General features: G+C 66.4%; 190 protein-coding genes, 1 tRNA gene, 1 other RNA gene and 2 riboswitches (1 of these 194 cut by a window edge). Of the genes, 72 read left to right on the top strand and 120 right to left on the bottom strand.

Translation table 11 applies throughout. The features are described from left to right. Positions 1 to 205 precede the first annotated feature (205 nt). A complete protein-coding gene (ruvC, locus tag D4Q52_RS04925; protein ID WP_119855415.1) occupies positions 206 to 727 on the bottom strand; it encodes a crossover junction endodeoxyribonuclease RuvC in 522 nt (173 codons plus the stop codon). A 144-nt stretch (positions 728 to 871) separates the two neighbouring features. After that, positions 872 to 1,618, bottom strand: coding sequence for a YebC/PmpR family DNA-binding transcriptional regulator (locus tag D4Q52_RS04920; protein ID WP_119855414.1), 747 nt, complete (start codon positions 1,616 to 1,618; stop codon positions 872 to 874). 192 nt (positions 1,619 to 1,810) lie between these two features. On the opposite strand from D4Q52_RS04920, the gene D4Q52_RS04915 reads away from it, so the two are divergent. Next, positions 1,811 to 3,565: a methyl-accepting chemotaxis protein gene (locus D4Q52_RS04915; RefSeq protein ID WP_119855413.1), complete on the top strand. Its 1,755-nt coding sequence runs from the start codon at positions 1,811 to 1,813 to the stop codon at positions 3,563 to 3,565. Positions 3,566 to 3,574: 9 nt separating this feature from the next. Next, the gene (locus D4Q52_RS04910; RefSeq protein WP_119855412.1) at positions 3,575 to 3,808 is read left to right on the top strand and encodes a hypothetical protein; all 234 of its coding nucleotides are present in this window, start codon (positions 3,575 to 3,577) and stop codon (positions 3,806 to 3,808) included. 183 nt (positions 3,809 to 3,991) lie between these two features. Here the strand turns inward: D4Q52_RS04910 and D4Q52_RS04905 are convergent, their stop codons facing one another. The 5 genes from D4Q52_RS04905 to D4Q52_RS26405 form a co-directional block, all read right to left on the bottom strand. Further along, a complete protein-coding gene (locus D4Q52_RS04905) occupies positions 3,992 to 4,282 on the bottom strand; it encodes a cysteine rich repeat-containing protein (RefSeq protein WP_119855411.1) in 291 nt (96 codons plus the stop codon). Between the two features lie 108 nt (positions 4,283 to 4,390). Next, positions 4,391 to 4,834, bottom strand: coding sequence for a periplasmic heavy metal sensor (locus tag D4Q52_RS04900; RefSeq protein WP_119855410.1), 444 nt, complete (start codon positions 4,832 to 4,834; stop codon positions 4,391 to 4,393). Beyond that, the gene (locus D4Q52_RS04895) at positions 4,831 to 5,250 is read right to left on the bottom strand and encodes a hypothetical protein (protein WP_119855409.1); all 420 of its coding nucleotides are present in this window, start codon (positions 5,248 to 5,250) and stop codon (positions 4,831 to 4,833) included. The genes D4Q52_RS04900 and D4Q52_RS04895 overlap by 4 nt, the downstream gene beginning before the upstream one ends. Further along, complete coding sequence (locus tag D4Q52_RS04890) at positions 5,247 to 5,804, bottom strand: RNA polymerase sigma factor (protein ID WP_234831067.1); 558 nt, start codon at positions 5,802 to 5,804, stop codon at positions 5,247 to 5,249. The genes D4Q52_RS04895 and D4Q52_RS04890 overlap by 4 nt, the downstream gene beginning before the upstream one ends. A 43-nt stretch (positions 5,805 to 5,847) precedes the next feature. Further along, complete coding sequence (locus D4Q52_RS26405) at positions 5,848 to 6,168, bottom strand: hypothetical protein (protein ID WP_182915232.1); 321 nt, start codon at positions 6,166 to 6,168, stop codon at positions 5,848 to 5,850. Positions 6,169 to 6,683: 515 nt separating this feature from the next. On the opposite strand from D4Q52_RS26405, the gene D4Q52_RS04885 reads away from it, so the two are divergent. The 5 genes from D4Q52_RS04885 (at position 6,684) to ppk2 (ending at position 14,220) form a co-directional block, all read left to right on the top strand. Next, positions 6,684 to 8,375 carry a methyl-accepting chemotaxis protein gene (locus D4Q52_RS04885; RefSeq protein WP_119855407.1) on the top strand — a complete coding sequence of 564 codons (1,692 nt, stop codon included), beginning with the start codon at positions 6,684 to 6,686 and terminating at the stop codon, positions 8,373 to 8,375. Positions 8,376 to 8,524: 149 nt separating this feature from the next. After that, complete coding sequence (locus tag D4Q52_RS04880; protein ID WP_119855406.1) at positions 8,525 to 10,120, top strand: hypothetical protein; 1,596 nt, start codon at positions 8,525 to 8,527, stop codon at positions 10,118 to 10,120. Then, positions 10,110 to 11,339 carry an ATP-grasp domain-containing protein gene (locus tag D4Q52_RS04875; RefSeq protein ID WP_119855405.1) on the top strand — a complete coding sequence of 410 codons (1,230 nt, stop codon included), beginning with the start codon at positions 10,110 to 10,112 and terminating at the stop codon, positions 11,337 to 11,339. The genes D4Q52_RS04880 and D4Q52_RS04875 overlap by 11 nt, the downstream gene beginning before the upstream one ends. Further along, positions 11,308 to 12,840, top strand: coding sequence for a pyridoxal phosphate-dependent decarboxylase family protein (locus D4Q52_RS04870; protein WP_119855404.1), 1,533 nt, complete (start codon positions 11,308 to 11,310; stop codon positions 12,838 to 12,840). Before D4Q52_RS04875 ends, D4Q52_RS04870 begins: the two co-directional genes overlap by 32 nt. A gap of 480 nt (positions 12,841 to 13,320) precedes the next feature. Beyond that, complete coding sequence (gene ppk2, locus D4Q52_RS04860; protein WP_182915231.1) at positions 13,321 to 14,220, top strand: polyphosphate kinase 2; 900 nt, start codon at positions 13,321 to 13,323, stop codon at positions 14,218 to 14,220. A gap of 155 nt (positions 14,221 to 14,375) precedes the next feature. Here ppk2 and D4Q52_RS04855 read toward each other — a convergent pair whose 3' ends face one another. The 3 genes from D4Q52_RS04855 to ssrS all read right to left on the bottom strand — a co-directional run bounded on the left by D4Q52_RS04855 (position 14,376) and on the right by ssrS (position 16,013). Continuing rightward, positions 14,376 to 15,203: a TIGR00282 family metallophosphoesterase gene (locus D4Q52_RS04855; protein ID WP_119855402.1), complete on the bottom strand. Its 828-nt coding sequence runs from the start codon at positions 15,201 to 15,203 to the stop codon at positions 14,376 to 14,378. 2 nt (positions 15,204 to 15,205) lie between these two features. Further along, entirely contained in the window at positions 15,206 to 15,793 is a 588-nt protein-coding gene (locus D4Q52_RS04850; protein WP_119855401.1) for a 5-formyltetrahydrofolate cyclo-ligase, read from the bottom strand. A gap of 59 nt (positions 15,794 to 15,852) precedes the next feature. Continuing rightward, positions 15,853 to 16,013: non-coding RNA, 6S RNA (ssrS, locus tag D4Q52_RS04845), on the bottom strand. A gap of 164 nt (positions 16,014 to 16,177) precedes the next feature. On the opposite strand from ssrS, the gene D4Q52_RS04840 reads away from it, so the two are divergent. Continuing rightward, entirely contained in the window at positions 16,178 to 16,642 is a 465-nt protein-coding gene (locus D4Q52_RS04840) for a hypothetical protein (protein WP_119855400.1), read from the top strand. A 6-nt stretch (positions 16,643 to 16,648) separates the two neighbouring features. Here the strand turns inward: D4Q52_RS04840 and D4Q52_RS04835 are convergent, their stop codons facing one another. Beyond that, complete coding sequence (locus D4Q52_RS04835; protein WP_147407751.1) at positions 16,649 to 16,843, bottom strand: hypothetical protein; 195 nt, start codon at positions 16,841 to 16,843, stop codon at positions 16,649 to 16,651. 195 nt (positions 16,844 to 17,038) lie between these two features. On the opposite strand from D4Q52_RS04835, the gene D4Q52_RS26165 reads away from it, so the two are divergent. Beyond that, entirely contained in the window at positions 17,039 to 17,449 is a 411-nt protein-coding gene (locus D4Q52_RS26165) for a hypothetical protein (RefSeq protein ID WP_147407749.1), read from the top strand. Positions 17,450 to 17,664: 215 nt separating this feature from the next. Here D4Q52_RS26165 and D4Q52_RS04820 read toward each other — a convergent pair whose 3' ends face one another. The 12 genes from D4Q52_RS04820 to D4Q52_RS04765 form a co-directional block, all read right to left on the bottom strand. After that, positions 17,665 to 18,057, bottom strand: a complete 393-nt coding sequence (locus D4Q52_RS04820; RefSeq protein WP_119855397.1) for a rhodanese-like domain-containing protein — start codon at positions 18,055 to 18,057, stop codon at positions 17,665 to 17,667. A 22-nt stretch (positions 18,058 to 18,079) separates the two neighbouring features. Beyond that, positions 18,080 to 18,550, bottom strand: a complete 471-nt coding sequence (locus tag D4Q52_RS04815) for a methyltransferase family protein (protein WP_234831065.1) — start codon at positions 18,548 to 18,550, stop codon at positions 18,080 to 18,082. Between the two features lie 101 nt (positions 18,551 to 18,651). Further along, on the bottom strand, positions 18,652 to 18,954 hold the full coding sequence (locus D4Q52_RS04810; RefSeq protein WP_119855396.1) for a DUF3240 family protein: 303 nt from the start codon (positions 18,952 to 18,954) through the stop codon (positions 18,652 to 18,654). Further along, a complete protein-coding gene (locus tag D4Q52_RS04805) occupies positions 18,951 to 22,031 on the bottom strand; it encodes an efflux RND transporter permease subunit (protein WP_119855395.1) in 3,081 nt (1,026 codons plus the stop codon). The genes D4Q52_RS04810 and D4Q52_RS04805 overlap by 4 nt, the downstream gene beginning before the upstream one ends. Further along, positions 22,032 to 23,144, bottom strand: a complete 1,113-nt coding sequence (locus D4Q52_RS04800; protein WP_119855394.1) for an efflux RND transporter periplasmic adaptor subunit — start codon at positions 23,142 to 23,144, stop codon at positions 22,032 to 22,034. A gap of 163 nt (positions 23,145 to 23,307) precedes the next feature. Then, positions 23,308 to 23,667 carry a cytochrome b5 domain-containing protein gene (locus tag D4Q52_RS04795; protein ID WP_119855393.1) on the bottom strand — a complete coding sequence of 120 codons (360 nt, stop codon included), beginning with the start codon at positions 23,665 to 23,667 and terminating at the stop codon, positions 23,308 to 23,310. Next, the gene (locus D4Q52_RS04790) at positions 23,664 to 24,929 is read right to left on the bottom strand and encodes a ferric reductase-like transmembrane domain-containing protein (RefSeq protein ID WP_119855392.1); all 1,266 of its coding nucleotides are present in this window, start codon (positions 24,927 to 24,929) and stop codon (positions 23,664 to 23,666) included. Before D4Q52_RS04790 ends, D4Q52_RS04795 begins: the two co-directional genes overlap by 4 nt. A 4-nt stretch (positions 24,930 to 24,933) precedes the next feature. Beyond that, entirely contained in the window at positions 24,934 to 25,242 is a 309-nt protein-coding gene (locus D4Q52_RS04785; RefSeq protein ID WP_119855440.1) for a hypothetical protein, read from the bottom strand. 156 nt (positions 25,243 to 25,398) lie between these two features. Then, positions 25,399 to 26,046: a DsbA family protein gene (locus tag D4Q52_RS04780; RefSeq protein WP_119855391.1), complete on the bottom strand. Its 648-nt coding sequence runs from the start codon at positions 26,044 to 26,046 to the stop codon at positions 25,399 to 25,401. A 62-nt stretch (positions 26,047 to 26,108) separates the two neighbouring features. Continuing rightward, on the bottom strand, positions 26,109 to 29,333 hold the full coding sequence (locus D4Q52_RS04775; protein WP_119855390.1) for an efflux RND transporter permease subunit: 3,225 nt from the start codon (positions 29,331 to 29,333) through the stop codon (positions 26,109 to 26,111). Continuing rightward, positions 29,330 to 30,325: an efflux RND transporter periplasmic adaptor subunit gene (locus D4Q52_RS04770; protein ID WP_119855389.1), complete on the bottom strand. Its 996-nt coding sequence runs from the start codon at positions 30,323 to 30,325 to the stop codon at positions 29,330 to 29,332. The genes D4Q52_RS04775 and D4Q52_RS04770 overlap by 4 nt, the downstream gene beginning before the upstream one ends. 1 nt (position 30,326) lies before the next feature. Beyond that, positions 30,327 to 30,647 carry an ArsR/SmtB family transcription factor gene (locus D4Q52_RS04765; protein WP_182915230.1) on the bottom strand — a complete coding sequence of 107 codons (321 nt, stop codon included), beginning with the start codon at positions 30,645 to 30,647 and terminating at the stop codon, positions 30,327 to 30,329. Positions 30,648 to 30,787: 140 nt separating this feature from the next. On the opposite strand from D4Q52_RS04765, the gene D4Q52_RS04760 reads away from it, so the two are divergent. Continuing rightward, positions 30,788 to 30,991: a YgaP family membrane protein gene (locus D4Q52_RS04760; RefSeq protein ID WP_119855387.1), complete on the top strand. Its 204-nt coding sequence runs from the start codon at positions 30,788 to 30,790 to the stop codon at positions 30,989 to 30,991. 144 nt (positions 30,992 to 31,135) lie between these two features. Here D4Q52_RS04760 and D4Q52_RS04755 read toward each other — a convergent pair whose 3' ends face one another. From D4Q52_RS04755 to D4Q52_RS04745, 3 genes are all read right to left on the bottom strand, one after another. After that, positions 31,136 to 31,519, bottom strand: coding sequence for a NifB/NifX family molybdenum-iron cluster-binding protein (locus D4Q52_RS04755; protein ID WP_119855386.1), 384 nt, complete (start codon positions 31,517 to 31,519; stop codon positions 31,136 to 31,138). Between the two features lie 201 nt (positions 31,520 to 31,720). Continuing rightward, positions 31,721 to 32,254: a ubiquinol-cytochrome c reductase iron-sulfur subunit gene (gene petA, locus D4Q52_RS04750; protein WP_119855385.1), complete on the bottom strand. Its 534-nt coding sequence runs from the start codon at positions 32,252 to 32,254 to the stop codon at positions 31,721 to 31,723. Positions 32,255 to 32,335: 81 nt separating this feature from the next. Then, positions 32,336 to 32,917, bottom strand: a complete 582-nt coding sequence (locus tag D4Q52_RS04745) for a PadR family transcriptional regulator (RefSeq protein WP_119855384.1) — start codon at positions 32,915 to 32,917, stop codon at positions 32,336 to 32,338. A gap of 261 nt (positions 32,918 to 33,178) precedes the next feature. Between D4Q52_RS04745 and D4Q52_RS04740 the strand changes: the two genes are divergently transcribed. Beyond that, positions 33,179 to 33,376 (top strand): hypothetical protein, encoded by a 198-nt coding sequence (locus D4Q52_RS04740; protein ID WP_119855383.1) that lies wholly within the window; start codon positions 33,179 to 33,181, stop codon positions 33,374 to 33,376. 9 nt (positions 33,377 to 33,385) lie between these two features. Here D4Q52_RS04740 and D4Q52_RS04735 read toward each other — a convergent pair whose 3' ends face one another. Next, complete coding sequence (locus D4Q52_RS04735; protein WP_119855439.1) at positions 33,386 to 34,150, bottom strand: sulfite exporter TauE/SafE family protein; 765 nt, start codon at positions 34,148 to 34,150, stop codon at positions 33,386 to 33,388. Positions 34,151 to 34,397: 247 nt separating this feature from the next. Here D4Q52_RS04735 and D4Q52_RS26160 point away from each other — a divergent pair, with 247 nt between their 5' ends. The 3 genes from D4Q52_RS26160 (at position 34,398) to D4Q52_RS04725 (ending at position 36,314) form a co-directional block, all read left to right on the top strand. Then, the gene (locus D4Q52_RS26160; RefSeq protein ID WP_147407747.1) at positions 34,398 to 34,724 is read left to right on the top strand and encodes a hypothetical protein; all 327 of its coding nucleotides are present in this window, start codon (positions 34,398 to 34,400) and stop codon (positions 34,722 to 34,724) included. After that, entirely contained in the window at positions 34,706 to 35,479 is a 774-nt protein-coding gene (locus D4Q52_RS04730) for a hypothetical protein (protein WP_119855382.1), read from the top strand. The genes D4Q52_RS26160 and D4Q52_RS04730 overlap by 19 nt, the downstream gene beginning before the upstream one ends. A gap of 166 nt (positions 35,480 to 35,645) precedes the next feature. Then, the gene (locus tag D4Q52_RS04725; protein WP_119855381.1) at positions 35,646 to 36,314 is read left to right on the top strand and encodes a hypothetical protein; all 669 of its coding nucleotides are present in this window, start codon (positions 35,646 to 35,648) and stop codon (positions 36,312 to 36,314) included. Positions 36,315 to 36,499: 185 nt separating this feature from the next. Here D4Q52_RS04725 and D4Q52_RS04720 read toward each other — a convergent pair whose 3' ends face one another. Both D4Q52_RS04720 and D4Q52_RS04715 read right to left on the bottom strand, forming a co-directional pair. Next, the gene (locus tag D4Q52_RS04720) at positions 36,500 to 37,054 is read right to left on the bottom strand and encodes an adenine phosphoribosyltransferase (RefSeq protein WP_119855380.1); all 555 of its coding nucleotides are present in this window, start codon (positions 37,052 to 37,054) and stop codon (positions 36,500 to 36,502) included. Positions 37,055 to 37,431: 377 nt separating this feature from the next. Further along, entirely contained in the window at positions 37,432 to 39,591 is a 2,160-nt protein-coding gene (locus D4Q52_RS04715) for an anthranilate synthase component I (protein ID WP_119855379.1), read from the bottom strand. Positions 39,592 to 39,894: 303 nt separating this feature from the next. Between D4Q52_RS04715 and D4Q52_RS04710 the strand changes: the two genes are divergently transcribed. The 3 genes from D4Q52_RS04710 (at position 39,895) to D4Q52_RS26400 (ending at position 40,993) form a co-directional block, all read left to right on the top strand. Further along, complete coding sequence (locus D4Q52_RS04710; protein ID WP_119855378.1) at positions 39,895 to 40,170, top strand: type II toxin-antitoxin system RelE/ParE family toxin; 276 nt, start codon at positions 39,895 to 39,897, stop codon at positions 40,168 to 40,170. Positions 40,171 to 40,203: 33 nt separating this feature from the next. Next, a complete protein-coding gene (locus D4Q52_RS04705) occupies positions 40,204 to 40,512 on the top strand; it encodes a HigA family addiction module antitoxin (RefSeq protein WP_119855377.1) in 309 nt (102 codons plus the stop codon). A gap of 304 nt (positions 40,513 to 40,816) precedes the next feature. After that, the gene (locus D4Q52_RS26400) at positions 40,817 to 40,993 is read left to right on the top strand and encodes a hypothetical protein (protein WP_182915229.1); all 177 of its coding nucleotides are present in this window, start codon (positions 40,817 to 40,819) and stop codon (positions 40,991 to 40,993) included. 9 nt (positions 40,994 to 41,002) lie between these two features. Here D4Q52_RS26400 and D4Q52_RS04700 read toward each other — a convergent pair whose 3' ends face one another. From D4Q52_RS04700 to D4Q52_RS04660, 9 genes are all read right to left on the bottom strand, one after another. Next, entirely contained in the window at positions 41,003 to 41,215 is a 213-nt protein-coding gene (locus D4Q52_RS04700; RefSeq protein WP_425328450.1) for an alkylphosphonate utilization protein, read from the bottom strand. A 145-nt stretch (positions 41,216 to 41,360) separates the two neighbouring features. Then, positions 41,361 to 42,050 (bottom strand): OmpW/AlkL family protein, encoded by a 690-nt coding sequence (locus D4Q52_RS04695; protein ID WP_119855375.1) that lies wholly within the window; start codon positions 42,048 to 42,050, stop codon positions 41,361 to 41,363. Positions 42,051 to 42,298: 248 nt separating this feature from the next. After that, positions 42,299 to 42,559: a hypothetical protein gene (locus tag D4Q52_RS04690; RefSeq protein WP_119855374.1), complete on the bottom strand. Its 261-nt coding sequence runs from the start codon at positions 42,557 to 42,559 to the stop codon at positions 42,299 to 42,301. 286 nt (positions 42,560 to 42,845) lie between these two features. Beyond that, a complete protein-coding gene (locus D4Q52_RS04685; RefSeq protein ID WP_119855373.1) occupies positions 42,846 to 44,756 on the bottom strand; it encodes a propionyl-CoA synthetase in 1,911 nt (636 codons plus the stop codon). Positions 44,757 to 45,020: 264 nt separating this feature from the next. After that, positions 45,021 to 45,788 (bottom strand): tetratricopeptide repeat protein, encoded by a 768-nt coding sequence (locus tag D4Q52_RS04680; RefSeq protein ID WP_119855438.1) that lies wholly within the window; start codon positions 45,786 to 45,788, stop codon positions 45,021 to 45,023. 50 nt (positions 45,789 to 45,838) lie between these two features. Continuing rightward, entirely contained in the window at positions 45,839 to 46,642 is an 804-nt protein-coding gene (locus tag D4Q52_RS04675) for an SDR family NAD(P)-dependent oxidoreductase (RefSeq protein ID WP_119855372.1), read from the bottom strand. Between the two features lie 250 nt (positions 46,643 to 46,892). Continuing rightward, the gene (locus D4Q52_RS04670; protein WP_119855437.1) at positions 46,893 to 47,267 is read right to left on the bottom strand and encodes a DUF1850 domain-containing protein; all 375 of its coding nucleotides are present in this window, start codon (positions 47,265 to 47,267) and stop codon (positions 46,893 to 46,895) included. Next, entirely contained in the window at positions 47,264 to 49,384 is a 2,121-nt protein-coding gene (locus D4Q52_RS04665; RefSeq protein WP_119855371.1) for a TRAP transporter permease, read from the bottom strand. The genes D4Q52_RS04670 and D4Q52_RS04665 overlap by 4 nt, the downstream gene beginning before the upstream one ends. A 165-nt stretch (positions 49,385 to 49,549) precedes the next feature. Beyond that, positions 49,550 to 50,494 carry a TAXI family TRAP transporter solute-binding subunit gene (locus D4Q52_RS04660; RefSeq protein WP_119855370.1) on the bottom strand — a complete coding sequence of 315 codons (945 nt, stop codon included), beginning with the start codon at positions 50,492 to 50,494 and terminating at the stop codon, positions 49,550 to 49,552. A 154-nt stretch (positions 50,495 to 50,648) separates the two neighbouring features. Between D4Q52_RS04660 and D4Q52_RS04655 the strand changes: the two genes are divergently transcribed. Continuing rightward, complete coding sequence (locus D4Q52_RS04655; RefSeq protein WP_119855436.1) at positions 50,649 to 51,926, top strand: MFS transporter; 1,278 nt, start codon at positions 50,649 to 50,651, stop codon at positions 51,924 to 51,926. Positions 51,927 to 51,946: 20 nt separating this feature from the next. Here the strand turns inward: D4Q52_RS04655 and D4Q52_RS04650 are convergent, their stop codons facing one another. Genes D4Q52_RS04650 through D4Q52_RS26700 form a run of 3 tightly spaced genes read right to left on the bottom strand, consistent with a single transcriptional unit; the run spans position 51,947 to position 53,310 of the window. Continuing rightward, the gene (locus D4Q52_RS04650) at positions 51,947 to 52,303 is read right to left on the bottom strand and encodes a response regulator (RefSeq protein WP_119855369.1); all 357 of its coding nucleotides are present in this window, start codon (positions 52,301 to 52,303) and stop codon (positions 51,947 to 51,949) included. A gap of 21 nt (positions 52,304 to 52,324) precedes the next feature. Then, positions 52,325 to 52,894 (bottom strand): sensor histidine kinase, encoded by a 570-nt coding sequence (locus D4Q52_RS26705; protein ID WP_234831064.1) that lies wholly within the window; start codon positions 52,892 to 52,894, stop codon positions 52,325 to 52,327. Continuing rightward, positions 52,864 to 53,310: a PAS domain-containing protein gene (locus D4Q52_RS26700; protein ID WP_234831063.1), complete on the bottom strand. Its 447-nt coding sequence runs from the start codon at positions 53,308 to 53,310 to the stop codon at positions 52,864 to 52,866. The genes D4Q52_RS26705 and D4Q52_RS26700 overlap by 31 nt, the downstream gene beginning before the upstream one ends. Positions 53,311 to 53,497: 187 nt before the next feature. Here D4Q52_RS26700 and D4Q52_RS04640 point away from each other — a divergent pair, with 187 nt between their 5' ends. From D4Q52_RS04640 to D4Q52_RS04630, 3 genes are all read left to right on the top strand, one after another. Next, positions 53,498 to 55,114 carry an alkaline phosphatase D family protein gene (locus D4Q52_RS04640; RefSeq protein WP_119855368.1) on the top strand — a complete coding sequence of 539 codons (1,617 nt, stop codon included), beginning with the start codon at positions 53,498 to 53,500 and terminating at the stop codon, positions 55,112 to 55,114. A 296-nt stretch (positions 55,115 to 55,410) separates the two neighbouring features. Further along, positions 55,411 to 56,421 (top strand): Bug family tripartite tricarboxylate transporter substrate binding protein, encoded by a 1,011-nt coding sequence (locus D4Q52_RS04635; protein WP_119855367.1) that lies wholly within the window; start codon positions 55,411 to 55,413, stop codon positions 56,419 to 56,421. Between the two features lie 270 nt (positions 56,422 to 56,691). After that, positions 56,692 to 57,909, top strand: coding sequence for an EAL domain-containing response regulator (locus D4Q52_RS04630; protein WP_119855366.1), 1,218 nt, complete (start codon positions 56,692 to 56,694; stop codon positions 57,907 to 57,909). 119 nt (positions 57,910 to 58,028) lie between these two features. On the opposite strand, the gene D4Q52_RS04625 is transcribed toward D4Q52_RS04630, so the two are convergent. Together D4Q52_RS04625 and D4Q52_RS26155 are read right to left on the bottom strand one after the other, a co-directional pair. After that, entirely contained in the window at positions 58,029 to 58,463 is a 435-nt protein-coding gene (locus D4Q52_RS04625) for a hypothetical protein (protein ID WP_119855365.1), read from the bottom strand. Beyond that, positions 58,441 to 58,830, bottom strand: coding sequence for a hypothetical protein (locus D4Q52_RS26155; protein WP_147407745.1), 390 nt, complete (start codon positions 58,828 to 58,830; stop codon positions 58,441 to 58,443). The genes D4Q52_RS04625 and D4Q52_RS26155 overlap by 23 nt, the downstream gene beginning before the upstream one ends. Between D4Q52_RS26155 and D4Q52_RS04620 the strand changes: the two genes are divergently transcribed. Beyond that, on the top strand, positions 58,829 to 59,137 hold the full coding sequence (locus D4Q52_RS04620) for a hypothetical protein (protein ID WP_119855435.1): 309 nt from the start codon (positions 58,829 to 58,831) through the stop codon (positions 59,135 to 59,137). The genes D4Q52_RS26155 and D4Q52_RS04620 overlap by 2 nt on opposite strands. Positions 59,138 to 59,551: 414 nt before the next feature. On the opposite strand, the gene D4Q52_RS04610 is transcribed toward D4Q52_RS04620, so the two are convergent. After that, on the bottom strand, positions 59,552 to 60,739 hold the full coding sequence (locus tag D4Q52_RS04610; protein WP_119855434.1) for a hypothetical protein: 1,188 nt from the start codon (positions 60,737 to 60,739) through the stop codon (positions 59,552 to 59,554). Positions 60,740 to 60,836: 97 nt separating this feature from the next. Next, positions 60,837 to 61,463, bottom strand: coding sequence for an NUDIX hydrolase (locus D4Q52_RS04605; protein WP_119855363.1), 627 nt, complete (start codon positions 61,461 to 61,463; stop codon positions 60,837 to 60,839). A gap of 75 nt (positions 61,464 to 61,538) precedes the next feature. On the opposite strand from D4Q52_RS04605, the gene D4Q52_RS04600 reads away from it, so the two are divergent. Further along, on the top strand, positions 61,539 to 61,958 hold the full coding sequence (locus tag D4Q52_RS04600; RefSeq protein WP_119855362.1) for a PaaI family thioesterase: 420 nt from the start codon (positions 61,539 to 61,541) through the stop codon (positions 61,956 to 61,958). 25 nt (positions 61,959 to 61,983) lie between these two features. On the opposite strand, the gene D4Q52_RS04595 is transcribed toward D4Q52_RS04600, so the two are convergent. The 5 genes from D4Q52_RS04595 to D4Q52_RS04575 form a co-directional block, all read right to left on the bottom strand. Continuing rightward, the gene (locus D4Q52_RS04595; protein ID WP_119855361.1) at positions 61,984 to 62,730 is read right to left on the bottom strand and encodes an HAD-IA family hydrolase; all 747 of its coding nucleotides are present in this window, start codon (positions 62,728 to 62,730) and stop codon (positions 61,984 to 61,986) included. Between the two features lie 284 nt (positions 62,731 to 63,014). Further along, complete coding sequence (locus tag D4Q52_RS04590; protein WP_119855360.1) at positions 63,015 to 63,932, bottom strand: ABC transporter permease; 918 nt, start codon at positions 63,930 to 63,932, stop codon at positions 63,015 to 63,017. A 13-nt stretch (positions 63,933 to 63,945) separates the two neighbouring features. Beyond that, positions 63,946 to 65,037 carry an ABC transporter permease gene (locus tag D4Q52_RS04585; RefSeq protein WP_119855359.1) on the bottom strand — a complete coding sequence of 364 codons (1,092 nt, stop codon included), beginning with the start codon at positions 65,035 to 65,037 and terminating at the stop codon, positions 63,946 to 63,948. Continuing rightward, the gene (locus D4Q52_RS04580; protein WP_119855358.1) at positions 65,034 to 66,608 is read right to left on the bottom strand and encodes an ABC transporter ATP-binding protein; all 1,575 of its coding nucleotides are present in this window, start codon (positions 66,606 to 66,608) and stop codon (positions 65,034 to 65,036) included. Before D4Q52_RS04580 ends, D4Q52_RS04585 begins: the two co-directional genes overlap by 4 nt. A gap of 2 nt (positions 66,609 to 66,610) precedes the next feature. Then, positions 66,611 to 67,579, bottom strand: a complete 969-nt coding sequence (locus D4Q52_RS04575; protein ID WP_119855357.1) for a BMP family protein — start codon at positions 67,577 to 67,579, stop codon at positions 66,611 to 66,613. A 323-nt stretch (positions 67,580 to 67,902) separates the two neighbouring features. Between D4Q52_RS04575 and D4Q52_RS04570 the strand changes: the two genes are divergently transcribed. Both D4Q52_RS04570 and D4Q52_RS04565 read left to right on the top strand, forming a co-directional pair. After that, a complete protein-coding gene (locus D4Q52_RS04570; RefSeq protein WP_234831062.1) occupies positions 67,903 to 69,123 on the top strand; it encodes an amidase in 1,221 nt (406 codons plus the stop codon). A gap of 8 nt (positions 69,124 to 69,131) precedes the next feature. Next, a complete protein-coding gene (locus D4Q52_RS04565) occupies positions 69,132 to 69,788 on the top strand; it encodes a TetR/AcrR family transcriptional regulator (protein WP_119855432.1) in 657 nt (218 codons plus the stop codon). Positions 69,789 to 69,956: 168 nt separating this feature from the next. Here D4Q52_RS04565 and D4Q52_RS04560 read toward each other — a convergent pair whose 3' ends face one another. From D4Q52_RS04560 to D4Q52_RS04480, 17 genes are all read right to left on the bottom strand, one after another. Continuing rightward, the gene (locus D4Q52_RS04560; RefSeq protein WP_119855356.1) at positions 69,957 to 70,922 is read right to left on the bottom strand and encodes an MBL fold metallo-hydrolase; all 966 of its coding nucleotides are present in this window, start codon (positions 70,920 to 70,922) and stop codon (positions 69,957 to 69,959) included. Positions 70,923 to 71,066: 144 nt separating this feature from the next. Then, entirely contained in the window at positions 71,067 to 72,320 is a 1,254-nt protein-coding gene (locus D4Q52_RS04555; protein ID WP_119855355.1) for an adenosylmethionine--8-amino-7-oxononanoate transaminase, read from the bottom strand. Beyond that, on the bottom strand, positions 72,320 to 72,955 hold the full coding sequence (gene bioD / locus D4Q52_RS04550; protein WP_119855354.1) for a dethiobiotin synthase: 636 nt from the start codon (positions 72,953 to 72,955) through the stop codon (positions 72,320 to 72,322). The genes D4Q52_RS04555 and bioD overlap by 1 nt, the downstream gene beginning before the upstream one ends. Then, positions 72,952 to 74,082, bottom strand: coding sequence for an 8-amino-7-oxononanoate synthase (locus D4Q52_RS04545; protein WP_119855353.1), 1,131 nt, complete (start codon positions 74,080 to 74,082; stop codon positions 72,952 to 72,954). The genes bioD and D4Q52_RS04545 overlap by 4 nt, the downstream gene beginning before the upstream one ends. Before the next feature lie 391 nt (positions 74,083 to 74,473). Then, positions 74,474 to 74,680 carry a hypothetical protein gene (locus D4Q52_RS04540; RefSeq protein WP_119855352.1) on the bottom strand — a complete coding sequence of 69 codons (207 nt, stop codon included), beginning with the start codon at positions 74,678 to 74,680 and terminating at the stop codon, positions 74,474 to 74,476. A 12-nt stretch (positions 74,681 to 74,692) separates the two neighbouring features. Continuing rightward, the gene (gene ccoS, locus D4Q52_RS04535) at positions 74,693 to 74,860 is read right to left on the bottom strand and encodes a cbb3-type cytochrome oxidase assembly protein CcoS (RefSeq protein ID WP_119855351.1); all 168 of its coding nucleotides are present in this window, start codon (positions 74,858 to 74,860) and stop codon (positions 74,693 to 74,695) included. Beyond that, complete coding sequence (locus D4Q52_RS04530) at positions 74,861 to 77,047, bottom strand: heavy metal translocating P-type ATPase (protein WP_119855350.1); 2,187 nt, start codon at positions 77,045 to 77,047, stop codon at positions 74,861 to 74,863. It lies immediately after the preceding gene. Positions 77,048 to 77,084: 37 nt separating this feature from the next. After that, positions 77,085 to 77,582 (bottom strand): FixH family protein, encoded by a 498-nt coding sequence (locus D4Q52_RS04525; RefSeq protein WP_119855349.1) that lies wholly within the window; start codon positions 77,580 to 77,582, stop codon positions 77,085 to 77,087. 21 nt (positions 77,583 to 77,603) lie between these two features. Then, a complete protein-coding gene (gene ccoG, locus D4Q52_RS04520; protein ID WP_119855348.1) occupies positions 77,604 to 79,067 on the bottom strand; it encodes a cytochrome c oxidase accessory protein CcoG in 1,464 nt (487 codons plus the stop codon). A 118-nt stretch (positions 79,068 to 79,185) separates the two neighbouring features. Then, positions 79,186 to 80,067, bottom strand: coding sequence for a cytochrome-c oxidase, cbb3-type subunit III (gene ccoP / locus D4Q52_RS04515; protein ID WP_119855347.1), 882 nt, complete (start codon positions 80,065 to 80,067; stop codon positions 79,186 to 79,188). Between the two features lie 6 nt (positions 80,068 to 80,073). Further along, positions 80,074 to 80,238: a cbb3-type cytochrome oxidase subunit 3 gene (locus tag D4Q52_RS04510; protein WP_119855346.1), complete on the bottom strand. Its 165-nt coding sequence runs from the start codon at positions 80,236 to 80,238 to the stop codon at positions 80,074 to 80,076. Positions 80,239 to 80,247: 9 nt separating this feature from the next. Then, positions 80,248 to 80,982, bottom strand: coding sequence for a cytochrome-c oxidase, cbb3-type subunit II (gene ccoO / locus D4Q52_RS04505; protein ID WP_119855345.1), 735 nt, complete (start codon positions 80,980 to 80,982; stop codon positions 80,248 to 80,250). Positions 80,983 to 80,993: 11 nt separating this feature from the next. Beyond that, a complete protein-coding gene (ccoN, locus tag D4Q52_RS04500) occupies positions 80,994 to 82,640 on the bottom strand; it encodes a cytochrome-c oxidase, cbb3-type subunit I (RefSeq protein ID WP_119855344.1) in 1,647 nt (548 codons plus the stop codon). A gap of 487 nt (positions 82,641 to 83,127) precedes the next feature. Continuing rightward, positions 83,128 to 84,048 carry a 2-dehydropantoate 2-reductase gene (panE, locus tag D4Q52_RS04495; RefSeq protein WP_119855343.1) on the bottom strand — a complete coding sequence of 307 codons (921 nt, stop codon included), beginning with the start codon at positions 84,046 to 84,048 and terminating at the stop codon, positions 83,128 to 83,130. A 219-nt stretch (positions 84,049 to 84,267) separates the two neighbouring features. Beyond that, positions 84,268 to 85,005: an SDR family oxidoreductase gene (locus tag D4Q52_RS04490; protein ID WP_119855342.1), complete on the bottom strand. Its 738-nt coding sequence runs from the start codon at positions 85,003 to 85,005 to the stop codon at positions 84,268 to 84,270. A gap of 137 nt (positions 85,006 to 85,142) precedes the next feature. Then, positions 85,143 to 85,745: a 2-hydroxychromene-2-carboxylate isomerase gene (locus D4Q52_RS04485; RefSeq protein WP_119855341.1), complete on the bottom strand. Its 603-nt coding sequence runs from the start codon at positions 85,743 to 85,745 to the stop codon at positions 85,143 to 85,145. Between the two features lie 81 nt (positions 85,746 to 85,826). Beyond that, positions 85,827 to 86,417 (bottom strand): DUF2239 family protein, encoded by a 591-nt coding sequence (locus D4Q52_RS04480; protein WP_119855340.1) that lies wholly within the window; start codon positions 86,415 to 86,417, stop codon positions 85,827 to 85,829. 113 nt (positions 86,418 to 86,530) lie between these two features. Between D4Q52_RS04480 and D4Q52_RS04475 the strand changes: the two genes are divergently transcribed. Continuing rightward, positions 86,531 to 86,866: a GIY-YIG nuclease family protein gene (locus D4Q52_RS04475; protein ID WP_119855339.1), complete on the top strand. Its 336-nt coding sequence runs from the start codon at positions 86,531 to 86,533 to the stop codon at positions 86,864 to 86,866. Between the two features lie 96 nt (positions 86,867 to 86,962). Then, positions 86,963 to 87,631 carry a glutathione S-transferase gene (locus D4Q52_RS04470; RefSeq protein ID WP_119855338.1) on the top strand — a complete coding sequence of 223 codons (669 nt, stop codon included), beginning with the start codon at positions 86,963 to 86,965 and terminating at the stop codon, positions 87,629 to 87,631. 205 nt (positions 87,632 to 87,836) lie between these two features. On the opposite strand, the gene D4Q52_RS04465 is transcribed toward D4Q52_RS04470, so the two are convergent. Continuing rightward, positions 87,837 to 88,712, bottom strand: a complete 876-nt coding sequence (locus tag D4Q52_RS04465) for an SDR family oxidoreductase (protein WP_119855337.1) — start codon at positions 88,710 to 88,712, stop codon at positions 87,837 to 87,839. Between the two features lie 314 nt (positions 88,713 to 89,026). Further along, positions 89,027 to 90,769: a gamma-glutamyltransferase gene (ggt, locus tag D4Q52_RS04460; protein WP_119855336.1), complete on the bottom strand. Its 1,743-nt coding sequence runs from the start codon at positions 90,767 to 90,769 to the stop codon at positions 89,027 to 89,029. Positions 90,770 to 90,897: 128 nt separating this feature from the next. On the opposite strand from ggt, the gene D4Q52_RS04455 reads away from it, so the two are divergent. Continuing rightward, complete coding sequence (locus tag D4Q52_RS04455; protein ID WP_119855335.1) at positions 90,898 to 92,298, top strand: MFS transporter; 1,401 nt, start codon at positions 90,898 to 90,900, stop codon at positions 92,296 to 92,298. 212 nt (positions 92,299 to 92,510) lie between these two features. Next, entirely contained in the window at positions 92,511 to 93,599 is a 1,089-nt protein-coding gene (locus tag D4Q52_RS04450; protein WP_119855334.1) for a 3-deoxy-7-phosphoheptulonate synthase, read from the top strand. Positions 93,600 to 93,937: 338 nt separating this feature from the next. On the opposite strand, the gene purH is transcribed toward D4Q52_RS04450, so the two are convergent. From purH to D4Q52_RS04430, 4 genes are all read right to left on the bottom strand, one after another. After that, positions 93,938 to 95,530: a bifunctional phosphoribosylaminoimidazolecarboxamide formyltransferase/IMP cyclohydrolase gene (purH, locus tag D4Q52_RS04445; protein WP_119855333.1), complete on the bottom strand. Its 1,593-nt coding sequence runs from the start codon at positions 95,528 to 95,530 to the stop codon at positions 93,938 to 93,940. Positions 95,531 to 95,555: 25 nt separating this feature from the next. Then, positions 95,556 to 95,637, bottom strand: a riboswitch (ZMP/ZTP riboswitch). A 90-nt stretch (positions 95,638 to 95,727) separates the two neighbouring features. After that, positions 95,728 to 96,897, bottom strand: coding sequence for a GAF domain-containing sensor histidine kinase (locus tag D4Q52_RS04440; RefSeq protein WP_119855431.1), 1,170 nt, complete (start codon positions 96,895 to 96,897; stop codon positions 95,728 to 95,730). A 72-nt stretch (positions 96,898 to 96,969) separates the two neighbouring features. Then, positions 96,970 to 98,724 (bottom strand): heparinase II/III family protein, encoded by a 1,755-nt coding sequence (locus tag D4Q52_RS04435; RefSeq protein ID WP_119855332.1) that lies wholly within the window; start codon positions 98,722 to 98,724, stop codon positions 96,970 to 96,972. A gap of 320 nt (positions 98,725 to 99,044) precedes the next feature. Next, a complete protein-coding gene (locus tag D4Q52_RS04430; RefSeq protein WP_119855331.1) occupies positions 99,045 to 100,397 on the bottom strand; it encodes an RsmB/NOP family class I SAM-dependent RNA methyltransferase in 1,353 nt (450 codons plus the stop codon). 156 nt (positions 100,398 to 100,553) lie between these two features. On the opposite strand from D4Q52_RS04430, the gene D4Q52_RS04425 reads away from it, so the two are divergent. Together D4Q52_RS04425 and D4Q52_RS04420 are read left to right on the top strand one after the other, a co-directional pair. After that, positions 100,554 to 100,763 (top strand): DUF1674 domain-containing protein, encoded by a 210-nt coding sequence (locus tag D4Q52_RS04425; RefSeq protein ID WP_119855330.1) that lies wholly within the window; start codon positions 100,554 to 100,556, stop codon positions 100,761 to 100,763. A gap of 112 nt (positions 100,764 to 100,875) precedes the next feature. After that, positions 100,876 to 101,454, top strand: a complete 579-nt coding sequence (locus D4Q52_RS04420; protein ID WP_119855329.1) for a thermonuclease family protein — start codon at positions 100,876 to 100,878, stop codon at positions 101,452 to 101,454. A 268-nt stretch (positions 101,455 to 101,722) separates the two neighbouring features. On the opposite strand, the gene argG is transcribed toward D4Q52_RS04420, so the two are convergent. The 6 genes from argG to D4Q52_RS04390 all read right to left on the bottom strand — a co-directional run bounded on the left by argG (position 101,723) and on the right by D4Q52_RS04390 (position 107,678). Then, positions 101,723 to 103,060, bottom strand: a complete 1,338-nt coding sequence (argG, locus tag D4Q52_RS04415; protein WP_119855430.1) for an argininosuccinate synthase — start codon at positions 103,058 to 103,060, stop codon at positions 101,723 to 101,725. Between the two features lie 89 nt (positions 103,061 to 103,149). After that, on the bottom strand, positions 103,150 to 103,929 hold the full coding sequence (locus tag D4Q52_RS04410) for a phosphatase PAP2 family protein (protein ID WP_119855328.1): 780 nt from the start codon (positions 103,927 to 103,929) through the stop codon (positions 103,150 to 103,152). A gap of 47 nt (positions 103,930 to 103,976) precedes the next feature. Continuing rightward, positions 103,977 to 104,492, bottom strand: coding sequence for a hypothetical protein (locus tag D4Q52_RS04405; RefSeq protein WP_119855327.1), 516 nt, complete (start codon positions 104,490 to 104,492; stop codon positions 103,977 to 103,979). 187 nt (positions 104,493 to 104,679) lie between these two features. Beyond that, positions 104,680 to 105,876 (bottom strand): 23S rRNA (adenine(2503)-C(2))-methyltransferase RlmN, encoded by a 1,197-nt coding sequence (gene rlmN, locus D4Q52_RS04400; protein WP_119855429.1) that lies wholly within the window; start codon positions 105,874 to 105,876, stop codon positions 104,680 to 104,682. Between the two features lie 234 nt (positions 105,877 to 106,110). After that, a complete protein-coding gene (locus tag D4Q52_RS04395; protein WP_119855326.1) occupies positions 106,111 to 106,692 on the bottom strand; it encodes an invasion associated locus B family protein in 582 nt (193 codons plus the stop codon). A 149-nt stretch (positions 106,693 to 106,841) separates the two neighbouring features. Next, entirely contained in the window at positions 106,842 to 107,678 is an 837-nt protein-coding gene (locus tag D4Q52_RS04390; RefSeq protein ID WP_119855325.1) for an SDR family oxidoreductase, read from the bottom strand. A 261-nt stretch (positions 107,679 to 107,939) separates the two neighbouring features. On the opposite strand from D4Q52_RS04390, the gene D4Q52_RS04385 reads away from it, so the two are divergent. Next, the gene (locus D4Q52_RS04385; protein WP_119855324.1) at positions 107,940 to 108,914 is read left to right on the top strand and encodes an NADPH:quinone oxidoreductase family protein; all 975 of its coding nucleotides are present in this window, start codon (positions 107,940 to 107,942) and stop codon (positions 108,912 to 108,914) included. A gap of 289 nt (positions 108,915 to 109,203) precedes the next feature. Here D4Q52_RS04385 and D4Q52_RS04380 read toward each other — a convergent pair whose 3' ends face one another. Next, positions 109,204 to 111,372 (bottom strand): phytoene desaturase family protein, encoded by a 2,169-nt coding sequence (locus D4Q52_RS04380; protein WP_119855323.1) that lies wholly within the window; start codon positions 111,370 to 111,372, stop codon positions 109,204 to 109,206. 160 nt (positions 111,373 to 111,532) lie between these two features. On the opposite strand from D4Q52_RS04380, the gene D4Q52_RS04375 reads away from it, so the two are divergent. Next, positions 111,533 to 112,153, top strand: a complete 621-nt coding sequence (locus D4Q52_RS04375) for a TetR/AcrR family transcriptional regulator (RefSeq protein WP_119855322.1) — start codon at positions 111,533 to 111,535, stop codon at positions 112,151 to 112,153. Here the strand turns inward: D4Q52_RS04375 and D4Q52_RS04370 are convergent. Next, on the bottom strand, positions 112,150 to 112,521 hold the full coding sequence (locus D4Q52_RS04370; protein WP_119855321.1) for a YkvA family protein: 372 nt from the start codon (positions 112,519 to 112,521) through the stop codon (positions 112,150 to 112,152). The genes D4Q52_RS04375 and D4Q52_RS04370 overlap by 4 nt on opposite strands. A gap of 76 nt (positions 112,522 to 112,597) precedes the next feature. Then, entirely contained in the window at positions 112,598 to 112,897 is a 300-nt protein-coding gene (locus D4Q52_RS04365) for a 4a-hydroxytetrahydrobiopterin dehydratase (protein ID WP_119855320.1), read from the bottom strand. 144 nt (positions 112,898 to 113,041) lie between these two features. Here D4Q52_RS04365 and D4Q52_RS04360 point away from each other — a divergent pair, with 144 nt between their 5' ends. Then, on the top strand, positions 113,042 to 114,487 hold the full coding sequence (locus D4Q52_RS04360) for a TAXI family TRAP transporter solute-binding subunit (protein WP_119855319.1): 1,446 nt from the start codon (positions 113,042 to 113,044) through the stop codon (positions 114,485 to 114,487). A 12-nt stretch (positions 114,488 to 114,499) separates the two neighbouring features. On the opposite strand, the gene D4Q52_RS04355 is transcribed toward D4Q52_RS04360, so the two are convergent. Together D4Q52_RS04355 and D4Q52_RS04350 are read right to left on the bottom strand one after the other, a co-directional pair. After that, the gene (locus tag D4Q52_RS04355) at positions 114,500 to 115,945 is read right to left on the bottom strand and encodes a PepSY domain-containing protein (protein WP_119855318.1); all 1,446 of its coding nucleotides are present in this window, start codon (positions 115,943 to 115,945) and stop codon (positions 114,500 to 114,502) included. 2 nt (positions 115,946 to 115,947) lie between these two features. Continuing rightward, a complete protein-coding gene (locus tag D4Q52_RS04350; RefSeq protein WP_119855428.1) occupies positions 115,948 to 118,218 on the bottom strand; it encodes a TonB-dependent receptor in 2,271 nt (756 codons plus the stop codon). A 106-nt stretch (positions 118,219 to 118,324) separates the two neighbouring features. Further along, positions 118,325 to 118,522, bottom strand: a riboswitch (cobalamin riboswitch). A gap of 471 nt (positions 118,523 to 118,993) precedes the next feature. Here D4Q52_RS04350 and typA point away from each other — a divergent pair. The 5 genes from typA (at position 118,994) to D4Q52_RS04325 (ending at position 125,139) form a co-directional block, all read left to right on the top strand. Further along, positions 118,994 to 120,817, top strand: coding sequence for a translational GTPase TypA (gene typA, locus D4Q52_RS04345; RefSeq protein WP_119855317.1), 1,824 nt, complete (start codon positions 118,994 to 118,996; stop codon positions 120,815 to 120,817). 241 nt (positions 120,818 to 121,058) lie between these two features. After that, positions 121,059 to 122,303, top strand: a complete 1,245-nt coding sequence (locus tag D4Q52_RS04340) for a flavin monoamine oxidase family protein (RefSeq protein ID WP_119855316.1) — start codon at positions 121,059 to 121,061, stop codon at positions 122,301 to 122,303. 177 nt (positions 122,304 to 122,480) lie between these two features. Then, positions 122,481 to 122,990: a GNAT family N-acetyltransferase gene (locus tag D4Q52_RS04335; protein WP_119855315.1), complete on the top strand. Its 510-nt coding sequence runs from the start codon at positions 122,481 to 122,483 to the stop codon at positions 122,988 to 122,990. Between the two features lie 91 nt (positions 122,991 to 123,081). Continuing rightward, entirely contained in the window at positions 123,082 to 123,627 is a 546-nt protein-coding gene (gene ppa / locus D4Q52_RS04330) for an inorganic diphosphatase (RefSeq protein WP_119855314.1), read from the top strand. A gap of 30 nt (positions 123,628 to 123,657) precedes the next feature. Continuing rightward, complete coding sequence (locus D4Q52_RS04325) at positions 123,658 to 125,139, top strand: M20 family peptidase (protein WP_119855313.1); 1,482 nt, start codon at positions 123,658 to 123,660, stop codon at positions 125,137 to 125,139. 209 nt (positions 125,140 to 125,348) lie between these two features. On the opposite strand, the gene folD is transcribed toward D4Q52_RS04325, so the two are convergent. From folD to D4Q52_RS04310, 3 genes are all read right to left on the bottom strand, one after another. Next, entirely contained in the window at positions 125,349 to 126,236 is an 888-nt protein-coding gene (gene folD / locus D4Q52_RS04320) for a bifunctional methylenetetrahydrofolate dehydrogenase/methenyltetrahydrofolate cyclohydrolase FolD (RefSeq protein ID WP_119855312.1), read from the bottom strand. 87 nt (positions 126,237 to 126,323) lie between these two features. After that, positions 126,324 to 126,647 (bottom strand): DUF167 domain-containing protein, encoded by a 324-nt coding sequence (locus D4Q52_RS04315; protein ID WP_119855311.1) that lies wholly within the window; start codon positions 126,645 to 126,647, stop codon positions 126,324 to 126,326. A gap of 28 nt (positions 126,648 to 126,675) precedes the next feature. Continuing rightward, positions 126,676 to 126,966 carry a YggT family protein gene (locus D4Q52_RS04310; protein ID WP_054163027.1) on the bottom strand — a complete coding sequence of 97 codons (291 nt, stop codon included), beginning with the start codon at positions 126,964 to 126,966 and terminating at the stop codon, positions 126,676 to 126,678. Between the two features lie 202 nt (positions 126,967 to 127,168). Here D4Q52_RS04310 and D4Q52_RS04305 point away from each other — a divergent pair. Beyond that, positions 127,169 to 127,244 (top strand) — tRNA-Ala (locus D4Q52_RS04305). 305 nt (positions 127,245 to 127,549) lie between these two features. Here the strand turns inward: D4Q52_RS04305 and D4Q52_RS04300 are convergent. The 7 genes from D4Q52_RS04300 to D4Q52_RS04270 form a co-directional block, all read right to left on the bottom strand. Then, complete coding sequence (locus tag D4Q52_RS04300; protein ID WP_119855310.1) at positions 127,550 to 128,362, bottom strand: enoyl-CoA hydratase; 813 nt, start codon at positions 128,360 to 128,362, stop codon at positions 127,550 to 127,552. A gap of 68 nt (positions 128,363 to 128,430) precedes the next feature. Further along, positions 128,431 to 128,931 carry a nuclear transport factor 2 family protein gene (locus D4Q52_RS04295; protein ID WP_119855309.1) on the bottom strand — a complete coding sequence of 167 codons (501 nt, stop codon included), beginning with the start codon at positions 128,929 to 128,931 and terminating at the stop codon, positions 128,431 to 128,433. A gap of 93 nt (positions 128,932 to 129,024) precedes the next feature. Further along, positions 129,025 to 129,804, bottom strand: a complete 780-nt coding sequence (locus D4Q52_RS04290) for an SDR family NAD(P)-dependent oxidoreductase (protein ID WP_119855308.1) — start codon at positions 129,802 to 129,804, stop codon at positions 129,025 to 129,027. A 176-nt stretch (positions 129,805 to 129,980) separates the two neighbouring features. After that, positions 129,981 to 130,460, bottom strand: coding sequence for a TerB family tellurite resistance protein (locus D4Q52_RS04285; protein ID WP_119855307.1), 480 nt, complete (start codon positions 130,458 to 130,460; stop codon positions 129,981 to 129,983). Positions 130,461 to 130,578: 118 nt separating this feature from the next. Further along, positions 130,579 to 131,988, bottom strand: coding sequence for an adenylate/guanylate cyclase domain-containing protein (locus D4Q52_RS04280; protein WP_119855306.1), 1,410 nt, complete (start codon positions 131,986 to 131,988; stop codon positions 130,579 to 130,581). Between the two features lie 50 nt (positions 131,989 to 132,038). Next, positions 132,039 to 133,418, bottom strand: a complete 1,380-nt coding sequence (locus tag D4Q52_RS04275; protein WP_119855305.1) for a cytochrome P450 — start codon at positions 133,416 to 133,418, stop codon at positions 132,039 to 132,041. A gap of 82 nt (positions 133,419 to 133,500) precedes the next feature. Then, positions 133,501 to 134,874, bottom strand: coding sequence for a hydrolase (locus D4Q52_RS04270; protein ID WP_119855304.1), 1,374 nt, complete (start codon positions 134,872 to 134,874; stop codon positions 133,501 to 133,503). A gap of 151 nt (positions 134,875 to 135,025) precedes the next feature. Between D4Q52_RS04270 and D4Q52_RS04265 the strand changes: the two genes are divergently transcribed. Further along, a complete protein-coding gene (locus D4Q52_RS04265) occupies positions 135,026 to 136,714 on the top strand; it encodes an MFS transporter (protein ID WP_119855303.1) in 1,689 nt (562 codons plus the stop codon). A gap of 6 nt (positions 136,715 to 136,720) precedes the next feature. Here the strand turns inward: D4Q52_RS04265 and D4Q52_RS04260 are convergent, their stop codons facing one another. The 3 genes from D4Q52_RS04260 to D4Q52_RS04250 all read right to left on the bottom strand — a co-directional run bounded on the left by D4Q52_RS04260 (position 136,721) and on the right by D4Q52_RS04250 (position 138,069). Then, positions 136,721 to 136,939, bottom strand: a complete 219-nt coding sequence (locus tag D4Q52_RS04260) for a hypothetical protein (RefSeq protein ID WP_119855302.1) — start codon at positions 136,937 to 136,939, stop codon at positions 136,721 to 136,723. Between the two features lie 247 nt (positions 136,940 to 137,186). Next, positions 137,187 to 137,528, bottom strand: coding sequence for a phasin family protein (locus D4Q52_RS04255; RefSeq protein WP_119855301.1), 342 nt, complete (start codon positions 137,526 to 137,528; stop codon positions 137,187 to 137,189). Between the two features lie 136 nt (positions 137,529 to 137,664). Next, positions 137,665 to 138,069, bottom strand: a complete 405-nt coding sequence (locus D4Q52_RS04250; RefSeq protein WP_119855300.1) for a hypothetical protein — start codon at positions 138,067 to 138,069, stop codon at positions 137,665 to 137,667. 98 nt (positions 138,070 to 138,167) lie between these two features. Between D4Q52_RS04250 and D4Q52_RS26995 the strand changes: the two genes are divergently transcribed. Next, the gene (locus D4Q52_RS26995) at positions 138,168 to 138,545 is read left to right on the top strand and encodes a hypothetical protein (protein WP_182915228.1); all 378 of its coding nucleotides are present in this window, start codon (positions 138,168 to 138,170) and stop codon (positions 138,543 to 138,545) included. A 553-nt stretch (positions 138,546 to 139,098) separates the two neighbouring features. Then, positions 139,099 to 140,025 carry a PepSY-associated TM helix domain-containing protein gene (locus D4Q52_RS04240; protein WP_119855427.1) on the top strand — a complete coding sequence of 309 codons (927 nt, stop codon included), beginning with the start codon at positions 139,099 to 139,101 and terminating at the stop codon, positions 140,023 to 140,025. Between the two features lie 102 nt (positions 140,026 to 140,127). Here the strand turns inward: D4Q52_RS04240 and D4Q52_RS04235 are convergent, their stop codons facing one another. From D4Q52_RS04235 to D4Q52_RS04205, 7 genes are all read right to left on the bottom strand, one after another. Beyond that, a complete protein-coding gene (locus D4Q52_RS04235; RefSeq protein ID WP_119855298.1) occupies positions 140,128 to 141,177 on the bottom strand; it encodes an ABC transporter ATP-binding protein in 1,050 nt (349 codons plus the stop codon). Beyond that, positions 141,177 to 142,175, bottom strand: coding sequence for an ABC transporter ATP-binding protein (locus D4Q52_RS04230; protein WP_119855426.1), 999 nt, complete (start codon positions 142,173 to 142,175; stop codon positions 141,177 to 141,179). Before D4Q52_RS04230 ends, D4Q52_RS04235 begins: the two co-directional genes overlap by 1 nt. Positions 142,176 to 142,177: 2 nt before the next feature. Then, positions 142,178 to 143,089 carry an ABC transporter permease gene (locus D4Q52_RS04225; RefSeq protein WP_119855297.1) on the bottom strand — a complete coding sequence of 304 codons (912 nt, stop codon included), beginning with the start codon at positions 143,087 to 143,089 and terminating at the stop codon, positions 142,178 to 142,180. After that, positions 143,086 to 144,066, bottom strand: a complete 981-nt coding sequence (locus D4Q52_RS04220) for an ABC transporter permease (RefSeq protein ID WP_119855296.1) — start codon at positions 144,064 to 144,066, stop codon at positions 143,086 to 143,088. The genes D4Q52_RS04225 and D4Q52_RS04220 overlap by 4 nt, the downstream gene beginning before the upstream one ends. Before the next feature lie 24 nt (positions 144,067 to 144,090). Continuing rightward, positions 144,091 to 145,692, bottom strand: coding sequence for an ABC transporter substrate-binding protein (locus D4Q52_RS04215; protein WP_119855425.1), 1,602 nt, complete (start codon positions 145,690 to 145,692; stop codon positions 144,091 to 144,093). A gap of 91 nt (positions 145,693 to 145,783) precedes the next feature. Next, positions 145,784 to 146,728 carry a CobW family GTP-binding protein gene (locus D4Q52_RS04210; RefSeq protein ID WP_119855295.1) on the bottom strand — a complete coding sequence of 315 codons (945 nt, stop codon included), beginning with the start codon at positions 146,726 to 146,728 and terminating at the stop codon, positions 145,784 to 145,786. Continuing rightward, positions 146,725 to 148,368 (bottom strand): amidohydrolase, encoded by a 1,644-nt coding sequence (locus tag D4Q52_RS04205; RefSeq protein WP_119855294.1) that lies wholly within the window; start codon positions 148,366 to 148,368, stop codon positions 146,725 to 146,727. The genes D4Q52_RS04210 and D4Q52_RS04205 overlap by 4 nt, the downstream gene beginning before the upstream one ends. Before the next feature lie 324 nt (positions 148,369 to 148,692). Here D4Q52_RS04205 and D4Q52_RS04200 point away from each other — a divergent pair, with 324 nt between their 5' ends. Continuing rightward, positions 148,693 to 150,147 carry a PLP-dependent aminotransferase family protein gene (locus D4Q52_RS04200; RefSeq protein WP_234831061.1) on the top strand — a complete coding sequence of 485 codons (1,455 nt, stop codon included), beginning with the start codon at positions 148,693 to 148,695 and terminating at the stop codon, positions 150,145 to 150,147. A gap of 119 nt (positions 150,148 to 150,266) precedes the next feature. Here D4Q52_RS04200 and D4Q52_RS04195 read toward each other — a convergent pair whose 3' ends face one another. Beyond that, complete coding sequence (locus tag D4Q52_RS04195) at positions 150,267 to 151,055, bottom strand: sulfite exporter TauE/SafE family protein (RefSeq protein ID WP_119855292.1); 789 nt, start codon at positions 151,053 to 151,055, stop codon at positions 150,267 to 150,269. Positions 151,056 to 151,062: 7 nt separating this feature from the next. Continuing rightward, positions 151,063 to 152,574: an aldehyde dehydrogenase family protein gene (locus D4Q52_RS04190; RefSeq protein ID WP_119855424.1), complete on the bottom strand. Its 1,512-nt coding sequence runs from the start codon at positions 152,572 to 152,574 to the stop codon at positions 151,063 to 151,065. A 214-nt stretch (positions 152,575 to 152,788) separates the two neighbouring features. On the opposite strand from D4Q52_RS04190, the gene D4Q52_RS04185 reads away from it, so the two are divergent. Together D4Q52_RS04185 and D4Q52_RS04180 are read left to right on the top strand one after the other, a co-directional pair. Continuing rightward, the gene (locus D4Q52_RS04185) at positions 152,789 to 153,193 is read left to right on the top strand and encodes a nuclear transport factor 2 family protein (protein WP_119855291.1); all 405 of its coding nucleotides are present in this window, start codon (positions 152,789 to 152,791) and stop codon (positions 153,191 to 153,193) included. Beyond that, positions 153,193 to 154,587 carry an NAD(P)/FAD-dependent oxidoreductase gene (locus D4Q52_RS04180; protein WP_119855290.1) on the top strand — a complete coding sequence of 465 codons (1,395 nt, stop codon included), beginning with the start codon at positions 153,193 to 153,195 and terminating at the stop codon, positions 154,585 to 154,587. Before D4Q52_RS04185 ends, D4Q52_RS04180 begins: the two co-directional genes overlap by 1 nt. 144 nt (positions 154,588 to 154,731) lie before the next feature. Here D4Q52_RS04180 and D4Q52_RS04175 read toward each other — a convergent pair whose 3' ends face one another. After that, complete coding sequence (locus tag D4Q52_RS04175) at positions 154,732 to 155,634, bottom strand: LysR family transcriptional regulator (protein WP_119855289.1); 903 nt, start codon at positions 155,632 to 155,634, stop codon at positions 154,732 to 154,734. 167 nt (positions 155,635 to 155,801) lie between these two features. On the opposite strand from D4Q52_RS04175, the gene D4Q52_RS04170 reads away from it, so the two are divergent. The 14 genes from D4Q52_RS04170 (at position 155,802) to D4Q52_RS04105 (ending at position 170,689) form a co-directional block, all read left to right on the top strand. Beyond that, entirely contained in the window at positions 155,802 to 157,022 is a 1,221-nt protein-coding gene (locus tag D4Q52_RS04170; RefSeq protein ID WP_119855288.1) for an amino acid ABC transporter substrate-binding protein, read from the top strand. A gap of 199 nt (positions 157,023 to 157,221) precedes the next feature. Further along, positions 157,222 to 158,088: a branched-chain amino acid ABC transporter permease gene (locus D4Q52_RS04165; RefSeq protein ID WP_119855287.1), complete on the top strand. Its 867-nt coding sequence runs from the start codon at positions 157,222 to 157,224 to the stop codon at positions 158,086 to 158,088. Beyond that, the gene (locus tag D4Q52_RS04160) at positions 158,085 to 159,020 is read left to right on the top strand and encodes a branched-chain amino acid ABC transporter permease (protein ID WP_119855286.1); all 936 of its coding nucleotides are present in this window, start codon (positions 158,085 to 158,087) and stop codon (positions 159,018 to 159,020) included. The genes D4Q52_RS04165 and D4Q52_RS04160 overlap by 4 nt, the downstream gene beginning before the upstream one ends. Then, entirely contained in the window at positions 159,013 to 159,762 is a 750-nt protein-coding gene (locus tag D4Q52_RS04155) for an ABC transporter ATP-binding protein (RefSeq protein ID WP_119855285.1), read from the top strand. Before D4Q52_RS04160 ends, D4Q52_RS04155 begins: the two co-directional genes overlap by 8 nt. Then, on the top strand, positions 159,755 to 160,498 hold the full coding sequence (locus tag D4Q52_RS04150; protein ID WP_119855284.1) for an ABC transporter ATP-binding protein: 744 nt from the start codon (positions 159,755 to 159,757) through the stop codon (positions 160,496 to 160,498). The genes D4Q52_RS04155 and D4Q52_RS04150 overlap by 8 nt, the downstream gene beginning before the upstream one ends. A gap of 37 nt (positions 160,499 to 160,535) precedes the next feature. Next, the gene (cnbZ, locus tag D4Q52_RS04145) at positions 160,536 to 161,285 is read left to right on the top strand and encodes a 2-amino-5-chloromuconate deaminase CnbZ (RefSeq protein WP_119855283.1); all 750 of its coding nucleotides are present in this window, start codon (positions 160,536 to 160,538) and stop codon (positions 161,283 to 161,285) included. Positions 161,286 to 161,302: 17 nt separating this feature from the next. Continuing rightward, on the top strand, positions 161,303 to 162,121 hold the full coding sequence (locus D4Q52_RS04140; RefSeq protein ID WP_119855282.1) for an aspartate dehydrogenase: 819 nt from the start codon (positions 161,303 to 161,305) through the stop codon (positions 162,119 to 162,121). Positions 162,122 to 162,538: 417 nt separating this feature from the next. Beyond that, the gene (locus tag D4Q52_RS04135; RefSeq protein ID WP_119855281.1) at positions 162,539 to 164,458 is read left to right on the top strand and encodes an FAD-binding monooxygenase; all 1,920 of its coding nucleotides are present in this window, start codon (positions 162,539 to 162,541) and stop codon (positions 164,456 to 164,458) included. Between the two features lie 357 nt (positions 164,459 to 164,815). After that, complete coding sequence (locus D4Q52_RS04130; RefSeq protein ID WP_119855280.1) at positions 164,816 to 167,668, top strand: monovalent cation/H+ antiporter subunit A; 2,853 nt, start codon at positions 164,816 to 164,818, stop codon at positions 167,666 to 167,668. Further along, complete coding sequence (locus D4Q52_RS04125) at positions 167,669 to 168,010, top strand: Na(+)/H(+) antiporter subunit C (RefSeq protein ID WP_119855279.1); 342 nt, start codon at positions 167,669 to 167,671, stop codon at positions 168,008 to 168,010. It begins immediately after the preceding gene. Then, positions 168,007 to 169,548 carry a monovalent cation/H+ antiporter subunit D gene (locus tag D4Q52_RS04120; protein ID WP_119855278.1) on the top strand — a complete coding sequence of 514 codons (1,542 nt, stop codon included), beginning with the start codon at positions 168,007 to 168,009 and terminating at the stop codon, positions 169,546 to 169,548. The genes D4Q52_RS04125 and D4Q52_RS04120 overlap by 4 nt, the downstream gene beginning before the upstream one ends. Further along, positions 169,545 to 170,033: a Na+/H+ antiporter subunit E gene (locus D4Q52_RS04115; RefSeq protein WP_119855277.1), complete on the top strand. Its 489-nt coding sequence runs from the start codon at positions 169,545 to 169,547 to the stop codon at positions 170,031 to 170,033. The genes D4Q52_RS04120 and D4Q52_RS04115 overlap by 4 nt, the downstream gene beginning before the upstream one ends. Beyond that, positions 170,030 to 170,299: a K+/H+ antiporter subunit F gene (locus tag D4Q52_RS04110; RefSeq protein ID WP_119855276.1), complete on the top strand. Its 270-nt coding sequence runs from the start codon at positions 170,030 to 170,032 to the stop codon at positions 170,297 to 170,299. The genes D4Q52_RS04115 and D4Q52_RS04110 overlap by 4 nt, the downstream gene beginning before the upstream one ends. Before the next feature lie 3 nt (positions 170,300 to 170,302). Continuing rightward, positions 170,303 to 170,689, top strand: coding sequence for a Na+/H+ antiporter subunit G (locus D4Q52_RS04105; protein ID WP_119855275.1), 387 nt, complete (start codon positions 170,303 to 170,305; stop codon positions 170,687 to 170,689). 179 nt (positions 170,690 to 170,868) lie between these two features. On the opposite strand, the gene D4Q52_RS04100 is transcribed toward D4Q52_RS04105, so the two are convergent. Genes D4Q52_RS04100 through coxB form a run of 3 tightly spaced genes read right to left on the bottom strand, consistent with a single transcriptional unit; the run spans position 170,869 to position 174,418 of the window. Next, positions 170,869 to 171,219, bottom strand: a complete 351-nt coding sequence (locus D4Q52_RS04100) for a hypothetical protein (RefSeq protein WP_119855274.1) — start codon at positions 171,217 to 171,219, stop codon at positions 170,869 to 170,871. Then, complete coding sequence (gene ctaD / locus D4Q52_RS04095) at positions 171,216 to 173,750, bottom strand: cytochrome c oxidase subunit I (RefSeq protein WP_119855273.1); 2,535 nt, start codon at positions 173,748 to 173,750, stop codon at positions 171,216 to 171,218. Before ctaD ends, D4Q52_RS04100 begins: the two co-directional genes overlap by 4 nt. After that, positions 173,747 to 174,418 carry a cytochrome c oxidase subunit II gene (gene coxB, locus D4Q52_RS04090; protein ID WP_234831060.1) on the bottom strand — a complete coding sequence of 224 codons (672 nt, stop codon included), beginning with the start codon at positions 174,416 to 174,418 and terminating at the stop codon, positions 173,747 to 173,749. Before coxB ends, ctaD begins: the two co-directional genes overlap by 4 nt. A 54-nt stretch (positions 174,419 to 174,472) precedes the next feature. Here coxB and D4Q52_RS04085 point away from each other — a divergent pair, with 54 nt between their 5' ends. Next, positions 174,473 to 174,955, top strand: coding sequence for a DUF2231 domain-containing protein (locus tag D4Q52_RS04085; protein ID WP_119855271.1), 483 nt, complete (start codon positions 174,473 to 174,475; stop codon positions 174,953 to 174,955). Here the strand turns inward: D4Q52_RS04085 and D4Q52_RS04080 are convergent. Together D4Q52_RS04080 and D4Q52_RS04075 are read right to left on the bottom strand one after the other, a co-directional pair. Beyond that, entirely contained in the window at positions 174,919 to 175,413 is a 495-nt protein-coding gene (locus D4Q52_RS04080) for a CopD family protein (RefSeq protein WP_119855270.1), read from the bottom strand. The genes D4Q52_RS04085 and D4Q52_RS04080 overlap by 37 nt on opposite strands. Beyond that, entirely contained in the window at positions 175,410 to 176,171 is a 762-nt protein-coding gene (locus D4Q52_RS04075; protein ID WP_119855269.1) for a cytochrome c oxidase assembly protein, read from the bottom strand. The genes D4Q52_RS04080 and D4Q52_RS04075 overlap by 4 nt, the downstream gene beginning before the upstream one ends. A 234-nt stretch (positions 176,172 to 176,405) precedes the next feature. On the opposite strand from D4Q52_RS04075, the gene D4Q52_RS04070 reads away from it, so the two are divergent. From D4Q52_RS04070 to D4Q52_RS04060, 3 genes are all read left to right on the top strand, one after another. Further along, the gene (locus D4Q52_RS04070) at positions 176,406 to 177,398 is read left to right on the top strand and encodes a Bug family tripartite tricarboxylate transporter substrate binding protein (RefSeq protein ID WP_119855268.1); all 993 of its coding nucleotides are present in this window, start codon (positions 176,406 to 176,408) and stop codon (positions 177,396 to 177,398) included. A 419-nt stretch (positions 177,399 to 177,817) separates the two neighbouring features. Continuing rightward, on the top strand, positions 177,818 to 178,045 hold the full coding sequence (locus D4Q52_RS26990; protein WP_234831059.1) for a hypothetical protein: 228 nt from the start codon (positions 177,818 to 177,820) through the stop codon (positions 178,043 to 178,045). 24 nt (positions 178,046 to 178,069) lie between these two features. After that, positions 178,070 to 179,188 carry a hypothetical protein gene (locus D4Q52_RS04060; protein WP_119855267.1) on the top strand — a complete coding sequence of 373 codons (1,119 nt, stop codon included), beginning with the start codon at positions 178,070 to 178,072 and terminating at the stop codon, positions 179,186 to 179,188. 412 nt (positions 179,189 to 179,600) lie between these two features. Here D4Q52_RS04060 and D4Q52_RS04045 read toward each other — a convergent pair whose 3' ends face one another. Genes D4Q52_RS04045 through D4Q52_RS04035 form a run of 3 tightly spaced genes read right to left on the bottom strand, consistent with a single transcriptional unit; the run spans position 179,601 to position 184,548 of the window. Continuing rightward, a complete protein-coding gene (locus D4Q52_RS04045) occupies positions 179,601 to 180,716 on the bottom strand; it encodes an ABC transporter permease (protein ID WP_119855423.1) in 1,116 nt (371 codons plus the stop codon). A gap of 2 nt (positions 180,717 to 180,718) precedes the next feature. Beyond that, positions 180,719 to 183,481 carry a ribosome-associated ATPase/putative transporter RbbA gene (gene rbbA, locus D4Q52_RS04040; protein WP_119855266.1) on the bottom strand — a complete coding sequence of 921 codons (2,763 nt, stop codon included), beginning with the start codon at positions 183,479 to 183,481 and terminating at the stop codon, positions 180,719 to 180,721. Then, a complete protein-coding gene (locus D4Q52_RS04035; protein WP_119855265.1) occupies positions 183,478 to 184,548 on the bottom strand; it encodes an HlyD family secretion protein in 1,071 nt (356 codons plus the stop codon). The genes rbbA and D4Q52_RS04035 overlap by 4 nt, the downstream gene beginning before the upstream one ends. Before the next feature lie 194 nt (positions 184,549 to 184,742). On the opposite strand from D4Q52_RS04035, the gene D4Q52_RS04030 reads away from it, so the two are divergent. Genes D4Q52_RS04030 through D4Q52_RS04010 form a run of 5 tightly spaced genes read left to right on the top strand, consistent with a single transcriptional unit; the run spans position 184,743 to position 191,332 of the window. Continuing rightward, a complete protein-coding gene (locus D4Q52_RS04030; protein ID WP_119855264.1) occupies positions 184,743 to 185,348 on the top strand; it encodes a TetR/AcrR family transcriptional regulator in 606 nt (201 codons plus the stop codon). A 58-nt stretch (positions 185,349 to 185,406) separates the two neighbouring features. Next, positions 185,407 to 185,826, top strand: a complete 420-nt coding sequence (locus tag D4Q52_RS04025; protein ID WP_182915227.1) for a hypothetical protein — start codon at positions 185,407 to 185,409, stop codon at positions 185,824 to 185,826. Between the two features lie 55 nt (positions 185,827 to 185,881). After that, positions 185,882 to 187,153, top strand: coding sequence for a divalent metal ion exporter subunit IhpA (gene ihpA, locus D4Q52_RS04020; RefSeq protein ID WP_119855262.1), 1,272 nt, complete (start codon positions 185,882 to 185,884; stop codon positions 187,151 to 187,153). After that, positions 187,150 to 188,142: a divalent metal ion exporter adaptor subunit IhpB gene (ihpB, locus tag D4Q52_RS04015; RefSeq protein WP_119855261.1), complete on the top strand. Its 993-nt coding sequence runs from the start codon at positions 187,150 to 187,152 to the stop codon at positions 188,140 to 188,142. The genes ihpA and ihpB overlap by 4 nt, the downstream gene beginning before the upstream one ends. After that, the gene (locus D4Q52_RS04010) at positions 188,132 to 191,332 is read left to right on the top strand and encodes an efflux RND transporter permease subunit (protein WP_119855260.1); all 3,201 of its coding nucleotides are present in this window, start codon (positions 188,132 to 188,134) and stop codon (positions 191,330 to 191,332) included. The genes ihpB and D4Q52_RS04010 overlap by 11 nt, the downstream gene beginning before the upstream one ends. On the opposite strand, the gene D4Q52_RS04005 is transcribed toward D4Q52_RS04010, so the two are convergent. After that, positions 191,333 to 191,713: a response regulator transcription factor gene (locus tag D4Q52_RS04005; RefSeq protein WP_119855259.1), complete on the bottom strand. Its 381-nt coding sequence runs from the start codon at positions 191,711 to 191,713 to the stop codon at positions 191,333 to 191,335. Positions 191,714 to 192,040: 327 nt separating this feature from the next. On the opposite strand from D4Q52_RS04005, the gene D4Q52_RS04000 reads away from it, so the two are divergent. After that, positions 192,041 to 192,664, top strand: coding sequence for a helix-turn-helix domain-containing protein (locus D4Q52_RS04000; RefSeq protein ID WP_119855258.1), 624 nt, complete (start codon positions 192,041 to 192,043; stop codon positions 192,662 to 192,664). Between the two features lie 45 nt (positions 192,665 to 192,709). Here the strand turns inward: D4Q52_RS04000 and D4Q52_RS03995 are convergent, their stop codons facing one another. The 4 genes from D4Q52_RS03995 to D4Q52_RS03980 form a co-directional block, all read right to left on the bottom strand. Beyond that, entirely contained in the window at positions 192,710 to 195,037 is a 2,328-nt protein-coding gene (locus D4Q52_RS03995) for a TonB-dependent siderophore receptor (protein ID WP_119855257.1), read from the bottom strand. 192 nt (positions 195,038 to 195,229) lie between these two features. Next, on the bottom strand, positions 195,230 to 196,225 hold the full coding sequence (locus tag D4Q52_RS03990) for an ABC transporter substrate-binding protein (RefSeq protein WP_119855256.1): 996 nt from the start codon (positions 196,223 to 196,225) through the stop codon (positions 195,230 to 195,232). 36 nt (positions 196,226 to 196,261) lie between these two features. Then, entirely contained in the window at positions 196,262 to 197,071 is an 810-nt protein-coding gene (locus D4Q52_RS03985; RefSeq protein ID WP_119855255.1) for an ABC transporter ATP-binding protein, read from the bottom strand. Then, complete coding sequence (locus tag D4Q52_RS03980) at positions 197,068 to 197,838, bottom strand: ABC transporter permease (RefSeq protein ID WP_119855254.1); 771 nt, start codon at positions 197,836 to 197,838, stop codon at positions 197,068 to 197,070. The genes D4Q52_RS03985 and D4Q52_RS03980 overlap by 4 nt, the downstream gene beginning before the upstream one ends. Positions 197,839 to 197,936: 98 nt before the next feature. On the opposite strand from D4Q52_RS03980, the gene D4Q52_RS03975 reads away from it, so the two are divergent. Together D4Q52_RS03975 and D4Q52_RS03970 are read left to right on the top strand one after the other, a co-directional pair. Then, positions 197,937 to 199,061: a mandelate racemase/muconate lactonizing enzyme family protein gene (locus tag D4Q52_RS03975; protein WP_119855422.1), complete on the top strand. Its 1,125-nt coding sequence runs from the start codon at positions 197,937 to 197,939 to the stop codon at positions 199,059 to 199,061. 2 nt (positions 199,062 to 199,063) lie between these two features. After that, on the top strand, positions 199,064 to 200,250 hold the 5' portion of the coding sequence (locus D4Q52_RS03970) for a GMC family oxidoreductase N-terminal domain-containing protein (protein WP_210210127.1). It continues 406 nt past the right edge of the window; 1,187 of the gene's 1,593 nt are visible here — the first part of the coding sequence; the start codon lies at positions 199,064 to 199,066; its stop codon lies off the right edge, out of view.

Genomic DNA, 200,250 nt, shown 5'->3' with positions numbered 1-200,250 from the left:
CCCCCCCGCCCCCCCCCCCCCGCGCCCCCCCCCCCCCCCCGCCCCCCCCCCCCCCCCCGCCGGCGGGGGGGGGGGGGGCGGGGGGCCCCCCCCCCCCCAGGCACTGTGCCCGCGTCGCCCTCACCCCAGCCCTCTCCCGCAAGCGGGAGAGGGAGCGCGCTGTGCGGGGAGAAAGGCTGCGGCCCGCTTACACAGGCGAACATCCTCATGCGCCCACCGCCTTCAGCCGTTGCGCGGCGACGCGGTGGTGGGCGTGGGTGATGGCGATGGCCAAGGCGTCGGCGGCGTCGGCGCTCTTGGGTTCGGCCTTGGGCAGCAGGATCTTCAGCATCATCTGAATCTGGGTCTTGTCGGCGTGGCCGGCGCCGACCACCGTCTTCTTGACGAGATTGGGCGCGTATTCGGCGACCAGGAGGCCGTGCATCGCCGGCACCAGCATCGCGACGCCGCGCGCCTGGCCGAGCTTCAGCGTCGCGGCGCCGTCCTTGTTGACGAAGGTCTGCTCGACCGCGGCCTCGGCCGGCGCATAGGCGGCCAGCACCTTGCCGAGCCCGTCATGGATCGCCAGCAGCCGCTCGGCGAGCGGCAGCGTGTCCTTCGGCTCGACCGAACCGCACGCCACATAGACCAGCCGATTGCCCTCGCTCTCGACCACCCCCCAGCCGGTGCGGCGGAGGCCGGGGTCGATCCCGAGAATGCGGACGCTGCGAATCGGCGGCTGGGTCATGGCGCAGTGATAACGCCACAGCGAAGTGAACGAAACAGAAACAAGGCGTAGCCGTCATTGCGAGAAGCTAAGCGACGAAGCAATCCAGCTCAGTGCACGGTGGCTGGATTGCTTCGCTTCGCTCGCAATGACAGGGCGGCCGCCCTACCCCGCCATCTTCGCCATCAGCGCGTCCGACACCTCGAAATTCGCGTAGACGTTCTGGACGTCGTCGTGGTCGTTGAGGTTGTCCATCAGCTTGAACAGCTTTTCGCCGGTCTCGTCGTCGACCGCGATGGTGTTCTGCGGCTTCCAGATCAGCGCCGCCTTTCGCGGTTCGCCGTATTTGGCCTCGAGCGCCTTGGCGACGTCGCGGAAGGTGTCCTGCGAGGCGTAGATCTCGTGGCCGCCCTCGCTCGACACCACGTCGTCGGCACCGGCCTCGATGGCGGCTTCCAGCATGTCGTCGGCCGAGGCCTTGTCGGCGTCGTATTCGATCACGCCGGTGCGGTCGAACATGAAGGCGACCGAGCCGGTTTCGCCGAGATTGCCGCCGGACTTGGTGAAGAAAGAGCGGATGTCGGAGGCAGCACGATTACGATTGTCGGTCAGCGCCTCGACGATCACGGCGACGCCGCCCGGCCCATACCCCTCGTAGCGGATCTCGTCGTAGTTCTCGGAGTCACCCCCGACCGCCTTCTTGATGGCGCGCTCGATATTGTCCTTCGGCATGTTTTCCTGCCGGGCCGCGATCACCGCAGCGCGCAGCCGCGGGTTCATCGCCGGGTCCGGCGTGCCGAGCTTGGCGGCGACGGTAATTTCGCGGGCCAGCTTGCTGAACGCCTTGGACTTCTGCGCATCCTGCTTCCCCTTGCGGTGCATGATGTTCTTGAATTGGGAATGTCCGGCCATGCGTTCTCTCTCGCGGTCGATCAGAAAAATTTCGGGCTGCGGCGCGGGGTTATAAGCGGCCGGTCGACCGAAATCAAAGACCCGGCAGGCCCTCCCCCTGCGAAAGGCTTGTATTCCGGTCGCGAAAACTTAACCGTAACTTCACCAGGTCACGCGAGTATCTGCGAAATTTCGCGGTTTGCGGGAGGAACCATGGCGTTCGGCCTCTTTCGAAAGCGGCAGGCGGAGGCGCCTTTGCCGGACGTTACTCCCCCGACGGCCCTGCAGGTTGCGACCCCGCCGGTCACAGACGAGGTTGATTCGGCGTCCGACATCCTCGAGCTGCTGGAGCTCGAGCTCGGCTCGCTGATTCGCCAGCTCGAACGCGCCGCCCATTCGGTCACGACCGGCGTGCAGTCCACCACCTCGACGCTGCACACCATCCGCGAGCGCACCGACGCGCTGACTGGCCACACCAGCGCCGCACAGACCACTGCGGCTTCGTTCGCGCAGGCCGCCGACAAGTTCACCCACTCAGCGGAAAGCATTTGCACGCAGGTGCGGCAGGCGTCGCAACTCGCCGACGACGCCAGCGCGGCCGCTCATGAAGCCACCGCGAATGTCGAGCGGCTGCGCGAATCTTCCGCCGCCATCGGCAATGTCGTCAACCTGATCGCCCAGATCGCGCGGCAGACCACGCTGCTGGCGCTGAACTCGACCATCGAGGCGGCGCGCGCGGGCGCCGCCGGCCGCGGCTTCGCGGTCGTGGCGACGGAGGTGAAGGCGCTGGCGGTCCAGACCCAGGAAGCGACCGAGGAGATCAAGCGCAAGATCGACGCGCTGCAGCGCGACGCCTCGAGCTCGGCCGATGCGGTGCATCGCATCACCAGCGCGATCGCGGCGATCCGCCCGGTGTTCGACAATGTGAACGGCGCCGTCGCCGAGCAGAACGCCACCACCGGCGACGTCTCCGGCAATGCCACCACCGCCGGAAATTTCATCGTCTCGGTCGGCGATAGCGCCGCCGAAATCGCCAGCGCCACGCAGGAAGCCGAGCAACACGGCGCCAGCGTCGCGCGCGCCGGCCAGACCGTGACGCTGTTCGCCGAAAAGCTGCGCGCCCGCACCGCCGTGCTGCTGAAGCAAGGCGAGCGCGAGGAGGCGCGCCGGCGCGAGAAGCTGCCGTGCCATCTGTCGATCGAGATCGCGGCGCCGCGCGGGCGCGTCAGCGCACCGGTCTATGAGATCTCGCACGGCGGCGTGCTGATCGCCGGCCCCGCCGCGGCGTCGCTGGCGGTCAACCAGACGTACGATGCCGATCTGCAAGAGGTCGGCGCCTGTCGCATTCGGATTACCGAACACAGCGGCGCCGGCGCGCAGGCGGTGTTCGTCGCGCCGAGCGCGGCACTGCGCGAGGCGATCGAGGATCGGCTGTGGGCGATTCGCGACGAGAACTCCGAATGCGTCGCCCGCGCGCTGGAAGCCGGCGCCGAACTGCACCGCATCTTCGAGCGCGGCATCACCAGCGGTGCGATCACGCTGGAGGCGATGTTCGACGAGACCTACGTGGAGATACCTGGCACCAACCCGGTGCAATATCGGACGCAGATTCTCGACTGGGCCGATCGCGCGCTGCCGCCGTTCCAGGAGGCCTTCCTCGCCAAGGATCCGCGGATGGCGTTCTGCGTGATGATCGACCGCAACGGCTATCTGCCGGTGCACAATCGAATCTATTCGCAGCCGCAGCGCCCCGGCGACGTCGCGTTCAACACCGCCAATTCGCGCAACCGCCGCATCTTCAACGATCCCGCCGGCCTCGCCGCCGGCCGCAATACCCGCCCGTTCCTGATCCAGAGCTACGCCCGCGACATGGGCGGCGGCAATATGGTGATGATGCGCGAGATCGACGTCCCGGTGAAGGTGCGCGGGCGACACTGGGGCGGATTCCGGACGGCGTATAAGTTGTAGGTGTCATCGATGACCGATGAACCTCAGTCAGCTCGAAATGAAACTTCGAAGCTGACAGCCAATTTCACGAGCAATCTCGGGGTTGGGCTCATCACCGCCGGTGTGTTTGCACCGGCGCTGTCGCTGCTGTCCGAATATCTGATGCTGACCAGAAATGAGTTTCTGTACGTCGGAGCTGGTTGCGTGGTTCTGAGCGCAATCCTACGTTGGGCTGCAAGAAGTGCGCTGCGGAGCATCCAATGAACAACGTGCTCTACCTGCTGACCATTCCGGCGCTCGTGACCGTGATGGGCGTGGTCATGGTTTGGCATAATAATCGTGTCGCCGCACGGACTTGTGCTCCGGCGGCGCGAGGTGGATCGCCGGGTCGAGCCGGGCGATGATGGCTGCTGTGTGGAGCTGACACGTCGGTTACTTCATTATCGCCTACTTCGCCGAGCCGACCACCTGCTTGCACGCGTCCGACAGGCCGGCGAAATTGTCGGCGAGGCATTTCTTGATGCGGCCACCGCCGGGCGTCGTGCCCTGGCAGAATTTCTGGTAGTCCGGCTTGCAGGCTTCGCGCGCGGCGCCGCGGTCCTGGGCGCTGGCGAGCGACAGCGTCACGGTGAGTGCGGCGATGACCAGCGCTGCGACCAAGGTGGCGCGGACCAGCGCGTCGCTGGCGTAGAACAAGGCGGGCCGGGCACGGCCGGCGTTTGGAGTCAGTCGCGGCATGAGGGCTCCTGTGATCCGGGGTCCAGAGATCGTTCGCGCTGCAATTCGGGCAGGCGGACATAGGTGATACGATAGAGCTGCCGCGATCCTTCGCGGCGCGGCGCGGCTTTAGCGAAACATGCCGCCGACGAGTTGCCGGCGTCCTTTCGGCGAGATCTGCTCCAGCGTTTCCACAAAGGTGTCGATCACTTCGTCGCCGATCCTGATCCGCTTCTCACGCGCATCCTTGATGGCTGCCTGCAGCGCCGGCTTGTCGAGTTCGGCCTGCCCGGTCAGCCGCAGCGTCTTCATCAGCGCCGCCATATAGGCGGCCTGCAGCGGCTGCAGCTGTGGCTGACGGGCCTGGAAATTGCGGCGCAGGATTTCGGCGTCGTCGGACGGCAGCCGCGTGGCGACGCGTTCGATCAGCCGGATCGGCGTGCCGGCGCTGTTCGGCGCCCATTCGGGCTGCAGCCATTGCGCGCCCACATAGGCGCCGAGCGCGACGTTGAGACAGAGCGACGCCAGCAGCAGCAGGCGGCCGCCGGTGAGCGAGCCGATCCGGAGTGTCATTGGTTTCCCCACAGGCTGATGACGGAGGCGTCGAACACGGCCGCCACGGTGGCGACCGCCTGGTCATCCTGGTGATAAGGCAGCGCACCGGCGAGCCAAACGCCGAGCAGCGCCGAACAGGCGAGACTGCCGGCGGGCAGCAGCGAAACCGGTTGCAGCCAGCGCCGATGCCAAGGCGGCCGCGCCTCGCTCACTGCGATCGCGCCCAGTACCGCCAGCGCGGCGCGGTCGACTCGCGCCGAGCTTACCTCGGGTGAGCCCGCAAGCAACGCATCGAACGCCCGGTGCTCGCGCAGCATCGCGGCGCCGGCGTCGGTTCGCGCCAGGATCCACGCGGGATCTCGTTCAGCTTCAGGCCAACGCGCGATGTCGCCGCCCCAAATTTCCGCCAGCTCCCTGAAACGTTCGGGCGTCATGGCAACCTCCTGGTCTGCTCGATGGTCTCGACTTCTGTCTTGAGGGCGATGCGGGCCCGCGCCAGCAGCGACTCGAAGGCCTTGGGGCTAAGCCCCATGGCCCGTGCCGCCTCGTCGCCGGACAGGCCTTCCATGTGAAACAGCGCGATGGCGCCGCGCTGCCGTTCGGACAGCCGCGCCAGCGCTGCCTCGAGCGTACGGCGCTGCTGATCGGCGATCACGTTGTCGAGCGGCGCCGGATCGCCTGATGCGATCTCGGCCGCTTCCTCGATCGGCGCATGCTTGGGCTTGCGCGACCGATCGAACGAGAGGTTCAGCACGATCCGGTACAGCCAGGTCGTGAAGCGCGCGACCTGCGGATCGAACGACGCCGCCTTGTTCCAGACCCTCAGAAACGCTTCCTGGCCGACGTCGTCGGCTTCGGCGGGGTCACGGACGACACGCTGCGCGATACGGATGGCGCGCGGCATGTGCCGCGCCATCAGCACGCGAAACGCTTGCTGGCGCCGAGCCACGACGGCGGCCATCAGCGCTTCGTCGCTGTCGTCCTCCACCGTGATCGCCCCCTGCCCGGTCGCCGCTGCGTCGCTCCGCCGACTAGCACAGCCGCCACGCACCCGCGATCCAGCAGCGCGGCGCCGGTAGCACCGGCGCAGCGACGACGACGCGCGGCGCCACATACACGGGCGCCACCGGCGCGACCACATAAGGATAAGGCCTATAATAACGGCGAACCGGCCCGCAGCCGGGATAGACGCCGACGCCGCGCCAGCCGCCGCGAACGCAGGCAATCGGCTCGGCTGCAATCGCAGGCGCCAAGACTTGTGGACCCGCGGTGGATACGATCAGGGGGGCGGCCTCGGCCGCGATCGGAGTGGCAACGGCGATCGCCGCGGCGATCAGGAACTTGTGCATCATCGGATCCTCTCGTCAAAACCCAGCGAACAGCCGGCTGATGTGACAAATACGGACCCGCTCCGACTTTCCTTCGCGCCGCGACGGCATGTTTGAGGCCCCGACCTCCGAGCAAAGCTCGACTAAAGTTATTCCCGATGCTCGGCTTGAGCGGTACGCAGTTGCCGAAATTTGCCGATTTTCGACCTCGTGGTTCTACGAGCGACAATCCGTCCGCCGATTATTTACGATTAGCTATCAATCTTCGTGGATAGTTCCTTTTCTGAAACCGTCGCTCGATTGATGCAATCGGCAGCAACACTGCCGCGGATCGGTCGCAAGTGACGCAAGACCCCATCGGCACATGTGGCCTCCGCACGGCGCCTCGCAGGCGCCGAACGCTGAGCTGCGCGGCGTCGACGGCGCGAGCAGCACGCTGGTCGGATTCGCCCGCGTGACCGCCGCAAAGGGGCCAACTGCACGGATCGCCGAGCTCGGCCTGATCTGCACCACATCAGCCAACATAGCGGGAACGCAGAATGCTGTCCAAACTACGCATGACGATCAGCCGCCGGATCTATCTGTTGATCGGACTCGGCTTCGCCGGACTCTTGATGACGAGCCTGCTCGCTTCCGAAGAGATCGCCTCGGGCTTGAAGCAGCAGAAGCAGATCGAGCTCGCCCATCTGGCCGATCTGGCGATCGCGATCATCAAGGATGAGCACGATGCCGCGCAGCGCGGCGAGATCAGCAGCGACGAGGCGCAGAAGCGCGCTCAGGCGCGGATCGGCAAGCTGCGCTACGGCGGAAACGAGTACTTCTTCATCACCGATCTGCAGAACCGGATGCTGATGCATCCGATCGCCAAGCAGCTGATCGGACAGGATCAGACCGACACCAAGGATTCCAACGGCAAGTATCTGTTCCGCGAGATGGTCGAGACCGTGCGCCGCGACGGCAGCGGCTATGTCGAATATGTCTGGCCGAAGCCCGGCTCCGATCAGCAATTCCCCAAGCTGAGCCGCGTCGCCGGCTTCGCGCCGTGGGGCTGGATCGTCGGCACCGGCGTCTATATCGACGACCTGCAGGCCCAGACCTGGAGCGCAACGCAGCGGCTGCTGATCGCCGCCGCGATCGTGCTGCTGATCATCACGCTGGTGTCGGTGCTGGTGGCGCGCGGCATCACCCGGCCGATCCATGCGATCACTGAGGCCATGAAGCAGCTCGCCGCTGGCCGGCTCGACGCCGAGGTACCGGGCGTCGGGCGCGCCGACGAGATCGGTGACATGGCCGGCGCCGTCGAGGTGTTCAAGCTCAACGCCATCGAACGGCAGCGGCTGCAGGCCGACCAGGAGGAGGCTGAAGCGCGCGCCGCCGCGCAGCGCAAGGCCGACACGATGCGGCTCGCCGGCGAGTTCGAACGCGCGATCGGCGAGATCGTCGAGACGGTTTCGTCCGCCTCGCACGAACTCGAAGCCTCCGCCACCATGCTGACAACCACCGCCACGCGGTCGCAAACGCTCGCGACGACGGTCGCGGCAGCGTCGGAAGAAGCTTCCACCAACGTGCAGTCAGTGGCGTCGGCGACCGAGGAGATGAGTTCGTCGGTCAACGAGATCAGCCGCCAGGTGCAGGAATCGGCGCGGATTGCCCATGAGGCGGTCGAGCAGGCCCGCGCCACCAATGGCCGGGTCGAAGAACTCGCCAAGGCGGCGGCGCGGATCGGCGACGTGGTCGAACTGATCAACACCATCGCGGGCCAGACCAATTTGCTCGCGCTCAACGCCACGATCGAAGCGGCGCGCGCCGGCGAAGCCGGCCGTGGCTTCGCGGTGGTGGCCGCGGAGGTCAAGGCGCTCGCCGAGCAGACCGCCAAGGCCACCGGCGAGATCAGCCAGCAGATCGGCGGCATCCAGGCGGCGACCGATCAGTCGGTGGCGGCCATCAAGGAAATCGGCGGCACCATCGGGCGGATGTCGGAGATTTCGTCGACCATCGCCTCGGCGGTCGAGGAGCAGGGCGCGGCGACGCAGGAGATTTCCCGCAACGTCGCGCAGGCGGCGCAAGGCACTCAGGACGTCTCGTCCAACATCACCGAAGTGCAGCGCGGCGCCACCGAAACCGGCTCGGCTTCGAGCCAGGTGCTGTCGGCGGCGCAATCGCTGTCGCAGAACAGCTCGCGGCTCAAGGTCGAGGTGGCCAGATTCCTCGACACCGTCCGCGCCGCGTAGTCCGAAACGAGGCCGGCGCCCTCGGGCGCCGGCGGTTTGGTAAACCGGCGTTAACCAACGCTGTTTACGTGTTGGTGAGGATCACGGCGCCGGCATTCGGTCGGGCCGTTCGACGACCGCCCGGCCAAAGCGGGGCGAGGGGCTGACCGATGTCGAACTCCGCGAGCGCGCCGCAGATCGTCGCCGACCGCTGGACCCAGGCCGGGGCAAGGCTCTACGCCCCCTCCCCTTTGCGCGAGCTGTTCGCGCCGCTCGATCAGTTGCTGACCTGCGGGGGCGACGCGCGCCTCGCGCTCGACCCGGCCACCGGCCGCAACGCCTATGGCTGCAGTCCGGCGCCCACCGCCGCGATCCCGAGCTTCGCATCCTGCACCGCTTCCACGATCTCTCAGCGCGGCTACGACGCGGCGGACTCGGCGCGCACGGCGCTGATGGCTTCCGCGATTCTGCACGGCCTGATCGCCTGCTTCGAGGGACGGGTGGAGGCGATGCGCGACGAGCTGCGCGCGCTGCTCGGGCTAGGAGGCACAGGCACCGAGGTGGTGTTTTCGGCCTCCGGCACCGACGCGCAACTGCAGGCGCTGGCGCTAAGCCGGGTGATGCTCGGCGACGAACTGGTGAGCGTGGTGGTCGGCGCCGATCAGAGCGGCTCCGGCACCGCCTCGACCGCGCAGGGGCTGCATTTCACCGACCGCGGCCCCAATGACTGGCCCGTCGCCAAGGGCGCGCCGGTCGAGGACCTCGGGCCGGTGCGAAGCATCGCGGTGCGGCTGCGCGGCGCCGATGGCAGGCTGCGCACGCCCGCCGAGATCGATGCCGAGGTGCTGGAGACAGTGGAAACGCTGGTCGCGCGCGGCGCGCGGGTGATGCTACAGGTGATGGACTGCTCCAAGCTCGGCCTGCAGGCGCCGAGCGACGGCTGCGCCGACGAGATCGCGGCGCGCTGGCCGGGGCGGGTGCAGATCGTCGTCGATGCCTGCCAGATGCGGCTGGGCCGCCGACGCATCGCGCGGTCGCTCGCGCGCGGCGATCTGGTGCTGATCACCGGCTCGAAATTCTATGCCGGACCGCCGTTCAGCGGCGCGTTGCTGATTCCGCCGCGGCTTGCCGCGACGATCGACGGCATTTGCGCTCTGGCGTCCGGGCTCGCCGCCTACACGACCCGCAGCGATTGGCCGTCGCGCTGGCGTGCCTTGCGCGAACAGTTCGCCGTGACGCCGAATTTCGGCCAGTGGCTGCGCTGGGAAGCGGCGCTGGAAGAGATCCGCGCTTACGATGCGGTGCCGCTCCCCTTCCGCCGCGCCGCGCTGCGCCTGCTCGGCGACGGCATCACCCGCCTGGTCCAGGCTTCGCCCGCACTGCGATTGCTGCCGCCGCAGCCGCGCCCGGCAGAGGCCGACGAATTCGGCCTGCCGACCATCTTCGCCTTCACCTGCGCGCCGCACGGCCAGCCACTGTCGCTGTCGCAATGCCGCGCGATCTGCGAGGTGCTGCAGAACTCCGGCAAGTCGGGCCTGATCGGGCAGCCGGTCGGCTGGGGTGGCTGCGCCGACGATGAAATCGCTGCGCTGCGACTCTGCATCAGTGCCCGCCATGTGATCGACGCCTGGGCCGCCGATCCCGGCGATGCGGCTATCGCCATCGCCCAAATCCTCGACGATGCTGCGGCCGTGATCGGCCGCATTGAGGCGCTGCTAATGCAGCCCGACTTCTCCGCACAAGCCAAGGACCTCCATGCCGTCTGAACCGCAGCCCATCGCCGACCGGATCGGCTTCGCGCGCCTCACCAAGCGCGCGTTCGACGGCGAGAACCTGTTTCCGCTGTGGCAGGAGCTGATGGGCAAGGTCGAGGCCGGCACCGCCGCCGCCGGCGAGCAGCTCGACCTCGCGCTGATCACGCAGCTGTTCGGCCACAAGCAGGCTGGACTGCAGGTGCAGAGCGAGACGCTGGCGCAGCATCAGCTGTTTCGCTCGCCTTGCGCCAGCGCGCAGCCGCAGCTGCGGGTGCTGGCGCTCGCGGCTGACATCGACATGGGCGGCAACACGCCGATCGAATTCCTGCTGGAGAGCTCCGGCATCGAGCTGCTGACGCTGTACGTCGTCGACGGCGTGCCGCTGCCCGATCCGCTGCCGCCGCACGACGTCGCGATCGTGATCGCGTCGGATTCCGCCGAGTGCCGCGGCGCGTTGGCGACGATCGAGGCCCGCGCCGACAGCTGGCCCGTGCCGCTGCTCAATGCGCCAAAACTGATCCGCCAGCTCGACCGCGACAAGCTGTACCGGCTGATCGGCGACGTCGACGGGCTCGACATTCCGGCCACCATCCCGGTGCCGCGCGAGGCGCTCGCCGCCGTGGCGGAAGGCAAGGCGACGCTGCAGGACGCCACCGAAGGCGTCGCGTTTCCGGTGATTGTGCGGCCGCGCGGCTCGCATGCCGGCTTCGGGCTGGCGCGGATCGACGGCTGCGCGGCGCTCACGGCCTATCTGGCGGAGCGCAGCGAGCCGGACTACTTCGTCGCGCGGTATGTCGACTATGCCAGCGACGACGGGCTGTTCCGCAAATATCGCATCGTGGTGGTCGACGGCCAGCCCTATGCGTGCCACATGGCGATCGCCGACCGCTGGGACATCTGGTACCTGAACGCCGGCATGGCGCAGAGCGCCAGCAAGCGGCTGGAGGAAGCCGCGTTCTTCCACACCTTCGATTTCGGCTTCGCGCGCCGGCACCGCACCGCGCTGCGGGGCATCACCGAGCGGATCGGCCTCGATTACTTCACCATCGACTGCGCCCAGACGCCGCGCGGCGATCTCCTGGTGTTCGAGATCGACAATACCGCGGTGGTGCACAACATGGACAGCCCCGAGCTCTATCCTTACAAGCCGCCGCAGATGACCAGGATCTTCGACGCCTTCGCGGCGATGCTGGAGCGCCATGTCGCGGCGCGCCGGCAGAACGTGGCGTAGCGCGGACGCGCTGCGAGCGAGTATCAACGTGAGTGACGAACACAGCGGGCCGGCCGACGCCATCCCGAATTCTGCGACCAGCCTCGATCCGTCCGACTGGTCCGCGCTGCGCGCCGAGGCGCATCGCATGGTCGACGACATGATCGACCATATCGCGCAGGTGCGCGAGCGACCGGTGTGGCAGGAGATCCCCGACGACGTGCGAGCCCGCTTCGGCGAAGCGCTGCCGCGCGACGCGATGCCGCTCGCCGCTGTCTACGATGACTTCACCCGGCACATCGCGCCCTACGCGACCGGCAATGTGCATCCCGGCTTCATGGGCTGGGTGCATGGCGGGGGCACGCCCGTCGGCATGCTGGCCGAGATGCTGGCGGCGGGGCTGAACGCCAATTGCGGCGGGCGCAATCACATCGGCATCGAGGTCGAGCGCCAGATCGTACGCTGGATGCGCGAGCTGTTCGGCTTCCCCGAGACCGCGAGCGGCGTGTTCGTCACCGGCTCGTCGATGGCCAATTTCATGGCGCTGCTGGTCGCGCGCAGTGCCGCGCTCGGCCCGCAGGTGCGCGAAGGCGGCCTCGCCGGCGAACCGCTGACCGCTTACGCTTCGGCGGCCGCGCATGGTTGCGTGGTGCAGGCCGCTGATCTGGCCGGACTCGGCCGCGGCGCGCTGCGGCGGATCCCGTTCGACGCCGCGCATCGCATCGACATCGCGGCACTGCGCCGGCGCATCGCCGAGGACCGCGCCGCGGGCTTCCGGCCGTTCCTGGTCACCGGCTCGGCTGGCACCGTCGACACCGGCGCGATCGACGATCTTGCCGCATTGGCGCAGCTGTGCCGCGACGAGGGCCTGTGGTTTCACATCGACGGCGCCTATGGGTCGCTCGGCATGCTGTCGCCGCAGATCGCGCCGAAGCTGAATGGTCTCAGCGAAGCTGACTCGATCGCGCTCGACTTCCACAAATGGGGCCAGGTGAACTACGACGCCGGCTTCCTCTTGGTGCGCGACGGCGAGCAGCACCGCGCGACCTTCGCGGCGCCGGCTGCGTACTTGCGCCGCGAGACCCGCGGCCTCGCCGGCGGCTCGCCGTGGCCGTGCGATTTCGGTCCCGATCTGTCGCGCGGCTTCCGCGCGCTGAAGACCTGGTTCACGCTGAAGACCTACGGCGCCGAGCGCATGGGCGCGATGATCGCCGAAACCTGCGCGATCGCCCGCCATCTCGAAGCCCGGGTGCAGCGCGAGCCGCAGCTCGAGCTGCTGACGCCGGTGACGCTGAACATCGTCTGCTTCCGCTTTCGCGCGCCGAGCGGGATCGATAGCGACGCGCTCACCGCCGAGATCGTCGCCGACATCCACGAGTCAGGGATCGCCGCGCCGTCCTTGACCACGATCGACGGCCACCTCGCGATCCGCGCCGCGATCGTCAATCACCGCACGACGCGCGCCGATGTCGATCGCATGGTCGACGCTGTGCTTCACTTCGGCGCTGCGCGCGCGAGCTGATCAGCCTCTTCCGCGAGTCGCAGCGCAACCTCCCCCGCTTGCGGGGGAGGTCGACGCGCGAAGCGCGGCGGGTGAGGGCCCTCCGCTCCGCGAGTCGCTAACTCGCTGCCTGGGGCGCCCTCACCCCAGCCCTCTCCCGCAAGCGGGAGAGGGGGCGCGCTGTGCTCTTACTCCCCTCCCCCTTGCGGGGAGGGGTCGGGGGTGGGGGTCCCCAGGCGCTGCGCGCGTTGCCCACCTTGGGCGCTGAGTTTGCGTCGCCCTCACCCCAGCCCTCTCCCGCAGGCGGGAGAGGGGGCGCGCTGCGGTTCGGGGGCCGCGCGCCAAATCACCGCACCTCTCCTGCGGTCATACGCGTGACAAACACGCAGAGGTATTTGCCGGCCAACCCATTCGGAGATCCCCATGCCTCGTAAGTCCGCGCCGCCGCCCGACAACCACCCTGCGGAACCGACCCAAAAGCCCGTCGAACGCGTCGAAGGGATGTCGGTCCGCGAGCGGATTGCGGCCGAGATGCTGGATAGTTTCGACGAAGAGCTGGAACTGGAGATCGACGACGACCGGCTCGACGCGCTCACCAACGAATTCGCCGGCCATTCGCCGGCCGACACCGTCGACCGCCGGATCTACTTCAAGGAGCTGTTCCGGCTGCAGGGCGAGCTGGTGAAGCTGCAGAACTGGGTGCAGCACCAGGGCCTCAAGGTGGTGGTGATTTTCGAGGGCCGCGACTCCGCCGGCAAAGGCGGCGTGATCAAGCGCATCACCCAGCGGCTCAACCCGCGGATCTGCCGGGTTGCGGCGCTGCCGGCGCCGAGCGTGCGCGAGCGCAGCCAATGGTACTTCCAACGCTACGTGTCGCATCTGCCGGCCGCCGGCGAGATCGTGCTGTTCGACCGCTCCTGGTACAACCGCGCCGGCGTCGAGCGGGTGATGGGGTTCTGCAGCGAAGCCGAGGTCGAAGAGTTCTTCCGCTCGGTGCCGGAATTCGAGCGCATGCTGGTGCGTTCCGGCATCGTGCTGATCAAATACTGGTTCTCGATCACCGACGACGAGCAGCAGCTGCGCTTCATGATGCGGATCAACGATCCGCTGAAGCAATGGAAGTTGAGCCCGATGGACGTGCAGTCGCGGGCGCGCTGGGAGAACTACACCAAGGCCAAGGAAGAGATGCTGGAGCGCACCCATATCGACGAGGCGCCGTGGCACGTGGTGCAGGCCGTCGACAAAAAGAAGGCGCGGCTGAACTGCATCGCGCATCTGCTCGACCAGGTGCCCTACGAGGACGTGCCGAGTGAGCGCGTCGTGCTGCCGCCGCGCATCCACCACCCCGACTACATCCGCACGCCCATTCCGGCCGAGATGTATGTGCCGGAGCGGTACTGACTCTCCTCGTCATTGCGAGCGTAGCGAAGCAATCCATAGCCGCAGTGCGCGACGCTGGATTGCTTCGTCGCTGCGCTCCTCGCAATGACGGAGAGGCCGCGGAATGACGAGAGGTCGGGTTCGCGCCAAGAGGCGCGCCCCGGAATGACGGGGTGTTAGTTCGTCACCCAAAACTCCGGCCTTGCCTGGTTCAGGCGGCCGCCGATGCGGACGGGGGCGATCTTGACGGCGAGGCCGGTTGCGTCGTCGGTCTCCACCGCGACGCCGCTCAGCGTGGCTTCGCCATTGGCCGGCTCGAACCGGCCCTGCGGGATGCCGGTGACGAAGCGGTGCAGCGGCTCGTCCTTGTGCATGCCGATCACGGAATCATAATCGCCGGTCATGCCGGCGTCGGTCATGTAGGCGGTGCCGCCGGCCAGGATCTGGTGATCGGCGGTCGGCACATGCGTATGGGTGCCGACCACGAGGCTCACCTTGCCGTCGCAGAAGTAACCCATGCCCTGCTTTTCGCTGGATGCCTCGCCGTGGAAATCCAGCACGATGGCGTCGGCGGCTTCGCGCAGCGGGCAGGCGTCGAGTTCGCGCGCCACCGCAGCGAACGGATCGTTGAGCGGCTCCATGAACACGCGGCCCATCGCGTTGATCACCAGCACGCGGGCGCCGCTGCGGGTCTCCACCAGGGCGGCGCCGCGACCCGGCGTGTGGCGCGGAAAGTTCGCGGGCCGGATCAGACGCGGCGCGCGCTCGATGAACACCAGCGCCTCTTTCTGATTCCAGGCGTGGTTGCCGAGCGTCACCGCATCGGCGCCGGCGTCGATGAAATCATTGTAGATCGCCTCGGTGATGCCGAAGCCGCCGGCGGCGTTCTCGCCGTTGATGATCGTGCAGTCGAGCTGCCAGTCACGGATCAGGCCGGGGAGATGTTCGGCGATCGCCACGCGGCCGGCCTTGCCGACCACGTCGCCGATGAACAGGATGCGCAAACCTATCGACTCCGGAAGTTGAGCGTCTCCCGCTCGGTTAGCACATAATCCAGCGCCACGTCGTGGGCCGCGGCCGGCACCGCCGCGATTTGCTGCACCGCGAAGGCGAGGCCGACGGTGACGATCGGGCGCGCCGCGCGCAGCGCCTCGAGCGTACGATCGTAATAGCCGGCGCCGTAGCCGATGCGATGGCCGAGCGTATCGAACGCCGCGAGCGGCACCAGCAGGATGTCGGGGATCAGTTCGGGCGCGTCGCGGCGCGGCTCGTCGATGCCGAGCGGGCTGCGGATCATCGCGTCACCCGGCTGCCAGGCATGGAAACGAAGCGGCTGACCCGGCTGCTCGACCGCCGGCAGCGCCAGCCGGGCGCCGCGCGCCCCCAGCGCCTGCATCAGCGGATGGGGGTCGAGCTCGCCGCGAATCGGCGCGTAGCCGGAAACCACCGCATCAGCCGTCAGTTCGACCGGCAGGCCGCGCGCTGCGATCGCCGCGGCAGCGGCATCGCGCTCGGCCGCACTCAGCGCCTGGCGGCGGGCCAGGGCGGCGGTGCGAAGATCATTCTTGCTAGGGGCGTCGGTCAGCTCGGACATACCCGCTTATAGGCAGGCGCGCCTGTCAGGGAAACTGCGAGCATCGGCAGGGAAAGGAGTGCGAAGCCACGATAACCGTTGAAGCGCTCGATCCCGGAGTTCCCTACGAAAGTAGGTGGGCACCATGTGACCGGGTCCACGGACCCGGCCAGAGACAGTTCCCGGAAGGATCGATAAGGCCCCGGGGATATATGGCTCCTGACGCGAAACGCAGCCTCGCCGTCGCAATGTAGCGATCATACCGGTGATCCGCCAGAGCGCCGGAGAGATTTGCATCGAGCCGGACGAGTGCTGACACCGGAAGTTGTTTTGGGCTATTCAAACGAATGGTCGCATGATCGCCATCAATCCGAGCGATCCGGAGAGACGACCGATCGGAGCACCATGGCCGCCAAGCCCAGCACCACCATTGCGCGCAAGGCCCGCACCCGGGCCGAGGCCGACTTCGCCACCTGGCTGATGATGGCCAAGCTGGGCAGCTTCGACAGCCTGCCGGACAACGCCCAGCAGGTGCTGAACGGCTATCGCGAACGGCTCGACCGGATGAGCGAGATCGAATCCAAGACGATCGCGGTGCGCGAGACCTATCAGGCCTATTACAGCGACATGGGCGGCACCGGCGACGCGCCGGAGCCCGAGCCGCGCGTCGTGCCGGCGAATGATGGCGAGGCGCCGGTCGATAATGTGGTGCGCTTTCAGAAGCCGCCGAAGCCGAAGCCCGCGCCGGCGCGCCCGGCCGACCGCGGCGCCCGGCCGCTGCCGCCGGGCGGACGCAAGCCGATCCCGGCGCTACTGATCTTCGCCGTGCTGGTGGCGATCGTGGTGGCTTGGAAATTCCTGACGCGTTGAGGTGACTTAGTCCCTTCTGCGTGTTTCCATCTGCCGCAGCAATTCCCGGTGGCGCGCGACCGTCACGACGCGCGGCCGGCGCAGCAGCGGCCTGCCGAAGCGGCGCAGCAGCAGCGTAACGGCCAGCACAGCTGCAACACCCAGCGCCAAAAGCACCGACACCGGCGCGGCAAGCTGGAACAAAGTGATGATTTCCGACATCTGCTGATACCTTGTTGTCATCACGTCAAAAGCCGTCGCGCGGCATCGTTCCTGTAGATCATGGCGCCCTGGACGGTTTGACACTGCGGAGGATCACCAGTGGACGACACTCCCGAGCGCGACGCGCCCAGCCCACAGCCGGCGGACAGCCGCGGAGCCGACAAGCCGAAGCTGGTCGACAGCCTGATCGACATGATGATCGACGGCGCCGCAGCGATTACCAAGGTGGCCGCCAAGAAGGCGGTGAAGAGCGTCGTGGAAGGCTCCACCGGCAAGCGCCTGGCGAAAGCCGGCCTGATGGATGCCCCAAAATCCGCCAAGCGCACCGGCGCAGCAGCGGGATCAAAGGCCGCTGCCGCAAAGTCCAAGGCCGGCAAAACGGCCGCGGCGAAACGGTCCGCCGCGAAGCCGGCGAAGAAGTCGGTTGCGGCGGGTAAGACGGCCAAGACCGCCAAGGCCGCAGCGAAGGCGAAGCCGAAAACGGTGACCAAGACGGCCGCCAAAGCCAAAACATCCGCCGCCAAGACGGCGAAATCTAAAGCGGCAAAATCGAAGACCGCGAAATCCAAGTCAGCAAAAGCCAAAACCAAGAAGGCCAGGGCATAGCCCCGCCCAAGCCCCCGTCGGTCCGCCCCAACCCGCAGCGCGCTCCCTCTCCCGCTTGCGGGAGAGGGTTGGGGTGAGGGCGACACGCACGCAGTGCCTGGGAGTCTCAGCGGCGCAGGTGCCTGGGGCCCCCCACCCCCGACCCCTCCCCGCAAGGGGGAGGGGAGCGGAGACGCAGAGACGCTCGGACCAAGCCCGATTGGACTACCCCCGCTCTACATCCCGCCCTCGATCGGCTTTTCAACGGCGCCACCTGACTCCGACCAGTCTTTGAAGGCGCCGAGGTTGTAGACCTGGCTGTATCCGAGATCCTTGAGGGCCTTGCCGGCCAGCGCCGAGCGGCCGCCGGACGCACAGTAGAGCAGCACGGGCTTGTCGCGATCGAGCCGTTTATCGTGGATCGGCGACTCCGGATCGGCGCGGAATTCCAGCATGCCGCGCGAGATGTGCAGCGCGCCGTCGATCTTGCCGGTGGTCTCGACCTCGGGCGCGTCGCGCACGTCGATCACCACGGCGCCTTGCGCCAGCATTTCGCGCGCCTGCGCCGCATCGATGCGCGGCACCGCGGCGTTGGCGGCTTCGACCATCTGCTTGATGCTTGTCGTCATGCAACTCTCCCTGATAGGCGGCTCATCGGATCAGCCAGCGCGGCGTAGTAGCCGCGTAGTCGGCCCAGTCGCGGCCGAACCGCTGCGCGAGATGGCGCTCCTCGCGGCGGATCGCAAGCCTATCGACCGCGAAGGCCGACACAAGCGCGAAGACCACAAACCATAGATTTCCGAAGGCGAGGCCAATGCCGCTGAGCAGCAGGGTATTGGCGAGATAGATCGGATTGCGGCTGAGGCGGAACGGCCCCCAGGTCACCAGCCGGTCGGCGCCGCGGTGCGGCAGGATGTTGGTTTGGGCGCTCCGCATTGTCAGGATCGCCCAAATGTCGAGGCCGAGCCCTAGCACGAGCAGCACGAAGCCCGGCAAGGTGACCCACCCGGCGTCCGTCGTGGGCAACGGCGCCACCAAGCCGAGCGTGATCGCCAGCACGGCGGCAGTGCCCAGCAGCATCGGCGGCCAGGGCAGCACGTTGGGACGGGACAAATCGGCCATCATGATCTCGCGACGGGACCAGCGGCGCCCCGCGTTCAATTCCAATATTCGCATGTCTCTATCCAAATCTTGCGCGCCCGCCAAGCCGCGAACGCGGAGCGCTACAGGACGCCGCCGCTCGCCGCGATCATGCGCCAGGCGATGCCGCGGCCGGGCAGCTCGTCGGCCAATGCGTCGAGCAAGCCGCGGGCCTCGGCTTCCGACAGTGCTACGACAATCTCCACCGCCAGCGTATGGCCGCGGACCTGCTCGAGGATGCTGTCGAAATCGACATTGTGGCCGTAGCCCTCGACTTCGCGCGCAATGAAGCCCGCCGCGGCGGTCGGCGGATACGCCAGCATCGCCGCCACCAGTCCTTCCTTCAGCTCGCTCGGCGCGATCAGGGTCAGCACGACGCTGCTCATTGGCGGGCCTCCCGCTCAATGCCGAAGCGCCGATACAGCACCGGCAGGATCACCAGCGTCAGCAGCGTCGAACTCACCAGCCCGCCGATCACCACGATGGCGAGCGGGCGCTGCACGTCGGCGCCGGGACCGGCCGCGAACAGCAGCGGCACCAGTCCGAACGCCGTGATGCTGGCGGTGAGCAGGATCGGCCGCAGCCGCCGCTGCGCGCCGAGCATCACGATCTCGTCCGGCGGCAGGCCCTGCTGGCGCAGCGTGTTGAAGTAGCTCACCAGCACCAGGCCATTCAGCACCGCGATTCCGAGCAGCGCGATGAAGCCGACCGAGGCCGGCACCGACAGATACTCACCGGAGACGAGCAGGCTGAACACGCCGCCGACCAGCGCAAACGGAATATTGATGAACACCAGCAGCGACTGCCGCAGCGACACGAAGGTGGTAAATAGCAGCAGGAATACCAAAGCCAAAGCAATCGGCACCACGATGCCGAGCCGCGCCGCGGCGCGCTGCTGGTTCTCGAACTGGCCGCCCCAGACGATACTGTATCCCTCAGGTAGTTTGACGTGCGCCGCCACCGCTGCCTTGGCCTCGTCGACGAAGCCGACCAGGTCGCGGCCGGTGACGTTGCTCATGACCAGCGCCAGCCGCTTGCCGTTCTCGCGGTCGATCTTCACCGGCCCATCGATCCGCTCTAATTTGGCGACGTTGGTGAGCGGCACCGACTGGCCGCCGGCCAGCACCAGGCTGACGCCGGACAGCCGCGCCGGCGACTCGCGGAGCGCCTGGCTGCCGCGAATGCTGATCGGCGTGCGTCGGCCCTCCTCGACCACGATGCCGACGCCTTCGCCGTCGATCTGGGCGCGCAGCGCCTCCGTGAGCTGGTCGACGTCCAGCCCGAGCCGGCCGGCCTGCAGCCGGTCGATCCTGACGCTGTAGTACTCGAAGCCCTTGTTCAGCGTGGTGCGGACGTCCTCGGCGCCCTTCAGCGTCTTCAGCGTCGCGGTGATCTGTTCGGCGAGGCTGTTCAGCGTCGGGATATCGGTGCCGAAGATCTTCGCCACCACGTCGCCGCGCGCGCCGATGATCATCTCCTGCACCCGCATCTCGATCGGCTGGGTGAAACTAAAGCCGATGCCGGGGAATTCGGCGAGCGCCTTGCGTATCTCGCCGAGCAGCGCCTCCTTGTCGTGCGGCCGCCGCCACTCCGCCTCGGGCTTCAGGATCACATACGTATCGGTCTGGTTCAGCCCCATCGGATCGAGGCCAATCTCGTCGGAGCCGACGCGGGCGACGATGCTGGTGACTTCCGGCACCGTGCCGATCACCGCGCGCTGGATCTTGAGATCGAGATCGACACTTTCTTCCAGGCTGATCGAGGGCAGCTTCTCGACGCTGACGATCGGCGTGCCCTCCTCCATCGTCGGCATGAAGATCTTACCGAGTTGGCCATAGGCGAACCCGGTGGCGATCAGCGCAACGACCGCGGCCGCCAGCACCGTCTTCTCGCGGCGGAGCGCAAAGCGCAGCACCGGCGTGTAGCCTGCGCTGATCTTGCGCACCAGCCAGGTGTCGCCATGGCCGGAGGTCTTGAGCAGCAGCGAGGCCAACACCGGGATCACCGTCAGCGCCAGCAGCAGCGACGAGCCGAGCGCGAACACGATGGTCATCGCCACCGGGATGAACAGCTTGCCCTCCAGCCCCTGCAGCGTCAGCAGCGGCAGGAACACGATGACGATGATGACGATGCCGGAGGTGACCGGCGTCACGACCTCGCGCAGCGCCTGATAGATCCGGTGCAGCAGCGGCACATGCGCGGCGTGGCGGTCGTGCGCCAGATGCGAGACGATGTTTTCGACCACCACCACGGCAGCGTCGATCAGCATGCCGATCGCCACCGCGAGGCCGCCGAGGCTCATCAGGTTGGCCGACATGCCGGCCGAGCGCATCAGCTCGAAGGTGGCGAGCGCCGACAGCGGCAGCGTCAGCGCCACCACCAATGCGGCGCGCCAGTCGCCGAGGAACAGGATCAGCAGCACGATCACCAGCACCACGGCCTCGATCAACGACTTCGACACCGTAGCGATGGCGCGGCCGACCAGATCGCCGCGGTCGTAGAACACGTTGAGCACGACGCCCTTGGGCAGCGTCGGCTGCAGCTCGGCGAATTTGCTCTTCACCGCCTCGACGACGTCGCGCGCATTGGCGCCGCGCAGGCCGAGCACCAGGCCCTGCACCGCCTCCCCCTCGCCGTCGCGCGTCACCGCGCCGGCGCGGGTGATACTACCGATGCGGACGTCGGCGACATCGCGCACCCGCACCATGCCGCCGTCGCGCGACGCCAGCACGATGTTGCGCAGATCGTCGAGCGTGCGCACCTGGCCGTCGACGCGGACCAGCAGCACCTCTTCGCCCGCGGTGAGACGGCCGGCGCCGCCGTTGCGGTTGTTGGCCTTGACGGCCTTCTGCAGCGTGTCAATCGAAATGCCGCGAGCCGCCATCGCGAGATTGTCGGGGATGATCTCGAAGCTGCGGACATAGCCGCCGAGCGAGTTGACGTCGGCGACGCCCGGCAGCGTGCGCAGCGCCGGGCGGATCGTCCAGTCGAGCAGCGTGCGGCGCTCGGCCAGCGACAGCTCGCCGCCCTCGATGGTGAACATGAACATCTCGCCGAGCGGCGTGGTGATCGGGGCGAGGCCGCCGGAGAGGCCGTCCGGCATGTCCTTCATCGCAGAAGCCAAGCGCTCGGCGACCTGATTGCGTGCCCAATAGATGTCGGAGCCGTCGGTGAAGTCGATGGTGACGTCGGCGAGGCCGTATTTGGTGGTCGAGCGCAGGATGGTCTTGTTGGGGATGCCGAGCATCTCGAGCTCGAGCGGCATCGTTACCCGCGTTTCGACCTCCTCGGGCGTCATGCCCGGCGCCTTCATGATGATCTTGACCTGCACCGGCGAGACATCCGGGAAGGCGTCGATCGGCAGGCCGCGCACCGCGACGATGCCGGCGCCGATCAGCAGCAGCGTGGCGAGCACCACCAGCAGCCGATGCGCAAGCGAGAACTCGACCAGACGCGCCAGCATCTACTCGACCCCGCCGAGCCCCTGCCAGGCGCCCTTCAGCGCCGCGACGCCGCGCACCACGATGCGCTCGTCGCCGCGGAAGCTGCCGCTGACCACCGCAAAGGCCGGCAGCTCCTCGCGGACTTTCACCGGCGTCGCGACGAAGCCGGTGTCGGTCTGCACGAACACATAGGCCTCGGGGCCGCGCCGGACCATCGCGCCGGTCCGCACCCGCCATTCGGTCTTGCCGCTGGCGGTGGACGCGATCTGCGCTTCGATCATCTGGCCCGGCCGCAGGTCGGTGTCGGGCTCGTCGAACTGCGCGCGCACGATCACCGTCTGCGAGGTCGGCTCGACGCTCGAGCCGATCGACACGACGCGGCCGATGCAGTCGTGGCCCTTCAGCGTGACGCGGGCGCCGACCGCGAAATCCTCGGCGCGCAGCGCCGGCACCTGCACCTCGGCCCACAGCGGCGAGAGCTGCGCCAGCTTGAAGATCAGCGCCAGCGCCTCGACGGTCTGGCCCGGCATCGTGGCGCTGTCCAGCACGACGCCGTCGATCGGCGCGATCAGCGTCAGCTTCGGGTCGAGCTTCTGGGTGGCGGTGAGCCGGTCGATCGCCGCCTCGGTCATGCCGACATGCAGCAACGCGGCGCGGCGCTCGGCGGCGGTGGCGCGGGCCTGGTCGTATTCGCTCTGGGTGACGATCACCTGCTTCCTCGGCACCGCGCCATAAGGCGCGAGCTGCTCCTCGCGGTCGAGATTGGTCTTGAGCAGCCGCTCCTTGTTGAAGGCGACCAGAAACTCGCTTTGCGCGCTCGCCAGCGCCGGGCTCTGGATTTCGGCGAGCACGTCGCCGGCCTTGACCACGGCGTCGGTACGCACGAGCAGCCGCTCGACGCGGCCGCCGAGCTGCGCATTCATCAGCCTCGTGCGATCCGGCGGCACGGTGATCCGGCCCGGAAAGCTGAGCCCGGCCGGCGCCGGCTGCTGCTCCAGCGGCGACGTCTCGATGCCGACCCGCTCGGCCTGCACCGCCGAAATCGCGAGTTCGTCACCCGCGCGCACTGGCGCGGCGGCGAGCGGCGCGGTCAGACAGACGGCGGACATGATGATGGTAACGGCGCGGAGCATGGGCCTTCTTCGATGTCGGGTACGGACCGGCCGAAGCCAACGGCGCGCCGGCCGCCTCGCAGCCGTCGCATCTGTGAAGTCCTTAGGCCGGGCCGGCTGACAGAATGCTGACGCGCTCGTCAACCGCACCGGCGCACGTCTGCGCCATCCGATTGCCGGCAGCTCACGGCACGAGCCGCCCGATCCTGTACTTCGGCAGCATGGCATCGGCTTCGCCAGAATGCGCCCGGCCCCGGGTCTTGGTGTTGTACGCCTCGGTGGCTTCCTTGCCGCACCACGGCTCGATGACCTGCGGCCGCGACGGATGGTCGGGCAGATAGCCCGTGAGATCGTAGACGCCGCCGCGGATCGCCATCCAGCAATCGGCAGGCGTAGCGTGGCGGGCCAGCTCTGCCGCCGTCACCTCCCGCTCGGCCGCGACCGCCGGTTGCCGGGCCCCGGGCGCCCAGGCGCTACCACCCCAGAAGCCGAGCACGGCGAGCCAGAACACTGCCGTCGAGACGAAATACAAGGTGCGCATCATCTGAACTCAAAGTTTTCGGAGTGGATGTGCCGAGCCGTGACGCCGCGCGCCTCGAGCGCTTGTTGCGCCGCTGCGATCAGACCCGGCGGGCCGCAAAGGCAGCACTCGACGTCCATGAGTGCGCCGGCTTCCGGCAATAGACCGCCGAGGTCGGGCAGCTCATCCCCGGTCGCGACCGGCTGCAGCGTCAGATGCGGATCGGACGCCGCCATCGCACGCAGCTCCGACAGATAGATCGCATCGCCCTCGCTCCGGTAGAAATACAGCAGCCGGACCGGTTGGCGCGATGGGTGGTCGTGGAGCATGGCGACGAACGGCGTGACGCCAATGCCGCCGGCGATCCACAGCTGCGGCGCCGCTTCGGCTTCGCCGAGCAGGCCACCGAAGCCGCCGATCACCCTCGCCGCGACGCCCGGCGTGATCGACAGCATCCGGCGCGTACAATCGCCGAGCGCCTTGACGGCAAGATGCAGCTCGCCGTCACTGCCGGAAGAGCTGACGGTGAACGGATGAAATTCGCCGCAGCCGCGATAAGCCGGCCCATCGCCGAACGCGACCAGCACGAATTGTCCTGGCGTCACCGTCGCCGGCTCCGCCAGCGGCCGCAATGCGACCTCGACCGAGCGCTCGGTGAGGCTGCGCACCGTCGCAACGATGTAGGGCCGCGCCGCGAGGCCGAGGTCGCCGCGCACCAGGCGCCAGCCCAGGATCGCCGCCGCGGCCGCGAGGATCGGCAGCACCGGCTCGTCGATGCCGAGCAGGATCAGATGGACGAGCCCGATCAGCACGCCGGCGCCGAGCAGCGCGTGCAGCGCACGCCAGATGTCGTAGCGGATGCCCGGCAGAAAGGTGGCGGCCAGCCCCGCCATCAACAGCAGCAGGCCGAGCCAGCCCGACCAGATCGGCCAGCTTTCGCTGGACGGGGACAGGGTTTGCCAGGCGATTACCGGCGAGGCGCCGAAATTGCTCGCCGCGAGCGCGAGCGGATGCAGCAGCAGCAGCACATAGGCCGACACCCCGGTGACATGGTGCCAGCGATACATCCGCTCCAGCCCGCCGAGCCAGCCGGCGAGCCGCGGTTCGCGCAGCATCAGCAGCAGGCTCACCAGCAGCAGCCCGCAACCGAGCCAGCCAGCCACAATGCCGGCCGCACGGATCGGCGCCGGCCCGACCGGAAATGCCCACACCACGAAGCCGAGCGGCACTGCCAGCGTGAGAAGCGGGATCGACCAGCGTTGCAGGCGCGATGAGGCGGACGCCACCGCCCTACTCCTGCGCAACGCCGCGCTTCAGGCGGCTGCAGAAGTCCCAATGCTCGCCCGGCAGCGCGAGACCGCGCTCGCGCGCCCGCTGCACCATCAGCGCGTGATGCTCCATTCGGTAGGCCACGCAGGCGTCGTAATCGGTGAAGCCGCGCACCCGCGCCTGGTGCTCGATCCGCTCCTGCGGAGACATCAGCATCCAACCGCGGGTATTACCCTCGTCCGCCCGCCACGGCCCGGCGGCGGCAGCGACGACTAATCCGACCAACCACATGATTGCGGCGATGACGGCCGCGCTTCGACTGCAGGGCATGATCGTCATCCTGCTGCGGTGCGACGGCTCAGATTAGCGCGCGCCGCCGCATGCGAGGATGATTCAGATCAAGCGAGCACGACACCAGCACACACCTTCCAGCCGTGGCGAACTAGCCGAAGCGACTCGCAATGACGGGGAGAGATCTTCGGGTGATTACTTCTTCTGCTGCGCGGCCGCCGCGCGCGCGTCTTTGATCGCCTGCTTGAACATCGCGGCGTCAATCACGCCGGGGACGCGGAAGCGGCCGATGATGAAGGCGGGGGTGCCCTGGAAGCCGAAGGCGCGGGCCTGCGTGTCGTTGCGCTTGAGAATCGCCGCGATCGCGTCCCTGTTGGTGTCGAGATCCTTGCCGGCGCGAGCGACGTCGACGCCGCCTTTGCTGAGTGCATCGTTCATGATGCCCTCGGTCAGCTTCGCGCTGGCGCCGATCAGCGCATTGTGGGCCTCGAGGAACTTGCCCTGATACTTCGCGGCCAGCACCAGCTTGGCGGCGTCAACCGAGATGCCGCCGAAGATCGGCCAGTCCTTGAGCACCAGCCGAACCTTGCCGTCGTCCTGCACCACCTGCATCAGCTCCGGCGCCACTTTCTTGCAGTACGGGCAGCGATAATCCGAATATTCGACGATGGTGATATCGCCGTCGGGATTGCCCGCGACCGGAATGTCGGGATCGCGCAGCACCGCCTCGGTCGACAGCACGTTGTCGTCGGGTGCCGACACCGCGGGCGCTGCGAAGGCACGCGTGGCAAGCACCGGCGGCAATGTCAGGGCGGTCAACAAGGCCGAGCGGCGGGTGATCATCGTCGGGTTCCAATTATCGTCTACGGAGCGCCTGTTGTGCCCCGGATCGACCGGAAATGCGATCACTTTGGCGTCAGCCCCTTCGGTTTCACCGGACCATCGCGCAGCGCGATGTAGATCGCCGGGATCACCAGCACGGTCAGCAGCGTCGATGACGCGAGGCCAAACAGCAGCGAGATTGCCAGACCCTGGAAGATCGGATCGAGCAGGATCGTCGCCGCGCCGATCATCGCCGCCAGCGCGGTGAGCAGGATCGGCTTGAACCGCACCGCGCCGGCCTGCAGCACGACCTCGCGCATCGTCTTGCCCGCAGCCTCGGCGTGACGGATGAAATCGACCAACAGGATCGAATTGCGCACGATGATGCCGGCGAGCGCGATGAAGCCGATCATCGAGGTCGCGGTGAACGGCGCCCCGAGCAGCCAGTGGCCGATCAGGATGCCGATCAGCGTCAGCGGGATCGGCGTCAGGATCACCAGCGGCAGCCGGAAGCTTTTGAACTGCGCCACCACCAGCACGTAGATGCCGAGGATCGCCGCGCCGAACGCCGCGCCCATGTCGCGGAACGTCACCCAGGTGATTTCCCATTCGCCGTCCCACAGCACGGTCGGCCTGGACTCGTCGGTCGGCTGGCCGTGCAGGCTGATCGCCGGCTTCGGCAGCTTGCCCCAATCATGCGCTTCGATCCGCTTGTCGACCTCGAGCAGGCCGTACAGCGGCGCCTCGAATTTCCCGGCGAGTTCGGCCATCACCATGTCGGCGAAGCGGCCATCGCGGCGGAAGATCAGCGGCGAGCCGGCTTCGCGCGTCGCCTTCACCAGTTGGCCGAGCTCGACCACCGTCTTGCTGCCGGGCAGCGTATTGGCCGGCACCGGTGTGGAAGCGAGCGCCTCGGTCCAGGCAAGATCGCGCTTCGGCAGCCGCACCGCGATCTCGATCGGGTTGCGGTCCTCGCCGCGATGCGAATAGCCGACCTGGGTGCCGCCGAACAGCGTCGCAATGGTATCGTACACGTCCTTTTGTTCGACGCCGAAGAACTCCAGCCGATCCTGATCGATCGACAGCCGCAGCCGCGGCCGCGGATCGCCGATCGAATCGTCGACATCGACGATGAATGGCACGTCGGTGAAGATGGTCCTAAGTTCACGCGCGACGGCGCGGCGGGTCGCGGCGTCGGGGCCGTAGATCTCGGCCAGCAGCGTCGCCAGCACTGGCGGCCCCGGCGGCACCTCCACCACCTTGATGCTACTGCCCTGCGGCACGTTCAACGCTTTCAGCCGCTCGCGCAGATCGAGCGCGATGGCATGGCTGGCGCGGCCGCGATCGCCGCGCTCCTTGAGGTTGACCTGCAGCTCGCCGAGTTCGGGCCGCTCACGCAAGTAGTAATGCCGGACCAGGCCGTTGAAATTGAACGGCGCCGGCGTGCCCGCATAGCTCAGCACGGTGGTGATTTCCGGCAGGCCGCGGGCGATGTCCGCGGCAGCGAACAACGTGCGCTCGGTGTCTTCGAGGCTCGCACCTTCGGGCAGATCGACCACCACGGCAATCTCGCTCTTGTTGTCGAACGGCAGCAGCTTGACGGTCACCGACTTGGTATAGAACAGCACCATCGAGAGCAGCGTCGCGATGCCGACGCCGAGCAGAAAGATCCACGACGCGCGCCTGCTGGCGACGATCGGCGCCGCGATGTGGCGATACAGCCGGCCGAGCCGGCCTTCGTCGTGGGCGTCGTGCGATGTCCCGGCTGCGCCGGGCTTCGGTGCCAGCTTCAGCATCAGCCATGGCGCCACCACCATGGCGACGAAGAACGAGAACAGCATCGCGGCCGAGGCATTGGCGGGGATCGGCGCCATATAGGGGCCCATCAGCCCGGACACGAACAGCATCGGCAGCAGCGCGGCGATCACCGTCAAGGTGGCGATCACTGTCGGGTTGCCGACCTCAGCCACCGCCTCGATCGCAGCCTGCAGCCGCGGCCGGCCATCCTTCATGCCCCAGTGCCGGGCGATGTTCTCCACCACCACGATGGCGTCGTCGACCAGGATGCCGATCGAGAAGATCAGCGCGAACAGGCTGACGCGGTTGATGGTGTAGCCCATCAGCTTCGCCGCGAACAGCGTGAGCAGGATGGTGGTCGGGATCACCACCGCGGTGACCACCGCCTCCCGCCAGCCGATCGCGATCGCGATCAGCACCACGATCGAGATCGTGGCGATGCCGAGATGCAGCAGCAGCTCGTTGGCCTTCTCGTTGGCGGTCTCGCCGTAGTCCCGCGTTGTGGTGACAGCGATGTCGCTGGGGATCAGCGTGCCCTGCAGGGTGGCGAGCCGCGCGCGGATGTCGTGCGACACTACCACGGCGTTGGCGCCGGCGCGCTTGGCGAGCGCCAGGCTGACCGCCGGGACGCGGTCCCATTTTCCGCCGCCGTCGCGCGTGTCGGTCCACACCCGATGCTCGGCGGCATTCGGCCCGATGATCACCTGCGCGACGTCCTTGACATAGACCGGCCGATTATCGCGCGTCGCGATCAGCAGCAGGCCGATGTCCGGAATGCCGCTCAGCGTCTGCCCCGCCGACACGCTGCGCATCGTGCCGGCGTCGCGCACGCTGCCGGCGAGGAACGAGCGGTTGGCGTCCTTCACCTTGGCGACGAGCTGTTGCAGCGTCACGCCGTACAGCGACAACTTCTCCGGATCGGGCTCGACGCGGATCTGCTGCGCGCCGCCGCCCGAGATGTAAGTCAGCCCGATGCTGTCGACCTTCATCAGCTCGGCGCGCAGCTTGTCGGCGAGCTCATAGAGATCCTTGTCGGTCCAGCGCGATGCCGCCTCTGGCTTCGGCGACAGCGTCAGCACCGTGACGGCGACGTCGTTGATGCCGCGGCCGACGATCAGCGGCTCGGGGATGCCGACCGGAATGGCGCCGATGTTGGCGCGGATTTTCTCGTGCACGCGCAGGATCGCGTCTTCGGCCTTGGTGCCGACCAGGAAGCGCGCCGTGACCATGACGCGGTCGTCTTCGGTCTGGCTGTAGACGTGCTCGACGCCGTCGATGCCCTTGACGATCGCTTCGAGCGGCTTGGTCACCAACTCGACCGCGTCGGGGCCGCGCAAGCCGTCGGCGTTGACGCGGATATCGACCATCGGCACGCTGATCTGCGGTTCCTCCTCGCGCGGGATGGCGACCAGCGCGATCAGCCCGACCACCAGCGAGGCGAGCAGAAACAGCGGCGTCAGCGGCGATTGAATGGTCGCCTTGGTCAGGCGGCCTGAAAGTCCGAGATTCACGGCTGCACCAGCCTGTCGCCGTTGCGCAGGCCCGAGAGGATTTCGAGGCCGTCCGGCATGTCGGGGGTGGGATGTTCGCGGCCGCGCTGCACCGGCACGGCGACGGTTTGTCCCGGTGCGCCAAGCCGGACGTAGTCAATGCCGAACTCGGTCCGGATGTAGCGCGACGGGATGACGAAAGCCGGCCGCTCGCCGCCGGAGATCCACACCCGCAGCCGGTCGCCGACGAAGTACTGACCAAGGCCCTCGACCGTGGCATCGGCCACGACACGGCCGTCCTCGATCTGCGGATACACCAGATCAATGGTGCCGAACTTCGCGGCGGCATCGCCGGCCTCGGCGCCGTCGACGCGGATGCGGTCGCCCTGCTTGAGGAAACGCGCGTGCCGCTCCGGCACCCGCAGCCGCAGCTTGTAGTGCTGCTGCGCCACGGTGACGATCGGATCGCCCTGCAGCACCACCGAGCCGACGGTGATCATCTTCTTCAGCACGCGGCCATCGTCCGGCGCCAGCACCTGACCTTCCTTGAACTGCTGCTGCACCACCGCGCGCTCGGCGGTCTTGGCGCGCAGATTGTTGTCGGCGACGTTGAGCGTGGTGCGGGCTTCGTCGAGCTTGGTGCGCGGCAGAGTGCCGCGTTCGACCAGTCCGGAGGTGCGGTCGTAGTCGATCTGCGCCTGCCCGGCCTGCGCCTGCAGCGCCTGGATCTGGGCGTCGAGCGAATTCATCTGCAGCGTCAGCTTGTCGTCGCCGATCGTCGCGATCTCCTGGCCGCGGCTGACGCTGTCGCCCTCGCGAACTTTGAGCGCGATCACCGTGCCGCCGATCCGCGCCCGCGCCGGCACCACGCTGATACTTTCGACCGTGGCGAACACCGCCTTCTCGTCGGCCACCTTGCGCTCCGCCACTGTCAGCACCGGTTCGGCCGCGAGCGCGGCTCCGCCGAGCAGCAGGGCGGCGACGGCGCCGCCGATCAGGTCGCGCATCTTCATCTCAGACCCCCGCGGATTTTCTGTTGGCTGGCCCAGCCGCCGGGGCCGGGCAATACAGCCGGTACAAAGTGATGAGCAGTTCGCGGGCGGGCTCGCTCGCGATCGAATAGTGAATCGTCTGGCCGTCGCGCCTCGCCGCCACCACGCCGTCCTTGCGCAGCAGCGCGAGATGCTGGGACACGGTGGAATCGCGCAGGCCGAGCAACTCGGCGAGCTCGCCGACGGATCGCTCGCCATCGATCAGCTGGCAGACCAGCAACAGCCGATGGCGGTTCGACAGCGCCTTCAGCAATTCGCTGGCCTGATCGGCGGCGGCTTCCATGAGGTCGGCCTGTATCTTCATAGTTGCGTATATAAGATTATACGAATATATTGTCAATGCGCGGATAGCGGGCCGGTGACGCGGCCCGCTCGGTCCGAAAACATCAGTCTTGCAAAAATCCGTTCTGAAGGAGCACCGCCATGAACCTGGATCGCGCCGTCCTCGCCTTCGCCGGCTGCGTCGTGCTGACGAGCCTGCTGCTCGGCTGGCTGATCAGCCCCTATTGGCTGCTGCTGACCGCCTTTGCCGGCGTCAACATGATCCAGGCGTCGTTCACCGGCTTCTGTCCGGCGGCGATGGTGTTCAAGAAACTGGGCGTGAAGGACGGGACGGCGTTTTCGTAAGCGCCGCCCCGTCATTGCGAGCGAAGCGAAGCAATCCAGCGCCCCACTCGCGGCATGGAGTGCTTCGTCGCGGAGCCTGTGCTCGGACGGTGCGAAGCGCCGATCCGGGTGCTCCTCGCAATGACGGAAACGCAGGCCTGTGGGCTACTCCGCCTTGCCGCAATTGCAGCCGCAACCTTCCGCTTCGTCGTGATCGTCCGGCGCTGGCGGCGGCAGGGTGCCAGAGAGGTAGGCTTGCACGGCGGCGACCGGGTCGGTCTCGGCCGTGGTGACGGCGCGGACGCCGCGGGCCGCCATGCGGGCGATGAAGCCGGTGCCGGCACTGCCGGCGATCACCGCCTCGACGCGGTCGAGCGGATGCGGGGAGCGCTCGTCGAACTCGTGGATCGACTGCTCCTTCGGCAGATCGAGCCGCTGCACCTCGCGCGGCGCGCGGCCGTGGGCGGCGTCGAACACCATAAAGCGGCGGCTCTTGCCGGCATGGCCTGTAACGGTGCGGAAATTCTGACTGGCGACAGCGATAAGCATGATGGAGGGCTTTCTTATGCAGGATGGAGGACCGCGTCTCGCTCGAAGAGGAGTCGCAGGTCGTCATTGCGAGCGAAGCGAAGCAATCCAGCGCCGAGCACGGGGCTGGATTTCTTCGTCGCTTCGCTCCTCGCAATGACGCGGAGAGTCAGGGCCCCGAAGGGTGCGCGGGTGCGCGAACTAGGTCAGACAGCCGCCGCCTCACGTCTCGCCGATGATGATCTGCGTATCGGAGGCGAATTTGTACGGGACCAGCGGCAGATTGGCCGGGGCAGGCCCGAGCCGGATGCGGCCCGACGAATCGTATTGCGAGCCGTGGCACTGGCAGAACCAGCCGTCGTAATTGCCCTGATGTTCGGTGGGCACGCAGCCGAGATGAGTGCAGATCGCCGACACCACCAGCCACTGCTCCTTGCCGGCTTTGACCCGCGCGGAATCCGGCTGCGGATCGCGCATGCTCTGCCAGTCGGCGCTCTGGGCGGACTGGATTTCCTTCGGGGTGCGGTGGCTGATGAAGATCGGCTGGCCACGCCAGAACACTTTCACCACCTGGCCCTCGGCGATCGGCGCGAGGTCGACTTCGAGCGGGAAGCCCGCCGCGATGGTCGAGGCGTCGGGATTGAGCTGCGCCACGAACGGCCACACCACCGACACGGTGCCGACCGCAGCGAGTGCGCCGGTGGCGAGAAACAGCACGTCGCGTCGATTGGGTTGTTCTGAAGTGATTGCGGTCATGATGGTCTCCTGATGATCGCCGGCGCGGCGGATCGCGGATCCGGAGTGCGGCGAAGATGGCGGGATCGCCCGCCCTTGGTATTAAACCTTGCGAAGTTCACCGGCGGCGCGGGCCAGCACCGCGACGAGTTCGGCTTCGTTGTCGGAGTCGCTGGCGAACCGACGAATTGCCACGGCGCGGAGATTGTCGAGCGCGGCGCGCAGCAGCGGCGGCAGTTCGCCGGCATTGCTGCCCTCGCCATTCTGCTGCTGCATCGACTCGCCGAAAGCGGCGAGCCGATCGAACACCGCGTCGGCCAGGCCACGGCGCTCGGCCAGATAGTCGCGGCCGTCGTCGGTGATGACGTAGAGCTTCTTGGCGCCCTCCGGCTGGGCGATGACGTGGCCGATATCTTCCAGGAAGGTCAGCGCCGGGTACACCACGCCGGCGCTCGGCGCGTACCAGCCCGCCGTCCTGTCCTCGATCACCTTGATGATGTCGTAGCCGTGGCGCGGCTGCTCGGCGATCAGCGCCAACGCCATCAGCTTGAGGTCGCCCTGCCCCAGCATGCGGCTGGCACGGGTACTCTCGCCGCCCATGCCGCGCCCGCTGCCGCGGCGTGCCCAGCGGCAGCCGGGCATCCCGAAACCGCATCGCCGTCCGCCATTGTCGAGGCCGTCCATCGGGAACTCCGCATAAGATATATCGTCCCTACGCCCGAGTTCCGAACCCTGTAAAGATATATCTTGGCGGTTTCGCCCATTGTCGCAGACGAGGACGCAAAAAGGTGGGCAGATACTCTAAGCCACTGTTCTGGATTACCTTTCCGGCGCGGCGGATTTGATCGAGATCAATCCGCGGAACCCTACCCATCCTATCGTCCCGCTGCCTTCCACGCCCATGCGCGCTGACTTGCGCTGGCGTCCGTTACCCAGGAGACGAACATGTTGAAGATCGCGGTGGTGCTCTGGATCATCGGCGGCGCAACGATGGCCGGGATGATGCTGGTCGCGGTGCTGGCGGTGCCGGGCCTTGCCGAGCACGCGATGCAGTGGATTCCGCGCGCGGTCACTGCCGGCTTCGTGCTGGCGATGCCGATTTCTTATCTGGTGGCTCGCCAGATCGCCCCGACAGCGCGCTGAACGCTGTCGCTATTTCACGCCGAGCAGGCCCGCGATGCCCTGCGCCATCAGCACGGTCGAGACCACGAACAGCAGCGCATAGGCGATCTTGTAGAACAGCCCGGTCGGCATCCGCCGAACCAGCCAGATACCTAGCAGGTTGGCCGCCGCGGCAAGCGGCAGCAGCGCAATCGAGGTTGCCAGATTCGCCGGATTGAACTGGCCGAGCAGAATGTAGGGGCCGATCTTCAGCACGTTGAGGATCGCGAAGAAGATCGTGGTGGTGCCGACCAGCACCAGCTTGGGCAGTTGCAGCGGCAGCATGTAGACTTGGTACGGCGGCCCGCCGCCCTGCGTCATGAACGAGGTGAAGCCGGACACGCCGCCCCAGAACAAGCCGGGCGCCAGCGCGCCCTTGGTCGGCGTCAGTTGCGGCCGCAGCCAGACGTCGAGCACGAAGGCGAAGCCGACGCCGCCGACGATCACCCGCACCACATCGTCCGACACCAGCGCCGCCGTCCACCAGGCCAGGCCCATGCCGAGCAGCGCGCCCGGCAGCATGATCTTCAGGCTCCGCGCGTCCCAATGATGCCGGTAGACGTAGAGCGAGATCATGTCCTGGCTGATCAGCACCGGCAACAACAGCGCCGCGGCTTCGAGCGGCGGCAAAAACAGCGCCAGCAGCGGCGTCGCAGCGATCCCAATGCCCGAGAAGCCGCCCTTCGCCAGCCCAAGCAGGAGCACCGCAGGGATCGCAGCGGCATAGAACCAGGGGTCGGTAATGATCGACGACACGACGACTCGCGAGGGATGCCGCAGGACCGGCGGCGGAAGACCGATGCGCGCATGCGCGCACGATCCATGCGGCACCGAGTGTGTCGCCGCAAGCGATACCAGCAATCGAATCTGCAAGCGGCGGCTGCGATGACGGAGGGGCTGCTTGCTGCGCCTCGCAGATTGATGGATGAGGGCCCGGCCGGTCGACCGACGGGAGCCGCGATCTGTGCGGCACGAGTCGCATCGGCAGCCCCTGGAGCACGCGATGCCCGCGTTGTCTCTTGCAGCCACCGACATCATCGGCGGCGCAGCCGCGCCCCAGATCATTACCTCGATCAACGCGTGGAGTGATCCGCCCTGGCGCTCGCCTCCCGCCTGCTGCGCAGGCCGTGGGGGCCGCGAATGGGACCGCTACCTTCGTCGCCCCAAGAAGTTTCGGCACCGTTTCGTCGAGATTGCCGAGATACGCTGCGGGGTCATTGAAATATCCGATGTTTCTGGCATGTTCGCCGCCAACGCATGGACATGCACCGCGGGCGCGGTGGGGGCCAAACCGTCCAAAAAAGGAATCTCATGGCGAAGCCAGCAGTGATCGTCGTCGGCGCGGACAAAGGCGGCGTGGGCAAGACCACGGTGTCACGAACCCTGCTCGACTATTTCAGCGCCAACAACATCCCGACCCGCGCCTTCGACACCGAATCGCCGCGCGGCACGCTGAAGCGCTTCCATCCGGGCATTACCGAGATCGTCGACATGACGTCGACAGCCGACCAGATGAAGATCTTCGACACGCTGAACAACGCCGTGCCGTCGGTCACGGTGATCGACGTCCGCGCCGGCCTGCTGTCGCCGGCGCTGGCCAGCCTGCGCGACATCGGCTTCCTCGACGCCGCCCGCTCCGGGCAGATCACCTTCGCGGTGTTCCACATCCTCGGCCCCTCGATCGCCTCGCTGGACGAGATCGCCGAGACCGCCAACTTCATGACCGGCGCCAAGTACTTCCTCACCAAGAACTTCATCAACAACACCAGCTTCTTCGAGTGGGACCAGGCGACCTACAATTCGTATTTCCACCGCATCAAGGACGCCACCGAGCTGACCATCCCCAAGCTCAACGAAATGGCCTATGAGCAGGTCGAAGTGTCGTCGGTGCCGTTCCTCAAATTCGTCGCCAACAAGGGCGTGCACGACGAGCCGGCCAACTACTCCTTCGTGCTGCGCGGCTATGTCCGGCACTGGCTCGCCAATGTCTGGAGCGAGTTCGACCGCATCCGGCTGACCGACATCGTCGGCAAGGACAAGGGCGGCCGCACCACCGACGTGGCCCAAGCCGGCGGCGAGAAATAACTCGCGGGTGATATCGGCATGTAGTATTTGCCGTCGTGGCCGAGCTCGTCCCGGCCATCCACGCCTTGGATCGTGCTAGGCTCCCAAGACGGGGATGCCCGGGACAAGCCCGGGCATGACGAGGCGGAGTTGTTGTCCGCCGATGCAATCGGCCCATTCTGCCGCCATGTCCCGCACCCCGGTCTACATCGTCTGTTCGCCGCGCCCGTTCGTCGGCAAGACGCTGATCGCGCGGCTGCTGGCCGAGTTTCTGTATCTGGCGCGCGGCTCGGTGACGGCTTTCGACGTCAACGTCAAGGAACCGTCGCTGCTCGACTACCTGCCGCGGCTGACGGAGACCGCCGAGATCGACGGCACCTTCGGCAAGATCCAGCTGATGGACCGGCTGATCGTCCATGACGGCGTCGCCAAGGTGATCGACCTCGGCTTTCACGCGTTCGACGAGTTCTTCGGCACCTTCGCGGAAATCGGCTTCATCAAGGAGGCCGCGCGGCGCCAGATCGCGCCGGTCGTGCTGTTCGTCGCCGACACCGACCGCAACTCCGCGCGCGCCTACGGGTCGCTGCAGGACATCGTGCCACCGCGCCAGCTCTTTGTTGTCGACAACGAGCACGTGCTGCTCGGCGAATTGCCGCCGGTGTTCGCCCGCGGCCGCATCCTTCGCATCCGCGCCCTTCCGCCGTTCCTGAAGACCTATATCGACCGGCTGAACTTTTCGTTCACCGGCTATCTGCGCGCCGAGCCGGACGCCTCCACTGAACTCAACCAATGGATTCGCCGCAACTACACGGCGTTCCGGGATATCGAGCTGGAGATGACGCAGGGGCGACCTTAAACCCTCGCCCCGCTTGCGGGGAGAGGGTGGTGCGCACGAGCGAAGCGAATGCGCACCGGGTGAGGGGGCCCCTCCACGAGTCGCAGCGCTCGGCCGAGTGGAAACGCCCCCTCACCCGGCCCGCATCTAGCGATGCGTGCCGACCTCTCCCCGCACGCGGGGAGAGGTGAGGTCGCGTGCGAGCCTCAATGCCCGCCGAACTCGATCAGCGTCCGCACCGGAACGCCCATGCTGCGGATCTTGTCGGCGCCGCCGAGGTCCGGCAGGTCGACGATGAAGCAGGCGGCGACCACTTCGGCGCCAATCTGGCGCAGCAGCTTGATGGCGCCTTCGGCGGTGCCGCCGGTGGCGATCAGGTCGTCGACCAGGATCACCCGCTCGCCGGGCTGCAGCGCGTCGACATGGATCTCGATCATGTCGGTGCCGTATTCCAGCGCGTATTCCATCGACACGCAGGTGTGCGGCAGCTTGCCCTTCTTGCGGATCGGCACGAAACCCGACGACACCTGATGGGCGATCGCGCCGCCGCTGATGAAGCCGCGCGCCTCGATGCCGGCGACCTTATCGATCTTGGAGCCGGCCCAGGGCTGCACCAGTTCGTCGACGGCGCGGCGGAAGGCCCGCGGCTCGCCCAGCAGGGTGGTGATGTCGCGGAACATGATGCCGGGCTTGGGATAGTCCGGGATGGTGCGGACGCTGGCCTTGAGGTCGTGGATCAGGTCTTGAGCGAGAGCGTTCATCGGCGCGGGGTCTCTGCTGGATGGGACTGATAGTTCGGCAGGCGAGCAGGCGAGGCAATCCGGAAATTCGGCTACCCCCGCCAAAAGGACTAGCCAAAGGTCTTAGCAAGCAGGAATGAGACCGCAACCGGGATCTGCGATGCAGTGGGCTTGTAGCATGGCCCTTCTGCGCCGCCTTCGATCAGGATCAATCCCCCGCCACCTTAGAGCCCGGCCGGCAACGAATGCGGCAAAATCAGCTGCGTTTTCCGTCATTGCGAGCGAAGCGAAGCAATCCAGAAGCTCCGTGCACTGCGCTGGATTGCTTCGTCGGCTTCGCCGCCTCGCAATGACGACGTGCAAGGCATCATTCTAGGCATCGATTTCCGGCCAAGCTCTCAGGCCGGTGCACCGAGTCGGAACGCGTTTTCGACAATGCGCAGCCCGACCCCGCCGCCGAGCGACATCAGCGATTCCGGGTGGAACTGCACGCCGCCGACCGGCAGCGTCTTGTGCTCGATCGCCATGGCAACGCCGTCCTCGGTGGAGGCGGTGACGGTGAGATCCTTCGGCATGTCGTTCATCTCGACATACAACGAGTGATAGCGGCCGATCGTGATCTCGTTGGGCAGGCCGTGCATCAGCGTGCCGCCCCGGACCTGGATGCGCGACGGCCGGCCGTGCGCCGGCTGCTGCAGCTGGCCGAGCGTGCCGCCGAAATACTCGCCCATCGCCTGAACGCCAAGGCAGACGCCGAAGATCGGCAGCTGCTTGCCGAGCGCGCTGTCGATAGTCGATTTGATGCCGAAATCCTCCGGCCGGCCGGGACCGGGCGACAGCACCAGGAGATCGTAGGCGTTGTCGGCCAGCATCTTCTGGGCATGGACATAGCGCACCACCGTGACCTGGGCGCCGACCTGGCGGAAATAGTCTGCCAGCATGTGCACGAAGCTGTCGTCGTGGTCGATCAGCAGCACCTTCTTGCCCGAGCCGGTGGCGTCCGGCGCCACCGCCGACAGCGGCTTCGGCGGATCGCCGCGCAGCGCCTGGAACAGCGCCGCGGCCTTGACCTGGCACTCCTTGTCCTCGGCGACCGGATCGGAGTCGAACAAACAAGTGGCGCCGACGCGCACTTCGGCGAGCCCGTCCTTCATCCGGATGGTGCGGATGGTGAGGCCGGTGTTGATGGTGCCGTCGAAGCCAACCACGCCAAACGCGCCGGCGTACCAGCGCCGCGGCGTTCGCTCGTTGTCCTCGACGAACTGCATCGCCCACAGTTTCGGCGCGCCGGTGACGGTGACGGCCCAGGCGTGGGTGAGAAACGCGTCGAGCGCGTCGAAGCCCGGGCGCAGCATGCCCTCGACATGGTCCACCGTGTGGAACAGCTTCGAATAGGTCTCGATCTGACGACGGGCCAGCACCTTGATGGTGCCCGGCACGCACACCCGCGCCTTGTCGTTGCGGTCGACGTCGGTGCACATGTTGAGCTCGAACTCGTCCTTCTCGGAGTTCAGGAGCTTCTGGATCTGCTCGGCATCGCTGATCGCGTCGGTGCCGCGGGCGATGGTGCCGGAGATCGGGCAGGTCTCGATGCGGCGGCCGTCGGAGCGGACGAACATTTCGGGCGAGGCCGACACCAGGAATTCGCCGTCGCCGAGATTGAGCAGGCCGCCGTAAGGCGACGGATTGATCCGGCACAGCCGTTTGAACACTTCGGCCGGCGAGCGCTCGCACGGCTCGCCGAACAACTGGCCCGGCACCGCCTCGAACAGGTCGCCGCGGGCGAATGCCTCGCGCGCCACCTCGACGACCTTGGCGTACTCGCCCGGCGCATGGTCGGCAAAGCCCTGGCGGCCAGTCTGGGTGTAGACGCTGTCGCTGGTCGCGGTCGGCAGGCCGGCGGTCGACTTGGCCTTCCAGCCGAACTCATAGGCGATATGGACGCCGCAGCCGGTGGCGCGGTCGTAGGCCAAGAGCCGGTCCGGCACATACAGCACGATGTCGCGCTGGTCGGCCGCGCGGGCTCGCTTCTGCTCGAGGTCCTCGAACTGGAACACCAGATCGTAGGCGAACGCGCCATACAGCCCGAGCATCGGATCGGCCGGCGACGCGAACGCCGCGACTAGCGCCCGAACCAGCGAGATCGCGCTAGCGCGGCGGGTGCGCTGGTCCTCGTCCACCGGCGCTTCGCCGCGGATGATCCGGCCGCGGATCTTGGTTGCGCAGGCCTGCTCGACAACGATGCTGGGCTCCTCCAGCCGATCGGCCAGGAAGGCAATCAGCGTCTCGCCGCGCGGGTTCAGCGCCTCGATGCTGAACTGGTCGGCCTGCGTGGTCAGGGCCAGCGGTGGATCGGCGAAGCCGAAATCGAAGCTCTCGTAGCGCCCCGGCACCGTGGTGCCGGACGACAGCATCACGCCGCGGCGGCGGTCCAGCAGGTCGATCAGATCATCCAGCGCCTGGCCGCCGGTGAAGGCCTCCACCGTGCGCGACACGGAAAGACCCGCGGCGGTCTTGTAGTCGCTGCGCGCGGGAAGCGAGAAAACGGTCCTGTTCATGGCATCCTCTTAAGCAATCTGCCGAGGGAACGCCACACAGGACCAACGAAAGCCGCCTCGCGTGGCGGCCTCGGGACGATCAAAACACGGGGGATCGCACGGCCACCTCTGGTTACGAGGTGCGCCACCAACGACGGCAAACGACGGGCTGGGACTGCGTGCACATGGCCGGCAATGCATCACCGGGCGGAGGCGGAGTCAAGGGGCGCATGCGTTGGCGGCATGAGACTATGGATCGACTTTCATGTCCGCCCCAAGCCTGTAAGCTAACAATTGACATACGTCAGCGAAATGCTTACAGCCATGATCAAGACATTCAGATCGAAGGCTTTGGCGGATCTTTGGTGCAGCGGGAAGACGTCGAAGATCGACACCAAGATGCATGATCGGATACTCCGGCGCCTCGATCAACTCGAGTCCGCGGCGGCACCCGAACAGATGAACATCGCCGGCTTCGATTTTCATGCCCTGCGCGGAAGGCCGCTTCGCTTCTCAGTCCATGTCAACGGACCTTGGTGCATCACCTTCGAGTTCGAAGACGGCGACGCATACCGGGTCGATTTCGAGCAATACCACTAATATCCAAGACGCGGCGATCAGTCAGGACGGACAATGAACGATTACGTCGCCAAGCGCAGCAAGGAGCGCTGCCCCACCCATCCGGGAGCTGTCCTGCGCGAGGACGTGATTCCGGCGGTGCAAAAGAGCAAGTCGGAGATCGCGCGTCTTCTTGGAATTTCGCGCCAGCACCTGCACGACATCTTGTCGGAGAAGAAGCCTGTGTCTCCCGAAGTCGCAGTGCGCCTCGGCAAGTTGTTCGGTGGCGGAGCCGGCGTGTGGGTGCGGATGCAGGGAGCCTTCGACACCTGGCACGCGGAGCGGACAGTCGATGTCAGCCATATCGAATCCCTCGTCGCCTGACGAGACTTAAGGAACGCTTCCGCGCCTCCCGCATTCTCTTCCCGCATGCCGGGTGACAACCGGCCGTAACGGGGAATGGCGGACGCAGCTGATTTTGCCGGTTTCTGGCTGCGACATCAACGTATTGGTACGCGCTGACGCCTAACCTGTTCTCGGCATGCATCCCTTCTTGGGTTCGCCAATCTGGGGATAACGGTGATAAGTCGCGAGTAGGGCGCGCCTGCCCCAATCACGAGGAACTTGCGCCGCGATCGGCGCATTTCAGTCCACTGACAGCACCGCCGCGTGATCAGTGAGACATCTCATGCCGAACCGCCTGGACAAACAAATCGACCTGATCGTCGCCGAGAGCGGCGGCAGCGAGCACGAGGCGCTGCGTGCGCTGATGCAGGTCAACGAGCACCTCGAGGCCGAATTGGCGCGGCTGCGGGCCGCCGTCATCTTCAGCCACGCCAGCGGCGATGGCGAGTGGCTGCACTGATTTTCAGCGTCACGCCTTCTTCAAGAACTCCGTCCGCAACACCAGGCCCTTGATCTTGTCGGTGCGGCCTTCGATCTCGTCCTCGTTGTCGGTGAGGCGGATGCCGCGGATCATCGTGCCGCGCTTCAGCACCGTGGACGAGCCCTTCAGCTTCAAATCCTTGATCAGCGAGACGTTGTCGCCGTCGGCGAGCAGCGCGCCGTTGCTGTCTCTCACTTTGATATCCATGACTTGCCTTTCGGGATGGTGCCGCGAGGTCGCCGCGACGGAACTCGAAGCAGGAAAGCAGCCCCGCCGCAATGATCCGGTGCTGCCCCGAAGCGCGACGCGAGTGACCCGCGCCGCGCTCGTTCTGCCGCAGGATGCGTCAGAACTTGTAGGTGATGCCGGTGCCGATCAGCCACGGATCGAGGTTGACCTTGCCGGTGACCGGGACATTGCCGGCCAGCGTGCCGCTCCACTCCGGACGCAGCCACAGCTTCTTGACGTCGACGTTCCAGCCCCAGTGCTTGTCGAACATGTAGTCGAAACCAACCTGAACGGCGGGCGCGAAGCTGTCCTTGAGGTGGCTCTCGATGACAACGCCGCCGGCGGCCTTCTGGCTGAAGAAGAAGGTGTAGTTCACGCCGGCGCCGACATAGGGCTTGAACGCGCCGAAGTCGGTGAAATGATATTGCAGCGTCAGGGTCGGCGGCAGCAGCCAGGCCTTGCCGACATCGATGCCGGCCAGCGCATCCGCGCCGGAGACGCTGTGCTTGGTGACGCCGAGGATCAGCTCGGCCGCGATGTTGCGGGTGAAGAAATAGGTGATGTCGAGTTCGGGCACCAAGGTGTCGGTGGTCTTCAGCGACGAGCCGGGGACCTGATCGACGTAGCCGGAGTCCCGCGTCACCACGCCGAGTGCGCGCAGGCGGATCATCCACGGATTCCATTCGTCGACGACCGGCGCCTTGTAGATTGGCCGCGCGGCGAGGTCGGCGGCCACGGCGGAAGCCGGCAGGCCGTTCAGCGCCGCCGCCATCGCCAGCGCCGACACTGCAGTCAGAAATTTAGTCATCAGATGCCCCTTGATGCTTAGTCGCGTGAGCGGGAGCTCACGCTTGCGAGCACAGAGGCCTCCGAGGAGCAGTCGGGATTGATCTCGATCAAAACACCGAGGCAGGTTGTCGCACCTGCTCGGCCCGTGTGTCGCGCGGGTCACAGATTCCCAGGACAGTCGCAACTGGCCTGAGCAATTGACGCGTAGCAATGAAGTTGGTCGCGCCCTGTGGGTCCGCGCACCGCGCGGGTGGCGACCGCCCGCCGCTACGGACGGCTCGGGTTCTGCATCATGTACTCGCCGAGATTGCGCTGGGCGCGATTGGCACGGGTGATCGAGTTCGAGCGCTGCACGTCGCGATCCCTGCGGCAGGCGACGTAGTCGGACGAGCCGGCCGCAACGCCGTTCTGCCGGCAGAACGCGTCGTCGTCGCCGAGATCCGTCGGCGCGTCGTTGCGGCTGGCGCAACCGGCGAGCGTCAGGGCGACGATGGTGAGGGCGAGCAGGCGTTTCGAATTGAGCAACATTCACACCCCTGAGAGTTCGTCATTCCGGGGCACGAGCGAAGCTCGTGAGCCCGGAATCCATACTCACCGACGGGGGTTATGGATTCCGGGTTCGCCGCTGCGCGGCGCCCCGGAATGACGCGGAAAGGCAGTGCCTGTTTACGCTGAAATGCGGGCTTTGTAAGTCCGCAATCGCAGAGCCCCTCGTCCCGTCATTGCGAGGAGCGAAGCGACGAAGCAATCCAGCGCGGTGCACTGCGCCTGGATTGCTTCGCTTCGCTCGCAATGACGGGGCAAGGTCTGCCCCTCAGCCGTGGCTCTTCAGCGCCGACGAGATGTCGTCGAGCGCGGTCGGGTCTTCGATCGTGGCCGGCATGGTCCAGGCGTCGCCGTCGGCGATCTTCTTGATGGTGCCGCGCAGGATCTTGCCGGAGCGGGTCTTGGGCAGCCGCGGCACGGTGATGGCGAGCTTGAACGCCGCCACCGGGCCGAGCTTGTCGCGCACCAGCTTGACGATCTCCTTCTCGATCTCGGCGTGGTCGCGGGTAACCCCGCTCTTCAGCACGATCAGCCCGCACGGCACCTCGCCCTTAATGGTGTCGTTGATGCCGAGCACGGCGCATTCGGCGACGTCCGGATGCGAGGCGAGGATCTCCTCCATGCCGCCGGTCGAGAGCCGGTGGCCGGCGACGTTGATGATGTCGTCGGTGCGGCCCATCACGAAGACGTAGCCGTCTTCGTCCAGATAGCCGGCGTCGGACGTCTTGTAGTAGCCGGGGAAATCGGCGAAGTAGCTCTCGCGGCAGCGCTCGTCCTGCTGCCACAGCGTCGGCAGATTGCCGGGCGGCAGCGGCAGCTTGATGACGATCGAGCCCATGGTGCCCGCCGGCACCGGCTTGGCGCCCTCGTCGACCACTTCGAGTTTGTAGCCCGGCATCGGCACCGTCGGCGAGCCGTGCTTGACCGGCAGCAGGCCGAGGCCGACCGGATTGCCGGCGATGCACCAGCCGGTTTCGGTCTGCCACCAGTGATCGATCACCGGCACCTTGAGCTGCTCTTCGGCCCATTCCACCGTCGGCGGATCAGCGCGCTCGCCGGCCAGGAACAGCGTGCGGAATTTCGACAGGTCGTATTTGCGGATGAAGGCGCCCTCGCCGTCCTCCTTGCGGATGGCGCGGAACGCGGTCGGCGCCGTGAACAGCGCCACCGCGCCGTGCTCGCTGATCACCCGCCAGAACGCGCCGGCGTCCGGCGTGCCGACCGGCTTGCCTTCGTACATGATCGAGGTCGCGCCGTGGATCAGCGGGCCGTAGATGATGTAGCTGTGGCCCACCACCCAGCCGATGTCGGACGCGCACCACCACACTTCGCCGGGCTTCACGCCGTACAGATTCTCCATCGACCATTTCAGCGCGACGAGGTGACCGCCGTTGTCGCGGACGACGCCCTTCGGCTTGCCGGTGGTGCCCGAAGTGTAGAGGATGTAGAGCGGATCGGTAGCGTCGACGGCGACGCAGTCAGCGGCCTTGCCGGCGGCCAACGCCTCGCTGCGCAGTTTGGCCCAGTCGTGGTCGCGGCCATCCTTGAGCTCGCAATCCTGCTGCGGACGCTTCAGGATGATGCAGGCGTCCGGCTTGACGGAGGCGAGCTCGATCGCCTCATCCAGCAGCGGCTTGTACTTGACGATGCGGCCGGGCTCGATGCCGCAGCTCGCCGACAGGATCAGCTTCGGCTTGGCGTCCTCAATGCGGGTGGCGAGCTCCTTGGCGGCGAAGCCGCCGAACACCACCGAATGCACCGCGCCGATACGGGCGCAGGCCAGCATCGCGACCATCGATTCCGGCACCATCGGCATGTACAGAATGACGCGGTCGCCCTTCTGCACGCCGAAATCCTGCATGATCGCGGCGAGCGCCTGCACCTCGCGCAGCATCTCCGCGTAGGTGAAGGTGCTGATCGTGCCGGTCAGCGGCGAGTCGTGGATCAGCGCGACCTGATCGGCGCGGCCGTTGGCGACGTGGCGGTCGAGCGCGTTGTAACAGGTGTTGACCTTGGCGCCGGGAAACCAGCGGCCATAAAGCCCGAGCGAGGCGTCGAACACCTTGGTGGGCGGTTCGATCCAGTCGATCTCGCGCGCAGCCTCGCCCCAGAACCCTTCCGGATCTGCCAGCGAGCGGGCATGGACCTCGTGATAACGACTCGTGTCGTGCATATTCATGGCGTCGCACTCCCATGTTTTCGGGCGGTTTGGCCCGCCATGTCCGGCTTTTCGGCGGCGAGCGCAACCCCGCCTTTGTTCCTAATCAACACCAGCATCGGCCGCTGCAGCGGTATTTTCAATCCCATCCGGCAGGATGGAGGTAGCGCCCCCATCGCGCGACGCGATGAGGCTCAGCCGTCATTGCGAGGAGCGAAGCGACGAAGCAATCCAAACCAGCACACGGAGCTGGATTGCTTCGCTTCGCTCGCAATGACGAACACCTCAATAGCCGTTAACGCCGGAGAGCTGCTGCAACCGGGCCTTCATAGCGGCCCGCAGGTCGTAGCCGGGCTTCCCATAGGCGGTATTCCGCCGCGCGAGAAAGCTGTCCTGCGCGCGCTTCAGCGCCTGCAGTTCAGCGGGCTTCGCCTTGGCGTTGTCCCGCAGCAGCCGCCGATACATCGCGTCGATCTCGCGGTCGAGATTGGCGAGGTCGCGATCGGCGCAAATCGCTTTCTCGACGGGGCGCCGGGCGCGGAGGCAGTCGAAGCTCGGCTTGCCGTCGACCGCCTTCTGCATCCCGAGCCGTTCCAGCTCCGCCGCCAGCGCCCGGTGATTGGCACGCGCGGCGGCGTGATCCGGCAGAAGTTTCAAAGCCGCCGAGAAATCCAGCAGCGCCTTGGGATGATCACCCTTGCCGCGCCATAACTCGCCACGGGCATTGAGGACGTCCGGCTGTTTCGGATCGAGCCGCAACGCATCGTCGTAGTCGGCGATCGCGCGATCGATCTCTCCGGTTCGGGCCAGCGCGCTGCCCCGCGCGACCAGCGCCTTGATGCGATCGTTGCGCTCGGTATTGCGATTGGCGAGCAATCTCCCGCACAGCGCAACCGCCCTCACCGCCTCACCGGACTTCGACGCGGCCGTCAGGCACGGCGCGGGATCGGCCATCGGATCGTCGAGCTCGTCACTACTGGTCGCGAACGCCGACGCGGCCTGCATCAGCAGCGCGAGCGCGAGCAAGACGGAGGCGATCGAAACGCGACGCATCAAAGTCATCATCGGGCGCTGCTATCTTGCTCGCATTCGTGTCAGGGCCCTCAGTTCACCTTCAGCGTCAGCCCGCCGTCGACCACCAGCTCGATGCCGGTGACGTATTTCGACTCGTCGCCGGCCAAAAACAGCGCGGCGTTGGCGACGTCCCAGGCTTCGCCCATATGGCCCATCGGCACCTGCGCGTCGCGCGCGCGCCACATCGCTTCGACGTCGCCGCCCGAATAACTCTCCACCACGCTGGCGGAATGCGCGACCATCGGGGTCTTCATCAGCCCGGGCAAAATCGCATTCACCCGAATATGGTCCCTGGCGTACTCGACCGCGGTGTTGCGGGTCATGGCGTTCATCGCGGCCTTCGAGGCCGCGTAAGTGACGTAGGTCAGGCCGAGATGGCGGATCGAGGCGATCGACGAGATGTTGACGATCGAGCCGCCGCCCTGGCGCTGCATGATCGGGATGACGTGCTTCATCGCGAGGTAAGCGCTCTTGAGGTTGACGGCGAAGACGCGGTCCCAATCCGCCTCGGCCACCTCAACGACGCCGCCGGTCTCGGCGATGCCGACATTGTTGTCGAGCACGTCGATTCTGCCGTAGGCCTCCATGCAGGCCTGCACCATCGCCTCGACCGCCGCGGCGCGCGACACATCGGCCGCGAACGCAGTGGCGCGGCCACCGGTGCCGGTGATCAGGCTGGCGGTTTCCTCCGCCGCCTCGGCGTTGCGATCGACGCAGAACACCTGCGCGCCCTCGCGCGCAAACGTCACCGCCGTCGCCTTGCCGTTGCCCCAGCCCGGCCCGATCGACCCAGCGCCGACCACCAGCGCCGTCTTGCCTTGCAGTCGTGGCATGCGTGCTCTCTTTCGTTGTTAGCTGGGACCTTGTAGCCCGGATGCAGCGAAGCGCAATGCGTGCGCTCCCTCTCTCTTCACCCTCCCCTGGAGGGGGAGGGTCGGCAAGCAGCTCGCGCAGCGAGATGCGTGACTGGGTGGGGTGAGCGGCGGGGCACTGCGGATGAACTCTTCGCCACCCCACCCCGCTCGCTACGCGAGCGACCCTCCCCCAGGGGAGGGTGACCGCAGCTCAATCGCAATCAACCAACTACTCGCTGCATGCGCTGATGGTCGTCGGCTCCGCACCAAGCTGATGCCCCACAATCTCCGACAGCGTCCGGCAGGCGCCGTCGCTACACAGCCGCCATTCACCCGCCATGCCGGAATTACCGAGGATCAGCTCGCGCTGCGGCGTGCGGTGGGGGGACCACGCGAACCAGCCGCCGTGCAGCCGCGCTTCGGGCGGCGGCTCCATGCCGGCGCCGCTGCCTTTGACGCGGGCTTGCACAAGCTCGAGGCCCAGCGGGGTGACGCGCCAGTCCTCCTGCCACTCCACCTTCTCGATCGAATGCGTCCAGGCCAGCGTGAACATCGCGAGCGCCAGCGTCTTGACGACGCCGGCAGACGCGACGCACAGGCTCATGATGCTGCGGCCACCGCATCGCGCGGCGGACGGTGTCGCCATTGCCAGGCCACGATCAGTGCGGAAACGACGAAGCCGACATAGTCGCTGTAAGGGAATTCGCCGAGCAGGCAGATCGCCGCCACAAAGGCGACGATGCGTTCGAGCACGCTCATCCGCGTATACAGGAAGCCGATCGCCACCATGCCGAACAGCGCAATCGCGATCAGCGCCTTCAGCGTCGCATAGACAACGGCGCCGTAGAAACCGAGCTGCGCCGCCATCGGATCGCCCGGTTGCAGCATCAAGGCCGGCGAATACACCGCGATGAACGGAATGACGTAGCCGGCCAGCGCGATCCGCATCGCCTCCCAGCCGATCTTGTCCGGATTCTCGCGGGCGATCGGCGCCGCGGCGAGCGCGGCAAGCGCAACCGGCGGCGACAGGTCCGCCATGATGCCGTAGTAGAACGCGAACATGTGGCTGACGATCAGCGGCACGCCGAGCTTGGCGAGCGCCGGCGCCGCCAGCGCCGCGGTGATGATGTAGGTCGGGATCGTCGGGATGCCGGTGCCGAGCAGGATCGACAGCAGCATCGTCATGATCAGCGCCAGGAACAGGCTCTTCTCGCCGAGCCCGATCACCCAGCTGCCGAACACCGTGCCGACGCCGGTCTGGGTCATCATGCCGATGATGGTGCCGACGATGGCGCAGGCCATGCCGACGGTGAGCGCGGATTTGGCGCTGTCGGCCAGCGAATCGCGGCACGCCGCGAGCGTCGCGCGCCCGCCGCGGGTGAACGCCGTGATGGCGATCAGCGCCGCGACGATTAGCACGATGCGCATGATGTCGAGCCCGTTGCGCGACACCGCGCCGACCACCAGCGCCAGCCCGATCCAGAACACGTAGCGCAGCACCGGCTTGGAGAAGCCGTGCACGATGCTGGCGCCGAGGATCAGCGCCACCGTCAGCGCCAGGCCCATCGAGCCGGCGTAGAGCGGCGTGAAGCCTTCGAACAGCATGAACACCAGCGCGGCAAGCGGCAGGATCAGGTACCAGCGCTCGACCGCGGCTTTCCAGGCGCTCGGAATTTCGGAAGCCTTCATGCCGACCAGGCCGTGTTTGCCGGCCTCGAGATGCACCATCCAGAACGCCGAGGCGAAATACAGGAAAGCCGGGATGACGGCGGCCTTGACGACGACCGAGTAATCGACGCCGAGCGTCTCGGCCATGATGAACGCCACCGCCCCCATCACCGGCGGCATGATCTGGCCGCCCATCGAGGCGGTGGCCTCGACGCCGGCCGCGAAGGCGCGGCGATAGCCGAACTTGATCATCAGCGGAATGGTGAACTGGCCGACGGTGACGACGTTGGCGACGCCGGAGCCGGAGATCGTGCCCATCATGCCAGAGGCGAACACCGCGACCTTGGCGGGACCGCCGCGGCTGCGGCCGAACAGGCCGAGCGACACGTCGGTGAACAGCTGGATCATGCCGGCGCGCTCGAGGAACGAGCCGAACAGAATGAACAGGAAGATGTAGGTCGCCGATACGTAGATCGGCACGCCGTAGAAGCCTTCGGTGCCGAACGACAGATGGGTGACCACCTGGTCGAAGTCATAGCCGCGGTGATTGAACGGCGCCGGCAAATACTGGCCGAAGAACCAGTACACCAGACAGACGCCGCACATGATCGGCAGCGCCGGCCCCATTAGCCGGCGCGTGCCCTCGAAGACCAGAACGGCGAGCAGCGTGCCGACCGCAAGGTCGAGATGCGTCGGGTCGCCGTCGCGCGCGATCAGGTCGGCATAGAAGATCCATTGATACAGGCCGCAGAGAAAGCCGAGCGCGCCGACGATCCAGGCCATCGCGCGGCCGAAATCGGTGCGGGCGGTGAAGTTGCCGATCAGCCCGAAGGTCAGCAACAGCAGGAAGCCGACGTGGACGCCGCGAACGACCTGGCTCGGCAGCACGTTCCATGCGGCGATCACCAACTGGAACACCGCGAAGGCGATCGCCACGCCGTAGGCCAGATGCCGCCAACCGCGCGGACCAAAGCCGGGCGGAAAGCCGTGCTCGAAATTGTCGAACTCGACTTTCACGGCTCCGGGAGCCTGTTCAATCGCAGCGGGCTGCATCTGGACCGTGTCCCCTGGGTGGCGTTCTTGAAGCCGTCAACCGCGTGGTTTTCGCCGATTGGCATTCTCCGTCATTGCGAGCGAAGCGAAGCAATCCAGGCTCGGTGCACTGAGCTGGATTGCTTCGTCGCTTCGCTCCTCGCAATGACGGTGTGAGGGAGATGCTTACTTCAGCACGCCCTTTTCCTTGAAGTAGCGCTCGGCGCCGGGATGCAGCGGGACCGGGCTGCCGGTGGCGGCGGTTTCCAGCTTGATCTCGCGGCCGGCGGCGTGGGAGCTCGCCAGCTCCGGCAGATTCTCGTAGATCAGCTTGGTCATCTGATAGGCCAGATCGTCCGACACCGCGGTCGAAGTCACCAGATAGTTGACCACCGCGGCGGTCGGAACGTCCTGGTCCTGGCCCGTATAGGTCTTGGCCGGGATCGTCGCGGCGATGAACGGCGGGCCGATCTTGTCGACGGTCTCCTTCGGCACCGCCACGACGGTGATCGCCGAAGAATTCGACAGGTCCTTCAGCGACGCGACGCCGAGGCCGGCGGACTGCAGCGTGGCGGCAAGCTGGCGGTTCTTCATCAAGTCGACCGACTCGGCGAACGGCAGATACTCGACCTTGCCGAGATCCTTGTAGTCCATCCCGGCCGCCTTCAGGATCGCGCGGGAGTTCAGCTCGGTGCCGGATTTCGGCGCACCGACCGACAGGCTCTTGCCCTTCAGATCGGCCAGCGTCTTGATCCCGCTTTCGGCGGTGGCGACGATCTGGATGTAGTTCGGATAGATCGCGCCGATCACGCGCAGCTTGTCGAGCTTCGCCTTGAAGCCGGCTTCGGTGTCACCTTCCCAGGCCGCCTTGAGCGAGTCACCCAGCGTGAAGGCGATTTCGCCGCGTCCCTGCTGCAGCAGATTGAGGTTCTCGACCGACGCCTTGGTGGCCTGCACCTGCGCTTTGACGTTCGGGATTTTCTCGCCGTAGATCTTCGAGATCGCGACACCGAGCGGATAATACACGCCCGAGGTGCCGCCGGTCAGCACGTTGACGAACTGCTGCGCGTGCGCGTGCGGTGCTACAACCAGCGCCGCGGCCGCCGCCATGGCGAACAAACTGACCTTCATGAACGATTTTCTCCCCTGAGTTGCTTAGCGCGGAAATTGAACGGGCAAAACGTCGCGGTCAACCCGGGAAATCGGCGATAGCAAGGATCGTGGCGGAACCAGATGAGAAGCTCGAGGGTTGCTGGCGTACATTTTGTCGCACCCTGAGGTTCGCGTGTCGCCCCAGCCAAAGCCGGATGTCCATCGGTCGCTCGACGCGCTCAACTTCTTTCTCGCCGACGTCCGCGACGGTCTCGGACCTTATCTGGCGATCTATCTGTTGGCGGTGCAGAACTGGAACGAGGCTTCGATCGGCCTCGTCATGTCGATCGCCGCCGCCGCCGGCATCCTGGCGCAGACCCCGGCCGGCGCGCTGATTGATCGGACGAACGCCAAGCGCGCCCTGATGGTGGCCGCTGCGATCGTGGTGACTGTCTCATCGGTCACGCTGCCGCTGCTGCACAGCTTCGAACTTGTCGCCGCCACGCAGGCGCTGGCCGGTGCGGCCGGCGCGATCTTCGCGCCCGCGGTCGCTGCGGTGACGCTCGGCATCGTCGGCCCGCGCGCCTTCGCACGGCGCACCGGGCGCAACGAAGCGTTCAATCACGCTGGCAATGCCACCGCGGCGCTGCTCGCGGGCGTATCGGCGTATTTCTTCGGACCGGTGGTGGTGTTCTGGCTGATGTCGGCGATGGCGGTGGCCAGCATCTTCGCGACGCTGTCGATCCCCGCCGCCGCGATCGACGATCACGTCGCGCGCGGTCTCGACAGTGCCCAGGTGGCAACGGCGGACACAGCTCCGGCCGCTCACCACGATCAACCGTCCGGCTTCAAGGTGCTGCTGACCTGCCGGCCGCTGCTGATCTTCGCCGGGGCCACCGTGCTGTTTCACTTCGCCAACGCCGCGATGCTGCCGCTGGTCGGTCAGAAGCTGGCGCTGGTGAACAAGAACCTCGGCACCACGCTGATGTCGGTCTGCATCGTCGCCGCGCAGGTGGTGATGGTGCCGGTGGCCGCACTGGTCGGCCACAAGGCCGACGTCTGGGGCCGCAAGCCGATCTTTGCGGTGGCGCTCGGCGTGCTGGCGCTGCGCGGCGCGCTGTATCCGCTGTCGGACAATCCGTATTGGCTGGTCGGCGTGCAGCTGCTCGACGGCGTCGGCGCCGGCATTTTCGGCGCGCTGTTTCCGCTGGTGGTGGCCGATCTCACCCGCGGCACCGGCCACTTCAACGTCAGCCAGGGCGCGATCGCGACCGCTGCGGGACTGGGCGGCGCGCTGTCGACCGCGGTCGCTGGCTTGATCGTGGTATCGGCGGGCTACAGTGCGGCCTTTCTGGCCCTCGCGGCGATCGCCGCCGCCGGCCTTGCGCTGTTCCTGATGCTGATGCCGGAAACCCGAACGGACAGCGAGTTGCCACCACACGCGTCGCGTCTTGCCGCTCCGGCCGAGTGATGCCGCGTCTCCGCCGCGGATCAGACGGCGGTCAGTTGAGCCATCACGGCCATGAGCTGTCGCTCGCTGGTCGGCTTGCCGGCATTCGGGACGCCGGCCAATACCGCACCTCCAACCTTCTCCGGTTCGTCGTAGGCGCTCGCCACCGCAAACGGCACGTTTCGGGCCTTCAAGACCTCGGCCACCAGCGTCACGACTTCCGTGCCGAGATTGACGTCGAGCAGCGCGACCGCCGGACTTTCGTGGTCCAGCAGCTGCAGCGCGGCTTTGACGCTCGCAGCCGGGCCGATCACCTGCCAGCCGAGTGCTTGCAGCATCCGCATCAGATCCATCGCAATCAGAAATTCGTTTTCGACGATCAGAACGGTCTTCTGCACAATCGGCTTTCGGTTAGAGGATCAAATGCTTGGTGCCGGCATGACGATTTCGGCCGTCAGACCTTCCGGGGCAAAATGCTGTTCGGCGCGACCGCCGAGGTTGTAGCTGGTTGCAGATCGAATGAGATTGCTGCCGAAGCCGGTCTGGGTCGGCGGCGTCACTGCCGGCCCACCACGCTCGATCCACGTAAAGCGGAGTTCATGGCCGACCACCTGCCAGCGCACCCGCACTTGACCGCCCGGAACCGACAGCGCTCCGTACTTCACTGCGTTGGTCGCCAGTTCATGAAAAATCAGGCTGAGCGACACCAAGGCACGTGACGGCAGTTCAACCGCCGGCCCATGTTCAATCTCGATCGAGGCGCGGTCGTTCCTAAAAGGAGCCAGGATCCGCTCGAACAAGGCAGTCAGACCGGCTCCGTTGTGGTCGCTGAAAGCCAAGTCCTCAGCTTCGATCAGCGCATTGAAACGGCCCATAAAATCTTCGCGAAATTCCGCCGCCGTACGTCCCTCCGTGCGGGTCTGCCAGGCCATCGATTGGGTGATGCCGAGCAGGTTTTTCATCCGGTGACGCAGTTCGCCGAGCAGCATGTCCTTGGCCTGTCGCGCTGGCTGCGTTCGGTGTCGTCGACCAGTGACACCAGCATCGAATGGCTGGCATTGTCCGGGTGCGCCAGCGTGCGGGCGGTGAGCAGCATGGTTTTGTTGCCGATGCTCGGGAAGTCGTGCTCGACCCTGTAATTGATGATGGTCTCGGCTTTCGGCAGCACGTCGAGCAGCAGCTGGCGCAGTTCGGGGATGTCCCACTGACGGTCTCCGAGCTCGTAGAGCGGGCGGCGGATGGTCTCGTCGCGATCGACCTTGAACGTTTCAAAAAACGCCCGGCTGGCGTTCAGCACGACCAGTCCGGCGTCCAGCACCAGCATCGGATTGGACACGCTGTCCACGACGCCTTGCGCTTGAACGTGAGTGGTCCGCAGCAGGCGGTAAAGGTCATCCATACGCATCGAAACCTGTCCTGAATCCGAATACGCTAAAGAAACCGGCGGCGGCACGCAATCGCAGGTAGCTGGTTTTGTACGGAACTCGCGCCGTCATTAGCGAACAACGCGTCGCCGCACCTTCACATCGGCCGTGCTATCCTGCCTGACACTCCGCGCCCTCGCTCGCGCATCCGCCTACAGAAGTCGCTCCATGACGCATTCGCCTTCGCCCCGTTACGCCCTCGACCGCCGCACGCTGCTCCGGGGAGCGCTCGGCGCTGGACTCGGCGTCGGCCTCGGCACCCGTCCGACAGGAGCCGCGGAGTCCGGCCGCGTGGCATTCAAGTCCGATCCGTTCACGCTCGGCGTCGCCTCCGGCGATCCGGCGGCGGATGGCTTCGTACTGTGGACCCGTCTGGCGCCGGAGCCGCTGAAGGCGCGCGGCGGCATGAGCAGTCCGCCGGTCGAGGTCACCGTCGAGATCGCCGACGATCCGGCGATGACGCGGATCGTGCGTACCATGACCAAGACGGCGCGGCTGGAACTGGCCCACTCGGTTCACGCCGAGATCGAGGGGCTGGCGCCCGGCCGCGACTACTTCTACCGCTTCCGCGCCGGCGATGCCGAAAGCGGCGTCGGTCGCGCCCGGACGCTGCCGGCTCCCGGCGAGGCGCCGGCGCAGATCCGCTTCGCCGCCGCCGGCTGCCAGCGCTGGGAGGACGGCTACTACACGGCGTGGCGGGCGATCGCCGACGACAAGCTGGATTTCGTCTTTCACTACGGCGACTACATCTATGAGTACGCCCACACCGACGTGACTGGCCGCGACAGGCAGCCGGCGCCGCGCACCATGCCGGCGGATTTTCAGGCCTGCTTCACGCTGACCGACTATCGCCGCCGCTACGCGCTGTACAAGACCGACGCCGACCTGCAGGCCGCGCACGCTTCCTGTCCGTTCCTGCCGAGCTTCGACGACCACGAGATCGCCAACAACTGGGCCGCCGACAGCGACCCGAAACACACGCCGGCCGACGCCTTTCTGTTTCGCCGGGCGATGGCGCTGCAGGCCTGGTACGAGCACATGCCGGTGCGCCGCGCGCAGCTGCCGCGTGGCCCGGATGTCGGGGCCTATCGCGGCTTCCGGCTCGGCGCGCTGCTCGATGTGGCGGTGCTGGACACGCGGCAATATCGCTCGCGCCAGCCGTGCGGCGACGGTTTCCTGGCCGGCTGCGCCGAGGCGGATGCGGAGGGCCGCACCATGCTGGGCGCAGCGCAAGAACAATGGCTCGCCGAGCGGCTGGCGCAAACCCCGGCGACCTGGCAGGTGCTGGCTCAGCAGGTGATGTTCGCGCAGTTCGATTGGCGCGGCTTTCCGTTCGTCAAGGAAGCCGCGGCGCCCGTTTTCGACCTCGATACCTGGAACGGCGCCACCGCCGGCCGCGAACACGTCCTGGCCATGCTGCAGGCCGCCAGGATCGCCAACCCGGTGGTGCTGACCGGCGACCTGCACCGCGCGCTCGCACTGGAAGTACGCCGCGACTGGCGCGATCCGGCGTCGCCGTGCGCGGCCGTCGAATTTCTGTCGACCTCGATCTCCTCGGCCGGCGACGGACCAGCGTCCGAGGCCGACCGGGCCACGATGTTGCGCAACAACCCGCATCTGAAGTTCTTCAGCGATCAGCGCGGCTACACCCGTCACACTGTCACGCCGGCGCAGTGGCAGGCCGATTTCCGCATCGTCGACAGCACCTATGAGCCCGGCCGGCCGGTCAACACCGCGCAGACCTTGCTGGTCGAAGCCGGCCGGCCGGGACTGATCAGCCAGTAGGCCGCAGCCGTTCAGCAACTCTTGGCAAGCGCGTGGGCTGGTCACATCGCGCGCGACCGCGTAGTCTGGCTTCCGCACCGGCCCACCAAGAGGCCGGTCGACCGGGAGAACGCTCATGATGACCGCCGCACGGCGCGTCGCGCCGTCGCTTGCCGTCCCTGATCCGAGGCAGACGGCAAGCCACGATCGCTGTCTCACAATCGTCCTTCCGAGATCGACCGCCATCACCGCCGGCCTCGCGCCCCGCCGCGATCCGGCGCCGTCATCCATTGCTGCTCGAACCTGAAGGACATCGCATGCCGTCTTCGACTCGCCCGCCGTTCCGTCCGAGCCGCCGCAGCCTGCTGCGCGGGGTCGCTGCCCTCGGCGCCCTGCCGCTGCTGCCGGGCGTCGTCCGCGCCGACACCTCCTGGCCGAGCCGCCCGGTGAAGTTCGTCGTGCCGTTCGCGGCCGGCGGCACCACCGATATTCTGGCGCGGCTGGTGGCGCAGCAGATGTCGGAGGAGTACGGCCAGCAATTCATCGTCGAGAACAAGGCCGGCGCCGGCGGCAACATTGCGGCCGAGTTCGTCGCCAAGTCCGAGCCCGACGGCTACACCTTCATCGTCGGCACGCCCGGCACCCACGCGATCAATCAGTTCGTGTTCAAGACGCTCGCCTACGATCAGGTCAAGGATATCGCGCCGGTGATCATCATCGCCAAGGTGCCCAACCTGTTCTCGGTGACCAATTCGCTGCCGGTGAAGAGCGTCGCCGAACTGATCGCCTACGCGAAGTCGAAACCAGGTGAATTGTTCTACGGCACACCGGGTCTGGGCTCCACCGCGCATGTCTCGACGGAATTGTTCAAGTCGATGACGGGCGTGCAGATGACGCACGTGCCGTACAAAGGTTCGGCGCCGATGCTGACCGACCTGATTGCCGGCCGCGTGCATCTCACCATCGACAATCTGCCGGCATCGCAGCCACACGCCGACGCCGGATCGATCCGGGCGATCGCGGTGTCGACCGCCACGCGCTGGCCGCTGCTACCCGACCTGCCGACCATCGCCGAAGCCGGCGCGCCGGGCTACGACGCAGCGGCGTGGTTCACGATCGGCGCGCCCGCCAAGACCTCGCCGGAGGTCATCGCCAAGCTCAACGCCAGCGTCGAGAAGTTCATCAAGACCGAGGACGGTACGGCGCGGCTGCGCAAGCTCGGCGCGGACCCGGTCGGCGGTTCGCCGGACGACATGCAGCGCTACGTCCAGTCCGAGATCGACAAATGGGGCAAAGTCGCGAAGTTCGCCAAGATCGAGCCGCAATAGAGCGGCGCAACCCGCAAAGCGGCGTCGCGCGCGGGGCCTGGCTGCCGCGAGCGCGTGTAACTATCGGGCAGTTACCAGCCCCCGCGGGGCGAGCAAGGTGCAGGCAACTAATCACTCGCCCTGCGAAATCAACGCATTGCCGATTGCTGCAATTTAAACTGCATTCGCTCGTTTAACCTTACCCACTTGTTCATGTGAGTTGTGGAACAAAACCATAATTCCTTCCCGTCCGATCTCGTAAGAACGCGAGGGTAACGGGGGAAGACTGCAATGACGATCACCACCATCGGAATGCAGGAACACGGGATCAGCGCGGCGTTCGGGCGCCGCAAGGTGTCACCGCGCGCGTGTATCATCGACGGCAAGCAACATCTGCGGGCCTTCCTTGCCGACACGCTCGAGGAACTGCGCTTCGTCACCGGCGAATGCGGCGACGCCGACGATCTGACGATGCGTATCGCCGATCAGCAGCCGGACCTGCTGGTGATCGGCTCGTCGGTCGGCGGCGTCGAGGCGGCGCGGATCATCGACGTGGCGTGCAATGCCGGATTTCGCGGAAGCGTCATGCTGATTTCGGCGCGCGAGACCATCGCACAGCGCGCCATCCTGCATCATGGCCTCGAGCGCGGCCTGACGATGCTGCCGCCGCTGTCGACGCCGTTCAGTGCCCGGATGCTGCGCGAATGCATCGCGCCGCTGCTGCCGCAGGAGCCGGCGCCCCAACCGGAAGTCGATGTCGCCGAAGCGCTGAAGACCGGCTGGCTCGAACTCTGGTACCAACGCAAGCTCGACGCGCGGTCGCTGACGCCGTGCGGCGCCGAGGCGCTGGTGCGGATGCGGCATCCGAGCTGGGGCGTCGTGGTGCCGGCGGCGTTCCTGCCCGACCATAATGATCCGAATTTTCGCGCGCTGTCGGAGTTCGTCGTGGCGCGCGCCATGGCCGATTGGCGCTATCTGCTCGATCATCATGGTCCCGTCGATCTGTCGATCAACCTGCCGGCGAAATTTCTGCTCGACATCCAGGCGGTCGAGGATCTCTGCGCCTGGATCCCGCGGCATCCGGCGTTCGGCGGGCTGATTATCGAGATCGACGCGCTGGAGCTGGCGCAGCATCTCGATGCGATGATCGAGACCGCCCAGCACCTGCGGCTGCACAATGTCGCGATCGCGATCGACAAGATCGGCGCCGACTGGCCGGACCTGATCTCGCGCGACGCGTTTCCGTTCGTCGAATTGAAGGTCGACCGCGCCTTCGTCACCGGCTGCGCCGACGACCGCCTCAAACGCTCGGTTTGCAAACGGATCGTCGACCTTGCCGTCGACTATGGCGCGCGCTGCACCGCCACCGGGATCGAGAGCCGCTCCGACTACATCGCGGCGCACGAACTCGGCTTCGACCTGTTGCAGGGTTATTTGTTCGGCAAGCCGATGGGACTGAAGAAATTCGCCCGCGCCGCGGCCACCAAGCCGCTCAACACGCTGGACTAGAGCTTTACCGGTTCTGATAGAATCAGAACCGGAGCTCTGGGTCTTTCTTTTGACGCGTTTTCTTCACGCGAACCGGTATCCACTTCGCTCGAAAAGGCTCTAAGCAGAGCGGACCTGAGTCAGTCGAACGTCATGTCGATGCATTTCGAGACGTCGTTGCCGAGACCCGACGCGATAATGATGCAGCCGCGCAGCTTGCGGCTGCCGGTGTCGCTCGCCCACACCGCGTAGCCGCCCGAACCGAAGAACGAATTGGTGTTCGGCGGCTCGGTCTCGGCGGCGTCGAACGTGTAGTTGCCGTCGGTCTCGAAAATCCGCTCCCGTTTGCTGCAACCGCCATCGCTCTGGACGTTGATGACTTCCTTGTTGTCGCGCGTCATCGCCAGGCTGACCGAGCATCGGAAGTATTCGGACGTCCTGGCGTTGAACAGATAGGCGTAGGAGCGGCAGCTCGCGGTGGTGAGCTTGCCCGGACTGAGCCCGCGGCTGCAGGAAATGCGCTGGTTGTTGCTGAGCTTGAACTCGTCGGCCTCAGCGGCGACCGGCAGCGTCATCGCCACAACGGCGGACAGCGCCGCACCCGTCGTCCAAGCCTGCCAACAACTTGCCCGCATCGTCCGCTCCCGACTTGTTGATCGCCGCCGCGGCGGCGGTTTTCGCGAAGTGATGACGCTTCGTCGAAAACATGCGCCAGACTGGAATTCCGAATCCGGCGCCGAGTGATCTCAGGATTGCTGTAGTCTGGAATCGGCTCACGCGAAAGACACACCAAAGCGCACTGGCAAAATCGCGAACGATGCCGACATGCGCTTGAAGCATCGGCCCAGCTTGACGCGGGAACGCCGTTCGTGATTTGTTCAAAACCGCGACGCAGGACGCCGCATGCGCCGTCGCATCGACGCTCGAGGAGGCCGCAGCCATGACCATTCCCTGTTGGAAGACGCTGCTGTCCGCGGCTGTCGTCGCCATGCTTGCGGCGCCGGCGATGGCGCAGACCGAGGACGCTGCGCCATGGGTTCTGTCGCCGGACATGGGCTACGGCTACACCAAGGACGGCAAGATGCTGTCCTACAAGATGGGCACCAGCAACGCCAAGGAGCTGTTCAAAGGCGCCAAACGTGTGCCGAAGGAAACGCTGTTCTTCGTTGGCGCCAACGGCCAGCTCTACATGCGCACCGGGCCGTTCGTCGAAGACAACGGCAATTTTAAATTCGGCTCCAACCGCTAGGCGATTCTGTTTCGTAATGGAATCCGAGCATAGCTAAAGAGACGCTCGCCTATAGGCACAACCTCATGGTGAGGAGGCGCGGAGCTCGGTCTCGAACCATGGGCCCCTGGATCGGCGTGGCCGCATCCTTCGAGACACCAGGCTTCGCCGGGCTCCTCAGAGCCTGACCCAAAACTGAAGCCGAATCATTCTTCAGTCGGCTGATTTGCTAACAACCTCCGTCATGGCCGGGCTTGTCCCGGCCATCCACGCCTTCTGCATTTCCGGCAGCAAGGCGTGGATGCCCGGCACAAGGCCGGGCATGACGTGGGGAGACGGAAGTGCCCGAATCAAACGAGCGCATTTCCGGCCAGGCTCTCAGGATGAGAACTTCGTGCTGGTGGAGAATGCGATCGCGCTCAATCAGCGAACAGCTCAAAACGCCGCGTACAGTTCGCGCGCGCCCGGCTTGGCGCTGTTGACGTCCATGCGCTCGTCCGTGACCGCCAGCAGCTTCGCAACGGTATTGTGACGGATCGCCACCGGGTTGCGCTCGTAGCCGGAGCGCTGGAAGAAATTCGAGGTCGGCACGATTTCACGCAGCGCCTGCGGCATCGTCACCATGTCGAAGCCGGTGCCGTCGCCCGTCAGGTTCATCATCTCGAGCTCGGCGGCGGTGAGCGGCTCCATATAGCCCTTCTGCCGTGCGAACTTCACCGAGGTCAGCAGCTTGTGGGTCTGCAGCAGCGGACCGACGTCGATGTCGAGCACCAGCGCGTGCACGCCCCAGCCCTGCGGGGTGCGGCCGAGTTTCTCGTGCTCGCTCCAATTGCCCGGGATCGACCGCGCCACTCCGACCATGCGCTTGACCACGGCGATCTTGCGCTCCAGTGCCGCGCGCGGCGGGCCGGACAGCGTCGCGGCGCGGTCGTTCAGCACCTTGAGAATGTGCGGCCCCTGCTCGGCTAGCAGCACCAGCGTGTTGGTGGTGAGCAGCTGATTGTAGCCGATCGCGGTCGAGATCGCGCGCGAGCCGGGACGGGACTTGCTGAGCCCGGACTGCATGTCGTAGCTGCCGTCGCCGCCGGTCTCGAACGCATAGACCCGCACCGCCTGCTCGCGCGTCAGCCCCATCGCGCGGGCGACGCGGGCGTAGGCGCGCTTGAACTCGACCTCGGACGACGGCCGCTGCGGCATGAATTGATAGTAGTCGCCCGCCGCCTTGATGAAATCCGCCACCACCGGCAGCGACCGGCGCTCGCCGGGCGGCCGCGGCTGCGGCTCGGGATCGACCGGCCGCTTTGGTCCAGTGTAGACCGGCGGCTGCACCAGCACGTAGTCGTCCGGCCCGATGGCATCGCCGGCGCGGCGCTTGGCGTTGCGGATGCGGCGTTTCTCGGCGACCGCCCCCCAATAGGCCTCGGCGTCGCGATCGAACTCGGCGCGTGCGGCCTGGTATTGCTGCAGCCGGTAGCGATAGTCGGCGATCGCTTCGGGCGAGGCCGCCTGCGCGCGGGCATTGGCCACGGCGAACGGCAGCGCGGTCTGAGCAAGGCTGGAGGACGCCAGCGCGATGAGAGCCAGCGACGCGAGACTGACGGAGCGAATCAGACAGGTCGGCATGGCCGCATCATATCGCAGCCAGTGGTGAACGAATTGCTGCACCGGCCCGGTTCCGTCTGCGGCAAATCGTGGCGAAGCGCACGCGCGCTGCCGCACGCTATTTCCAGGCGAACACCGGTTGTTCGAGATCGGCCACGCGGGTCACGCGGCCGCCCATCACCTCGCGGAACTGATAGATCAGTGCAGCCGTCGGGGCGTGAATGTAGTCGCCGGCGTGGCGGAACCGGATCACGCGCCGCTCGCTCTCGGGGATGCGGGTGAAATCGAACGCCTCGGGATGGGCGACGTCCGCCAACGCGATGTGATGCACCGAGGCGACCTCGGCCGGATTGGGCGCCAGCGGCCCGGCCGACGCGGCCCAGGCCACCACCGGAGTGATCAGATAGCCGGAGCGCGTCGGATAGTCGTCGAGCATGCCGAGCACGTCGGCGGCGTCGAGGTGCAGCCCCAGTTCTTCGTGCAATTCGCGCAACGCCGTCTCCGGCGCGGTTTCGCCGGCGTCGCAGCGGCCACCCGGCAGTGCCCATTGATTGCTATGCGCGCGCAGGCCGGCGGCGCGGAACGTCAGCAGAAACGAAGCCGCGCCATCGCTGCCGGCCACCACCGCGATCGCCACGGCGGCGCGCTTGAGACCTTGCGGCTCCAGTCCATCGTCGTGGCGCGGAAAATCGCGGCAACGCGCGGCGATCTCGTCGCGCAGGGCGTCGTTGTGCAGATGGTTCATGCGACTTGACTACACCGGCCGCGTCATCGAGGAAACCACCACCGCGCTGTCGCCGCGGCGACAAGGACAGAACGCATGACCGAGACTGCCCGCAGCCTGAAAGCCGATGGCTGGACGATCGTCCACGACGAAGGCTTCATCGATCTGGTCGGGCCGCTGTGGCATCGGGTGGTCGACGGACAGCATGAGTTTGCGATCGCCACCGGGCCGAAGCATCGCAATCGCCGCGGGCTGGTGCAGGGCGGGCTGATGATGACGCTGGCCGATCGCGCCTCCGGCATGGCGGCGCGCGAACAGTCCGGCGCGCCGCATGTCGCCACGGTGCAGCTCGACACGCATTTCATCGACGCCGGCGAAATCGGCGATCTGTTGATCGCGCGCCCGAAGGTGATCCGCTCGACCCGCAGCCTGATCTTCACGTCGACCGAGGTCAGCGTCGACAGCCGCTGCGTCATCGTCGCCACCGGCGTGTTCAAGATCGTGCGGCCGCGCTGAGGCGGCGGAGATTGCTGCAGGCGGTTCAGGCCGCCGTCATCCAGCGCCGCAGCGTCTCGAGCGTCACCATCGTGTCGCTCGCGCCAGCGCCGGCGAGGTGACGGTACGGCGCGTCCGGTTCGCCGAGATCGCTCAGCACCGCGAGTGCTCCGGTGAAATCATCGCCCTCGGTGTAGATCCCCGGCGTGACGACGGTGGCGAGGCCCGCGCCGCGGGCCGCCCTCACCCCATTGGTCGAATCCTCGAATGCGACGCAAGCGCCGGCCGGCAGGCCGAGCCGCCCCAGTACGTAGCAATAGATGTCTGGCGCCGGCTTCTTGGCCGGCACGACGTCGCCGGCGCCGACGATGTCGAACAGCGCCATGGCGTCTGGGCCGAACGCGCTGCCGAGCAGCGCTTCGACATTCGGCAGGCTCGTGGTGGTGGCGATCGCCAGCCGCACGCCGGCCTGCCGCGCCTCCATGATCAGCCGCGCCACCCCCGGCCGCAGCGGCGCTCCGACGGCCGCCAGCGCCGTGTAGCGCTGCGTCTTGGCGGCGTGCAGCTCCGCGATCCGGCCCGCCGCTCGCTCGGCGCCTTCCGGCTGCGAAGCCAGAAAATGGGCAATCCGCTCCTTGCCTCCGGCGACATCAAGCAGCCTGCGATAGGCGGCCCTGTCCCAGACCCACGGTAGCAACTCTGCGGCGAAAGTTTCGTTGAAGGCCTGGCGATGCAGCTCTTCCGTCTCGGCCAACGTCCCATCGACGTCGAAAATCAGCGCCCTTGGTATCATATGACCTCTTGTCCATCTCCCGTGCATAGGAACAGAAGATGCCTGACAACCATCATCAGCCCGGTGTAAAGTAAACCTTACAACCCGCGACGATGACCCGGCATGAACCAGACTTCTGAAGCGCCATCTCGGAAATGCGAGATTTGTGCAGGCGAGATGAAGATGCTTGGCCGCCTGCCCCGGCGTGCCAACGAGACCGAGCGCGTGATCTTCCGCTGCTCCGGCTGCGATAACGTGGTGCAGCAACGATCGTAGTGTCCGGCGGCCGGCCGACTGCGGCCGGCTCACCTCCGATACGGTTCGCCCAGCGTCGCCGGCGCCATCTGGCGGCCGACCAGCCCGCCGACCGCGAGCAACGCCAGCAGATAGGGCAGCATGATCAGGAGCGCGTTCGGCACGTTGACGCCGAGTGCGGGCAGCTGGAATTGCAGCGCTGTCGCGGCGCCGAACAGCAGGCATGCCAGCGTGGTGCCGCCGATCCGCCATTTGCCGAAAATCACCGAGGCGATCGCCAGATAGCCGGCGCCGCGCGTCATGCCTTCGGTGAAGGTGTGGATGTCGCCGATCGACAGGAAGGCGCCGGCCAGCGACGCCATGAAGCCGGCGAACACCACGACGCCGTAGCGCACCGCCGTCACCGACAGGCCCGATTTGTCGACCGCCTTCGGCTCGGCGCCGGCGGCGTGGATGGCGAGGCCGAGCGACGTGTAGCGCAGCACCAGCGCGGTGATGATGATGATCGCAACGCCGGCGTAGAGCAGCCAGACCTGCTCGAACACCGCGGGGCCGATCACCGGAATATCGCCGAGCAGCGGCGGCTTGATCTTGGCGAGGCCGGGGATCTCCGCGCGCGAGCGAGCGCCAAAAATTTCGCGATAGGCCAGCGTGGTCGCGCCAAGCACCAATATGTTGATGCCGATGCCGGACACGATCTGATTGGCGCGCAGCGTGTTGCTCAAGAATGCCTGCAGCAGCGACACCGGCACCACCGAGATGATGCCGATCAACAGGCCGACCAGCGGATCTCCGGTCGCCCACGCGCCGACCGCGGCGGCGAACGCCGACATCAGCATCATGCCCTCGATGCTCATGTTGAGCACGCCGGCACGTTCGCTGACCATTTCGCCGATGCCGGCAAGTAACAGCGGCGTGGCAAGCCGGATCGACGAGCCGAGGAAGACGGCGAACAGATCCCAGGTCATTCGCGCACCCCGCTCATGTCCGCTCCCATTTCTCGATGAACAGCGCGGCGCCGGCGAGCGTGATCACGATCAGGCCCTGAATCACCACCACCAGCGCGGTCGGCACCGCCGCGACCATCTCCATGTTGATGCCGCCCGAGCGCATGAAGCCGAACAGCAGCGACGCGGCGATCACGCCGGGGATCGAGCCGCGCGACAGCAACCCCGCGACCAGACCATCGAAGCCGTAGCCGGACGAGAAGCCGTCCTTCAGCGTGTGCTGCTCGCCGAGCAGCATCAGCGCGCCGGCGAGACCACCGAGGGCACCAGCGCCGGCCAGCGCGATAATCACGGTCTTCGCAGTCGAGATGCCGGCCCGATGCGCCGCCATTGGGTTGAGACCCACGGCACGCAGCCTCACGCCAAAAATCGTCTTGGCCAGCAACACGCCGACCACCAGCGCAATCAGCAACGTCAGCGGCAGCCCGATATGCACCGGGAAGCCGTAGTCGCCGGTCAGCAGCGGCAGCTGCGTCGCCTCGGGGATTTCAAGCGACTCCGGCAGCGTCGCCGAACTGGTCATCGGCTTGCGCAGCAGCGCCGGCGACTGCACGCACCAATACAGCAGCCAGACGCCGATGAACGACAGCAGCAGCGTCGAGATCACCTCGTTGGTGCCGGACTTCACCTTGAGCACCGCGGCGAGCGCGCCCCACAGCGAACCGGCGATCACTGCCGCGAGCATTGGCAGCATGAAGGCGAGCCCGAGCGGCAGATCGGCGACGTGGCCATACAGCGCGACAGCGGTCGCGGCGATGCCGCCGACCGCGATCTGGCCCTCGCCGCCGACGTTGGTGAGATTGGCGCGGTTGGCGAGCACGAAGCCGAAGCCGACCAGCGCGAACACGCAGGCGCGGTTGAGCGAGGCGGCGAGCGCATAGGGCGAGCCGATGGTGCCATCGACGAACGCTTCAATTGCCTCCGGCACCGACACGCCGATCGCGGCGATCAGCGCGAGGCCCACGGCCGCCGCGAAGGCCACGGCTGCGACTGGTACTAGTAGTGACGGCCGCAGAGTGAACCGCGGCGTGCGCGGAGGTGATTTCTGCTGATCGAGCGTCGTCATTGCGCCTGCCCCGCCATCATGGCGCCGATCTCCGCCTTGCGGGCCGGATCGGCCCGGCACGCGCCCATGATCCGGCCGCGATACAGCACCACGATCCGGTCGGCGACGCTGAGCAGCTCGTCGAGTTCGGACGACACCAGCAGCACCGCGATGCCGCGGCCGCAGGCTTCGCGGATATGGCCGTACACCGCCGCGACCGCGCCGACGTCGAGGCCGCGCGTCGGCTGCGACGCGACCAGGCAGGAGAGATTTGGCAGCGTGATCTCGCGCGCCAGCACGGCCTTCTGCTGATTGCCGCCGGACAGGCTCGAGAAGGGAGCGCCCGGCCCGCGTGCGCGGACGTCGAAGCGCTGCATCAGCGTCGTCGCCTCGCGCTGCAGGGCGGTGCGGTTGAGGAAGCCGAAGCGGGTGAATTCATCGAGGCGGTTGAGATAGATGTTTTCGGCGAGGCTCATGCCGAGCACGCAGCCGACGGCATGGCGATCTTCGGAGACGATGCCGATGCCCGCAGCGGTGATCTCCTTCGGCGAGCGCCCGGTCAGATCGGCCTCGCCCAAGTAATAACGCCCGGAGGTCGGCGTCATCATCCCGGCCAGCACAGCGGCGAGCTCGCTCTGGCCGTTGCCCTCGACGCCGGCGACGCCGACGATCTCGCCGCGGTCAACCGTCAGCGTGAAGTTATCGAGCCGGGTGACGCCCTGACGATCTTTCACCGTCAGCCCGTCGATCTGCAGCGCCTCGACCTTGCTGCGCGGCGGCGGCTGATGGCCGACATGCGCGACCTTGCCGAGACCGAGCGTCGAGGCCACGGCGCCGTCGAGTTCGGCGACGTCGCCGTGGATCATCGCCCGCACCAGAGCATCGATATCGCGCGCCGGCGCCTCCGAAGTCGCAACCGTGCGGCCGCCGCGCAGCACGGTAACGCGGTCGGCGACTTCCTTGATCTCGGCGAGCTTGTGGGTGACCAGCACCACGGCGCGGCCGCTCGCCGCAACGCGGCGGCAGACCTGCAGCAGCGCGGCGATCTCGTCGGGCAGCAACACGGCCGTCGGCTCGTCCAGCACGAACAGCTGCGGATCGCGGATCAGGCATTTGACGATCTCGACCCGCTGCCGTTCGCCGACCGAGAGATCGTCGATCTTGGCACTGGGATCGAGCGGCAGGCCGTACTCATCCGCCAGCCTGGCCAGTTGCCGCGCGCATTCCTTGCGATTGAGCAAGCCGCGGCCGCGGCCGAGCAGCACGTTGTCGACGACGCTCATGTCGCCGACCAGGCTGAAATGCTGGTGCACCATGGCGATGCCCTGGGCCAGCGCATCGGCAGGGCCGGCCGGCTGATAGGCGGCGCCGCGATAGCTCATCGCGCCGCCGTCCGGCCGATGCACGCCGAACATCACATTGCACAGCGTCGATTTGCCGGCGCCGTTCTCGCCCAGGATGCAATGCACCTCGCCCGGCCGCAGGTCGAGCGAGACCTCCGACAATGCGGTGAAGCTGCCGAACCGCTTGGTGACCTGCGACAGGCTGAGCAGCGGCGCGGAGGCCTCGACAGCGGACGAGGTGCTGATCATGACTAGCCCTTCAGCACCTTGATCTTGCCGTCCAGCAGATCCTTCATGATGGCGTCGAGCTTGGCCTTCTGCTCCGGGGTCGCGCCGCAGATCACCATGTTGGAGGCTTCCGGACCCATCTTCAGGCCGAATTCCTTGTAGCCCGGCGCCCAGCTTCCCTTCACGGCTTCGTCGATGGCGTACTGCACCTGATAGCCGGTGCCGGTGATCGAATAGGCGACATACAACGGATCGGTACCGCAGCGATCGGTGTAGCTGCCGATGATGTGGGTGCCCTTCTCCTTCGCGGCCTGCTCCATGCCGCGGAGGCCGAGATTGAGAATGTGATAGTGGATGTCGGCGCCTTGCGCGATCGCCGCCAGCGTCGCTTCCTTGGCCTTGGCGACGTCGTCGAAATCGCCGGTGTAATTCTCGGTGTACTTGATGTTGGGGTTGATCGACTTGGCGCCGTTGCCGAACTCCTTGCCGGCATTGACGATCGACGGGATCTCGAGGCCGCCGACATAGCTGATGGCGCCGGTCTTCGACAGCATCGCCGCAGCGGCGCCGGCGACGTAGGCGATCTCGGCCTGCTTGACGTCGTAGCCGGCGACGTTCGGCGCGCTCTCGCCGTCATTGCCGCCGACGATCGAGAAATGCACTTTCGGGAAGCGCTTGGCGATCTTGTACACCGACGCCTGGGTCTGGCCGCCGACGCCGATCACCAGCGTGTTCTTACTGGCGAGGTTGGTCAGCGCCTGATCCATATCGGCGTAGTTGATGTTCTCGATCATCTGCACCTTGATCTTGTCGCCATACTTCTTCTCGGCAGCCTTGAGGCCGTCATAGGACGACTCCATCCAGCCTTTGTCGGACCTCGATCCCGGAATCAGGATGCCGACCTTGAGCGGCTCGGCGTACGCAAGCGTGGCAGACAACGTCAGCGCGCCGGCGAGCAGCGCGGCTTTCAGGACGGAACGGCGTGACCTCATAGGAGCCCTCTTTGGAAGCTGGTTTGTTTCGGCCACTCCCCTGCAGCAAGTGACATGCCAACAGCCCAGTACGTTGACTTTCCTCGCAAAATCCGACGTAGCTATCGCCCGAAACAAACAAATGCTTACTTTTTAAGCCGCACCCTGAGGCTTTTGTCGAATCCGCAAGCAGGGCGTTCGTTTGGCAGCTGCGCCGGCATTGAATCTGCTCGCAAATCGCCGCTGGCAGCGAATTTGCAAACAGGTTGATCGGCACAGTTTGTAGTCGCCCCGTAGTGAAGAGCGCGTCCCACGACGATGATGCGCGCAATGGAGATGCCAGCATGATGACCACCGCCACACCCGATCAGCGCGCGAAGATCGCGCAGGATGTCGGTGCGTTCGTCCCCGGGCCCCTGCTACAGGTTGCTGCCACGGCGTCCGGTCCGCTCGACGGACTAAGCTTCGCCGTCAAGGACCTGATCGACGTCGCCGGCACCGTCACCGGAGGCGGCAATCCGGACTGGCAGCGCACGCACGAGCCGGCGCCGCGCTCTGCGCCTGTGGTGGATCGATTACTTGCGGCGGGCGCCAGCGTCCTCGGCAAGACGATCACCGACGAACTCGCCTTCAGCCTCGAAGGCGTCAACGAACATTACGGCACGCCGCTCAACACCGCCTGCCCCGATCGCATCCCAGGCGGCTCGTCGTCCGGCTCCGCGTCGGCGGTCGCGGCCGGCCTGGTCGACTTCGCGCTCGGCACCGACACCGGCGGTTCGGTGCGCGTGCCGGCGAGCTTCTGCGGCCTGTACGGGATGCGGCCGACCCACAATGCGATCTCCCTCGACGGCGTGCTGCCGTTCGCGCCGAGCTACGACACCGTCGGCTGGTTCGCGCGTGACGCGGAGTTACTGGCTAAAGTGGGCGACGTGCTGCTGCCGCCAGCGAAGCCCGCGCCGATCGAGACGCTGATCATCGTCCGCGACGCCTTCGCGATCGCCGATGCGCCGGTCGCGGCCGCGCTGCGCGATCTCTGCGCCAGGCTCGGCGTCACGCAAGAGATCACCGTGTTCGACGGCGCCGAGGCCGACTGGTTCGAGGCCTATCGCATCCTGCAGGGCACCGAAAACTGGCGCGAGCTGGGGCCATGGATCACGGCGACGCAGCCGCGCTTCGGCGAGGCGATCGCACCGCGCTTCGCCGGCACCGCCGAGATCACCGAGGACGACGTCGCGCGCTGGCGGCCTTTGCGCGATGCGGTCCGCGCCAAGCTGCGCGCGCAGCTCGGCGGCGGCGTCGCCTGGCTGATTCCGACGGCGCCGTGCACCGCGCTGCGCAAGGATGCGCCCGGCGCCGGCGCGCAGATCGGCCCGTTCTACGGCCGCGCGCTGACGCTGACCTCGATCGCCGGTCATGCCGGCCTGCCGCAGATCAATCTCCCGGTCGCCACTGTCGACGGCTGCCCGGTCGGCCTGTCGCTGGTCGCGGGCGCTGGCCAGGATCGCGCACTGCTCGATGCGGCGCGGACGCTGATCGCACGTTTGGCTCACCGGGCAATGGCATGACGAATTCGATGACTGATCTCGACGCCGTCCCCAAGCCGCGCCGGCGGGCGCGCCGCTCCGCCGAGCAGAACCGCGCCGAGATCCTCAAGGCCGCCACCGCCGAGTTCGCCACCCACGGCTACGCCGGCGCGCGCATCGACCGCATCGTCAAGAAGGCCGGCTCCAATCCGCGGATGATCTACGAGCAGTTCGGCAGCAAATCGGCGCTGTACGTCGCGACCCTGGAAAGCGCACTCGGCGCGCTGCGCACCGAGGAGCTAACGCTCGAAGTAATGCATCTCGATCCGCTCGAGGGGCTGCTCAAGCTGTTCGACTTCATGAACGGCCATTTCGAGCGCAACGGCCATCTGGTCAGCCTGCTGCGCAGCGAGAACATGCTGAAGGCGCGGCATATCCGCAAATCCGCACGGATCCGCGAGATGTCGTCGCCGGTGTTGACGATGACCAAGCGGCTGCTCGCGCGCGGCGTCGCCGAAGGCCGGCTCGCCGCCGATCTCGATCCGCTACGGCTCTACGTGCTGATCGCCGCCCTCAGCCAGTTCCACCTCGCCAACACCCCGACGCTATCGGCCGAATTCGACACCGACCTCAGCGCCGCCGACTGGCGCGCCGCCCGCCGCGCCGACGCGCGAAAAATGCTGGCGGCGTATCTGGAGAAGCCGTGAGACGCCAGCATTCAATGAGTTAGTTCGTGCATTAGCCTTTCCACCGTCATGCCCGGGCTTGTCCCGGGCATCCACGCCTTCAGGCCTCCCCCCGAGTCAAGGCGTGGATGGCCGGGACAAGCCCGGCCATGACGAATCATAGCTACCACTTCGCAACCGCGAGGGATGTCACCCCTCCAGCGCAATCTCCATCAAATCCCGGGCGACCACGATCGGGCCGCTGTAGTGTTTGCTGGCGTCCTGCATCCACATCTCGTCGGTGATCGAGGGATCGTCGCCCGGCACCAGATGCGTCATCACCAGCTTCTTCACCTTGGCGGCAGCGGCGAGCCTGCCGAGGTCCTCGGTGGTGGTGTGTGAGGCGATCAGATGTTCCTTGAGCGACGCGGCGTTCTTCACCCGCTTCACCATCGCGTCGACGCCCGGCACATACAGCGTCTCGTGGATCAGCAGGTCGGCGCCCTCGGCGAACGTCGCCAGTTCCGGGTTGTAGGCGCTGTCCGACACGTAGACGATCACGCCCCTCGGGGTTTCGAACCGATAGGCGTAGTTCTTCTCCAGAATCGGCGGATGCGGCGTGCGGAACGCGGTGACCTTGACCTTGTCGGTCGTGAGCACCGGGCCCGGTTCGGTGATCTCCTTCACCTTGAGCAGCTTGCGCGGATCCGGCTTGCCTTCGTCCGGAATGCGGGTCTCGACGTCGTCCCTGATCGATTCCCAATAGTTCCTGGCGAGCGCGTCGAGGCCGACAGGGCCGAACGCCTCGACATCGTGATTGAGTCCCGCCGACCAGCCGCCATACACCATGTTGCCGAATTCCAGCACGTGGTCGGAATGCAGATGGGTGATGAATACGTAGCGCAGGCTCGGCAACGCGACCTTGGCCTCGACCAGCCGCTTCGACACGCCAGGGCCGCAGTCGACCACATAGGGCACGCCGTCGACCAGCAACACATTGGCGGGATTGGAGCGGCCGGTGCCGACCCGCGGTCCACCCTTGGTGCCGAGGCAGATCCACTTGACGCCGTCGCTGCCTGTTTGCTGCGCCGCTGCAACGCCGCTCTTCAAGCCCAGCGCACCGGCGACACCGCCGGCGAGCGACATTTTCAAAAGCGTACGGCGATCGACAGACATCGAAGTTCCTTTCGCGCAAGAGCGGGCGGCGCTCCGATGCGATGGGCGGAGCGTGAGGGCGCCATAGGCGGCAGCCGTCTGCGAGTCGGGTTAGAGCGAACGATTGAGCCACGCAAGCCGCAACGACGCTCCGCCTCCATGATGTCAGCGCGGCACAATCTCGTCGATCGCGTCGTAGACCAGATCGAGATCCGCCTCCGTGCTGCAATAAGGCGGCATCAGATAGATCGTATTGCCGAGCGGGCGGACCAGCAGGTTGCGGGCGCGGAAACTTTCGTACAGCGACGGGCCGATATTCGCCATGTAGCCGGCATCGCCGGCGACGACGTCGAGCGCCGCGATGGTGCCGAGCTGGCGGAGATTAGTGAAGCGGGCATCCGCGCGGAAGCGATCCAGTTTGCGCGTCTGCAGCGCAGCCAGCGTTTCGATGCGCTGCATCACCGGTTCGGTGTCCCACACCTCCAGATTCGCCAATGCCGCCGCGCAGGCGATCGGGTTGGCGGTGTAGGAGCTGGAGTGGAAGAAGGTGCGGGTGCGGTCGGGCGAGTAGTGCGCGTCGAAGATGTCGGCGCGGCACAGCGTCACCGCCAGCGGCAGCGAACCGCCGGTGAGGCCCTTGGAGTAGCAGGCGATGTCCGGCGCGATGCCGGCCTGCTCGCAGGCGAAGCGCGTGCCGGTACGGCCCCAGCCGGTCATCACCTCGTCGGCGATGAACAGCACATCGTGGCGCTCGCACACCCGCTTCATCTCGGCCAGCACCGCAGGCGGATAGATCAGCATGCCGCCGGCGCCGAGGATGAGCGGCTCGACGATCAGCGCCGCAACGCCGCCGGCCGCGCACGCCGCGTCCAGCGCATCCAGCGTTTCCTGCTCACTGCCCGGCTCCGGATACGGAATGCGGTCGACTGCGAACAGCAGCGGATCATACGGCGCGTTGAACACGCCGCGCTCGCCGACCGACATGCCGCCGATGGTGTCGCCGTGATACGCGCCCTGCAGCGCCAGGATACGCGTTCGGTTCTCGCCGCGATGCCGCCAGAAGCCGAGCGCCATCTTCAGCGCGACCTCGACCGAGGTCGAGCCGCTGTCGGAGAAGAACACGTATTCCAGCTGCGGCGGCGTAATCTCCACCAGCCGCCGCGCCAGCCTCTCGGCGGGCTCATGCGTGAAGCCGGCGAAGATCACCTGGTCGAGCTTGTCGGCCTGCGCCTTGATGGCCTGCACGATGTGGGGATGGCGATGACCGTGGGTGATCACCCACCACGACGAGATCGCGTCATAGATGCGGCGGCCGTCCGGCGTCTCGAGCCACGCGCCCTCGCCGCGCGCGATCGGGATCGCGTCGGGCTGCACCGCGTGCTGGGTGAACGGATGCCAGACGGGAGATTTGGAGGTCATCAAACAGCCTTCAGAAAATCATCGGCGTTGAAGTTCGCGGCGAACGCCGCGCGCAGCGCCGCAGCATTCAGCGTCGGCAGATGCGGCAGCCGGCCGAGCCGCCGCGCGCCGCTGAAATCGACGATGACGCGTTCGGACTCCGCATTCTCGTCACCGATGAAGGCGATGCCGAGCAGCGGAATGCCGCGCGCCCGCAGCGCTTCGACCGACAGCAGCGTGTGGTTGATGGTGCCGAGCGTGGTGCGGGCGCACAGCACCACCGGCGCCTGCCAGCGCGCGAACACATCGATGGTCAGCAGCGTCCGGGTCAGCGGCACCAACAGCCCGCCGGCGCCTTCGATCACCAGCGGCCGCTGCGTCTGCGGCAGCGCGAGTTTGTCCGGATCGATGGTGACGCCGTCGATTTCGGCGGCGAGATGCGGCGAGGCCGGCGTGGCCAGCCGATACGCTTCCGGGAGCAGCCGCGCTTCCGGCAGGCCCGACAGTTGCAGCACCGTCTGCCTGTCAGTGCCTTCATCAAGCCCGGCCTGCACCGGCTTCCAATAGTCGGCATCGAGCGCACCGGTGAGCGCGGCGGCGAATACGGTCTTGCCGACGCCGGTGTCGGTGCCGGTAACGATGATACGCGCGCTCATGCGGCCATCCGCATGTCTTCGGCCAGCGCCGCGAACAATTCCGCGACGATTGCCTCGTCGACGTTCGCCGTCAGCGCGATGCGCAGCCGCGCAGTGCCTTCCGGCACGGTCGGCGGCCTGATCGCGCGGATGTCGAAGCCGCGCCGCTGTAGCGACGCCGCCACCGCGACCGCCGCCTGATCGGCGCCGATCACCACCGGCACGATGTGCGAGCCGGACGCCTGCAGCCCGCAGGTCCGGCGCAACTCGCGCCCGGCGAAAGCCACGAGGCGCGCCAGCCGCTCGCGGCGGTCCGGATTGGTGCGCGACAGCTCGATCGCCGCGCGGGTGATCGCGGCGGTGAGCGGCGACGGCGCGGTGGCGAAGATGAAGGGCCGGCAGCGGTTGACGAGAAAATCGCGGATCACACGCGGCGCCAGGACGAAGCCGCCGACCGTGCCGAGTGCTTTGCCGCAGGTGTGCAGCGTGACGACGTTGGCGCGGCCCTCGAACCGCGCCGCGAGGCCGCGGCCGTTTGGCCCGAGCACGCCGGTGGCATGCGCCTCGTCGATCACCAGCATGGCGTCGTGCCGATCGGCGATGGCGAACAGGCCGTCGAGATCGGGACTGTCGCCGTCCATGCTGTACAGGCTCTCGACCGACAGCCACGGCCGCCCCTTGCCGCCGGTCGCGCGCCAGCGCACGATCGTGCTCTCGAACGCGTCGATATCGTTGTGCGCCACGCCGACGAACTCGGCGCGGCCGCGGCGCAGCCCTTCATGGACGCTGGCGTGGATCAGTTCGTCGTGGACGACAAGATCGCCGCGCTGCGGCAGCGTCGAGAAGATCGCCTGATTGGCGACGAAGCCGCCGCCGAAATACAGCGCCGTCTCGGCGCTGAAATACGCCGCGGCTTCGGCTTCCAGCGCCTCGTGCTCCGGATGATTGCCGCGCAGCAGCCGCGAGCCGCCCGACCCCACCGGCACGCCGCGCGCCACCGCCTCGGCCGCTGCGCGGTTGAGCTCCTCGGACTCGGCAAGTCCCAGATAGTCGTTCGACGTGAAGTCGATCCCCGCCCGCGCCTTCAGCGCCCGCAGCCGCCCCCGCGCCGCCAATCCGCGCAGATCCGCCTCGAAGTCCTCATGCATGATCGCGATTCATCCTGATGCGCCCCGCGTGAATCCTGCCCGCGCGGCGGTCGAAACACTTGCCTCAAGGCGCTGCGGCCGATGCCGCCGGCCAGGCAGCCACCCTGCTTAGCCGCGAAGCCTCGCTTGTGCCACCCAGGCTCCGCATGCCCGCTCGACCGGGCAGCAATGCGGCAACGCCAGTCAGGCTGCGGCTAGCGCCTGATTAGGACATGGATGCGAGTGCCTGGACCGCTCGGGCGGCGTCCAGTTGTCTGACGGAATTGATCGCACACCGGCCGCCATCGGCACGACGCAACCTCGCCCCGCATGCGATCCAGCAGAAGGCTCTTCGTCCGCGAAGCTTGAGCGCGGTGGCTGCGGCGAAGATGGGAGACCGATAGCCCGCCGCTCAGCAACACGACATCGGCGGGAACATCGGCTGCAGTTTGCGCAGGGCGCGGTAGCAGCGGGCGAAGACGCGGTACGGCCAGGGCTGTGCCTGCAGCCAGCGTTCCTTGATGTCGTCGTCGCTGCCGGGCGGTGCATCGCTCCGCGGCTCGGGCGGCGCGGGCCGCGGGATCAGGGCGTCGGGATCGACATAAGTGAGCAGTGCCATGGCAGCCTCGCTCTAGCCTCGTTTCGGAACCGGCGGCGGCTGGTCGTCGTCGGAAATCGCGCGCCAGGCGGCGCCGTCGAGATCTTCGTATTGGCCGCTCTTCAGCGACCACAGGAAGGCCGCGAGCCCCAGCAGGCCGAGCACCAGTGCCAGCGGCACCAGGATCACCATGACTTCCATCTACCTGCCTCCTCGGCGAACGCGACGAGCGCGCATCGCGTTCAGCATCACCAGCACCGACGAGCCGGACATCGCCAGCGCGGCGATCAGCGGCGTGGCGAAGCCGGCGATCGCGATCGGCACCGCCAGCACATTATAGCCGATTGCCAGCGTCAGGTTCTCGCGCATCACGCTCATCGCCTTGCGCGAATAGTCGACCGCGGCCAAGACCGGCGCCAGCTCCTTGCCGAGAAACACCAGATCGGCGGTGGCCTGGCTGAGATGGGTGGCGCTGATCGGCGACATCGAGACATGCGCGGCGGCGAGCGACGGCGCGTCGTTCATGCCGTCGCCGACCATCATCACGATGCGGCCCTGCGCCTTCAGCGCCTCGATATGGGCGATCTTCTCGGCCGGGGTGACGCTGGCGCGCCAGGCGCCGACGCCGAGCGCGTCCGCGGCGTGGCGCACCGCCGGCTCGCGGTCGCCGGACAGCAGCTCGACTGCGATGCCGCGGTTGATCAGCGCGTCGATGGTCTTGGCGGCATCGGGCCGCAGCAATTGCCGCACCGCGAAAACGGTACGCTGCTCGCCGCGGCTGAACGCCACGACCGAGACTTCCGGATCGGCGCTGAGGATTGCATTGGCTTCATAATCCGCACCGCAGAACGCCGGGCTGCCGAGCCGCAGCTCCTCGCCGTCGATCATGGCGCGAACGCCGCGGCCGGGCTCCTCGGTGACGCCGGGCAGCGGCGCCTTGGCGCCCGAGGCGCGCGCCACCGCGGCGGCGACCGGATGATGACTGGCCAGCGCCAGCCGGCCGGCGAGTTGAAACACATCGGGGGCCACGGCGGCAGCGTTGACGACGTCGAGCTCGGGCAACGTCAGCGTGCCGGTCTTGTCGAACACCACGGTATCGACCGCCGAGGCCCGCTCGATCGCATCGCCGGCATTGAGCAGCACGCCGGCGCGGAACATCGCGCCCGACGCCACGGTCTGCACCGCCGGAATCGCGAGGCCGAGCGCGCACGGACAGGTGATGATCAGCACCGCGATGCCGGTGACGATGGCATCGTGCCAGCTGGCGCCGGCCAGCACCCAGCCGATCACGGTGAGCAGCGCAGTGGCGTGCACCACCGGCGCATAGAGTTGGGACGCACGATCCGCCAGCCGGACATAGCGCGAGCGCGCCTGCAGCGCGTGGTCGAGCAGCCTGGTGATCTCCGACAGCAGCGTGCCTTCGGCCGCCGCGGCGACGCGGACGCGCAGCGTGCCGGTGATGTTCAGCGTGCCGGCATAGACCTGGGTGCCGCGCTCGGCCTTGGCGTAGAGAGTCTCGCCGGTGATCAGGCTCTGGTCGATCTCGGAGCGGCCTTCGATGACATGGCCATCGACCGCGCAGCGCTCGCCGGGGCGCAGCAGCACGATGTCGCCAGCGCGCACTGCTGCGATCGGCACCTCGGCGATCTCGTCGGGACCGACGAATTTGGTCGCGGTCTCGGCCTTCAGCGCCGCCAGATTGCCGGCGACCGCGCGGGTCTTCTGCCGCATCTTCTGATCGAGGAAGCGGCCCGCCAGCAGGAAGGCGATCAGCATGATGGCGGCGTCGAAATAGGTGTGCTCGGCGTGATTGATGGTTTCGACCAGCGACATGCCGAGCGCCAGCGTGACGCCGATCGAGATCGGCACGTCCATGTTGACGCTTCTGGCGCTGAGCGCCCGCCAGGCCGACTGGAAGAACGGCTGGCCCGCATAGGCGGCGCAGGGCAGCACCACCAGCGCCGACAGCCAGTGGAAGAAGTCGCGGGCTTCCGGGGAAAGGTCGCCGCCGAACCACACCGGCACCGACAGCATCATGACGTTCATGGTGGCGAACGAAGCAACGCCGAGGCAGCGAAGCAGAAACTTCGAGCGCTCGCTTTCCTCGACCTCCGCCCGCACCGGCTCGTACGGATAGGCCTTGTAGCCGAGCTCGGCGAGCCGATCGATGAACAGCGCCGGCTCCAGCTCTCCCTTCTTCCACTCCACCGCGAGGCGGCGGTCGGTGAGGTTGACGCGCGCCAGCGTCACGTCCGGGATCGCCGCAAGGCCGCGCTCGATCTTGGCCATACAGGCGGCGCAGGTGACGCCTTCGACGGCGAGATCGAGATGCGCGACCTCTTGATCGACATCCTTGACGTAGTGAGAGAAGTCCCGCGTCATCAACATGCAGCGACCCTTTGATCCCGAACCCCGAGCGCCCCAATCAATCCAGCTTCAGGCGGTTCTTCGACAGGAACATGCGGACGGCGTTCTGGTCGCCTTCCAGCACGAGATCCCAGCGCCCCGGCAAAACATCGGTGATAGCGCCCTGATAGACGCCGCCGCCAAGCTCGGCGAGCGTGATCTCGCGATCGAACTGCTTGTCGGCAGGCCGTTCAAGACGACCAGTGAAAGCCAGCCCGGTCAGCGGCAAACCGGCCTTGTCGCGGGCCTCGAGCTGCAGCGTCGCCTTGCCGTCCAGCTCACGCGTCAGCTTGGCATCGACCTTCCAACCACGCTGCTCCTGGTCGCGCGCCGCGGAGATCTCGTTTTCATAGGCCAGGCTTGCCGCGTACGCGCTGTCGACCTCGGTGCCGGGCAGCGTCTTGATCGCCAGCGTCATCATCAGTCCGTTGACGCCGAACACGACGCCGAAGAACGCGACCAGCGATGCGAGCACGACCTTGCCGGTGAGCGGGCGAGACTTGGACGAACGGGACATGATAGCAACTCCAGCTGCGGCTCAGGGCGTGACGAATACGTCCTTGGCGGACGCGACTTCGCCGAGGCCGATATCGGTGACGTGGAACGTCACCGGCACCGACTTGGCGATGTCTTCATTCGAATTGGAATCCACCAGGACGCGCAGCTCGGTGGTGGCGTCGCGACCGAGGATGATCATCGGCCGGTCGGGCACGATGGAGTCGGCGCCGACCACGTGGATGCGGGCGTTCGGCGGGCCGTCGACGTCGACCGCGACGACGCGGTCGAACCCGCGCTTGTTGAGGAAGCGGATGGTGTAGCCGTTGCGGATCGAGCCGTCGCTCAGCCGCACCGCGACCGGATTGCGGTCGTGCAGCACGTTGAGGTCGAGCAGGCTGCGGTTCATCAGCGCGTACAACATCACGGCGCCGATGCCGACGATGATCGCCGAATACACCACGGTGCGGGCGCGCAGCGGCTTGAACACCTCCGGCTTGCCCTCCATCCGGCGGTGGATGTTGATGTCGTTGTCGTAGCCGATCAGCCGGGTCGGGCGACCGATCTTGGTCATCACATTGTCGCAGGCGTCGATGCACAGGCCGCACTGGATGCAGTCGAGCTGCGGGCCATTGCGGATGTCGATGCCGGTCGGGCACACCGCGACGCACTGGTTGCAGTCGATGCAGTCGCCGACGTGCTCGCCGGCGGCGCGCAGCGCTGCGGCCTTCTTGAGCGAGGTACGCTTCTCGCCGCGGTCGTATTTGTAGGTGACGTTGAGCGCCCATTCGTCGGTCAGCGCCGCCTGAATGCGCGGCCACGGGCACATATAGACGCAGACCTGCTCGCGCATGAAGCCGGCCAGCGTATAGGTGGTGAAGGTGAGAATGCCGATCCAGATATAGGCCACCATCGGCGCCTGGAAGGTAACCAGCTCCTTGATCAGGGTCGGCGCGTCGGCGAAGTACAGCACCCAGGCGCCACCAGTCCACCACGCGATCATCAGCCAGATCGAATGCTTGAGCACCAGTTCGGCGCCGCGCTGCAGGCTCCACGGCTCAGTGGCCTTGCGCATCCGCTCACGGCGATCGCCTTCGATCAGCCGCTCGACCGAGTAAAACAGATCGGTCCACACCGTCTGCGGGCACAGATAGCCGCACCAGACCCGGCCGCCGAGCGCGTTCATCAGGAACAGCGCCACCGCGGCGACGATCAGGAGGCCGGTGAAGTAATAGACCTCCTGCGGCCACAGCTCGATGAAGAAGAAATAGAACCGGTTGTTGGCGAGATCGATCAGCACCGCCTGATCGGGCGCGCCGAGGCCGCGATTCCAGCGCACGAAGGGCAGGAAGTAGTAGATGCCGAGGCACACCGCCATCAGGATCCACTTGGTGCGGCGGAACGGGCCGGTGACGCTCTGCTGGTAGATCTTCTTGCCCGCCGCATACAGGGGCCCGTCATCGTCTTCGACGGGAGCAAAATCGGCCTGGCGCAGCGGCTTGTTCATTTCGGGGCTCGTTCTTGTCGTTGATTCGTCGAGCATCGGCTCGTTCCGCATGGTCTTGTTTCGGGGCCGCACTCTCGGGCGCCCCCGCCACCCGAGAGTCCGTCCCGAAAGGAGGCGGCTACTTGCCGCCGCCCAGCGAGTGCACGTACACCGCCATCGCCTTGATGGTGGCGGGGTCGAGGCGCCCTGCCCAGGCCGGCATCACGCCGCCGCGGCCGTTGGTCAGCGTCTCGACCATGGTGGCTTCATCCGATCCGTACAGCCAGATCCGATCCGTCAGGTTGGGGGCGCCGAGTTCGGGATTGCCCTTGGCTTCGTCGCCGTGGCAGGACGAGCAGTTGTCGGCGAAGATCTGCTTGCCGGCCGCGAGGTCAGTGCCGGGACGGGTCGACAGACCCGACAGCGACCGCACGTAGTTGGCAACCGTGACGATCTGCTCCTTGGTCAGCAGGCCGTCTTTGCCGAACGCCGGCATGTTGCCCATGTGACCTTCGTCATTGCCGGAGCGGGCACCGAACTTGATGGTCTGCTCGATCTGTTCGAGCGACCCGCCCCACAACCAATCGTCGTCGTTGAGGTTCGGATAGCCCTTGGCGCCGGCGGCGCCGGAGCCGTGGCAGGCGGCGCAATTGTCGCCGAACACCACCTTGCCCTTGGCGCGGGCCAGCGCCAGCAGCGCCGGATCCTTCTCGATTTCGGCGAGCGGCGCGGCGGCCAGCGCCGCCATCTTGTCGCCGCGCACCTTGTCGAGGTTGGCGAGGTCGACGGCGAGTTCTGCGCGGGACGAATAGCCGAACAGGCCCTTGGTGTAGCCGTCCACCAGCGGCCAGGCCGGGTAGACGACGAAGTAGCCGATCGACCAGACGATGGTGGCGTAGAAGGTCCAGATCCACCACCGCGGCAGCGGCGTGTTCAGCTCCTTGATCCCGTCCCACTCATGGCCGGTCGTGCTGGTGCCGGTGACCTTGTCGATCTCGGCGTGATGTGCGTGGTCAGCCATGGTGATTCAGTCCTCTCGCAGCGGCATGCGCGCGGCGTCGTCGAAAGCCGTCTTGTTTTTCGGCCACAGCGCGTAGGCGACGATGGCGAAGAAGATCACCATGAACAGCGGCGTCCACCATACGGTGACGAAGCTGGATACGATGTTCTCGACTGAGATGATCGCTTTCATGTCCCGGCCTCAGCGCAGATTGGCTTTTTCGTTGTAGAGCTTGAAGTCGACGAGCGTGCCGAGCATCTGCAGATAGGCGACCAGCGCGTCGAGTTCGGTGGGATCGCCGCCCTGGCCGTCGAAGTTGCGGACGACCGCTTTCGGGTAGCGCTTGAGCAGATCGGCGGCATCGGCGCTGTCCGGGTCGATCTGGGTCTTCAGATCCTCCGCGGCCTTGGCGACGTCGTCGTCGGTGTAGGGCACCCCCAGCGTCCGGTTGGTGCGCAGATGGTCGGCGATGCTCGACGGGTCGACCTTGTTGTCGGCCAGGAACGCGTAGCTCGGCATCACCGACTGCGGCACGATCGAGCGCGGGTTCTTCAGATGCGCGACGTGCCAGTCGTCGGAGTACTTGCCTCCGACCCGGGCGAGGTCCGGACCGGTGCGCTTGGAGCCCCACTGGAACGGATGGTCGTACATCGACTCCGCCGCCAGCGAGTAGTGGCCGTAGCGTTCGATCTCGTCGCGCAGCGGACGGATCATCTGCGAGTGGCACAGATAGCAGCCCTCGCGGATGTAGACGTTGCGGCCGGCGAGTTCGAGCGGCGTGTAGGGACGAACCCCGTCCACCTTCTCGATCGTGCTCTTGAGGTAGAACAGCGGCGTGATCTCGACCAGGCCGCCGACCGCGATGACGAGGAGAATACCCACGATCAGGACGATCGAGTTCGTCTCGAAGATCTTGTGACGATTCCAGAAAGACATCGACCTATTCCTTACTCGGCGGCCTGCAGGGCGACGCGCGGCTGGGCCTCCGACGATTCACCGACCCGAACCGTCATCCACAGATTGTAGGCCATGATCAGAGCGCCGATCAGGAACAGCCCGCCACCCGCGGCGCGGATCGCATAGAAGGGATGCATCGCCTCGACGGATTCGATGAACGAGTATTCGAGGAAGCCGAGCGAGGTGTAGGCGCGCCACATCAGCCCCTGCAGAATTCCCGACACCCACATCGCCGAGATGTAGAGAACGATGCCGAGGGTCGCGATCCAGAAGTGCCAGTTGACGAGGCGCAGGCTGTAGAGCTGCTTGCGGCCCCACACCCACGGCACCAGGCAGTACAGCGCGCCGAAGGAGACGAAGCCGACCCAGCCGAGCGCACCGGAGTGCACGTGGCCGACGGTCCAGTCTGTGTAGTGGCTGAGCGAGTTGACTGCCTTGATGGCCATCATCGGGCCTTCGAAGGTCGACATGCCGTAGAACGCGACCGACACCACCATCATGCGCAGCACCGGGTCGGTACGCAGCTTGTCCCAGGCGCCCGACAGCGTCATCAGGCCGTTGATCATGCCGCCCCAGGAGGGCATCCACAGCATGATCGAGAACGTCATGCCGAGCGTCTGTGTCCAGTCCGGCAGCGCGGTGTAGTGCAGGTGATGCGGGCCTGCCCAGATGTACAGGAAGATCAGCGCCCAGAAGTGGATGATCGACAGCCGGTAGGAATAGACCGGCCGCTCCGCCCGCTTCGGGATGAAGTAGTACATGATGGCCAGGAAGCCGGCGGTCAGGAAGAAGCCGACCGCGTTATGGCCGTACCACCATTGGAACATTGCGTCCTGCACGCCGGCCCAGGCGATGTAGGACTTGGAGCCGAGCAGCGACACCGGCAGCGTCGGGTTGTTGCCGAGATGCAGCACCGCGATGGTCAGGATGAAGGCGAGATAGAACCAGTTCGCGACGTAGATGTGCGGCTCTTTGCGCTTCATCAAGGTCGCGACGAAGATCAACAGATAAGTGACCCAGACGATCGTCAGCCAGAGGTCCGCGTACCATTCGGGTTCGGCGTATTCCTTCGACTGGGTGACGCCGAGCAGATAGCCGGTGCCCGCAATCACGATGAAGAAGTTGTAGCCGATCGCGACGAACCATGGCGCGAGGTCGCCGGCGAGGCGCGCCCGCGTGGTTCGCTGCACGACGTAAAAGGAGGTCGCGAGCAACACGTTACCGCCGAAGGCGAACACCACCGCGGAGGTGTGCAGCGGCCGCAGCCGGCCGAAATTCACCCACTGGGCGACGTTGAGGCCGGGATACGCCAGCTCCAGCGCGATGTAGAGGCCCGCCGTGAAACCGGCGATGCCCCAGAACATCGCCATGAACGACAGAAACTTGATCGGGCCGAGATTGTAGTTCGGCACGCCGTTGATTTCTTGCGGCGGCAGCCCGGTACGGCGGCTGTAGCGGGTGATGATCGCGAACACGGCCCAGGCGCTGAAGGCAGCGCCGAGGGCGGCATGGAAGGCGAACGGCGCATCCTTGGCGAAGATCGTCGCGTAGATGCACAGCACTGTGCTCAAGGTGAATACGAGCGTAAGACCACCCTCGCCCAGGGTGATCCGTTTGGATGTGAGAGCTTGATTCATCTGATCAATCTTTTCTCGGCGGGGCAGTTGGTCGCACCAAACCTGGAATCCGTCGAGGTCGATTGATCGAAATCAAATTGCATCATTTTGCGGCAGATCGACCTGACCAGCGACGCGCAGCTTTCGGATTCGGCAGGAAGCGCAGCAAAGCAAGCGCATAGCGCGGCGTCGCCTCGGACGAGCACGAGGCGTTTTCAACTGCAATGAACGAGGGCTTTAGACGAAGGGATTAAGCGCCGATCTGGCGCAACTGATAGCTAGTGGCGAATGCTGCCTAGCGCGATGAAGGCGCGGCGCATCCCAGGTCGCGCTTCGTGATCGGCAAACGAATGATATCAGTCCCGTCATGGCCGGGCTCGTCCCGGCCATCCACGCCTTTACGGCGTTTCAGTCAGCAAGGCGTGGGTGCCCGGGACAAGCCCGGGCATGACGGGAGGAGAGTCAGTGCGCGACGGTCCAGGCGTTCGTTAGATCGACAGCCCGCTGCTCAGGCGCGCTGATGCTCGTAGGCCTTCAGATGCGTGTAGATCACCTTCAGCCGCTCGACCGGCAGGCTGGCGGCGTCGCCGCGGGCGATCAGGTCGCCGATGACGTGGTCGGCTTCGATACTGGCGCCGGCCTGGATGTCGCGGAACATCGACGCGGTCAGCTTGGAGCCTTCGGCGAGCAGCATGCCGCGGGTGCGCTCGACGAACGGCGGGCGCGGCGGATGGCCGGCCGCAGAGGCAATCGCGCTGATCTCCGCGACCGCGCCGAGCATGAACTCGGCGCCGCCAGGTGCGGCCAGGATGTCGCCGACCGGTGCGCGCATCAGGCTGGTCGAGCCGGCCAATGAGGCCAGAAACACCCACTTCTCCCACATCTCCTGCATCACGTCGGCCGACGCGTTGACGTCGAAGCCGGCGCCGCCGAGCGCCGCGGCAATCGCGGTCACGCGCGGGCTCTGTGTGCCGTCACGCTCGCCGAAGGTGATGGCGTTCATCGGCGCCAGTTGCACGACATGGCGCTGCGCGTCCAGCATCGCGGCGATCACGCATTGCCCGCCGAGCACGCGGTCGCGGCCGAATCTGGCGTCCAGCGTGTCGAGATGCTTCAGACCGTTGAGCAGCGGCAGCACCGCGGTCTGCGGCCCGACTCCGCCGGCAAACGACGCGATGGCATCGTCGAGATCGAACGCCTTGCAGCTCAGCAGCACCAGATCGTAATCCGGCTTCAGATCGGCGGACTGCAGCGCTGGCGGGTTCTTGATCGTCGCATCGCCGTTCGGGCTCTTGATGACGAGGCCGTCGCGCGCCAGCTCCGCGGCGCGCCCCGTCCGCACCAGAAACGTGACGTCGCGCCCTGCCTGCAACAGCCGCCCGCCGAAATACCCGCCGATAGCGCCGGCGCCGACGATCAGAATCCGCATTGCCGTTGGTCCTCCCTGATGAGGTTCTTAGCATCAGGCGATCACTGCGTCATTGCGAGCCACCGGGTCGGCGCAACGCGCCGCCCGATGACAGGCTCCGCGAAGCAATCCATTCCCGGCGCACGGAGCTGGATTGCTTCGTCGCTTCGCTGCTCGCAATGACGCCAGGAGAGCTCGAGGACAGCCACCTTCGGCCGTTCCGCCTGATGAACTCGGCGCTCACCACTTCTCGCCAAACGGCCTGATCTCCATCTCAAACGTCCAGGCGCTTTTCGGCTGTTGATACAGCCCCCAATAGGCGCCGGCGACCGAGGCCGGTGGCATCAGCAGGTCGGGGTTGTCGAGCGCCTCTTTGCCCCACAGCTGCTCGCGGCGCTCGCGGACCCAGGCGGTATCGACGCCGGAGTCGATGATCAGATGCGCGACGTGAATGTTCTTCGGCATCAGTTCGCGCGCCATCGCCTGCGCCACCGCGCGCAGGCCGAACTTCGCGGAGGCGAACGCCGCGAAGCCGGAGCCGCCGCGCAGCGACGCAGTCGCGCCGGTGAAGAAGATCTTGCCCTGCCCGCGCGCCAGCATCAGCCGCGCCGATTCGCGGCCGGAGACAAAACCGGCCCAGCACGCCATCTCCCAGACCTTGCGAAACACGCGGTCGGTTGTCTCGAGGATCGGAAAATTGACGTTGGCGCCGACATTGAAGATCGTCACTTCGAGCGGCGCATGGGCGTCGGCGTCGTTGAGGAATGCCGTGACTTCGTCTTCCTTGCGGGCATCCAGCGAGCGCGCGACGATCTTGCCTCCGGCCGCCTCGATCTCTTCGACGAGCGGCTGCAGCTTCTCGCCGTTGCGCCGCCCGGCAAACACCGTGAAGCCTTCGGATGCGAACTTCTTGGCAATCTCCGCCCCGATGTAGTCTCCGGCGCCGATCACCGCGACCGTGGCGTTGCGTGGCTGCATTTGGAGTCTCCCTGGGCTCCGTCATTGCGGGCGAGCCTGTAGGATGGGTTGAGCGGAGCGAAACCCATCGATCGATGGCGTCAGCATGGGTTTGGCTCCGCTCAACCCATCCTACGATGCGTCCCGAGCACCGGCCTTCAGCCGTACATCTCCTCGACGTCGCGAAGCTGTTCCTTGCCGAAGAACATCTCGTTGCCGACGAAGAAGGTCGGCGAGCCGAACGCGCCGCGTTGCACCGCGTCTTCGGTGTTGGCGATCAGCTTGGCCTTAACATCCGGCTCCTGCGCGCGGGTCAGCAGCGCCTTGCCGTCGAGCCCGGATGACGAAAGCGCCACCACCGCGGTCTCCGGATCGTCCATCTTCTTCGGCTCGACCCACATGTGATGGAACGCCGCCGCGACATATTTCGCGAATACGCCATCGAGCTGCGCCGCGACCGCCGCGCGCATCAGGTTCAGCGTGTTGACCGGGAAATGCGGATTCCACACATATGGCTTCACCGCGTAGCGCTTGATGAAACGCTCGGTCTCGACCGCCTGGAATTCGCGCTTGTTCTTGACGCCGGCCAGCGTCTCGGCCGGCGACTTGTTGTTGGTCGCCTTGAAGATGCCGCCGAGCAGCACCGGCACGTAGTCGAATTTGGCGCCGATGCGCTGTTCGATCGCCGGGATCGCCTCGTGCGCCAGAAACGCGTTGGGGCTGCCGAAGTCGAACAGGAATTGCGGGGCGGGCGTGGGCATCGTGTCCTCCGGCGGCGCGTTGCGAGGCGCGCTTATATGATTTTCATCATCCCATCAGCCTAGCGGGTCGTCGCTGCGCAATCAACCCGGCAACCACGACGGCTGCGCCAGCCGCCGCGCATGATCGCGGATGTCCGCCGGCCAGGCTTGGGTACAGCGTGCGAACTTGTCGCGCTCTCCTGCGAACAGCGCGCGCGCCGCCTCCTCGTAATCCGGCCGGTCGCCGGCCATCACTGTCATGAAGCGATGCGCGGCTTCCTGCGCGGCGCGCAGGCGGTCGGTGTCGGCCGAGGTGCGACGCGCTTCGTCGACCAGCCGGCGCAGCGCCACGGAGGCGCCGCCGCGCTGCCGGCCAAGCCATTCCCAATGCCGCGGCAGCAGCGTCACCTCGCGCGCCACGACGCCGAGCTTCGGCCGCCCTCGCCCGCGCGGCACTCCGCCGTCGACAGGCTCCGACGACAGCGGATCAGCCGGCAGTCGCGCCAGCGCATCGGCCAGCGACCCGCGCAGATCGAAATCGACCTGCTGCGACGCGCAGTCGAAAACCAGCACGCCCGCTTCGCCGCGATCGACCAGTGGTTTGATCGCCGCCACGACGCTGCGAAGCTCGCCCTCGGCGAGCAGGCGTTCGCCGCGAAAGGCGACGTAGCTGGGCACGTCATTGGGGTTCATGGCAGGCGCTCCGCTGTCGACGTCCAAGCCTCAATATTTTATCCGGGTAAAATTGACAAGCCCTGCCCCTCCCTGCTAGGACGCACGCCGAACCGGCACTCAAAGGACCCGTGATGACCAAACTCGACCGCAAGGCGGCGATCAACGCCTACAAGGAGCGCAAGCCGAAGGCGGCAATCTTTGCGCTGCGCTGCGCAGCGGCGGACGCGGTGTGGATCGGGCCGACGCTCAATCCGGACACGGTGCACAACAAGATCTGGTTCACGCTGCGCCAGGGCAGCCATCCCAACCGCGAACTGCAGCTGGCCTGGACGGCGCACGGCGCCGACGCCTTCGCGCTCGAGACCCTGGAAGTATTCGAGCCGGACGAGGACCGCTATTTGCGTGACAACCAGCTCAAGGATCGCGCCGCGCATTGGCGCGAGCAGCTCGGCGCCCGCCCGCTCTGAGGTGGAGCGCCTCGCGGCAGCGCGTGGCGCCGAAATCGTCATCCGCCTCGAGCGTTTTCGGGCTATCAACCCATCGCATCATGCAGCGAGGTCGCCATGCTCACCGTCCACCATCTCAACAACTCCCGCTCGCAACGCGTGCTTTGGCTGCTGGAAGAGCTCGGCGTGCCCTACGAGATCAAGCGCTATCAGCGCCAGCCCGACATGATGGCGCCCAAAGAATTGCGTGCCGTGCATCCGCTCGGCAAATCGCCCGTGATCACCGACGCCGGCAACACGATTGCCGAGTCCGGCGCGATCATCGAGTACATCATCGATACCTACGGCGAAGGCCGGCTGATCCCGCCGCCGAAAACGCCCGAGCGGCTGCGCTACACTTATTGGCTGCATTATGCCGAAGGTTCGGCGATGCCGCCGCTGCTGCTGAAGCTGCTGTTCAGCATGATGCCCAAGCGGGCGCCGGCGCTGCTGCGGCCGCTGGTGAAGATGGTGGCGGGCGGCGCGCTGACCGGCTTCGTCGACCCGCAACTCAAGCAGCACATGGCGTTCTGGGAAAGCGAACTCGGCAAAAGCACCTACTTCGCCGGCAATGATTTCACCGCCGCCGATATCCAGATGAGCTTCCCGTTAGAGGCCGCCGCCTCGCGCGCCGGCTTGGACGGGCGCTACCCGAAGGCGCAGGCCTGGCTGGAAAATATCCACGCCCGCCCGGCGTATCAACGGGCGTTGGACAAGGGCGGACCGTACGAGATCGGGAAAGCGTAAGTAACAGCGCCCCAGGCACGGCCGGCTCCCTCTCCCGCTTGCGGGAGAGGGCGGGGGTGAGGGAGCCCCAGGTACATCGCCTGCTGCTACTGACCTTCATCGAAATCGAGACGTGATCGCCCGCGGCTCCCTCACCCCAACCCTCTCCCGCAAGCGGGAGAGGGGGCTCGCTGTGCTCGGGGAGGGCAACAACTAGCAATACGCCCTACCCCATCGGCAGCGGCGTCACCTTCACGCCAGGCGGCGGGACGTCGTCGTCGGGTACGAAGAAGTCGGACATCAGCTGCACGCTGGGATCGACGCGGTAAGGCTCGAAGTCGGTGACGCCGGAATCGTACAAGACGCGGTCGTCGATGCAGAATTGTCCGGTGAACTCGCGCGACGGTTTGGTGAGGATCGCATATGCGGCGTCGCCCATGATCTCGGGCGTGCGGCTGGCGCGCATCATGGCGTCGCCTCCGAGCAGATTGCCGACAGCCGCCGTGGCGATCGTGGTGCGCGGCCACAGCGCGTTAACGGCGATGCCGGCGCTCTTCAATTCGGCGGATAGACCGAGCACGACCATGCTCATGCCGAACTTCGCCAGCGTGTAGGCGGTCGAGGCCGCAAACCATTTCGGCTTCATGTCGAGCGGCGGCGACAACATCAGGATGTGGGGGCTCGGCGCTTTCTTCAAATGCGGAATGCAGTATTTCGACACCATGAAAGTGCCGCGGGTGTTGATGCCGGTCATCAGATCATAGCGCTTCATGTCGGTCGCCTGCGATGTCGTGAGGCTGATCGCGCTCGCATTGTTGACGCAGATATCGAGCCCGCCGAACTCGGCGACCGTCTTGTCGATCGCGTCAATCACCTGCGCTTCGTCGCGGATGTCGCACACCAGCGGCAACGCCTTGCCGCCGGCGGCGCGGATCTCGTCCGCCGCGGTGTAGATCGTGCCCTTGAGCTTGGGATGCGGCTCCGCCGTCTTGGCGGCGATCGCAATATTTGCCCCATCCCGCGCCGCTCGCAGCGCGATCGCCAGCCCGATGCCGCGGCTCGCGCCGGTGATGAACAGGGTTTTGCCCTTCAGTGATGCCATGGTGGTCTCCTGAACGCTTAGATTCGAAATCGCCGGCCAGCTTAGCAGAGCCTCGCTACACCCGCTTGCGGCGAGACGTTGGTTTCATCTGCAAGCCGAAGCAGTTGCCGCGCACGAGGCGAGCTCCCGCCCCCGCTTGCGGGGGCGGGTTGGGGTGAGGGAAAGCCACGAGTCGCAGCGCGCGCCTCGAGGCTGATCCAGCAGCGGTGAGCTCACTGCCTGGGGCACCCTCACCCCAGCCCTCTCCCGCAAGCGGGAGAGGGAGCGCGCAGCGCGCGCGGAGAGGTGTCGCCTCAGTGACTACCTACCAGCGCTCAATTCCCCGCCGCCGTAGCGCCTCGCGTGCGTGGATCCGGGGCGCCGTGGAAGCCGGCGGCGTCGATGAAGATCGTGTTGGTCGAGGTCTGGCCGAGCGGCACCGCGATGCGGTGGCCCATCGCGCGCAGCGCGTCCAGCGTGGCGTCGGGGAAGCCGGATTCGACGCGGACTTCGTCGGGCATCCATTGATGGTGCAGCCGCGGCGCGGCGACGGCGGCGGCGACGTTCATGCGATAGTCGAGCACATCGACGATCACCTGCAGGGTCGCCGAAATGATCCGGCTGCCGCCGGGCGAGCCGGTGACCAGCACCGGCCGGCCGTCCTTCAGCACAATGGTCGGCGACATCGACGACAGCGGCCGCTTGCCGGGCGCCGGCAGATTGGCGGCGAAACCGACCAGCCCATAGGCGTTGGAGGCGCCCGGCGCGGCGGTGAAATCGTCGAGCTCGTTGTTGAGCAGCACGCCGGTGCCGTCGGCGATCAGCCCGACGCCGTAAGAGAAGTTCAGCGTGTAGGTGTTGCTGACCGCGTTGCCCTGATCGTCGGCGACCGAGTAGTGGGTGGTGTTCTCGCCCTCCTTGGGCTGCGACACCGCATCGGCCGCCGGCGTCGCACGCAAAAGATCGATGCCCTTGCGCAGCGCCGCCGCGTAGTCCTTCGACAGCAGCTTGGCGGTCGGCGCATCGCTGAATGCCGGATCGCCGAGATAGCGGGCCCGGTCCGCATAGGCGCGCTTCATCGCTTCGATCAGCAGATGCAGCGACGGCGCGCTGCCTTGCGCATAGTCGTGCAGCGCGTAGCCTTCGAGAATATTCAGCGTCTCGATCAGCACCACGCCGCCGGACGACGGCAGTGGCATCGCCACGATGTCGTAACCACGATAGGTGCCGCGCACCGGCGCGCGCACCACCGCCTGATAATTCGCGAGATCCTCCGTGGTGATCAGCCCGCCGGCATCGCGGACCGCGCGCGAAAGTTTCTCCGCGACTTCGCCGCGATAGAACCCGTCTTGGCCCCTTTCGGCAATCGCCTGCAGCGTCGCGGCGAGATCCGGCTGCTTGAGGACGTCGCGGCCCTGCAGCGCCGAGCCGTCCGGCCGAGCCAGCACTTTCAAAGTCGTCGGCCAGCGCGACAGCCAGGCGTGCCATTGCGGAAACGTATCGGCGTTGTCATCGGCGATGATGAAACCGTCACGCGCGAGTTCGATCGCCGGCTGCAGCACGTCGCGCAGTGTGAATTTGCCCGAGCCGTATTTCTCCAGCGCCATCGCCAGACCGGCGACCGTGCCGGGCACGCCGATGCCGAGCGCGGATTTGCGCGACTTGTCGGCGTCGGGCTTGCCACCCGTCAGAAACATGTCCTCAGTCGCAGCCTGCGGTGCAGTCTCGCGATAATCGATCGCGATATTCTCGTTCTTCGCCGCAGAGTGGATTACCATGAAGCCGCCGCCGCCCAGGTTGCCGGCCCGCGGATAGGTCACCGCCATCGCAAACCCAGTCGCCACCGCGGCGTCGATCGCATTGCCGCCGCGCGCCAGAAACTTGGCGCCGACCTCGGCCGCGAGCTTCTCCTGCGCCACCACCATGCCGTGCTTGGCGACCACGGCAGGCGCGGACGCGGACTCGCGCAGCCCGCCGCCGCGCATGTCTTGCGCAGAAGCGATGACCGGCGCGATCACCAGCGCGGTGATGGTGAACGCCGTCACGATGCTGCGATGAAGAAACGTCATGGTGCTCATCTGTAGGTTCCGAAGAGATGCGCGGGCTGCCTTTGCGCCGGAGAATCCTATAGGGATTGCCCGGGCCGGCCAAATGCCGGCGCAGCAGGGGCGAACAATGTGGCCCTCGCGCAGCATGGGCAAACAAAATGGCGTCATCGCTCGCCACGAACATCGCATCGGACGCGACGCCGCGAGTCTATCCGTCGCGCCCTGCAGTGCTTGGCTGGATCCTGTTCGACTGGGCGGCGCAGCCCTACTTCACGCTGATCACCACGTTCATCTTCGCGCCGTATTTCGTCACTTACGTCGCGCCCGATCCGGCAACCGGACAATCCTGGTGGGGCTTCGCCACCGCGGCGAGCGGCTTTGTGATCGCACTGGCCTCGCCGGTGCTCGGCGCGGTGGCCGACGCCAGCGGCCGGCGCAAGCCGTGGATCGCGCTGTTCGGCGCGATGCTGGTGATCGGCTCTTGCCTGATGTGGTTCGGCAGACCGGGCGACCCGCATCTGATCCTGCCGCTGCTGATCGCCTACGCGCTCGCCACCATCGGGGTCGAGTTCGCCACCGTGTTCAACAACGCGATGATGCCCAATCTGGTGCCGCCCGAGAAGATCGGCCGATTATCAGGCACCGGATGGGCCACCGGCTACATCGGCGGCATCCTATCGTTGATCCTGGTGCTCGGCTTTCTGGCCGCAAGCCCCGAGAGCGGCAAGACGCTTCTGGGCATCACACCGCTGTTCGGGCTCGATCCGGCGACGCATGAAGGCGATCGCATCAGCGGACCGCTCACCGGCATCTGGTTCGTCGTGTTCGTGCTGCCGATGTTTCTGCTGACGCCGGATTTTCCCGCCAAGCTGAAAGTCCGCGCCGCGGTGCGCGAAGGCCTGCGCGAACTCCGCGAGACGCTGCGCGATCTGCCGAACCGGCGCTCGCTCGCCGCCTTCCTGCTCGCCAACATGATCTACACCGACGGCCTCGTCTCGCTATTCGCATTCGGCGGCATCTATGCCACGGGCACGTTCGGCTGGAACACGATTCAGATTGGCAGCTTCGGTGTCATCCTGGCGATCGCCGCAACTTTCGGCGCCTTCATCGGCGGCCGGCTCGACGACGCGCTCGGCTCCAAGCGGGTGATCGCCGGCTCGATGGTGCTGCTGCTGATCGCGATCGCCGGCATCCTGCTGATCGATCCGTCCCACATCCTGTTCGTCGAAGTCACCGCGCCGCAACCCGGCGGCGCGCTGTTCGCCGCGCCGGCCGAGCGCGCCTATCTGCTGCTCGGCTGCCTGATCGGCATCGCCGGCGGACCGTTGCAAGCGGCGTCGCGCACGCTGCTGATCCGCATCGCGCCGCGCGATCGCATCGCGCAGTATTTCGGCCTGTTCGCGCTGACCGGCAAGGTGACGTCGTTCATCGGCCCGCTGCTGATCGCCACGGTGACGGCCATCACCGCCAGCCAGAAGGCCGGCATGGCGGTGCTGGTGCTGTTCTTCGTCGGCGGCCTGGCGCTGCTGACGCGGGTCCAGCCTTCGTCGGACACCTGAACGCGATCCGTGGACAAAGCCGCCGGCGTGGTCTATATCAGCCGCATGATCCGTCCGACCGCCTCGTACTGGTACTTCTATTTTAGCAGCTCGCTGGCGGCGGGAGGATTTCGCGCGATCTGAAGATTGCAGCATAGAGATCCGAAAAGCCGCCAGACCTGGCGGCTTTTTCGTTTGAAGCCGGCAGGTCTCCTCATCAGGAGCAAACTGCCGTGTTGACCACCACCGACGACCTTCGCCTGCAGAACATCACCGAACTGAGTACGCCCGACGAAGTTTTGGGCGAGGTGCCGCGTACCTTGACCGCGACCCGCACCGTCGCGGCGAGCCGCAGCGCGATTCACGCCATCCTGAACGGAGCCGACGACCGGCTGCTGGTCGTGGTCGGCCCCTGTTCAATCCACGATCCGGCCGCGGCCATGGACTATGCCAGCCGTCTGGCGGCGCTGCGCGAGACCCTGTCCGACCGGCTCGAGATCGTGATGCGGGTGTATTTCGAGAAGCCGCGCACCACCGTGGGCTGGAAGGGGCTGATCAACGACCCCGATCTCGATGGCAGCTTCCGCATCGACAAGGGTCTGCGGCTGGCGCGCCATGTGCTGGCGGCCGTCAACAATCTCGGCCTGCCCGCCGCCACCGAATTCCTCGATCTGATCACGCCGCAATACATCGCCGACCTGGTCGCCTGGGGCGCGATCGGTGCCCGCACCACCGAGAGCCAGATTCACCGCGAACTGGCGTCCGGCCTGTCGTGCCCGATCGGCTTCAAGAACGGCACCGACGGTAACGTGCGGATCGCCGCCGAGGCGGTGAAGTCCGCGGCGCAGCCGCATCACTTCATGGCGGTGACCAAGCGTGGCCGCAACGCCATCGCGGCCACCACCGGTAACAGCGACTGCCACGTCATCCTGCGCGGCGGCATTGCGCCGAACTACGATGCCGCCAGCGTCGACGCCGCAGCAGCGGTGCTGGGGAAGAACGGCCTGGCGCCGCGGCTGATGATCGACGCCAGCCACGCCAACAGCCACAAGCAGCCGGAGAACCAGCCCAAGGTCACAGCCGATATCGGCCGCCAGCTCGCGGCCGGTGACGACCGCATCATCGGCGTAATGATCGAAAGCAATCTGGTCGCCGGCCGCCAGGACGTCGTCCCGGGCCGCCCGCTGCTCTACGGCCAAAGCATCACCGACGGCTGCATCGACTGGGCGACCACCGAGACCGTGCTGCATGAGCTGGCTGACGCAGTGCTGAGCCGGCGAACGACACGTCGCGGCGCTCAGCAGAAAGGTGCGGCGGCTTGATCAGCTAAGCGAGATGGCAATCGTCGTGTTGCTACACGAACTATGATCTTCTGAAGCAAGCAAGCTCGTCTCCACGCGTCATGCCCGGCCTTGTGCCGGGCATCCACGCCTTGCTGACTGAAACTCAGAAAAGGCGTGGATGGCCGGGACTAGCCCGGCCATGACGGAGTTCGGGAGCAACCAAGTAAGTTAGAAAGGGCCTGAGAGGTCGGTTCGCATTTTGAGTCCGACTCTCAAGCCACCGACTCCGTGCTTGAGACGACTGCTTCAGGCGGCTGTGTCCCCTCACCCGGCTCGCTGCGCTCGCCACCCTCTCCCGCAAGGGGAGAGGGTATGGCTCAATGCCGGAAATGCCTTGTCCCGGTGAACACCATGGCGATGCCGGCATCGTCGGCGGCTTTGATCACTTCGTCGTCGCGCACCGAGCCGCCGGGCTGGATCACCGCGGTGGCGCCGGCCTCGATGCAGGCCAGCATGCCGTCGGCGAACGGGAAGAACGCGTCGGAGGCGACCACCGAGCCCTTGGTCATCGGCGCGGCGAGCTTCATCGCCTCGGCCGCATCCTGCGCCTTGCGGGCGGCGATGCGGGCGGAATCGACACGGCTCATCTGCCCGGCGCCGATGCCGACGGTGGCGAGGTCCTTGGCGTAGATGATGGTGTTCGACTTCACGTGCTTGCCGACTCGGAACGCGAATTTCAGATCGCGGAGTTCGGCTTCGGTCGGCTGCCGCTTGGTGACGACCTTCAGCGCCATGTCGTCGACCACCGCGTTGTCGCGCGACTGCACCAGCAGGCCGCCGGCGACGGTCTTGTAGGTCAGCCCGGTCGCACGCGGATCGGGCAGCGAACCCGCCAGCAGCAGCCGAAGATTCTTCTTCGCCGCAACGATGGCAATTGCTTCAGCCGTTGCGTCCGGCGCGATGATCACCTCGGTGAAGATCTCGGTGATAGCGCGCGCCGCTTCGGCGTCGAGGGTGCGGTTGAGCGCAACGATGCCGCCGAACGCGGAGACGGAGTCACAGGCCAGCGCCTTCTGGCACGCGTCGAGCAGGCTCGCCCCTTCGGCGACGCCGCAGGGATTGGCGTGCTTGACGATGACGCAGGCCGCCGTGCGCTGCGCGTCGAACTCGCCGACCGCCTCATAGGCGGCGTCGGTGTCGTTGATGTTGTTGTAGGACAGTTCCTTGCCCTGCACCTGGCGCGCGGTGGCGACACCGGGGCGCTTCTCCGGCGTGGCGTAGAACGCGGCCTTCTGATGCGGGTTTTCGCCGTAGCGCAACGACTGCAGCAGCCGGCCGCCGATGGCGCGGAAATCCGGCGCGTCGAGCTCGAGCTGCAGCGCGAACCAGTTCGAGATCGCCGCATCGTAAGCGGCCGTCCGCGCATAGGCCTTGGCGGCGAGACGCTTGCGCAAGCTCAGCGTCGTGGCGCCGTTGTTGGCCGCAAGCTCGTCGAGCACTGCCTGATAATCATTAGCCTCGACCACCACCGCGACGTCGTCGTGATTCTTGGCCGCGGCGCGGATCATCGCCGGGCCGCCGATGTCGATATTCTCGATGCAATCCTCGTAGCCGGCGCCCTTATCGACAGTGGCTTCGAACGGATAGAGATTGACGACAAGCAGATCGATCTGCGCGATGCCGTGATCGGCCATCGCCTGCTTGTGCTCAGCGTTGTCGCGGATGGCCAGCAGGCCGCCATGCACCTTGGGATGCAGCGTCTTGACGCGGCCGTCCATCATTTCCGGGAAGCCGGTGAGATCGGAGACGTCCTTCACCGGCAGGCTGGCCGCCGCGATGGCTTTCGCCGTGCCGCCGGTGGAGACCAGTTCGACGCCATGGCCGACCAGCGCACGGGCGAAATCGATCAGGCCGGTCTTGTCGGAAACGGAGAGCAAAGCGCGGGTAACGCGGCGCGGAGTCGGACTCATGGGCAGGATCCTCTTAGGGGAAGGAAACACATGCCCAGGCGCGCGGCAGATCCATTCCGCGCTTCCCGATGGTGCTCCATCCGTGGTCGCCAGTCGCGCGAAACGCCGGTGGATTAGCAGGTTTGGCCGGCCGCGACAACGCCGACCGGGGTCGCTCGCGGCGCAGGGCCGATTTGCATCGCACGCGGACGCGCGCGTCAGCTCACCGGCATGCTGAAGACGAAGCGGGTTTCCTGCGGCGTCGAACTCGCCGTGAGCGTGCCGCCGTGGGCGCGGGCGATTTCGGAGGCGATGTACAGGCCGAGACCGAGCCCCGGTTTCGCCGGCTCGGTCTGGCCGCGATAGAACGGCTGAAACAGCTGCAGCAGCGCCGCGGCCGGGATGGGCTCGCCGGCGTTGGCGACCGACAGCTCGAACCGCGCAGCGTCCGAACGGGCCACCACGCGGATCGGCTGATCCGGCGCGCCATAGGTCACCGCGTTGGCGAGCAGGTTGGACAGCACTTGCGCGACCCGCCCGGCATCGCAGTTCACCGGCACGGCGAGATCGGCCTCCAGCTCGATGCGGCGATCGGGCGCCGTCGCCCGCGCTTCCGACACGACCTGCTCGATCACCGGCAGCAAAAGCTGCACCGAGCGCTTGCGCAGCGACAGCCCGTCGCCGAGCCAGCCGCGCGTGAAATCCATCACGTCGTCGATCAGTCCCGACATCCGCTTCACGGCGTTGCGCATCAGGTCGAGCACCTCGGGCGCGCGCTCCGGCGCCCTGCTCAGCACGCGCGTGCCGGCGTCGATCGCGGCCAGCGGGTTGCGCAGATCGTGGCCGAGCACGGCAATGAATTGCTCGCGCAGCCCGGCGGTGTGGCGTTCATCGCGCAGATCCGCTTCCGATGCCTGCAGACGATCGAGCGCATCGAGATGGGAGCCGATCAGTTCGGCAAACAGCTTGAAGGTGGCGATGGTGTGCGGCGTGCTGAGCAGCGCCGGCCGCGGATCGATCGCGCACAGCGTGCCGAACATCTCGCCGCTGGCCCGCATGATCGGCACCGAGATGTAGCTTTGGAAGCCGTATTGGGCCGGCGTGTGGTGATTGCGGAAGGTGGCGTCCTCGGCGACGTGATCGATCACCACCGCCTGGTGGCTCTGCCGGATCTCGTGACAGATGGTGGTCTCGATCTGCAGTTCGCCGCCCGGCTCCAGGCCGAACGCGATCTCGTCGCGCACCGCGCAGCACACCCAGCGGTCCTCGGTCACGCGCGCGACCGCCGCAAAGCCCATCCCGGTGGTACGGCAGACGACCTCCAGGATCAGCGGCACGGACTCGATCCGTTGCACCGCCTCGATATCGGCCTTAATGCCGTCCTGCATCCTCACGCGCTCGCCGGTGCCCACTCCCGGACCCACGGCTAGCGCGGACCGGCGGGAATTTCCACCGCGAATCTACAGCGGCAGTTCCGGCTCCCGCCGTGCGGCGCGGCGGGCCGAGGTGGCCTGCGGCGAAGCATTGGAGCGGATGAAGCTCCAGCGCACGCTCGGTGCCTCGATCGAATTTTGCCGGATGACGATCTGGGCCGAACGGCGCGGCCCGTCATTGCCGGCCAGGAACACGGTTTCCTCGAGATCGACGGTGTCGTCGGCGGCCTCGAAGGTCCAGACCTCGCGATTGGGCAGCACCAGCATCACGCCCTTGGCGTCGCTGAGCCGGCTCGCCTTGACCTGCGGATGCAGATGGAAGCGCAGCGCGTAGTCGGCCTGCGCAGCGCGGTGGCGGCCGCCCTGCCCCGGCGCCAGCGAATCCTCGCCGTCGACCCGGCTGCCGTCGTGCTTCACCATGATGACGCGCTGGTGCAGCACGCCGAATTTGTCGCGATAGCCGTCGTGCGACATCGTCAGCAGCACGCCGTTCGCGACGTCTTCGCGGCGGTTCTCGACGTGGTTCGGACCACTGACGATCGGCGCGCCCTGCAGCAGCTTCTTCATCGCCGAGCGCTCGACGAAGCTGCACGACGAGGTGTCGTGGCAAACCACGGTGGAATGCGCCGCGGTCGAGCGCGCGAAGCCGCGCCAGCTTTCGCGATTGGTGCCCGGCATGCCGCTATTGGTGACGATCCGGCACGCCCCGGAGGACAGTTCGAACGACAGGCAGCCGGCATGCGCATCCTGGCTGACATTCGCCGGAGGCGGCGCACCGGCATCGACCAGCACCAGCGTCGAGCCGGCGTCGATCCGCTGATAGCCGGAATGCGGCATGCTGGCCATCGGCGTGCCGTGGCTGTCATCATAGGCCAGCAGCGTCGCCAAGAGATCCTGCGGCGTCGCGCTCATGCCGTTGAACAGCGCGATGGCGCCGTCGCCGTGGCGGAAGAACCGCAGCATCGGCATCATCCGGTCGATCGCGTTGAGCAGCGCCGGCGGCGGCGCGATGTTGCGGGCCGAGAAAGTCTGACGCAGCGGCAACAGGTCGATCAGGAGCTCGATCAGCGCGCCGGGGTTGCGCGAGACGTGGCCGCCGTCCGGCAGAATCTGACGCTGCAGTTCGTCTGACAGCCGCTTGGTGGCGGCACGGATGTTGCGCGCCTGATTGGCGAGGCACAGCGCCGCGTAGCACAGCGCGATCGTCACCTGCAGCCGCGGCACGCCGTCCGAGACGTCGAGTAGCGCGAGGCGCAGCGCCCGGACCTCGCGGGTCAGGCCGCGCAGATAGCGGCGGTAGAACCGGCCGTCGGTGTCCGACAGCACCAGAGGCGCCTGCGACAGCAGCGAGATGACCCGCCGCGCCATCACCTCCGGGCGACGCCCGACCGGCCGGTGCCACGCCATGTTGCCGAGCCAGTCGTCGACCAGCGAGCGGGCATTGGCGCGGGTGATGGCGGTGTCGGCGGCGCGCAGATGGCGGAGCCAGCCGAAGCCGAACAATGCGGCTTCCCAATCCTCCGACGGCGATTCCAGTTCGAAGATCGAGCGGCCGTGGCAGGTGACGATCTTGCCGGCGAACACGAAGCGCCCCGCATAGATCTCAGCCGCGCGGGTGGCGTCGGCGGTGCGCAGATCGTGCGGCGCGATGATCAGCCGATCGGTGCGGCCGGGCCACAACCGCGCCAGCGCCGCCGAGCCGCCGGACGCACGCGCCACGAGATTCCGCGCGAAACGGCCCACGATCAGACTGGAGACTCGTCGGCGGTGGACGGCGGACACGCGTGCCAGGACTCCCGGTTCGTGGATGGCGTCCGCTTGGCGCGACCGTGGACCAGCGGATCTCAGTTTCAGCAAGACGGCGGCGACCTTCGCGCGCCGTGGCGCCTTCGATGAAGCCAGCCCTGATTGAAACAGCTCTGAGGACATCGGCGCGCAAGCGGAAGGACGTTGTGAACTAAAGCAACCTCGGATTAACGAAAATTCGTTTCAAATCCTTTTAGTCCGGAATCGGCCACCGCACACCCACCCGTTGGGCGGGGTGTGGACGGACAACTTCCGGGACTGTCGCGCGGCATCCACGCGACGGGCTTTGTCAACGATTACAGGGACTTCGACAGCCGCGCGGCATAGAAGCCGTCGACCCCGGCGAGCCGCGGGTCGGCATGCGGCAGGTGCGATGGCAGCGTCCGGACGTCACCGTCCGGCGTGAGGAATTCGGCGAGGCCGGCGACCTCCTCGGGAGCCACCGGGACGCGGCGCATCGCCGATTCGGCATCGAGCAGCTTGGCGATCGCCTGCTCGCCCTCCTCCGGCTCCAGCGAGCAGGTGCAATACACCAGCGTGCCGCCGGGCCGCAGCAGCGCCACCGCCTTGTGCAGCAGCCGATCCTGCACCGCCGCGAGCGCGCCGATATCGGCCTCCTGCTTCAGCCAGGCGACGTCGGGATGGCGGCGGATCGTCCCGGTGGAGGCGCAGGGCGCGTCGACCAGCACGGCGTCGAAGCTGCCGGGCGCGTCGGCCCGCCATTCGGTAGCATCGGCGACGCCGGTCTCGGCCTCCAGCGACAGCCGGGTGAGATTTTCCCGCAGCCGCGCCACGCGGGCCGGCGAGCGGTCGATGGCACTGACGCGCGCGCCGGCCTGCGCCAGTTGCGCGGTCTTGCCGCCCGGCGCCGCGCACAGATCGGCCACCGCTTTTCCGGCGAGATCGCCGAACAGCCGCGCCGGCAGCGCCGCGGCGGCGTCCTGCACCCACCACTCGCCGTCGTCGAAGCCGGGCAGCATCTTCACCGAGCCCTGCAACAGCGTCCGCACCGTGCCGGTCGGCAGCATTTCGCCGTACAGCCGGCCGGCCCAATGCTCCGCGTCGGACTTCACCGTGATGTCGAGCGACGGCTCGTGGCTGATCGCGAGCGCAATCGCGCGGGCGGCGTCTTCGCCGTAATGCGCGCTCCAGCGCGCCATCAGCCACTGCGGCACGTCTAGCGCCTGAGCGGCAACTTCGTCGACCAGCGGCTGGCCCTCGCGGGCGCAGCGCCGCAGCACGGCGTTGACGAGGCCGGTATATTTGGAAGCACGGCGGTCGGATTGTACCAGCCGCACCGACAGATCGACGGCGGCATGATCCGGCACGTCCATCCACAAAATCTGCGCCGCCCCGATCAGCAGCGCGCTCCGCGCCCGCGGCGCGTCGGTCGGAACGCCGCGGTCGAGCATTTTCGCCAGCACATGATCCAGCGTGCCGAGCCGGCGCAGGATCGTCGCCACCAGCCGCCGCATCAGCGCGCGGTCGCGATCCGCTAGCGTCTTTAATCCCGGATGCGCAGCCGGACCTTCAAGTTGTTCGTCCAGCGTCCGGCGCTTGCCGAGCACGCCGTCCAAAATGTCGGCGGCGATCCGGCGCGCGGCCAAACCCGGCACTTCGGAGGGCTGGGCGAATCTAGAAGCTGGCATGGAGGAGGGTATCACACTGGAGGACGGATGCTGGCGGCGCGACGCGCGTCGGAATTGGATGGCAGGCGAATATGCCGATTCTAAGAATCCGGCGACGTGCGATGTTGCGCCTGCTAACGCCGCGGCTTAGATCGCGTTGAAACGAAAGGCCGAGCCATGACCGACGCTGTCCCGAAAACGCCCGTTCCCGCGCCGCGCAAGGACCTGCCGGAGGCCGCCAAGCGGGCGCTGGCCGAGGCCGAAGCCCGCCGCGTCGAAGCCGCCCAGCACGCCGAAGCCCGCGCCAAAGAGTTTCAGGGCCCCAAGGGCCCCGAGCCGACTCGTTACGGCGACTGGGAAGTGAAGGGCATCGCGTCGGATTTTTGAGCGGCGTTCTCGCGCGATCGCTGTGACCTGTTTCGAGAACAACGTCGCTGGCGCGATTCTGCAATCGGTGATTGCGTCGCTTGCAACGCCCGACTCACGCTAACGTCGGACCATGTCTCCTCGCCCAAGACCGAACCGCGTCCCGATCGCGCGCCTGCCTTGGCGCGGGCGGATGGCGTCGATTCTGCCGTGGGTGTTCGTGCTCGGGATTGCGGCCGGCACGATGCTGCCGACGCGGCATTGGATCCAGTGGCCGTGGAGCAAGCCAATCTCGCGTGTTAATCCGGAAGATGCCGAGACGGTATGGCGGCGGGCCGGCAATCCGACCATACGGCATCCGGTCGACGTGCTGTACACCATCGATGGCGACACCTTCGAGGCGCGGGTGCATCTGCTACCCGGCCAAGATCTCGTCACCCGCGTGCGACTGCGCGGTATCGACGCGCCGGAGCTGAAGGCGCAATGTGCCAAGGAACTGCAACTCGCCGAAGCCGCCGCAGAGGCGCTGCGTGCATTGCTGCGCCAGGGCGAGGTTGCTATCTACAACATCGGCCCCGACAAATACGAAGGCCGCGTCGTCGCCGACGTCGCGACGAAGCGCACGTCGAGCGTCTCGGCGGCGCTGCTCGAGGGCGGCCACGCGCGTGCGTACAATGGCGGGCATCGCGAAGGATGGTGCGGGACGAAGTAATTGATTCGTCGCGCGCTGCGTCGCTGCCTTTCGACAACCGTCGTTCTGGGGCGCGCGAGCGTCAGCTCGCGTGAACCCGGAATCTCGATGTTCAAGGCACGGCCGGTCGTTCAGCAATCTGGGGATTCCGGGTTCGCTCGCTCCACGAGCGCCCCGGAATGACGGGCAAATATCGGAGCGGGTAGGATGGGTTGAGCAAAGCGAAACCCATCGATCGAGCGAGTCCGGGAGGTGATGGGTTTCGCTACGCTCAACCCATCCTACACACTCAGCCCTTGTCGCTTTCCAGCTTTGGAATCGGCGTGCCTTCGCCCGCCGACAGCAGGCCCGACTTGGCATACAGGCCGAGCTTGGTGCGAGTGTCGGCGATGTCGAGGTTGCGCATAGTCAGCTGGCCGATGCGGTCGGCCGGGGTGAACGGCGCGTCCTCGACCTTCTCCATGCTGAGCCGTTCCGGCGCGTAGGTCAGGTTCGGGCTCTGCGTATCGAGCAGCGAGTAGTCGTTGCCGCGGCGCAGCTCCAGCGTCACCTCGCCGGTGATGGCGCGCGCCACCCAGCGCTGCGCGGTCTCGCGCAGCATCAAGGCTTGCGAGTCGAACCAGCGGCCCTGATACAACAACCGGCCGAGCCGCATGCCGTTGATGCGATACTGCTCGATGGTGTCTTCGTTGTGGATGCCGGTGACCAAGCGCTCATAGGCGATGTGCAGCAGAGCCATGCCGGGTGCTTCGTAGATGCCGCGGCTCTTGGCCTCGATGATGCGGTTCTCGATCTGGTCGCTCATGCCGAGGCCGTGACGGCCGCCGATCGCATTGGCTTCGTGGAACAGCGCAACCGCGTCGCTGAAGGTCTTGCCGTTGAGCGCGACCGGCTGGCCTTCCTCGAACCGCACCGTGACGGTTTCGGCCTTCACCGCGCAGTCGTCGCGCCAGAACGGCACGCCCATGATCGGGCTGACGATCCTGATGCCGCTATCGAGCTGCTCGAGATCCTTGGCCTCGTGTGTCGCGCCGAGCAGATTGCTGTCGGTGGAATACGCCTTCTCGGCGCTCATCTTGTAGGCGAAGCCGTGGGCGGTCATGAATGCCGACATCTCGGCGCGGCCGCCGAGCTCGTCGATGAACTGCTGATCGAGCCACGGCTTGTAGATGCGCAGGCTCGGATTAGTCAGCAGCCCGTAGCGATAGAACCGCTCGATGTCGTTGCCCTTGTAGGTCGAGCCGTCGCCCCAGATGTTGACACCGTCTTCCTGCATCGCCGACACCAGCATGGTGCCGGTGACGGCGCGGCCGAGCGGGGTGGTGTTGAAATAAGTGAGGCCGCCGGTCGAGACGTGGAAGGCGCCGGCCTGGATCGCCGCGATGCCCTCGTGGACCAGTTGGGTGCGGCAGTCGACCAGCCGGGCCTTCTCGGCGCCGAACTCCATCGCCTTGCGCGGGATTGCGTCGTAATCGGATTCGTCGGGCTGCCCCAGGTTTGCCGTATAGGCGAATACCCGGGCGCCCTTCTGTTTCATCCACAGCAGCGCCGCGCTGGTGTCGAGCCCGCCCGAGAACGCGATACCGACGTTGTCGCCCTTGGGCAGGCTTTTCAGGATGGTGGTCATGGACATTCCAATCGACAGAGGCGGGGTTCGGCTGCGCGCATACCAAACTTCGTGCCGCCGGGCACGCGTTTAATCGCCGATAATCCGGCCTAGACGGCCGCTGGGGCGGGGCCGACGTCGTGGCCGCGGCGCTTTTGCCGCCAACGGTACAGCGGCCAGAAGGCCCGGGTCAGCGCAACATCGACCGCCGCATCGCTGGTCCGGCTCCAGGCCCAGCGATAAATCAGGCCATAGAGCAGCCAGATCACCAGGAACGTCACCAGCCCGGCGATCGCCACGTCGGTGAAGAAGTGCCCGCCGAACGCCATGCGGAGCCCGCTGGTGACGGTGCCGAACACGAAGGCGGCGGCGTACGCATAGGGCCGCACCGAGGGCGGCGTGAGTGCCGCCGGCGCGAACGTCCAATAGGCGGTGGCGCCCTCGCCGGAGAAGAACGAGCAGTTCTTCGGGCACGCGCCGCGCGGATCCCACCACGCCTTGAACTGCCAGGCACCGTTGAATTCGGTGACCGCCGCCGGGCGCGGCCGGCCCCAATGCGTCTTGAAGGTCAGGTTGGTCAGAATGCCGGCCGCCAGGATAATGCTGATCAGCAGGAACGCCATGGTGCGGCCCTTGACCAGCAGCGGCTTGTCCGGCCGAACCAGCTTGACCACGAACGCGATAACCGATGGCGCAGCGATGCCCCAGGCGATCCACATCGCGGCATCGCGCGAGAACGCCGCCAGAGTGACGCCGCTCATCGGAAAGCGCTTGGTGGCGGGGTCGTAGAACAGCGCCGCCAACTGCATGTCGAGTTCCGGATAGAGCCCGAACAACAGGCCGATCACGGCGAACAGCGCCAGCGCAATGAAAAGTCCGGTCCGGTTCATGGCGGGGGTTTAGCCGACGCGCTCAGGGATGAAAAGCCGGCGCGACGCTACGCTGCAGGCGGCGGCCCAGCCGGCGCTGAAGGCTGGGAAGCCGGAGTTCGGGCAGGCTGCGTCATCCGCGGACGCGGCGGATCGTGCCACAGTCCGGCGGTGCGGCCGGCGATCAGCCAATAGACCAGGCCGCCGACGATGCCGGCGCCGGTCATGATTTCGAAGTGCCGCCGGACGATGCCGTCGAACCGCAGCGTGCCGGGATCGAACGGCACCAGCCCGAGATAGCAGCCGACGCCGACCAAGCCTCCGCCGATCGCATAGGCCAGCGCGCTGCGGATCGAAAACGCTTCGGTGACCAGCACCACGATCAGCGCCGGCACCAGCGCGAAGCCGGACACGAAGATGAAGCCGAAGCCGAGCACGATGTTCATCGTGTCCTGATCGAGCGGCGCATCGGTGATGGCGCTGAGTTCCGGAAATAGCATCGCCCCGACCACGATCACGCCGGCGGCGAGGCTCGCGAACAGGAAGCCGAACGCGACCGCGAACAAATGGCCGATCAGCGACATGGCGCGGCCTTGCGTGTGGCAAAGGCGTGGATGGCCGGGACGAGCCCGGCCATGACGGTGGTTGGGGTGACGTCCGCCTTTTCCCCGAGCGTCATTGCCGGGCTTGACCCGGCAATCCATCGCTTTCGAAGAGGATGGACACGCGGGTCAGGCCCGCGTGTGACGTCGGTATCTGGGGTAACGCTCATCAGTCCGTCATCGCCATCGCGCGCAGCGCGTCGCGTTCGCGTACTGACAACTTCTCGGTCTCCGACTTCAACTGACCGCAGGCGGCCAGAATATCGCGGCCGCGCGGAGTGCGCACGGGGGACGAGTAACCGGCGTTGAAGACGTATTCCGAGAACTTCTCGATCTGGTCCCAATCCGAGCACTCGTATTTCGAGCCCGGCCACGGATTGAACGGGATCAGATTGATCTTGGCCGGAATGCCCTTGAGCAGCTGGACCAAGCGCCGCGCGTCGTCGAGCGAGTCGTTGACGCCCTTCAGCATCACATATTCGAATGTGATGCGGCGCGCGTTGGAGGCGCCCGGGTAGTCGCGGCAGGCCTGCAGCAATTCCTTCAGCGGATATTTGCGGTTGAGCGGCACCAGCTCGTTGCGCAGTTCGTCGCGCACTGCATGCAGCGAAATCGCCAGCATCACGCCGATCTCGTCGCCGGTGCGCTTGATGTTCGGCACCACACCCGAGGTCGACAGCGTCACCCGCCGCCGCGAAATGCCGATGCCTTCGTTGTCGGTAACGATCAGCAGCGCGTCGCGCACCGCGTCGAAATTGTACAAAGGCTCGCCCATGCCCATCATCACGATGTTGGTGACGAGGCGGTTGCCGTTCGGCGTTTCGCGGTCGACCCAGTCATTGAGGCGATCGCGCGCCACCATCACCTGGCCGACAATCTCACCGGGCGTGAGATTGCGCACCAGCCGCTGGGTGCCGGTGTGGCAGAACGAGCAGTTCAGCGTGCATCCGACCTGGCTGGACACGCACAGCGTGCCGCGGTCGGTCTCCGGGATGTAGACGCATTCGACCTCGTGGGCTTTCTGCGCGTCGTTGCCGCTCGGCAGCCGCAGCAGCCATTTGCGGGTGCCGTCGGCGGAGATCTGCTCGGCCACCACTTCGGGCCGGTCGACCGTGAAATGCTCGGCGAGCTGAGCGCGCATCTCCTTGGAGACGTTGGTCATCTCGGAAAATTCGCGAGCGCCGCGGACATACATCCAGTGCCACAGCTGCTGCGCGCGCATCTTGCGCTGCCCCGGCGCGACGCCGATGGCGCCGAGCTGATGGGCAATCTCGCCCCGCGACAGCCCGACCAGCGATGGCTTGGCCGGCGGCACGAAGGTTTCGAGCGGGGTCTTTTCGAGCGGCACGGCAGCGGCGAGAGTCATGGCGATCCGATTCAGGCGGGTCACGGCCCGCAGCAAGCATGGCGCCTCATCCCGAGCCGCGGCCACCCGGCTATGGCTCGAAGGACAAGGGCATTCGGCCCATGGGGTCAGGCAGCCCGAGGCTCCCTGGCCATGAGCAAGGCGCGACGATCGCGCCTCGGCAATCAGCGTCAGATAAGGCTTTTTCACGGTTCTGCAAAGCCGAGAATGGCGGAAGCCGGCCCGCCGCCGCGCTCAGCCGCCGCAGTTCTGCGCGACCTTGTCGAGCGCCTGGGCGAGACCCTTCAGTGAAAAGGTATCGGTGGTGGCGGTTCCCTTGGCGGAAACACCTTTCACGGTAACTTCGCCCGATTTCCGCAGCGCCTCGACCAGCCGCTCTTCCTCGGCGGCGTTCTTGATCCACAGGCCGTCGCCTTGGGTGTACATCGCAAACGACGCGCCGCCGACCTCCATGGTCGATTCAGAACCCGGCTTTAGCGGATAGCCGATCATCACCGAGACTTCGTTGACCACCTTCTCGGACGGGCGGGTCGAGATGAACGCATAGGCCGGATCGCGCGGCCGGCCTGCCGGGGTGGTCTTGGACGACGCCGGCTTGGCGAGCACAAAGCAAACCTTCTTGCCGCCCGGCGCCGCCATATAGGCGCCCCAACTGCCGAACTGGCCGATCAGGCTTGGCTCGGCACCGAGGCTCGCGGGCTTGGCCTCCGAGTTCGACGATTTCCCCTTCGAAGCAGGAGCCGCCATCGCGGCGCTCGCCACGCCGCACCCCACCAGTCCCGCCGTCGCGGCAATCAGCATTCGCCTCACATTCATGGGCAAGTCTGGTCCCTCATTATTGTGACTGCAAAATGGCCCGCGGCGGTCGCTTGCTCACCACCCCCGGAATAACGGCCCAGGCCGATTCGCAAAAGGCGTCCGCCCGGCGCATCGCGTCCGGCAGCGCACCGCCCGACGCTTTTGCGTCAGGATTTGGCGCGCGCCGTGCGATGCGCGGTCCAATCCGCCTCACTCCAGGCCAGCAAGTCTTCGGCGCCGGATGAGCGCAGATGCGCGCCGCCATCCTGCACCACCATCTCGCCGGTGATGAAGCCGGCACGATCGGAGACCAGATAGCTGGCGAGATCGGCGAGTTCGTCGGGGTGGCCAACGCGGCCGACCGGCGCGCGCGACGCCGGATCGACGCTGCGCCCCTGCGGCTGCAACTGGGCGGAGGCACCGGGCGTCGGAAACGCACCGGGCGCGATTGCGACGGTGCGGATGCGCTTCGGCCCCCATTCGACCGCCAGGCTCTTGGTCATCGCCAGCAGTGCCGACTTGGCCATCGCCGACGGCACCGTGAAGGCGCGGCCGGTGACGGTCGAGGTCGACAGGATGCTGAGCACCACGCCCGGACGCTGCGCCGCGATCCAGCGGCGGCCGGCGCCGAGCGTGCAGTACAGCGCGCCATGCAACGTCGGCGCCAGGATCGCATCGGCGGCGCGCGCGGACAAATGTTCGGTCTGGGCAATGAAGGTCGCGGCCGCGTTGTTGACCAGCACGTCGATCGGCGCCTCCTGCCAGATCGCCTCGAGCATCGCCTCGACCGCGTCGGGGTCGCGGATGTCGCAGCGATGCGTCGTCACCTCCGCGCCCGAGGCGCGCAGTCTCTCCGCCGTCTCCTGCAACAGCTGCTCGCGCCGCCCGCACAGCACCAGCGCAGCGCCGAGTCCCGCGAACCGCTGCGCCATCGCGGCGCCGAGTCCAGAGCCGCCGCCGGTGATCAGAATACGTTTGCCCGCAAGCAGCCCGGCCTCGAACATCGCGCTTCTCCCTGATTGACCGTGGAGCGGAATTCGAGCCCGCTCTCTCCCAACGCGTCATTGCCGGGCTTGACCCGGCAATCCATCCACTACGTAACAAGCTTCCGATCGCGCTTGTTATGAAAAGAGATGGATGCCCGGATCACGTCCGGGCATGACGCCGTGCGTGTCGACGTCGCGTCAGCCCGAAACCAATTGTCCGTGGCGACCAAATCCGGCACAACGGCACGCAATCACAAACCTCGCACCCTGGGTGGATACATGAAGGCGATTCTCTGCCGGCAATATTGCGGTCCCGACGAGCTCGAATATGCCGAGGTTCCTGATCCGGTTGCAGGCCCAGGCGAAGCGGTGATCGCCATCAAGGCGGCGGCGCTGAACTTTTTCGACATCCTGATGATCCAGGGCAAGTATCAGATCAAGCCGCCATTCCCATTCTCGCCGTGCGCCGAAGTGGCGGGCGTGATCGAGAGCGTCGGCGAAGGCGTCACCGATCTGAAGCCCGGCGACCGCGTCGCCGCTTCATGCGGCCACAATGGCGCGCGCGAGAAGATCGCGCTGCCGGCCGCCTCGATCGTCAAGATCCCCGACAATCTCGACTACGACCGCGCCGCCGGCATCTTCATCATCTACGGCACCGCGCTGCATGCGCTGGAAGACCGCGCCAGCCCGAAGCCGGGCGAGACGCTCGCCGTGCTCGGTGCCGCCGGCGGCACCGGCCTCGCCGCCTGCGAACTCGGCAAGCTGATGGGCCTCAAGGTGATCGCCTGCGCGTCGTCTGACGAGAAGCTCGAATTCGCCAAGCAGCACGGCGCCGAGCTGGGACTGAACTACGCGAAGGAAGATCTGAAGGAAGGCCTGAAGAAGCTGACCGGCGGCAAGGGCGTCGATATCATCTTCGATCCGGTCGGCGGCAGCTATGCCGAGGCGGCGCTGCGCTCGATCGCCTGGGAAGGCCGCTTCCTGGTGATCGGCTTTGCGGCCGGCGACATCCCGAAGATGCCGCTCAACCTCGCGCTGCTGAAGGGCTGCGACATCCGCGGCGTGTTCTGGGGCGCGTGGACGCGGATCAATCCTGAGAAAAACCGCGCCAATCTCGAGAAGCTGGTGAAGTGGGCCGCTGAGGGCAAGATCTCGTCTCACGTCGACCGCACCTTCCCGCTGGCCCAAACCGCCGACGCCTTGAAGGTGCTCGCCGGCCGTCAGGCCATGGGCAAGGTGATCCTGCATCCGTAACTAACAATCGACCACGCGGCCGTGTCCCGGACAAGCGGCAGCGCGATAGCGCTGCTGCGCAGATCCGGGACCCCGGTTGGTGTGCCGACGTAACCGGGGCCCGGATCAGCAGCGCACCGCTTCGCGGTCCGCTTTGTCCGGGGCACGCGTAGCGGGCGTGTGTACCTAACGACGGGCTGCGCGCTACGACGTGTGCGAAACGTGGTGTCCCGGACATGCGGCAGCGCGATAGCGCTGCTGCGCAGATCCGGGACCCCGGTTGGTACGCCGACGTAACCGGGCCCCCGGATCAGCAGCGCACTGCTTCGCGGTCCGCGTTGTCCGGGGCACGCGTGGCGGGCGTGCGTGGACTGAGCGAAGCGTTTGGTTTGCCGCCGGCCCGCGCCAGCAACCCCGGCACCAGCGCTTCGGCCGCATGCGCGCCTGAAATCACCACCGCTTCGACGCCAGCGCCGATATTGCCGCCGCCGGCGATCACCAGATTGCGTAGCGGGGTTTTGGAGCCTTTGAGCTGACCGGCCGTCGACATGCCGTAGATCGAGCCGGCGCTGGCCCAGTCGTAGCGCGCATAGGTCACCGGGCTGGCGTCGGTGCGATACACGATGTGTTGCGACAGGTTCGGGATCACCGTCTCGGCGGCGGCGATCATGCGGTCGCCGAAGTCGCGCTTGCGGCGCAAGTAATCATCGGAGCGCCGCCACTCCTGCCACTCGTTGCCGCTGCCAGTAGGCAGAAACCAGCTCTGCGCCTCGGCATGCGGCACCAGCGCGATCAGCGACAGGATCGAATGGCCGGGCGGCGCAGCGGACGTGTCGAGCTTCGACATCATCGCGATGCCGAGCTGAATCGGCGCGTGCAGATGCGTCGAGGGACAGAGGTCGGGGATGAAATCCACGCCGATATGCACGCTGAAACAGGAATTCGCCGGCGCGGCTTTTTCGATGCCGGCGCGGAAGTCCTGCGGCAGAGCCGATGACGGCACCAACTCCAGCAGCGTGCGTTTCAAGTCGGCGTTCGACACGACCGCACGCGCCCGCACGGTCTGGCCATTGGCGAGCACGACGCCGGCCGCGCGATCCTCTTCGACCACGATCTGCCTCACCGCCGACTTCAGCCGCACCTCGCCGCCGCGCGCTTCGATCGCAGCAACCAGCGCATCGGCGACCACGCCGGAGCCGCCGCGCGGATAGTAGCCGCCATGGAAGTAGTAGCCGAAGATCGGCACCATACGGGCGCAAATGAAGGATTCGGTGCCATCGCCGATATAGCCCGATAGGCCGTTGATCACCGCGACCGCCGCCGGATCGCGCACATGCGCAGAGATGAGTTCGGCAAACGGCCGCTGCATCCATTTGTAAGCGTGCGGATGTTGCCGCGGAAACGCCAGCAGCTCGTCGGGCGTCGCCGGCGGACCGGGGATGCCGCCGTTGCGGTCGCCGGTGGCGAACATATCGTCGAGGATCGCCTTGATCTCAGCGAACAACGCCGCGATGCCGGCCGCGCTGTCCGGAAATCGCTCGCCGAGAACGCGGACGTAGTCGCGCCAATCCGGCGGCACATCGATCAGGCCGTCTTTGGTCTGGAAGCTCTGCGTCACCCGCTCCCAGACGATGCGGTCGGCGACGCCGAGCCGCTGCAGCAGGCGATTGAAAGGGCCGCCGGGATGCACGCCGGAGAAATCGTGCGGTCCGGCATCGAATCGGTACAGCACCGGCCGGCCCTCATGACGCGCTTTGCGCAGGTAGTTGTGACAATAGCCGCCGGCGACGACGTGCTTCTCGAACACCCTCACCTTCAGCCCGGCATCGGCGAGCAGCGCCGCCGCGGTGAGGCCGCCGATGCCGGCGCCGATCACCACGACGTCGCAATCGGCCGATGGATCGGCGGCGAACGACGGCGCCGGCCAGCGATAGGTTTCCTGCGAGGCGGCGAGCCGCCGCAGCACCAGCCGGATCGCCAGCTTCGGGCCGAACATCGACACCAGCGCGCCGAAGCTGACCAGCGCGGTGATCACTTCGCCGGGCGCGCCGCCATAGCGGCAGGCCGCGATCGTGCCGAACAGCACCGCCCACAGGCCAGTGATGGCGGCGTTGACGACAAAGAATTGCGGCGTGGCGGCGTTGTCCGGATAAGCGGCGCGGGCGTAATCGGCCGTCCAGGGCCGCCGCGCGATCAGGCTTGCGACACTGATCGCCGACAGGCCGGCGAACGACAGCCACAGCGCGTTCGCTCCCGCGAGTTGCGGCGCGGTCAGCAGCAGCGCCGCAAGGCCGCAGAACAGCCCAAGCCCGCCGGCCTCGAGCACGAACAGCTCGCGGCGCCACGCCCGCCACACATTGCCAAGCAGCGACAGCGCCAGCCCGCTCCAGATCGCCGCGCTCGGCTGATGCAGCGCCAGCAGCGCCCAGAACATGGCGAACGGCACCAGCACCAGTTTGACGGTTAGGAAGGTTCGCATCGCAGCCTCCACGTCTTGCATCGACGTCGCGTCGGCGCCGGCGGCACGGCGGGGTTGTCGGCCGGAGCGGTAGCCGGTACCATCCGGTACCGGACTCTTAGCACATCTGGTACCGAATGGTACCGGATTCTCGAAACCTGCGACGAACGATGCCAAGGTGATGAACTCACAAGAAAAACCTGACGATTCCCGGCGCGGTGCGATCCTGCAGGCGGCGTTCGACGTGTTCGTTGAGAAGGGATTCGAGTCGGCGACCACGGCCGAGATCGTGCGCCGGGCGCGGACCTCGAAGCGAACGCTGTACGCGTTCTTCGCCAGCAAGCAGGACATCCTGGTGGCGCTGGTGCGCTACGGCAGCCAGAAGATGCAGCCCTCGCCCGCCCTGCCGGAGCCGCAGGACCGCGCGCAGTTTCTCGCCGTGCTGGAGCAATTCGGCCGCGGCTTTCTGGCCGAGTTTCTCCATCCCGAGCGCACCGCGATGTATCGGCTGGCGATCGCCGAAGCCGCGCGCGGCGGCGGCGAGGTAGCGCGCGAGCTCGACGTTCACGGCCGGCAGCCGGTGATGCGGGCGATGACGCGGTTTTTCGAACAGGCTGCGGCGCGCGGCATCGTCCGCAGCGACGAGATCCTGACGCTGATCAACGTGTTCTTTTCAGTGCTGATCGGCTTTGCGCAGTTGCAGACGCTGCTCGGCACCGCGCCGCCGCTGAGCGCCGACGCGATCACCGAACGCGCCGCGCTGGCACGGCGTGCGACGGAGCGGATGCTGGGGGCGGCTTAAGCCTCGTCCTGCAGGCCGCGCTGGATCGCGGCGTGGGCGGCCTCGCGGTGAGCGGGGGTGATGTTGCTGGCGACCATGCGGATCGCCGCCGCCAGAATCGCGGCATCGTCGGTGAAGCCGAGCACCGGCAGGATGTCCGGCACGAAATCGAACGGCAGCACGAAATACGCCAGCGCGCCGAGCAGCGCGACCTGGACGTGCCGCGGCGTCTGGCGATCGAACGCGCAGTAGTACGCCGCCAGGATTTCCTCGGCCAACGGCAGATGCGCCGCGACGCGCTTGATCTTGTGCCAGAACTTGCGGCGCAACGTCTCGGGATCCTGCGCCAGCCGGTCGGCCGGCTCGAACCCCACACTATGTTCGGTCATCGCGTCCCTCCGCTCCCCACGGATATCAACGCTACATGATGTGGGGGTTCGCGATCCGCGCTGCAAGCAGCCGCGGTCAGACGCCGAATTCGCCGGCGATCGCATTCATGGCGGTCGCCAGCGCAATGTCGCGGACGGTGACGCCGCCGGCATCGTGCGTGGTCAGCACCACCTCGACAGTCTTGTAGACGTTGCGCCATTCCGGATGGTGATCGCTCTTTTCGGCGATCAGCGCCACGCGGGTCATGAAGCCGAATGCCTGATTGAAATCGCCGAACACGAAGGTGCGGGCGATCGCGGCGCGGCCGGACACTTCACTCCAACCTGGCAGATCGTCCAATGCCGCACGCAGGTCGGCGCCCGACAACAGCTTCATGAACCTTCTCCTCACGCCGATGTTATCGGCCGAGCCCGCGGCGGACTGAAGCCGGCCACAAACAAAGGGCCAAATTGCGCCTGAGACCCAACCATATCGCAGCGGCCGCAAAACAGAAGTGCGGTCGCGAAGGGAACTGGTAGGATGGAGTTCCGACGGGCGACAGCGACATTGCCCCCTGCCCGGTCGACGGGTGGGTCCGAGACGTTGGATCCTTATCTGCAGCCTGCGCCACGTCCGGTGCGCCGGAGAATGCGGCTGATCACGCTGGCCGCCATCCTGGCGCTGATCGGCGCAGTGAGTGCTGCGTACTACTTCGCGATGCGCCCGGCGACGCTGAAGATCGCAGTCGGCCCCCCGGCCGGCGACGACGTCCGGCTGATCCAGGCGCTGGCGCAAGTGTTTTCGCGGGAGCGCAACACCGTGCGGATACGCCCGATCGTCACCGACGGGCCGGCAGCGAGCGCCTCGGCGTTGCGCGCGGATGCCGCCGATCTCGCGGTGATCCGCGGCGACCTGCCGGTGCCACGCAACGCGCGCTCGGTGGCAGTGCTGCACAAGAACCTGGCGGTGCTGTGGGCACCCGGGCGGGCCGGCGGCAAGCGCAAGAAGACGCCAGGTATCACCGCGATCACCGAACTGGTCGGAAAACGCGTCGGCGTGATCGGCCGCACCGAGGCCAATGCCGGACTGCTGCGGGTGATCCTGCAGCAATATGGCGTCGACCCCAGCAAGGTGGAGAACGTGCAACTTGCGGTCGGCGACGTCCCCGACGCGGTGCAGAACCGCAAGGTTGACGCCTTCCTGGCCGCCGGCCCGCTCAACAGCAAGGTGATCAGCGAGGCGCTGGCGGCGACCGCGTCGTCGGGCCACGAGCCGGTGTTCCTCGGCATCGATTCATCGGAAGCCCTGGTCGCCAATCATCCGACCTACGAGGCCGCGACGATTCCTGCGGGGGCGTTCGGCGGCGGGCCGGTACGGCCGAGTGACGATATCAAGACGATCAGCTTCTCGCACTACATCGTGGCGCGCGACGGCGTCGCCGACAGCACGATCGCCACCTTCACCCAGCAACTTTTCACCGCGCGTCAGACAGTGATGACGGAAAACCCTCTGGCGGCAAAGATCGAGACGCCCGACACCGACAAGGACGCGGTGATCCCGGTGCAACCCGGCGCCGCCGCCTATGTGGACGGTGACGAGAAGAGCTTTCTCGACCGCTACAGCGACCTGATCTGGTTCTCGCTGATGGGACTTTCGGCAACCGGTTCGATCGGCGCCTGGTTCGCCAGCTATCTGCGCAAGGACGAACGCATCAGTAACGCGTCGCAGCGCGACCGACTGCTCGACATGCTGGCCAGCGCGCGGCGCTGCGACTCTTGCGACGAGCTCGACGCGATGCAGACCGAAGCCGACGCGATCCTGCGCGACGCTCTGAACTGCTACGAAAACGGCGCGATCGACAGCGCGGCGCTGACCGCGTTCAGCATCGCGCTTGAGCAGTTTCACAACGCCGTGGCCGATCGCAAAACGCTGCTCGCCGCTGTGCCGCCCGCGCCCCTTCGCCCCGCCCGTCCGCAGGCGGTGTGAGACGCGGAGCGCTCAGCGCAGCAGTCGCCGCCATCCGATCACGATGCCGCTGAGCGAGATCAGCAGTCCGGCCAGCGACAACGCGATCACCACGATGTCCCACGCCGGCCGATAGGCGAGCAGCGGCGGCAGGTCGAAGCTGTGCAGCGCGTTGAACAGCCAGCGGCGGAGGCGCGTGCTGCGATCACTCCAGCCGAGGATCTCGCCGCTCGCGGGGTCAAGATAGACCCAGCTCAGCGCCGCATCGTCGAAGCCGGCGCGCAGCACCGGCAACAGCCGCTGCTGGTGGTGCGTGTACCAGTATAGATCCGCCTGCTCGAGCCGCTGCCGCAGCGTCATGGTCGCGTCCGGCAACAGCCGGGCGGCGGCTGCGAACAGACGATCCTCCGACAGCATCCGCGACGCGCCGCTCATCGGGTCGACCATGCTCTGCGATCCATCGCGATGCGCCAGCAGCAACAGTGCTGAGCCGTCCACCCAGATGAATCGCACTTCCACCACGCCGGGCCGGTCACGGACCGGCAGCGCAACCTTGGTGGTCGGAGCGTCATGGCCGGCATAACGCTGCAGCGCTTCGCTGCGATCGGCGCGGCCGGCGAACCAGTCGAACGGGTTCATCGACAGCCAGCCTGAGAACATCCAGGTCAACACAACGATGCCCGCGACCAGGCCGCCGAAATGATGCCACGCCATCCAGCCGCGATACGGCGTGATACGTCCCCCCGCATAGCGGCGGCGCAGACCGGCGCGGAGCAGGCCGATCCAGATGCCGCTGACTGCCGTGACCATGCAGATGCCTGAGATCCAGATCACCACCTGCCGCCACAGCGGCGCGTCCTGACGCAGCACGGTGAGATAAATCCAGTGCGGAATCGCGCCGAGCCAGTTCCAGATGCGCTCGTGCCGCGTGGTGTCGAGCACGACCTCGCCGCGCCGCGAGGAGACGTAGAGTTCCGTACCGGCGGCATCGCCGAGATCGACCAGATAGAGCGGGCGATCGGAATCAAACCGCGCCGTCACGCTCCATTGGTCGCGATCGACGGTGCCGAGCAGCCGCGGCGCGACAGCGGCGGGATGATGCCCCGCCACTGCGAGCGCCTGCTCCGCGGTGATGCTGGTGATCGCCCGGCCGGTCACCGCGGAAATCGTCTGCCGCGGCCCTTTCCAGTCGGCGATCCGATACACCGGCTCGTCGTTCAGCATCGTCAGCCGCAACTCGCGCGGGTAGCGCGACAGGCCGGCCACCGCCATCGCCTGGTCGGGCGACAGCAAGGCGCGTGACCAGGCGATATCGGGCAGCGCCGCGCGCCGCTCGCTTGTCGTGAGGTTCGGGAAGGCGACGTACATCATCACCACGCCCGACACGAACCAGATGGCGAACAGCACGCAGCTTGCGATGCCCAGCCAGCGGTGGCCGAGATACAGCCACCGCTTCAGCCGCCGCACGGCGGAGCGCATCGTCAGAACTTCACGTTGTAGGACAGCTCCGCGGTGCGCGGCATGCCGAGCAGCCATTGCGTGGTGTTGCCCGAGGTCGCGTAGACCGTGTCGAACACATTGTAGACGCGCAGAGCAAACGTTTGCTGCGCGTCCGGCTTCCACATCAGCCCGGCATTGACGACGTTGTAGGCCGGCCGCACCAGCGTGTTGGCATTGTCGGCCCAGGTGTCGCCGACCAGCTGGACGCCGGCATTGGCGGACCAGCCCGGCGCGAACGCCCAGGTGGCCCAGATGTTACTGACGACCTGCGGCACGTTAGCGGGCACGTTGCCGGCGTAGTTCACCGGCTTGCCGCCCACCACCTGGACGAAGTCGTCATATTGGGCGCGCAGCACCGCCACATTGGCGTCGAGCCTCAGCGTGTCGGTGACCTTGACGCCCGCCGAGGCTTCGATGCCGCGGGACGATTGCTGGCCGATCTGCAACGGGTTGGTGTTGGCGGGGTTTTGTGGATCGCGCGCCAACAGGTTGTTCTTGACGATCTGATACGCCGCCAGCGTCCATTCGGCGCGGCCGCCGGCGAGCTGCTGCTTGACGCCGATTTCGACCTGCTTGCCGGTCGACAGCGCGAAGTCGCGATTGACGCCGGTCATGGTGATCAGATTGGTGACCGGATCGACCGCGGTCGCATACTGGCCGTAGAACGCCAGATCCTTGATCGGCGTGTACACCAGGCCGGCGCGCCAGCTCGGCGCCGAATAGCTCTTCTCGAAGCTGTTCGACGGCGTCAGAAAATCGGTGCGCTCAACGGTCGGATGATCGGAGCGCACGCCGCCGACCACCGAGAGCTGATCGGTCAGGCTGAGGCGATTTTCGGCGAACAACCCGTATTGCGTCGTCAGCGTGTGGAAGCTCGGGCGCGTCGGGCTCACCGGCAAGAAGTAACCGGGATCGAAGTTATACGGCGTGACCGAGGACGTGCCCGCATAGGGCGAGTTGTTGGTGTGGCTGAAGGCGATGCGGTTGACGTCGAAGCCGGCGACGAACTCGTTGGCGAGCCCGAACAGATGGCCGCGCAGCGTGGTGTCGAAGCGGTTGCCGATCTGCTCCTGGTCGTGGAAAATCTCGATATACGAGCTGCGATTGATAGTCCCGGTCGCCGGGCTGTAGGCGTCGCTTTCGACGTCCTTCCAGTGCCGGTGGCTGCTGAGATAATAGCTGACATTCTTGACCGAGACGCCTTCGGCGACGTCCCATTCGGTCTTGAGCTGGGTCCAGTTGTCGCGATAGCGGATCGAGGCGTCGCCGACATTGTAGTTCTGGAAGCGCAACGACTCGTCGAGCCGGCCGTTGACCAGCGGCGTACCGAAATAGCGCGACGGGCTGCGGTCGGCGTAGTCCTCGCTCAGCGTGAAGGCGAGATTGTCGGCGGCCTGCACCCGCACCGAACCCGACACCGCGACGTTGGAGGTGTTGTCGCGATCGACCCAGCCGTCCGACATATTGCCGATCGCGGCGAGCCGGTAGCTGACATTCGAATTGATCGGGCCGGTGCTGTCGACGGCCAGCCGCCGCGTCAAATTGGTGTCGAGCGAAATCTCGGCCTCGTTGCGCGGCAGCCACGACGGCTTCTTCGAGATCACGTTGATGGCGCCGCCGATCGCGCCCTCGCCGTACATCACCGAGGCCGGCCCGCGCAGCACCTCGATGCGCTGCGCCGTCCAGGTGTCGAATGGAAACGTCATGGTGCCGGAGCCGACATACATCCGGGTGCCGTCGTACAGCGACATCACCGTGCCGTTGCCGGTGAAGCCGCGGGTGTTGAAGGCGAGCCCGCCATTGCCGGGCGCCGGGCTGGCGGTGAAGCCGGTGGCGTTCTGGGTCACGGCATCGATGACGTTGTGCTGGCCGCGCTCGGCGATGGTGTCGGCGGTGATGATCTCGACGCTGGCTGGCGTCTGCAGCGGCGTCAGGTTCAGGCGCGACGCGCTCGACGCCGGCGTGCCGAGATTGAAGGTCGGCGGCGAGGCGGTGCTGGTGGTGGCCGCCGACGTCGAGGTGGGCACCGGCGTCGTCGCGACCGGACGCGCGGCGGCGCGGCGCTGGCGCGAGGCGCCGGCATTGGCCGTCGCGCGTGGCTTCGACGGCCGCGCGCTTTGGCCCTCGACCACGATCGGGTCGAGGCCACGGGCGGTTTGGGTATGGCCGGCAGCCGGCCAGATCAGGGAGACGAACGCGACGGAGGACAGCAGGCGCCGGTTGCGCCCGGCGGCATTGAGGATGGGAGTCATCATTTTGCTCGCGGCAAACGTGGCACGTCACCGCGAACGAGGCCTGGCCGCGACGCTGAACGCCGCAGTTCGACACCCATCAGGACACCCCGCCCAATGTGCTCGCGTGTGACCACGAACGACGGCAGGTCTCCTGGCTCGCGGGTCGCTGCCTTTCGCCGCCTTCCCGGGCTGGTAGCCCAGTGGCGCTTGGCGAAAGGCTCGCCGCTCACAGTTGCGGGGGCAGCTGCGGCATTGGAATCGTGAGACTCCGCACCGCATTCCCTATTGATCCCTTGCGGGAACCGTCGCCGGCTACCGTAGGGTGGTCCGGGTTGCACTGTCAACGCGAACGTCGACTCCATCCCCGTGCAGGCTCGGGCGAGCGCAAACATAGGGGCCGGCGCCGCCACCGGAGGCGGGCGACCGAGATTGGGCTGACGAGGGTTTGGCGGATCACTGAGCATGGGAAATTTTCTACGCGGGAGCGAGTGAATGTTATGTTATAACGTTACACTCGCATTCCACAAGCGTCCTCTCGCTCGGTGCCGCAAGCCTTGGACGGCGCACGAGAAATCATAAAAGTGCCGATCGTCATTGTTATTTTGCGATTTTTGCTTATATTGCGTCGCAACGCGTGCAAGTGCCCGGCCCCTGATTGGCCGGGCCTGTTTTTTGGAATTGCCCCACGCGTTTCAGACATAGGCAGACTGCGGCGCGCCTCCGGCGCCTCCGCTGGTGTGCCTGCAATCGCGCTGACGATTGGCAACCGGCCGCAGGACCCGACAGAGACAACATGAACCTCCGTAACATCGCTATTATCGCCCACGTCGACCACGGTAAGACCACCCTCGTCGACAAGCTGCTGCAGCAGTCCGGCACCTATCGCGACAACCAGCGCCAGGTCGAACGGGCGATGGACTCGAACGACCTCGAGCGCGAGCGCGGCATCACCATTCTGGCCAAGTGCACCTCGGTGGTGTGGGGCGAGACGCATATCAACATCGTCGACACGCCCGGCCACGCCGATTTCGGCGGTGAGGTCGAGCGCATTCTGTCGATGGTCGACGGCGTTATCGTGCTGGTCGACGCCGCCGAAGGGCCGATGCCGCAGACCAAATTCGTGGTCGGCAAGGCGCTCAAGCTCGGCCTCAAGCCGATCGTGGCCATCAACAAGGTCGACCGCTCGGACGCGCGCGTCACCGAAGTCGTCAACGAAGTATTCGACCTATTCGCGGCGCTCGACGCCACCGACGATCAGCTCGACTTTCCGATCCTGTACGGCTCGGGCAAGAACGGCTGGATGTCGGACAAGCCCGACGGCGATCCGAGCGAAGGCATGAAGCCGCTGTTCGAATTGGTGCTCAAGCACGTGCCGCCGCCGTCGGTCGAGGAGGGCCCGTTCCGCCTGCTCGGCACCATTCTGGAAGCCAATCCCTATCTCGGCCGCATCATCACCGGCCGCATCGCGTCGGGCACGCTGAAGCCGAATCAGAGCGTCAAGGTGCTGTCGCGCGACGGCAAGCTGGTCGAGACCGGCCGCGTCACCAAGATCCTCGCCTTCCGCGGCCTCGAGCGCGTGCCGCTCGATATCGCCGAAGCCGGCGACATCGTTGCGATCGCGGGCCTGACCAAGGGCACTGTCGCCGATACCTTCTGCGATCCTGCCGCCGACACCCCGATCCAGGCCCAGCCGATCGATCCGCCGACCGTGTCGATGTCGTTCATCGTCAACAATTCGCCGCTCGCCGGCACCGAAGGCGACAAGGTCACCAGCCGCCTGATCCGCGACCGCCTGATGCGCGAGGCCGAAGGCAACGTCGCCCTGCGCGTCGTCGAATCCGCCGACAAGGACGCGATGGAAGTGTCGGGCCGCGGCGAATTGCAGCTCGCGATCCTGATCGAGAACATGCGCCGCGAAGGCTTCGAGCTCAGCGTGTCGCGTCCCCGCGTGGTGCTGACCCGCGACGAGGACGGCACGCTGCTGGAGCCGGTCGAGGAAGTCGTGATCGACGTCGACGAGGAGTTCTCCGGCGTCGTCGTGCAGAAGATGAGCGAGCGCAAGGCCGAGATGATCGAGATGCGTCCCTCGGGCGGCAATCGTCTGCGGCTGGTGTTCTACGCGCCGACCCGCGGCCTGATCGGTTACCAGGGCGAACTGATGACCGACACCAAGGGCACCGCGATCATGAACCGCCTGTTCCACAACTACCTGCCGTATCGCGGCGAGATCCAGGGCCGCCGTAACGGCGTCCTGATCTCCAACGATCAGGGCGAGGCCGTCGCCTATGCGATGTTCAAGCTGGAAGACCGCGGCCCGATGATGATCGAGCCGGGCTGGAAGGTCTACAAGGGCATGATCGTCGGCGAGCACACCCGCGACAACGATCTCGAGATCAACGTGCTCAAGGGCAAGCAGCTCACCAACATCCGCACGACCTCGAAGGACGAGGCGGTGCGGCTCACCCCGCCGATCCGCATGACGCTGGAAAAGGCGCTGGCCTATATCGAAGACGACGAGCTGGTCGAGATCACCCCGAAGTCCATCCGGCTGCGCAAGCGCCTGCTCGACGCCAACGAACGCAAGCGCGCCGAGAAGAGCAAGCAGGCGGTGGCCTAATCTCCACCTGCCGCCTCGTCGTTGCGAGCGAAGCGAAGCAATCCAGGAGCGTAGTGCATCGGCGCTGGATTGCTTCGTCGCTTCGCTCCTCGCAATGACCGTGAGAGTCAGTGCTTCTTTTGTCGAGCACTGGAACTTTGAGGCGCCTTAATACTCAATGCCCGGCCGCGCGCCGGGCATTGTCGTTTCAGGCGCGCGCCACGACATCGATGTGCCGTGACGCACATGATAAGATCGCCCTATGTCTGAGCACAGCCTTCCCTCCTCCATCGATGTCGCCATCATCGGCGCCGGCGCGGCCGGACTCGGCGCCGCACATGCGCTGGAGAATTCCGGCCTGTCGGTAATCGTGCTGGAAGCGCGCGACCGCATCGGCGGTCGCGCCTATACCAGGATGGTCACGCCCGAGATCGCGTTCGACCTCGGGTGCGGCTGGCTGCATTCGGCCGACGAGAACTCCTTCGTCGGCATCGCCAAGCAGCTCGGCATCGCCGTCGACAAGACCGATCCGCCGTGGAGCAAGCCGAGCTATCGCGACGCCTTTCCGCCGCGCGAGCGCGCCGCCTTCAATGCGGCGCTGGACGCTTACTACGAGCGGGTGTGGCGCGCGGCCAAGCGCAAGACCGATGCCGCAGCCTCGACGCTGTTGGAGCCTGGCAACCGCTGGAATCCGATGATCGATGCGGTGTCGACCTACATCAACGGCGCCGAGCTCGACCGTGTGTCGATTCACGACGTCGAAGCCTACCGCGACACCGAGATCAACTGGCGGGTCCGCCAAGGCTACGGCGCGCTGGTCGCCGCCTATGGGGCCGCTTGCCCCGTGGTGCTGAATTGCGCGGTCGAACTGATCGATCACAGCGGACTGAGCATCAAACTACGAACTTCGCAAGGCACGCTCACCGCCGGCAAAGTCATCATCACGGTGCCGACCAATCTGATCGCCGACGAGGCGATCCGGTTCATGCCTGAACTGCCAGTCAAGCTCGATGCCGCCCGCAACCTGCCGCTCGGCGTCGATGACAAGGTCATGCTGAAGCTGTCAGATGCCGGAGACTTTCCGGCCGATGGCAATCTGCGTGCCGCGACGATGCGGACCGAGATGGGCACCTATCACCTTCGCCCATTCGGCAACGATTGCATCGAAGGCTTCTTCGGCGGCCGCTTCGCGCGCGAGCTGGAGGACGCTGGTGACGGCGCCTTCGCAGCGCAGGCGATCGACGAGATCGCCGGACTGCTCGGCAACGACATCCGCCGCAAGTTGTCGCCGCTCGCAGAATCGCGCTGGGCGCACGATCCGTTCGCGCGCGGTGCTTACTCGCACGCGCTGCCCGGTCACGCCGGCGCCCGCGCGGTGCTGGCCGCGCCGGTCGACGGCCGTCTGTTCTTCGCCGGCGAAGCCACCTCGCCGCATTTCTTCTCCACCGCCCACGGCGCGCGCGATTCGGGCGAGCGGGCGGCGCAGGAAGTCCTAGAGCCTGGGTAGTTGGTAGAGCCGCGAGCTGAGTTGGGGGTGCTGCACTGCATAAGTCGCGACCTCCCAACCACGGCTGCTGTCCAATTCCGGCACAGAAGCGTCTGCGGTGGTGCAGAAAGTCCACATATTAACCGATAATTAAGGTTGGACCTTGAAGCCGCGCCCCTGACTTGCTTTGATCAGCATATGAGCACAACGCTGATCGAGGTTCGGCCGGCCAAGGCTGCGGATGCGCCCGCGGTGGCCTCCACCCATGACGAAGCCTGGCGGTCTGCCTATCAGGGCATCATCCCGGGCGCCGAGCTGGAAAAGCTGATCAACCGCCGCGGCCCGACCTGGTGGGACTCGGCGATCCGCAAGGGCAGCCGGGTGAGCGTGCTGTGCTTCGGCGACAAGGTTGCCGGCTACGCCAACTACGGCCGCAACCGCGCCCGCAGCCTGCATTTCGACGGCGAGATCTACGAGCTCTATCTGCGGCCTGAATTCCAGGGCCTCGGCTTCGGTCGGCGGCTGTTCACGGCAGCACGCCGCGACCTGGGACAAAGCGGCCTCAAGAGCATGGTGATCTGGGCGTTATCGGACAACGAAGCCGCGACAGAGTTCTATCGCGCGCTCGGCGGCCGCATGGTGGCGCGGTCCTCGGAACGCTTCGGCCAAAAGTCGCTCGACAAGGTTGCCTTCGCCTGGAGCAACTGATCCGTCTGCGCCGCCGCTGTTTTACTCTGGCGAAGGCGGCGGGCTCGGGCTATTCGATCCGCTCCCGTAATCAATCACCCTGGAGTCCTCGATGCGTCTCGACGCAATTCCCGTCGGCGTCAACCCGCCTCATGATGTCAACGTGATCATCGAGGTCCCGGTCGGCGGCGAGCCGATCAAATACGAGATGGACAAGGACGCCGGCACCTTGGTGGTTGACCGGTTTCTTTATACCGCCATGCGTTATCCGGGGAACTACGGTTTCATCCCGCACACCCTGTCGGACGATGGCGATCCGTGCGACGTGCTGGTCGCCAACACCCGCGGCATCGTGCCGGGCGCGATGATGAGCGTTCGCCCGGTCGGCGTGCTGTTCATGAGCGACGAGGCCGGCCACGACGAGAAGATCATCGCGGTGCCGTCGTCGAAGCTGACCCAGCGCTACGACCGCATCAAGACCTATTCGGACCTGCCCGAGATCACGCTGCACCAGATCCAGCACTTCTTCGAGCACTACAAGGACCTCGAGCCCAACAAATGGGTGAAGGTGCTGCGTTGGGGCGGCGCCGAGGACGCCCACAAGCTGATCCTCGAAGGCATCGAGCGCGAAAAGGCTGCCAAAGCCGCCAAGGCTTGAGGCCCTGCAGCGGCCACCAGGGAGACTGTGATGCGCCGGCTGCTGAAATGGATCCGCAACATCGTGGCGATCGCGCTTGTCGCGGTCGCCGGCCTCGCTGCGGTGCTGGCCTACAACGCCTTCCGCCAGCCGTCGCGGCAACTCGCGGTCGATCCGGTGCCGCCGGTCGAGATCGACGACCAGGGCGCCGCGCAGCGGCTCGCCGCGGCGATCCGGTTTCCGACCATCTCGAATTTCCTCAATCCCGAGCAGGACGCCGAGGCGCTGCGCGGCCTGCAGGCGCATATCGTCGCCAGCTTTCCGGCGCTGCACGCCGCCGCCCAGCGCGAACTCGTGGGCGGCAAAAGCCTGCTCTACACATGGCAAGGCTCGGACCCGACCGCCAAGCCGATCGCGCTGCTGGCGCATCAGGACGTGGTGCCGATCGCGCCACGAACCGAGCAGGACTGGCAACACAAGCCGTTCGACGGCGTGATCGCCGATGGCTACGTCTGGGGCCGCGGCTCCTGGGACGACAAGGGTAACCTTTTCGCCATTCTGGAAGCCGCCGAGCTGATGGCGCGGCACGGCTTCAAGCCGAAGCGCACCATCTATTTCGCCTTCGGTCATGACGAGGAAGTCTCCGGCCTGCGCGGCGCCAGGCAGATCGCCGATCTGCTCGCCTCCCGCAACGTGCGGCTCGACTTCGTGCTGGACGAAGGCCTGCTGATTACCGAAGGCGTGATGAAGGGCCTCGACAAGCCGGCGGCGCTGATCGGCGTCGCCGAAAAGGGCTACGCTACTCTGGTGCTGACCGCGCGCGGCACGCCGGGGCATTCGTCGATGCCGCCGCGCGACACCGCAATCGGCATGCTCGCGGCCGGACTGACGCAGCTCGAGAACAACCGGCTGCCGATGCGGATCCGCGGCTCGGTCGCCGAGATGTTCGACACGCTGGCGCCGGAGATGCGCGGCTTCAACCGCATCGTGCTGTCGAACCTGTGGCTGTTCCGGCCGCTGCTGCTGCGCGAATTCGCCAAGAGCGGCGCCACTGCGGCGATGGTGCAGACCTCGACGGCGCTGACCGTGTTCAACGCCGGCGATAAGGACAACGTGCTGCCCGGCGTCGCCGAGGCCAGCGTGAATTTCCGGCTGCTGCCGGGCGACACCCAGACCAGCATCGCCAACCACGTCCGCAGCAGCATCGCCAACGACCGCATCTCGATCGCGCCGTTCGACGGCAATTTTGATCCGCCGCCGGTGACCGGCACCGCCGGCCCGGCCTACGCCACGCTCAACCGCACCATCCGCGAGATATTTCCCGACGTCATCGTCGCGCCCGGCCTGATGATTGCCGCGACCGACTCGCGGCACTATGCGGGCATCGCCGACAACATCTTCCGCTTCTCGCCGGTCCGCGCCAATTCCGACGACCTCAAGCGCTTCCACGGCACCAACGAACGCCTCAGCATCGGCAACTACGCGGACATGATCCGGTTCTACGTCCGCCTGATGCAGGCGACGGCGGGGTAGTCCACCCAGTTACGCTACCTCCGTCATTGCGAGCGAAGCGAAGCAATCCAGCTCCGTGCACTGCGCTTCTGGATTGCTTCGCTTCGCTCGCAATGACGGTCAGGCGCAGTTCGCAGCTCGTAGGATGGGTTGAGCGCAGCGAAAGCCATCAAACCCGTGCATGTCCCTCGTGGGTTTCGCTACGCTCAACCCACGCTACGGGCTCTGGCTTACACCGCCGGCTTCGGCAAACCGTGGATCGCGCTGGCGGCGCGGACGGTGTTGACCAGCAGGCACGCCACCGTCATCAGGCCGACACCGCCCGGCACCGGGGTGATGGCGCCGGCGACGTCCTTGGCTTCGGCGAAGGCGACGTCGCCGAGCAGCTTGTCCTTGCCGCCATCCGGCGACGGCGTGCGGTTGATGCCGACGTCGATCACGGTGGCGCCCGGCTTGATCCAGTCGCCTTTGACCATCTCGGCCTTGCCGACCGCGGCGAACACCAGGTCAGCCTGCCGGCACAGCGCCGGCAGGTCGCGCGAGCGCGAATGCGCGATCGTCACCGTGGCGTTCTCATTGAGCAGCAGCTGCACCAGCGGCTTGCCGACCAGATTGGAGCGGCCGATCACGATGGCATTCATGCCTTCGAGCGAGGCATGCACCTGCTTGGCCATGATGATGCAGCCGAGCGGCGTGCACGGCGTCAGCGCGAACAGCCCGGAGGCGAGCCGGCCCGCATTGGTCGGGTTGAGGCCGTCGACGTCCTTGGCCGGATCGATCGCGTCGATCACCGCGGTCGAATCAAGCCCCTTCGGCAGCGGCAATTGCACCAGGATGCCGTGCACCGCCGGATCGGCGTTGAGCTGTCCGATCAGCGCCAGCAACTCGGCCTGCGGCACGTCGGCCGGCAGCCGGTGCTCGAACGACGCCATGCCGGCTTCCTGAGTCTGCTTGTGCTTGCTGCGAACGTAGACCTCGGAGGCCGGGTCGCTGCCCACCAGCACCACCGCCAGGCCCGGCGTGATGCCGTGATCGCTCTTGATCCGCGCCACCTCGGCGGCCACGCGGGCACGCAGTTCGGCCGAGATGATTTTTCCGTCGATGATCCGGGCAGTCATGTCGTCCCCTTCCGAGTCGAAACAAAAAACCTCTCCGACTGGAGAGGCGAATGCCTTGTGCCCTCGAAGGCCTCCCGTTCGATCGGCTCAGTCGGGCTTTGCTGCCATCAATTGGCGCAGCGCCTCGCCGAGCTTCTTCGGATCGCCGTCGATCGCGATCTGTTTCTGCCGCGAGGTCGTCCCTGACAGCAGCCGAACGTCACGTTTCGGCACCCCGAGCGACTTCGCCAGCAGTTCGATCACCGCCCGGTTGGCCTCGCCGCCCTCGGCGATCGCCCGGACTCGCACCTTCACCACGCTGCGGCCGTCCGACAGCGTCTCCACGCCGTCGATGTCGTCCCGGCCGCCTCGCGGTGTAACCCGCACCGCCACGGCGACGCCCTGAGCAGAATACCGCCACGCCTCCGCCATGGAAACTCCTGACAGTCTGGTCAGCGGCTCAGAACACCGCAGGGTAGATGTAATAGGTGATCACCCGCTGCAGGAACATGATGATCAGGATCAGGATGATCGGCGAGATGTCGAGGCCGCCGAGCGACGGCAGCAGATTGCGAATCGGCGCCAGCAAAGGCTCGGTGATTCGATAGAGGAATTCGGACACCGCCGAGACGAACTGGTTGCGGGTGTTCACGACGTTGAAGGCGATCAGCCAGGACAGGATCGCCGAGGCGATCAGCAGCCAGATGTACAGATCGAGAATGATGAGAATGATGTCGAGAATGGCGCGCATGGCGGGGAAAAGCTCGCGGGTTCGAACGCGGAAAGGCTGTGCCGTAAATATCGGTTCGGCCCGGTCCAAACAAGGGAACTCAGGGCAATAAAGCCTGATGACGATGACGTGTCAGAAGCCGCAGTCACGTCCTTGACTTGGCGTTCGCCGCCACTGTAAATGGCGGCACTCGCTGATCGGTGCCCCGCGCATCGACCGCGGAGGGGCCATAGCTCAGCTGGGAGAGCGCGTCGTTCGCAATGACGAGGTCGGCGGTTCGATCCCGCCTGGCTCCACCAGCCTTCGCTGGCTTTGCCAGCTTCGGCTCGGCAAGCCTGCCTATCGTGGCGAAGGCTGCCGCGACGTAGCCCGTAGGGCGAAGACGGGCCGCTGACCGAGGCGGCCACGCGCAGCAACAATCCCAGCACTGACCTTTCCAAGCTCTGTTAGACTTGAGCACCACCCATCCGTCATGGCCGGGCTTGTCCCGGCCATCCACGCCTTTGCTGAGGTCGACCGTCGAAGGCGTGGATGCCCGGGACGAGCCCGGGCATGACGCGTGGTGAGGGCTGTTGCTGATCTCAGACGCCGACTTCCAGGCCCCTCACGCGCTCTTAAATTGCGGTGGGCGCTTTTCGACGAAGCTGGCGACGCCTTCCTTGAAATCTTCGCTGCCGAGCGAGACGGTCATTTCGCGGTTGGCCTCGATGGTGGCTTCGGCGAGCGTCTGGAACGGCACTTCGTAGAGCTGCCGCTTGATCACTCGCATCGAGGCCGGCGAGACGTTGTCGGCGAGATCGCGCGCATACGCATAGGTCTGCTCGCGCAGCTGGTCGGCCGGATACAGCCGGTTGACCAGCCCGATTCGCAGCGCCTCCTCGGCCGAGACGCGGCGCGCCGACAGCAGCAGATCCAGCGCGTTGGCGTGGCCGACGATGCGCGGCAGCATCCAGGAGATGCCGTGCTCGGCGATCAGTCCGCGCCGCGCGAACGCAGTGGTGAACACCGCGCTATCCGCCGCAAAACGGACGTCGCAATACAGCGCGTGGACCAGGCCAATGCCGGCGGTAGCGCCGTTCAGCATGCCGATGATCAGTTTGCCGATCGACGGGTAGAACGCATAGCGGGTCTGCCAGTCGGCGCGGCGGTTCATGTCAAATGCCGGCAACGCCGAAGCGCGGCGAATATCGGCCGGGTCGATCTTCTGCAGCACCTCCATGTCGGCGCCGGCGCAAAAGCCACGCCCCGCGCCGGTCAGCACGATCACCCGAACCTCTGGATCGGCGGCCGCGCTCTCCATCGCCTCGCGCACTTCGCGCTCCATCACCGGGGTCCAGGCGTTCATGCGGTCCGGCCGGTTCAGCGTGATGGTCGCGATCCGATCCGCGACCTCATAGAGGATGTGTTCGGTGCTCATGGCGTCTCCCTTTCTTGCTCTTGTTGCGCCCTTGAGACGGGCCGTCTTGATGAAGTCGTCGGAGCTGATCAGTCGCGGCGTGAGCCTTTCGGATGCGCCAGATAGGCCTTGGTTTCCGGGCGCTCCTGGAGCCAGCCGGACCAGCGGCCGAACACCTTGGTCATGCGCTCCGGCGCGACGCCGAGCTGCTGCATCGCCACGCCGCCATTCACGGACTCGCGATACTCGGCAATCAGCCCATCCCGCAGCACGAAGCGGCTCATGCCGTCGATCACCACGCGGCGGCCGGCGAACTCCGGAATGGTCGAGTTGAAGCTTGACAGCGACCAGGCGTAGCCCTGCGTGCCGTCGCAAACCGGGTCAAACATCTCCCAGCGATAGTCGGCCGCGTCGCGGTGAAACAGGCCCTGCATCATCTGGGCGATGTCGGCACGGCCGGTGTGCGGGCCGTAGATGTAGTCGTGATACACCGCGTCTTCGGTGAAATGCGCCGCGAACCGGGCGCCGTCGCCGGACTCGGCCGAGCGGGTGAATGCTTCCAACAGCCGCGCGAAATCCTCGCTCGTCATACCGCCTCCCACGCTGCGCCGATCGTGAGAGCCGGCGCTTGCGGCGAGACTAAAGCATGATGGCCGAAGCTGGCGAGCAGTTTTCAGGTGAGCTCAGCGCCGCCGCAACTGAAGGCCGCTGACGGCCGCGGCGACAAAGCCGCGCGGGAAGAAGCGCAGCAGGAACGGCACGGCCTTGACGCCGAGTCCCGGGATCACCAACCGCTTGCTGTTCATCAGGCCCTGATAGGCCTGCCGCGCGACCTCGGCAGGTGGCACGTTCAGCACCACCGAATCGAAGCCGGGCTTGAATCCGGCGCGAAGCTGAAATTCGGTCGGCACCGGCCCGGGGCACAACGCGGTGACGCGCACACCTTTCTTGCCGAGCTCCTGGTGCAGCGCTTCGCTCAGCGACAGCACGTAGGCTTTGGACGCGTAGTATACGGCCATACCGGGCCCCGGCAAAAAGCCGGCAATGGATGCGACGTTGAGGATACCGCCGCGCAGCGCGGTGATGCTGGCCGCGTACCGCAGCGACAGATCGGTGAGCGCGCGGATATTGACGTCGATGATACCGAGCTGGTCCTCGCGGTCCATCTCCGCGGCGCGTCCGAACAAACCGTAGCCGGCGTTGTTCACGAGATATTCCACCTCGACACCCGCCGCAGCGAGGCTGGCCACGATCTCGTCGACGCTGTCAGGCCTTGCAAGATCGGACGCAATGATGATCGGCGCCGCCCCGCCCTTGGCCGTGATCTCGGCCGCCAGCGCTTCCAGTCGGTCAGCCCGACGCGCTACCAGAACGACTCGATGCGACTTGGCGGCGAAGATCCGCGCCAGTTCTGCACCGATACCGGCCGATGCGCCCGTAATCAAAGTTACGCGTTCAGTCACGATTCAGACTCGCCAATTGGAGGCCCCGGATCATTGCTAGGCCTTAGGCAAGATGCAAGCAGCGTGCAAGGCTGTTCGCCGATCAGCCCGCCGCTTCGCGCCCCAACGCAACAAAGCCGGCGCCATCAGCACCGGCTCGGTCGATCATGACAATTCGGTAATAAGTAGCGGCCGGCTTAGTTCGCCGGGTCGGGCTCGACCTGCTGGGCCGCCACCTGGCGCTTGAGATTGATGCGATCGCGCGCCGAGACGGCGAGCAGATCGGCCGCGCGCCACACGACGTTCTCCTCGAATTCCGTGACATTGCCGTCGGCGAACACCAGCTCCCACATCATCTCGATGATGCGCAGCCGGCCCTCTTCGTTCACCGAACGCATGATAACGCTGGTGAAGTGATAGAGATCGACCGCTTCGCCTTCGACCAGCATGGCGTTCTCGATCAGCCGGGTCGCGGTGGCAGAATCGAGACCGAAGCGGCTTTCGAGCAGCGAATGCAGCTTGCGGCGCTCGACCTCGGTGGGTTCGCCGTCGAGCGAAATGACATGAATCAGCAGCGCGGTGGCGGCGAGGCGATAGCCGCCGTCGTCGAAATTCAGCTCGTCTGGCGCACTCGGCGCGACCACGTCGGAAATGAATTGGCGCAGTTTTTCCAGCATCGGGGGCTTTCGCAAAGGGCGCGAGCGCAGGGCTCACTCTATGACGCGGAAATCTAACGTCGGCAATCGGGGCCGGTTCCGCTGGCCGAAATGACACTTTGTCAATGTCGCCAAGGCGTTAAGGAATTTCATAGACCAGCACCTTGTCGGCGATGCCGCGCAGCGCGGCGTGCTTCTCGATCGGCGCAATGGCGTGCTCGTCCAAAATCCTGGTCACCGCCGGCACATCGATCACCGCCCCGGTGAGGTGAATCGCCTGCGTGGTGGCCAGGCCGAGCACACGTGCGGCGATATTGACGGTCTGGCCGAAGTAATCCTGGCGGTCGTTGAGCATCACCGCCAGGCACGGACCTTCGTGGATGCCGATCTTCACCACCAGATCCTTGGTACCGCGCTCTTCGTTGAGCGCGTCCATCGCCTTGCGCATCCGCAGCGAGGCTGCGAGCGCGTGCTCGGGGCGGTTGAAGGTCGCCATCACAGCGTCGCCGATGGTCTTGACCACCGCGCCCTTTTCGGCCGCGATGATCTCCAGCAGCGCCCGGAAATGCGCCCGCACCAGATCGAATGCGGCGAGATCGCCGACCCGCTGATACAGCGCGGTCGAGCCCTTGAGATCGGTGAACAGGAAGGTCAGCGAGGTGATCTTCAGTCGTTGCTCGGCGGTGAGGTTGTCGGCCTTGAACACGTCGCGAAAGGTCTGATTGGTCAGCATCCGCTTGGCGGTGAGGATCGGCTTGCGCTTGCCGAGCAGCGTATGCAGCGCATCGGCCGCGACCCACACCGCCGGCAGCACGCGGGTTTCGGTCGTGTTGGTCAGCGTCAGTTTCACCGGCCCCGGCTGCAGCGACAGCGTCGGCGTCAGCGCATGGCTGCGATTGTAACTCAGCGAGACCGACCGCACCTCCTCGGTGCGTTCGCCGGCGACGTCGATAAATTGCGCCGCGTGCGTCACCGGCTCGAACACGATGATGAATTCAGTCGGCAGCTCGAGTGATAGTTCGGCGGTCTGGCCCGGTGCGATCTCGATCGCGGCGAGCGTGTCCTGATCCGACAGCCGGGCCAGCACCTGCTCATCGATCTCGATCCCCGAGCTCCAATACACCTGCCGTGTATAGTCCCACAGCGACAGCCTGTCGGGATCATGGGCGCCGATCCGGCGCACCGACGGATGCACCGTGAAGGCGGCTTCGACCTGGTCGTCGAGTGAGGCCTCGTAGCCCTTGGCGCACAAGGCGCAGATGTACTCCTCATGGCGCAGCGCCTTGAGCGATGGATGACTGTCGAGCACACCGCTGCAGCCCGGGCACAGCACGTTCCAGCTCATGTCGAACAGCCCGAGCTGGGCAGCGTGCAGGAAGCCGGAGATCACCTTCTCTTCGTCGAGTCGATTGCGCGCCGCGAATTCGAGCAGATTGATGCGGTTGAGTTCGGAATCCTCACCGCTCGCGATCATCTCGGCGATAGCGTCGACGACGCGCGGATCGGTGGTCTGGCGCAGCACGGCGTAAAGGGGGCGGACGTCGGTCATGGGCCTCATTTAGGTGGCGTCCGGCCCGCGGCCAAATGACGCCTGCTTGATCAGCGGCGGGTGAGCCGGAACGCCGGCGAGCGGTCCGGCTGGGTGGTGACGACGCCGATCGGCATCACCGGCTCGCGGTCGATCAGTTCGATCCGGAAGGCGCCGACGATCCGACTTAGCGCGAGCGTCGCCTCGACCAACGCGAAATGCGCCCCGATGCAGACCCGTGGCCCGAGGCCGAACGGCAGATAGACGAAGCGATCCGGCGGCGGCGCACCGGGCAGAAAGCGCGCCGGCTTGAAGGCGTTGGGATTGTCCCACAGCTTCTCATGCCGGTGCAGCAGCCACGGCGCGATCAGGATCACGTCGTGCTTGCGGATAGGCTCGCCGGCCACCGTATCGGGCCCGGCCGCGGCGCGGGCAATCAGGAACGCCGGCGGATACAGCCGCAGCGTCTCGTCCAGCACCGCCCGGGTGAACGGCAGCTTGTCGAGCGACTCGGTCGAACCAGCCGCTCGCGCTTCGTCGGCGACGTCGTTCTGCGTCTCCGGATCGAGTGCCAGCATGTAGAGCGCCCAGAACAATGCGGTCGCGGTGGTCTCGTGGCCGGCCAGAATCATGGTGGCGACCTGGTCGCCGAGCTGATCGTCGGAGAACGCTTCGCTAGTTTCCGGATCCCGCGCCGCCAGCATCAGATCGAACAGATCGCGCGGCGGCGCGCCGTCACTCTTGCCGGCGGCGCGCCGGGCCGCGATCAGTTCGCCGACAAATTTGGTCCAGCGCCGTCGGAAGAACGCGCGCGAGATATCCTGCGGGCTTGGCCAGCCGAGCGGCAGCAGCAGATCAAGGAAACGCGGGCTCGCCAGCTTCATGCCGTATTCGATGACGAAGTCGCGCAGCTGCTGGCCGTGCTGGCCCATCCCGAACGAGAACATCGTCCGCCCGGCGATCTCCAGCGCCAACCGCTGCATCGCCTCGCGCAGATCGACCGGCGCGCCGACGCTGCGCTCGAACTCGGCGACGATGTCTTCGGTCGCCGAGATCATATGCGGCACCAGCGTGCCGACCGCGCGCGGCGTGAACGCCGGCGCCAGCGTGCGGCGCTGATGCTTCCAGGCGCGGCCTTCGGCGAGCAGCAGGCCCTGGCCGAGGATCGGCCGCAGCACGCGGATGCCCGCCGCGGTGCGCGTGTAGTTCTCGTAATTGTCGACCAGCACATGCCGGATATCGTCCGGCATGTTGAGGATGTAGCTGGCGTGATTGAAGAAGCGGCCCTTGACGACGTCGTCTTCATAGGCGCGCTGGCCCCAGCTGGCGATCGCATTGTGGCGGATCGCGGCGAGACGGCCGAGCGCGCCCATGCCCTCCGGGGCGCGCGGCGGCGTCGGCGGCACCAGGGGCGCGCGCTCGGCGAGATCATAGGACTCGGCAATACTCACGGCGCGCTCCTGGCATTCGGTTTCGGCCCTATGGCTGAAGGTAGGGTGCAATCCGGGCGCCGGAAAGGCCGGCCGCCTGGTCTCAGCCGGTCAGCTCCGCCACCGAGATGCGGTTCTCGGACAATGGCCACGCCCGCGCCACGATGCGCTCCTCGTTGAACAGGCCGGCGACTGCGCGGCCGACTTCGGCGGCCGGAATCGTCACGGCGCTGACCGAATCGGTCGGCACGCCGGACTTGATATCGGTCGGCTGCTGACCGTCGAGCAGCACGATGTCGCGCGGCAGGCCGAAGTATCCGCGCGGCCGCGACAGCATCACCACGGCGCCGGCGCCCCCAGCCGGCGCTGCCGCCGGCTTGGCGGCGCGCAGATGCACGACGTCCGATGAGCGCGGGAACGGCGAGCGATAGATATGCGTGGTGAGTTCGCCAGGCTGGCTCAGCACGAATTCCAGCGGCCACGGCGACTGGGTATCGACCGGGCCCCAGCGCCCGTCCGGCCTACTGCGACCGTCATACAGCGCGGCGCCGATCCGCTCGCCGCTGTCCGGCGCGACCCGGTAGACCTCGACCCGTGCGCCCTCGACCGGCCGGTTCGTCGGCACGCCGCCGGGCGTTGCGGTGACGAGACCGCTGAGTTGCACGGCTACCTCGGGTGTGATCGCGATCACGCTCGGTTCGCGACCGGCGATAAACTTGTAGATCTCGCGAAAGGCGCGCGGATGGAACGCGACTTCGCGATGATCGAGCGCGCCGAGCACCAGGTTGCTCGCACCGCGCAGCTCCGGTCCCTCCGCGGTGACCCCGGTCGGCGTGCCCGGCTTGCCGACGAACCGGCCGTCGGGCTGCGCGTACTTGTCCTGTCCATCGCTGCGCAGCGTCAGGAAGGCGACGCCCTCGGTCACCTCGCTGTCGCCCTGATTGAGACCGCTCAGAAACGGCCCTTTGCCGTTGAATTCGTTGCCGAGCCCGGTGTCCCAGGCGTAGACGCCGTGGTTCGGCGTGCCGCACAGCACCGCGTGGCTGACGTCGCCGGCGCCGCCGGCCTTGATGTAGCTGCGCACCGCATTGCCGCCGCGCGAGCTGGCCACCAGTGCCACCTTGGCGGCGCCGGTGCGCTGCTTGAGGGCCGCAATGGCTTCGCCGAGTTCGCGGCGCTGGTCCTCGGTCGAGGAGCGGTTCGGCTGGGGAGCGCCATCATCGTTGCGAGCCAGCGGATCGGTGAAGTTCAGCGCCGCCACCCGCGCGCGCGGAACGCCGTTGGACTCCATCCGCCAGATTTGGGTGAGCCACAACGCGGCGTGATCGCCATTGCCGTGCACAAACAGGATCGGTGGAACGGCCGTGTCGCCGGCGGAGATTGCGGCGGTCTGCGCCGGCGCGCTGAGTGGCGCGGCGCCAATCAGCAGCGGCAGTGCGCCGAATGCCTTCAAAAGGCTGCGTCTGGTGGTCGGCAAGGCGTCCTCCCGGATTTTTGCAAAGCCTAGCAGGCGCTTGGCTCCGTTCAAGCGGCCGTTTGGCACTGGACAGGCGCGGAGGTTCGCAGGCATCACTGCACCGATTTCCGCGCCGGTCGGGGCGAGGATAACGTCGGAAGGGAAGGCTTTGATGACGGGCAGGCCGAAGCGCGGCGCATTTTCCCCCGGCGGCGTCGCGGCGCCGCTGCGCTATGCGCTGTTCCGGCGGATCTGGCTGGCGAGCCTGCTGTCGAACCTCGGCCTGATGATCAACGGCGTCGGCGCCGCCTGGGCGATGACCCAGATGACCTCCTCGGCCGACAAGGTGGCGCTGGTGCAGACCGCGCTGATGCTGCCGATCATGCTGGTGGCGATGCCGGCCGGCGCGATCGCCGACATGTACGATCGCCGCCGGGTTGCGCTGGCGTCGCTGTCGGTCGGACTTGCCGGGGCAGTGGCGCTCTCCGTGCTGGCGCATCTTGGTCTGGTGACGCCGGAGATCCTGCTCGGTTTCTGCTTCGTGATCGGCATGGGCATGGCGCTGTTCGGCCCGGCCTGGCAGGCCTCGGTGTCCGAACAGGTGCCGCCCGACGCCCTGCCGGCCGCCGTCGCGCTGAACGGCATCAGCTACAACATCGCCCGCAGCTTCGGTCCGGCGGTCGGCGGCATCATCGTCGCCGCAGCCGGCGCGGTGGCGGCATTTGCGGCTAACGCCGTTTTGTACCTGCCGCTGCTGATGGTGCTGTTCCTGTGGCGGCGTGTCAGCGAGCCGCCGCGGCTGCCGCCGGAGCGGCTGAACCGTGCGATCGTGTCCGGCGTGCGCTACATCGCCAACTCGCCGTCGATCCGGATCGTACTGATGCGGACGCTGGTCACCGGCATCGCCGGCTCCTCGGTGCTGGCGCTGATGCCGCTGGTGGTTCGCGACGTGCTCAAAAGCGGCGCTGAAACCTACGGCATCCTGCTCGGTGCCTTCGGGGTCGGGGCGGTGATCGGCGCGCTCAATGTCGGCTCCGCACGCGAACGGCTCGGCAGCGAGGGCTCGATCCGCGCCTGCACGGTGATCATGGGCGTGGCACTGGCAGCGATCGCGCTGAGCCACTCGGCGGTGCTGACAGCCGCCGCGCTGGTGGTCGCGGGTGCGGTGTGGATGCTGGCGATCGCGCTGTTCAATATCGGCGTGCAGCTGTCGGCGCCGCGCTGGGTGGCGGGCCGGTCGCTGGCGGCGTTCCAGGCCTCGATCGCCGGCGGCGTTGCGATCGGCAGCTGGCTGTGGGGCCACGTTGCCGATCTGGCCGGCGTCGAACTCTCGATGCTGATCTCCGCCGGCACCATGCTGGTGTCGACGCTGCTCGGGCTGTTCCTGCGCATGCCGTCGGTCGGCACCCAGATCGCCGACGCCGATCTGCTAGCGGATCCGGAGGTCAAGCTCGCGGTGACGCCGCGCAGCGGCCCGGTCGTGATCGAGATCGAATACCGGATTTCGGCCGAAGACGCGCGCTCGTTCTATGGCGTCATGCAGCAGGTGCAGCTCAGCCGGCAGCGCAACGGCGCCTATGACTGGTCGATCGCGCGCGATATCGGCGATCCGGAATTGTGGACCGAGCGCTATCATTGTCCGACTTGGCTGGACTATCTGCGCCAGCGCAACCGTTCAACTCAGGACGACCGAGCGTTGCACCAGCGCGCGATGGCATTTCACCGCGGGCCGGACGAGATCCGGGTTCGCCGCATGCTGGAGCGGCCGTTCGGCTCGGTGCGATGGAAGGAAGAATCGCCTGATCGCGCCACCGCCACCGAGGTGCTACCGGTTTCCGGCGTCAGCGGTGGCTCGACCTGAGCGAACTTATTGACCATGGTCGGTCAGAACCTTGGCGCAAGTTTTGCTAAGCCGGGACCGGTTCTTCTGCAAACAACCTAGAATGACCCCGTCGCCCTGATCCATCACCGATCGGCAGAACCGCGACACGTCACGGCCGCAGCCCGGATCGGGGCGGCCGGACTGGGCCTGCGCGACCGACACCAGCAGGAGCAGCGAAACGACCAAACCAACGACTTTCAACATCGAGCGAGTTCCGTATCGAGAATTGATCGAGCGGTTAGCAAGTCGTTAGCCACGTTGTTTGTTCCTTCGGCCCCGATGCCGGGCTGCCTGTACGGCTTTAACTGCTCACTTCCGAACACGCCCGGCCCCGGCGGGGCGAAGCCCGTCCTAGAGCTCCGGTTCTGATAAAATCAGAACCGGAGCTCTAGGTCTTTCTCTTGACGCGTTTTCTTCACGCGAACCGGTATCCACTTCGCTCGAAAACGCTCTAGCCGTCGCCCGGCACGATCACCGTCGGCTTGGTCATCTCGACCACATCCTTGGCCTGGTCGGTCAGAACCCGGAACTGGGTCTGCAAAAACTCAGTCTGGATGCGGACGACGTCCTGGAAGTCCTTGGCGTGCAGCAATCGCTGCGAAAAGTCGAAGGTCGCCTGCACATTGCGATCGACGTAGCTCTTCAGCGCGGAGGCCTGGCTGCTGTTTCCGATCGGCGTCACCGCCAGACTCTTCTCGATGAACTGCAGATAGTTGCTCATCGCGCCCCGCGCCTGTTCGAGGTTCTTCGACATCATGTTGAGAATGACGTCGGATGATTTGTCGTCTGCCATCGCGATCTCCTCGGCCCCCGGGCACTTTGTTATTCAGACGTCTGCATATTGATGTCGAAATCGCCCGCGCCGTCCAGCGACGACGGGGGCGATCTGCAAAGATGGCTAATCAGCCGATCCTGATCGACGATCGTCGTCAGTTGAACCGCGCCCGGTCGAGCTGATCGGTCGCCTTCTGGGCACGGTAGACTTCGCTGACGTACCAGGCCAGTACGATCAGCGTGGCGATCCGCACCACTGAGACCGGCAACATCAGGCTAAAGGCGACGATCAGCAGCGACACCGCGGCGGCTTTCACCACTTTCAACCGATCGTCGAAAATCGGCAGAAACCACGCCTTGTTTTCGTCCGCCCAGAATGGCGGCTTGATGCGGTGCAGGCCGTAGCGTGCCCAAGTATCTTTGAAGCCGAGTTCATAAGCCCACACCAGATACAGCGTGACCCAGAACGACAGGAAGGCGACGACGACGGACATCGGTCCGGCGGCGAAGCCGATGACGATCAGCACGGCCAGCGCCAGTGCGACGAACCATTTCTGCATCGGTTTGACCTTTGATACGACGGGCGGCGCCGCCGCATGCCGGCGGCACAGCCCTTGCTGAAACGTGCCGGCGCTATTTGCGAGCGCAGGACACCACGATGGCGGTCGAGGACGGGCCACAGCTTGCCGTGATCTGTCCGTTCTCCACCACAAGACTTTCGCTGAACTTCGCCCCGGTCGAGCCGATGCAGATCGCCGAAATCAGCGCCTCGTCGGTCTCGCAGGTCGTCGGGCATCCATTGGCCGAGCACGACGACGATGTCACGGTGCGGAACACTGGCGGCGGTGGCGGCGCCGGCGCGACCGGCGTCGCGGCGACGGCGGGCTCGATCAGAACGGCAGGTGTGCCGACACGTTCGCTGACCGCAAGTGCAGCAACAAGGGCGACGGAGCAGAGCAGGATCATCGACGAGGAACGCATACTACCTCCATACCAATTGGGTTTGCACGATATCGGCCGTACCGAAGCATCGTAGCAACACCTCGAAATTTCAACAGGCACAAGTTTAGTCAGACTAAATAGCGAACGAATGAAGACGGTTGGCGGGATGTGAACTTCGGACGTGATGGCACGACGCCCGCACTTCGGTCGACCCATCACAGATGGCGTTACCGATGCCTATCAGTCTGTCAACGTGGCGGATTTCGCCGCATTGCGGGACGCCCGCGACGCGTTTAGATGCCGACAAGGGCGCGCCGGCACTCACAAGATCGACTGCGTACCGGTGAACGAGCCGCAAGTAGTTCGCAAATTCTGTCCGGAATAAACCGGACAGTAAGTCGTGGCGCGGAGTCAGCATTGAGCTCCACTTGCGCTCGCCAGCCAGCTGATTCGCCGCCGCGCAGCGCAACAGCTGAGCGCGGCTCGAGAGCAACCGCGCGGCTTGTCAGGCGAACGACAGCTTTGCGGGTCTAAGTCCAACGGGTCGGCGCTTTGATCAGGTGACGCTCAATCACTCGCCTTCCGGGATCGCCGGCCGCAACGCACATGTGATGGCGCGGCGCCCGGGCTTCGATGGGATGCTCTCGATGAACAACGTTCTACTTCTCAAGCTGCACCGCTGGATCACCCTGGTGTTCGCGCTGCCGCTGATCGTACTGATCCTCACCGGCCTGATCCTGTCGGCCGAGCCGATCATCCAGAGCCGCGGGCTGCCGGCCGGGCTGGTCGATGCCGATCGCCTCACGGCGTTGCTGCAGCGCTACGACCCCGCCGGCCAGGCGCGCGGGCTCAGCATCAACGCCAGCGGCCAACAGATGCGCCTGCTCGGCGTCACGGCACCGGCGATCGATCTCGTCAGCGGCGAGCCGGCCGCCACATCCGACCGGCTCGGCGACGTGATGCTGTGGGCGCGGCGCACCCACGAGCATCTGCTCGGCTACGACTGGCTGGTGATCGGATCGACCATCGCGATGGTGGTGATCATGGGCATCGGCATCGTGATGGGCCTGCCGCGTCTGCGCAACAGCCTTGCCGGCTGGCACAAGGGCGCGGCATGGCTCACGCTGCCGCTGCTGCTGCTCAGCCCGATCACCGGGCTGTTCATGGCATTCGGTTGGACGCTGACCGGCGCACCACCGTCACCGCTCCGGCCGCCGCTGCCGCTCACTGAGGCGGTGCGCTCGCTGGCGCAGACGCACGACGTGTCGCATCTGGCGATGCTGGCGCAGCGCGGCCAACGAATGATGGCGCGGATCTACGAGGACGGCGAGTTGCGCGCCTACACGTTCACGGCCGGCGGCGTGACGCCGATGCCGCGCAATTGGCCTCGGCTGTTGCACGAGGGCAATTGGTCGGCGCTGATCGCCGGCACACTCAACCTCATCGTCTCGGTGGTGCTGGCCGGACTGTTGAGCACCGGCCTGCTGCTCTGGGCGCGGCGCAAGCTGCGGCAGCACCCCAAGCGGGCCAGCATCGCGCCGTCCGCGCGGCCCTCAAGTCCGACATCGCCATGAAGTCGCTGCTCGGCGCGAAAGTATAGTCTCTCCGTCCAGCGCGGTGCACTGAGCTTCTGGATTGATACGCTTCGGTCGCAATGACGCTGGCGGAAGGCGCGACTACCCGATCGCCCCGCTTGTGACGGGCGTGAAGTCCGGAACGCCGAGTTCGTCCTTGCGGTGACAGGCGACGTAGTGCTCGGGGCCGGTGGTGTCGAGGAACGGCAGGTCTTCCCGGCAGCGCTCGATCACGAACGGGCAGCGGCCGGCGAAGCGGCAGCCGGGCGGCGGATCGACCGGCGACGGCGGCTCGCCCTTGACCAGATACTTCGCCTTCAGCTCGTCGCGCAGCGGGCCGGGCGGCACCGCGGCCGACACCAGCGACCAGGTGTAGGGATGGCGCGGTGCGGTGAACAGCGTCGAGGCCGGCGCCTGCTCCACCACCTTGCCGAGATACATCACGGCGATCTCGTCGCAGAACTGCTGGATGACGCCGAGATCGTGCGAGATGAAGATGTAGGTCAGCCCGCGCTCGCGCTGCAGCTTCTTCAAGAGGTTGAGAATCTGCGCCTGGATGGCGACGTCGAGCGCCGACACCGCCTCGTCGCAGACGATCAGCTCCGGCTCCGGCGCCAACGCGCGGGCGATGCACAGCCGTTGCCGCTGGCCGCCCGAAAACTGATGCGGAAACAGATCGGCGGCTTCGGGCGGCAGGCCGACTTCGGCCAGCAATTGCTTGACGCGCGCATCGCGCTCGCTGCGGCTGCCGATGTTCAGGAGGTCGAGCGGCTCGCGGATCTGGTCGCCGGCGCGGCGGCGCGGATCGAGCGCCGAGAATGGGTCCTGAAACACGATCTGCACGTGCCGGCGCACCTGCCGCAGCGGCTCGCCGGTCAGCGGCATGATATCCTCGCCGCGAAACACGATCTGGCCGGAGGTCGACGGCACCAGCCGCATGATCGCCTGTGCGGTGGTCGACTTGCCGGAGCCGCTTTCGCCGACGATGCCGAACGTGGTGCCGCGCTTGACGCGAAAGCTGACGCCGTCGACAGCATGAACGAACGACGGCTTGCCCCACGGCCGCTTCTTGCCGGCGCGGAAATGCACCACAAGGTCGTTGACGTCGAGCAGAATCGGATCGCCGTCCGGCGGGTTCGCGCGCTGATGCATTATGCGGCGATCTCCTCGGCGCGCCAGCACGACACAGTATGGCCGGGCGCGATGGCGCCGAGCGGCGGCTGCGGCCGCGAGCGGCACACCTCGCGCGCATTGGCGCAGCGCGCCAGGAAGGCGCAATCCGGCCCGCGCTGGCCGAGCGACGGCACCATGCCGGGGATCTCGCCGAGATCGACCCAGCGGTCGGGCTTGGCGACGCCGACCGCCAGGTGCGGCACGCAGCCGAGCAGCCCGCGCGTATAAGGATGGCGCGGCGCCGCCGCGAGTTCGTGCGACGGCCCGGTCTCGATGCAGCGGCCGGCATACAGCACCGCGATATCGTCGGCGAGTTCGGCGACCGCGCCGAGATCATGGGTGATCAGCACGATCGCGGTTTCGGTCTCGTCCTGCAGCTTGGCGAGCAGGTCGAAGATCTGCGCCTGCACGGTGACGTCGAGCGCGGTGGTCGGCTCGTCGGCGATCAGGAGCTTCGGCTTGCAGGCCAGCGCCATCGCGATCATCACCCGCTGCCGCATGCCGCCCGACATCTGGTGCGGATACGCCTTGGCGCGCTGCTCGGCGGCCGGGATCTGCACCGCCTTGAGGAACTGCACAGCCTGCTCGGTCGCATCCTTGCGGCTCATGCGGCGGTGATAATACAGCACCTCGGCGATCTGATCGCCGACCGTGTACAGCGGATTGAGCGCCGTCATCGGCTCCTGGAACACCATCGACACCGCGTCGCCGCGCAGCGCGCGCATCCGCTTGTTGCGGGCGGTCAGAAGGTCCTCGCCTTCGAGCAGGATACGGCCGCCGGTGACGACAAAGCCCTCCGGCAGCAGCCGCATGATCGCCAGCGCCGTCATGCTCTTGCCGCAGCCGCTCTCACCGACCAGCGCAATCGTTTTGCCCTTATCGATGGTGAACGACAAATTCTCCAGCACCGGCACCAGATCGCCGCGGCGATCGGTCATGCTGACGCTGAGATTGTCGACTTCGAGCACCGGCGCCATCATCACCTCCGTCGCAGCCGCGGATTGACCGCATCGTTGACGCCGTCGCCCACCAGGCTGATCGCCAGCACCGACAGGAAGATCGCGGCGCCGGGGAACGTCACCGCCCACCAGGCGTCGAGCACGTAGTTGCGGTTCTGGCCGATCATCAGGCCCCAGCTCATGGTGTTGGGATCGCCGAGGCCGAGGAAGCTGAGGCCGCCCTCGAACAGGATGGCGACGCCGATCGCCAGCGTCGCCGACACGATGATCGGCGGCAGCGCGTTCGGCAGCACCACCCGCAGGATCAGGTGCAGATTGCCGGCGCCGGCAGCGCGCGACGCCTTGATGAAATCGAGATCGCGCAGCCGCATGAATTCGGCGCGCGTCAGCCGCGCCGCCGAAGTCCAGCTCACCGCGCCGATCGCCAGCGTGATCGTGGTCAGCTTCGGCCCGAACAGCGTCACCAGCACCATGGCGAACAATAGCGGCGGCAGCACCTGGAAGAACTCGGCGATCTTCACCAAGAGGCTGTCGATCCAGCCGCCGAAGAAGCCGGCCAGCGCGCCGACCGTGACGCCGATGGCGATGGTGATCAGCGCCGCCACCGCACCGACCGTCAGCGTCGCGCGGCCGCCATGCACCAGGCCGGCCAGCACATCGCGGCCGAGATAATCGGTGCCGAGCCACGCATCCGCCGACGGCGGCGTGAACGGCAGGCCGACAATCTCCAGAGGATCGATCGTGTAGACCCACGGCCCAAGCACCGTCATCGCCACCAGCACGATCAGCAGCACGGCGCCGGCGACGCCGGACGGGCTCTTCATGAACTGGCGGAAAGCCGCCCTGGCGGGTGACACGGCCGGCGTGGCAGGTAACACCACCACGGCGGCCGATGGCGGAGTCGCGATCAGGGTGTGGTCGAGCGTGCTCATCGGGCCCCCGCGCGGATTCGTGGATCGATCAGGCGGTAAACCAGATCGGTGATGATGTTGGCGGCGATGACCATCACGGCCGAGAAGAACAGCACCGCCATCAGGGTCGGGTAGTCGCGGCGCAGAATCGAATCGAACACCAGCCGGCCCATGCCGGGCCAGCTGAACACCGTCTCGACCAGCACCGCGCCGGCGAACAGATTGCCGAACTGCAACCCGACCACAGTGACGATCGGGATCAGCGCGTTACGCAGCGCGTGCTTGAAGATCACCACGCTCTCCGGCAGGCCCTTGGCGCGCGCGGTGCGGACATAGTCGGCCGACAGCACGTCGATCATGTTGACGCGGGACAATCGCGAATATTGCGCGATGAACACCAGCGCCAGCGTCAGCGACGGCAACACCAGATGGGTGGCGACGTCGAGCACATAGGCGAAGCCGCTCTTCGGATTGACGACGTCGGCCATGCCGTTGACCGGCAGCACCGGCCACACCGAGCCGAACAGCAATAGCAGCATCAGCCCGGTCCAGAACACCGGGGCGGCGTAGCCGGCCAGCGATAGCACGGTGACGCCGTGACTCAGCAAGCCGTTGGGGCGCCGCGCGCTGATCACGCCGAGCAGCGTGCCGATCATCACCGCGGCGAACAGCGACGACAGCGCCAGATACAGCGAGGCCGGCAGCCGCTGGGCGATCAGCGACAGCACCGGCTGGTTGAAGTAGTAGGAGTAACCGAAGTCGCCGTGCAGCACCTTGCCGAGATACGTGAACAGTTGCGTCAGCAGGCTCTGATCGAGACCGTATTTGGCGCGCAGTTCGGCGATCACTTCAGCCGACGCCCCACCCATCTCGCCGGCGATCACCTGCACCGGATCGCCCGGCGCAAGATGGATCAGGCAGAAATTCAACACCAGCACCGCGAGCAGCAGCGCCGCGGCATTGGCGAGTTTTCCGAAAAGATGGGTGAGAAGCGTCATGTGGCTGGTTCGCGCTCTGCTTGATCAGGTCTTCGGCGGCGTCGCCCAGTAGATTTCGTCGAGCGGCGAGACGACACCCCAGATCGTCGTCGGCAGCCCGCCGAGGCCCTTGGCGAAGGCGTTGCGGAACGGCACGGCATTGATGAAGAAGATCGGCACCTCGTCGACGACGATTTTCTGGAATTCCGAGTACAGCGCCTTGCGCTTCTCGGGCGAGGTTTCGACCGCCGCCTTGGCAAGAAGGTCGTCGACCTTCGGATTGGAATACTGCTGGGTGTTAGACCAGATGATGCCCTTGCGGATATTCGACGTCAGGTACGTGCGGTCGACGCCGATCACCGGGTCGGCCCAGTTGTAGACAGAGTCCATCGTCAGATCGAAATCGAAGTTCGACACCCGTTGCGCCCAGGTCGGGAAGTCGGGCGCGGCGCGGACTTCGAGATTGAGGCCGATGCGCTTCAGCGCCGACCGCATGTACTCGGCGACGTTGCGCTGCTGCTCGTCATTGCCCGGCAGATAGTCGATCGTCAGCGTTGCGCGGACGCCGCTGCCGTCCGGTTTCAGCCCGGCTTCGTCGAGCAGCTTGTTCGCCTTGGCGACGTCGAATTTGTAGAGCTCGACATTCGGCTCGTCGAACGGCGAGCCCGGCGCGATCGGGCTGATCGACGGCATCGCCTTGCCGCCCATCAGCTTGCTGACGATGAAGTCGCGGTTGGCCGCATAGGCGATCGCCTTGCGGACGCGAACGTCGTCGAGCGGCTTCTTCTTGGTGTTGAAGGCCAGCCAGTTGAGCGCGCCGAGGCCGGCAAAGCCCTTGTCGATGACGACGAGATCCTTCGCCTTCTCAAGCCGGTCGATGTCGCGGACGCCGGACAAGAACGGCAGCGCGTGCACTTCGCCGCGCTCGGTCGACACCATCAGGGCGTTCGGGTCCGAGATCAGCCGCACCACGATCTTGTCGAGCTTGGGCCGGCCCGGGATGAAGAACTTGTCGAATTTCTCCAGCGTGTAGTAATCGCCCTGCTTGTATTCGCCGAGCTTGTAGGGGCCGGAGCCGACCGGCTTGAGATTGGCCGGATGAGTTTTGACATCCTGGCCGTCGCCATAAACGTGCTTGGGCAGGATCGGCATCAATGCCGGCGACATCGCCAGCAGCAGCGCCGGATGTGGATGCGCCAGCTTGATGACCGCAGTCTTCGGATCGGGCGTCTCGACGCTATCGACGGCGGCCAGCATCGTCTTGAACGGATGGTTGGCCTTGATGGTCATGATCGAGAACGCGACGTCCTCGGAGGTCACCGGCTTGCCGTCGTGGAACACGGCGTCGTCGACCAGCTTCAGGGTGATCGACAGCCCGTCCGGCGCGACCTCCCAGGACTTGGCCAGATAAGGCTGCGGATTCCAATTTTCGTCGAAGCGCAGCGGGCTGGCGAAAATCTGCGTGCTCGGCAGCGCGGTGGCGATGCCGGACTGCACCGCGCCGTTGAAGTGACGCGGCACCTGCGTCGAGCCGATCACCAATGTGCCGCCGCTGCCGGCCGACTGCGCCCGGGTCTCGAACGGCAGCCCCATCAGGGCGGCGCCCCCGAGAGCGCCGATAACAAAGGATCGCTTCGTCAACTTCATCGATTTGAACTCCGCCATGAGGGTTCGAGACTAAGTGCTGTCGATCCGCGAGCGCGGCGTATCGACGAAACGGAACGGCAGGGCGCGGCGCTCATGCCGCGACACCGGCCGCGAGCGCGCGGTCGAGGATCGCGTCGAGCACCGCCGGCTCGGGCAGATCGGCGGTGCCGACGCCCACTAATACGATGCCGGCATCGTCGCCCGGCTGATCGGCCGGCACCAGCGACCATACACCTTCGACCATCTGAAACACCTGCGGCGAGTCCTCGCCGTCGAGCCGGCACGAGCCCTTCAGCCGCAGCAACTCCGGCGGCAGCGCCGCCACTGCGCCGGCGATGCGGGCGCGGTCGAACGCGCCGTCGCGGCGATAGGCAAAGCTGCGGAAGGTCTCGCCATGATTAGACGCTGGCAAGTCGGCACGGAACGCCGACGCTTGCGCGGGCGCATCGAGCGCCGACAGGCTCGGCAAAGAGTCGCGCGCTGTCTCGATCATCTGCATGCCGGGGCGCAGCGTCAGAACCGCCGCTCGCGCGGCCGCCAACGTTGCCGCATCGACCAGATCGGTCTTGCTCAGCAGCACGACGTCGCAGCGGTCGAACTGGCTGCGCACCGTGGCGCCGACGCGGGCGTCGCCGAGCAACGCGGCGATGCGGCTGGCATCCGCGAGCACGATCACGCGGTCGAGCCGCAATGTCGGCTCGATCAGCGCGATCTCGGCAATTTTCCACGGATCGCCGACGCCCGAGGCTTCGATCACGATGCGCTCGAACGGCACCTCCGCATCCAGCACCTGGCACATCGTCTCGATGAAGCTGGTGCCGATGCTGCAACAGATGCAGCCATTGGTCAGCGTCATGGTGGTGCCGTCATGGCCCTGGATCAGCGTCGCGTCGACGTTGATCTCGCCGAAATCATTGACCAGTACCGCGGTGCGCGGTCCGCCGCCGGCGAGCAGATGGTTGACGAACGTGGTCTTGCCAGCGCCGAGGAAGCCGCCGATCACCGTGACTGGGATGGTCGCGGTCGCTTTCCTCATGCGCGGGGCGCCTCCCGAACCACGCCGCCGACCACGGTGCCCCAGATCGTGATGTCTTTCAGCTTCTCCGGAGCAACGGTCAGCGGATCGTCGTCGAGCACGGCGAAATCGGCGTATTTGCCGGTCTCGACGCTGCCGACCAGATGGTCCATTTTGAGCGTATAGGCGGCATCGACCGTGATGGCGGCGAGCGCCTGCTCCACCGTCAGCGCTTCGCTGTCGCGGCCGAGCACGCGGCCGCCCGAGGTGACGCGGTTGACCGCGCACCAGGCAGTGAACAGCGGCGCCAGCGGCGTCACCGGCGCGTCCGAATGGATCGCGAACGGCACGCCGATGCGGCGCGCGGTGCCGGTGGCGTCGATCCGCGATGCGCGCTCCGGCCCCATGGTCAGCTCGTAATGCGCATCGCCCCAGTAATAGATGTGGTTGGCGAACAGATTGGCACAGACGCCAAGCGCCTTCATCCGCCGGAACTGCGCCGCATCCGCCATCTGGCAATGCTGCAGCGTGTGGCGATGATCCGGCCGCGGCGCCGCGATCTGCGCCGCCTCGATCGCGTCGAGCGCGGCTTCGGTCGCCTCGTCGCCATTGGTATGGATGTGGAGCTGGACGCCGGCGCGATGATACTTGTCGACCAGCCGCGGCAGTTCTTCCGGCGCGATGTACCACAGGCCATTGGCGGCGCCGTTGTGATAGCCGGGCCAGCGCAGCCGCGCCGTGAAGCCCTGGATCGAGCCGTCGACCACCAGCTTGACGATTCCGTAGTGCAGCTTGGCGCTGGCGTGGCCGCGCAGCGTCTCGAGCTTGGCGATCGCCTGCTCGGGGGTGTGCGACACTGCGGCGAGCGCCGGCACCAGGCGGACGCCAAAATCATCCTGGCTGGCGACGCTGCGATACACCTCGATGGTCGGATCGTTGAGGTCGTTGTGCAGGTCGGTGATGGTGGTAACGCCCTGCACGCAGGACGACGCCGCGTAGCGCCGCACGTCTGCCTCGGTGATGGTACCGGCCATCGGGTTGTGGCCGAGCGCGCGGAACAGCCGCATCCGCGCCGGGATGCCCTGCAGCTCGCCGCTGGCGAGGCCATCAGCGCCGGCGACGACGCCCGAGATCTCGGTCGCGCGGAGCAGATCGGCGAGTTCAAGCGTCGCGGTGTTGACATTGTTGATGTGGAACGAGGCGTGGACCACCAGCACCGGGCGCTTGGTGGAGACGCGATCGAGATCCTGCCGCGTCAGCATCTTGCCGCCGATATGCAGCGGGTCGAAGCCCCAGGCGTACAGCGGAGTCGCGTCGTCGGGCATCGCGGCTTCGGCCTGCTGCAGACGCGAAACGATCGACTCGATATCGGGAACACCGGCGACCACTTTGCCTTCCGGCGACCGCCGATCGAACGCGCCGACGTACGGCAGTTTCCACATCAGGCCTTCCATGATGTGGGCATGGCCCTCGACGAAGCCGGGCATCAGCACCTTGTCGGCGAAACGATTGTCGAGCCGTGCGCCATTGACACACAGCTCGTCGGCCGTGCCGGTCGCCACGATCCGCCCTTCACGCACCGCAACATGCGTCGTGAAGGGACGCGACGGATTCATCGTGATGATCTTGCGGGCCGAATAGACGACGGTATCGTGGTTCACGCTGCTGAGCCTTTCGAACTTACGATTGCAAGCGTGAAGCCATTGACCACCTCACACTAGCGCCAGATGGTCCGCACGAATGGAGCCAGCACCTATCCGCGTAGCGCCGGGCTCGCTGGCAGACTTCTTGCTTAACGCTCAGGATCCGACATACTTGGATTCCGCCCGTGGAATCTGCCCGCGTTGAGTAGGTTAAATCGTTTGGGAAAGCTCGCACAGGTCACCTACCCGGAAGCGTCGCGGGATCGAACGCTCGATCATTCAGCAAATGCCGCCTCATTAGGCAACAGCGACGCTCTATTCTGGGGTGCGTTGTTCCGGGGAATGGATCGCGGCGGTTCGTTCCTGCAGCTGCAGATCCGCCAGATCATCGTCACGGCGATCGAGGACGGCCGGTTGCCGCTCGGCATGCGCATGCCGTCAAGCCGCGATCTCGCGGCTGTGCTGAAGGTGTCGCGCAATACCGTAGTGATCGCCTACGAGCAGCTGGTCGACCAGAATTTCTTGGTGTCGCGCCAGCGCAGCGGTTACTTCGTCGCCGGCCTGCCTAAGAAGATCGCCACCGGCGCCGAGAAGCCGGCCGAAGCCGCGAGCCGGGACGATGCGCATTGGGCCGCCCGCTATGCGGTGCAGCCCTCGGCGCACCGTAACATCGTCAAGCCGGCCGACTGGCAGGCGCAGCCCTATCCTTTCATTTTCGGCCAGTTCGACCCCAGCCTGTTCCCCACCAATGACTGGCGCGAATCGGCACGGGCCGCGCTCAGCGTTCCCGAGATCAAAAACTGGGCGCGCGACCTGATCGACGGCGACGATCCGGCGCTGATCGAGCAACTTCAATTGCAGGTTCTGCCGCGCCGCGGCATTCATGCCCGCTCCGACGAGATCATGATGACGATCGGCGCTCAGCACGCGCTGTATCTGATCGCGACGCTGTTCATCAGGCACGGCACCCGCGTCGGCATCGAAGAACCCGGCTACCCGGACGCGCGCAACATCTTCCGGATGCTGACGCCGGACGTCGTACCGCTGCGCTCGAACTCGCAAGGCTTGTTACCGGACGACACGTTCCGCGGTTGCGCGCTGGCTTATGTGACCGCCAGCCACCAATGCCCGACCGCCACCGTCATGCCGCTGCAGCGAAGGCTGGAACTGCTGAAGGCTGCCGAGACCGGCGACGTCGTGCTGGTGGAGGATGATTACGAAGGCGAGCTGATGCCGGAGGCCGCGACGCTGCCGCCGCTGAAGAGCCTCGATCACGCCAGCAACGTGCTGTATGTCGGCAGCCTGTCGAAGGCGCTCGCGCCGGGGCTGCGGCTCGGCTATGTCGTGGCGCCGGCGCCGGTGATCCGCGAGCTGCGCGCGCTGCGCCGGCTAATGCTGCGCCATCCGCCGCTCAACAACCAGCGCGTCGCCGCGCTGTTCATCGGCCTCGGCCATTATCGCTCGCACCTGCAGCAGGTCGGCCGCGTGCTGCTGGAGCGCGCCAGGGTGCTCGACCGCCTGCTTCCCAAATATCTGCCGGACTGCACGTTCTCGCGCGGCCCCGGCAGCACCAACTACTGGATCGCCTGCCCGCCCGGCACCGACACCACCGCGCTGGCCCAAGCCGCGCTGGCGCAAGGCGTGGTGATCGAACCCGGCGCGGTGTTCTCGATGGACGAAACCGCCAGCCGGCACTGCTTCCGCCTCGGCTTCTCCTCGATCCGCACCGACCGCATCGAAACCGGCATCCAGCGCCTCGGCGAAGTGATCGCGGCGTATTTGAAAGCGGAATCGTGAAATCCGCCGTCATGGCCGGGCTCGTCCCGGCCATCCACGCCTTTCAACCGTCCAACGCGCAAAGGCGTGGATGCCCGGGACAAGCCCGGGCATGACGCAATCTGATGCGGCGAAGCGAACTACATCAGCTCGCTGAATCCCTTCGCGGCGCTGATCAGCGCAATCATCGCGAGGCTGGCGATCGAGATGTGGCGATGCAGCTTCTCGGTGCCGCGGCGGAAGCCGAGTTCGCCGACCCAGGTGCCGAGAAACATCACCGGCAGCGCCATCACCGCCAGCCAGATCACCGCCGGCGTGGCGAGGCCGACCAGCGCGATGCTGATGAAGGCTGCGATCGAGGTGGCGAGAAAGAACACCAGCATCGAGGCCCGCGCCGCCACGGCGCGGAACGGGCCAGACATGTAGTACACCACCGCGGGCGGCCCGGGCATCGCGGCCAGCCCGTTGAACAGCCCCGCGATCAGTCCGACCATCGCGGTGGCGAGCCGCGACGGCACTGCCGCCAGCGCGAAGCCGCGGCCGAGCATCAGCACCGCCACCGCGATGATCACCGCGATGACGATCCGCGCCACCGGCGCCGGCGCGACGCTGAGCGCCAGCGCGCCGAGCGGCGAGCCGATGACGGCGCCGACGATCAGCCAGCGTAACGAAGGCCAATGGCAGTCGCGATGATTGCGCCGCAGATCGTTGAGCCCGCCGAGACGCTGCAGCAGCACCGCGACCGGCACCGCCTTGGCGGGCGTCATGAACAGGCCCATCAGCGGCACGGCGGCGAGCGCGAAGCCAAAGCCGGTGAAGCCGCGCAGCAGCGCCGCTGCCATCACGGCGCCCAGCGTTGCGGCGATCAAAGGCGGCGCCGGAAGCGCGCTGGCGAGGCTCGCCTGCGCGGCGGCGATCAGATCCTGCATGCTGCGCTCACCGCATGTCGATGACGACGGTCTTCTTCTTGGTGAAGTGCTCGAGCATGGCCTCCAGCGACGCTTCCTTGCCGAGACCCGACTTCTTGAATCCGCCATAGCTCAGATTCGGTTGGATCGTCAGGTTCTGATTGACCTGAACGTAACCGGCGTCGAGCCGCTGCACGGCGCGGAGCGCTTGGCGCAAATCGTGCGTCCACACCGTCGCGGCGAGGCCGAAATCGCTGTCATTGGCGCGCGCGATGACGTCGTCCTCGTCGTCCCACGGCTGTACGCAGACCACCGGACCGAAGATCTCTTCGCGCATCAGCGGCGAATCTTCCGGCAGGCCGGTGACGATGGTCGGCTGCAGATACAGCCCGTCCTTGAGATGGCTGGCGCGCGGAATTTCCCCGCAGCGCGCGACCTGCGCGCCGGCAGTGCGCTCGCCGAGCGCCAGGTAGGATTCGATCTTGGCCTTCTGCCGCGCCGAGATCACCGTGCCGACATCAGTCGCCTCATCGAGCGGATCGCCGATCACCAGCTTGGCGAGCGCATCCTTCAGCTGAGCCACGAACGTGGCGAGCAGAGCGCTGTGGACGTAGATGCGGCTCGCCGCCGTGCAGCTCTGGCCCTGCCGGGTGAAACGCATGCCGGCGATCGCGCCGGCGATGACGCGCGCCATGTCGGCGTCCGGATAGACGATCATCGGGCTCTTGCCGCCGAGTTCGAGGCTGACCGGAATGATTTTTCGCGCCGCGGTCTGGTAGATTAGTTCGCCGACCGCCTGCGAGCCGGTGAACGTTACTTTGGCGACCGCGGGATGCTCGACCAGCGCCGAGCCGCAATCGCGGCCGGTGCCGCAGATCACGTTGAGCACGCCGGCCGGCAGCAGCTCGGCCATCAGCCGCGCCATCTCGATGGTGGCGAACGGCGCCTCTTCGGACGCTTTGACGACGACCGTGTTGCCCGCCACCAGCGCCGGGGCGATCTTGAGCATCATCAGCACCAGCGGCACGTTCCACGGCAGGATCGCGGCGACCACGCCGAGCGGCTCGCGGCTGGTGTAGGTGAGGATCTGCGGATCGAACGGCAGAGTCTCGCCCTTCAGCTCGGACGCCAGCCCCGCATACATCGTGACGATATCGATCGCAGTCGCGACTTCGCCGCGGCACTCGGTGCGGATCGCCTTGCCGGTCTCCAGCGCCAGCACGGCGGCAATCACCTCGCTGCGCGCCGCGATGGCGCGCGCCGCCTCGGCGATCAGTCTGCCGCGCTGCCGCGCCGGCGTCGCGGCCCACCCGGGAAACGCGTTCGCGGCGGCATCGACGGCGCGGGCGACGTCCTCGGAGGTCGCAGCCGGCGCGGCCGCGAGCAGCGCGCCGGTGGCGGGGTCGATCACGTCGAGCGTCGCGCTGGCCGCGGCCGGAACCAGCGCATTGCCGATCAGATGACGGCCCTGCAATTGCGTGAACACGTCCGACACGGCGGGCGCGATGGCGGGATTGATGCGGGTGTCGATGTTGATCATCGCATCACCTTGGCGATTGCGCATCGCGCGCGAAGGTCCAGCCGGGGCCAAGCCGTTGGGCCAGTTGCGGCCGGCCATTCTGGCCGCAGACATCGCGGCATCTGGTTCTAAGCATGCACGATCGCTCGTGACAGCCTGCGCTCTAAGCTGCCGGCCGATCCGCGCCACCATCACGGAGACGCCCCTGCGCCCACTATGATGGAATGTGTCTGCTATGTCGGAACTTGATACTCAGCGCCTGCGCCAACTCGAACTTCTGTTCGCCGCCTTCAATCGCCACGATGGCGCCGGCGTGATGGCGGTGATGACGGATGATGTCGTGTTCGATGCCGCTGCCGGGCCCGAAGCCTGCGGCCGCCGCATCAGCGGCGCCGCCGACGTCCGCGCCGCATTCGAAACCACCTTCGCGACCTTCCCGGATGTGAGCTGGGAATGCACGCGCCACGCCGTGTTCGGCGACCGCGGCATCTCCGAATGGATTTTTCGCGCCACCGCGAAAGATGGTTCGCGCATCGAGGCCGAAGGTGTCGACCTGTTCGGCTTCCGCGGCGACAAGATCGTCAGCAAGAGCGCGTTCCGCAAGGATCGTCCGGCGCTGCCCGCCAAGGGAGCCGCGTGATGAACGGGCCGCTCAAGACGCCGCCGCTGGCGGCCTATGATCCGCATTACGATCCGCTGGTCAGCGACGGCCCCGGCCACAACCGCGACTACGCACCGACCTATTGGCACGCCACCGCCGGGCCGCTGCCGGCGGACGACGGACCGGTTAGTTCGGACATCGATGCCGATGTGGCGATCGTCGGCTCCGGCTACACCGGCCTTGCCTGCGCGATCTTCCTGGCGCGCGAGCACGGGCTCAAGCCGGTGGTGCTCGAAGCCAATCGCGTCGCCTGGGGCTGCAGCACCCGCAACGGCGGCCAGGGCCAGAACGCCGCCGGTCGGCTGACGCGCTCGCAATGGATCGCGCGCTGGGGCATCGACGTCGCCAAGCGGCTGCACGGCGAGATTCGCGACGGCTTCGAGACATTCGAGGAGCTGGTGCGGCAAAGCCCGATCGACTGCGAACCGCAGCGCGGCGGCCATCTCTACATCGCGCATCGTCAGCGCAACCTCGACAAGATCTCCACCGAGGCCGCGCTGCTGCGCGACACCTTCGGCGAGCAGACCCGCGTGATTGGCGCCGACCAGCTGCGCCGCGAATATGTCAACGAGGCCGAAGCGGTCGGCGCGGTGCTCGAGCCACTCGGCACCGGCGTGCACCCGGCCAAGCTCGCCTTCGGCTATCAGCGGATGGCGCGCGATCTCGGCGTCAAGGTGCATCCGGCGAGCCCGGTCGCCAACATCGAGCAGCGCGGCGGCAAGCTGCATTTGCGCACGCCGGGCGGCACCGTGCGGGCCCGCGCGGTCGGCATCGCCACCGGCGCCTACACGGCGCCCGGCCTGACGCCAGCGCTGCGCGGCCGCTGCATGCCGATCCTGTCCAACTCGATCGTGACGCGGCCGCTGACCGCCGCCGAACTCGAAGCCACCGGTTTCAAGACCAAGCTGGTGCTCACCGACACGCGGACGCTGCGCTATTACTATCGGCTGCTGCCGGATAACCGCATCCAGATCGGCAGCCGCTCGTCAATCACCGGCGCCGATGCCGACGCGCCGAAGCACCTGCAACTGCTGATCGACGGCCTGCACCGCAAGTTCCCGGCGCTGCAGGGCATCGAGATCGATTACTCGTGGTGGGGCTGGGTCGACGTCAGCCACGACATGATGCCACGCATCTTCCGCCCCGACCCGCAGAGCAATTTGTTCTACGCGCTCGGCTACGGCGGCAACGGCGTCTCCTACTCGGCGCAGGCCGGCCGCCGCATGGCGCAGATGATCGCCGGCCAGCACTTCAAGGGCCAGGACCTGCCGATCTTCACCTCGCCACTACCAACCCACACCTTCGAGCCGTTCCGCCGCTTGGGCCAACGGATGTTGTATCGCTGGTATCACCTGCGCGACGAGGCGGCGTAAGGGCGCGTCACGTCTAAATACGCCCTCTCCCCGTCATTGCGAGGAGCGAAGCGACGAAGCAATCCACGCCGCGCATGTGGCGCTGGATTGCTTCGCTGCGCTCGCAATGACGATGGGGCTGGCGTGGTCGCCTCTGAGGAGTAGCTACTCCCTTGCGCTCTTCATCCTTGCCACCAGCAGGTCCGCCACCATCCGGCACGACGGCGAGATGGTGCGCGAGGCGAGTTGCACCAGCGTTACCTGCGTCGCCTCCAGCCGCGGGTCGCGCAGCGGCACGGCGACCAGTCGGCCCGCGGTGATCGCCGGCATCGCGGTGTCGCGCGGCAGGAAGGTGGCGAGGTCGGTGCGCCACGCCAGCATCTGCGCGAACGCCAGCGAGTTGGTTTCGCTGCAAATCTCCAACCTGATCTTGGCGGTGGCACAGGCGCGATCGACCTCCTGCCGAATCCCGAACGACGGATCGGGCACCACGACGCGCAGCCCGGCGAGCTCCTTGACGGTGCACGATTCCCGCGTCGCCAGCGGATGGTTCGGTGCGACGATCAGGCACAGCGACTGCCGCATCCTCGCCAGCTCGATCAGATCGCGCCGCGGCGCGCGACCGAACACCAGGCCGAGATCGACCTCGTTGCGACCGACGATTTCGGCGACGGCGCGTGAGCCGAGCACCGTCGTCGAAACGAAGATGCCCGGATAATCGGCTGACAATTCGATCAGGAAGTTCGACAGGAAGTTCGACAGCATGCCCTCGACCGTCGCGAGCTTGACCTGGCCGCGGCTCATCGCCGCGAATTCCTGCACCCGCGTGCGGATGCCGTCGAGCAGGCTGCGGTTGTCGACCGCGTAGCGATACACCAGCCGGCCGGCGTCGGTCAGCACCATGCCGCGGGCGTTGCGCTCGAACAGCTTGACCGACAGCTCCTCCTCGACCGCCTGGATCTGCCGGCTGATCGCCGACGGCGCAATCCGCAGCGTCGCGGCGGCTTGCTTGATCGATCCGGATTCTGTCACCTCGCGGAAATAACGGATCGCCGCGGACTCGATCATTGTGATGGTTTCCTTCGATGATCGCTTTGCATTCCGCCTGCCGAAGATTACGGCAGCGACTGGCTAGTGTTCGAATTATTCGATCTCAGGGCTCGAAATTCAATGCTTTTATTCGAACGGACGGTTTGGCAGGATTTGGCGCCATCACCTCCCTTGGAGACTTCCGCATGCTTCACACGTGGGTTGCTCGCTGCGTTCGCTTCTCTGTCCCGCTCGGCCTCGCCGTGCTGGCCTCCGGAACTCACATTGCCGCAGCGTCGGCCGACGACGTGATCAAGATCGGCGCGCCGCTGCCGATCACCGGGCCGCTGGCGCCCGAAGCCATCAAGCAGCAGCAGGGCTATAATCTGTGGGCCGAGCAGGCCAACAAGGCCGGCGGCATCAATGTCGGCGGCAAGAAGTACAAGGTCGAGATCGTCTATACCGACTATCAGTCGAACACGCCGCGCGCCGTGCAGGCCAGCGAGCAGTTGATCACCCAGAACAACGTCAATTTCCTGTTCGGGCCTTTCGGCTCCGGCGCCGCCAAGGCCGCCAGCACCGTCTCGGAGAAATACAAAGTGCCGACGCTGGCCGCGACCGCCTCCTCGGTGCAGGTCTACGACCAGAATTACAAATATCTGTTCGGCACCTTCACGCCCAACGACACGCTGACGACACCACTGACCGAGATGGTCAAGGCCAAGGTGCCGGAGGTGAAGAAGATCGCGATTCTCGCCCGCAACGACCTGTTCCCGCTGGCGATCGCCCAGGAAATGGAGAAGTCCGCCAAGGCCGCCGGCTTCGAAGTGGCGTATTTCGAGAAATACGCGATCGGCACGCTGGACCATTCGGCGACGCTGTCGTCGATCAAGGCGCTGGCACCGCAGTGGATCTTCGTCACCGGCTATACCAACGATTTGCTGCTGGTGCGCAAGCAGATGGCCGACCAGCAGATCAAGGCGCCGGTGGTGTCGATGATCGCTGGCCCGGCCTATCAGGAGTTCATCGACGCGCTCGGCAAGGGCGCCGAGAACGTCTCCTCCGCCGCCTGGTGGCACCCCGCCTCGCAATATGAAGGCAAGGACATCTTCGGCTCGACCGCGAACTTCGTGAAGCTGTTCAAGGAGAAGTACAACGCCGAGCCGGACTACGCGCACGCTTCGGCCGCGCTGTGCGGCGCGCTGTTCCAGATCGCCATCGAGAAGGCCGGCTCGACCGACCGCGACAAGGTCCGCGACGAACTCGCCAAGATGGACGTCGTCACCTTCTTCGGCCCGGTCAAGTTCGGCGCGAACGGCCAGATCAACTCGCTCGACCCGCCGGTCTTCCAGATCCAGGGCGGCAAGCCGGTGGTGCTGTTCCCGCAGGCGATCAAGCAGGGCGAATTGAAAGTCGGCGTCGAATAAACCTCTCTTCCGCCCCCGACCTCTCCCCGTCATTGCGAGGAGCGAAGCGACGAAGCAATCCATGCCACGCATGGGGCCCCTGGATTGCTTCGCTACGCTCGCAATGACGGGGCTAAGGCCTCGTAGACAATCCGACATCTACTCCGTCGCCACGCCGCCGGCGCTCCTAATCTCTCCCAACCCAAGTGAACCCTCCCCCATGCAAGCCATCCAGATCCTGATCAACGCGCTGGTGCTGGGCAGTCTCTATGCCTGCATCGCGATCGGGTTTTCGCTGGTGTGGGGCGTGCTCAACGTCATCAACCTGATCCACGGCTCGTTCATCGTGCTCGGCGGCTATCTGGCGTTCATGCTGTACCAGTCGCTGCATCTGTCGCCGTGGTACGCGATCTTCGTCGCGGCGCCGCTGTTCTTCGCGTTCGGCTACGTTATCCAGCGGCTGATCCTCAACCGGGTGATCACCGCGCCGGTGCTGGTGACGCTGACGCTGACCTTCGGGCTCGACCTGATCCTGAACAACGCGATGATCTATTTCTTCACCGCCGATTATCGCAAGCTGATCCTGACCCCGCCGCTCGGCTCGCTGGCGTTCGGCGACGTGGTGGTGCCGGTCGACCGCCTGATCGCCACCGCCACCGCGCTGGCATTGACCGGCCTGCTTTATTTGCTGCTGCGCCGCTCCAAGGTCGGCCGCGCCATCGTGGCGGTGCGGCTTGATCGTGACGCCGCGGTGCTGATGGGCGTCCACGTGCCGTCGATCTACGCGGTGGCGTTCGGGCTCGGCGCCGCGCTCGCCGGTTGCGCCGGCGTGCTGATGGCGCTGATCTTCCCGATCTCGCCGCTGACCTCCTCGACCTTCCTCGGCAAGGCCTTCGTGGTCTGCGTGCTCGGCGGCCTCGGCAGCGTCTCGGGCGCGCTGGCCGGCGGCCTGCTGTTGGCGCTGGTCGAAAGCGTCGGCGCCACCTATCTCGGCCCGGCCCACGCCACCACGCTGTCGTTCCTGCTGCTGATCATCTTCCTGGTGCTGCGCCCGCAGGGCCTGCTTGGCCGAAAGGGCTTCGAATGACCCGCAGCCACGTCGCTCTCCTGATCCTGGTCGCCTGCGTGGCGACGCTGCCGCTGTTCGGCGGCGCCTATGCGCTGCGGCTCGGCACTATGGCCTGCATGTATGCGGTGCTGGCGCTGTCGTGGAACATTGTCGGCGGTTTCGCCGGATATCCGTCGTTCGCGACGGCAGCGTTCTTCGGCTTCGGCGCCTATTGCACCGGCGTGCTGATGGGCAGAGGCGTTCCGATGAGCCTGGCGCTGATCGTCTCCGGCGTGCTGGCGCTGTTCGCCGCCGGCCTGCTCGGCGCCATTCTGCTGCGGCTGCGCGGGCACTATTTCGCGATCGCCAGCCTGTCGCTTGCCGAGGTGCTGCGCGAACTGGTCAATAACGCCACGGACCTCACCGGCGGCGGCATGGGGCTGAACATCCCGCTCGTGTCCGGCGCTGGCGTGATGGCGGAGGCGACCTACTACTTCTACACGATGTGGGGCGTGATGCTGCTCACCGCCCTGATGGTGATCGCGGTCGCCAACTCCAAGCTCGGCTTTGCGCTCAACTGCATCCGCCAGAACGAGACCGCCTCCAGCATGGTCGGGCTCAACACCACGCTGGCCAAGGCCGCGGCGTTCGGCCTGTCGGCCTGCTTCGTCGCGGTGGCGGGCGGCATCTACGCCGCCTGGGTGCACTACATCGATCCGTCGGACGTGTTCGACATTCTGTATTCGGTGAAGCCGATCGTGATGGCGCTGATGGGCGGGCTCGGCTCGCCGCTCGGGGTGGCGTGCGGTGCATTCCTGTATCTCGGCCTCGAGGAACTAGTGTGGCGCAACTACACCCACATCCACACCGGCGTGCTCGGCGTGCTGATCGTGCTGCTGCTGCTGTTCCTGCCGCACGGCCTGACCTCGCTCCGCGCCGATCGTTTGTGGCGGAGGACCAAGCATGTCTGAACTGCTCCGCCTCACCGGCGTATCGCGCCGCTTCTCCGGCCTGCAGGCGCTGCGCGACGTCACTCTGTCGGTCGCGCGCGGCGAAGTGCTCGGCCTGATCGGGCCGAACGGCGCCGGCAAGACCACGCTGGTCAACACCATCTGCGGCGTCACTCCGGCGAACACCGGCACCGTGCTGTTTGACGGCAAGGACATCACCAAGATCAAGGCCTATCAGGCCGCGCGGCTCGGCCTGTCGCGCACCTTCCAGATCGTGCAGCCGTTCGCCGAATTCTCCGCGCTCGACAATGTCGCCGCCGCCGCGCTGTTCTCGCAGCCGGGCGCCAGCCTGAAATCGGCGCGTGAGGCCGCGCGCGAGCATCTTGCCTTCGTCGGCCTCGAGGCGCAGGCCGAGCAATCCGCCGCGACGCTGACGCTGGCGATGCGCAAGCGGCTCGAGCTTGCGAAAGCGTTGGCGATGAAGCCCAAGCTGCTGTTCCTCGACGAGGTCAATGCCGGCCTCAACAGCGCCGAGGTCGAGCGCGCCACTAAGCTGATCCACCAGCTCGCCGCCGACGGCATCACCATCGTGATGATCGAGCATCTGATGAAGGTGGTGCTGAACGTCTGCACCCGCATCGTCGTGCTGCACAACGGCCATCCGATCGCCGACGGCCCGCCGCGCGAGGTGATCAGCAATCCGGCCGTGGTCGAGGCCTATCTGGGCCAGCAATACGCGCAACGGACCGCCCGCCATGGCTGAGAGCAAGGTTGATAATCTGATCCTCGAGGCCAAGGGGCTCGACGCAGGCTATGGCGAGATCCAGGTGCTGTGGGGCGTCGACCTCGCGGTCCGCCGCGGCGAGATCACCGCGCTGATCGGCTCCAACGGCGCCGGCAAGACCACGCTGATGCGAACGCTGTCCGGCCTCGTCGCGGTGCGTGGCGGCGTGTATCGCTCCGAAGGCCACGACCTCGCCGGCCGCAGCGCCGCCGAGATCCTGTCGCACGGCATCGTCCACGTGCCGGAAGGTCGCCGGCTGTTCGGTGCGATGAGCGTCGAAGAGAACCTGTTGATGGGCGCTTATCTGCGCAGCGCCGGCCGCGCCGAGATCAAGCAGGATCTCGATCAGGTCTACACGACGTTCCCGCGGCTGCGCGAGCGCCGCAATCAGCAGGCCGCGACGCTGTCCGGCGGCGAGCAACAGATGTGCGCGATCGGCCGCGGCCTGATGAGCGCGCCGCTGCTGCTGATGATCGACGAACTCTCGCTCGGCCTGTCGCCGCTCCTGGTCGAGCAGCTGGTCGACGCGCTGCGCGTCCTCAACAAGGGTGGCACCTCGATCCTGCTGGTCGAACAGGACGTCACCATCGCGCTCGATCTGTGCGACCGCGCCTTCGTGATGGACATGGGCCGCATCGTCCGCGAGGGCTCGGGCGAAGAGCTGCTCGCCGACCCGATCGTTCGCGACGCCTATCTGGGCGTGCTGCAGGAATGACAATCCGAAGTTTCACTTGCTGATCGAAAGAGGAATCATGATCGAGACCGTCGAAGCCCCGAACAGCGGCTATCGCTACATGCCGGGCGTCTTCCAGTATTCCTGCGGCATCGCCGCGCTGCCCGGCTTCACGATCGAGCGCGTGCGCTTCGCCAATCCGGTGCCGCTGAAGCAGGGCTTTGCCAGGATCGCCGAGATACTCAAGGAAGCCGGCCGGCCGCTGACCGCGTTTGGCGCCTGCGAACTCCGCTCGCCCGCGCCGTTCACCGAACAGGGCTTCGTCGACTTCAACGAGGTGTACATCAAGACGCTGGTCGACTGGGGCATCATGCAGGACCGCGTCAATCCGATCGCGCGCAGCAATGTCTGTCCGCAACTCGACCCGCCGGCGGAGCCGAGCTTCTACGCGTTCTCCTATACGGTGCCGGCCGAGAACGCGCCGAAGTCGTTCGTGATCGCCGGCAGCGGCGAAGCGCCGGAAGGCAAGGGCAATTACCGCGACCACACAGTCGCGCTCGGCGACATCAGCCCGGCCGGCCTGCAGCGAAAGGCGCAGTTCGTGCTTGGCGAGATGGAGCGGCGGATGAGCGCGTTCGGCGGCAGCTGGTCCGAGATCACCGGCGCGCAGCTGTACACCGTGCACGACATCCATCCGTTCCTCGAGCGTGAACTCGGCCAGCGCGGCGTGTTCCGCCACGGCCTGACCTGGCACTTCAACCGCCCGCCGGTCGAAGGCCTCGACTATGAGATGGACTGCCGCTGCGTTCACCGCGAGCGCGTGATCTGAGCCGGAAGGACGCCGCCATGAGCAACAGCCGGGCCCCGCAACGCGTCGCCATCGCTGGGCTCGGCGCCATCGGTGCTGCGATCGCCCGTGAACTCGACGGCAGTCTCGACGGCTTGACGCTCACCGCCGTCGCCAGTGGCAGCCCGGAGAAGCATCGCGATTTCCTGGCGAGCTTGCGGGCGCCGCCGCTGGTCGTGCCAATCGATCAGTTGCACGATCACGCCGACCTGGTGATCGAGGCGGCTCCCGCCAAACTGCTGCGCGCGATTGTCGAGCCGTTCGTCAGCAACGGCAAGAGCGCCATCGTGCTCAGCGCCGCGGCGCTGCTGCAGCACGAGGACCTGATCGATATCGCCAAGGCCAAGGGTGGCCAGATCATCGTGCCGACCGGCGCGCTGATCGGGCTCGACGCCGTGACGGCCGCCGCGGTCGGCACCATTCACTCCGTGCGGATGATTACCCGCAAGCCGGCCGTTGGCCTGCGCGGCGCGCCGTTCATCGTCGACAACGGCATCGACATCGACAATCTGCGCGAACCGCTGAAACTGTTCTACGGCAGCGCCCGCGAGGCCGGCAAGGGTTTTCCGGCCAATCTCAACGTCGCGGTGGCGCTGTCGCTCGCCGGCATCGGACCGGACCGCACCATGGTGGAAATCTGGGCCGACCCCACCGTCACCCGCAACACCCACCGCATCGAGGTCGATGCGGATTCGGCGCGGTTCTCGGTGACCATCGAAAACATTCCCTCCGACAACCCCCGCACCGGCCTGATCACCCCCCTGTCGGTGATCGCGCTGCTGCGCAAACAGGGCACCGCGCTGCGAGTGGGGACGTAGTCGCTCCCACAGCGTCCTCATCCTGAAAGCCCGACCGGGAAACTAGAGCGGCAAAATCAGCTGCGCTTTCCGTCATTGCGAGCGAAGCGAAGCAATCCAGAGGCCCCGGCCTGGGTGTTCCTGGATGCTTCGTCGCTTCGCTCTCGCAACGACGACATTCAAGGCCGCATTTTCCCCCAAGCACGTCATGGCCGGGCTCGTCCCGGCCATCCACGCCTTTTCCACCTTTCCGTCAGCAAGGCGCGGATGCCCGGCACAAGGCCGGGCATGACGTGGAGAGGTGGTGCTAAACTTCTGGCATCTCGTGTGTCGTGCGGCTTGAGGATGACGCGGCGCGATTCTCGGGTAAGTTCCGGCAAACCGACTCGATCAACAACGACTGCCCCGGCACGATCCGACGGCGGCGCCGGAGGATGCATGCAGTTTCACCTCGATGGTTTTGTGCCGGGCGATCCGTCGATCACAGATCCGGCCGAGCGTGCGCCGCGCCCGGGCGCCAGCGGCAGAGTTCCGGCAGAGGTCGACGTGCTGATCATCGGCTGCGGGCCGGCGGGGCTGACGCTGGCGGCGCAGCTCGCGCAGTTTTCCGACATCACCACATGTATCGCCGAGCAGAAGCCGGGGCCGCTGCAGTTCGGCCAGGCCGACGGCATCGCCTGCCGCACCGTCGAAATGTTCGATGCCTTCGGCTTCAGCGAGCGCGTGCTCAAGGAAGCGTGCTGGATCAACGAGACGACGTTCTGGAAGCCCGACGACGCGCAGCCGTCGCACATCGCCCGCAGCGGCTGGGTGCAGGACGTCGAGGATGGACTATCGGAATTCCCGCACGTCGTGCTCAACCAGGCGCGGGTGCACGACTTCTACCTCGACGTGATGCGCCGCTCCGCCGCCAAGCTCGAGCCGTACTACGCGCGCCGCATGGTTTCGTTGCAGCCACCGGAGGACAGCAACGATCCGGCGCAGCGCATAACGGTGACGTTGCAGCGGCAGGACACGGCGCATCAGGGCGAAACCGAAACCATCCGCGCCCTCATGGTCGTTGGCTGCGACGGTGCCCGCAGCGCCGTGCGTGCCGCGATCGGCCGCGAGCTGCGCGGCGACTCCGCCAACCATGCCTGGGGCGTGATGGATGTGCTCGCCGTCACCGACTTTCCCGACATCCGCTGCAAGGCGCTGATCCAGTCGGCCGAGCACGGCAGCCTGCTGATCATTCCGCGCGAGGGCGGCTATCTGGTGCGGCTGTATGTCGAGCTGACGCGGCTCGAGGCGGACGAGCGTGTGGCTAATCGCAAGCTCGGACTCGACGATCTGGTCGCCAAGGCGCAGCGCATCCTGCATCCCTACAGCCTCGACGTGAAGCAGGTGCCGTGGTGGTCGATCTACGAGATCGGCCAGCGGCTCACCGACAAATTCGACGACGTGCCGGAGGATGTGATGAGCGCGCGGCTGCCGCGCGTGTTCATCGCCGGCGATGCCTGCCACACGCATAGTCCCAAAGCCGGCCAGGGCATGAACGTGTCGATGCAGGACGCCTTCAATCTCGGCTGGAAGCTCGCCGCGGTGCTGCGCGGCCGCGCCGCGCCGGCGCTGCTGCACAGCTACTCGGCCGAGCGGCGGGCCGTCGCCAACGAGCTGATCGATTTCGACCGCGAATGGGCCGCGCTGCTCGCCTCCGCCAAGCATGACGGCGCCAAGGCCGATCCGGCCGAGACCCAGCGCTACTTCGTGCAGCACGGCCGCTACACCGCCGGCACCGCGACGCGCTACGCGTCGTCGATCCTGATCGGCGCGGACGAGCATCAACATCTCGCCACAGGCTTTGAGGTCGGCACGCGGTTTCATTCCGCCCCGGTGATCCGGCTCGCCGACGCCAAGCCGCTGCAACTCGGCCACATCGCGCGCGCCGACGGCCGCTTCCGGCTATATATCTTCGCGACCGCGGAAGACCCTGGCCGTCCCCGCTCCGCCATCCATCGCCTGTGCAAATGGCTCGCCGACGACCCCGCCTCGCCGCTGCGCAAGTATCGCCGCGCCGGCGAGGACATCGACGCGGTGATCGACGTCCGCGCGGTGTTTCAGCAGCATCACCGCGATCTGTCGATCGCCGCGATGCCTCAGCTGCTGCGCCCCGCCAAGGGCAAGCTCGGCCTGACCGACTACGAGAATATCTTCTGTGCCGATTTGAAGACAGGCCCGGACATCTTCGCGCTGCGCGGCATCGACCGAACGGCCGGCTGCATGGTGGTGGTGCGACCGGACCAATACGTTGCGCAGGTGCTGCCGCTGAGCGCCACCGCAGAGCTTGCGGCGTATTTCGACGGCTTTCTGCAGAGCTGAAGTCCTGCCGCAACCGCGAGCTTGAAAATCAACAACTTCGCCCCGTCAATGCGAGCCAAGCGCCGGATTTTATGGGTCAGGCTCTGAGGCGCCTGCGGGGAGATCGGCCGCGCCGATATGCCGCCTTCCCTCGCCCCGCTCGCCGGGGGAAAATGCCCGGATATCCAAAAAGCCGGTTGTAGGCTCGATGCTGTTGTGCCGCTTGGCGGCTGGCCCGGGATTGCCCCGGCGCTGACCCGCCCTTGCATCGCCGATGCAATCCTGCAAACCCTGCCAGCCATCCTTGGAAGCCGGCCGCTGCGTGTCCGCAGCCGTCGCCTTCTGTACGCTACAGGTCGCCTTGCTCGAAGGGAGTTGATGCAGCTAGCTCTGATCGTTCTGATGCCGCTGCTCGGCGCCGTGCTGCCTGTGATCGCGATCCGGGCCGGCCGCAATGTGTGTGCGCTGGTGACGGGCGGAGTCAGCCTCGCGGCGCTGCTGGTGCTGCTGGCGCAGGCCCCCGCGGTGATCGCCGGCGAGACGGTACGCTACAGTGCCGAATGGGTGCCGGCGCTCGGGTTGTCGTTCGGTGTCTTTCTCGATGGGCTCGGGCTGTTCTTCGCCGCGCTGATCCTCGGCATCGGCGTCCTGGTAATCATCTACGCGCGGTTCTATCTGCACCGCGACGATCCGATGGGGCGCTTCTTTGCGTTCCTGCTGCTGTTTCAGGGCGCGATGCTCGGCATCGTGCTCAGCGACAATATCCTGCTGCTGGTGGTGTTCTGGGAGCTGACCAGCCTCAGCTCGTTCCTGCTGATCGGCTATTGGAGCCATTTGCAGGAGGGGCGCCAGGGCGCCCGAATGGCGCTGGTGGTGACCGGCGGTGGCGGGCTGCTGCTGATGGCCGGTATGCTGCTGCTCGGCCAGGCCGCGGGCTCCTATGACCTGACCGAGATCCTGCAGCGTGGCCAGGCCATCAAGGCTTCGCCGCTTTACCTGCCGATCCTACTGCTGGTGCTCGGTGCGGCGTTCACCAAGTCGGCGCAGTTTCCGTTCCACTTCTGGCTGCCACACGCCATGGCGGCGCCGACGCCGGTGTCGGCCTATCTGCACTCCGCCACCATGGTGAAAGCCGGTATCTTCCTGCTGGCGCGGCTGTGGCCGGTGCTGTCCGGCACCGAAGCGTGGTTCGCGATCGTGGCCACCACCGGGCTGGTCACGATGCTGATCGGTGCCTGGATCGCGCTGTTCAAAGACGACCTCAAGGGCATCCTGGCGCATTCGACCGTCAGCCATCTCGGACTGATGACGATGCTGCTCGGCTTCGGCACCCGCTTCGCCGTGATCGCCTGCATATTCCACATCCTCAACCACGCGACCTTCAAGGCGGCGCTGTTCATGAGCGCCGGTATCGTCGATCACGAGACCGGCACGCGCAGCCTGCGCCGGCTGGGCGGCCTGGCGCGGCTGATGCCGATCAGCGCCACGCTGGCGCTGATCGCCGCGGCGTCGATGGCCGGCCTGCCGCTGCTCAACGGCTTCCTGTCCAAGGAGATGATGCTGGAGGCCGCGGCCGACACCACCGTGTTCGGCAGCGTCTGGATCGTGCCGGCGGCGGCGACGCTCGGCGCGCTGCTGTCGGTCGCCTACTCGGCGCGGTTCGCGTTCTCCACCTATCTGGGCCAGCCCCGCGCCGAGCTGGACCACCACCCGCACGATCCGCCAATCGGGATGTGGGCGCCGGTCGCCGTGCTGGTGATGCTGGTGGTAGCGATCGGCGTCGCGCCGCAATTTCTCGCCGGCGACGTGGTCGAACGCACCGCGCAGGCCGTGGTCGGCGCCGCACCGCTCGACTTTCATCCGCTGGCAATCTGGCACGGCCTCACCGGACCGCTATTGATGAGCGGCATCGCGCTCGCTGGCGGCCTGGCGCTGCTGCTGATCCACGCGCCGCTCGAGACGCTGCGCAGCGCTCTGCCGCGGCCCGACGCCAAGGCGATGTTCGACGCCGTGATCGCAGCGTCGGTGCGCGCGTCGCGCTGGGCGATCCGCCGGCTGCACACCGACTCGCTGCCGCGCTATCTGGCAATCATCACCGCCACCATCCTGATCGTCGGCTCCGCCGGCTTCCTCGGCGGCCGATACGAGGCCGGCACGCGGGCGATGCTGCCGGTCAATCTGCCGGCGCTGGTCGGCTGGCTGCTGCTGATTGCGGCCAGCCTCGCCGTGATGGCGTTCCACGTCCACCGCCTGCTGGTGCTGATCCTGAGCAGCGTCGCCGGCCTGATCGTGTCGCTGACCTTCATGCAGTTCTCGGCGCCGGATCTGGCGCTGACCCAGATCTCGGTCGAAGTCGTCACCGTGATCCTGCTGCTGCTGGCGCTCAATCTGCTGCCAAAGCTGACGCCCACCGAGCCACTGTCGCACAGGCTGCGCAACGGCCTGATTGCCGGCGTCGGGGGTCTCGCCGCGGCGGCGCTGGCCTATGCGGTGATGACACGCGACGGCAGTTCGATCTCGGCCTATCACCTCGCCGAATCCAAGCCGGGTGGCGGCGGCACCAATGTGGTCAACGTCATCCTGGTCGACTTCCGCGGCTTCGACACGTTTGGCGAGATCATCGTGCTGTGCATCGCTGCGCTGGTGATTTATGCGATGCTCGCCAGCGCGCTGGAAGGCGCCGCGGCGCGCCGGCTCGACGCGATGCGCCAGCGTCATGGTTCCGCCGACGCGCATCCGCTGCCGCTGGCCGTCACTGCCCGCGTGCTGCTACCGCTGGCCGTCACGGTCGGGATGTACATCTTCCTGCGCGGTCACAATCAGCCGGGCGGCGGCTTCATCGCCGGCCTGATCGTCGCCATCGCCATCATCATGCAGTTCATGGCCAGCGGCTACGCCTGGAGCGCCGAACAGCGCCGCATCAACGGTCACCTTTTGCTCGGCGCCGGCGTGTTGATCGCCGCCGCCACCGGGTTCGGCGCCTTCGCGTTCGGGCGGCCGTTTCTCACCAGTTCGTTCGGCTACTTCCATCTGCCGCTAATCGGCGAGATCGAACTCGCCACCGCGATGCTGTTCGACACCGGCGTGTTCCTCACCGTGGTCGGCACCGTGGTGCTATCGCTGTCGCAGATCTCGAAGGTCGAGCGCCGCGCCAAGCGCGGTCCGGCCCCGGTAGGCCCCTCCGATATTCCGCTGACCCGCCGCGGCGCGGCAAAGGCGCAGGAGGGCTGAATGGAAATCCTGGTCGCGAGCGCCATCGGCGTGCTGACGATGACGGGGCTGTATCTGGTGCTGTGCCGGCACGCCTTCCCGGTGATCATCGGCACCACCTTCCTGTCCTATGCGGTGAACCTGTTCCTGTTCGCGATGGGACGGCTGGGAATCGACAAGGCGCCGATCATCAGCAAGGGCGTCACCGACTATGTCGACCCGCTGCCGCAGGCGCTGGTGCTGACCGCGATCGTGATCTCGTTCGGCATGACCGCGCTGGTGGTGGTGCTGGCGCTGCGCGGCTTTCTCGAAAGCGGCAGCGAGCGCGTCGATGCCGGTGACGAGCACGAGGCCGGCCGATGAATCATCTGATCGTCGCCCCGATCGTGCTGCCCGCCGCCGTCGCGGCATTTCTGTTCCTGCTGCCGCGCCACAATCTCATCGCCCAGCGCATCGTCTCCGGCGCCGCGACGCTGGCGCTGCTCGGCCTGTCGATCTGGCTGTACGCCGCGGCATCGGACGGCGCGCCGCAGCCTTATCTGCTCGGCAATTGGCGCGCGCCGTTCGGCATCGCGCTGGTGCTCGACCGGCTCGCCGCCACGATGCTGCTGCTCACGGCGCTGCTCGCGGTGGCGGTGCTGGTCTATGCGATGGCCGGTTGGGACAAAGCCGGCCGGCATTTCCATCCGCTGTTTCAATTCCAGCTGATGGGCCTCAACGGCGCCTTCCTCACCGGCGACGTGTTCAACCTGTTCGTGTTCTTCGAGGTGATGCTGATCGCCTCCTACGGGCTGATGCTGCATGGCGGCGGGCCACGCCGGCTGCGCGCCGGCTTCAACTACGTGGCGATCAATCTGATTGGCTCGACGCTGTTTCTGTTCGCGGTCGGGCTGATCTACGCCGTCACCGGCACGCTCAACATGGCCGATCTCGCCGGCAAGGTGGCGCAGATCGCGCCGGGCGACGAGGCGCTGCTGCGGGTCGGCGCGCTGCTGCTGCTGCTGGTGTTCGCGCTAAAGGCCGCTCTGGTGCCGCTGCAATGGTGGCTCCCGACCGCCTATGCGGCTGCGGCCGGGCCGGTCGCAGCGCTGTTCATGATGATGACCAAGGTCGGCGCCTATTCGATCGTCCGCGTTTACACCGTGGTTTTCGGTGCCGATGCCGGCAGTGTCGCGGACATCGCGGCGCCCTGGGTGGTGCCGGCGGCGCTGGCGACGCTGCTGCTCGGCGCGGTCGGCGTGCTGGCGAGCGCGTCGCTGACCGGCCTGGTGTGCTTTGCCATCGTGTGGTCGATGGGCTCGCTGCTGCTGGCGCTCGGCCTGTTCGATCAGGCCGGCCTCTCCGCGGGGCTTTACTATCTACTGCATTCGACGCTGAGCGGCGCGGCGCTGTTCCTGCTCGCCGATCTGGTGATCGCACAGCGCGGCCGTCCCGGCGACCGCCTCTCCCCCGCGCCGCCGCTGCCGCACGCCAATCTGCTCGCCGGCCTATTCTTCGTCGCCGCGATCGCCATCACCGGCATGCCGCCGCTGTCCGGCTTCCTCGGCAAGCTGCTGATCCTCGACGCCACCTGGCGCAGCCCGCTGGCGGTGACGAGCTGGTGCATCGTGCTCGGTACCAGCCTCGTGGTGATCATTGGCTTCGCCCGTGCCGGCAGCACGCTGTTCTGGAAGGTCGCGCCGCAGCCTTCGGACGAAACGACAATGCCAGCGCCGCGCATCGGGCTGCAGGCCGGCGCGATCGCGGCGCTGCTCGCCGCCACCGTGCTGCTGGCGTTGTTCGCCGGCCCGGCGACGCGCGATCTCGCCGCCACCGCACGGCAGGCGCTCGACGTCACCGCCTATGTGCGCGCTGTCGATCCAGCCTCGCTCGCCGTGCTGACGCGGGAGGGCACGCGATGACCCGCGTCCTCCCGCATCCGATTCTCACGTTGCTGATCGCCGCCGTCTGGGTCGCGCTGATCAATTCGATCTCGCTCGGCACCGTGCTGCTCGGCCTGGTGCTCGGCGTCGCCATCCCACTGCTCACCAGCCCGTATTGGCCGACGCGGCCAAGGATGCGCCGGCCGATCAAGATCATTGAATACATCGCCGTGGTGGGCTGGGACATCGTTGTGTCGAACATCCAGGTCGCCATCTGGGTGCTGTTCTGGCCGACGTCGCGGCTGCAGACCCGCTACGTCGTAGTGCCGCTGGACCTCACCTCGGCCGAGGCGATTGCGCTCCTGGCCGGGACCATCACCATGACGCCCGGCACCGTCAGCGCCGATCTCGCCGCCGACGGCACCGCCATCCTGGTGCATTGCCTGCATACTACCGATCCGGACGACACGGTGGCGCAGATCAAGACCCGCTACGAAAGCCGGCTGAAGGAGATCTTCGGATGATCGCGACTGCGTGCCTGATCGCCGTCTGCGTCATCGCCGTCGCGGCGCTGATGAATCTCTATCGGCTCGCCAAGGGCCCCGACGTGCTCGACCGCATCCTGACGCTGGAGACACTGGTGACCAACACCATCGGCCTCGTCGTGGTGATCGGCATCTGGTACGGCACCAGCCTGTATTTCGAGATCGCGCTGCTGTTCGTCGCGGTCGGCTTCCTGTCCACCGTCGCGTTCTGCAAATATCTGCTGCGCGGCAACGTGATCGAGTAAGCGATGGCGTGGCTCAGCGAACTTTTGGTGTCGGCGCTGATCCTGATCGGCGCGCTGTTCCTGTTTGTCGGCTCGTTCGGGCTGGTGAAGCTGCCGGACATCATGCAGCGGCTGCACGCGCCGACTAAATCCACCACGCTCGGCATCGGCGCACTGCTGATCGCTTCGCTGCTCTACTTCGCGCTGATCCGCGGCGAGCTGTCGCTGCACGAATTGATGATCACGCTGTTCCTGTTCCTGACCGCGCCGATCACCGCCCACATGATCTCGAAGTCCCACATCCTGCGCAACCGCGACGTGCAACGCGACCTGCCCCAGCCCCCCAGCGGTGAAGGCTGGGCGACACTGCAAGAGCCGCGTAGCAAGACGGATCAAGGCGCCGATATTTAGAGACTAACTGAATGACTCCGTCATGCCCGGGCTCGTCCCAGGCATCCACGCCTTGACGACCGTCAACCTAATCACCCGACCTCTCCGTCATTGCGAGCGAAGCGAAGCAATCCAGCGCAGTGCACGGGGCTGCATTGCTTCGTCGCTGCGCTCCTCGCAATGACGGCGGGGAGAGGCAATCATACACACTGCGACAGCGCCGGGATCGGAAAGCCGGTCCACAGCGTAGCAACCAGTGCCGCGACCGTCGTGCCAATGGCGGCTTTGCGGGTGAACGCTGGCGTTGAGTCGCCGGTGCGCGGCAGGCGGAGGCAATAAATCAGCAGGCCGACCAGCGCGATCATGTGCACCGCCCAGATCGCCAGCAGCACCACGCGCAAAAAATTGCCGCCCGCCATTGTCATCGCCTGCCAGCCGAAAGCGCAGCCGACCGAAAGTCCGCCATACAGCAGCGTGAACGCCAGCGCCCAGATGATGAAGCCGGCGGCGATCAGCAGCAGCGAGGCCGGATGGGTCGGCGCGCGGGTCATCGCGGCGCTCCCATCACCAGCGGCAGGCCGTAGACGATCAGCAGCGTGCCGCCAGCCATCGCCGCCGTAAAGGCGTGCCACAGCGCGCCGATCCGCAGGTCGGCGCTACGCCGCGCCGAGACATAGCCGGCGCGGCTGCGCCAGATGCCGAAGCCGGCGAACACGGCGCCGACCGCGACGTGCAGTCCGACATACAGCAGGATCACCAGCGTGGCGGCTGCATAAGCATGCCGGGTCGGATCTGGCACCGCGGCGATCACCAGCGCCAGCCCGGCCAGCGCCGCGCCATAGCCGATGACCGCGACCGCCAGCGCGCCCTCGCGTCGCACTCTGCTGCCGATGACGCGCCGCGTGGTCGCCGCAGCGCCGGCGAGCCCCGCAATGACCGCGCCGCCCGCCATCAGCGCGGCGCCGATCGGCGTCCAGTCGATCAGCGCCGGCGGCGGCCAGTTCGGCGCAACCACCCACAAGAACAGCAGCCCGAAGGCGAGCGATGCATAAGCGGTGGCGTCGGCGGCCAGCGTCAGTCCCATCGCCCACAGCGACGGCGGCGACGCGGCCTCGCTGTGCAGCACCGCCTGCGCGCCGTTGCCGATCGGCAGCTCGCCCTGATCGCTGCGTTCGCCCGAGGTCGGCGTCCAGGCCAGGAACATCGCCGCGATCGCCGGCAGCGCCAGCACCGCGAGCCAGTACAGCTTGAACAGTACGGCAACGAAGAACACGCCGGTGACCAGCGCGGTGATCAGCGGCAGCTTGGTCGGCGACGGCAGCCGCACGATCTGCTCGAGCCGCCCCGACATCACGTCGACGCCGAGCGTCTCGAGCCAGCCGTGCCGGACGAAGCCGAGATAGCCGTCGCCGCGCGCGAGGTGATTGGCAAGATCGGGCATGTCCGCCAGCGGCGCGCGGCTCGCGACGTCGGGGAGCGATGCGAAGGCGTAGCTCGCCGGCGGCGTCGGGATCGCCCATTCCAGCGTGCCGGCCGACCATGGATTGCGCGGGCTGCGCTTGCCGTGCAGCCAATGCATCAACACGTCGACGGTGAACAGCGCGAAGCCGATCGCCATCACGAAGCCGCCAATCGACGACACCAGATTGAGCCACTCCCATCCGGTGTCGGCGCCGTAGGTGCTGATCCGCCTGGGCATGCCGAGCAGACCGGTCCAGTGCATGAGCAGAAAGGTGAGGTTGAAGCCGATGATGACCAGCCAGAACGCCGGCACGCCGAGGCTGTGGCGCGGCACGCGGCCGGTGAAATGCGGCAGCCAGTAATACGCTGCCGCCAGCATCGGGAAGATGAAGCCGCCGACCAGCACGTAGTGCAGATGCGCGACGACGAAATGCGTATCGTGGACCTGCCAGTTGAACGGCACGATCGCCAGCATCACGCCGGTCAGCCCGCCGAGCACGAACACCGAGAAGAAGCCTAGCAGATACAACATCGGCAGCTTGAGCTGCGGTCGGCCCGCCGCCAGCGTGCCGATCCAGGCGAAGATCTGCACCGCGGTCGGCACCGCCACGGCGGTCGAAGCCGACGAGAAGAACGCCAGCGCCAGATGGGGGATGCCGACGGTGAACATGTGGTGCACCCACAGCCCGAAGCTGAGGAAAGCGAGCGCCACGATGCTGACGACGATCCAAGTGTAGCCGAGGATCTCACGCCGCGCGAGCACCGGGAGGATGGTCGACACCATGCCGGCTGCCGGCAGGAAAATGATGTACACTTCGGGATGGCCGAACAGCCAGAACAGATGCTGCCACAACAGCGAGTCGCCGCCGCGCGCCGCGTCGAAGAACGGCAGGTCGAAGGCGCGCTCGACCTCGAGCAGCACCGAGCCGAGGATCAGCGGCGGAAAGCCGAACAGCATCATGAAGGCGGTGACGAGCAGATACCACGCCAGTAGCGGCATCTTGTCGAGCGACATGCCGGGCGCGCGCATCTTGAGAATGGTCGCGATGATCTCGACCGCCGCCGACAGCGCCGAGATCTCCACGAAGGTGATGCCGATCAGCCAGATGTCGGCGTTGATGCCGGGCGTGTAGGCCTTCGAACTGAGCGGCGTGTACATGAACCAGCCGCCGTCCGGCGCCAGTCCGAGCGCCATCGCGACAAGCAGGATGGAGCCGCCGAACAGATAGCACCAATAACCATAGGCGCCGAGCCGCGGGAACGCCATGTCGCGCGCGCCGAGCATCTTCGGTAGCAGATAGATCGCCAGCCCTTCGAACATCGGGATGGCGAACAGGAACATCATCACCGTGCCATGCATGGTGAAGATCTGGTTGTATAGGCCGGGCTCGAGGAAGGCGCTGCGCGGCGTGGCGAGCTGGGCGCGGATCAGCATCGCCAGCACACCGCCGACGCCGAAGAACACGAAGGCCGTGAGGATGAAGCGCCGCCCCACGATGGTGTGGTTGACGGCGGCCAAGCGGCCCCAGCCGGCCGCCGTGCCCCAGATCCGCTCGAGCTGCTTGTGCAGGGCGATCGCGCTGGTCGCAGCGGCCGGCGTATCGGGGCGCTGCTCGCTCATGGTGTATCCTTCGAGAGTTTGTCGAGCTGCGCGTCGAACGCGTCGCCGTCGTGCGCCTCGACGGCAAAGTCCATCACGGTGTGGCCGGTGCCGCAGAATTCGGCGCAGACGCCGCGATAGCTCCCGGCTTGCGATGCCGACAGCCGCACCACATTGGTGTGGCCCGGGATCGCGTCGACCTTGCCGCCGAGACGCGGAATCCAGAAGCCGTGAATGACATCGGCGGTGGTGACGTGGAGATCGGCGGCGCGGCCGACCGGCAGGTGCAATTCATTCACCGAGACGCGCGTGCCATTCGGGCCGGGATAGCGGAAGGTCCAGTCCCATTGCCGCACCAGCACATCGATCCGCACCGGCGCATCGGCGCGCGGATGCGCCAGGAGTTTCTCGCCGATATACAGGCCGTAGCCAAGCAGCGGCGTCAGCACCAACGCCGGCAGCACCAGCCCGCCGCCGACCAACCAAAGTTTCGGCGAGGCGCTGCGCTTCGCCGCGGGCTTGAGAAACACCCACAGCAACAGCGCCATCACCAGCGCGAACAACAGCGTGGCGCCGATCAGCATCGCCCACCACAGCGACGCGATCGCCGCTGCACTCGCCCCGGCCGGATCGACCGTCGACAGCGGCCCGGAGCAGCCGGCGATCAGCAGGCTGCCGTTGCCGATCACGCCCGCTTTGAACCAAGCGCGGCTCCGGCGCATTAGGCTGGTGCGAGGTGCACCATGCCGAAGACCGTCATCGAAGAAGTCCGCGCTTACGATACCAGCTCGATCGTGGCGCTCGCCGGCCATCCGATCCATGCGATGATGGTGTCCTTCCCGATCGCGCTGGTGATAGCAACACTCGGCTGCGACGTCTTCTACTGGTGGGGTGCCGATCCGTTCTGGGCGCGCGCCGGATTGTGGGCGAGCGGCTTCGCGTTCTGGCTCGGCGTCGCTGCCAGCCTCGCCGGCACCGCCGAATTGCTCGCGGTCGAGGGCATCCGCAAACGCACAGCAAGCTGGATGCACGCCATCGCGGGCGTCATGCTGGTATCGATCGCAGGCGCCAATTGGGGGCTGCGGCTCTACGATCACGAGAACATCCTGCCGGTCGGCCTGATGATGTCGGCGCTCGGCTCGGTGTTCGTCGGCATCGCGGGCTGGCACGGTGGCAAGCTGGTTTTCGATCACGGCATCGGCATCATGGTTTCGAACGATGACTGAAGCGCGCCCGGCGTGCGCAACCACGCCGGCACGGCGCCATGATCGATCGCGGGCTTGTCCAGGATCAGCACCAGGATCACGCCGATCACCATGACGGTCACGGCAGTCATCACCCAGCGCCGCCACGGCGCGTAATGCCCCTCCGGTTCGAACACGCTGAGCAGCACATAGCCGGCCCGCATGTGAATGATCACCAGCAGTCCGACCGCAAGCAGCTTCAGCATCATCCAGGTGGTGAACGCTTCGCGCAAGAACAACAGCGCCGTGCCGGCCACCACCGCGACGAATCCCGCCGGCGAAATCAGGCCGATGAACAAGGTCCGGATGTAGCGGTGCATTTCGGTCGCCTCGCGGCGGTTCAGCAGGGTTCGCCGCGTGAACAGGCCCGGCAGCACCAAAAGGCCGCCGCACCACACGATCAGCGCGGCGATATGGATCGCCTTGAGCCACGCGATCATCGCGCGGGTTCATCGGCGAGGCCCGCGCCGAACCGGCCGACCAGAAGCATCAGCGCCGCGATCAGATACGGGATCGCCGCCGGCACCCACATGACCAGCCCGGCGAGCTGCTGATCCTGCAGCGCGGACAGCCCCCACGGCGCGGTGGCGCCGAGATGCACCTCGTACAGCGGCGTCCGCGCGAAGGTGATCACCGCGCCGAGCAGCCCCATCTGCACCACCGAGCCGAGTAATAGCGCCATCGCGCTGCCGAGCCGCGCCGCCGGCGCCAGCACCGCGAGCCACAGCAGCAGCGCGCTGCCGAGCAAGCTCAGCTCCATCATCCAGAACATCCGTGTATCGGCCAGCGCCGCCGCATACGGCGCCGGCGCATGCCAGAGCCACAACAGCACCATGTGCAGCACGAATGCCCCGCTGCCGGCGACACCGGGCAGGCGCAGCCGCGCGAAACGTTGCGGCAGAGACAGCACAAGCAGCGGCGCAACCGCGGCGATCAGCACGACGTGATGTGCAACCCGCGCCGAGAACAGCGCCGAGGTCAGCGCGCACAGCGGCGACACCAGCAGCAACGCTATCAGCGTCCAGGCACTGCCGGCCAGTGCAAGCCGGGCGTTGCGATCATCGGCGCGCTCGCGAATCAGCAGGCCGAGATGCAGGGCCGCGCCGCAGGCGAGCGCAACGATCAGCACCGGATCGAGATTCCAGCGGCTCAGCCACTCGGCCGGCAGCGGCGCGGCGCCGCAATACGGCGCAATCATCGCCTCCCCCGCGACCGCCCCGCCGGAGTTTGCGCGCTGAGGTTGAAAGACGCCTGACGCCGTCGCGTCGTCGGAACGCGCAAGATCAGCTCCGGAGATTGAGTTGTGCCCAACCGCCAACGCCGTGACGCGCTGCGGGATGCAATGGCGCGTGGTGGCAAAAGGTCACAGCATCGTTCGATGGCTGCGCCCCGGGCGCTGCGCTAGCCTCGCTGAAAAAACAGGGAGGAGACCATGTCTGCGACTATCAATCGCCGTCACTTCATCGCGGCCGGCTCGACGGCACTGGCGCTGCCGTTCGTGGCGCGCGGCGCTTCGGCACAGACGCCCTGGCCGTCGCGCCAGATCCGGCTGATCTGCAGCTATCCGGCCGGCGGCCAGACCGATCTGCTGGCCCGCGCGTTCGGCGACTTCATCTCGCGACAGGTCGACAAGACCGTGGTGATCGAGAACAAGGCCGGCGCCTCCGGTTCGATCGGCACCGCCGAAGTGGCGCGCGCCGAGCCCGACGGGCACACGCTGCTGTGCTCGATCTCGACGACCTATGTGATGAACCGGGTGATGATGAAGAACCCCGGCTACGACATGGACAAGGATCTGACGCTGGTCAGCGTCATTCCCGGCGGCGGGCTGCTGCTGGTTGCCAATCCGAAACACAACATCAAGACGCTGGACGATTTCGTCGCCTACGCGCGCAAGAACAACGGCAAGGTCAATTTCGGCACCTACAGCGCCGGCTCGGCGCCGCACATGACGATCAACGAACTCAACAAGCAATACGGCCTCAACATCGAGGCGATCCACTATCGCGGCGAGGCGCCGATGTGGACCGGGATGCTGGACGGCTCGCTCGACGTCGCGATGGGAAGCTACACGGCGGCAAAGCCGGTGCTGGAGAGCGATCGCGGCACGGTGTTCGCGGTGCACTCCAAGAAAGTCGATGCCATCCCGCAGATCAAGACGCTGCCTGAACAGGGCGCGACGGCGAAGTTCTTCACCGTCTCGGGCTTCACCGGGTTCGCCGTGCCGAAAGCGACGCCGCAGCCGATCGTCGACCGCCTCGGCCAGCTCTGCGTCGCCGCCAACGAAGACGCAAAGGTGAAAGCCGCCCTCGCCACTTTCATGCTAGAGCCCGCACTCGGCGCCAAGGACAGCAACGAGCTGTATCAGCGCGAACTCCCCGTCTGGCTCGAAAGCGCCCAGGCGCTAGGCCTCCAGCCGGCGTGACGGCGTGTCTGCTCCCCTCCCCCTTGCGGGGAGGGGTCGGGGGTGGGGTCCGCGACGGGACACTATCCTCGTGGCACCCTCACCCCAGCCGTCTCCCGCAAGTGCGAGAGGGAGCGCGCACGTCCATGTGCACAACCCACCTGCTCTCCAAGCGCCACGGATGACGCCGGGGGCCGTCGTCACGTAATCTTGCCTGCAACATTCAGAAGCGACCGCCGCGCGCGGGCAATGGATCGTGGCATGATGAGAGCAAGATCCTGGGTTCAGCCCAAGGTACGGCCACGCTGGCCGGTCACCGAGGAGCAGAAGCAAGCGATCATCGAAGCCTGCGAGCGGTTGATTGCGGATTATCTGAAGCCGCGCTTCCAGCCGAAGATTACGCCGACGCAGTTCAACTATCCGGTCGACATCGGCGGGGCGTGGTCGGGCGGACGCTATCGCTTTTCCAGCGATACCGGTCCGGATTCGAGGAAAACCGCGGCGCCGAGTTCAACGCGCCCTTCGCCCGGCTCGACTGTATCGGGCCGGACAGCTTCGACATCTACTGGATGCGGGCGACCGGCAGATGGTGGCGTGTGCATGACGGCGTGACGCTGGAGGAGGCGATGCGCCTGCTCGAGATGGACGGGCTGCTGCATCCGAACTGAAGCGGCGCCAGCGGGACGACAACGATGAGTGGGCATCAGTACTACGAATTCCGGGCGCTCGACCGCCCGCTCGAGGCGGCCGACGTCAAGGCGCTGCGCGCGCTGTCGACGCGGGCGCGGATCACCAACACGAGTTTCACCAATAGCTATCAGTGGGGCGACTTCAAAGGTGACCCCGCCGAACTGATGGAGCGGTGGTTCGATCTTCATCTCTATCTGGCCAGTTGGGGCACGCGCTGCCTGATGATCCGCTTGCCACGCCGGTTGATCAGCAAGGATCAGGTTGACGCCTTTCTGAAGGACGACGACATCGCGCGTGCATGGACATACGGCGACCATTTGATCCTGAGCATCGCCATTGATGCCGATGATCTCGACGATGAGTGGGACGATGGCAGCGGCGGGTTGCCTGATTTGGCGCCGTTGCGCATCGCTTTGCTCGAGGGTGATCTGCGGGTGCTGTATCTGGTGTGGCTGATGGCCGTCGAGGCCGACAGGGTGGCGCCCGACGAAACCGAGCCGCTGCCGGGGCTCGGACCTCTGACGGCAACACTCGAGGCCTTCGCCGATTTCTTCTACATCGATCGCGACCTGATCGCCGCCGCAACCGAGCACAGTGCGCCTCGCGTCGGCACGTCTGTCGCCGACGCCGCGCCGGTGATCGCCGCAATGACCGACGAGGAGAAGACCTGGTTTCTACGGCGGATGTTCGAGGGCGACGCCGTCGTGACGAGTGAATTGCGCAAGCTGGTCCGCGTTCGCCTCCCCGCAGCGCCGCGCGCGCCGGCGCGAACGGTCGACGACCTCCGTGCCCGCGCCGACGAACTTCGGCAGGCGCGCGAGCAAGCCGAGGCCGCGAAGGCACTCGCCGAGCAGCAGCGCCGCGAGCAGGAGGAACAACGTGTACGCCGCGACAGGCTGGCCGAGATCGAGCGGCGCGGCGAACAGGTGTGGGTGGAGATCGAAGCCGAGATCCAATGGCGCAACGTCAAAAGTTACGACCGGGCGATGGTTCTACTCGCCGACCTGAAAGCGATCGCACAAGAGCGCGGAACAATCGATGCCTTTATGAGGCGCATTGCCGATCTCCGCCGGCGTCACGAGCAGAAATACACCTTCATCGAACGTATCGACCGACTGTAGCCGCGACGCATGAGGTTGCTCCGCTTGGCGCGCAACGGCGGCGCAGCTCCGGGAGGCGGACTGACCTACTCGATAGAGAAGAGGTGTACTGACATGAAACGCGGCGCCGCTCCTCCCCTCCCCCTTGCGGGCAGGGGTCGGGGGTGGGGGGCCGCGGCGGGAGCCCATCCTTGGGGCGCCCTCACCCCATCCCTCTCCCGCAAGCGGGAGAGGAAGCGCGCCGGCGTGCGGGAGACAATCGGACCTGTCGAGAGACAAGCGACTAACACGAAACGCGGAGCCTCCGCTCCTCCCCTCCCCCTTGCGGGGAGGGGTTGGGGGTGGGGGTCCGCGACGGGACACTATCCTTGGCGCGCCCTCACCCCAGCCCTCTCCCGCAAGCGGGAGAGGGAGCGCGCTGCGCGTGGGGAGCTCAGGCGTTCAAGAATCGCCGGAACTGCCTCAGCGCCAAGGCGAACAGCGCGACACCGATGATCAGCAGCGCCAGAAACTGCGGCCAGACCACGTCGAAGCCGGCGCCGCGGAACAGGATGGCTTGCGACAGCGACACGAAGTGGGTGTTGGGCGCCAGCAGCATGATGTCCTGAATCACTTGCGGCATGCTTTCGCGCGGCGTCAGGCCTCCGGACAACGCCTGCAGCGGCACCAGGATCAGCATGATCAGCAGCCCGAACTGCGGCATCGTGCCGGCGACGGTCGCGAGATAAATCCCCATGCTGGTGGTGGCGAACAGATGCAGCGCGGCGCCGAGCAGAAACAGCAGCATCGAGCCCTGCACCGGCACGCTCAGCACGCCCTGGATCACCACTGCCAATGCGAAGCCCGACGCCAGCAGCACGACGCCGCCCATCGACCACACCTTGCTGATCATGATCTCGAGCGGCGTCACCGGCATCACCAACAGATGCTCGATGGTGCCGTGCTCGCGCTCGCGGATCAATGCAGCGCCGGTCAGGATGATCGACAGCATGGTGACGGCGGTGATCAGTTGATTGATCGCACCGAACCAGCCTTTGTTCAGCTCGGCATTGAACCGCACCCGCAGCGTCTGCTCCACCGGCACCGTGGCGGCGGCACGGTGGCGCGCGAGAAATTCATTGATCTCGCCGGTGACGATCGCCTGCACATAGCCGCCGCCGGTGAAAGCCTGGGTCATCCGGGTGGCGTCGATGTTGAGCTGAATGGTCGGCGATCGCTTCGCCAGCAGATCGCGCTGGAAGTCCGGCGGGATGTCGAGCGCGAAGGTGTCGAGCCCCGCGTCCATGCGCTTGTCCATCTCCGCCTGGGTGATCAGCTTGGGGATCGAGAAGTACGGCGGGTTGAACGCGGTGACGATCCGTTCCGACACCGGCGAGCGGTCCTCGTCGACGATCGAGATCGCCGCGTGGTTGAGCGTCTCCGGCAGCGCCTTCGAGCCGGTATAGATCGAGATCGTGAAGGCGTAGGCGATCAGCGCCAGCAGCATCGGATCGCGCAACAATCCGCGCAGTTCCTTGACGCCGAGCTGGACGATGTTGGACAGCCGCACGGTCACTTCGCCTGTTTCTGGAGCAGCGCCGCGCCGGCGCCGAGCAGCAGCGGCACGGTGATCAGCAGCGGCACGAAGGACGACCACATCTGGCTGAAGCCGAGCCCCTTGGAGAACGCGCCGCGTGTGATATTGACGAAATAGGTGGTCGGATAGACTTCGCCGATCAGCGCGCCAAAGCCCTGCAGCGACGACACCGGATCGATCAGGCCGGAGAATTGCAGCGCCGGGATCAGCGTCAGCAGCGCGGTGCCGAAGATCGCCGCGATCTGGCTCTGCATGAAGGTCGATAGTACCAGGCCGAGGCCGGTGGCGATGATGACATAGAGCAGCGCGCCGGTGCCGTAGGCCAGAAAACTGCCGGTGAACGGCACCTGAAACACGAAGATCGCAAACGCGGTCAGGAACACGCAGTTGACCATCGCCAGAAGCACATAAGGCAGCTGCTTGCCGATCAGGAATTCGAGCCGCGTGGTCGGCGTCGCATAGAAGTTGATGATCGAGCCGAGTTCCTTCTCGCGCACCACGCTGAGCACCGCCAGCATCGCCGGGATCATCAGCAGCAGCAGCGGGATCACCGCCGGGGCCATCGCCACAAGGCTCTTGATGCCGGGATTATAGCGGTAGCGCATTTCGATCTGGAAGCTGCCGGAGGCCGCGGCGTCGCCGTAGAGTTCGCGCGCCTTCTGGCTGAGCCAGGCCAGATGCATCGCCTGGGCGTAGCCCCGCGCCGTTTCGGCCCGAGCCGGCATAGCGCCGTCGATCCAGGTGCCGATCTCGACCGGGCGGCCGCGCGACACGTCGCGGCCGAAACCCGGCGGGATCTCGATCGCCATGGTGAGTTCGCCGCTGCGCATCCGCCGGTCGAGATCGGCGTAGTCGGTGATCGGCCGCTGCTCGGCGAAGTAGCGCGAGCCGGCGATGTTGAGGATGTAGTCGCGGCTGATCGTGGTGTCATCACGGTCGAGCGCCGCGAAGGTCAGCTTCTCGACGTCGAGATTGATGCCGTAGCCGAGCACGAACATCAGCACCACGCTGCCGAGCAGCGCCATGGTGGCGCGGATCGGATCGCCCCGCAGTTCCAGCGCCTCGCGCCGCGTATAGGCGAACATCCGCCGAAGATCGAACCATGTGCGCATGGCGTTGCGCGGCTTGATGTCCTCGATCTTGGTCGGTGCAATTGGCGCTGCGGGCGCCGCCTTCGCCTGCGCGCCGATCGCCTCTTCCAGATAGGCGATGAAGGCGGTCTCGAGACTATCGGCGTTGCGGCTTTCGACGATCGCGCGCGGCGAGTCGCTGATCAGCACGCGGCCGGCATGCATCAGCGAGATCCGGTCGCAGCGCTCGGCCTCGTTCATGAAATGCGTCGAGACGAAGATGGTGACGTTGTCGTTGCGCGACAGGTCCGAGAGGATCTGCCAGAAGCCGTCGCGCGCCACCGGATCGACGCCGGAGGTCGGCTCGTCAAGAATCAGGATTCCAGGCGAATGGATCATCGCCACCGCCAGCGACAGCCGCTGCCGAATGCCGAGCGGCAGTTCGTCCGGCAGCTTGTCGATGATCTCGCCGAGGTCGAAGCGCCGCACCATCTCGGCGATGCGCGGCTCGATCGTCGCCGGCTCCATCCGGAACAACTTCGCATGGAGTTCGAGATTTTGCCGCACGGTGAGTTCGCTGTAGAGCGAGAACGCCTGCGACATGTAGCCGACCCGGCGCCGCACCGACATGTCTTTAGGATCGACCTCATGGCCGAACAGCCGCGCCTTGCCTTCGGTCGCGGCTAACAGCCCGGTCAGCATCTTCATCGTGGTGGTCTTGCCGCAGCCATTGGAGCCGAGAAAGCCGAAGATCTCCCCCTGCTCGATCCGGAACGAGACGTCGTCGACCGCGGTGAAGTCGCCGAACCGCATGGTGAGATGCTCGGCCTCGATTGCAACTCCTGACTGACCTGTCTTGCGAGGCGGAATCACCACTTCGGCATAGCCGCGGCGCTCGTCTTCGGGCAGCAGCGCGATGAACGCGGCGTCGAGTGTGCCGCCTCCGGTTTGTCGCAACAATTCCACGGGCGTGGCCTGTGCCAGCACGCGGCCGGCGTTCATCGCCACCAGATGGTCGAAGCGCTCTGCCTCCTCCATGTAAGCGGTTGCCACGACGACGCTCATACCGGGGCGCTGGGCTCTGATCTGATTGATCAATTCCCAGAACTGCCGGCGCGACAGCGGATCGACGCCGGTGGTCGGCTCGTCCAGGATCAACAGGTCCGGATCGTGAATCAGCGCACAGCACAGCCCGAGCTTCTGCTTCATGCCGCCCGACAACTTTCCCGCCGGCCGCCCGGCGAACGCCGAAAGCCCGGTAGATTCAAGCAGTTCGGCAATCCGCCGGGCGCGCTCGGCAGCGCCCTGGCCGAACAGCCGGCCGAAGAAGTCGACATTTTCGTAAACCGACAGGGTCGGATAGAGATTCTTGCCGAGCCCCTGCGGCATGTAGGCGATGCGCGGGCACGAGGCGCGGCGATGCTTGACGTCAGCAATATCGCCGCCGAACACGTCGACACGACCCTGCTGAACCGCTCGCGCGCCGGAAATCAGTGATAATAAACTCGACTTCCCGACGCCGTCAGGCCCGATCAGTCCGATCATGCAGCCGGCCGGCAGATCCAGCGTGATATCATCCAGCGCCAGTGTTTGGCCGTAGCGCAGCGACACGCCTTTGAGGCGAACGATCGGCGCGGGCACCACGAGACCCGCCGCAGGCTCGCTCATTGCACCGGCGCTCCGCTGACTTTGGCCGGCCATGGCGCCTTCGGATCGAGCTGTACGTAGGCGACGCCCGGCAGGCCGGTCTTGACCATCGCGATGTACTTGCGCAGCAGTTCCTGCGGGATGTGCGCCTTGACGCGGAACATCAGCTTCTGCCGCTCTTCCTCGGTCTCCACCGTTTTGGGCGTGAACTGCGCCGTGTCGGCCACGAACGTCGCTTTCGCCGGGATCACGACATCCGGCAGCGCATCCAGCACCAGCCGCACGTCGGCGCCGATCGCGACCTGGCCGGCCTGCGCGGTCGGCAAGAAGAACGTCATGTAGACGTCGCTGAGATCGACCAAATTGAGCACGCGGCCGCCGGCGGCGAGCACTTCGCCGGGCTGCGCGACGCGATACTGCACGCGGCCGTCGCGCGGCGACTTCAGCGTGCTATCGTTGATCTCGACCGTGATACTATCAATCGCCGCCTTGGCGGCATCGACGGCAGCCCCCGCATCCACGACCTGTGCCTTCGCGGCACTGATCGCCGCTTCGGTTGCAGCGAGCTGCGCCTTGGCGGCCGCGACCGCGGCCTTGGCGCCCTGCTCGTTGGCGCGGTCATCGTCGAGCACCTGCTGCGACACCGCGTTGGTCTTGATCAGCGTCTCGGCGCGCGCCAGGCGGCGCTCCAGCGCATCGAGCTGCGCGTCGCGCTGCGCCACCACGGCAATCGCCGCTTCGCGCTCGGCCTCGCGCTGATTGACCAGGCTGGTGGCAGTTTGCACGCCGATCGTGGCGCGCCGCAGTTGCGCCTCGGCCTGACGACGCTGCGCTTCGAGCTGATCGGTGTCCATCCGCGCCAGCACCTGACCGGCGGTGACGAAGTCGCCTTCGCGCACCAGAATTTCACGGATCCGTCCGGCTGCCTTGGTCGAGATGTCGATCTCGGTCGCTTCGATCCGGCCGTTGCCGCTGGCGATACCCGGCGGCAGCGCCTTGGTGCCGAAGGTGCGCCACGCGATGTAGCCACCACCTGCCACCACCGCCACGGCGACGATCATCACCCAGCGCTTCCAGTCCGTCGCCATCGGCTCTCTCCAGTCACGCCGCTTCGCCAGACGCGACCGACCGCATCCTCGACACCGGCATGGTGCCGACTTTGCAGAGCCACGCGGCCAGCACCTTGAGCGAGATCAACAGCGGTTGATCACAGCGGCGTTAGCTGTGTCCCGCATGCACCGGCGCTTACTCCGCTGAGTTGTCACAACGCAGGATTTCGCTCTTGAAGAACAAGGCCTTCGCGCACAGTGCGCCGTCCGCCAAGGTTGCGACGCGCGACCGGATTCTCGACGCGGCTATTGTGCGGTTCTCCCGGCAGTCCTACGAGGCGACCGGGCTGCGCGACATCGCCGCCGATGTCGATGTCGATGTTGCTTACGTGCATCGCTGCTTCGGCTCGAAGGAACGGCTGTTCGCCGCAGCCGTCGAGGCGACGCTGAAGCCGGAGCTGTTGCTCGGCGGCAAGGCCGAGGATCTCGCCGCAACGCTGGCCCACGAACTGTTTCACCATGCCGAAGGCCACGGGCCGCATCAGGTTCGGCCGCTTGATATCGTCATCCACTCGCTGTCGAGCGCTGACGCATCGCGGGTGCTACGCGAGGTGGTGGCCCGCAGCTTCATCGAGCCACTCGCCGCCAAGCTTGGCCGCGCCGACGCGCTCAACGCGGCGCTGATCACGGCCCTGCTCGCCGGCACCGGCATCCTGCGCACCGTGCTCGGCATCGCGCCGTTGCAGGAAACGGAAGGCGGCCGGCTCGAAGCAATGATGACGGCGGCGCTGACCGGCATCATTGCCAGCGCCGACGCGGCGACCAAGCCGGCATCGTGAGCCATCGGCACTCTGGGAACCGGCGCGATTGGGCACTCGCAGCAACCGCGTAACACTATTGCGGCTCGACGGCGCGGCGAGGCGCGTGCTACCAGTCCGCCATGCCATCCGGGTATCGAGCTTGATCAGGTTCCATCGGACATCACTTAGCCGCATCGTCCGTACGTTCGCGGTCGTGTGCATGACCGCTGCTTATTTGCTGTCGGGCCTGCTGCATAATGCCTGCGATTTCGACTTCGCCCGCATCGGCGGCGACGTCCAAATCGCATCGGCGGCGTACGACGGCGCACAGCATGACGACGGCGGCGCGCTCGCCGGGCATCATTGCCATAGCTGTTTCTCCGTGTCGGTGCCGGCCGCGCCGGTGCCGGCGCCAATCACCATGACGTCGAACGATATCCTGCTTGGCCACGCCGCCAGCGCGCTGCTCGGCCGCGATCGCGGACTCGATCCGCCGCCGCCAAAACCCCTGACCTGACCGCCATCGCCGGGCGCAGCCGCGCCCACGCTCTGCCGTCGATCAGGTTTCATCCATGCTCATCAAGTCCGCCACGCGCCTCGCGTGCGCGATGGCACTGCTGTTCAGCCCCGCGCTGAGCGGCGTGTCGCATGCACAAACGCTCACCATGAAGTCGGCGCTGCAGCGCGCGCTTGCCGCCAGTCCGCGGCTGACTGCTGCCGAGCGCGACATTGGCATCGCCACCGGCCAGCGCATCCAGGCTGGCACGCTGCTCAATCCGGAAATCTCCTACGAACAGGACGACTCGTTCGGCAGCGGCGCCTATCGCGGCACGCGATCGGCCGAGACGACGTTGCAGATCAGCCAGCTGTTCGAACTATTTGGCAAACGCGACGCGCGCATCGCGGTCGGTCAAGCGGGCATCGAAGTCGCCGCTGTGCAGCGCCGCGCGGTGCGGCTGGAGATCCTGTCCGAGACGGCGATCGCCTTCGTCAGCGTACTCGGTCTGCAGCAGCGCATCGCCATCCTGGATCAGCAGGTCGCCGCGATCGACAAACTCACCCCACTGCTGCAGCGACGGGTCGACGCCGGCGCCTCGTCGCCGGCCGAGACCGGCCGCGCCGAAGTCGCCTCGGCGCTGGTGAAGGCGGACCGCGAACGGGTGCGCGCGACGCTCACCAGCGCCCGCCGCGAACTCGCGGTGCTGATCGGCGACAGCGCGCCGAAATTCTCCACCGTCTCCGGCCGGCTCGAACCGAGCGGCCGGCCGCCGAGCTTCCAATCCGTCGTGCAGGCGATCGACGCCAATCCGCAATTGATGCGCTGGACCGCGGTCTATGCGCAGCGCAACGCCGAGCTGCTGCTGGCGCGGCTGAAGCCGTATCCGGACGTGCGCGTCAGCGCCGGCTGGCGTCACTACAACGAAACCAAGGACGACGCAGTGCGGTTGTCGGTGTCGGTGCCAATCCCGGTGTTCGATCAGAATCAGGGCAACATCCTCTCCGCGCAGGAGAGTCTGGCGAAGACCGCCGCCGAGCGCGCCGCCAATCGCAACACGCTGATCGTGCTCGCTGGCCGCGCTTACGACTCGCTGCAGGGCGCGCTCAGCGAACTCAAGGTGCTGCGCGAGATCGCGATCCCGAAAGCGCGCGACGCCGCCGCAGCGATCGCCGAGGGCTACGGCCAGGGCCGCTTCTCGCTGCTCGAAGTGCTCGATGCCCAGGCCAGCGTCGCGCAGGCGCAGCTCCGCGAGCAGGAAGCGCAGCAGAATTTCCATGTCGCCGTCGCCACCATCGAGGGGCTGGTCGGCAATCCGTTTTCACTGGCGCGGGGGAGCGCACGATGAACAGGACCGCAACGGTCATCGCGATCATTCTGGCTGCCGCGGCCGGCGCGCTGGGCGCGCGCTATCTGGCGCCGGACGAGCACCGCGCGCCGACCGAACATGCCCACGACAAGGTCGCGGAAGGCGAAAAGAAGTCTGGTCAACACGCCGAGCCCGACGAGCACGGCGCCCAGCGCATTCTGATCAGCGAGATCAAGCTCGCCGCGGCCGGCGCGAGCTTCGCCGAAGCCGGCTCGGCGACGCTCAGCGACTCGCTGGCGCTGAACGGCATCCTGCGCGCCAATCAGGAGACCCTTGTTCAGGTCACGCCGCGGTTTCCCGGCCTCGTCCGCACCATCCGTAAACGGATCGGCGATCAGGTGACCAGGGACGAGCCGATGGCGTCGATCGAGAGCAACCAGAGCCTGACCAGCTACGAGTTGAAATCGCCGCTCGCCGGCACGGTGATTGATCGCCAGATCTCGCTCGGCGAATACGCCTCCGAGCAGAAGCCGGCCTTCGTGGTCGCGGACCTCACGACGATCTGGGTCGATCTGTCGATCTATCGCCAGGACATCCAGCGCGTGAAGATCGGCGACGAGGTGCTGATCGATCCGGATGACGGCCGCAGCGAGATCAAGGGCCGCATCGACTATCTCGCGCCGATCGGCGCGCTCGATACGCAAACTGCGCTGGCGCGCGTCGTACTGCCAAATACGGACGGGCGGCTGCGGCCGGGCTTGTTCGTCACTGCCCGCTTAGTGCTCGCCAAGCGCGACGTTCCCGTCGCGGTGCGGGCCGACGCGATCCAGACGCTGGAGAACAAGACCGTGGTGTTCGTTCGCGAAGCCGACGACGCGCTCGAAGCCAGGCCGGTCGTGCTCGGCGAGCAGGACGCCCGCTTCGTCGAAATCAAGGCCGGGCTCGCCGCGGGCGAACGCTACGTCGCCGAAAACTCCTTCGTGGTGAAGGCCGAGATGGGCAAGGGTGAGGCCGAGCATGGTCATTGAGAGGATTCTCGCCTTCTCGATCCGCCAGCGCTGGCTGGTGCTGATCGCCGCGCTCGGCCTCCTCGCCTTCGGCGCGTGGAATTTCACCCGGCTGCCGATCGACGCGGTGCCGGACATCACCAACGTGCAGGTACAGATCAACACCCAGGCGCCCGGCTACTCGCCGCTCGAGACCGAGCAGCGCATCACCTTCCCGGTCGAGACCGCGATGGGAGGGCTGCCGAAATTGTCCTACACGCGCTCGCTGTCGCGCTACGGGCTGAGCCAGGTCACGATCGTGTTCGAGGACGGCACCGACATCTACTTCGCCCGCCAGCTTGTCAATGAGCGCATCCAGCAGGTGCGCGACCAGCTTCCCGCCGGCGTCGAGATGGCGATGGGGCCGATCTCCACCGGCCTCGGCGAGATCTACATGTACACGGTCGAGGCCAAGCCCGGCGCCACCAACGCCGACGGCAAGCCCTATTCGCCGAGCGATCTGCGCACCGTACAGGACTGGATCATCAAGCCGCAGCTGCGCAACGTGCCAGGCGTGATCGAGATCAACAGCATTGGCGGCTATCAGCGGCAATTCCACGTGCTGCCCGATCCGGGCAAACTGATCGCCTACCGGCTCGGCTTCCGCGACCTGATGGTCGCGCTGGCGGCGAATAACGCCAATGTCGGCGCCGGTTATATCGAGCGCAACGGCGAGCAGTATCTGGTCCGCGCGCCCGGCCAGGTCGGGACCAGCGCCGAGATCGAAGCCATCGTGGTCGGCACGCGCAGCGGAATTCCGGTGCGGATCAAGGACGTCGCCCAGGTGATCGAGGGCACCGAGCTGCGCACCGGCGCCGCGACCCTGAACGGCGAGGAAACCGTGCTCGGCACCGCGATGCTGCTGATCGGCGACAACAGCCGCACCGTGGCGCAGCGCGTCGCCGCCAAGCTGCAGCAGATTGCGAGTTCGCTGCCCGAGGGCGTTATCGCCCGCACCGTCTATGATCGCTCGCATCTGGTCGAGGCCACCATCAAGACGGTGGAGAGCAATCTGCTGGAAGGCGCCACGCTGGTGGTGGTCGTGCTGTTCCTGATCCTCGGCAACATCCGCGCCGCGCTGATCACCGCCTGCATCATCCCGCTGTCGATGGCGATGACCATCACCGGCATGGTCGAGACCAAGGTCTCCGCCAATCTGATGAGCCTCGGTGCGATCGATTTCGGCATCATCATCGACGGCGCGGTGATCATCGTCGAAAACTGCCTGCGGCTGCTCGCCGCCGCGCAGCATGACAAAGGCCGGCTGCTCAGTTTGAACGAGCGGATGCAGACGATCCTGGCCGGCGCCAGCGAGGTGATCAAGCCGAGTCTGTTCGGAACGCTGATCATCGCCGTGGTGTATCTGCCGGTTCTGACGCTGACCGGCGTCGAGGGCAAGATGTTCACGCCGATGGCGCTGACGGTGCTGATGGCGCTCGGCGCCGCGGCGCTGTTCTCGATCACCTTCGTGCCGGCCGCGGTCGCGATCTTCGTGTCCGGCAAGGTGTCGGAGAAAGAGAACATCGTGATGCGCGGCGCCAAGCGGATCTATCTGCCGCTGCTCACGCGCGCCATCATCTATCGCAAGAGCGTGGTGGTCGCCGCGATCGCCATCACGCTGGCGAGCGGTTTTGCGGCGACGCGGATGGGCGGCGAGTTCATTCCGAGTCTCGACGAGGGCGACGTCGCGCTGGCCGCGATCCGGATTCCCGGCACCAGCCTGACGCAGTCGCTCGCCTTGCAGATGGCGCTGGAGAAGCGCGTCCGGCAACTTCCCGAAGTGAAGGACTTCTTCACCCGCACCGGCACCGCCGAGGTCGCGACCGACCCGATGGCGCCGTCGATGTCGGACGGCTACATCATGCTGAAGCCGCGCGCCGAGTGGCCCGACCCGGCCAAGACCAAGGCCGAACTGGTCGAGGAGATCGAGAAGGCCGCCGAGGACATTCCCGGCAGCAACTACGAGATCTCCCAGCCGATCCAGCTGCGCATCAACGAGCTGGTGTCGGGCGTGCGCAGCGACGTCGGTGTCAAGATCTTCGGCGACGACCTCGACATCCTTCAAAACGCCGCCAAGCAGGTGCAGACCGCGATCCAGGGCATCCGCGGCGCCACCGACGTCAAGACCGAGCAAGTCGCCGGCCTGCCGATCCTCACCGTCAAGCTCGATCGGCTTGCGCTGTCGCGCTACGGACTCAGTGTCGCCGACGTGCAGGGCATCGTCGAGATGGCGATCGGCGGCAAGAGCGTCGGCAAGCTGTTCGAGGGCGACCGCCGTTTCGATATCGTGCTGCGGCTGCCGGAGCGGCTGCGCGTCAGTCCGGAGGCGATCCGGGCGATTCCCATTCCGCTGCCGCCGGCCGAGGAGCCGACCACGGGCCTCACCAAGGCCGCGATGGGATCGCAGGCGCTGCAGATGCGCCACATCCCGCTCTCCGCGGTCGCGACCGTCGAGGCCGCGCCGGGACCGAACCAGATCAGCCGCGAGAACGGTAAGCGCCGGATCGTGGTGACCACCAATGTGCGCGACCGCGATCTCGGCTCGTTCGTGGCCGAGGCGCAGCAGGCCGTCGCCGAGAAGGTGACGCTGCCGGCCGGCTACTGGATCGGCTGGGGCGGCCAGTTCGAGCAACTGGTCTCAGCGAGCAAGCGGCTGACCATCGTGGTGCCGGTGGCGCTGCTGCTGGTGTTGCTGCTGCTGTTCATGAGCCTGAACTCGGCGGCCGACGCGCTGCTGGTGTTCAGCGGCGTGCCGCTGGCGCTGACCGGCGGGGTCGCAGCGCTGCTGCTGCGCGGCATCCCGCTGTCGATCAGCGCCGGCGTCGGCTTCATCGCGCTGTCGGGCGTCGCGGTGCTCAACGGCCTCGTCATCATCGCCTTCATCGAACGCTTGCGCAGCGAGGGCAAGCCGGTGATCGAGGCGGTGCGCGAAGGCGCGGTCACGCGGCTGCGGCCGGTGCTGATGACCGCGCTGGTCGCCTCGCTTGGCTTCGTGCCGATGGCGATCGCAACCGGCGCCGGCGCCGAGGTGCAGAGGCCGCTCGCCACCGTGGTGATCGGCGGCATCATCTCGTCCACCATCCTGACGCTGCTAGTGCTGCCGGCGCTGTATGTGCTATTCCGCCGGGAGAGCGCTGCCAGTGCCGAAATCGCCGAGCCGGTGCGCCCCTAGTCAGGCGCGGGACGATTGCTCCAGCGCCTTTTCGATGCACTGCACCATCACCTGTGCGTCGAACGGCTTGCTCAGAAATGCGATCGCTCCGAACGCCTTGGCCCGCGCCTCGGCGCGCTCTTCCGGAAAGGCCGTGATGAACACCACCGGGCAGGCGCGGCCCTCGGTCAGCAACTGCGCGTGCAGGTCGAGGCCGCTGAGGCCCGGCATCTGCACGTCCGTGATCAGACACGCAGCCGAGCCGCACAGATCGGAAGCGAGATAATTATGCGCCGAGGAGAAGCCTCGGGCCTCGTGGCCGAGCGATCGCACCAGCGCAACGACGGCGATTCGAACGTTGTCGTCGTCATCGATCACCGCCACGATCTTGCCGATGGTCATTGCTGCCATCCTCGAGGGGTGATGCAGTGCGATCCCAGGTCCGCAAACCTTGCGACAGAGCAGATAGGCTCAGAAGTCATACGATGGTTTTATGCGAGGTTCGTTCCCGGAGCGCGACGAAGTTTCCTCATGGGCGCAGCATCGCGCGACAGCATTTCCGCTTGGGCAGCAAGCAGCCGTTAAACCTTGGTTTGATGATTTGTATACCAATGCAGGCCAATCCCGCCACGTTCGTGCGACTTGGCTTTGATTGTCTCTGTGTGTTCCCTGCGATCCAGCACCAATGCCATTGCGGATCCGGTGACGACGACGGAAGGCCACAGCACGATGGAAAGGTCAGGAGACGACATCACCGGCGAAACCACGACCGACCCTTTTGCATCAATCGCAGAATTCCTCGAAGAAGCCTCGGCCGCAGTCGCGGGTGACCCGATGGTGGCTCGCACCTGTATCGCGCGAGCTGCGATGCTGCTGCGGGAAGTGCAGGCGCGCCACGCCCCAGCCGGATGCGAGCCGTCGACGCGCGGCAGCGGCCCCGGCCTGGCGCGCTGGAAGCTTAACCGCGTCATATTGCATGTCGAGCAGCACCTCGATGGAAATCTGCGGGTCCGCGACCTTGCCAGGCTGACGGGACTTAGTCCCGGTCATTTCGCGCGGGCATTCCAGCAAAGCGTCGGAATCGCGCCGCGGCATTTCCTGATCGAACGCCGCATCGAGCGCGCCAAAACGCTGATGCAGACCTCCGACCTGACGTTGTGCGAAATCGCCCTGGCGTGCGGCTTGAGCGATCAGGCTCACCTGTCGCGGCTGTTTCGCCGCCACACCGGCACGACGCCGAATGCCTGGCGCCGCGAATGGCGGGCCGCGGGGCAGCGAACGCCCAATTTCGTCCGCTCGCCTGGCCTCGCAAGCGACGACAGCCCGCGTAGCGCGGACGCGTCCGCCGGCTAGGTCGACAACGCCGCCAGCCGCAATCGTGCGGCGACAGGCCCGGCCTCAGTTCCAGGCGTATTTCAGCGTCCCCAGCACCGTCCGCGCCGCACCGAGACCGCAATACGCCAGCCCGGTCACGCACGACGACACGTAGTAGTGGTTGCCGAGATTGGTGGCGTTGACCTGCGCGCTCCACCCCTTCAGGTCCGGCCGCACATATTGGAAGTCATAGCTGATCGCGGCGTCAAACAGCGTATAGCTCGGAATCAGGATGGTGTTGGCAGCATTGCCGTAGCTGGTTCCGACATAGCGCACGCCAGCGCCGAGCCCGAGACCTGCGACCGGCCCGCTGTAGAACGTGTATTTCGCCCACAGCGAGGCCTGATCCAGCGCGGTGTTGAGCAGATAGTTGCCGACTGTGCCGTCGTTTGCGGCCGTGACCCGCGGATCGTATTTGTTGTAGCCGCCGACGATCTCCAGTTCGCGCGTGACGTTGCCGCGCGCTTCGAACTCGAAGCCGCGCACCCGGACCTGGCCGGTCTGAACGCTGAACACGATGTTGGCCGGGTCCGCCGTCAGCACGTTCTTCTGGGTGATGTCGAACACCGCCGCGGTCAGCATCAGATTGGAACCGAACGGCTTGAACTTGACGCCGATCTCGCCACCTTCGCCGGTGGTCGGCTTGAACGTGGCGCCGAACCTGTCGGTGCCGGAGGCCGGCACGAACGACGACGAGTAGTTGACGTAGGGCGACAGCCCGAAATCGAACAGATAGTTCAGCCCGACCCGGCCAGTCGTCGCCTTGTCGTTCTGCAGATAGGTCCCGGCGGCCGGAAACAGACCGGTCGAGACGGTTTCGGCCTGCGCCCAGTCCTGACGGCCGGTCAGGGTCAGGGTCCAGCCGTCGTATTTGACCTGGTCCTGCAAATACAGGCCGGCTTGACTGGACGTGGTATTGGTGGCGATGAACGGCGACAGCGACGCCGCCGACGGCACGAAGGCGCCATACACCGGCGCAAACGCATCGATCGACGAAATCATCGTGAAGCGGTAATCGGACTTCGAGGTCTGGCGCTGATAGTCGAAGCCGGCCAGCACCTTGTGGAGAAGCGGCCCGGTCGCGAAGTCGGCCTGCAGCTGGTTGTCGAGCGCGACATTCTGAGCGCTGGAATTCACGTAGTTGTAGGACCGCAGCATCGTGCGGTTGTCGGCCAGCAAGCCTTCGGAGCGTACGCCGCCGAGATCCTGCGACACGTCGAAATAGCGCAGGTTGGACCTGAATTGGAGATTGTTGTCGAAGCGGTGCTCGAACGCATAGCCGACCGAGAACTGTTCGAGCGTGTAGCCGTCACGGTTCGGCTCGCCGAGATAGCGGCTGTAGGGCACTCTTCCGTATGGGTTCGGCAGCAGCGAGACTCCGCCGGGCACATATTGCTGCCAGCCGTCGGCCTTGATGTTGGAGTAGTGCGAGAGCAGCGTGAGCGAGGTGTCGGTGGTCGGCCGCCACGTCAGGCTGGGCGCGATATAGGCCTTGTTCTCGTGCACGAAGTCCTGCTGGCCATCGGTGCTGCGGCCGAGGCCGACGATGCGATAGAGGAATTCGCCGTTCTTGTCGATCGGCCCCGAACTGTCGAACGCGCCCTGAAACCGCTCGAACGATCCGAACGTGCCGATCACCTCGTGCTGCGCGTAGGGGGTCGGACGTTTGCTCACCATGTTGAGCAGGCCGCCGGGATCGGTCTGGCCATACAAACCCGACGACGGCCCGCGCAGCACTTCGAGGCGCTCCAGACCGTAGGTCTCGATCCGCGGATAGGCGAACTGCGTCCCCGGGTCGATCGGCAGCCGCAGCCCGTCGAGATAGCGTGGCACTTCGAAGCCGCGCAGCTTGAACGAATCGAAGAAGGTCGTGGCCCCATAAGTATCGAGCGTGACCCCCGGCGTGTAGCGCAACGCCTCGACAACGTTCTGCGCGCCCTGCGCCTGGATCTGGGCCTGCGTTACCACAGAGATCGACTGAGGGGTCGACAGGATAGGCGTATCGGTCTTGGTTCCGGTCGCGCTCTGATTGGCCAGATAGCCGACCACGGGGCCATTGGCACGCTCGATGCCGCGACCGGCATTGGCTGCGGCAGCGACCGGCGGAGCCGCGGGCTGGCGTGCGGGCGCCGCGGCACGGCGCGTCGTTGTCGGAGCGCGTGTTGCCCGCTGCGGCGGAGCTGCCCGCCGCGCGGTCTGCGGCTTCGGTGCATCGACCGTGACGGGTGGCAGATCGCGACCGGACTGCGCCTGCGCTTCGCCGAGGGGCAGGCTGACTCCAAGGGCGGTCGAGCAGATCAAGGCCTTGAAGATTGCGCTGCGCGCGAAGCGCCTCGTCGTCACCACCGTCATATCCTCGCCCCCGTCTTGATCGGCGGGCGACCACTTATCACATCATTGGCAGCTGACAGCCTGCAGCGACTTGGAATGTATCGAAATCCAGCAGGCGAGCGAGAGACAAGGCTCCAGGTTCCCCCTCTCCCGCTTGCGGAAGAGGGCCGGGTTGAGGGCGCCCCGGGCAGTGAGTCCGCGATCCACCAGACCTTAGACGATCGTCTTCAGGTACAGGCTCGGATCGAAATACTTCGATGCGGGGATGAACTCCTTGACGCCGGCATTGGCCATGAAGAAGTCGGTCGACTGCTGCAACCAGTTGGTGACGGTGCCGTCGGCATACATCCGCTTCCAGTCATGCGCGGTGAACATCTTCTGCGCCTTGAAGGATTCGTTGATGTCCGCCAGCGGCGTCTGGCTGTAGTGGTTCTTCTGCAGGCTCTCCATCGCCTCGACCGGATTGGCCATGATGTAGTCGTTGGCCTCGCCCCAACCGCGGATCAGCTTGGCCAGCGTCTCCTGATTGGGCTCGTAGTAGTCGTTGGCCGCCGCCCAGCCGCCGATGATCGCCGCCTGGGGGTAGTACGCCGAGGCGTCGGCCAGCATGATCGACCCCGGCACCTTGTCGCGCGCCGTGACGTTGAACGGCACCCACAGCGCCACCGCCGGGACCGCGCCGGAGACGAACGCCGTCACCGCCGCCGGCATGCTTTGATTGACGAGCTCCACTTCCTTCGGGTCGATCTTGTTGGCGCGTAGCGCGCGGTCGAGGAAGACATGCGCCGTGGTGCCTGTCGCCGTGGCGATACGCTTGCCGCGCAGATCGGCGAACGACCGAATGCCCTGGTCGGGCCGCACCCAGAGCTGCGCGGTGGCGACCTCGATGTCGTTGATCAGGAACACCTTGCCCTGGCCGCGCGCCGGGAAGTTGGATAGCACCGCGCCGGTGGCCAGCACGTCGAGGCTGCCGCCGATCAAAGCCTGGAAGATCTCGAGCCCGGTATTGAACTGGCGCAGTTCGAGCTCGAGCCCCTGCTTGGCGAAGCTGCCGCGATCCACCCCGGTCCAGATCTGTCCGTCGACTGCCACGGTGTGAAGATAGCCGACGCGGATCTTGGTCTTGGCCTGCGCGATCGCCGGCGCCGCGGGAGCGAAGCCGGCCATGGCGAGGCCGGCGGTCGTGGTCAGGAATTGTCGTCGATCCATGGCGTCACTCCTCCGATGATATTGTTTTGTGTTTTGTTATTCCGAAAATGAGGCCGGCCGCATCTGCGCCTGCTGGGCCCGGTATTCGTCCATCACCAGCTGGCGAATATGGCCGCGCAGCTCGGCGAATTCAGGACGCTCGTGGATCGAATCGTCGCGGGGATATGGGAACGGCACGTCGATGATCTGCTTGATCCGCGCCGGCCGCGCCGTCACCACGACGATGCGCGAAGCCAGATAAATCGCCTCCTCCACCGAATGGGTGATCAGCATCACCGTCTTGCGCTCGGCGGCCAGCACCTGCAGCAGCAGGTTCTGCATGTTGGCGCGGGTCTGCGCGTCGAGCGCGCCGAACGGCTCGTCCATCAGCAGGAACTGCGGCCGCGCCGCATAGGCGCGCGCGATCGCAAGGCGCTGCTTCATGCCGCCCGACAGATGCTTCGGATAGGAATTGGCGAAGTCCGACAGCCCCATCAGCTCGAGATAGTGCCGGCAGATATCTTCGCGTTCGCTCGCAGGGACGCGATTGGCGTCGAGCGTCAGGCCGAACGCGATGTTCTGCTTCACGGTCAGCCACGGGAACACGCCGTATTCCTGGAAGATCACGCCGCGCTCCGGGCCCGGCTTCTCAACCGGCTTGCCGTCGAACAGCACGCGCCCGGTGGTCGGCTTCTGGAAGCCGGCCAGCATGCTCATCATGGTGGTCTTGCCGCAGCCGGACGGGCCGATCACCGCGATGAAGTCGCCATCGTCGATGTCGTAGTGGACATCCTCGACCACATGCAGGCGTCCCTTGGCGGTCGCGAAGGACAGCGAGACGTGGTCGAATTGCGCGCGCTTGATCATCCGACGGCCCGATCCTGCCACACCAGCAATCGCGCACTGATCTTGCGCAGAATGAGATCCATGATCAGCGCAATCAGTCCGATGCAGATGATGCCCACATAGATGACGTCGAGCAGAAAATAGGTCGAGGCGTTCTGGATCATGGCGCCGAGGCCGCGCTGCGCGGCGATCAGTTCGGACGCTACCAGGGTCGCCCACGCGACGCCGAGCGCCACGCGCAGCGCCGTGAGGATGTGCGGCACGGTGAGCGGGATGATGACCTTGCGGAAAATCTCGAACTGATTGGCACCGAGCGTCTGTGCGACGCGGATGTAGATCGGCGCGATCTGCGACACGCCTTCGTACATCACGATGACGCCGGCGAAGAACGAGGCGTAGAACAGGATCACCAGCTTGGCGAGCTCATCGACGCCGAAATACACGATCACCAGCGGGATTAGCGCAATCGGCGGCAGCGCGCGGAAGAAATTGATCATCGGATCCGCAAAGGTACGCGCCGAGCGATACCAACCAAGCAGAAAGCCGACCGGTACCGCCGCGGCGATGCCGAACAGAACACCAAGAAACACCCGGCGCGTCGACGTGTAGATGTCGAGCAGCAGGTTCTCGCGCGTCAGCAGCTCGAAGAACTTGGCGGCGACCTGATGCGGCGCCGGGATCAGCGACGGATTGACAAGCCCGCTCCAGCGCACGCCGTACCACAGCAGGATCGCGCCGAGCCACGGCAACAGCCCGAGTGCAAAGCGTCGGACGAAGGCGCCGTCCATCCAGGAGCTTCCCCATTTCTCATTTGTGTTGGCGGCAAGTCATATTATAAATAGGATGACCAGACAAGAGCGCAGCGCGCGTGCGCCGCAAGGTTCAGATGACCACGCCCTTCACGATCCGCAGCCTGCAGGCATTCGCCTATCGCTATCCGCTGACGACGCCGGTGGTGACCTCGTTCGGCCGTATGACGTCGCGGCCGGCCGTATTCGTCCGCGTCGAGGACCACGACGGCACGGTCGGCTGGGGCGAAGCGTGGTGCAACTTTCCATCGCCGGGCGCCGAGCATCGCGCGCGGCTGATCAACGAAACCCTGGCGCCATTGGTGGTCGGCCAGCGCATGTCCGCGCCGGCCGAGCTGTTCGAACAACTAACGAATGCTACGGCCGTGCTGGCGCTGCAATCCGGCGAAGCCGGGCCGTTCGCGCAAGCAATTGCGGGCATCGACCTCGCCGTATGGGATCTGTTCGCGCGCCGCCGCAACACGCCGCTGTGGCGGCTGCTGGGCGGCGCTTCGCCGCGTATCCAGGTATATGCCAGCGGCATCAACCCGACCGGCACCGCAGCGATGGCCGAGGCCGCGTTGCAGCGCGGCTACCGGGCGTTGAAGCTCAAGGTCGGCTTCGGCGCCGACGTCGATAGCGCCAACCTTGCGGCGTTGCGCGGACTGATCGGTGACGGCTCGCTCGCTGCGGACGCCAACCAGGCTTGGTCGGTCGATCAGGCATTGGCCATGACACCGCGCCTTGCCGCCTTCGATCTCGCCTGGCTCGAAGAACCGATCCGCGCCGACCGGCCGCTTGCCGACTGGCAGCGGCTGCGGGACGGAATCGCTGTGCCGCTGGCGGCGGGCGAGAACATCACCAGCCGCGACGGCTTTGACGCGGCAATCGGCGGCGATGTGCTCCGCTTGATCCAGCCGGACATCGCCAAATGGGGCGGCCTGTCGCTGTGCGCCGGCATCGCCCGCGCGATCCGCGGCGCCGGCAAGCGGTTCTGCCCGCATTATCTCGGCGGCGGCATCGGCCTGCTCGCCTCCGCTCATCTCCTCGCCGGCATCGGTGGCAACGGACTGCTTGAGGTCGATTGCAACGACAATCCCCTACGCGATCAGTTCTGTGGCCCTGTCGCCGCGGTGCGCGACGGCTGGATAGAGCTCGGTGAAGCGCCGGGGCTGGGGTTCGAGCCCGACGTCGCGGCGATCGCGCAATGGCGGACGGCGTGACCATGACGGACTACGACTACATCATCGTAGGCGCCGGATCGGCCGGCTGTGTAGTCGCCAATCGGCTCTCGGCCGATCCGGCCTGCCGCGTGCTGCTGCTTGAAGCCGGGGGCCCGGACCGTAACTTCTGGCTCAAGATTCCGGTCGGCTATTATCGGGCGATTTATGACGAGCGCTTCGCCCGGCTGTTCACCACCGAACCGAGCGAGGGCACCGGCGGCCGCGCCATCGTCTGGCCGCGCGGCCGCGTCCTCGGCGGCTCCTCCTCGATCAACGGGCTGATCTTCATCCGCGGCCAGCATCAGGACTTCGACGACTGGGAGCGGCTCGGCGCGACCGGCTGGTCGTATCGCGACGTGCTGCCGCATTTCCGCCGCACCGAGCGCTATCGCGGCGGCGAAAGCCAGTATCACGGCGCGCTCGGCGAGTTCGAAGTGTCGGATTTGCGCAACGACAATCCGGCCTCCGCCGCCTGGGTCGAGGCCGCCGTCGAATTCGGCCTGCCGCGCAATCCGGATTTCAATGCGGAGACGACCTACGGGGTCGGCAGCTATCAGCTCGGCATCGGCCGCCATTGGCGCACCAGTGCAGCCTCGGCATTCCTGCGCCCGATCATGGACCGGCCGAACCTCACCGTCATCACCCGTGCGCAGGCCAGCAAGGTGACGTTCGACGGCACGACCGCCACCGGCGTCGAATGGATCGCTGGCGGCCAGGTGCATCGCGCCCGTGCCGCGCGCGAAGTGGTGCTGTCGGCCGGCGCGCTGCAATCGCCGCAATTGCTGCAACTGTCCGGCATCGGCCCGGCCGACTTGCTTCGCAGCCTCGGCATCCCGGTGATCGCCGATGCGCCGGAGGTCGGCGCCAATCTCCAGGATCACTATCAGGCGCGGCTGATCGTACGCCTCAATCAGAAATGGTCGCTGAACGACCACGTCCGCAATCCGGTCGAACTGACGCGGATGGGCTGGCAGTGGCTGACCAGCGGCCGTGGGCCGCTGACCGTCGGCGCCGGTCAGGTCGGCGGCGCCGCGTGTACCGAATACGCGCAGGACGGCCGCCCCGACGTGCAGTTCAACGTCATGCCGCTGTCGGTCGACAAGCCCGGCACGCCGCTGCACCGCTATTCTGGCTTCACCGCGTCGGTGTGGCAGGCCCACGCGCGCTCGCGCGGGCATCTGGCGATCCG

The organism is Rhodopseudomonas palustris (assembly GCF_003591005.1).
Taxonomy (GTDB): Bacteria; Pseudomonadota; Alphaproteobacteria; order Rhizobiales; family Xanthobacteraceae; genus Rhodopseudomonas; species Rhodopseudomonas palustris_K.
Note: the sequence above shows the minus strand (reverse complement) of the source record. Positions and strands in the feature narration are given on the sequence as shown.

Excerpts from the sequence above, each read along its gene's own strand:
- ruvC (WP_119855415.1), bottom strand. The coding sequence starts at position 727 with ATGACCCAGCCGCCGATTCGCAGCGTCCGCATTCTCGGGATCGACCCC.
- D4Q52_RS04920 (WP_119855414.1), bottom strand. The coding sequence starts at position 1,618 with ATGGCCGGACATTCCCAATTCAAGAACATCATGCACCGCAAGGGGAAG.
- D4Q52_RS04915 (WP_119855413.1), top strand. The coding sequence starts at position 1,811 with ATGGCGTTCGGCCTCTTTCGAAAGCGGCAGGCGGAGGCGCCTTTGCCG.
- D4Q52_RS04910 (WP_119855412.1), top strand. The coding sequence starts at position 3,575 with ATGACCGATGAACCTCAGTCAGCTCGAAATGAAACTTCGAAGCTGACA.
- D4Q52_RS04905 (WP_119855411.1), bottom strand. The coding sequence starts at position 4,282 with ATGCCGCGACTGACTCCAAACGCCGGCCGTGCCCGGCCCGCCTTGTTC.
- D4Q52_RS04900 (WP_119855410.1), bottom strand. The coding sequence starts at position 4,834 with ATGACACTCCGGATCGGCTCGCTCACCGGCGGCCGCCTGCTGCTGCTG.
- D4Q52_RS04895 (WP_119855409.1), bottom strand. The coding sequence starts at position 5,250 with ATGACGCCCGAACGTTTCAGGGAGCTGGCGGAAATTTGGGGCGGCGAC.
- D4Q52_RS26405 (WP_182915232.1), bottom strand. The coding sequence starts at position 6,168 with ATGATGCACAAGTTCCTGATCGCCGCGGCGATCGCCGTTGCCACTCCG.
- D4Q52_RS04885 (WP_119855407.1), top strand. The coding sequence starts at position 6,684 with ATGCTGTCCAAACTACGCATGACGATCAGCCGCCGGATCTATCTGTTG.
- D4Q52_RS04880 (WP_119855406.1), top strand. The coding sequence starts at position 8,525 with ATGTCGAACTCCGCGAGCGCGCCGCAGATCGTCGCCGACCGCTGGACC.
- D4Q52_RS04875 (WP_119855405.1), top strand. The coding sequence starts at position 10,110 with ATGCCGTCTGAACCGCAGCCCATCGCCGACCGGATCGGCTTCGCGCGC.
- D4Q52_RS04870 (WP_119855404.1), top strand. The coding sequence starts at position 11,308 with ATGTCGCGGCGCGCCGGCAGAACGTGGCGTAGCGCGGACGCGCTGCGA.
- ppk2 (WP_182915231.1), top strand. The coding sequence starts at position 13,321 with ATGTCGGTCCGCGAGCGGATTGCGGCCGAGATGCTGGATAGTTTCGAC.
- D4Q52_RS04850 (WP_119855401.1), bottom strand. The coding sequence starts at position 15,793 with ATGTCCGAGCTGACCGACGCCCCTAGCAAGAATGATCTTCGCACCGCC.
- D4Q52_RS04840 (WP_119855400.1), top strand. The coding sequence starts at position 16,178 with ATGGCCGCCAAGCCCAGCACCACCATTGCGCGCAAGGCCCGCACCCGG.
- D4Q52_RS04835 (WP_147407751.1), bottom strand. The coding sequence starts at position 16,843 with ATGTCGGAAATCATCACTTTGTTCCAGCTTGCCGCGCCGGTGTCGGTG.
- D4Q52_RS26165 (WP_147407749.1), top strand. The coding sequence starts at position 17,039 with ATGATCGACGGCGCCGCAGCGATTACCAAGGTGGCCGCCAAGAAGGCG.
- D4Q52_RS04820 (WP_119855397.1), bottom strand. The coding sequence starts at position 18,057 with ATGACGACAAGCATCAAGCAGATGGTCGAAGCCGCCAACGCCGCGGTG.
- D4Q52_RS04815 (WP_234831065.1), bottom strand. The coding sequence starts at position 18,550 with ATGGCCGATTTGTCCCGTCCCAACGTGCTGCCCTGGCCGCCGATGCTG.
- D4Q52_RS04810 (WP_119855396.1), bottom strand. The coding sequence starts at position 18,954 with ATGAGCAGCGTCGTGCTGACCCTGATCGCGCCGAGCGAGCTGAAGGAA.
- D4Q52_RS04805 (WP_119855395.1), bottom strand. The coding sequence starts at position 22,031 with ATGCTGGCGCGTCTGGTCGAGTTCTCGCTTGCGCATCGGCTGCTGGTG.
- D4Q52_RS04800 (WP_119855394.1), bottom strand. The coding sequence starts at position 23,144 with ATGCTCCGCGCCGTTACCATCATCATGTCCGCCGTCTGTCTGACCGCG.
- D4Q52_RS04795 (WP_119855393.1), bottom strand. The coding sequence starts at position 23,667 with ATGATGCGCACCTTGTATTTCGTCTCGACGGCAGTGTTCTGGCTCGCC.
- D4Q52_RS04785 (WP_119855440.1), bottom strand. The coding sequence starts at position 25,242 with ATGCCCTGCAGTCGAAGCGCGGCCGTCATCGCCGCAATCATGTGGTTG.
- D4Q52_RS04780 (WP_119855391.1), bottom strand. The coding sequence starts at position 26,046 with ATGATCACCCGCCGCTCGGCCTTGTTGACCGCCCTGACATTGCCGCCG.
- D4Q52_RS04770 (WP_119855389.1), bottom strand. The coding sequence starts at position 30,325 with ATGAAGATGCGCGACCTGATCGGCGGCGCCGTCGCCGCCCTGCTGCTC.
- D4Q52_RS04765 (WP_182915230.1), bottom strand. The coding sequence starts at position 30,647 with ATGGAAGCCGCCGCCGATCAGGCCAGCGAATTGCTGAAGGCGCTGTCG.
- D4Q52_RS04760 (WP_119855387.1), top strand. The coding sequence starts at position 30,788 with ATGAACCTGGATCGCGCCGTCCTCGCCTTCGCCGGCTGCGTCGTGCTG.
- D4Q52_RS04755 (WP_119855386.1), bottom strand. The coding sequence starts at position 31,519 with ATGCTTATCGCTGTCGCCAGTCAGAATTTCCGCACCGTTACAGGCCAT.
- petA (WP_119855385.1), bottom strand. The coding sequence starts at position 32,254 with ATGACCGCAATCACTTCAGAACAACCCAATCGACGCGACGTGCTGTTT.
- D4Q52_RS04745 (WP_119855384.1), bottom strand. The coding sequence starts at position 32,917 with ATGGACGGCCTCGACAATGGCGGACGGCGATGCGGTTTCGGGATGCCC.
- D4Q52_RS04740 (WP_119855383.1), top strand. The coding sequence starts at position 33,179 with ATGTTGAAGATCGCGGTGGTGCTCTGGATCATCGGCGGCGCAACGATG.
- D4Q52_RS26160 (WP_147407747.1), top strand. The coding sequence starts at position 34,398 with ATGCCCGCGTTGTCTCTTGCAGCCACCGACATCATCGGCGGCGCAGCC.
- D4Q52_RS04730 (WP_119855382.1), top strand. The coding sequence starts at position 34,706 with ATGGCGAAGCCAGCAGTGATCGTCGTCGGCGCGGACAAAGGCGGCGTG.
- D4Q52_RS04725 (WP_119855381.1), top strand. The coding sequence starts at position 35,646 with ATGTCCCGCACCCCGGTCTACATCGTCTGTTCGCCGCGCCCGTTCGTC.
- D4Q52_RS04720 (WP_119855380.1), bottom strand. The coding sequence starts at position 37,054 with ATGAACGCTCTCGCTCAAGACCTGATCCACGACCTCAAGGCCAGCGTC.
- D4Q52_RS04715 (WP_119855379.1), bottom strand. The coding sequence starts at position 39,591 with ATGAACAGGACCGTTTTCTCGCTTCCCGCGCGCAGCGACTACAAGACC.
- D4Q52_RS04710 (WP_119855378.1), top strand. The coding sequence starts at position 39,895 with ATGATCAAGACATTCAGATCGAAGGCTTTGGCGGATCTTTGGTGCAGC.
- D4Q52_RS04705 (WP_119855377.1), top strand. The coding sequence starts at position 40,204 with ATGAACGATTACGTCGCCAAGCGCAGCAAGGAGCGCTGCCCCACCCAT.
- D4Q52_RS26400 (WP_182915229.1), top strand. The coding sequence starts at position 40,817 with ATGCCGAACCGCCTGGACAAACAAATCGACCTGATCGTCGCCGAGAGC.
- D4Q52_RS04695 (WP_119855375.1), bottom strand. The coding sequence starts at position 42,050 with ATGACTAAATTTCTGACTGCAGTGTCGGCGCTGGCGATGGCGGCGGCG.
- D4Q52_RS04690 (WP_119855374.1), bottom strand. The coding sequence starts at position 42,559 with ATGTTGCTCAATTCGAAACGCCTGCTCGCCCTCACCATCGTCGCCCTG.
- D4Q52_RS04685 (WP_119855373.1), bottom strand. The coding sequence starts at position 44,756 with ATGAATATGCACGACACGAGTCGTTATCACGAGGTCCATGCCCGCTCG.
- D4Q52_RS04680 (WP_119855438.1), bottom strand. The coding sequence starts at position 45,788 with ATGCGTCGCGTTTCGATCGCCTCCGTCTTGCTCGCGCTCGCGCTGCTG.
- D4Q52_RS04675 (WP_119855372.1), bottom strand. The coding sequence starts at position 46,642 with ATGCCACGACTGCAAGGCAAGACGGCGCTGGTGGTCGGCGCTGGGTCG.
- D4Q52_RS04670 (WP_119855437.1), bottom strand. The coding sequence starts at position 47,267 with ATGAGCCTGTGCGTCGCGTCTGCCGGCGTCGTCAAGACGCTGGCGCTC.
- D4Q52_RS04665 (WP_119855371.1), bottom strand. The coding sequence starts at position 49,384 with ATGCAGCCCGCTGCGATTGAACAGGCTCCCGGAGCCGTGAAAGTCGAG.
- D4Q52_RS04660 (WP_119855370.1), bottom strand. The coding sequence starts at position 50,494 with ATGAAGGTCAGTTTGTTCGCCATGGCGGCGGCCGCGGCGCTGGTTGTA.
- D4Q52_RS26705 (WP_234831064.1), bottom strand. The coding sequence starts at position 52,894 with ATGCTGCTCGGCGAACTGCGTCACCGGATGAAAAACCTGCTCGGCATC.
- D4Q52_RS26700 (WP_234831063.1), bottom strand. The coding sequence starts at position 53,310 with ATGCGTATGGATGACCTTTACCGCCTGCTGCGGACCACTCACGTTCAA.
- D4Q52_RS04640 (WP_119855368.1), top strand. The coding sequence starts at position 53,498 with ATGACGCATTCGCCTTCGCCCCGTTACGCCCTCGACCGCCGCACGCTG.
- D4Q52_RS04635 (WP_119855367.1), top strand. The coding sequence starts at position 55,411 with ATGCCGTCTTCGACTCGCCCGCCGTTCCGTCCGAGCCGCCGCAGCCTG.
- D4Q52_RS04630 (WP_119855366.1), top strand. The coding sequence starts at position 56,692 with ATGACGATCACCACCATCGGAATGCAGGAACACGGGATCAGCGCGGCG.
- D4Q52_RS04625 (WP_119855365.1), bottom strand. The coding sequence starts at position 58,463 with ATGACGCTGCCGGTCGCCGCTGAGGCCGACGAGTTCAAGCTCAGCAAC.
- D4Q52_RS04620 (WP_119855435.1), top strand. The coding sequence starts at position 58,829 with ATGACCATTCCCTGTTGGAAGACGCTGCTGTCCGCGGCTGTCGTCGCC.
- D4Q52_RS26155 (WP_147407745.1), bottom strand. The coding sequence starts at position 58,830 with ATGGCTGCGGCCTCCTCGAGCGTCGATGCGACGGCGCATGCGGCGTCC.
- D4Q52_RS04610 (WP_119855434.1), bottom strand. The coding sequence starts at position 60,739 with ATGCCGACCTGTCTGATTCGCTCCGTCAGTCTCGCGTCGCTGGCTCTC.
- D4Q52_RS04605 (WP_119855363.1), bottom strand. The coding sequence starts at position 61,463 with ATGAACCATCTGCACAACGACGCCCTGCGCGACGAGATCGCCGCGCGT.
- D4Q52_RS04600 (WP_119855362.1), top strand. The coding sequence starts at position 61,539 with ATGACCGAGACTGCCCGCAGCCTGAAAGCCGATGGCTGGACGATCGTC.
- D4Q52_RS04595 (WP_119855361.1), bottom strand. The coding sequence starts at position 62,730 with ATGATACCAAGGGCGCTGATTTTCGACGTCGATGGGACGTTGGCCGAG.
- D4Q52_RS04590 (WP_119855360.1), bottom strand. The coding sequence starts at position 63,932 with ATGACCTGGGATCTGTTCGCCGTCTTCCTCGGCTCGTCGATCCGGCTT.
- D4Q52_RS04585 (WP_119855359.1), bottom strand. The coding sequence starts at position 65,037 with ATGACGACGCTCGATCAGCAGAAATCACCTCCGCGCACGCCGCGGTTC.
- D4Q52_RS04580 (WP_119855358.1), bottom strand. The coding sequence starts at position 66,608 with ATGATCAGCACCTCGTCCGCTGTCGAGGCCTCCGCGCCGCTGCTCAGC.
- D4Q52_RS04575 (WP_119855357.1), bottom strand. The coding sequence starts at position 67,579 with ATGAGGTCACGCCGTTCCGTCCTGAAAGCCGCGCTGCTCGCCGGCGCG.
- D4Q52_RS04570 (WP_234831062.1), top strand. The coding sequence starts at position 67,903 with ATGATGACCACCGCCACACCCGATCAGCGCGCGAAGATCGCGCAGGAT.
- D4Q52_RS04565 (WP_119855432.1), top strand. The coding sequence starts at position 69,132 with ATGACTGATCTCGACGCCGTCCCCAAGCCGCGCCGGCGGGCGCGCCGC.
- D4Q52_RS04560 (WP_119855356.1), bottom strand. The coding sequence starts at position 70,922 with ATGTCTGTCGATCGCCGTACGCTTTTGAAAATGTCGCTCGCCGGCGGT.
- D4Q52_RS04555 (WP_119855355.1), bottom strand. The coding sequence starts at position 72,320 with ATGACCTCCAAATCTCCCGTCTGGCATCCGTTCACCCAGCACGCGGTG.
- bioD (WP_119855354.1), bottom strand. The coding sequence starts at position 72,955 with ATGAGCGCGCGTATCATCGTTACCGGCACCGACACCGGCGTCGGCAAG.
- D4Q52_RS04545 (WP_119855353.1), bottom strand. The coding sequence starts at position 74,082 with ATGCATGAGGACTTCGAGGCGGATCTGCGCGGATTGGCGGCGCGGGGG.
- D4Q52_RS04540 (WP_119855352.1), bottom strand. The coding sequence starts at position 74,680 with ATGGCACTGCTCACTTATGTCGATCCCGACGCCCTGATCCCGCGGCCC.
- ccoS (WP_119855351.1), bottom strand. The coding sequence starts at position 74,860 with ATGGAAGTCATGGTGATCCTGGTGCCGCTGGCACTGGTGCTCGGCCTG.
- D4Q52_RS04530 (WP_119855350.1), bottom strand. The coding sequence starts at position 77,047 with ATGTTGATGACGCGGGACTTCTCTCACTACGTCAAGGATGTCGATCAA.
- D4Q52_RS04525 (WP_119855349.1), bottom strand. The coding sequence starts at position 77,582 with ATGTCCCGTTCGTCCAAGTCTCGCCCGCTCACCGGCAAGGTCGTGCTC.
- ccoG (WP_119855348.1), bottom strand. The coding sequence starts at position 79,067 with ATGAACAAGCCGCTGCGCCAGGCCGATTTTGCTCCCGTCGAAGACGAT.
- ccoP (WP_119855347.1), bottom strand. The coding sequence starts at position 80,067 with ATGGCTGACCACGCACATCACGCCGAGATCGACAAGGTCACCGGCACC.
- D4Q52_RS04510 (WP_119855346.1), bottom strand. The coding sequence starts at position 80,238 with ATGAAAGCGATCATCTCAGTCGAGAACATCGTATCCAGCTTCGTCACC.
- ccoO (WP_119855345.1), bottom strand. The coding sequence starts at position 80,982 with ATGTCTTTCTGGAATCGTCACAAGATCTTCGAGACGAACTCGATCGTC.
- ccoN (WP_119855344.1), bottom strand. The coding sequence starts at position 82,640 with ATGAATCAAGCTCTCACATCCAAACGGATCACCCTGGGCGAGGGTGGT.
- panE (WP_119855343.1), bottom strand. The coding sequence starts at position 84,048 with ATGCGGATTCTGATCGTCGGCGCCGGCGCTATCGGCGGGTATTTCGGC.
- D4Q52_RS04490 (WP_119855342.1), bottom strand. The coding sequence starts at position 85,005 with ATGCAGCCACGCAACGCCACGGTCGCGGTGATCGGCGCCGGAGACTAC.
- D4Q52_RS04485 (WP_119855341.1), bottom strand. The coding sequence starts at position 85,745 with ATGCCCACGCCCGCCCCGCAATTCCTGTTCGACTTCGGCAGCCCCAAC.
- D4Q52_RS04480 (WP_119855340.1), bottom strand. The coding sequence starts at position 86,417 with ATGAACCCCAATGACGTGCCCAGCTACGTCGCCTTTCGCGGCGAACGC.
- D4Q52_RS04475 (WP_119855339.1), top strand. The coding sequence starts at position 86,531 with ATGACCAAACTCGACCGCAAGGCGGCGATCAACGCCTACAAGGAGCGC.
- D4Q52_RS04470 (WP_119855338.1), top strand. The coding sequence starts at position 86,963 with ATGCTCACCGTCCACCATCTCAACAACTCCCGCTCGCAACGCGTGCTT.
- D4Q52_RS04465 (WP_119855337.1), bottom strand. The coding sequence starts at position 88,712 with ATGGCATCACTGAAGGGCAAAACCCTGTTCATCACCGGCGCGAGCCGC.
- ggt (WP_119855336.1), bottom strand. The coding sequence starts at position 90,769 with ATGAGCACCATGACGTTTCTTCATCGCAGCATCGTGACGGCGTTCACC.
- D4Q52_RS04455 (WP_119855335.1), top strand. The coding sequence starts at position 90,898 with ATGGCGTCATCGCTCGCCACGAACATCGCATCGGACGCGACGCCGCGA.
- purH (WP_119855333.1), bottom strand. The coding sequence starts at position 95,530 with ATGAGTCCGACTCCGCGCCGCGTTACCCGCGCTTTGCTCTCCGTTTCC.
- D4Q52_RS04440 (WP_119855431.1), bottom strand. The coding sequence starts at position 96,897 with ATGCAGGACGGCATTAAGGCCGATATCGAGGCGGTGCAACGGATCGAG.
- D4Q52_RS04430 (WP_119855331.1), bottom strand. The coding sequence starts at position 100,397 with ATGCCAGCTTCTAGATTCGCCCAGCCCTCCGAAGTGCCGGGTTTGGCC.
- D4Q52_RS04425 (WP_119855330.1), top strand. The coding sequence starts at position 100,554 with ATGACCGACGCTGTCCCGAAAACGCCCGTTCCCGCGCCGCGCAAGGAC.
- D4Q52_RS04420 (WP_119855329.1), top strand. The coding sequence starts at position 100,876 with ATGTCTCCTCGCCCAAGACCGAACCGCGTCCCGATCGCGCGCCTGCCT.
- argG (WP_119855430.1), bottom strand. The coding sequence starts at position 103,060 with ATGACCACCATCCTGAAAAGCCTGCCCAAGGGCGACAACGTCGGTATC.
- D4Q52_RS04410 (WP_119855328.1), bottom strand. The coding sequence starts at position 103,929 with ATGAACCGGACCGGACTTTTCATTGCGCTGGCGCTGTTCGCCGTGATC.
- D4Q52_RS04405 (WP_119855327.1), bottom strand. The coding sequence starts at position 104,492 with ATGTCGCTGATCGGCCATTTGTTCGCGGTCGCGTTCGGCTTCCTGTTC.
- rlmN (WP_119855429.1), bottom strand. The coding sequence starts at position 105,876 with ATGACTCTCGCCGCTGCCGTGCCGCTCGAAAAGACCCCGCTCGAAACC.
- D4Q52_RS04395 (WP_119855326.1), bottom strand. The coding sequence starts at position 106,692 with ATGAATGTGAGGCGAATGCTGATTGCCGCGACGGCGGGACTGGTGGGG.
- D4Q52_RS04390 (WP_119855325.1), bottom strand. The coding sequence starts at position 107,678 with ATGTTCGAGGCCGGGCTGCTTGCGGGCAAACGTATTCTGATCACCGGC.
- D4Q52_RS04385 (WP_119855324.1), top strand. The coding sequence starts at position 107,940 with ATGAAGGCGATTCTCTGCCGGCAATATTGCGGTCCCGACGAGCTCGAA.
- D4Q52_RS04380 (WP_119855323.1), bottom strand. The coding sequence starts at position 111,372 with ATGCGAACCTTCCTAACCGTCAAACTGGTGCTGGTGCCGTTCGCCATG.
- D4Q52_RS04375 (WP_119855322.1), top strand. The coding sequence starts at position 111,533 with ATGAACTCACAAGAAAAACCTGACGATTCCCGGCGCGGTGCGATCCTG.
- D4Q52_RS04370 (WP_119855321.1), bottom strand. The coding sequence starts at position 112,521 with ATGACCGAACATAGTGTGGGGTTCGAGCCGGCCGACCGGCTGGCGCAG.
- D4Q52_RS04365 (WP_119855320.1), bottom strand. The coding sequence starts at position 112,897 with ATGAAGCTGTTGTCGGGCGCCGACCTGCGTGCGGCATTGGACGATCTG.
- D4Q52_RS04360 (WP_119855319.1), top strand. The coding sequence starts at position 113,042 with ATGGAGTTCCGACGGGCGACAGCGACATTGCCCCCTGCCCGGTCGACG.
- D4Q52_RS04355 (WP_119855318.1), bottom strand. The coding sequence starts at position 115,945 with ATGCGCTCCGCCGTGCGGCGGCTGAAGCGGTGGCTGTATCTCGGCCAC.
- D4Q52_RS04350 (WP_119855428.1), bottom strand. The coding sequence starts at position 118,218 with ATGACTCCCATCCTCAATGCCGCCGGGCGCAACCGGCGCCTGCTGTCC.
- typA (WP_119855317.1), top strand. The coding sequence starts at position 118,994 with ATGAACCTCCGTAACATCGCTATTATCGCCCACGTCGACCACGGTAAG.
- D4Q52_RS04340 (WP_119855316.1), top strand. The coding sequence starts at position 121,059 with ATGTCTGAGCACAGCCTTCCCTCCTCCATCGATGTCGCCATCATCGGC.
- D4Q52_RS04335 (WP_119855315.1), top strand. The coding sequence starts at position 122,481 with ATGAGCACAACGCTGATCGAGGTTCGGCCGGCCAAGGCTGCGGATGCG.
- ppa (WP_119855314.1), top strand. The coding sequence starts at position 123,082 with ATGCGTCTCGACGCAATTCCCGTCGGCGTCAACCCGCCTCATGATGTC.
- D4Q52_RS04325 (WP_119855313.1), top strand. The coding sequence starts at position 123,658 with ATGCGCCGGCTGCTGAAATGGATCCGCAACATCGTGGCGATCGCGCTT.
- folD (WP_119855312.1), bottom strand. The coding sequence starts at position 126,236 with ATGACTGCCCGGATCATCGACGGAAAAATCATCTCGGCCGAACTGCGT.
- D4Q52_RS04315 (WP_119855311.1), bottom strand. The coding sequence starts at position 126,647 with ATGGCGGAGGCGTGGCGGTATTCTGCTCAGGGCGTCGCCGTGGCGGTG.
- D4Q52_RS04310 (WP_054163027.1), bottom strand. The coding sequence starts at position 126,966 with ATGCGCGCCATTCTCGACATCATTCTCATCATTCTCGATCTGTACATC.
- D4Q52_RS04300 (WP_119855310.1), bottom strand. The coding sequence starts at position 128,362 with ATGAGCACCGAACACATCCTCTATGAGGTCGCGGATCGGATCGCGACC.
- D4Q52_RS04295 (WP_119855309.1), bottom strand. The coding sequence starts at position 128,931 with ATGACGAGCGAGGATTTCGCGCGGCTGTTGGAAGCATTCACCCGCTCG.
- D4Q52_RS04285 (WP_119855307.1), bottom strand. The coding sequence starts at position 130,460 with ATGCTGGAAAAACTGCGCCAATTCATTTCCGACGTGGTCGCGCCGAGT.
- D4Q52_RS04280 (WP_119855306.1), bottom strand. The coding sequence starts at position 131,988 with ATGACCGACGTCCGCCCCCTTTACGCCGTGCTGCGCCAGACCACCGAT.
- D4Q52_RS04265 (WP_119855303.1), top strand. The coding sequence starts at position 135,026 with ATGACGGGCAGGCCGAAGCGCGGCGCATTTTCCCCCGGCGGCGTCGCG.
- D4Q52_RS04260 (WP_119855302.1), bottom strand. The coding sequence starts at position 136,939 with ATGTTGAAAGTCGTTGGTTTGGTCGTTTCGCTGCTCCTGCTGGTGTCG.
- D4Q52_RS04255 (WP_119855301.1), bottom strand. The coding sequence starts at position 137,528 with ATGGCAGACGACAAATCATCCGACGTCATTCTCAACATGATGTCGAAG.
- D4Q52_RS04250 (WP_119855300.1), bottom strand. The coding sequence starts at position 138,069 with ATGCAGAAATGGTTCGTCGCACTGGCGCTGGCCGTGCTGATCGTCATC.
- D4Q52_RS26995 (WP_182915228.1), top strand. The coding sequence starts at position 138,168 with ATGGCGGTCGAGGACGGGCCACAGCTTGCCGTGATCTGTCCGTTCTCC.
- D4Q52_RS04240 (WP_119855427.1), top strand. The coding sequence starts at position 139,099 with ATGAACAACGTTCTACTTCTCAAGCTGCACCGCTGGATCACCCTGGTG.
- D4Q52_RS04235 (WP_119855298.1), bottom strand. The coding sequence starts at position 141,177 with ATGCATCAGCGCGCGAACCCGCCGGACGGCGATCCGATTCTGCTCGAC.
- D4Q52_RS04230 (WP_119855426.1), bottom strand. The coding sequence starts at position 142,175 with ATGGCGCCGGTGCTCGAAGTCGACAATCTCAGCGTCAGCATGACCGAT.
- D4Q52_RS04225 (WP_119855297.1), bottom strand. The coding sequence starts at position 143,089 with ATGAGCACGCTCGACCACACCCTGATCGCGACTCCGCCATCGGCCGCC.
- D4Q52_RS04220 (WP_119855296.1), bottom strand. The coding sequence starts at position 144,066 with ATGACGCTTCTCACCCATCTTTTCGGAAAACTCGCCAATGCCGCGGCG.
- D4Q52_RS04215 (WP_119855425.1), bottom strand. The coding sequence starts at position 145,692 with ATGAAGTTGACGAAGCGATCCTTTGTTATCGGCGCTCTCGGGGGCGCC.
- D4Q52_RS04210 (WP_119855295.1), bottom strand. The coding sequence starts at position 146,728 with ATGAGGAAAGCGACCGCGACCATCCCAGTCACGGTGATCGGCGGCTTC.
- D4Q52_RS04200 (WP_234831061.1), top strand. The coding sequence starts at position 148,693 with ATGGATCGCGGCGGTTCGTTCCTGCAGCTGCAGATCCGCCAGATCATC.
- D4Q52_RS04195 (WP_119855292.1), bottom strand. The coding sequence starts at position 151,055 with ATGCAGGATCTGATCGCCGCCGCGCAGGCGAGCCTCGCCAGCGCGCTT.
- D4Q52_RS04190 (WP_119855424.1), bottom strand. The coding sequence starts at position 152,574 with ATGATCAACATCGACACCCGCATCAATCCCGCCATCGCGCCCGCCGTG.
- D4Q52_RS04185 (WP_119855291.1), top strand. The coding sequence starts at position 152,789 with ATGTCGGAACTTGATACTCAGCGCCTGCGCCAACTCGAACTTCTGTTC.
- D4Q52_RS04180 (WP_119855290.1), top strand. The coding sequence starts at position 153,193 with ATGAACGGGCCGCTCAAGACGCCGCCGCTGGCGGCCTATGATCCGCAT.
- D4Q52_RS04175 (WP_119855289.1), bottom strand. The coding sequence starts at position 155,634 with ATGATCGAGTCCGCGGCGATCCGTTATTTCCGCGAGGTGACAGAATCC.
- D4Q52_RS04170 (WP_119855288.1), top strand. The coding sequence starts at position 155,802 with ATGCTTCACACGTGGGTTGCTCGCTGCGTTCGCTTCTCTGTCCCGCTC.
- D4Q52_RS04165 (WP_119855287.1), top strand. The coding sequence starts at position 157,222 with ATGCAAGCCATCCAGATCCTGATCAACGCGCTGGTGCTGGGCAGTCTC.
- D4Q52_RS04160 (WP_119855286.1), top strand. The coding sequence starts at position 158,085 with ATGACCCGCAGCCACGTCGCTCTCCTGATCCTGGTCGCCTGCGTGGCG.
- D4Q52_RS04155 (WP_119855285.1), top strand. The coding sequence starts at position 159,013 with ATGTCTGAACTGCTCCGCCTCACCGGCGTATCGCGCCGCTTCTCCGGC.
- D4Q52_RS04150 (WP_119855284.1), top strand. The coding sequence starts at position 159,755 with ATGGCTGAGAGCAAGGTTGATAATCTGATCCTCGAGGCCAAGGGGCTC.
- cnbZ (WP_119855283.1), top strand. The coding sequence starts at position 160,536 with ATGATCGAGACCGTCGAAGCCCCGAACAGCGGCTATCGCTACATGCCG.
- D4Q52_RS04140 (WP_119855282.1), top strand. The coding sequence starts at position 161,303 with ATGAGCAACAGCCGGGCCCCGCAACGCGTCGCCATCGCTGGGCTCGGC.
- D4Q52_RS04135 (WP_119855281.1), top strand. The coding sequence starts at position 162,539 with ATGCAGTTTCACCTCGATGGTTTTGTGCCGGGCGATCCGTCGATCACA.
- D4Q52_RS04130 (WP_119855280.1), top strand. The coding sequence starts at position 164,816 with ATGCAGCTAGCTCTGATCGTTCTGATGCCGCTGCTCGGCGCCGTGCTG.
- D4Q52_RS04125 (WP_119855279.1), top strand. The coding sequence starts at position 167,669 with ATGGAAATCCTGGTCGCGAGCGCCATCGGCGTGCTGACGATGACGGGG.
- D4Q52_RS04120 (WP_119855278.1), top strand. The coding sequence starts at position 168,007 with ATGAATCATCTGATCGTCGCCCCGATCGTGCTGCCCGCCGCCGTCGCG.
- D4Q52_RS04115 (WP_119855277.1), top strand. The coding sequence starts at position 169,545 with ATGACCCGCGTCCTCCCGCATCCGATTCTCACGTTGCTGATCGCCGCC.
- D4Q52_RS04110 (WP_119855276.1), top strand. The coding sequence starts at position 170,030 with ATGATCGCGACTGCGTGCCTGATCGCCGTCTGCGTCATCGCCGTCGCG.
- D4Q52_RS04105 (WP_119855275.1), top strand. The coding sequence starts at position 170,303 with ATGGCGTGGCTCAGCGAACTTTTGGTGTCGGCGCTGATCCTGATCGGC.
- D4Q52_RS04100 (WP_119855274.1), bottom strand. The coding sequence starts at position 171,219 with ATGACCCGCGCGCCGACCCATCCGGCCTCGCTGCTGCTGATCGCCGCC.
- ctaD (WP_119855273.1), bottom strand. The coding sequence starts at position 173,750 with ATGAGCGAGCAGCGCCCCGATACGCCGGCCGCTGCGACCAGCGCGATC.
- D4Q52_RS04085 (WP_119855271.1), top strand. The coding sequence starts at position 174,473 with ATGCCGAAGACCGTCATCGAAGAAGTCCGCGCTTACGATACCAGCTCG.
- D4Q52_RS04080 (WP_119855270.1), bottom strand. The coding sequence starts at position 175,413 with ATGATCGCGTGGCTCAAGGCGATCCATATCGCCGCGCTGATCGTGTGG.
- D4Q52_RS04075 (WP_119855269.1), bottom strand. The coding sequence starts at position 176,171 with ATGATTGCGCCGTATTGCGGCGCCGCGCCGCTGCCGGCCGAGTGGCTG.
- D4Q52_RS04070 (WP_119855268.1), top strand. The coding sequence starts at position 176,406 with ATGTCTGCGACTATCAATCGCCGTCACTTCATCGCGGCCGGCTCGACG.
- D4Q52_RS04060 (WP_119855267.1), top strand. The coding sequence starts at position 178,070 with ATGAGTGGGCATCAGTACTACGAATTCCGGGCGCTCGACCGCCCGCTC.
- rbbA (WP_119855266.1), bottom strand. The coding sequence starts at position 183,481 with ATGAGCGAGCCTGCGGCGGGTCTCGTGGTGCCCGCGCCGATCGTTCGC.
- D4Q52_RS04035 (WP_119855265.1), bottom strand. The coding sequence starts at position 184,548 with ATGGCGACGGACTGGAAGCGCTGGGTGATGATCGTCGCCGTGGCGGTG.
- ihpA (WP_119855262.1), top strand. The coding sequence starts at position 185,882 with ATGCTCATCAAGTCCGCCACGCGCCTCGCGTGCGCGATGGCACTGCTG.
- ihpB (WP_119855261.1), top strand. The coding sequence starts at position 187,150 with ATGAACAGGACCGCAACGGTCATCGCGATCATTCTGGCTGCCGCGGCC.
- D4Q52_RS04010 (WP_119855260.1), top strand. The coding sequence starts at position 188,132 with ATGGTCATTGAGAGGATTCTCGCCTTCTCGATCCGCCAGCGCTGGCTG.
- D4Q52_RS04005 (WP_119855259.1), bottom strand. The coding sequence starts at position 191,713 with ATGACCATCGGCAAGATCGTGGCGGTGATCGATGACGACGACAACGTT.
- D4Q52_RS04000 (WP_119855258.1), top strand. The coding sequence starts at position 192,041 with ATGGAAAGGTCAGGAGACGACATCACCGGCGAAACCACGACCGACCCT.
- D4Q52_RS03995 (WP_119855257.1), bottom strand. The coding sequence starts at position 195,037 with ATGACGGTGGTGACGACGAGGCGCTTCGCGCGCAGCGCAATCTTCAAG.
- D4Q52_RS03990 (WP_119855256.1), bottom strand. The coding sequence starts at position 196,225 with ATGGATCGACGACAATTCCTGACCACGACCGCCGGCCTCGCCATGGCC.
- D4Q52_RS03985 (WP_119855255.1), bottom strand. The coding sequence starts at position 197,071 with ATGATCAAGCGCGCGCAATTCGACCACGTCTCGCTGTCCTTCGCGACC.
- D4Q52_RS03980 (WP_119855254.1), bottom strand. The coding sequence starts at position 197,838 with ATGGACGGCGCCTTCGTCCGACGCTTTGCACTCGGGCTGTTGCCGTGG.
- D4Q52_RS03975 (WP_119855422.1), top strand. The coding sequence starts at position 197,937 with ATGACCACGCCCTTCACGATCCGCAGCCTGCAGGCATTCGCCTATCGC.